Below are 230686 nucleotides of genomic sequence, written 5' to 3'. Positions count from 1 at the left end.
CCACGAAATAAGTTCAAAGCTAAATAATAAAAACACGTTTCTATAGTCAGTATTTTGCTATGCAGGCCACTGTGCAAAACGACTATAAATTATAGCGACTGAGTATTTAGTGATTGGCTTCTGTCTGACTAGCATGAAATGAAGCGCTACATTTGGGTAACAATCATTTTCAGACAATAAGGTTATTTCGCCATGAGCATTTCACTTGCCGAAGAAACGAATAGCATTGCCCCCCGACATGAGACAGGACTGGAAGAACAACTCATCGCTTATCGCCGTGAATTACATCAGCATCCTGAATTATCCAATCAGGAATTTGTGACCACGCAAAAGATTACCCAATGGCTGAATGCTGCCGGGATCCGCATTTTATCGCTCGGGCTGAAAACCGGTGTGGTGGCTGAAATTGGCCCGGAACACGGCCCGGTTGTTGCCCTGCGCGGTGACATCGATGCCCTGCCGATTGAAGAAGCCTCCGGTGTGCCGTTCAGTTCGCAACAACCCGGCGTGATGCACGCCTGCGGCCACGATTTTCATACCTCTGTTATTCTCGGCGCGGCCCATCTGCTTAAAGCAAGGGAAGACCAGCTACCGGGCCGCGTACGGTTGTTTTTCCAGCCTGCTGAAGAACGGTTTGGCGGTGCGTCGCAACTGATTAAAGCCGGTGCACTGGAAAACGTTGATGCGATTTTCGGCCTGCATAATGCGCCAGAACTGCCGGTCGGCACCTTTGAGACAAAAGGCGGCGCATTTTATGCCAATGTGGACCGCTTCCAGATAACCGTGACCGGCAAAGGCGCGCACGCCGCACATCCGGAAGAAGGTACCGACAGCATTGTCACCGCCAGCCACATTGTGACCGCGCTGCAAACGGTAGTCAGCCGCAACGTCAGCGCTCAGGAGGCGGCGGTAGTCAGCGTCACCCGTATTGAAGGCGGCAACACCTGGAACGTATTACCCCAAACCGTGGAACTGGAAGGCACGGTGCGCACCTACAGCAACGGGATCCGCGAGCAAATCCCTCAGCGGATCCGCAAGGTGATTACCGGGGTGGCAGATGCGCTGGGGGCGAAGGCCGAACTGCACTGGTTTGGCGGGCCGCCAGCGGTGGTGAATACACCGCGCTGGGCAGACTTTGCCTTACAGGCCGCTGCGGAATTTGGCTATAACGCGCAAGTGGCGCAGGCACAAATGGGTGGAGAGGATTTTGCATTTTATCTGCATCATGTGCCGGGTGCGTTTGTCAGCATCGGCTCTGCCAGCGATTTCGGCTTGCATCATCCGCAATTTAATCCTGATGAGTCGGCTATTTACCCGGCGGCGAATTATTTCCAGCAACTGGCAGAAAAAGCGCTGAGTGAATTAACCGGAAAATAACCTTTTCATACCTGACTTTATTTCCTCACGCCCGGATATTCCGGGCATTTTTCGTGCAAAATTTTCGGCGCAATGTATTTCCACTTTATCTCTTTGATTATTTAATTTTGTTGTTTTACATCCCTGTAACTCTCGGGAATAGTGAAAGCGTCACCTCACGGTCATCACCACTTAAAATAAGAATGCAGGGTAAAAATAATAATGATGAAACATAGCGTAACCATCACAGCCACCGCCATCGCGGCAATATTAAGTTTTTCATCAGCGGCATACGCCGCGCCAGGTATTGATCTGATTGCCAATGAAACGCCGGTGAATACACCGAAAAGCCCGGAAGCCGTGGCAAAAATCCCGGCCAACTTTAAGTTTGTCGAACCGGGTACGCTGACCGTGGCGCTGGCTGTGCTCGGCAGCGCCCCACCCTTCGGGCTGTACGCCCGTGACAATAAAACCGTGATCGGCAGCGAGGCGGATATCGCCCGTCTGGTCGCCGACGGTTTAGGCCTGAAACTCAAAGTGGTGCCGGCTTCGTGGGAAGACTGGCCGCTGGGCGTGACGTCGGGGAAATACGACGCGGCCATCTACAACATTACCGTCACCAAAGACCGCAAAACTAAATTTGATTTCGCCACCTACCGCGAAGATACCCTCGGTTTCTATGTGAAAAGTGACAGCAAAATCACCTCGATAAAATCCGCACCCGATATCGCCGGTAAACGCATTATTGTCGGCTCCGGCACCAATCAGGAAGCCGTGTTGCTGGCGTGGGACAAAGAGAATCAGGCCAAAGGATTACCGGCGCTGAAACCGCAATATGTCACCGATGACGCTGCCGCGACGCTGGCTATCCAGTCCGGTCGCGCCGATGCCACGTTCGGCCCGAACGTCACCGGCGCGTATAAAGCGTTGCTGACCGGCAAAACCAAACTGGTCGGCACGGTGCCGGGCGGCTGGCCGAAAACCGCCAATATCGCGGTGACGCTGAAAAAAGGGAATGGCCTGGTGGATGCCGTGCAGGCGTCGCTGAACAGCGCCATTGCCAGCGGAGCGTATATCAAAGTGCTGGACCGCTGGGGCGAAAGCGTCGAGAAAATCGATCACTCTGAAATTAACCCGCCGGGGCTGGGCGACTGATCAGGAGCAGAAACGATGAGCGAAGATATTTTCATTCAGACCGTGCCGGAAGACCCGCTGATTGCGCCGGTCATCGAAGGATTATTCGGTGAATACCGCGACCGTTACGGCGATTTCTTCTCGAGCCAGCCGCCGGAAGATGACAGCGTGTTTTCCGCGCCCGATGGCACCTTCATTGTTCTGCTGAGAAACGGCGCGCCCATTGCAATGGGCGCGTACAAACGCTACGACGAGCAGACTGCCGAACTCAAACGCATCTGGACTCACCGCGCGCTGCGCCGTCAGGGACTGGCACAAAAAATCCTGCATGAACTGGAACGTCGCGCAGCCGCGTACGGTTACCGGCGGGTATTTCTCACCACCGGATTCCGCCAGCCCGAAGCGGTCGGATTGTATTTATCCCACGGTTATCAGCCGCAATTCGACACCCGCCTCGATCCGGAGGTCTATTCCCGGCCACCGTATGACGGGCGCCTGCCGTTTACCAAAACGCTGAAGGCGGACGTGCCGGTCACGTCATCTGCAACGTAACAGAAAGAGAAAATGATGAGCGAAAATGCCCCTTCATCTGTGAATCATCCGCCGCTGAAAGTGGTGCCCGCGCGCTATCCGTGGCGTCTTGCCGGTGCGGTTTTTTCGGCGTTTATTCTGCTGGGCATCATCCAGTCGATTGCCACGAATTCCCGCTGGGAATGGGGCGTATTTCGTCAGTGGTTTTTTGATCCGGTGATCCTGTCCGGGCTTGGCAAAACCCTGTTGCTCACGCTGCTGGGCACCCTTTTTGGGGTGATTTTCGGCACGGCACTGGCCCTCGCCCGCCTGTCGAAATCCTATCTACTGAACGCACTGGCCTGGGGGTATATCTGGCTGTTCCGTTCCCTGCCGTTGTTGCTGGTGCTGATCATTCTCTACAACTTTTCCTATCTCTACGACAACCTTTCGCTCGGCATTCCGTTCACCACGATTTCCTTTTTCAGTACCCCGACGGTGGATTTGCTGGATCAGTTTTCCGTTGCCGTGCTCGGTCTGTCGCTGGTGCAGTCGGCCTATACCGCCGAGATCATTCGCGGCGGGATTTTAGGGGTAGAACACGGCCAGCATGAAGCTGCGGCCGCGCTGGGATTACCGGCCTACCGCCGGACCTTCCGCATCATTTTGCCGCAGGCGTTACGTTCAATTCTGCCGACCGGTTTTAACGAAGTGATCAGCCTGGCGAAAGGCACATCGATTGTTTACGTCCTGTCGATGCCGGAACTGTTTTACACCGTGCAGGTGATTTACAACCGCACACAGCAGGTGATCCCGCTGCTGATGGTCGCCACCATCTGGTATCTGCTGATCACCACCGTGCTGTCGGTTTTGCAGTATTACGTCGAACGCTATTTCTCCCGCGGCACCGTGCGTCAGGTCGCGCCGACACCCTTGCAGCGCCTGCGTCAGTGGCGCGTCGCCCGTTCTTAATAAAGGGAAAGCACTATGTCAGAAGCCTTTGATTTATTCGTTAACCGCCCGCAGGAAGCGCCTGTTGAGCAGCTGTTTCCACGCAAACCTCAGGCTGCTACCGTCGGGCGCATCGAAATCAATAATTTGAGCAAATACTACGGCGCGCACAAAGCGCTGGATAACGTGAGTCTGCGCATCGAACCGGGCACCGTGACCGTGATCCTCGGCCCGTCCGGCTCGGGGAAATCGACCCTGCTGCGCACGATTAACCATCTTGAGCGCGTCGACGAAGGTTTTATTCAGATTGACGGCGATTACATCGGCTACCGCCGCAAAGGCGATACGCTGTATGAACTGAAAGAGCGCGCCATCCTCAAACAACGCACACATGTCGGTTACGTTTTTCAGAATTTCAATTTATTCCCGCACATGACGGTGCTGGATAACATCATCGAAGCGCCGGTGGTTCACGGTCTGCTGAGCCGCAAAAACGCCATCGCCCGTGCCTGTGAACTGCTCGACACGGTCGGTCTGCGCGAAAAAGCGCACGCATGGCCACGTCATTTGTCCGGCGGACAGCAGCAGCGCATCGCCATCGCCCGTGCGCTGGCGCTGAATCCTAAAGTCATGCTGTTTGATGAACCGACGTCAGCCCTCGATCCCGAACTGGTTGGCGAAGTGCTGGATGTGATTAAAAAGCTGGCGCAGTCGGGCGTCACGCTGGTGGTCGTCACCCATGAAATCGGCTTCGCGCGCCAGGTAGCGGATCAGGTGGTGTTTATGGTGGATGGTCGCGTGGTTGAAAGCGGCGCTGCCGCACAGGTGCTGGAACGGCCGGTTCATGCCAGAACCCAGGCTTTCCTGGAGAAGGTGCTTTAAGACTGGCAAATTTAGTATTTCTTAAGACCGGGAATATTTCGGTTTCTTACCCGCAGTGCTCATTTGACGCGCTGCGCCGAAACCGCCCGGGAGGGAGAAGTGCTTTCTCCCTCCCGGATCTCCCTTCGCTTTTTCAACCAGCGCTCCGCTCGCTGGCTATGTTTCAGGTATCACCGCGACAGACTGGAACCTCTCATTCAGCAAGCTTTCTGAATCGCCCGCAACCCACAATCCGTATTTTCCCCGTTTACCAAACGCCATTTTGGAATACACTTCATTCCTAAATTTCATACTCCGTTTTGTGGCGCAGATCACATCTTAATTGTATGATGAATACATTATTCAACTGGGTGATACACCATGAGCACCGCAATCTCTCTGGTATTCCAATATGTTCGGGCGTTTATTCTGATTTATCTCTGTTTATTCGCCGGGAATGCGATTTCATCTCTTTTACCGCTCACCATTCCCGGCAGCATCATCGGCATGCTGATCCTGTTTGGTTTGCTTTCAACCCAAATTCTGCCGTTCAAATGGGTCAAACCGGGCTGTAATGTTCTGATTCGCTATATGGCGTTACTGTTCGTCCCTATCGGCGTCGGGGTCATGAATTATTACGAGCAACTGCGCACGCAGTTCGGGCCGCTGGTGGTGTCGTGTCTGGTCAGTACCCTGATTGTATTGCTGGTTGTCGCCTACTGTTCCCACTATATCCATGGCGAACGCGGTGCGGTGACGGATAAAGCGGAGGATAAAAATGATTGATATATTGTGGTCGCTGCCGCTGACGCTGGTGGTGTTTTTCGCCACCCGTAAGCTCGCTATTAAACTCAAAATGCCGCTGCTCAACCCGCTGCTGATGTCGATGGTGGTGATCATTCCGCTGTTGCTGGTCACCCATATCCCTTACGCGCGCTATTTCGCGGGCAGCAAGATCCTCAATGATCTGCTGCAACCCGCCGTCGTGGCGCTGGCGTTTCCCTTGTACGAGCAACTGCATCAGATCCGCGCCCGCTGGAAATCCATCATCAGTATCTGTTTTATCGGCAGCGTGGTGGCGATGGTGAGCGGCACCGCGATTGCATTATGGATGGGAGCAACGCCGCAAATTGCCGCATCGGTATTACCGAAATCCGTCACCACGCCGATTGCCATGGCCACCGCGCAGTCGATCAATGGTATTCCGGCCATCAGCGCCGTGTGCGTGATTTTCGTCGGCATCCTCGGCGCGGTCTTTGGTCATACGATTTTGAATGTTCTGAAGATCACCACCAAAGCCTCACGCGGGCTGGCGATGGGTACCGCATCACACGCACTGGGTACCGCCCGCTGTGCAGAAATGGATTATCAGGAAGGCGCATTCAGTTCACTGGCGCTTGTGATTTGCGGCATCATCACCTCCCTGCTCGCCCCGTTCCTGTTCCCCGTCCTTCTCGCCCTCTTCGGTCATTAACCCATAACGGGCACAGATTCCTCTAACGGGTTCGGATTGTATCAAGGCGGCAACTGAGCGAATCCCCGGGAGCTTACAATAAGTAAGTGACTGGGGTGAACGAAGGCAGCCAACGCAGAGACAATTTGAAGCAGGACGAGGAAAAAGTGTATGTCACTTAAACCTTAGAAAAAGTGACATACAAAGCTGAAAGTACCCGGTTTAAGTACAGTCAGAAAAGAATCTGCCGGTCTGCCGTAAAAGCAGACAGGCAGCGATAACGAAGAGATGGAGCCTGGCGCGTAAACTTACGCGCCGGAGAGTATTACGAATTCATCTGGAACAGTGACATACCCTGCATGGCGCTGTAGGTCTTATAGGATGCCTGAAGCGCAACCTGCTGCAAGGTGTAGGTCGAAATTGCTGAGGTCCATTCGGTATCGACCAGATTACTGAGTTTGGTCGAGTTCGATACATCACGGTTGTCGCCCAGTGTATCGAGATTATCCAGTTCGGACATCTGCGTACCCAACTCTGAACGCACGGAAAGCACGTTGTTGAGTGAGTTACTCAGGCCACGGTTGGCTTTATCGATGGCATCGGTGTATTGCGTATCCGTGGTGTTATCCGCCGATGGCGTTCTCAGCGCAGTCAGCGCACCGTCGATGGTTTTGAATAAATCTGATTCGCTCGGAGAACCGTCCGGTTCGGCTTTCGCATCACCGGTTAAGGCATTAAAAATCTGGTTACCGGTATGGTTGATGGTCATGGTACGACTGGTATCAACCTGCTGAGTAATAGACGTCGTGCCCCCGGAATAGGTTACCGCACCCGTTGTGGCGTCCTGCGTATAAGGCGGAGTATCACTTTTGTAACCGGCGAAGATGAAGCGGCCGTTACCGTCGGTGCTGTTCGCCAGGTTCACCAGTTGCGATTTCAGGCTGTCCAGTTTAGTCGCCAGAGAAGAACGGTCGTCATCGCTTAAAGAACCGTCACCGGCCTGAACGATCAACGTCTGTGCATCCTGAATGGTCGAGGTCACGCTGCTTAAAATCGACTCTTCCTGACTCATACTCTGGTTAGCAAAGGTACGGGCCACGGAAAACTGGCTGTTCTCCGATTGCGCCTGCCGTACCAGCACCGCCTGCGACGCCGCCAGCGGGTCATCCGAAGGCTTGCTCACTTTGCTGCCGGTCGACAACTGTAAACCGGTCGCCTGGAAGCGGTTCTGACCATCCAGTACCGCATTCATGTTTTGGTTGTAAATCATATTGGTACTAAGACGCATGGCATCAGTTCCTTATCAGTTCTGGGATCAGCGAATGTTGATGATCGCGTCGAATATCGTCGAAGCCGTCTGCACGACCTGCGCGTTCGCCAGATAATATTGCTGGTAACGTTGCAGATCGCCGTATTCTTCATCGAGGTTAACCCCGGAGATAGACTGCTGTTGAGCGGTGAGCTGCGTGACGATATTCGCCTGTGAGGTGCTGGTGGTGGTCAGCGTGGAAACCTGGTTACCCACGTTACTTACCATGCTGGCGTATGCGCCCGACAGGGTGGATTTACCTTCCACCAGTTTCGCGGTTTGCAGATTCAGCAGTTTCTGCGCGTTGGTGTTGTCACTCACGCCGCTGTCTGCCGCACCCGCTGCGGCGATCAATGAAGAATCACTGATAGCCAGATTCATGCTGCCCGCAACATTGCTGACCGTTTTGATGGTGATGCTGTCATTGGTATTCGGCGTGCCGGTGACGGAAACCGACAAGCCATCGAAATTCATCGTCGGATCACCGTTGCTGTCGGTGCCCGCCGTCGGGGTGATTTTTGCCCCGTCGGAAACGCGGGTTACATCCCAGCTGGTGCCGTTGTAAGCCATGGTGTAATCGCTGGCTTTCACCGCGGCCGTGTCGGTATATGCCACGCTCAGTTGGGCGCTGCCGGTATTTTTGGTGTTGCTGACCGTGGTCGCGCCGGTGAAGGAGAAGAAGTCCGTCCCCGCGTCACCGTTGAGGTCAAAACCGGCTTTGTTGGTGGTATTGAAGCTGTCAGACAGCGCCAGCGCCAGTTGCCCGAGCTGGTTAATGGCCGGTTCCAGGTTGTCTTTACGGAAAGCCAGCGTGCCGCCGAGCGAACCGGTGGTCAGACGGCTTTCCTGAATTTCAGAAACCGAACCGTCCGGTTGGGTCATGCCGACCGTCAGTTTGGAAGGATCGGCACTGGACGGCATCGCAACCACCGTTTTGGCGTTGCCGCCGCTCACCAGCGGCGTGCCGTTGGCGAATGAAATATTGTAAGTATCGCCGTCCTGCTGGGTCACGACCACACCGGTGACGTTGTTCAGCTGACTGACCAGTTGGTCACGCTGATCGAGCAAGGCGTTAGGTTCCTGTCCGGTGCTGCCACGCGTCGCGGTGATCTGACTGTTCAGTTTGGCAATCTGCGACGCATAGGTGTTGATCTGGTCAACATTCTGCGTGACTTGCTGGTTAACGGCGGTATTCATGTCGTTCAGGTATTTGGCTGAACTGTTGAACTGCGCGGTTAAACCCTGTGCCTCACCCAGCACTGCCTGACGAGCCGCACTGTCGCTGGCATTGCTGGTCAGCGTTTGCAGGCCTTTAAAAAAGGTCGACATGGTGGCATCGATACCTGTGGAACTGTCGCCGAGCAGGTCATCGATAGAGCTGGCCTGATCAAGCTGCGTTGACAGCGCGCTGCCGGTTGCGCTGGCACCCAGAAGCTGCTTCACCACGAAAGAGTTGTACTCACGATTCACACCGGTCACCGTCACACCGTTGCCGATATAACCGGCAGGAGTAGAGATGCCATTACTTTGCGTAATAATGGCGGTCTGGCGGTTATAACCGGCCACACTCACGTTAGCGATGTTGTTCCCGGTGGTACTGAGCGCCGCCTGCGCTGCGTTCAGTCCGCTCATTGCGGTATTAATTAAGCTACTGGACATGAGTGACCTTTTGGCTGCCGGTGACTTTTTACCACCGTGTAATTAAGGAAGCTGAGCCGGGGGTTTCCCCTTTTCCCATTCTGATCGTGTTATCGGCCTGCACCGCTAAAACTTGAGAAAAAAAACGAGGATTTGCGGGTCTAGAAGATATCTTTTAAATCATGGCTATAGGCTTTCACCGCCTGCTCGCCCGCGCCTTTGATTTTCTGGATCACACTCACCAGTTTGTCGGCATAATTCGGGTCGGTCGCGTAACCTGCTCGTTGCAAGGCATGCGCGGCTTGTTCAGGAGTACTGGCCGAGGCAACCTGCGCATAACGCGGGTTGTTGGTGAGCAATTTGATGTAGTCGCTGATGGCTTCCACATAGGAGCCGTACACGCGGAAACTGGCCTGCACTTTTTTCGCCACGCCGCTGGTATATTCCGTGGTGGTGATTTGGGTGGTCGGACCGTCCCAGCTGCTGCCCGCTTTGATACCGAACAGGTTGAAGCTGCGTTTGCCGTCGGCAGTCGGGATCTCGCGCTGCCCCCAGCCAGATTCCAGCGCGGCCTGCGCCATGATCAGCTGATGCGAAATCCCGCTGTCTTTACTGGCGACCTGTGCCGGAATGGTGAGGCTGGAAACGAACTGTCCGCTGTCGGCTGGCAACGGTGCGCCGCCGGTGGTGCGGTCCGGCGCAGTCGGAATGACTTTGCGCAGATACTGTTCCATCGCCTGCAACGGCATGGTTTTCAGCACTTCGCCGTCCAGCGCCATCGGCACCGTTCCCGCCAGTTCTGACGGTTGCTTGCTGCCACCGGTCAGTTGTTCGACCATCATGTCGGCCATGCCCAGCCCTTTGTCGGACATGTCCTGAGCAATTTGCTGATCGTACATCGATGTATAAAGTTTGGTGGATTCGTTATCCAGAATCCCCCCTTGCGGCAGTGCCTGACGCATGCTTTTCAGCATCATCTGCACGAACACCCCTTCAAACTGCTTCGCCACTTCTTTGATGTGCGCCTGAGGATCCTGCGCCACATCCCGCTTCAGTTTGTTAAGGGATTGCGTGTCATACGCCGCCCCTGACATCGACATCAGATCGCTCATCAGATAATTTCCAAATCAGCACGCAGGCATCCGGCTGTTTTCATCGCCTGCAGAATGGACATCAGATCGATAGGCGTCGCGCCTAACGCGTTCAGGGTACGGACAACGTTGTTCAGGCTGGCACTGGAACGCACCTGCTGAATCGACCCGCCGGACTGGCGTACGGAAATATTGGTGTTCGGCGTCACTACCGTCTGACCGCCGCCAAATGGCGTATTCGGCTGGCTGACATCGTTCTGGCGATCGACCACCACAGACAGATTGCCCTGTGCAACCGCACAGTTATCCAGGGTCACATCGCGGTTCATGACCACCGAACCGGTACGGGAGTTGATGATGACTTTCGCATCCATCGGCCCGACGTTCACTTCGATATTTTGGATCTGCGCCAGAATGCGCACCTGAGAGGTGTTGCCACGCGGCACCACCACCTGAATATTGCGGGAATCCAGCGCTGACGCCACCCCCATTCCCTGACGGTTGATGGCGTCACTGACCTGCTGCGCCAGGTTGAAATCTTCGTCGTTAAGTTGCAGGCTGATCACGCCTTCGGTGCCGAACGTACTCGGCAATTCGCGTTCAATGGTTGCCCCGCCGGTAATACGCCCACCTGAAACCTGGTTAACTGTCACGCTGCTGCCACCGGAGGAAGCGCCTGCACCGCCGACCAGCACGTTACCCTGCGCCAGTGCGTAAACCTGATTATCCACCCCTTTCATCGGGGTCATCAGCAAGGTGCCGCCGCGAATACTTTTGGCATTACCCATGGATGAAACCACCACATCGATGGCCTGACCGGCACGCGAAAACGGCGGCATTTTGGCGGTGACCATCACCGCCGCCACGTTTTTCAACTGCATGTTGGTGCCTGCCGGTACCGTGATACCGAGCTGGGACAACATGTTAGTCAGCGTCTGGGTGGTAAAAGGTGTTTGTGTGGTCTGGTCACCGGTACCGTCAAGGCCCACCACCAGCCCGTAGCCGATCAGGGCGTTATCACGCACACCCTGTACCGTCGTCAGATCACGAATACGGTCGGCGGATGCGGGCAGTACCACCAGGGCGGACATCGCCAGACAGAGAATACCGGAAAGGAGTTTTCGCATGATTGCCTCGTTATAACGGCGATAAGTTTAAGAAGAACCGCTGCAACCAGCCCATGTTCTGCGCTTCATTGATGTAGCCATTCCCGACGTACTCGATGCGTGCATCTGCCACCTGCGTGGAGATAACGGCGTTCGAACCGCTGATGGTGCGCGGGTTGACCACACCGGAGAACCGGATAAATTCAGTTCCCTGATTAATTTCGATTTGTTTCTCTCCGACAACTTTCAGGTTGCCGTTTGCCAGCACTTCCCCAACCGTCACGGTCAGGGTGCCGCTGAAGGTGTTATTGGCCGCTGCGCCGCCTTTACCGGCAAAGGTGTTGGCACCGGTCATATCGAGGTCGGCACGGGCATTACCGAACAGACCTTCCAGATAACGTGGCGCTGTCGCTGCGCCAAAGCTGGTCGCGCCGTTGCGGCTGGCGTTCGCTGAGGAGCTTTTGCTTGCACTGACATTTTCCTGCAAGACAATGGTCAGCGTGTCGCCGACATTGCGTGGACGGCGGTCTTCAAACAGAGGCTGATAACCGTAGTTCATCGGCTGAACTGACTGGAAAATCGAACCGTTAGGAACCGGCGGTGCCGCAGGCGCAGGGGTCGCTGTGGTTGCTCCGGGTACCAGCGGGGTATGCGGCATATACGCGCAGCCATTCGCCAGTAACGTGATTAACAGCGGCAGCACCAGCTTGCCTGGTCGGTCTTTAGAAGAAGTCATTACCGACGTGTTTTTTTTGGTCACCACAGTTATCGCCTTTAAAAAATCGACCTGGTAGGGATCTGAACCGGTTCAGGACAGAAGCGTTTCCGCCCCTGCCCTCTTGTTTTCAATCAACCGCCAAACATTACAGCTGGGAAAGTTTCTGTAGCATTTCGTCCGAGGTGGACACGGCTTTACTGTTAATTTCGTAAGCACGCTGGGTCTGGATCATGTTGACCAGTTCTTCCGCCACGTTGACGTTAGAGGTTTCCACATAACCCTGATACAGCAGACCTGCGCCGTTCAGACCCGGAGTGCTTTCGGTTGGTGCGCCGGAGCTTTGGGTTTCCTGGTACAGGTTTTCACCGAGTGATTCCAGGCCGCTGTTGTTGATGAAGGTGCTCAGCGTCAGTTGCCCCACCTGCTGTGCCGCCGTCTGACCTTGCGTGGTCACACTCACGATACCGTCACGCCCGACCGTCATGCTCAGCGCATTCGCCGGAACGGTGATCGCAGGAATAACCTGATAACCACTGGAGGTCACCAGCTGACCGTTCTGATCAACCTGGAAAGACCCGTCACGGGTATAGGCCGTCGTGCCGTCCGGCAACTGAACCTGGAAGAAACCTTCCCCTTTGACGGCAATGTCTTTGCTGTTGCTGGTCTGCGACAGGTTGCCCTGCGAGAACAAACGCTCAGTAGAAACAGGACGCACACCGGTACCAATCTGTAAACCGGATGGCAGGTTGGTTTGCTCAGAAGACTGCGCACCAGGCTGACGGACTGTCTGGTAAAGCAGGTCTTCAAATACCGCACGCTGGCGTTTAAAACCGTTGGTGCTGACGTTCGCCAGGTTGTTGGCGATTACATCCATATTGGTCTGCTGGGCATCCAGACCGGTTTTCGCAATATACAGCGATGGGATCATGTCATTACTCCTCTGCCATCATCAGCTCATTGACAGCAGATTGTTGGCACTCTGTTCATTTTCATCGACGCTGTGGATGACTTTCATCTGCATCTCAAAGCGACGGGCGTTGGCGATCATGTCAACCATGGTTGAAACCGGATCCGCGTTACTGCCCTCAAGCGTTCCGGGCATAACGTGAATAGTCGGGTCAGGCTGTAAAGCCGCACCCCGTGCCTGAACGGTCGCCGGCGTTGGCCGGAACATACCATCATCGCCACGGGTGACTTCATTGTTGGCCGCTTTCACCAGCTTGAGCTTACCGAGCTGGCCCATGGTGTTGGGGTCAGCACCGGCTTCAAGCACGGCAATGGTCCCGTCCGCAGAAACCGTGAGCTGAGAATTCGGCGGAACTTCAATCGGGCCGTTATCCCCCATCACCGGATGACCCTGAACGGTCAGCTGGTTAGTCGGTGACACTTGCATGTCACCGTTACGGGTATAGGCTTCAGAGCCATCAGGCATCTGCACCGCAAGGAAACCGTCCTGCTGTAAAGCCACATCCAGCGGACGGCCGGTGTAGTTCAGCTTGCCCTGCGTCATATCTGCGCCCGGCGTGGATGCCGTGACCAGCGTGCGGGTTTGCAGGCTTTCACCGTCTACCGGCACTGCGCGCATCGCTAAAAGCTGCGAGCGGAAGCCCGGTGTATTGGCGTTAGCCAGGTTACTCGACGTCACCGACTGCTGAACCAGCGTCTGGCTGGCCGCGCCGCCTGCGGTGTAGATAGCGTGATCCATAATGCTGCCCTGTTCTCAGGTGATAAAACGCGTATTAACGCAGGTTAACCAGCGTGTTCAGGATGGAGTCCTGAGTTTTGATGGTCTGCGCATTCGACTGGTAGTTACGCTGAGCAACAATCATGTTGACCAGTTCCGCACTCAGATCGACGTTGGAAGATTCCAGCGCGCCGCTGGTCATTGACGCTAAACCGCCCTGACCCGCGATACCGGTTACAGCCTGGCCGGAAGACGCGGTAGCCGTCCACACGTTGTCGCCTTCAGATTTCAAACCTTCCGGATTAGAGAAGTTACTCAGCACAATCTGGCCCAGTAACTGGGTTTTGTTGTTGGAGTAAGTGCCGGAGATTGTGCCGTCGTCATTGATGGTGTAACCGGTCATCTGACCCGCTGCATAACCATCCTGAGTCTGGGAACCGATGCTGTCGCTGCCGGTGCTCTGCTGGATACTGCCGGTGAAATCCAGGGAAACGGTTTGTGGCGTCACCGTCCCGTTAGTCGCGGTGTTCATTGGCAACGTCAGTGCCAGACCGGCATTGGCGACGCCTGCGGCGTTAGTGGTACTCACCAGCGCACCACTGGTATCAAATTGCATTGCACCAATTTTGCCAGCTGTTGAACCTGTGACGCTGCCGTCTTGCGCGTAAACATCCCAGTTGTTCGCAGAGGTTTTCACGAAGTAGACGTTATTATCGTGAGCATTACCCTGTGAGTCATAGGTGGTGATGCTGTTCACGTAGTTGTAGCTGGTGTCATCGCTGCTGCTGAACGTTTTGGCGGCCGGGATCGCCGTATCCGTTGAGTTCAGGTTGGCCACCATCGTACCCACCGTGGTGGCTTTCGCGCTCATCAGGGTGGTCGGGATGTTCAGGGCAACCGGCTGTGCGCCTGCGGCGATAGTCGGGGGGGTGCCGGTGGCCGGAAAACCGGTGACACTCAGACCCTGCATGTTCACCAGATTACGGTTGGCATCCAGTGAGAACTGACCATTGCGGGAGTAATAAACCGCGCCACTGGTGTCCGTCAGACGGAAGAAACCGTTGCCGCTCAGGGCCACATCCAGACCGCGGGAGGTGTTGGTGGTCGTACCGTCATTGAAGTTCTGAGTGACAGCGGCGACTTTAACGCCCATACCGGTTTGGGAACCGGCAAACATATCGGCAAAAGAGGCGGTGGCTGTTTTAAAACCGACGGTCGCGGAGTTGGCAATGTTGTTACCAATCACATCGAGGTTAGTCGATGCCGCGCTCAGGCCGCTGACTGCTTGGGAAAAGCTCATGTTAGCTCCATTGTACTGTGTGTAGTGTTTTTAGCTCCTGCCCCGGCGAAGGGGAGGGAGCGGTCTGAGTGACTCACTTACAAAATCTGGCGTACAGAATCGACTTTCGCGGTTCCGCGTACGCCCAGATCCAACGCGGTATTCCCGGCTGAATCTGTCGTTACACCATTGACCAGCGCATAGTTCAGCGGTGTTGCCACCATTTGCTGACCATTGTTCAGGGCATTGATGCTAAAGGTGTAGCTGCCATCCGGTGCTTTGGTGCCATCGTCCTGTGTACCGTCCCAGGTATAGCTGTGCACACCGGCAGTCTGGGAGCCCAGCGTGATGGTTTTCACCACTTTACCGGTGGCGTCGCTGACTGTAGCGGTGGTGGTATCGGAGGCCGTTTCCAGTTCAAATCCGAATGGCGTGGTGCTGACAGTGCCGTCAGTGTCGCTGCCGACCAGAATTGCGCTGCCGGACACCATCACGCCGTGACCGATCAATGAACTTGCCTGAACAGATGAACCACTGGTGATTTGTCCGGAAATGCTGCCCAGCGTGGTATTGAGTTTTTCAATCCCGCTGACGGTGCTGATTTGTGCCAGCTGACTGGTCAGCTGACTGTTATCCATCGGATTGGTGGGATCCTGGTTTTTCAGCTGGGCGACCAGCAGCGTCAGGAAACTGCTGGATAAATCATCCGCAGAACTGGTTCCGGTTGTGGACGAACCACCGGAACTGGTGCTGGCGATCGTGGTGTTATCAGTGGTGTCATTTATCGACGTGGTAATTGCCATGATTCGCTCCGCTATTGCCCCAGAGTGAGGGTTTTCATCATCAACGACTTGGTGGTGTTAAGCACTTCGACGTTGGCCTGATAACTGCGGGAAGCAGAGATGGTGTTCACCATTTCGCTGACCACATCTACGTTTGGCATCTGCACATAGCCTTTTGCATCCGCCATCGGATTGCCCGGCTCATACACCATGCGCATGGGTGCCGGGTCATCAACGACCTGCGCCACTTTCACGCCGCCGGTTTCCTGACCCGGTGCTGCATCCACCTGGAAAACCACCTGCTTCGCTTTATACGGCTTACCATCCGGGCCGGTGACGCTGTCGGCGTTGGCCATGTTACTGGCGCTGACGTTCAGGCGCTGAGACTGCGCGGCCAGCGCAGAACCGGCGATATCAAAAATACCAAGCATTGACATGGGCTATTATCCTTGCAGCACCGACATCATCCCTTTGATTTGCCCGCCGAGAACGGTCAAATCGGTCTGATAGCGCACGCTGTTATCCGCAAAATTGGTACGTTCACGGTCCATATCGACCGTGTTGCCATCTGCCGATGGCTGGTCAGGGATCCGGTACATCAGATCCATATCAGCAGGCTGTACGTTGGACGCCGGGATATGGCGGTCAGACGTCAGAGACAAGGAGATGCCGCTGCCGCTCGCACGTCCCTGCTCCATCACCTTCTGCAACTGACTGGCAAAATCGATATCGCGCGCCTGATACCCGGGGGTGTCGGCGTTAGCGATATTGGCTGAAAGAATTTCTTGCCGCTGGGCGCGCAGGTTGAGCGCTTCCTGTTGGAACTGTAGTGCGGCGTTCAATTTGTCGAGCATGCGCCCTCCGCAAAGTGAGATTTTGGAGTCGACAGCATAAATGCGAGTGTCAACTGGCTATCGTCTGAATAAGCATGAAATCGGGCGCTATTTGTCCCTTTAGGAATTGCAAAGTGAGCGTAGACTTGTGGCCAGTAGTAGGTTGGCACAAAGGTAAAACGCGAATGAACATGCTGAAAATATGTCGTACAGGCATTACGCTGGGCTGCATCATGACCGGTGCGACGTCTGGTGCTGTGAGCTATGCGCAGTCTTTGCCAGTGCAAGTCAAAAGCATGCCTGCCTCGTCCAATAGCGATACACTGCTGTCCTCGCAAATTCAGCAGTTCTTCCGCCAGCAATATGCTGAAAGCGGAATGCAGGTGACCGTGGTCGTGAACACCCCGGCGGCGCGTCAGCCCCAATGTTTATCACCACAATTTATGCTTTCACCGAACAGTCGCACCTGGGGCAATGTCTCCGTGGCGGTGAACTGTAACGGCAAGAAAAGTTACGTACAGACCAAAGTGCAGGTCAGCGGAACGTACTGGGTGGCGGCGAAGAACGTGCCAGCGGGCGCTCACCTGACACAGACCGATATGCAACAAAAAACCGGGCGACTGGATCTGCTGCCACCGAAAACCATTCTTGACAGTCAACAGGCGGTGAATGGCATCACGCTGCGAAACATCAGCATCGGCCAGCCGTTAACCTTATCCATGCTGCGCCGTCCGTGGATGGTGCATGCGGGGCAGGAAGTTCAGGTTCAGGCAACAGGCAGTGGGTTTAATGTATCGAGTGCCGGTAAGGCGATGAACAATGCTGCAGCGAATGAATCAGTGCGGATCAGAATGCCGTCAGGTGCAATTGTGAACGGAACAGTAGGCTCAGATGGGTCTGTGACAGTGACGATATAATCCTAAAGTGCAGCCGTTGTTCTGCAAAAAGCTGCAATAAAAGCTAAAGTTATTTCGCCACATGTCGATAACACACGTATCAGAGTCGTCCGCGACGGCATTTTTAAGGGTTTTCATGAGATGTTCAAAACCCTGATCCCCATACTGGAGAAGAAATTTATGGCTATCGATCGTACTCAAGGTGTTTCACCTTTAACCTCGATCCAGCAACGCGAACCGTCTGAAGCTTCAGTACAGAACACGCGTAAAGAAGGCACTGTTTCTGGCACCACCACCAGCGGTACGGCGGTGACCCTGAGTTCAGCACAGGCATCTCTGACTCAGTCAAGTGCGCAGGACATTAACACGGCACGTGTCGAAGAACTGAAACAAGCTATCCGCGACGGTAAACTGACGATGGATACCGGCAAAATCGCTGATGCTTTGTTACAGGACACGCAGGATTATCTCAAAGGTCTTTAAGCTGAAGACCTCAGTGTGAAGACAAAAAGTTGGAAGGTAATAAGGCCCGATGAAGAACTTTATCAAGACCATGACTACCTTGGTTGAAACGTTGCAAGCGCTGGATCAGGTGATTAATCACGAACAAACGATACTGTGCTCTGGCCGCGTAAATGGTGCAGCCTTGCAGCATATAACCGAGCAGAAAAGTTCATTGTTAGCCACGGTAGACTATCTTGATAAACAGCGTCGTCAGCATGACGAACGCCTCAGACAAACCGCACCCTACTCAGATCCACAAGGGCAGAGTCAGCCGGAAATCGCCGCGATGTGGCAAGATATTGTGCAAATGACCGCCAGGCTGAGTCAGATAAATCGTCACAACGGCATGTTACTGGGCAAACAAATCGCCTATAACACCGAGGCGCTGGCGATCCTTAACGCCAGTCAGACGCAGAAATTCTACGGACCGAACGGGCAGGAAACCGTATCGGGGCAAACCGTCAGGAAGATCTCCGTTTAACGCCAGACGAGGGGAACGGTTTCCCCTCCGTATTCGTATTTTCCCCGCGATTCACATCCCGACTTCTGCTGATACCTCTGTCAGATTAGCCAGTCTTCTGATTTATTCCGATTTTTTCCACCCGTCTGATGAGCAGAATGGCTTGCCTGTTGGGCTTTGCCCTGCCCCCGGTTCAGATAAGTTGTCAGCGCGGTTTGCCTGGCTCCTCCCCCTGCGAAGTGGGAGGATGGCCTACACATCATATTGAATATTAACGATATTAATTTTCTATTATGAATTTATATCCTGTTTTTTATCCAGCAAATAAATCTTATACAAACTAATTTCTGTTGTGAAGAAAAGAGCACAAATAGTTCAAGCGTTATTCAAAACTACAATTCACTGGATAAATTTTACTCATTGAATTCATTGAAATTTGACATTATTTCCACATAAAATGCAGGTGTATATTATCGTTTTCTCAACGAAACGGTAATCATTATGCCTCACACGACAAAGCGTCTCTACTTCTATGCTCCCGGTGATCATTTCCATCTTGCCCCTCTTGATATGTACGTAGTCTCAAAGATATCTGTAAGAGAGAATGGCATTCACTGGCTGGAACCGGTTTGGTCAACTGGCCTGACGCCCGATAAAAACGGGCTGCTTTTATTCACTTCAAAACTTGACGCTCTAATATGTGCTTTTGTACTAAACAAAAGCTCTGGTGAATCTTGGAATGTATATTCGTTTAATGATGTCAGCGTTACAGAAATGATGATCGATGTTGCACCAATCACAGCAAAATATCACATCCATATAGCATTCGGTTTCAGTATAGATAATAAAGAATGCCTATTATTTAAAAACGATAATTTGAAAACCCGAAGTTTTATACAGAGTTTTACAATTGAAAAGGAAATGTCTGCATTATCACCCATAACGCTTAAATTTAATAAGTCGTATTTTGATGAAATTAATTTTTATTGGGAGCAATGTTACCAAAACTATTGCGAAAGCATCAAAAAACAGAATTTAATGGATAATTCATTGCTTATGAATATAGCGTTAGAAGCTATAAAGAAAATGAACCTATCAAAAATAGATAAAGTTAATGACTGTGACTGCATATCACATTATTCAATAGACAAACAAAAATGGATAATTTCATTTAACTAGAAGGAAATAAAATGGCTATTGGATATTTTATACGGCTGGGTGATAAAACCTCATGCGGCGGAAAAGTAGTAAGTGCAACAAGTCGTATTATACACCACGGTTTAAATTTAGCTCGACTTGGTGACAAAGTTACATGCGGTAAAAATGAAGGTGTGTTTATCTTATTAGGTGGAATTCATAACTATACAAGCGACGGTCTGCCCTGCATCGGTACGCTTGAGAGTTCTAGTAGTTGCCCTTGTAAGGCGAGATTATTCGCAAGTGAATTTTCATCCAGTTACTATCCTGAAGCGCCGAAAATGGCGTCACAGAAAACCACTGACAATGAACCTGAGCAACACGCACAGGCGGCAAAGAAACAGATGGTTACTGAAACTAAACCAGAATCGGCACCAGCTTCCCCTCTAAAAGAGGATATACCACCACGCGAACCGGTGGATGCTGGATTCTGTATTGTTGATTTACCTGCGAATGTAAAAGATTTTGGTGACTATTTATTTTATAACCCTGTAGCAGGTGCAAGAGAATTATACGATACACTCAACGGCAGCGGACCAATCAAACCCGCTTCTATTCTTTTGTTAGTTGATCCTGAGAAACAAGATGCAAACCAAATCGAAACTTTGAAGAAAGCAAAAGCAAAAGTTGATACAGCATTAAGTGATTTAACTATGGATGAAGCCAGTTTCTTACATAAACACAAAGATACAATAGATACTTTCACCGGTTTTGGAAGTGGTATTACTGGCATGGCATCAGAAGTCGGCGGAAAATATTTTGAAGAAATTGAAAAGGTATTAAAAGAAATACAAGAAACTTACAAGAATGCTTATATTACAAGAGGTGCATTAATTGGTGAGCAATTCTATACCCAAAGGAAGATTTATTTCAAAAAGCTCAATTTGTTGCTTAATAATTTCATGAAATACAAATTGGGTATGAATGAGTATTCTGACATTAGACGGGCATTAGGTCTATCAAGTAGAAGCATAATGCGGCATTGGTCGCAAACTGGCGTAACAGAGATAGAAGGTTATGCAACGTATATTGAAAAATCAGCGAAGCTGATTAAAGCAATGAAAAAATTGGGATATGTTGGTATCACCTTAGATTTTGCAAACACGACTAATACTATTTATGATGCTTGTACAGTTGGTAGAGAGTCAGAGTGTAAGAAAATGACAGTTGTTGAGTACAGTAAATTTGCTGGTTCTCAAACTGGCGGATTATTCGGTGGGATAATAGGTGCTCGATTATCAGGGGCGGCCTGTGTGTGGGGGCTGGGTTTGCTTACAAGTGAAATTGGTGGTGCAGGAGCGTTGTTATGTTCTGCTGTAGCAGTGACAGGAGGGTTAGCCGGGGGAGAGGTTTTAGGATCGGTAGGGCAAGACCTCGGTAGTAGTGCCGGGCAAGCTCTGTATGAGGCATTCTATAGTGAGTGATAAAAACGTCATTGATATGATTACATTCTTACTACTTATATTAGTAATAATATTAGAGTTGGTAGTAACATTTTTCAATGAAAGACGTTATAAAGAACTATGTAATGAATACAAAAAGAAACATAACATCCCCCCCCCCGGAGTTATGTCATTTAAATATTTCAATTTTAATATTGTATATATAAGTGTCCCAGTTGAAAAAATATCCTATGTTTACTTCCCACTTTTTTTAAGGAAAGAAAATCGTCTGATCAAAAAGGATTTTTATTTTTGGCATGATTTTATAAATACAAGTAAGTTTAAATTATGGGGAATGATTGAAGTTTCTTTGATTATAATATCCGCAATTATCTTCATTTTCTTAATTGCTCATTATTATTTTTTTTGATGAAAAAAGATGAAGGTATCTTTAAAGAAAAAGGTGCGGGCTTTAGTGTCTGTGATCGGCATGATTCGGATATCCTTTCGAGTAAGTTGATATCCGGTTTTATATCCGGTTTGATGTGCGCTGTCTAGCAATTGCACGCCAGCGCAAGAAACACTAAATCACTTTAAAAACAATTGGTTATACCGATGATGCAATGGTGTGCAATGGCCTGCAAGTGTGATATTTCCCCCTGCGAGGGGGGAGGTTGGGAGGGGGTTTTAAGGGCTAACACCTGGTCAGTGCAAACTTCAACACTTTGATTTGTATTTAATACCCCAACCCTCCCCTTCGCAGGGGAGGTTGGGAGGGGGTTTTAAGGGCTAACACCTGGTCAGTGCAAACTTCAACATATTGATTTTTATTTAATACCCCACCCCAACCCTCCCCTTCGCAGGGGAGGGAGCCGTTCTCAGTTACAGGTGATCCTGGTGTAGCGACTCGGCCAGATGAGTTCCGGTGATAGCTGAACATCCATACAGATAAAATGGGCAAACATTGAGAATGGGAGACGGCGTCCGGAAGGTTTTCAGGGATTACTAGAGCCGGTGGAGGGCTTACTTATAGTTCACGATCACTTCATTACTGATCACCCGCAGCGGCGTATTCATTGCGCCAGCGCCGGGGACAAAATAAACCAGTCTTAATGGTGAAGTGGCGGACTGGCCGTAAAACGATTTTGTCACCCCGCCTTCGGCGTCCAGATTGATGCAGTGATTCATGGTGTTGCAGAGTCTGACCTGTAAACCGGCGGGTCTTGCGCCGAGCACTTCATATTTCCAGCTTAGGGTTGTGATGGTTGCGGAACCTGAACTGCGCACGGGCGCGGATGCCGGCGGGGCTAACGCGCCCGACGACATCATCACGCCACGGTTTTGCAGCACCACGCCGCGCTGGGTATCGGACCATGTACCGGACGCGGCCAGCGCGGGCAGGCTCAGTGTGGTCAGCAACAACAGTGTGGCGCGGCGCATGTTATTCACCGCCGATGGTGGCGGTCATGCGGATCTGGCGGCTGTCGCTCATTTCCAGATTGGACATCACGACGATATTGGGCAGTGAACGGCGCAGGAAGCGTGACAACAGCGGACGCAGTGCGTGGTTCACCAGCAGAACCGGTGGCGCACTGAGCATATCCTGACGTTGTAATGCCGCCTCGGACTGGGTCAGCAAACGTTCAGCCAGACCCGGTTCCAGACCACCGCCGCTTTGCAGCGCCTGTAACAGCAGACGTTCCAGGGAGGTATCCAGTCCGATAACCTGCACTTCACCGCTGCCCGGGAACCACTGCTGGGTAATCGCCCTGCCGAGCGCAACACGCACCACGGACGTCAGTTCGTTAGGATCCGGCTGGTTCGGGGCATATTCCGCCAGTGTTTCAACAATGGTGCGCATATCGCGGATCGAAACGCGTTCAGATAACAGGTTCTGCAACACTTTGTGCATATTGGTCAGAGAAATGATGCCCGGAATGAAATCTTCCGTCAGCTTCGGCATTTCTTTGGTGACACGTTCCATCAGTTCCTGCGTTTCCTGACGGCCAAACAGCTCTTTGGCGTGCATGCTGATCAGGTGATTCAGATGCGTTGCGACCACGGTACTGGCTTCCACCACGGTATAACCCTGAATTTGCGCCTGCTCACGCATTGCAGGTTCAATCCAGACCGCCGCCAGTCCGAATGCCGGATCAACCGTCGCTTCGCCTGGCAATTCACCAATCGCGCTGCCCGGGTTGATCGCCATCCAGCGGCCCGGATGCGCCGCACCCGTGCCGATTTCCACGCCTTTCATCAGGATACGGTAGCCCGCTGGCGGCAGTTCGAGGTTATCGCGAATATGAATAACCGGCGGCAGATAGCCCATTTCCTGTGCGAATTTTTTACGGATACTGCGGATACGTCCCAGCAGCTCGCCGTTTTGGGCGAAGTCCACCATCGGGATCAGACGGTAGCCCACTTCCATACCCAGCGGGTCTTCAAGCTGAACGTCCTGCCAGCTGGCTTCTACCATTTGTTTACCGTTGTCTGCCACGGCCGGTGCGGCCGCTGCGGTGGCCGGTTTTTTCAGCTCCTGACCGCGAGTCCACCACGCCAGCGCCAGCAGCCCGGCGGTGAACATCAGGAAAACAAAGTTCGGCATGCCCGGCACCATACCGAGTAAACCCAGAACACCGGCACTCAGCATCATGACGCGCGGATTGCGGAACAACTGGGTGACCATCTGCTCGCCGACGTCTTCGTTGGTGCCGACGCGGGTGACGATAACACCGGCTGCAGTAGAGATAACCAGCGCCGGGATCTGCGCAACCAGACCGTCACCGATGGTCAGCAGCGTATAACTTTCAGCCGCATGGCCGAGATCCATACCGTGTTGCAACACACCCACCAGCAGGCCGCCGACGACGTTGATAATCATGATCATCAGACCGGCAACGGCGTCACCCCGCACGAATTTACTTGCACCGTCCATTGAACCGTAGAAGTCCGCTTCCTGCGTCACGTCGCTGCGGCGTTTTTTCGCTTCGTCTTCGCCAATCAGACCGGCGTTCAGATCCGCGTCAATCGCCATCTGTTTGCCGGGCATCCCGTCAAGCACAAAACGCGCGCCCACTTCGGCAATACGCCCGGCACCTTTGGTGATAACCATGAAGTTGATCAGCACCAGGATGATAAACACCACGATACCGATGGCGAAGTTGCCGCCGACCAGGAAGTGACCGAAGGCTTCAATCACCCGCCCCGCGGCCGCGCCGCCGGTATGCCCTTCCAGCAGGATCACACGGGTTGAGGCAACGTTCAGCGACAGACGTAATAAGGTGGAAAACAGCAGAATGGTCGGGAATGCCGCGAAATCCAGCGTGCGCTGGGTAAACATTGCCACCAGCAACACCATGATGGATAACGCAATGTTAAAGGTGAACAGCAGGTCAAGGATGAACGGTGGTAACGGCAACACCATCATCGACAGGATGATCAGGATAAGAATTGGGCCTGCCAGTACCTGCCATTGTCCGGACTTAAAGTTGGCGGGTAAACGCAGTATCGCGGCCAGATTAGCCATGGGTATCACTCTCTCCTGCTGCAAAATCCAGACCTTCAGGGACTGGTAAATGTTGAGGTTTTTTCGGGATCAGCCCGCCTTCGCGCTTCCAGCGTTTCAGCTGATAAACCCAGGCCAGAACTTCAGCCACGGCGGCATACAGCGTCGCCGGAATTTGCTGACCAATGTCACTGTGCCGGTAAAGCGCACGCGCCAGAGGCGGCGCTTCCAGCATCGGAATTTTGTGCTCGACACCGAGTTCCCTGATACGCAGCGCCACGTCTCCCGCGCCTTTCGCCAGTACTTTCGGTGCACTCATTTTGTTTTCACTGTATTGCAGCGCAACGGCGTAGTGCGTCGGGTTGGTCACGATAACGTCCGCTTTGGGCACATCGGCCATCATGCGGCGTCTGGCCATTGCACGTTGCTGCTGGCGGATACGCCCTTTAACGTGCGGGTCACCTTCCTGACTTTTATGTTCGTCGCGGATATCCTGCTTGCTCATGCGCAGCTTTTTCAGGTTGCTCCAGATTTGCCAGAACACGTCGAAACCCACCATCGGCGTTAATCCCAGTACCACCATCAGCCCGCAGAACACCACCATGTTCAGTGCTTCACCCAGCGCCGGAATGGTCGGTTGCGCCATGAGGCGCATCATGTCCGGCCATTTATGCCACAAATACAACCCGGCGACGGTGCCGACCAGCAAGGCTTTCAGAACGGCTTTCAGCAGTTCCGCCAGCACCTGACCGGAAAATAAACGTTTCAAACCGGCAATCGGATCCATACGGCTGAACTTGAACTCAAAGGATTTACCGCTGAACATCAGGCCGCCGAGTAACAGCGGCGCGGCGAGTGCGATCAAAATCAGGCCGCCGATCACCGGCAATAATGCCCAGACTGCGCGGCCCAGCAGCGTCGCCATCTGCTGCAAAACCTGCCGGTCATCGCTGACCATGCCGTGATCAAACTTAAGACCTTGCGAAATCATCACGCCAAGCTGCCGCGCCATAGATTCGCCCGACATCCACAGCAGCGTTAAGCCGCCTCCCAGCATCAGAATTGAGGTCAGTTCGCGCGAGCGCGGTATCTGCCCTTCCTCACGCGCTTTTTCAAGCCGGTGTGCGGTGGGGGCCTCACTTTTTTCGAGATCGCTTTCTTCAGCCACCGGCGGTTCCTGTCAGGGTTTACCCGGCATGTAAAACACGACGGGCACAATTTCATGCAAACTCCCAACGTCACTGGAGTTGTAGCAAGGCAGTAAGCGAGAGGATCCCGATGAGCTGATATGAGTCAGTGATTCGGGTGAACGAACGACGCTACAGATTCAATGACGCAGGGATAGCATGACAAAAGCGGCGAAGTCTTATTGGTGAATTAGAGAGGGAAAATGGCGGCTATTCAGCAGATGAATTTATTTGTAAAAATTTCAGATAAGAAAAACACCCCTCAGTGCGAGACGGAGAGGTGTTTATTGCTGACGTGCTGGCACATCAAAAACCTAATGAATCCAGCAGATCGTCTACCTGTTCTTGTGAGGCCACAACACCGACACCGTTGGAATCGAGTTGCGGGCCGTTCAGCAGGCTGTCATTTTCACGCTTCGCTTTAGCCTGTTGTTCAGGAATATTTTCCATCAGCACCATTAACAGCTGATTTTCGATTTCCTGCACCACGGTCATCATGCGTTTAATGACCTGACCGGTCAGATCCTGGAAGTCCTGTGCCATCATGATTTCCATCAACTGAGCATTGGTAAAACTGGTGTGCTCAGGGATTTCTTTCAGGTAGCTGCGGGTGTCCGTGACCAGCTCGCGGGCATCCGATAATTCAATCGGATTTTCAAACCATTCATCCCAGCGCTTATCAAGTTTCTTCGCGGCAGATTCAAGTTTGTTCTGACGAGGCTGCGCAGCCTCAACACAGTTCAGGGCGCGTTCAGCCGCCTGAGCCGTCATGGTGACAACATAATCAAGACGATCGCGGGCATCCGGAATTGCTTCGGCTGCCTGAGCAATGGCCTGATCCAGACCAAGTTCACGCATGCTGTCACGCAACATACGGGTCAGTTGCCCAATGCGGGCGATAATTTCGCCCGCGGTTGCTGCATCATTTGCAGGCATTGGTATCTCTGCCATATACGGACTCCTACATGCCCAGTTTTTCGAAGATTTTGCCCAGTTTTTCTTCCAGCGTGGCGGCGGTAAAGGGTTTAACCACATAACCACTGGCCCCGGCCTGTGCGGCGGCGACGATGTTTTCTTTCTTCGCTTCTGCGGTTACCATCAGCACCGGCAACTTGCCCAGCGCAGCGTCAGCACGGATGGTTTTCAGCAGATCCAGACCGTCCATGTTGGGCATGTTCCAGTCGGATACCACGAAGTCAAAACCCCCGGCGCGCAGTTTGTTCAGCGCATCAACACCGTCTTCTGCTTCTTCAACGTTGTTGAAGCCCAGCTCTTTCAGCAGGTTGCGCACGATACGACGCATGGTAGAGAAATCGTCTACTACCAGAAATCTCAGATTTGGATCGGCCATGTTTTATCTACTCCTAAGGTTTGCTACCCAGCACAAGGCTGAAAAATTAAATACGTAATGCCTGACCGGCTGATATTTGCGCCAGCATCCGCTGGCTGATTTGGCTGAGATCCACCACTTCGTTTACGCCACCGGTGGCGATAGCCTCACGGGGCATACCGAACACCACACAACTGGCTTCGTTTTGTGCAAGGGTGTAAGCCCCTGCCCGGTGCATCTCAAGCATGCCGGCGGCGCCGTCATTGCCCATTCCCGTCAGGATCACCCCAACGGCATTGCGTCCGGCAAACTGCGCCACCGAACGGAATAAAACGTCGACCGACGGACGATGGCGGTTCACCGCCGGACCGTCGTTCAACTTAACCTGGTAGTTGGCGCCACTGCGCGTGAGTTCCATATGTCTGTCACCCGGTGCGATATACGCATGGCCCGGCAAAACACGCTCTCCGTCTTCCGCTTCTTTCACCGTGATCTGACATAACTTGTTCAGACGGTCGGCGAAAGAACGGGTGAAACCCGGTGGCATATGCTGGGTAATCATCAGCGCCGGACAGGTCGGCGGCAGCGGTTGCAGCACGTGGCGGATAGCCTCTGTGCCGCCCGTTGATGAGCCGATGGCAATCAGTTTTTCACTGCTCAGCAGCGGCGTATGGCTGAGAATACGCGGCTGATCAATGTTGACGCTTTTGTTCAGACGCGCTTTTGAGGCCGTGCGGATTTTATCGGCAATCATCTCGCTGTAGGCCAGCATACCTTCACGGATACCCAGTTGCGGTTTGGTCACAAAGTCAATCGCGCCAAGCTCCAGTGCACGCAGGGTAATTTCCGAGCCTTTGCCGGTCAGTGAGGAGACCATCACCACCGGCATCGGACGCAGACGCATCAGCTTTTCGAGAAAATCCAGGCCGTCCATACGCGGCATTTCAACATCCAGCGTCAGCACGTCCGGGTTAAATTTCTTGATGAGATCACGCGCCACCAGCGGATCGGGGGCGGTCGCGACCATTTCCATATCCGGATGGCTGTTGATGATTTCCGTCATCAGCTGACGCATTAACGCCGAGTCATCGACGCTCAACACTCTGATTTTATTCATTACCTCTCCTTGGCGAGGCCATAGACAGTCTGACCGCGCAAATAAAATTCCCGGCTGATTTGGCTGAAGTTTTCGGAGTGTCCGGCAAACATCAGACCACCCGGTTTAAGTAACGGAACAAATCGGCGTAAAATTTTCTCCTGCGTTTCTTTATCGAAATAAATCATCACATTACGGCAGAAAATTGCATCAAACGGACCGTTCAGCTGCCACTGGTTCGCCAGCAGATTCAGTTGCTGGAAAGCCACCATCTGCGCCAGTTCGGGACGCACACGCACCAGGCCACTGTGCGGGCCTGTGCCTTTGAGGAAAAATTTCTGTAACTGCTGCGGGCTGAGCGTGCGCAGTTCTTCGAGGCGGTAAACCCCGGCGGTGGCTTTCTCAAGCACCTGCGTATCGATATCACTGGCCTGAATGCGGCAGCTTGCCATCCGCGGCCCCAGCGCTTCACTCAGCGTCATGGCGATGGAATAGGGTTCTTCGCCGGTCGACGCCGCCGTGCTCCAGACGCTGTAACTGTTCGGACGCGAACGGGCATGTTCTGCCAGGATCGGGAAGTGATGCGCTTCGCGGAAAAACGCCGTCAGGTTGGTGGTCAGCGCATTAATAAACGCCTGCCATTCCGGACTGTTGCTGTCGTTTTCCAGCAGCGCCATATAACTGGTGAAATCATTAAGCCCGAGTATCCGCAACCGCCGGACCAGGCGGTTGTAGACCATTTCGCGTTTGTGATCCGCCAGCACAATACCCGCGCGCTGATAGATAAGCTCACTTATCCGGCGGAAATGGGTATCGGACAGCGGTAAACGCTGGATCATCTGTGCCATGATCGAAGTGTTATCAGCACTCATTGGCGAGCCTGGTTGATTCATGGTGCAGCTCCATTAGAGGGACAGGTGGTGTAACGGGTACCCAATTCACTCTTCATCTGGTATCAGAATGTTTCCCAGTTATCTGCCGATACCGCGCCTGCGGTTGCCGGAAGTAATGCGGGTTGGGCCACCTGGCGGGATGTCAGGCCCTGAGCCAGTCCGCTGCGGCGTTGACCTGCGCCGTCAGTGGTGGCAAGGCGAAACACCGATACCGCACGGGTCAGATTTTCAGACTCGATTTCCAGCGCATGCGTGGAAGAAGCGGCCTGCTGAACCAGCGTGGCGTTTTGCTGTGTAACCTGATCCATTTGGGTCACGGCAATCGATACCTGTTCGATGCCACGACTTTGTTCGTCAGACGCCGAGGCGATTTCGCCCATGATGTCAGTTACGCGGGTGACAGCACGAACGATGTCATCCATGGTATTTCCGGCGGATTCAACCAGTTGGGAACCCTGACTGACGCGGCTGACAGATTCATCTATCAGTGCTTTGATTTCTTTCGCGGCCTGTGCGCTGCGTTGTGCCAGGGTTCGTACTTCACCGGCCACGACCGCAAATCCACGGCCCTGCTCACCGGCACGTGCCGCTTCAACCGCCGCGTTCAGTGCCAGAATGTTGGTCTGGAACGCAATGCCATCAATGACGCTGGTGATTGCGCTGATTTTCTTCGAGCTGCCTGCAATATCATTCATGGTTTTCACCACGTTGCCGGTCAGTTCACCGCCTTTTTCTGCGGTATTCGACGCATCGCGTGCCAGTTGCGTGGCCTGACGGGCATTCTCGGCATTCTGTTTCACGGTGGCGGTCAGTTGTTCCATGCTCGCTGCGGTTTCTTCCAGCGCCGACGCCTGCTGTTCAGTCCGTGAAGACAGATCAGTGTTGCCCGCCGCGATCCCTTTCAGGCCGGAGAACATGGTGTCAGCGCCGTGACGCACGGTGCGGACGGTGTCTGCCAGCGACGTTTGCATCTGCTGCAGGCTTTCCAGCATGACTTTAATTTCGTAGCGCCCTTCTGCAACGATGGGCGAAGAGATATCACCGGCCCCGATGCGGTCAAAATGTCCGCGCATAATGGTCAGCGGAGTAAACAGAATGCGGCGGGTCACCACCAGCGCCAGTACCGTCAGGGCAATCAGCAGAACAAGGGCGACGGAGGTGTTGATCATGACATTCTGGTAAGACGCTGCGGTTTGCGTTTGCGCTTCCCCGAAGCGGGCACTGACGTAGGCAGTGTAATCACCGACATCTTTCTGGAACTGATCCTGATACTTTTGCGCCGGACCGTTCAGAAAACCGTTCATGTCGCCGCTGGACAGCAGCTCAGTCAGCGTCTGCAACATATCGTGCAGTTGCTGATAACTCGCCTTGTTCACAGCAGTCAGTGCCACCGCTTTTTCTGTTCTGCGGGGCAGAGCCAGAAATGCAGCGTAAGCGTCTTCGGCCTTTTTCAGGCTGGCTTTGGCATCCGACATCAGCTGAGTGATGTTTTCCTGGGGCTGTTTCAGCGCCAGACGCGTTGCCGCGCGGTTAAGGGTATTACGGGTCTGCAACAGATAAGACCAGGACTGGCTGAGCGCATCACGCTGTTCAGCGGTGTTGGATATCTGCTCAAAATTCAATTTATCCGTGTGGGCGGCCTGCAGCGATAACCCGCTGTTAACCAGTTGCATAACAAAGAACACTATCAATAACAAAAACATGCAGGTGGACACACGGATGTGCTTAAACATGGATAACCTCATTAGGTGCCAGCCCAGACCGGCACCTTTATTCTTATACCCTACATACTCGGGACTGCCTTTGCGTTAACGGCAAACCTGACTCTTTCGGGTCGCGATGTTATGTACGTGCTTAGAAGGTTTCCCAGTTTTCGGTTAAATCTGTTCCCTGCGCTCCACCCTTACCGGCTTTAGAACCAGAAAGGTTCGGAGTCAACAGAGACAGCCTCGCCGAAGATGCCGGATTCTGGCGCACGTTGTTATTTGCGGTCTGGCTCAGCGTAAACACGGCCACTGATTGCGTCAGCAGGCTCGCCTGCTCTTCCAGCGCCGCAGAAGCGGACGCGGATTCTTCAACCAGTGAGGCGTTCTGCTGCGTCACCCGATCCATTTCAGTGATGGCTTGTGCGACCTGCTCAATCCCGCGGCTTTGTTCATCCGATGCCGAGGTGATTTCGCCCATAATGTCAGTCACACGCGTAACGGCATTCACCATGTCATGCATGGTTTCACCGGCACTTTCCGCCAGCACTGAACCGGTATTAATGCGGCTGACAGAATCATCAATCAGCCCTTTAATTTCTTTTGCTGCCTGCGCGCTGCGTTGCGCCAGGGTACGGACTTCACCGGCCACGACCGCAAATCCACGGCCCTGCTCACCGGCACGCGCCGCTTCAACGGCGGCGTTCAGCGCCAGAATGTTGGTCTGGAAAGCAATCCCGTCGATCACACCGGTAATGTCGGTGATCTTTTTCGAGCTGCTGGCGATGTCATTCATGGTATCGACCACGTTTGCTACCACTTTCCCGCCCTTCTGTGCGGTTTCGGACGCGCTCAGTGCCAGCTGGCTGGCCTGACGGGCGTTTTCGGCGTTCTGTTTCACGGTCGCGGTCAGCTGTTCCATACTGGCGGCGGTTTCTTCCAGCGCAGACGCCTGCTGTTCAGTACGTGAAGACAAATCACTGTTGCCTGCGGAGATCTCGCTCGCACCGCTGTAAATTGCATCAGCGCCATGACGTACACCGGAGACCGTGCGGATCAGTTCGTCCTGCATGTACTTGAGACTATCGGCAAGCTGGCCGATTTCATTACGGCTTTTCACGACTATTTCGTGCGTCAGATCACCGGTTGCAATTTTACGGATGGTATCGACGATATTTTTCAGCGGATGGATCAGGATGCGTTGCACGCCAGTCCAGGCCAGCAGGATGAAAATCGCCAGCACAATCAACACGGTACCCAGCATCCATATGGCATGCGTGAAGGAATTCTCGCTCACTTTCACCGCCTCGTTATACAGACGGTCGTTCTGATCGATATAGGTGACGAAAGCTTTTTCGAAGTTGTCCTGATACTGCTGAGTCGGTTGTTCGAAGAAGTCATTGATACGCCCCAGACCAATCAGCTCAATCAGTTCCGAAAGCGCGTCATGCAGCACCTGATATTGCTTTTTGGCGTCGGCGGCAAATTGCGGGTTCTGGCTGGCATCAGCGGGGATTTTTTGATAACTGGCAAAGTGCTGATCGGCGATTTGCAGATCTTTGGTGGCGGTATCAATCAGTTCTTTGACCGTTGCGCCGCTGCCCATCTGGTTGGCGTCGAGCATGAAACGGATACCCGCACGGTTCAGGGTGTTGCGGGTTTGCAGCAGATAAATCCAGCTGGCGTTAAATTCTGCCTGTTGTAAACGGATTTGCTGAGACGTGGTGAAATTATCTTTGTCTGTCTTTAACGATTTAAAGAACAGGCCACCGGATACCAACTGTAAAGCACCGAAGACCACCAGTAAGATCACGATGCCCGTGACCACTTTCATACGGTTAAACATGTTGTTCCTTTTCAAATGAGAATTATCTGGAACAGTTATCGGCAGGAAGAACAGGAACTTTATGTGATGGGGGTCAAATTTTTTCGGGGGAAGTGATCAGGCAACGGTGGCGACAAAACTCTTTAAAACTGCGATGCGATGGGCATCCGGATTGACCAGAAGGTCGTGATGAATCATCAGCACCACGCCTTTAAGTAACTCTGTGGTGTTGTCGATCTGGGACAGGGATTTGAGTTTTTCGATATCATTACCGATCTCGCGCCCTTTCAGGGAAAGGCGCTTATTGGCCAGACCGGTCGCCAGTTCGGACGTCAGCAAGGTCACCAGGCGCAGGGCCGCTTCAGGATTTGATGCCAGCTGATGAATATAATATTTGAGCAGTAACGGCACGAAATCAGGGGTTGCCCCCAATTCCGCACTCGCCATGTTCAGCAGATCAATCATGTGCGCAGGCACACGGGTTTCCACGGCTTTGCGTTGTATCTGCAACTGCTTTTTGATGGCAGGCACAGACTGAAAAGGGATCACCGCAACGCTGTCGCAGGTTTTACATACGCCCGCAATGATATTTTTCACCATACCGCTGCCGTCATCAAACGGCACATCGCGCAGCTGATAGCTGACAATGCGAAAAGCCTCACAGACGCCACACATCGCCTTTTTCTCGTCTCCGACTTTATAAATAATCATATTCTTCCTTAATGATGAACGCTGATAAAAACACTGGTGGGCTCTGTAAAATACCACTTGATGTACCAGGGTACTCCGGCACTACTGACGGTGATGATGTGGACATCAATACTGCTGTCAAAATGGTAGGGGCGAACCTGATAATGATCTCCGGATGCCCTGCCGATTAAGGCCGCCACTTCAAAGGGCGAGATGTCACCCGTACTTAACAAATTCTTAAGCTGAATCCCGCGTCTTGCCTCAAATTCAATATTTCCATTCTTCAAACATTCGATCACCTTCCATTTGATCTCTCTGAAACTCATGAGCCCTCAATGTACGCCAGTTGTCGTACTTAATCAAATTATCATTTTGCATCACGACTATTTCCGTGAAGCCCCGTCCCGCAGGGCTATCACGCCATATTCAGTAAAAAGATGCGCAGGGAAAATGATTATTTTTCAGACAAATGGAAGACATTACGCAAAAACGCGCTGCACGATATGCAACGCGGATTTGTAAACTCAGGACGGCTCGCAAGACACCGTTTTACGCCGCCCCCTGCCGTTAAAAAGCAAATAACTGAGAAGTGCCAGTACCCATACGCCTGCCGCGCCATAGAGCAGAATGCCTGCAAAGCCATCAGTCAGTGCCTGCGCAATCTGTCCGCTTTGCAGGGGTTCAATGGCTGAGCCGCCTGCAATACGTTCTGCCAGCGAAGATAATTCCCCTGCTGCGGGCATGACTTTTTTCAGGCTCGCGGCAATTCCCGCCACCAGCAGGTTTCCCATGAGCGCAATGTTGATCGCCAGGGTAATCAGGCGCGCACTGATATCAATCCCCGACGCCATTCCCGCGCGGTTGGCCGCAACAGAGCCGGTTGTGGTGTTGGTGACCGGTGTATTGGTCAGCCCCAGCGCAATGCCTGCCAGCAGCGCACCCGGCAATAGGCTAAGGTGATGAACGACGGCGATTTGCATCAGCATAAAACCTGCGCCTATTGTGAATAATCCCAGCGGGATCAGACGTGACGCGCCAAAACGTGTTGTCAGTTTTTCACCGAGCGGTGGCATCAGCAACGTGGGTAACGTATAAGCCAGCAGTGCCATACCGGTAGCGACACTGCCATAACCCAACCCGCCCTGATAATACACCGGCAGATAAATCATCAGCGGCCAGAAGCTGAAATTCATCCCTACCGACCCCATCAGCGCACCAGAAAATGCCCGGACGCGGAAGACCGAAAAATCAAACATCGGGTGCGGATGGCGTTTTTCAATGCGGATGAACATCACCGCGCTGACGGCGGTAGCCAGCAGAACAGCGCCTGCTGTAACACTGCTCCAGCCCAGAATGCTGCCCTGAGTAATGAGGAACGTCGCGCCCAAGACCGTGACCGAAAGGGTAATCAATCCCCCCAGATCCAGTTTTTTAGCCTGTCCGTCACGGGATTCCACCACGTTTTTCAGCGCCAGAATCAGGGTCAGTACGGCGATAACAACGTGGATCAGAAACACCCATCGCCAGCTCAGCCAGGCGACCAGCGTGCCACCAATGATCGGGCCGAACCCTAACCCGAAACCAAACGTAATCCCCCATGCGGCAAACGCCTGACTGCGCGCTTTCCCTTGCGGAAACTGCGAGGAAAGGATCGCAATCAGGCAGGTCAGCATTGCGCCGCCGCTCAGTCCCTGAAGAAAACGTCCTGCGATAAGCCATTGTGCGCTACCGGCGAGACCGCACATCAGCGAGGTCAGCCCGAACGCTGTAATGCTGATGATAAAAACACGTTTCCGTCCATAGCGGTCTGCCAGCGTACCGGTCGCCATCAGTACCGTGGTGCAGGCGAGCGTGTAAGCGTTCATGATCCACTGAAGCTCGCGGAAACTGGCATGCAGTTCCTGTTCGAGTACCGGTGATAATACGGGGACGCTGGAAATTTCCAGCCCCGACATCAGGGCGGCCAGACAAACCGCCATCAGTGCGAGTGTGTTTTTCATGATTAAATCCTGCGGGGATAAGAGACGCATAGCATGGAAGATTGGCGTCAGAGTAGAAATCTGCCGGTATGCCATGTATCGTCAAGATCGTGCCAACCTGAGGGTTATCCTTTCATGCAAAAAGTTGATCTGCCGCTGATGTCTTCCTCCCGCCATCCCGCTGCGCCCAACCGGCGACTGGTGCTGCTGGCTTATGAATGTCTGTGTACCTTCGAGTTTGGCATCGCCGTCGAAGCCTTTGGCCGTGCCGATGAACTCACGGGCGAACCGCTGTACGAGTTAGCCGTCGCGTCGGTAGAAGAAGGGACTTTCGGCGCGCAAGGTGGCGTGCGGCTGGTGGTGGATGGCGGGCTGGAACTGCTGGAAGACGCCGGTACGATTGTGATCCCCGGCTGGCGAAGCATTCACGAACCGGCGTCTGAGCGGCTGATTGCTGCGCTGCAAAAAGCCCATCACAACGGGACAAGAATTGTGTCGATCTGCGCGGGAAGTTTCGTGTTGGCCGCTGCGGGTTTGCTGGACGGTAAACGCGCGACGGCGCACTGGAACAGCACCGATGTTCTGGCGCAAAAATTCCCTGACGTGCAGGTTGAGCACGGCATGATTTATGTCGATGAAGGCAGCATCATCACCTCTGCCGGTGGTGCGGCGGGCGTCGATTTGTGTCTGCATCTGATCCGCCGCGATTATGGTATCGAAGTCGCTAACCGTACAGCGCGCCGCATGGTGACGCCGCCGCTGCGCGAAGGGAATCAGGCTCAGTTGATCCAGCAACCGGTACCACGGCATCAGACAAAAACGCTGGCGCCCTTGCTCGATGACTTACGCGGCCATCTCAATACACCGCTGGTGATTGATCAGCTCGCCAGACAAGCCGGTATGAGCCGCCGCACCTTCCTGCGCCGCTTCCATGATGCTACCGGCACCACACCGGGAGAATGGATGCTGACCGTGCGGCTGGAAAAAGCCTGCGCCCTGCTGGAAAACGGAACACTGAGTATTGACCGCGTTGCCGAACAGGCCGGTTTCGGATCGCCGGAAACTTTACGTCATCACTTCCGCCAGCGGCTGGGCATGTCGCCGACAATGTGGCGCAAAGGGTTTGTTGAACGGGATTTGGTGGGATGAGTTTTGGGGGGCTGGCGGCAGTGGACTTCCGCCGCCCTGGTGATGCATTTCTAAGCTGCCTGTGCGGCAGTGAACGTGATGCGCAGCCCGACGTATTAATGCGGATCTTTCTAAGCTGCCTGTGCGGCAGTGAACCGGGTTCTCTCCTGCTGTGAAAATCATCTAACTTTCTAAGCTGCCTGTGCGGCAGTGAACTAAAAAGGCGCTGGCGAGTTGTTTGTTCCAGATTTCTAAGCTGCCTGTGCGGCAGTGAACGACAATTGCCGCGCCGCTGGATTTGTTGCTCATTTCTAAGCTGCCTGTGCGGCAGTGAACTGTTGGGTTTTCAGGTTTACGCTTTGAACGGCAAGAGATTATCCCTGTTTTAGCAGAAATACCCTCTTTTTTGTGTGTTCACGTGCACTTATTAAATCAATGAGTTAGGAGCAGTGCAAAAAAGAGGGTCAGTTCAGAGATGCCATTAATACCCTTTCCCGGCCTTCCCCTTCGCCGGGGAACGAGCAAGAAAAAAACTTCTGCCCTTATTTTTAACAGGAAGAATCAGAACGAGGGTTTTATTCGATCGAGACTGGCGTGATCAAAAATCTTGCTGAACGGAGCGGCCTGAAGAGCGGGGGCTTCAGGACCGGGAGAAGGCATCGCGGAGCGACAAGATTTTGCGCCACACGCTAGGGTGACAGAACATGTCCGTCGTGCCTGCGACAGCGCGCAGTGAAAAGAGCGTGGAGTCCAGAGGCCCGCGCGATTGCGGGTCTCTGGGCCAGTGTGGGCGGCGAGCCCACGACCTTGACCTTAAAAACGAAAATCAAATTTTCGTCACACTATCAACGAGTGCCATTTCTTCACTGCTCAGCAGCTTCTCAATATCCACCAGGATCAACATACGGTCACCCAGCGAACCCAACCCCGTCAGATACTCCGTCGACATGGTCACGGCGAATTCCGGTGCCGGGCGGATCTGATCCTGGCTCAGCGACAGCACGTCTGATACGCCGTCAACCACGATCCCGACAACGCGGTTTTCGAAGTTAAGTACAATCACCACCGTGTTTTCGTTGTAAATCACATCTTCCTGAGCGAATTTCACCCTCAGGTCGAGGATCGGCACGATGACGCCGCGCAGGTTGGTGACACCTTTAATAAAGGCCGGGGTGTTAGCAATACGGGTTACCTGATCGTATCCACGGATTTCCTGCACTTTGAGGATATCGATGCCGTATTCTTCATCGCCTAAAGTAAAGATCAGAAATTCCTGACCTACTGTTTCGCCCGCAATTTTCGCCACGGTTGCAAGTCCTGCCATGTTGTTCACCTTTGCTTTTATCTTTAAATCGGCCTGAGTTTTTCACACCCGGCAACCTTGCGGTCACCGGCAGCTTTGCTTGTTATGCGGCGGTGGAGCCTGTTGCTAATTTATCGCGGTTCAGTGACTGCAGTGCAGACACGTCCACGATCAGCGCCACACTGCCGTCGCCCAAAATAGTGGCGGCGGAAATGCCCGGTACTTTGCGATAGTTGCTTTCCAGGTTTTTCACCACAACCTGATGCTGACCAATCAACTGATCAACCAGCAACGCGTAGCGACGCCCTGCACTCTGCAAAATCACCACAATGCCCTGCGTGGCTTCGGTTTTGGCGTCTTCAACATCAAAGACGTTGTACAACTCAACCAGCGGCAGATATTCACCGCGCACCTGCAGAACACGTTCGCCACCGGCCATCGGATGCAAATCCTCTGACAGCGGTTGCAGAGATTCCATCACCGCGTTCAGTGGCAGAATGAAGACTTCTTTACCGACTTTCACTGACATCCCGTCGAGGATCGCCAGCGTCAGTGGCAGCAGGATACGGATGGTGGTGCCTTTGCCCTGCTGGGAATGGATTTCAACGTGCCCACCCATTTCCTGAATGTTTCGTTTCACCACGTCCATGCCGACACCACGGCCTGAAACGTCAGTGACTTTTTCTGCGGTCGAGAAGCCTGCGGCAAAGATCAGCATGCCGACTTCTTCATCGCTCATGTTGTCATGGACGTTCATGCCCTGCGATGCGGCTTTCGCCAGAATACGTTCGCGGTTCAGACCGGCACCATCGTCGATCACTTCGATGCAGATATTGCCACCCTGATGTTCCGCAGAAAGCGTCAGGTTACCGGTGGGTTCTTTACCATTGGCAATACGCACATCCGGCGTTTCCACACCGTGATCCAGACTGTTACGCACCAGGTGCGTTAACGGATCGATGATACGTTCGATCAGGCTCTTATCCAGTTCGGTCGAGCTGCCAAGCAGTGTCAGTTCGATTTGCTTATTCAGTTTGCTGGCCAGATCTCGCACCAGACGCGGGAAGCGGCTGAACACGAATTCCATCGGCATCATACGAATCGACATCACCGATTCCTGCAAATCACGGGCATTACGTTCGAGCTGGCCCATGCTGTTGAGCAGGTCACTGTGGACAACCGGATCCAGCAGATCGGAACGCTGCGCCAGCATGGACTGGGTGATCACCAGTTCGCCCACGAGGTTGATCAACTGGTCAACCTTTTCAACAGCAACACGGATGCTGGTGGATTCAGGGGCTTTAGGTGCACGGGCTTTCGCCGGTTCGCTGTTCGGCACTGCCGTCAGTACCGGAGCCTGACGGGCGACGACCGCCGGTGCTGCGGCCACTTCCGCCACAACAGGCGCGGATGCGGCAACCGCAACGGCCTCAGAAGCAACCGCTGCCGGGGCGTGAGTGAAGCTGATTTGTTCCGGCTCCAGCACAAAACACAGCACGGCAATAATGTCGTCTTCGCTAACCGTGGTGACCAGGGTGGCTTCCACGCTGTCATCAGTCTGAACCGGATCTTTTATCTCGCCGAGATTGCCGAGTTCCTCCAGCATCACCGGAATTTCCTGTGTTTTCAGGCCGGAGAGACGAACGCGCAAATCGCCCTTACCGGCAGCGGGTGCAACCGGCGCTGTCGCGACAGATTGTGCCGCTGTCTGGTCTTCAACCACGTGAAGATCAGGCACAGGTTCACGCGCCTGTTGCGCTTCGAGGGCCAGTTGTCTCAGGGCCGCACAGATATATTCAAAGCTTTCTGCGTCAGGATCCCGGGAAGATTTATAGGCGTCGAGTTGCTCCTGCATAATGTCTTTTGTTTCCAGAAACAGGTTGATGATGTCGGTGCTCAGGCTCATTTCAGCGCGACGAGCACCGTCGAGCAGGTTTTCCAGTAAGTGAGTCGTTTCCTGTAAAACCGTAAATCCAAACGTGGCTGCACCGCCTTTGATTGAGTGCGCTGCGCGGAAAATCGCATTCAGTTGCTCAATGTCAGGCGCCTGCGGATCAAGTAACAACAGATGTTGTTCCATGTCCGCCAGCAACTCGTCTGCTTCATCAAAAAATGTCTGATAAAAATCAGTAATATCCATGCTCACGTGATCACCTCTGCTGTGAATCGCGGCTTGTTAATGTGTCGCAGGTGCCGTGCCCGCCGCGGCAGCCGGAGCTGCCGTCGCAGGTTGAGCGCCTGCCGAGGGTGTCACTGGCGTCTGCGTCTCAATCCCGGGTATTGATGGTGCTTTCTCTGGTGTGGCCGGTGCCGGGTTTGCCTGTGGCGCTAACGCCGGAGCTGCCGGAGCCGAACTCATTTTTGGTGCTAATGCCGGCACTTTTTGTGTGCCTTGTACTTGTCTTTGCAGCTCGCCAGCGTCACTGATCGTGATCGCCTCGCCCTCGCTGTTTTCCCGTTCAATCGCTTCTTCCGCGTGTTTGTTCAGGACCAAAATACTGATACGACGGTTGATGGCGTCACCTGCCGGATGGTTTTTCAGTTGCATGGAAGACCCCATGCCCATCACCCGCAGGACTTTCCCTTCGCTGAGGCCGCCGCTCATCATCTCGCGACGTGAAGCATTCGCGCGCTCAGTCGACAGTTCCCAGTTGCTGTAGCCACGTTCACCTGTGGCATACGGCATGTCATCGGTATGCCCCGCCAGGCTGATCTTGTTTGGAAAACCATCCAGTACCGGGGCAATCGCCCTGAGGATATCGCGCATGTACGGCTCAACAATCGCGCTGCCAAGCTGGAACATCGGGCGGTTTTTGCTATCGATAATCTGAATGCGCAAACCCTGCTCGGTCAGGTTAATCATCAGGTGTGGACGTAAATCTTTCAGCCGCGGATCCGACGCCAGCATGTCTTCCAGTTTTTGCTGCAACCGCTGTAAATCGTCCGACTCACGCTTACTCGCCCCCTGCGACTGCTCCATTTTATGGACTTCCCCGTCCTGTACGGTCGGGTCTTCGCCACCGCCCGGGATCGGGCTGGTAGCATCGCTGCTGCGCGGCCCGCCTGTGATCGCCACCGCAAGGGGGGTACGGAAGTATTCGGCAATTTGCACCAGTTCTTTAGGGCTGGAGATCGAAATCAGCCACATCACCAGAAAGAAAGCCATCATCGCTGTCATAAAGTCAGCGTAAGCAATTTTCCACGAACCGCCGTGATGCCCTCCGCCGTGCTTATTCTTTTTCTTGCGTACAACAACGATTGGATGGCTCTGATGCTTCATACTTTTTCTTCTTCAGTTTGTTTCTGACCCGGCGACTTGACCTGGCGAACGTGTTCCTCCAGTTCAATAAAGGAAGGCCGCTCCGAGGTGTACAACGTTTTACGGCCAAATTCGACGGCAATTTGTGGCGCATAACCGTTAATGCTCGATAGCAAAGTCACCTTGATGCACTGCATCATTTTGGCGTTTTCAGCACTCTTCTGGCGTAACACGCTGGCCAGCGGAGAAACAAAACCGTACGCCAGCAGGATACCGAGGAAGGTCCCGACCATCGCGTGGGCAATCAGCGCCCCGAGTTCTGCGGCAGGTCGGTCAGCAGCGGCCAGGGTATGTACGATCCCCATTACCGCAGCGACGATACCGAATGCCGGGAGTGAGTCACCCACCAGCGCCAGGCTGTTCGCCGGCACTTCACTCTCGTGCTCGTAAGTTTCGATTTCCTCGTCCATCAGCGCTTCAATTTCAAAGGCATTCATGTTGCCGCTGACCATGAGGCGCAGATAGTCAGTCAGATATTCGACTAACTGTTTATCGGCAAGGATGCGCGGATAATTAGCAAAAATGTCGCTTTCGGCCGGATTGTCGATGTCATTTTCCAGCGACAGCATCCCCTGTTGGCGTGATTTGGCTAATACCCGGTAAAGCAGCGCCATCAGATCCATATACAACGCTTTATTGTATTTTGATGCGCGGAACAACTGCGGCAGGGCGCGCATGGTGGATTTGATCGCTTTGCCGTTGTTACCAACGAAGAAGGCACCGATGCCGGCACCGGCAATAATGAGCAATTCTGCGGGTTGGTATAACGCGCCCAGCTCACCGCCGACGAGCATGAAACCGCCGAACACAGAGCCCAACACCACGATGTAACCTATTATCACTAGCACGATGAATCCTTAATTCGATGTGGTTTTAGGGCGAGGTTAAGCGCGCGCCATGTGCCTGACCGATTTGTGCCGTAGAAACGTGCATAAAAAGTGTCAGAGAATGGCTGAGATGTTAGGGGGGAATTGATGAGCGGTGGTAGCCACCGCTCAGAACGAATTACTGCTACCCAACTATCTCAAACTGCGTGCTTGACCTGTTCGTCCAGCTCTTGAGATGTTATATCGGCAACCTGCGGGGAAAGTTTACGTTTTTTTACTGCTCGGGACGGGGGCTGGCAAAGACTGCAAACAAACCCGTGGCGGGGTTGGTGTGCATGGGTAATAAATGAGCCATCACAGCAGTTACACGCTGAAAGCTGCAACATGCCGCTGTCGACAAAACGTACTAACGTCCAGGCACGGGTCAGCGCAAGGATCGGCGCTTCCCCCGGCTGCTCAGGACACTGTTCCAGATATAAACGATAAGCCTTGATCACCGCCTCCACGCCATTACAGTGGCCGCTCTTTAGCAGGAAAGAGTAAGCGTTGTAAAACATGGAGGAATGGATGTTCTGTTCCCAGGTCATGAACCAGTCAGTAGAGAACGGCAACATGCCTTTCGGGGGAGGACTTCCTCGCAACTCTTTGTACAATTTAATCAGTCGGCCACGACTTAATTGCGTTTCGCTTTCCAGCATCTGCAATCTGGCACCCAGCGTAATCAGTTCCATAGCCAGCTGAATGTCCCGTGCTTCCTGAACAATACTTTTTTCTGCTGGCTTGGTTGACGCATCTTTACCAGACATAGCTACGCCCTTTTCTTCATCGCGCCGCTTTCTTTCGCGGCCAGGCCTTTCAGCAGATGGCTGGACAACAAGATACCGGTATGGATTTGTTGTAAGTCATCCACCCGCGATTCCTGGGTCAAGCGTTCAATTGTCTTGCTGTCATCAAAGCGGAACTGACACAAAAGCTGGTTCGTTTCAGCTAACTTCACCATCTGAGGCAGCGTCAGCTGTCTCAGGGTATCTGCCATAACGTCATCGATCCCCAGGCGAAACATCGCTGAGGCCTTTTCGTCGTTAATCAAACGCTGTGCCAACAGTAAATATGACAGGTTGATATCATATATGTGCTTAAGCAATTCGGACATTCTGTTCTACCCCATTACCGATGCCGTTTTTTTAAGACGGCGGATTGATAGACATATTCCATGCAGCAAGAGTTTTACCCGGCGTGACAGGAGTATTTTTTACTATCAAAACAATTGGATCATTGGCTGATTAATAAATCTCACGATGATTATTAGATTTATCCCGCGGTATTTACTTCACCGCCAATACAAAGTTGTTCCTGATGTAAACTAAATTAATTGTGACAATTGCACTGCTAAGTAATCGAAAAACACTTTAGTTTTGGTGTACTGGCAGAGTCCGTTGCTGTGATGGCGCCTCATTCAGTGAAACGCTTTTACATACATTATTAGGAATAATCTTACTACGCTGCAACTCTAACCCCGTTTCCTTTATACATACAATCTTACCGTTGACGAATTTTGAATAAAGTGTGATAGAGATCACACTTTATAACTTTATTTTGCTTCTGAAAGTGCAATTTATCGTAAAAATCTGCGCATTTTTAAGCCAAAAGTAAAAAAGCGTCTAAAAAGCTCTCTTCAGACAGCCTTTTTTAGCCTTTTTTAGATCAATTTGTACAAAGGCCAACCAAAGCCAAATGAACAGCACAGATAATAATTAATAACTTCTCATGCAGCTATTTATGCTGGAAATTTCAAATAGCATGATCATTGTGCTAAATACACCCAACCCAGTCAGCACAAGGGTTTTCGGGGAGTTGTCCTAATGGTTTGTGAGGAAATTAAGCGCGAATTGTTCTTAAACCGTGAGCAGGCACGCGGTTTAAGAAATAAAAAGACAATTATTGTAATAATTTATGACCGGACACGCGGAAACATCCAGCAACAAGGCCGGATTGATAAGAAGAAGTGATGGAATGGCATAGTGGTGCCGAACTTAACCTATCGGCAACTGTTCAGGAAAACTTTAATCATTGTGCTTAAAAAAGTGCTTTATACCGCGCAATAGCAAATTAAAAACGCGCGACTAGGAATTTTATTACCAAACCAGCATCTGTCGCCAGTTTCACCTGCAGATTGGCGATTAAAACGCATTTTTAACTACGCTGTCAGAAGAATATTAGACAACAAGCCTAAAAAATGTACCGCCATTAAACCGGCTAATTAAACGGAAGGATAAAATAGGCGTTGCAGGATAAATGAATAATTTCCTGCACATGAGAAAGGGGTTTTCCGAACGTTAATGCAGCAGACACTTAACAACCTGCCGAAATTTCCGGCAGGTCATAACGTGAAATTATCTACACCGCGTTTGGTGATTAAAAAGGCATGGTTCGCGGATCAGGATGCTGATATTCAAAGCCAAGTTCTTTGCAGATTCGCTCACCATCGACGATTTTGCCCTTCTGTGCTGAAGCTTGTTCAGCAAAAGTCGGCGGCTCCAGCCCCATCTGTCTGGCCAGCGCCGGATAAAACTCCGCTTTAGCAGGATGAGCAGGTGCGCACAGGTTATATGTATGGCCGCCTTTCGGCAGACTGAGTAACAACGCAATCGCGGCAATCACATCATCCTGATGCACCAGGTTGACACCATGCTGACCGCCTTTCACCTGCGTCTTTCCGGCCATAAAACGTCCCGGATGGCGATCGCCGCCGACCAGACCGGCCAGACGCAGTACATCGACAGACGTATTGGGTAAACCATGGAGCCAGTTTTCGAGTTCTTTGAGCACCTTTCCGCTGGTCGTGACCGGTTCAAGCGGCGACCCCTCACGCACCACACCCTCTCCTTCACCGTAAACAGATGTCGAGCTGGTGAAAATAATGCGTTTGACGTTATGCGCCAGTGCGCTGTCGGTTAACAGCTGTACCGCCTGGAAGTACAGTTCGCTGCCTTCCACCGTCCGGCGCGCAGGCAGGGTAATGATCAGCGCATCGACATTCAGCAACTGATCGAGATCTTCCGCCACACATTCCATCTGCGGCGTAAACACCAGCGGGAAACACTCGATCCCCACGGCTCTGGCGGCATCTACCCCATCCGGCGTGGTTTTACTGCCGACCACCTGATAACCTTTTGAAGCCAGCGCCATCGCCAGTGGCATTCCCAGCCAGCCCAGTCCGATAATCGAAACCTTCTTCATACTTCGCTCCGTTGTTTCATTGGCATGTGGCATCACATCACCCACTGCTGATACTGCTTCCTTTATACTAGCAAATGTCACCTTTTCCCGGTTCAGCCTGCGTAAGGTTTTCTCTGCCTCTGTTAACAGATCATTCATTTATTCGATGAAAACCCTGCTGCAGATAAGAAAAACTCATCATCGGAAAAAAAGGTTGCGCTGTTACCGCCCGATAGTTTAGTTTTATTGGCAGCGAATTTGATATGTGTGGCGAATGATTCAAATCTGAATCACGCGGCATATAAATGAACATACTGAGACACTGACATGACAAACGTTCTGATTAACCACCGTCATCACCATCACCCTGACTAGTCTTTCAGGCGATTGGTGCTGGGAGACTGTTTAGATCTTCCAGTGGCGCAGAACGCAGAGATAGCCCCCGGAAGATTTCTTCCGGGGGCTTTTTTTTTGGCCTGACGGATTGAAGTTAACGCCTTTAAACAAACGATTTTTACGATAAATAATTAAGAAACTGAGGTCATCATGCTGGATAAAACACGTTTACGGATAGCAATGCAAAAGTCGGGTCGCCTGAGCGATGAATCACGCGAACTGCTGGCCCGCTGCGGGATCAAAATCAACCTGCAGGAACAGCGTCTGATCGCCTTCGCAGAAAACATGCCGATCGACATTTTGCGCGTGCGTGATGACGATATCCCGGGGCTGGTGATGGACGGTGTGGTGGATCTGGGTATCATCGGTGAAAACGTGCTGGAAGAAGAGTTGCTGAGCCGCCGCGCCCAGGGCGAAGACCCGCGTTATTTCACCCTGCGTCGTCTGGATTTTGGCGGTTGCCGTCTGTCACTGGCGACGCCACTGGACACGGAGTATACCGGTCCGCAAAGCCTGCAAAACGCCCGCATCGCCACCTCGTATCCGCACCTGCTCAAGCAGTATCTCGATAAAAAAGGCGTCGATTTCAAATCCTGCCTGCTGAACGGTTCTGTGGAAGTCGCCCCGCGCGCCGGTTTGTCGGATGCGATTTGTGACCTGGTCTCTACCGGCGCCACGCTCGAAGCCAACGGCCTGCGTGAAGTGGAAGTGATTTATCGCTCCAAAGCCTGTCTTATCCAGCGCGACGGCGAAATGCCACAAGAGAAACAACTGCTGATCGACAAAATGATGACCCGTATTCAGGGCGTTATTCAGGCACGCGAATCCAAGTACATTATGTTGCACGCGCCAAGTGAGCGTCTTGATGAGATCGTTGCCCTGCTGCCGGGCGCTGAGCGTCCGACCATTCTGCCGCTGGCAGGCGATCAGCAACGTGTGGCCATGCACATGGTCAGCAGCGAAACCCTGTTCTGGGAAACGATGGAGAAACTGAAAGCGCTCGGCGCCAGCTCCATTCTGGTTCTGCCAATCGAAAAAATGATGGAGTAAGCCATGAAGCCTGACGCGTTCACTACCCCGATTGACTGGCAGCAATGCGACGAACAACAGCGTCGCGAGCTGCTGACACGCCCGGCAATTTCGGCGTCTGACCGTATTACCGAATCTGTCAGTGAAATCCTGCGCCGCGTGCGCAGTGAAGGTGACAGTGCGCTGCGCGAGTTTTGCGCCCGCTTTGATAAAACTGAAGTCCGGGAATTGCGCGTCACTGCACAGCAAATCGGGGCAGCGGCCGCGCGTTTAGGTGAGGACGTTAAACAGGCGATGGCACATGCCGTGCGCAATATCGATACCTTTCATCAGGCACAAAAACTGGCTGTGGTGGATATCGAAACCCAGCCCGGCGTACGTTGCCAGCAACTGACCCGCCCTATTCAGTCCGTGGGTCTGTATATTCCGGGCGGTTCTGCGCCGCTGGTGTCCACCGTATTAATGTTAGCGACCCCGGCGCGTATTGCCGGATGCCAGAAAGTGGTGCTGTGTTCTCCGCCGCCGATTGCCGATGAAATTCTGTATGCCGCTCAACTGTGTGGCGTGGAAGAGGTGTATCAGCTTGGCGGTGCGCAGGCAATTGCCGCGCTGGCCTTTGGCACCGAAACCGTGCCGCGTGTGGCGAAAATCTTCGGGCCGGGCAATGCCTACGTCACCGAAGCCAAGCGTCAGGTTAGTCAGAGCCTGGACGGCGCGGCAATCGATATGCCAGCCGGGCCTTCAGAAGTGCTGGTGATTGCCGACAGTGGCGCGACACCTGACTTTGTCGCCTCTGATTTGCTTTCTCAGGCAGAACACGGCCCCGATTCTCAGGTGATTTTGCTGACGCCGGATTTGAAAATGGCGCAGGCGGTTGGTGAAGCCGTTGAACGCCAGTTGCAGACATTATCCCGCAGCGAGATTGCCCGTCAGGCACTGGCAAGCAGCCGTCTGATTGTGGCGAAAGACATCGCGCAGTGTATTGAAATCAGCAATGCGTACGGTCCGGAGCACCTGATCCTGCAAACCCGTGAGCCGGAGCAACTGGTCGACAGTATCACCAGCGCCGGTTCAGTATTTCTCGGTGACTGGTCACCGGAATCCGCAGGCGATTACGCTTCCGGCACCAACCACGTCTTGCCGACTTACGGTTACACGGCCACCTGTTCCAGCCTCGGTCTGGCAGATTTTCAGAAACGCATGACCGTTCAGCAGTTAACGCCTGAAGGTTTGCTCGGTCTGGCAAATACCATCGAAACCCTGGCGCAGGCTGAGCAACTGACCGCACACAAAAATGCCGTGACTTTGCGCGTTAACGCTTTAAAGGAGCAACGCTGATGAGCAATGAAAACACCCTCAGCGTTCAGGCGCTGGCACGTAAGAATGTGCAGGAACTGACCCCGTATCAGTCCGCACGTCGTCTCGGCGGCAACGGTGATGTGTGGCTTAACGCTAACGAATACGCCATCGCGCCACAGTTCGAACTGACGCAGCAGACCTTTAACCGTTATCCGGAATGTCAGCCTGCGCTGGTGATCAACCGTTACGCAGCTTATGCGGGTGTTGACCCGGAACAGGTGCTGGTCAGCCGTGGCGCAGACGAAGGCATTGAACTGTTGATCCGCGCATTCTGTGAACCGGGCAAAGACGCTATTCTTTATTGCCCGCCGACTTACGGCATGTACAGCGTCAGCGCCGAGACAATTGGCGTGGAAGGCCGCACCGTGGCCGCAAAAGCCGACTGGTCTTTGGATCTCCCGGCCATTGAAGCCGCGCTGGATGGCGTGAAACTGGTTTATGTGTGCAGCCCGAATAATCCGACCGGCAATATCATCGATCCGCAAGAGATACGTGCTGTGCTGGAAATGACCCGTGGCCGCGCGATTGTCGCAGTCGATGAGGCTTATATCGAATTCTGCCCACAGGCGACAGTGTCGGGTTGGTTGCAGGAATATCCGCACCTGGCGATTTTGCGCACGCTGTCCAAAGCGTTTGCCCTCGCCGGTTTGCGCTGCGGCTTCACGCTCGCCAACAGCGACCTGATTGGTTTATTAATGAAAGTGATCGCGCCTTATCCTTTATCTACGCCTGTAGCCGATATCGCTGCACAGGCGCTGAGCCCGGAAGGGCTGGCGATAATGCGTCAGCGGGTGACTGAAGTGACGGAAAACCGCGCGTGGTTGCGGGAAGAACTGGAAAAATGCGCCTGTGTTGAAGAGGTTTTTGCCAGCGACACTAACTACGTCCTCGTCCGCTTCTACGCTTCAAGTGCCGTCTTTAAAAACCTCTGGGATCAGGGCATTATCCTGCGTGACCAGAACAAGCAACCGGGACTTTCCGGCTGCCTGCGGATCACAATCGGTACCCGGGAAGAACTGCAACGGGTGATCACCGCCCTGCAGCCTTTACCTGGCGCTACCGCATCCACTCTTAATGATAATCAAAATAGCCCCCGCAAGGAGCACATGTGAGCCAGAGTCCGTTATTGCAAAAAACACTGTTCATCGACCGCGACGGTACCCTGATTTCCGAGCCACCTGAAGATTTTCAGGTCGACCGTCTGGACAAACTGGCCCTCGAGCCGGGCGTCATTCCGGCACTCTTAGCGCTGCAAAATGCCGGTTTCAAACTGGTGATGATCACCAATCAGGACGGTCTGGGCACCGCCAGTTTCCCGCAGGAAACCTTCGACCCGCCGCACAACCTGATGATGCAGATCCTGACCTCACAGGGCATCGTTTTCGACGAGGTGCTGATTTGTCCGCACCTGCCAGCCGATCACTGCGATTGCCGTAAACCAAAAACCAAACTGGTGGCGGGTTATCTGGAAAGCGGCGTGCTGGACACGGCAAACAGTTATGTGATTGGCGACCGTGACACTGATATCCAGCTGGCGGCCAATATGGGTATCGCCGGGCTGCGTTATCAGCGAGATACGCTGAACTGGGCGACGATTGCAGAGCAACTGACTCAACGTGACCGCCATGCAAAAGTTAACCGCGTAACGCGGGAAACGGCCATTGATGTGGATGTCTGGCTGGATCGCGAAGGTGAAAGCAAAATCCGTACCGGCGTCGGTTTCTTCGACCATATGCTGGATCAGATCGCTACGCACGGCGGTTTTCGTATGAACATCGAAGTGAAAGGCGATTTGTATATCGACGATCACCATACGGTGGAAGATACCGCACTGGCGCTGGGCGAAGCCCTGAACAAGGCGCTGGGCGATAAACGCGGGATTGGCCGTTTCGGATTCGTACTGCCTATGGATGAATGTCTGGCTCGCTGTGCACTGGATATCTCCGGGCGTCCGCACCTGGAATACAAAGCTGAATTTAACTATCAGCGCGTCGGCGACCTGAGCACGGAAATGGTCGAACACTTCTTCCGTTCACTGTCTTATGCGATGGCCTGTACCCTGCACTTGCGTACTAAAGGCAAGAACGATCACCACCGTGTTGAGAGCCTGTTCAAAGCCTTTGGCCGCACACTGCGCCAGGCAATTCGTGTGGATGGCAACACCCTGCCGAGCTCGAAAGGAGTGCTGTGATGAATGTCGTTATCCTTGATACCGGCTGTGCCAACCTCTCTTCCGTGAAATATGCAGTTCAGCGTCTGGGCTATGAGCCCACGGTGAGCCGTGAACCGGAGATTGTGTTGCAGGCTGACAAATTGTTTTTACCGGGCGTCGGCACGGCGCAGGCGGCGATGGAACAGCTCGAACAGCGTGAGCTTATTGACCTGATCAAAGCCTGCACCCAACCGGTGCTGGGCATTTGTCTGGGTATGCAACTGCTGGCTTCATCGAGCGAAGAAAATGGCGGTATCGATACACTGGGTATTATTGAGACGCCGGTGCAGCGCATGCCAGACCTTGGTTTGCCGCTGCCACATATGGGCTGGAATCAGGTCACCGCCAACGCCGACAGCCATTTATTCCGCGGCATTGATGAAAATGCTTACTTCTATTTCGTCCACGGATTTGCCATGCCGGTATGCGAAAACACGGTCGCTCAGACACTTTACGGCGAGCCCTTCAGCGCCGCCGTACAAAAAGACAACTTCTTCGGCGTGCAGTTTCATCCCGAACGTTCCGGTGCCGCGGGCGCACAGTTGCTGAAAAACTTTCTGGAGATGTAAACAGCATGATTATTCCCGCTTTGGATTTGATCGAAGGCAGCGTGGTGCGTTTGCATCAGGGCGATTACGGTCAGCAACGTGACTACGGCAATGATCCGTTACCGCGTTTGCAGGATTATCAGCAGCAAGGTGCGCAAGTTCTGCACCTTGTCGATTTAACCGGCGCGAAAGATCCGGCTGCACGCCAGATCCCTTTGCTGACGAAATTACTGGCCAGTGTTTCCGTGCCGGTGCAGGTCGGTGGCGGCATCCGTAATGAGCAGGACGTTGAAGCACTGCTTAACGCTGGCGCAACCCGCGTGGTGGTCGGTTCGACTGCAGTGAAAGATCCGGCGACCGTGCAGGGCTGGTTCAGCCGTTTCGGCGCGGATGCGCTGGTGCTGGCACTGGATGTACGCATCGATGCCGAAGGTACCAAAAAGGTGGCCATCAGCGGCTGGCAGGAAAACTCCAATGCCACGCTGGAACAGGTCGTCGAGCAATATCTGCCGTTCGGCCTGAAACATGTGCTGTGCACCGATATTTCCCGTGACGGCACGCTGGCCGGTTCCAACGTCGAACTTTATCGTGAAGTGACAGCGCGTTATCCGCAGGTGGCGTTTCAGGCTTCAGGCGGTATCGGCTCACTGGATGATATCGCTGCATTGCGTGACAGCGGTGTGGAAGGCGTGATTGTCGGGCGCGCATTGCTCGACGGTAAATTTAATGTGACGGAGGCAATTTCATGCTGGCAAAACGGATAATCCCCTGCCTCGACGTTAAAGACGGTCAGGTCGTCAAAGGAATACAGTTCCGCAATCACGAAATCATCGGCGATATCGTACCGCTGGCGCAGCGCTATGCGCAGGAAGGCGCGGACGAACTGGTATTCTACGACATCACCGCCTCAAGCGACGGCCGCGTAGTGGATAAAAGCTGGGTATCGCGCGTGGCTGAAGTTATTGATATCCCTTTCTGCGTGGCGGGTGGCATTAAGAGCCTTGAAGATGCCAGCCAGATTTTGCAGTTTGGTGCAGATAAGATTTCTATTAATTCCCCTGCCCTGGCGGATCCGACACTGATCACCCGCCTTGCCGACAGGTATGGTGTACAGTGTATCGTCGTGGGTATCGATACGTGGCACGATACAGAGACGGGAACTTATCAGGTTCATCAGTTTACCGGTGATGAAGCGCGTACTAAGATCACCACCTGGCAGACTATCGACTGGGTGAAGGAAGTGCAGGAACGCGGCGCAGGTGAAATTGTGCTGAATATGATGAATCAGGACGGCGTGCGTAACGGATATGACCTTGAGCAACTGAAGATGATCCGCGAAGTGTGTCATGTTCCGCTGATCGCTTCGGGCGGCGCGGGGACCATGTCACACTTCCTTGACGCCTTCCGCGAAGCACAGGTCGACGGCGCACTGGCCGCCTCCGTGTTCCACAAACAAATTATTAATATTGGCGAGCTGAAAAGCTACCTGGCCGAAAATGGCGTGGAGATCCGCTTGTGAGTAATCAGGATGTAAAAACCGGTCTGCTGACCGATGAACAGATTAGCCAGCTCGACTGGGAAAAAGTGGATAACCTGATGCCAGCCATCATCCAGCACGCGGTGTCGGGTGAAGTGCTGATGCTCGGATATATGAATCAGGAAGCACTGGGCGTTACGCAGTCTTCCGGCAAGGTAACGTTTTATTCACGCACCAAAGAGCGTCTGTGGACCAAAGGCGAAACGTCAGAAAACTATCTGAACGTCGTCAGCATCACCCCGGATTGCGATAACGACACGCTGCTGGTGTTGGTCAATCCGGTTGGCCCGACCTGCCATAAAGGCAATAACAGCTGCTTCCACCCTGCTGAAACCGACTGGGCGTTTCTGTATCAGCTCGAAGAACTGCTCGCCTCGCGCAAAACCGCCGATCCGGAAAGCTCGTATACCGCCAAACTTTACGCCAGCGGTACCAAACGCATCGCACAAAAAGTCGGTGAAGAAGGCGTTGAAACTGCGCTGGCCGCCACCGTCAACGACCGCTTTGAACTGAAAAACGAAGCCTCAGATCTCATTTATCACCTGCTGGTATTGCTGCAGGATCAGGATCTGAACCTGAGTGCGGTCATTGAGAATCTGCGTCAGCGTCATAAGAAATAACGTCGAAAATTCAAAAGTAAAAGTTCAGACGTAAAAAAGCCGCCTTTGCTGATGCATTGGCGGCTTTTTTTGTCTCGACGTGACAACACCGGCACGCTTAACACGTGCCGGTCAGGCAATTAATCCAACCATTCGGTATGGAATACGCCATCTTTGTCGGTACGTTTGTAAGTATGCGCACCGAAGTAGTCACGCTGTGCCTGGATCAGGTTGGCGGGCAGAACCGCAGAACGGTAGCTGTCGTAGTAGTTGATCGCAGCAGAGAAGGTTGGCGTCGGGATACCGTTCTGAACGGCATAAGACACGACATCACGCAGCGCTTGCTGATATTCATCAGCAATGTTTTTGAAGTACGGAGCCAGCAGCAGGTTAGCGATAGAGGCATTTTCAGCATACGCATCGGTAATTTTCTGCAGGAACTGTGCACGAATAATACAACCCGCACGGAAAATCTTCGCGATTTCACCGTAGTTCAGATCCCAGTTGTTCTCATCTGATGCGGCTTTCAGCTGTGAGAAGCCTTGCGCGTAAGAAACGAGTTTGCCCAGATACAGAGCACGACGCACTTTCTCGATGAACTCCGCTTTGTCGCCAGAGAAAGGTTTCACCGCCGGGCCGGACAGTACTTTAGAAGCCGCAACACGCTGGTCTTTCAGGGAAGACAAGTAACGGGCAAACACAGACTCGGTGATCAGCGTCAGTGGTTCGCCCAGATCCAGTGAGCTCTGGCTGGTCCATTTACCGGTGCCCTTGTTCGCTGCTTCATCCAGGATCACATCGACCAGGTATTTACCTTCTTCGTCTTTCTTAGTGAAGATGTCTTTGGTGATGTCGATCAGGTAGCTGCTCAGCTCGCCTTTGTTCCAGTCAGCAAAGGTGGTCGCCAGCTCTTCGTTGCTCAGGTTCAGGGACTGCTTCAGCAGAGAATACGCTTCTGCGATCAGCTGCATGTCGCCGTATTCGATACCGTTGTGAACCATTTTGACGTAGTGACCGGCACCATCTGCACCGATGTAAGCCACACAAGCGTCGCCATCCTCAGCGCGGGCTGCGATTTTTTCAAGAATAGGTGCTACCAGCGCGTAGGCTTCTTTCTGACCGCCAGGCATGATAGACGGGCCTTTCAGTGCGCCCTCTTCACCGCCGGAAACGCCGGTACCGATGAAGTTGAAACCTTGCTCGGACAGTTCGCGGTTACGGCGAATGGTGTCTTTGTAATAGGTGTTACCGCCATCGATCAGGATGTCGCCTTTATCCAGGTGCGGAGTCAGGGATGCGATGGTTTTATCAGTTGCTTCACCGGCTTTCACCATCAGCAAGATACGACGAGGTTTTTCCAGCGAGTCAACAAACTCTTCGACGGTGTAGTGCGGAACCAGATTTTTACCCGGATTTTCAGCGATGACTTCATCAGTCTTGTCGCCTGAACGGTTAAAAATGGAAACGGAATAACCACGGCTTTCAATGTTAAGCGCGAGGTTACGGCCCATGACCGCCATACCGACAACGCCGATCTGTTGTTTGGACATTAGCAACTCCTGTCTGAAATAGTTGATCGCCCAGTTTTTAGTCTAAACCCCTGTAAACAGTGAGTTTAACTGCACTGAGCCATACAAATGAACACAAGCATTGTACATGAGAATGGCGAAGGGTGAACCTATTGCAGCCATAACAATATTCTGATCGCACATGCCAGCAATCCCCTGCTTCGCCCTTCTCAGAGGCCAGCTTTACTTTACCGGTAACATGTGGGGAATGCAGGTAAAAAAGAGCTAAAGTGACAGCGAAAGTTTTGTTGCCTCTATCAAGCCGCTTAGAGCAGCGTTTCTGTACGATTGGCATATAAAGTTACCTCCTCCAATTGGGGCTGCGACAAGTTAGATTTATCTGAGGGGATAAACCAACATAAGGCATGTATCCTTTAGCCCAACTTTGGGGTTAAAATTACCGGCTAAGGGTAAAGTGTTGTCTATTAAGACCCCCTATAGTAGAAGCATAATGAGGTTTTTATGAGTTATGAGGTAGTTGCCTAATGCAATCTTTCAACGCGTCCCCCCGAGAATTCGTGGCAAGCGCTGTACGCAACCGAGCATTAATTTATAACCTGGTCAAAAGGGAAGTTGTTGGGCGATATAAAGGCTCAATGCTGGGTATACTTTGGTCGTTTTTTAACCCTGTATTTATGCTGGCCGTTTATACCTTCGTTTTTAGTGTCGTATTTAATGCGAGATGGGCAGGTGGTGGTCAGTCAAAAACAGAATTTGCACTTATACTGTTTGCAGGGCTAATAGTTTTCAATTTATTTGCAGACTGTTTCAATCGTGCGCCGGGTCTGGTACTTGCTAATGCTAACTATGTTAAAAAAGTTGTTTTCCCTTTAGAAATCCTTCCTTGGGTGTCGGTCGGTTCAGCACTATTTCATGCAATGATCAGCATCATCGTCTGGGTCATCTTCTACATTTTCGTCGTCGGAGTTCCGCATTTAACTATTCTGTTACTCCCGATAACAATTATTCCATTAGTTCTGCTTTCTGTTGGTGTGAGCTGGGCTCTGGCATCCCTGGGTGTTTATTTACGCGACGTTTCACAACTTGTTGCGGTACTGACGACAGTCCTGATGTTTTTATCGCCAATTTTCTTCCCTATTGAAGCATTGCCGGAACATTATCGTCCTTTATTGAAGATGAATCCGCTGGCACCCGCTATCGCTGAAATGCGCGACGTTCTGTACTTCGGTGGGATCCCAAAGATCAGTTCTTTCTGCATTTATTTTGCAGCTTGTAGCCTGGTAGCCTGGCTCGGTTTTGCATGGTTCCAAAAAACAAGAAAGGGGTTTGCCGATGTCTTGTAATTCCATCGATTCTTCGATAGACGTTAAGGCTGCAGATATTGATGTCCGCACAGAAGAAATTGCTATTAGTGTCGAAGGTCTGGGGAAATGTTATCAAATTTATGAAAAACCCCGGGATCGCCTCCTACAAATATTTTTTCGTGGTCGCAAAAACTTCTTTAGAGAATTTTGGGCATTACGGGATGTTTCCTTTAAAGTACGCAAAGGGGAAACTGTAGGGATTATTGGCCGCAATGGTTCAGGTAAATCCACACTCCTTCAGATGATTTGTGGAACATTAAACCCAACGGTTGGTAATGTCACTGTTCAGGGCAAGGTCGCTGCCCTTTTAGAATTGGGGGCAGGTTTTAACCCCGAATTTACCGGGCGTGACAACGTCTACATGGCGGCCTCGCTCTATGGCTTAAGTCGTGAAGAAGTGACGAAACGATTCCATTTAATTGAAACATTTGCAGATATTGGCGAGCATATCGATCAGCCAGTCAAAAATTATTCAAGCGGAATGTATGTACGACTTGCGTTTGCTGTCATTGCGCATGTGGATGCTGACATCCTGGTTATTGATGAAGCACTTGCCGTTGGTGATGCAGTATTTACGCAAAAATGTATGCGTTTTATTCGTAAATTTAAAGAAACGGGTACACTGATTTTTGTCAGCCACGACATGAACTCGGTACTGAATCTTTGTCAGGATGCCGTATGGCTTCATAAAGGTGATTTAGTAAAAACGGGATCAGCCAAAGAAATCGCAGAAGATTACCTGCAGTACACATTGCAGGAAGTCTACGGTGAGGATGCCAAACTCCAGGCATTAGCGGAATCGACCGGAAATGCCAACCAGGCTCTTGACGAAGCCTTCGAAGCTAATGAGCCAATACTTCTCGATTACGAAAGTAAAATTAAGGTTACGGATAATCTGAGTCAAGCGAATGGCTGGAAAAGTGGTGCCGGAGAGATTACCGCTGTCGAACTGACCACTTATAACAATGAAACGAAAACGGTGTATCAGGGTGGAGAATCAGTCAAGTTGGTGATCAAAGCCAAAGTTGAAACCCATTTTGACCGCCCTATTCTGGGTTTTATTGTCAAAGACAGATTAGGTCAGGATTTATTTGGTGAGAATACTCTCCCTTTCACCAACTTACATCCAAAAGAAATTGAACCTGGGCAGAATATTGAGGGAGAATTTAAATTTAAACTCCCCATGCTGCCTAACGGTCAATATGTCGTCATGGCATCACTTGCTAATGGTGATATTCACGATCATGTTCAGCACCATTTCCTGCATGATGCCCTTATTATAAATGTCTCTTCAAGCAAAGTTCGCTGGGGACTGGTTGGTATTAATTTTTCAAAAGTTGATCTGAGAGCCATAGTATGAAAAAACTTTACGATTTGTACGAAGAAAGCACAGGTAAAATTTCAGATAAATGGAATATTTATTTTGATGCTTACGATAACATCATGGCTCCCTATCGTAATAAAGCAGTCACCATGCTTGAGATTGGTGTTCAGAACGGCGGATCTCTTGAAGCCTGGTCAAACTATTTCCCTCATGCTGAAAAAATTATTGGTTGTGATATCGACGAGTTATGCGGAAATTTAGAATATACCGATCCTCGCATTAGCGTTTTTGTGGGAGACGCCACCTCCGAGAGCACCAGTAAAAAAATTATCAATTTCCAACCTGAACTCGATATTGTTATCGATGATGGCTCGCATACATCACCTGATATTATTCGTGCCTTTTGTAAATATTTCGGCACCATTAGGAATGGCGGTGTGTTTATTGCTGAGGACCTGCATTGTAGTTACTGGGAGAATTACGAAGGGGGTATCTACCATCCCTATTCTTCCATTTCGTTCTTCAAAAGACTTGTCGATATCATCAATCATGAGCACTGGGGAGTTGATAAAGCATCCGGAAGCGTACTTGATGAATTTAAAGAGCACTATCAAGTTGAAATCGATGACGAAATTTTATCAAAAATTCATTCTGTCGAATTTATAAACTCTATCTGCGTCATCCGCAAAAAAGAACATGAACAGAACATTCTGGGTGAGCGATACATTGCCGGGGAGGAAGAGTCCGTTGTTGTGGGTAACAAGAACTACCACAAAACTCTTCTTAACTCCCCCCCTCAGAATGACAATATCTGGTCTACCATGCTGCATTCTCCTGCTGCCCAGTGGCTTGAGATGAACGAAAGCTTAGCCAGTCTGACAACAGAGCATGAGCAGAGCCTGCATGAATTAGAACAGCTCAAAGCAGAGAACAGTAAGGTTCAGGAAAAATGTATGCAAGTCCTGGCTGATAATGTGGATTTGCATCATTTACTCGACAAGGCCAATTCAACGACGAGCCATTTACAAAACCGTGCATCTCAACTCGAAAGCCGAGTCATTGATTTAGAAAAACAAATTAATGAAATCTGGAAATCGAAAAGCTGGAAGATAACCAAGCCTATTCGTTGGTTCTTCATTAGCCTGCGCAGAGCAAAATTACTTTCTCGTCTAATTGGTCCATCTATTAAACGAGGTGGCGGCGTATCCAGCACATTCAGAAAAGCAGTCGGAGTTTATCGCCGAGATGGACTTATGGGGATCCGCAGACGCTTACGCTCAGTTGCGCATCACCTGCCCTCTGAAAACTTTATTCACCCGACTTACCCTATTTTAAAAGAACAGATCACGTTACCCGCCGAAAAGATTTTAGTGCCGCGGGTACTAATCATTGGGGAACTCAGTATTCCTCAATGCAAAAAATATCGTGTACTTCAAAAACAAGAAATGTTCCGCCAAAGAGGATATGAGTGCAATATTCTAGACTGGAATGATATCGCCGGGGCTTTCGAAGCATTACAGCGGCATTCCGTGGTCATTTTCTACCGAGTTCCAGGCTTCGAAAGTGTCATGCATGTGATTGCCGAAGCGAAGAGACTGAACATTAAGACTTACTGGGACGTTGATGACCTAATTTTTGATGAAGAGATACTGAGAAACAGTAAAACGCTTCAGGGCCTTGATCCTACTGTTTTAAAAGATCTCATCAATGGTGCAACACTTTATCGGAGCACTATGTTGGCCTGCGATGGTGGTATCGCCTCGACTCCCGGCCTGGCAAAAGCAATGCAGGAAGCCGGAGTAAAAGATGTTGTAATCATCGAAAATGCGCTTGATCACCAAACTATGGTGACGGCCGATGAGATCAATAATTCAGCAATAAGTTCAACTAAGTCAGATGAATATGTACGTATAGTTTACGGTTCAGGAACTAATACACATAATATTGATTTTGAAGAAGCGGCACCGGCTATTGCAGTAATTTTGGCAAAATATCCTAATGTGAAATTTAGAGTGATCGGTCAACTGGATTTACCCGATTATTTATCAAAACATATCTCACAGGTAGAATTTTTCCCTACCTGTACATATGAAGAGTATTTGGTGCTACTCTCTGAATGCGATATCAGTATTGCACCACTGGAAAATTATATTTTCAACGATTCAAAAAGCAATATCAAATATATTGAAGCCTCATCACTTCATATACCATCAATATGTTCACCGCGCTCTGCATTTACTCAGGCCATCATGCATGAAAAAAATGGTTATCTTTGCAACAGTGAATCTGAATGGATCATGGCATTCAGTTCATTAATTGAAGATAAACAAAAACGTATTGAAATAGGTGAAAGAGCCTATCAAAATGTAATGTCTCACTATTCACCAGTGAGTATTGCACAAGATCAAGTTCAACCTTTTATTGACCATATTTTTAGTGAAAAAAGACGACAAACAATTCTTTCCGTGAACTGTTATTATTCCCCACGTTCATTCGGTGGTGCAACGATAGTTGCTCAGGAAATTAACAAAGAGCTTCGTAATAACGGAACAATTGTACATGTGGTCACTGCATTTTCTGACCGCGACGTAGCATCGTACCAATGTAAGCGCTATGAAACTGATGGAATGAATGCATTTGGCATTGGCATTCCGGATAATTTAAGCTCAAGAGAAAGCTTTGATAACCTAAATATCACGTCGGTATTTGAAGATATTGTAAAGGTCACTAAACCAGATATTGTTCATTTCCATTGTATTCAGGGAATGGGTGTCAGCATGTTAGACATATGTAATCAATTTAATGTTCCATATGTTGTTACCCTTCATGACGCATGGTGGCTCAGCACAAACCAGTTTATGATTGACACAAATGGCGTTTATGTCGGTCAGGCGATGATTGATGCTGAGCGTGAGACTGGAAACATTGCTAATAAGCATTTCAATTTCCTTAGGGATTCGCGGGTAAGAGGAACTCTCAATGCAGCAGCAGCCATATTATCACCAAGCAAATATTTTGCCGATTTCCATATTGCCAATGGCTTTAAAGATGTCATTATTAATAAAAATGGCATCCTGAAGCCTAAAAGCACCAAGCATGTACGCTCAGGTAACACACTAAGATTTGGCTACGTTGGCGGTAATACTGAAGTTAAAGGTTTCCACCTTATCCGCAAGGCATTCACTAAGCTTTCAGATAAAGACATCAGCCTTAGCATTGTCGATAATACAACAAATCTTGGGTATTCCTCTTTCACGGAGTCTGAGCTTGATTTCTTCGACAATACTATTCTTGTTCCTGGATATACTCAGCAAAATATTGACGATTTCTTCTCCAATATTGATGTATTACTTTTCCCTACTCAATGGAAGGAAAGTTTTGGCCTAACGGTTAGAGAAGCGTTAATCCGTAATGTCTGGGTCATCGTCACGGATGCTGGTGGTGTGACTGAAGACATTATTGAGGGGGAAAATGGTTTTATCATACCTCTTCAGGATAAAGGTGAAGCTCTATATGCAGCCATTAATAAAACAGTTGCTATCTATTCAGAGCGCTATGCGCAAGGTGAAGTTGTATTGCCGAGCAATACAATTACTACCTTTGAACAACAAGCAGTCGAATTACAGCATATTTTTGATAAAATATTAAGCACTAAAATTCCTGACTAAGTTTATCTAGCATTTAAAACAGATAAAGCCAACAATTGTTGGCTTTATCATTTGAATAAGTAATACACGTCAATGTCTGCGATTTAAGAAACCATCTTTAATAGCTCGTAAAAAGCTATGTAGGTATTCTCTCTTTTTACTCTTTTGGGTAAGAATCAAAATAACCTGATGTATAAAATTGAAAATAAACTCACGAACGACCATCAGTTTAGGTACATGCTTCATTCGTAACAAAAAGAAAGCATTACGTACACGATAATATCTTCTGAATGGCGAATGTACGGGAATATTGAACATGAAAAATCTAACGATCTTATCGCCAATAGAATGTGTCATACGGGCAGAGGTCCCTACATAAATAGTGTATCCTTGGCTAGTTGCTCTCAAACACCATTCCGTATCGACATAATCAATAAAAAGTGATTCATTCATATAGCCTATCTGACGTATAGCGTCGATAGGTATCATTGACCCTGACGAAATAATCAGTGATGTTGCAAAAGGGGCACTATAATTTTCAGGATTTATTTTTTTACGTAAACCAAACCGATTAATATCAATAACTTTATAGTAAAAACCATGCCTGGAATCCGTAAACACTGGTCCTATAGTCGCTATTTTGGAGTCATATTGTCTGACTCTCAAAAAATCTTGTGTCAGCGCTCGGATGTAATTCTCATCAATTTTACTGTCCTGATCAAAGAATACGATGTACTCAGCGCCCTTTTCTTCTGCCTTTCTGATACCTATATTTTGTGCTGCCGCAATCCCAAGGTTTTTTTCAAGCTCAATAAAGACGCAAATCTCGCGTAAGTTTGCAAATTTTTCACGGCCCAGACTGCCATTATCCACGACGATAGATTCGACACCCTGTCTTTTGAGTGAATCAATGAGATGCATGAGGTCATTAATTATCGGTTGATAAGAGACAATAACGGCAGCCGGTTTTATTTTTTCACACAACATGCATCACTTCCCTATTTCCCAGCAACCAAAACCGTCAGGTATGACGTGACTCATTTCTTTGTACACACCGGGAGCGCGGACAGGCAAGTTTTATTGACTTCTTTTCTTTTCCTGTCAAAAATCCAACCCCATTTATTAAAATAAAGGATCGAAGATTTAATATGACACATTAATAAAGATGTATTTTTGTATGACCCCTTACCAAACTCATGAATGATTTCTTTACCTGAACAATACATTATTTCAGTATGGTCCAGCGCTCGTCGACATAGATCAACATCTTCAAGATACATAAAGTACCTTTCGTCAAAACCTTTGAGCTTTATTAATAAATCAGAAGAAATTAGCATAAAACAACCCGAAACCGAAGGGACAGAAAAGTTCCTGCTAAAATCGGCATCTTGTATTTCATATCGCTGATCCATTTTCTTCGCTAACGACGGCATGAAACGTCTTAAAAAGAGATTCAGCGGAGTCGGCAAGAGTTTACAGCTATATTGCTTGGAGCCATCTGAATAACGGATTGGAGGAGAAACAAATTTGTAGCCATGACAACGGCACTCTTCCAATAAATAAGAAACAACGCCCTCATTAAAATATACGTCGGGATTACAGATTAAAAAGTACTCACACTGAGGTAGAAACTCCGCCATTGCCTGGTTATGCCCGTGGCCAAAGCCACAGTTTTTGTTGGATTTAAGAACTATAATACGCGGATTGTTAAGGGAAAATGCCCAGCCGCAACCACCATTGTCAACTAATACAATCTTGGCTATCTGCGGCTCACGAAGCAGAGAATTGATAGTACGCTCAATCTGGGCATAGGTATGATTGAATAAGACGATCGAGGCAATGACGTCTGATTTCACTAAGTCAGCAACCATGATTTACACTTCCTATCCCCTGATATGTGAGGGGATTTTATATTCAATCAAAAACAGAAATGATTTTTAACACTGATATTTAATTGAGGCAGGCTGAACCAACCTCAATTACCCGTCCGACGTTTATGCACTGACTTCATTCAATATTTTAGGGATAATCGTTTCCAGTTGTTTCTTCCAGTTTCCTGGTGCAATACCTGCAGCATTCAGTTTATTGGTATTCATGACTGAATAACGCGGACGAGCAGCCGGTGTTGGATACTCTTCAGTAGTAATCGAAGATAATGCCGGTATCCGGGGATATGAACCTGAAGCATGCGCAGTGGCGAAGATACTCAGGGCAAACTGATACCAGCTAACGCTTTCATCGCCACTATAGTGATATAAACCCGGCTTGAAATTAGGTATCGACAGTATTTCGATAATAGCCTGAGCCAGATCACCCGCATAAGTTGGACAACCGTACTGATCACCGACAATACTCAAAGCATCGCGTTGAGCGCCGAGGCGAAGCATTGTTTTAACAAAATTATTACCATATTCGCTAAATACCCACGATGTGCGGATCACAATCCCTTTAGGTGATTGTAAAACTTCCAGTTCACCAGCCCGCTTTGTCACCCCATAGACACTTTTAGGGTCACAGTTGTCTGATTCACTGTAGGCAATTTTACTTTCACCATTAAACACGTAATCCGTTGAAACATGGATGAAAGGAATATTGAGCTTACCGGCCTGGCTTGCCAGATTCTTGACAGCCTGACAGTTAATGGCAAAGGCGGCATCGTAATCAGATTCAGCTTTATCTACAGCGGTATAAGCTGCCGCATTAACAATGGCATCAGGCTTGAAACTATCAATAACTTTTTGAACTGCAACAAGGTCGGTAATATCAAGTTGCTTTCTGTCAGTGGCTAATATTTCCAATGATTCGCCAGCGCGATCACTAAAACAGCGCCCCAGTTGCCCCTCTGCTCCCGTCAGCAAGACTCTCATTTGAAAAGCTCTCCGAACGATTTACCTTTACCATCTTTTTCCGAAAGTAATGGGCTTTCAACAGGCCATTTTACCCCGACTTCAGGATCGTTCCAGATCAAACATCCTTCATTGCGAGGATCATAGTAATCAGTGCATTTATACTCAAAATCGGCGAAGTCTGAAATCACCACAAAGCCATGGGCAAGACCGGGTGGTACCCACAGCTGATTCTTATTGTCTTCCGAAAGATATACACCTACCCACTTACCGAAAGTTGCGGACTCTGGACGGATATCAACCACAACATCAAATACTTCACCACGGACAACACGAACCAACTTGCCCTGCGGTTTAGACGTTTGAAAATGTAAGCCACGAAGAACGTTTTTCGATGAACGGGAGTGGTTATCCTGAACAAAATCCAGATCGATTTCTAACATTTCCTTGTAGCGATTTTGCTGAAATGTTTCCAAAAAGAATCCGCGATCATCACCGAAAACTTTAGGTTCTACTAATTTTACGCCAATAACTTCTGTGTCAATAACATTCATTTTTATAGCTCACTCGTTATGCAATTATCCAACGACACGTTACCTTTGCTGTATAAACGGTTGTTGATGCCGTTCTTACAAATTCCATTTATGAAGCATTCAGCCATTCCCATTTTCTAAAAAATCGTACCACAAATGCCTATTGCGGCTCACTCAGAATCTGGCTAAAAGTTCATTTCTCGGCTAACTGTATCTTTACTATACGGTTCGTTGCTTACAAACTCATCCGCAATTTGCAATACACTGACCAGCAGAGCACCGTGACCGATAATGAGACAGCCCCCCCTCTCTGAAACCAAGTTTTTGCTGCAAATTGGACAATTCCTACAAGAACCCTGAGTCACAAGTAATATGATACCTGTCCAGTTCTGGCAGAAGATTTTGTGTGTGTGCCCCCCACAACAGCAGGGTACTTTTCAAACAGACCGTTGATATATTTTAGTTAAATATAGCTTGCAGAAATATTTAGCATGAAAATGCAGGAATCACCTGATTATAGCTGCGCTTACACTAACTCTGCGCTACGCTATGTTCTTATTCGCGACAAAAGCGAAATAGCTGATTTTTTGGGCATGTGAAAAAGCTAACACTTAATAAATGAGTACGTATATATGAAAATTTTGATCACCGGTGGTGCCGGTTTCATCGGTTCAGCAGTTGTTCGTCACATTATTGATAATACAAAGGATAGTGTCCTGGTTGTCGATAGCCTCACATACGCGGGCAATCTTGAGTCACTCCTTCCCGTATCATCTGATCCCCGCTATCAGTTTGCGCAGGCAAATATTTGTGATCGCACAGAACTGGATACTCTTTTTACTGACTTCCAACCGGATGCTGTTATGCATCTTGCTGCTGAAAGCCATGTTGATCGCTCGATTGATGGCCCGGCAGCCTTCATCGAAACCAACATTGTTGGCACTTATGTGCTTCTGGAAGCAGCCCGACATTTTTGGCTTTCTCTGCCTGAAGAGGAAAAATCGGCTTTCCGCTTCCATCATATTTCAACGGATGAGGTGTATGGCGATTTGCACGGCACAACGGATCTTTTCACTGAAACGACGCCGTATGCGCCAAGCAGTCCCTACTCTGCATCTAAGGCCTCCAGCGATCATTTAGTGCGAGCCTGGCAGCGCACTTACGGCTTCCCTACTATTGTGACAAATTGTTCGAATAATTACGGTCCTTATCATTTCCCGGAAAAACTCATTCCACTCATCATTCTTAACGCACTTTCAGGTAAAGCATTACCGGTATACGGTGATGGCGCACAGGTGCGCGACTGGCTGTATGTTGAAGATCATGCCCGTGCACTTTATAAAGTGGTTACCGAGGGTGTCGTAGGCGAAACCTATAACATTGGTGGTCACAATGAGCGCAAAAATATTGACGTCGTTAAAACCATTTGTGAGTTGCTCGATGAACTGATTTCCGCAAAACCAAATGGGATCGCCAAGTTCTCCGAACTGATTACATTTGTGAAAGATCGTCCTGGTCACGATATGCGTTACGCCATTGATGCCAGTAAGATCGAGCAAGAGTTAGGCTGGAAACCACAAGAAACTTTCGAAAGCGGAATTCGTAAAACGGTTGAATGGTATCTGAACAATGAAAATTGGTGGCGCCGGGTTCAGGATGGTTCTTATGCCGGTGAACGTCTTGGCTTGACTAACTAATTTTAAGGAGAAGAATCTAGTGAAAGGTATCGTTTTAGCTGGCGGTTCAGGCACACGCTTGTACCCCCTAACCCGCGGTGTATCGAAACAGCTGTTACCGATTTATGATAAACCGATGATTTATTATCCAATATCTGTGCTTATGCTGGCAGGTATTAATGAAATATTGGTGATTTCTACCCCTGAAGATATGCCATCCTTTCAACGCTTACTGGGTGATGGTTCTCAATTCGGCATTAAACTCGAGTATGCAGTACAGCCATCTCCAGACGGCCTTGCCCAGGCATTCATCATCGGTGAAGAGTTTATAAACGGCGAACGTTGTGCACTTGTTCTTGGCGACAATATCTATTTTGGTCAAAGCTTTGGCAAACAGCTTGAAGCCGTTGCTAAACGAGAAACGGGCGCAACAGTCTTCGGCTATCAGGTTCAAGACCCCGAGCGTTTTGGCGTGGTTGAATTTGATAAGGACTTTAAAGCACTTTCCATTGAGGAAAAACCATTAAAACCAAAATCTCAGTGGGCAGTGACCGGACTCTATTTCTATGACAAAAATATCGTTGAAATGGCTAAACAAGTTAAGCCATCTCATCGTGGTGAGCTTGAGATAACGACATTAAACGAAATGTATCTTGAGAAAGGTCAATTGCAGGTGGAGCTTCTGGGCCGAGGTTTTGCGTGGCTCGATACAGGAACACATGATAGCCTGATTGAGGCTTCACAATTCGTCCACACCATTGAGAAACGACAAGGTTTTAAAGTAGCTTGTCTGGAAGAGATTGCGTTTCGTAAAGGATGGTTGAGCAAAGAGCGTGTTGCTGAACAAGCTGCATTAATGAGCAAAACTGCTTATGGCGCGTATCTGACCCAACTACTTAACGAACATAACTGATTATAAATTCAGGCTGATGGGCTAGTCCGGCCTGAATTATTTTCTAAATATCACTTCAGATAAAAAAAAGCACCGAAAATTCGGTGCTTTTTATTGCTCGAAGTCAATCAATTTTTACTCTTCGGCAAACTCTTTCAACCATGCCTTGAACGCTTCGCCCTGCGTGTTATGGCGAATACCATACTCAACAAACGCCTTCATATAACCGAGCTTATCACCACAGTCATGTGAACGGCCAGTCATGGAGAAGGCTTCAACAGTATGTTTTTTCATCAGCATGGCAATGGCATCAGTCAGCTGAATTTCATTACCTGCACCGTACGGTGTCACTGCCAGCAGTGGCCAGATAGCTTCGGACAGAACATAACGGCCGACAACCGCAAGGTTTGATGGCGCGTCCTTCAGTTCCGGCTTTTCAACGATAGCCGTCATTGGCGCGCTTTCGCCCGGCTCAACTTCTACGCCGTTGCAGTTAACAATACCGTACTTGGAAACGTCTTTCTCCGGCACTTCTTCAACCATGACCTGGCTGTTGCCAGTTTCCTGGAAGCGACGAAGCATGGCAGCAAGGTTATCTTTACGCAGATCGCTGGTGGAATCATCCATCAAAACGTCTGGCAGAATAACCGCGAAAGGAGAATTACCAATCAGAGGTTTTGCACACAGAACCGCATGCCCAAGGCCTTTTGATTGCCCCTGACGTACGTTCATGATGGTCACGCCTTTCGGGCAGATAGACTGCACTTCTTCCAGCAGCTGACGTTTCACACGGGATTCAAGCATACTTTCCAGCTCGAAAGAGGTATCGAAGTGGTTTTCGATCGCGTTTTTCGAAGAGTGTGTGACCAGAATGATTTCTTTGATGCCCGCCGCAGCACATTCATTAACGATGTACTGGATCAAAGGCTTATCGACGATAGGCAGCATTTCTTTTGGAATGGCTTTCGTCGCTGGCAACATACGTGTGCCCAGACCGGCAACAGGGATAACAGCTTTTAACATTGTAAAGGATACTCCTTGAAACCTATGGTGTGTAAATTCAGTCAGTTACCATCCAAACGCGTCAGGGATTTCTCTGAACTGAAATTGTAAAATTGATTTAAATTCCCAATCCGATAGTTCTTCCATGAGTATAGTCTCTGTGATTTGGTTTAGGGAGACCATACTCATGACTTTAGGACTCAAACACGATTATGTTAATTCAGTTACGATACCAGTAAGCCGCACCAAACAGTAAGCTAAAGGCTTATTTTTAGGAATGTTATACCTGTTCGGTGATTTAATAATCGTAACTTGCTGCTTTCCAAATCAGTCCTGACGGCTTTTTATCACATCTCATCCTTCTTCCCCCGGGCCCCCTTGCCAGTTTGCCTAGACCGCTGTTTTAGATTTGAAATTTGGGGCGCTGGCGCCCATTATTCAACGTGCGACAATCGTCGTGTAACCAAAGGTGAAAAACGCAATATGGAATGGATCGCCGATCCCTCGATTTGGGCCGGGCTTGCGACCCTGGTAGTTCTCGAAATTGTCCTGGGGATAGACAATCTCATTTTCATTGCCATCCTGGCGGAAAAACTTCCGCGTCAGCAGCGTGACAAGGCTCGCGTCACCGGGCTTTTACTGGCCCTCGTCATGCGCTTACTTCTGCTGGCCTGCATTTCCTGGCTTTCGACACTGACCCGCCCTCTTATTGCCGTGCTCGGGCATCCGTTCAGCGCGCGCGATATGATTATGCTTGCGGGGGGGATATTCCTGTTGTTCAAGGCGACGATGGAGCTTAATGAACGACTCGAAGGCAAAGATGAAGAACAAAGCCATCAGCAGCGCGGTGCTAAATTCTGGCCGGTCGTTGCTCAGATTGTCGTGCTGGATGCGGTCTTTTCACTCGACTCAGTGATTACCGCGGTCGGGATGGTTGAGCATCTGGCCGTCATGATGGTGGCGGTGTGTATTGCTATCGGCCTGATGCTGTTAGCCAGTAAACCACTGACACGTTTCGTGAATGCGCATCCGACTATCGTCATCTTATGTCTCAGTTTCCTGCTGATGATCGGCTTCAGCCTGGTTGCCGAAGGTTTTGGCTATGTTATCCCGAAAGGGTATTTGTATGCCGCGATCGGTTTCTCCGTGATCATTGAAGGGCTGAATCAGCTGGCACAGTTTAACCGCAAACGCTTTTTATCCTCGCGCCGCTCTCTGCGTGAACGCACTGCAGAAACCGTATTGCGCGTCTTGCGTGGCAAACATGAAGAAGCCGAACTTGATGCTCACTCCTCAAACATGATTGCAGACAGCGCTGACGAAGAAGATGCAATTTTCAACCAGCAGGAGCGTCACATGATTGAACGCGTGCTGGGACTCGGGCAACGCACCGTCAGCAGCGTAATGACCTCCCGCCACGACGTAGACCATCTTGAACTTAATGACCCTGTCGACGTGCTGACGCAGCAAATCGCTGATAACCAACATACCCGTATGCTGGTCACCGAAGACAGCTCCACCGACGAACCGCTTGGCGTTGTGCACGTTGTCGACCTGCTCAAACAACAACTGCTGCAAAATGAACTGGATCTTAAGGCGCTGATCCGCCAGCCTCTGATTTTCCCGGAACAGCTTTCTCTGCTGATGGCCCTTGAACAATTCCGCCAGGCAAAAACGCATTTTGCTTTCGTGGTCGATGAATTTGGTTCTGTCGAAGGGATCGTGACCCTGACGGATGTGATGGAAACCATTGCCGGTAACCTGCCAGAGTCTGACGAAACGCCTGATGCACGGCATGATATCCAGCAGCAGGAGGATGGAAGCTGGATAGCCAACGGCTACATGCCGCTTGACGATCTGGTGATGTATATTTCCCTGCCGGTGGATGAAAAAAGGGAATATCACACGCTGGCCGGTCTGCTGATGGAATATACCCAAAGTATCCCGCAGGTGGGCGCGCAGATACACATTAATGACTATCTGTTTGAGCCTTTAGAAGTCAGCAGTCACCGCATTTTAAAAGTGAAGATCACGCCACCTGATACCGCCTCTGAAGACGATTACGAAGTCTGACTCAATCCTGTAAACAAAACGGGGTGCCTGCGATGGCACCCCGTTTTGTTTATGCTCAGAATTGGCTTAGAAAAGAGATTATTTGTTGAGTAATTTCTCAACATCGCTTTTTTCTTTACTGTCCTTACGCTTGTCGACCCAGTTCTGAAGGGCGCTGCGAGCGCTTTGTTCAAACGTACGCCTCAGTATCTGGTCCACCTGCAGCTGATATCCCATCTGAGCCCAGGGTCCGTAAACCCGCAACGGGATGTCTGTCGTTTTCAGGGTATTGATCAGATTATTGTCACCTTTCCAGCCACCGGTAACGCGGATCAGCAGGTTCATATCCACCTTTTGATTCGACATATCGATTGTTCCGTCACCTTTCGCAGACACCATTGGCGACTGACCTTCAAGATTATTCAGCGTCAGTGTACCTTCGGCCAGATGTCCCTGCGCTTTCAGCGTATCGATCTGGCTATAGTGCTCATACTTTTCAAGCCCCTGAACATTACTGGTATTACGGCTGACCGCCTGCTGAATGAGTTGCTGAATATTAAGGCCATTCAGACGCGCGTTATCCATTGAAAGCTGCCCCTCGCCTTGCCATCGCCGTGCAAAATCAACGGCCGACAACCCTTCTCCGTTAACATTCCCTTGCATAGAGAAGCTCCCGGTAAGGACTTTCGGTAACCCGTAAGCTGTCAGTAAATCACCCAGTTCAATGCTGTCCACATCCGGTGTCAGATGGACCTGAATTTTATTCCCCGTGACATCCAGGGTGCCTGGCAGAGAAAAGCGCCCTGTTCCCAGGTTGCCGCTAAATGCCGGCAAGGAAACCTGGCCCTGATGATTGACCGCATTCAGGGCAAGGTTCTGGATTTTCATACCGCGATAAGTGAGATCAGCAACTTTCAGCGCCAGGGTAGCATTGAAGGTTTGCAAATCATTCAGCCCGTTTGGCTGTTCATCCACATCACGGGCGATAACGGGTGCTGACGTCACAGACTGCGCGGTTTGCGACGATTCTTCCTGCGTATCAGGCTGCCAGCCGGAAAGCGCATCAAGATCAAGCTTATCAGCGGTTAAATTGAGCTGATAATCCGCCAGTTCTCCCAGCTTCGCAGAGGCCGTGCCGGAGATCTGATTATCATTGGCCGACAGCGCCAGCTGGTTCAGCGTCAGCATATTGTTATCACGCTGATAGCTCACCTGCATGGAACCATTCCCCTGAAGGCCTTTCACCGGGATATCGGCACCGTTCAGTTGATAAGTGAACTTGCTGATGCTGGCAGCGACAGCCTGCGGATAGTGCTGCATATCCAGGTCGGCTTTCATGGTGAACGACAGATCGCGCTGGTCGCGGTTTATGCGACTTGAAAGCTGGATACTAGCCTGACGGTTGTCATTCTTTTCCATTTCCAGATTGATATCACGCACGTTGATCTGCTCGTCATCACCGCGCTGCCAGATGAGTAAACTGTCAGCCACGCTGATTTTATCAATATCAAATTTCCAGCCCGCTTCAAGTTCGGATGCGCCGGGCGCAACAGGCGTTGGCGTAGAAGGTGCGACCGGTGCATTGGGCTGATTCTCTTCCGTTTCCGGCGTTAAACGAATGACGGCGTTTTTCAGCAGAACCTGCTTAACCGCGAGCTGATGAGAAATAAGAGGCCAGAGTTTGACATCCAGCCGCATGTTCTCAGCGCTGACAACCGGTGCCTTAGCCCCAGGCGCGGTCAGAGAGGTCTGTCCGGCAATGATGCTGAGCTGCGGCCAGACATGCCAGCGCAGGGAACCGTTGATAGCCAGTTGATAGCCGCTTTTCACCTCGACCCTCTCTACCATGTACTGGCGGAAATCGTTCGGGTTAATCAGGAATACCAGCGAAGTCATACCGGCAATGATAACCACCAGTAAAATCACCAGTGTTGTCAGGAGTCTTCTCATGCCTTCCTCACGTTTTTATCCGGTAAACGGATAAAAAACAGAATCAGTCTTTATCAATACGACTGGCAATAGCGCTTTGCTGGTCGCGGTATTTCGCGTCCTGACGGCTATTGTATGGCCGTGCAGCAGAACCGGATAACGGTTCAAAACTCAGCGCGCCAATCAACATTCCCGGGCGAAGCGCCAGCGGGAGCTTACCTGAATTATAAAACTCGAGAACAATACGCCCCTGCCAGCCCGGATCAATGCGGTGTGCGGTCACGTGCACCATCAGCCCGAGACGCGCCAGTGAAGAGCGTCCGTCCAGCCAGCCCACCAGATCGTCAGGAATGGTGACAGACTCAAAGGTCACCGCCAGTGCCAGTTCGCCCGGATGCAGGAAGAACGCCTCGCCTTCCGGCAACACAATCTCATCACTCATCACTTTATCGAGTGCAGCGCTGACTTCGTCTTTAGGGCCACTCAGATCGATATAACCCGCATTGTGCCCGAGGAAAACGCGAAATCCGTTACCCAGACGCACATCTACCGTTGCACCATTAATCCGTTCGACCGGAGGACGGGGTGAAATACCTAATTTGCCGCTGTCCAGCCAGGCCTCTATATCTCGGTCGCAAAGTCTCATCGTATCTCCGGTATGGTTTTAACGGATTGTTCCGCGATTAATTGAAGAACTGGCTGATTTTAGCCTTGAGGATATCAATCGCAATCCGGTTTTTGCCGCCGCGCGGCACAATGATGTCTGCGTATTGTTTTGAAGGCTCGATAAATTGCAGGAACATTGGACGAACCGTTTTCTGATACTGCGCCATCACAGAATCCATCGAACGACCACGTTCATTGACGTCACGCTTCATACGGCGCATCAGACAGATATCCAGCGGAGTATCGACGAAAATGGAGAAATTCATTTCGTCACGCAAACGTGCATCGGTCAGGAGCAGGATCCCTTCCAGGATAATCACTTTCTTCGGTTTAAGGGTCACCGTCTCAGGCAGACGGGTATGCTCAATGAAACTGTAGCTTGGCAATTCAATCGCCTGACCAGACTTCATTGCCTGTAAATGCTGGAACAGCAAATTGTGGTCCATCGCACTGGGATGGTCGTAGTTGGTTTTGACCCGCTCTTCCATGGTCATGTGACTTTGGTCTTTATAGTAGCAATCTTCCGGGATCACCCCGATATGCTCATCACCGACCTGATCACGAAGTTCACGGTATAACGTACTGGCGATGAGGCTTTTTCCCGAAGCAGATGCGCCAGCGATACCCACGATGACACACTGATGGAATTTGTCAGACATAAAATTAAAGACCTGATTTGGAAGTTGGAAGGCAAGCACAGATATATGCTTTGAACGCGCCAATTATAAGTACAACACACTGCCCGATGCCAGCGTTAAGGCTGTGTAATCGCTGACATCAGGCAATAATTCACAGAGTTGGGGGATTAAACGGCTCTGAAGGCAATTTCTGTCGGGATGGCATCGCCTTTCCAGAACAGTTGTGACGCAATTTTTGCCGCCAGCTCACGGTAAATTGCCGTGAATTCACTTTCAGGATTGGAAACAACTGTTGGCTCACCACGATCTAAATCTTCACGCAACGAAATATGCAGCGGCAATTGCGCCAGTAAATCACAGCGGTATTTCTCAGCCAGACGTTGTGCGCCACCGGTACCGAAAATCGGTTCGTGATGCCCGCAGTTGCTGCACACATGCATACTCATGTTCTCTACAATCCCCAGAACCGGCACATGCACTTTTTCAAACATCACGATGCCTTTCATTGCATCGAGCAGCGCAATATCCTGCGGCGTCGTGACCACTAAGGCGGCGGTAACCGGGATGTTTTGCGACAGCGTCAGCTGAATATCACCCGTACCCGGCGGCAAATCGATGACCAGATAATCCAGATCAGGCCACAGCGTATCCTGAAGCATCTGCATCAGCGCTTTACTGGCCATCGGCCCGCGCCACACCATGGCATTTTCATCCGTCACCAGATAGCCAATCGAGTTGGTCGCCAGGCCGTGTGCCATAATCGGCGACATGTGCACGCCGTCCGGCGAGGTCGGGCGTTCTTCCTCAGTGCCCAGCATATTCGGTACTGACGGGCCGTAAATATCGGCGTCCAGAATACCGACTTTGGCACCTTCTGCTGCCAGCGCCAGCGCCAGGTTCACCGCCGTGGTCGATTTCCCTACCCCGCCTTTACCCGAACTGACCGCCAGAATATTGCGCACACCTTTGATACCCGGCTGATCGTTTGCCCGTTTGATGGTGGCAATATCGTGGCGCAGATTCCACTGAATGGCCGAAGCGCCGGTCACCCGCAACAATTCGCTGCTGGTTTGTTCTTTTAATACATCAAAACCACTGTTCCAGGCGAACGGCAGGGTCAGATCAATATGTAAAACGTCATCCATTAACACGCAGTGATGCAACGCTTTCATCGCGGGCAAATCTTTTTGCAGTGTGGAATGGCGGAAGGTGGCCAGTACGCCGGTCACGAGTGCGCGCAGCCCTGCGGGTGTGGTCTGCTGTGGGGATTGAGATGTCATCCCGGCTCCTTGAAAGGGGGTTATCAGACTATTTATCTATCCATAAGCATAACAGAACACACGTAAGGAGATCCCCCGTTTGTTTACGCGGGGCGGCGCTTTCGGTTAACATCAATGCCCCTGATTTCAACTACAGAAAGCAAGCTCTTACTATGGCTCAAGTCGCGAAAAAAATTTTGGTAACCTGTGCACTTCCGTACGCCAACGGATCCATCCATCTCGGTCACATGCTCGAGCACATCCAGGCTGACGTCTGGGTCCGTTACCAGCGAATGCGCGGCAATGAAGTGCATTTCATCTGTGCGGACGATGCACACGGCACCCCGATCATGCTGAAAGCGCAGCAGCTCGGTATCAGGCCGGAAGAGATGATTGCCGAAATGAGCCAGGAGCATCAGAAAGATTTCGCCGGCTTCGGCATCAGCTACGACAACTATCACTCCACGCACAGCGACGAAAACCGTGAGCTGTCTGCGCTGATTTATGGTCGTCTGAAAGAAAACGGTTTTATCAAAAACCGCACCATTTCGCAGTTGTACGATCCTGAGAAAGGCATGTTCCTGCCAGACCGTTTCGTTAAAGGCACCTGCCCGAAATGTAAATCACCGGATCAGTACGGCGATAACTGTGAAGTGTGTGGCGCAACCTACAGCCCGACGGAACTGATTGACCCGAAATCTGTGGTCTCCGGTGCGACGCCGGTGTTGCGTGATTCCGAGCACTACTTCTTTGACTTACCTGAATTCAGCGCGATGTTGCAGGCGTGGACCCGTTCGGGCGCGTTGCAGGAACAAGTGGCAAACAAAATGCAGGAGTGGTTCGAGCATGGTCTGCAACAGTGGGATATCTCACGCGATGCGCCATACTTCGGCTTTGAAATTCCTGATGCGCCGGGCAAATATTTCTACGTCTGGCTGGATGCGCCAATCGGCTACATGGGTTCATTCAAAAACCTGTGCGACCGCCGCAGTGACCTGAATTTTGACGAGTTCTGGAAAAAAGATTCCACCACCGAGCTGTATCACTTTATTGGTAAAGACATCGTTTATTTCCACAGCCTGTTCTGGCCTGCCATGCTGGAAGGCAGCGGTTTCCGCAAGCCGACCAACCTGTTTGTGCACGGTTATGTCACCGTCAACGGCGCAAAAATGTCCAAGTCTCGTGGCACGTTCATCAAAGCCAGCACTTATCTGAACCATCTGGATGCGGACTGCCTGCGTTATTACTACACCGCGAAACTGTCTTCACGCATCGACGATATCGACCTGAATCTGGAAGATTTCGTGCAGCGCGTTAACGCTGATATCGTGAACAAAGTGGTTAACCTGGCCTCACGTAATGCCGGTTTCATCGCCAAACGTTTTGACGGCAAACTGGCTGACACGCTGGCCGATGAAACGCTGTACAAAACCTTCACCGATGCCGCTGAAAGCATTGCTCAGGCGTATGACAGCCGTGAATCAGGCCGTGCAATCCGCGAAATCATGGCGCTGGCTGACCTGGCAAACCGTTATGTCGATGAACAGGCACCGTGGGTTGTCGCAAAACAGGAAGGCCGTGATGCCGACCTGCAGGCCATCTGCTCAATGGGCATCAACCTGTTCCGCGTACTGATGACCTATCTGAAGCCGGTTCTGCCTTCACTGTCAGAGCGCACAGAAGCCTTCCTGAATACCACACTGGACTGGGACGCGATTGCCCAACCATTGTTGTCGCATCAGGTAAATCCGTTCAAAGCGCTGTTTAACCGTATCGAACTGGATAAAGTCACCGCGATGGTTGATGCCTCGAAAGAAGACATCGCAGCTGCCAAAGTACCGACAACCGGTCCGCTGGCCGATGACCCGATTCAGGAAACCATCACGTTTGATGATTTCGCCAAAGTGGATATGCGTATTGCCCTGATCAAGAGCGCTGATTTCGTGGAAGGTTCAGACAAACTGCTTCGTTTGCAACTGGATCTGGGCGGTGAAACCCGTCAGATTTTCTCCGGTATCCGCTCTGCGTATCCTGATCCGAAAGCACTGGAAGGCCGTCTGACCATCATGGTCGCTAACCTCGCACCGCGTAAAATGCGCTTCGGCATCTCTGAAGGAATGGTGATGGCGGCGGGCCCAGGCGGAAAAGACATCTTCCTGCTCAGCCCGGATTCCGGCGCACAGCCGGGTATGCAGGTTAAATAAAACTCATGACTGCTCCTCCCCCTGCGAAGGGGGAGGTTGGGAGGGGGTTTTACAGACAAAATAAAGAGTTGGAGAAACTTCAGCTTATTTTTTTGACCTTAATACCCCACCCCGGCCCTCCCCTTCGCAGGGGAGGGAGCATAATCACTTCGGCCAGTTCGGCCAAATGGCTTTCGGATACTCTCTGTCGATATCCGATTTCGCCAGCCCGATATCTTTCAATTGATCAGCACTCAGCGAATGCAAAATCTTGCGGCTGACGCGGCGCTCATTCCAGCCATGCACGATAGCAAACAACTGTTTTATCCATCCGCTCTTTTTTTGCGGCATCTGTACTGCCCTATCCGCCCCCAAGATATCAGCACAAGCGCGTGTCTCACATCCGGCAAACTGCCGTTCTTCAATGATATTTTTCATATTCTGCTCCCGTTGACGACCTGACATCAGGATCTTACAAACAGTAAAAACATTACAGATTCAGTTTTTTTATATTTCGACCATACAGATCTGGATCTGATGACAGATTCAGCGTTAGATTGTGTCCATCTGTACTGCTTTCTTTGCGCAGGCGTTGAGGAAAAGATAATGAATCGTTACGAAAATCTGGCAAATGTCTTGAGTGACCGTATTGAGCAGGGGCTGTATCCGGCGGGTATCCGGCTGCCTTCGGTGCGGGTGTTAAGCAGTGAACATGGCGTCAGCGTCAGCACGGTTCAGCAGGCCTACCGCGTGCTGGAAGAAAAACAGCTGGTGGAGGCACGACCAAAATCAGGCTACTTTGTCAAAGATGCACGCTTGCAGGCAGCGCTTCCGGCAGTTTGCCGCCCGACGCAACGTCCGGTGGATATTTCCCAGTGGGATCAGGTACTCGAACTGATTACTTCCCCGCACCGTCCCGGCGTGGTGCAGCTCGGGCGGGGCTCGCCGGATGTTACGGCTGCCACGCTCAGGCCCCTCAGCCGCCTGATGGGGCGCGCCGGCCAGCATCAGAATCTCAACGCGTTTCATTACGACAGCATTTACGGCTCAGAAGAATTACGCGAACAGATCGCCCGTCTGATGATTGACAGCGGCAGCCATATGGATGCCAGCAATATTCTGATCACCACCGGTTGTCATGAAGCGCTGTCTATCGCCATCCGTTCGGTCTGCGAACACGGCGATATCGTGGCGGTGGATTCGCCGAGTTTTCACGGGGCGATGCAAACCCTGAAAGGTTTTGGCATGAAAGCGCTGGAAATCCCGACCGATCCGGTGACCGGGATCAGTCTGGAAGCGCTGGAAATGGCACTGGAACAGTGGCCGGTCAAAGCCATACAACTGACGCCCAACTGCAATAATCCGCTCGGTTACAACATGCCTGATGACCGTAAGAAAAGCCTGCTGCGTCTGGCGCAACGCTACGATATCGCCATTATCGAAGACGATGTTTATGGTGAACTGGCGTATCAGTATCCGCGCCCTGCCACCATTACCTCTTTCGATGAAGATGGCCGCGTATTGCTGTGCAGTTCGTTTTCCAAAACGCTGGCGCCCGGTTTACGCGTCGGCTGGATCGCGCCGGGTCGCTATCACGACCGTGCGCTGCACATGAAATACATCACCACCGGCGCCTCGGCTACGCTGCCACAAATCGCTATCGCGGATTTCATCAAACAGGGGCATTATCTGCAGCACATGCGCCGGATACGTAACCAGTACCAGCGCAATCTGTGCACCATGACTGACTGGGTGATGAAATATTTTCCGTGCGGCTCCCGGGTTAGCCGCCCCCAGGGCGGTTTTTTGCTGTGGATCGAACTTGATGAACGCGTGGATACACAGCGGCTGAACCGGCTGCTCGAAGAGCATTTAGTGCAAATTGCCATCGGTTCGATATTCTCTGCTTCTGGCAAATACCGCAATTGCCTGCGCATCAATTATGCACAGCCCCTGACAGCAAAAACTGAACGCGCCATCCAGCAGGTGGGCCTGACGATTTCTCAGATGCTGGAAAACTGCTAAACGTCCATCCGGAGACACTTTTACCGTGCAGATAGAACCGTTACCGCCACTGAACACGCTGGTGGCTTTTGAATGCGTGGCGCGTTATTGCAGTTTTTCCCGGGCAGCCGACGAGCTGAATCTTACCCAAAGCGCCATCAGCCGCCAGATCATTCAACTGGAGGAAATGCTCGGTTGTAAGCTTTTCCAGCGCGCCCAGCGTAAAACGACCCTGACGCCGCGCGGTGAAACCTATGCGCAACAAGTGCGTAAATTACTGGGTGATATTTCGCAATCCACGGCGGAAGTCATGGGCTGGAACGGTTTGCCGCAGGTCACGCTGGCCTGCACCAGCGCCATGAGCGGCCTGTGGCTTTCGTCGCGTCTTTCCTCGTTGCGCCAGTTGCTGCCCGACCTGCAAATCCGCATGAAGATTTCCGACAGCTTTTCAGATCTCAAGTCATCAGAATTTGATCTGGCTATCTTCTATCTGCGCGAGCCACCGCCCGGTTATCACGTACAGGCGCTGTTTGACGAAGTCTGTTATCCGATGTGCTCGCCGTCATTCCTCAGCCGTATGCCACCTGACGCCAGCGCCGCCGATTTACTTGAACAGACATTGCTTATTCAGGATGACCCGCAACGCGAATGGACCGGCTGGCGCGACTGGTTTGCGTCGCAGGACGTCAGCTTCGTCACGCCGCGCAGAACATGGCGGGCCAACAACTATCCGTTTCTGGTGCAGTCGGCGGTGCTGGGAGATGGGATTTTGCTGGGCTGGGAAGGACTGGTGCAGGATTACATCAATAACGGCCAACTGGTCGCCGCACATCCCGGCAAACTGGCTGCCACCGGAAAATGCTACATGCTGACGCCGCAGGACCGGTTCCTCAAACCTGTGGTGCATAAAGTCATTAACTGGTTAAAACAGCCGTAAAGTGAATGAATTTGCCAGGCCGGATATCCGGTCTGGCAATGAATATTCAGCAGGATTGACGAGATCATGTTCACAGTGATTTATGAAAAATAATAATAATCCGACGTCATAATAAAATATTATGAATTGACATCGGCTGGCGGTATTTTGTTTTTCTCCAGATATCTGCGTTTTCTCGCAGAATTCATACCAATTAATGTGAATAACAGCCAGCATGACTGCGAAATACAGGATGCAAGGTTGAAATCATGACTTAACGAATACAGGCCAAACACGCCGCCGATTATATTAAGATAGGCGTAACTGTTAGCATCAACCGCTAGCCTGCGCATTTGAACCAGCGCATAAGCCAGAAGATAGCAAAACACGCCAATTAAACCGACAACCGTATGCAGTTCCACCGGTCACTTCCCTTTCCAGACGTTGATAGCTGAGAAAAATAAAGCTTTTCAGGGTGTTCTGCCGCGCATTTTTCGCATACCCTCATGATAAATTCTCATGCAAGTTCAACAGGGGGTTTTGATATAAATCATCAAGGCAATCCATTGCGCCAATTTAGAAACACCCGGGGTATTTCGCCTGCACCTATAAAATTCCAGCACGTACTATGGAGATAATTAATGAAAGATAATAATTCCCCTTTGACGAAATTAATGCAGGATGCACAACTTAGCCGTCGCGGCTTTATTACCAGCGTTTCTGCTGTGGGTATTACCAGTGCTATGGGCTTTTCACCATTCTCTGCTTTTGCTGCTGAGCCGAAAAAAGGCGGCATATTAAAACTGGGTATGTCAGGGGGAAATACCAGTGATACGCTGGACCCGACATTATTCAGCGACTGGGTGCCATTAAATCAGGCATATATGCTGATGAACGGCCTGATTGAAATTGATGAAAATAGCAAAGCCACGCCTGAATTGTTCTCCGCCTGGGAAGCCAAACCCGGTGCCACCGAGTGGGTGTTTACCGTTCGTGATGGCGTCACCTTCCATAATGGTAAAAAACTGGATGCAGATGACATTCTTTATTCCATCAACCTGCATCGCGGCGACAAATCCAAAAGCGCCATCAAAACTCAACTGGCCCCGATTACCGGTCTGACCAAACAGGGCGACAACCAGATCCTGATCACGCTTGAAAGTGGCAACGCCGACCTGCCGTATCTGCTGGCGGATTACCATCTGGTGGTGGTACCCAACGGCTTTACCGACTGGTCGCATCCGATCGGTACCGGCGGTTTTATCTTTGATCAGTACGAACCGGGCGTGCGATCGCTGTTCAAGCGCAACCCGAACTACTGGAAGCCGGATCGCGCCTTTGTTGATGCCGTGGAAGTGCTGGTCATCAACGACCCGACCGCCCGCACCAATGCCCTGATTTCCGGCCAGGTTCACGCGATTAACCGTGTCGATTTCAAAACCGTCGATTTCCTTAAACGCAGCCCGGCACTGAACATTGTGCGTTCATCCGGCGGTCAGCATTTCACCTTCCTGATGGATTGCAGCGTCGCACCGTACAACAACAACGATGTGCGCATGGCAATTAAACACGGCATCGACCGTCAGAAAATCCTCGATACCGTGCTGCGCGGCTACGGTTCGCTGGGCAACGACCATCCGATCCCGAAGACAGACCGCTTCTTCAATCACAGCCTGGAACAGCGCGTTTACGATCCGGACAAATCGAAGTTCTACCTGAAAAAAGCCGGTCTGACGGATCTCAACATCGAACTGTCCTCCTCTGACGCCGCTTTTGCCGGTGCGCTCGACGCGGCCGCCCTGTTCCAGGGGCAAGCACAAAAAGGCGGCATTCAGGTCAACATCAAACGCCAGCCCGCCGACAGCTACTGGGACGATGTATGGATGAAAGCCCCGTTCAGCATGGGTTACTGGGGCGGACGTCCGACGGCTGACCAGATGTTCTCCACCGCTTATCAGTCGACTGCCAAATGGAACGACACCCACTGGAAAGATGAGAAGTTTGATGCCCTGCTGTTGCAGGCACGTTCCCTGCTTGATGAAGGCAAACGCGCTGAAATCTATGGTGAACTGCAAAGTATCGTGCGCGACGACGGCGGTGCAATGATCCCGCTGTTTGGCGATTATCTTGATGCAGCCAGCAAAAAAGTCGGCGGTATCAGGCCACATCCGATGTTCAACTTCATGGGTGGTCGTCTGGCCGAGCGCGTCTGGCTGGAGGCATGATGAAAAAACGGATTTTACAGCGGATCCTGTTAGGCATTATCACGCTGTGGCTGGTTTCTGTGCTGATTTTTATCGGCACGGAAATGCTGCCCGGCGACGTCGCGACGGCCATTTTAGGCCAGAGCGCCACGCCTGAAACCGTTGCCGCGTTGCGCCTGCAACTCGGGCTGGATGAACCGTCTGTGCTGCGCTATCTGCACTGGCTGGCGGGTATTATGCACGGCGACTTAGGGCATTCGCTGGCGAACGGTCGCGCCATCAGCGACGAACTGCTGCCACGTCTGGCGAACACGCTGTTCCTCGCCGGATACGCTGCGGTGATCGCTATTCCGCTGGCTGTCGGTTTGGGGATCGCATCAGCCATCTGGCGCGGTTCCGTTTTTGACCGGCTGGCAAATACCCTGACGCTCATCAGCATTTCGGTGCCGGAGTTTTTTGTCGGCTACATTCTGGTGATCGCCTTCGCCATTCGTCTGACCTGGTTCCCGAGTCTGGCAATGGTCGACAGCAGTTCGTCGTTCATCGACCGGCTTTACGTCTGCACCCTGCCGATGCTCACCCTGACGCTGGTGGTGCTGGCACACATGCTGCGCATGACGCGCGCCTCAGTCACTGCGGTGATGGCCAGCCCATATATTGAAAGCGCGGTGCTTAAAGGCATTCCGCGCTGGCGCATCGTGGTCGCGCACGCGCTGCCAAACGCCCTTGCACCGATCATCAACGTGGTGGCATTCAATCTGGCCTATCTGGTGGTCGGTGTGATCCTGGTGGAAGTGGTGTTTGTCTATCCGGGTATCGGGCAATACATGGTGGATGCGGTAACCAAGCGCGACCTGCCGGTGGTTCAGGCCTGTGGCCTGCTGTTTGGCGGCACTTACATTTTCCTCAACACCACCGCCGACTTACTGGCGATCTGGTGCAATCCACGCCTGCGCCATGCGCGCTAAAAGGGGGACACATGAACCGATATTTCATTAACATCCCGCTGTCGGCCTGGATAGGGATTGTGATTATTGCGGTGAACCTGCTGGCAGCTATTTTTGCGCCATGGCTCGCCCCGCACAGCGAAACCGAACAGGTCGGCGACATCTGGCTGCTGCCTTCCGCCGCCACGCCGTTTGGCACTGACAGTCTCGGGCGCGATATGCTTTCCCGCATTCTGTTTGGCGCACGCACCACCATTGCCATCGCGCTGACCATCACTTTCAGTTCTTTTATCATCGGCATTATCACCGGCTTTACGGCGGCAATTTACGGCAAATGGGTGGATGTGGTGCTGTCACGTATCGTCGATACCGTGATGTCGATTCCGGTGCTGATTTTCGCGCTGATCGTATTGTCGGTGATGGGCACGTCCATTCCCGTACTGGTGCTAACCATCGCCCTGCTCGACGCCACCCGCGTGTTCCGTCTGGCACGGCTGGTGGCGCAGGCGATTGTTTGTCAGGAATACGTCGAAGCTGCGCGTCTTCGTGGCGAAGGGTTGCGCTGGGTGCTGTTCAAAGAAATTCTGCCCAACGCCCTGCCGCCGCTGCTGGCTGAGTTTGGCATGCGCTTCTGCTTTACCTTCCTGTTTATTGCGGGCTTAAGTTTCTTAGGTCTGGGCATTCAGCCGCCATATGCCGACTGGGGCAGCATGGTGCGCGACAACGCGCAGGCGATTAACTTTGGTCAGTTCGCGCCGTTGTATCCGGCAGCGGCGATTGCCCTGCTGACGATTGGCGTCAATCTGGTGGTCGACTGGCTGCTGGCGCGGAATAGTCTGCCGCATGGAGATGAAGCATGACACGCACAATTTTAGAAATGCGCGGGCTGCGCATCGAAACCCTCGACGGTTCGCCGCTGGTGCAGGATATTTCCCTGAAACTGGCGGCGGGTGAAGTGCTCGGTCTGATTGGTGAATCCGGGGCGGGGAAATCCACTATTGGTCTGGCAGCGTTAGGCTATGCGCGTCAGGGCTGCCGCATTGCCGGTGGCGAAGTTTTCCTGGATGGCACCGATATCGTTTCTCAGCCTTCCAGCGTAAAGCGCGAATGGCGCGGCAGGCGCGTGGCGTATGTGGCGCAAAGCGCGGCGGCGTCATTTAATCCGGCGCTGACCATCGAAAAACAGGTCTGCGAAGGCCCGATCCGCCACGGTCTGATGAACAAAGAAGAAAGCCGCCAGTGGGCAATTTCACTGTTCCGCTCACTGGATTTGCCGGATCCGGAAAACATCGGCAAACGCTATCCGCATCAGCTTTCCGGCGGCCAGCTTCAGCGCGCAATGGCCGCGATGGCGATGTCCTGTAAACCTGATTTGCTGATCATGGATGAACCGACCACCGCGCTGGACGTCACCACGCAAATTGAAGTGCTGGTGATGCTGCGCAAACTGGTGCGTGAATTCAACACCGCCGCGCTGTATATCACCCACGATCTGGCCGTTGTCGCACAACTTGCCGACCGCATTATGGTGCTGCGCCACGGCAAAGAGGTGGAAACCGGCAGTACGCAAACCATTCTGGAAAACCCGCAGCAGGAATATACGCGGCGTCTGGTGGCAGAGCGTGAACACGCACTAACACCGCTGGCCGATGGTCATGAATCTGCCGGTCAGCCGCTGCTGACCCTGCAAAAACTGAGCACCGGCTACAATGGCAAACGGGTGGTACACGACGTCAGCCTGCAACTGCCGCGTGGCAAAACGCTGGCGATTATCGGCGAATCCGGCAGCGGCAAAAGTACGCTGGCACGGGCGCTGGTCGGATTGCTACCCGACACCGAAGGTACGGTGGATTTCGACGGCATTGCGCTTTCGCATAATTTTCACCAGCGCAATAAAGAAACGCTGCGCCGTATGCAGATGATTTATCAGCTGCCTGACGTGGCGCTGAATCCGCGTCAGACGCTGCTGGATATCATTGGCCGTCCTCTGACCTTCTACTTTGGGATGAACAAAAAACAGGTGCGCGAGCGCGTGGAAGAGTTACTCCGCCTGACTGAACTGCCGCTTAAACTGATCGACCGTCGTCCCGGCGAGCTTTCCGGCGGGCAGAAGCAGCGCGTCTGTATCGCCCGCGCACTGGCCGCACAGCCGGAACTGATTATCTGCGATGAAGCCACGTCGGCGCTCGATCCGCTGGTAGCGGAAGAAGTGTTGAATCTGCTGCGCCGCTTACAGCAACAGCTCGGGCTGTCGTATCTGTTTATCACGCATGATCTGGGCACGGTAAAACGGATTGCCCATCAGGTGGCGGTGATGTATCAGGGGCAGGTGGTCGCCAGCGGCGATACCGACGTGGTCTTCAGCGCGCCAATGCACAGCTACACTGAAAAACTGCTGACCTCCGTACCGGAAATGCGCACCAGCTGGCTGGACGAGGTTCTCGCCCTGCGCGGCACGGCGCTTCCTGCGGCAGCCATTTCTTCGACAGGAGTCTTATGAGCACCAAACGCATCGTGACTGAATTCCCTCACGCCGTCACCGTGACTGAACATCTGTGGATCCCGCTGAGTGACGGCACACGTCTCGCTGCCCGCCTGTGGCTGCCGGATGACGCTGAACACCAGCCGGTTCCGGCCATTCTCGAATACATTCCTTACCGCAAACGCGACGGCACCCGCACCCGCGACGAACCGATGCACGGCTTTTTCGCCGGAAACGGCTACGCAGTCGTACGTGTGGATATGCGCGGCAGCGGCGAATCCGACGGACTGCTGGCGGATGAATATCTGTTGCAGGAACAGGACGATGCGCTGGAAGTCATTGAGTGGATCACCGAACAACGCTGGTGCAGCGGCAACGTCGGCATGATGGGGAAATCCTGGGGCGGCTTTAACAGCCTGCAGGTCGCCGCCCGCCGCCCTGCCGCCCTGAAAGCCATCATCACCGTGTGTTCAACTGACGACCGTTACCGCGACGATATTCACTACAAAGGCGGCTGCCTGCTTAATGACAATCTCTGGTGGGGCGGCATCATGCTGGCGTACCAGAGCCGACCTTCCGACCCCGCACTGGTCGGTGAAAGGTGGTACAAAGACTGGCTGAACCGTCTGGAAAACATGCCATTCTTCCCGGCATTGTGGATGGAACATCCGCTGCGCGACGCATACTGGCAGCATGGTTCGGTGTGCGAAGACTGGTCCGCCATTCAGTGTCCGGTGATGGCCATCGGCGGCTGGGCAGATGCCTACAGCAATGCAGTGTTCCGCCTGATGGACAATCTGAAAGTGCCACGCCGCGCCATTCTCGGTCCGTGGGCGCATATCTATCCGCAGGATGGCACGCCGGAACCGGCGATCGGTTTCTTGCAGGAAGCCGTGCGCTGGTGGGATCACTGGCTGAAAGGCGAAGACAACGGCGCGATGGCAGGCCCGATGATCCAGACCTGGTTGCAGGACAGCCAGCCGCCCTCGGCGATGCGTCCGGTCAGCCGTGGTGAATGGGTGGGATTTGATCGCGGCACCGCCAGCAATATCAATCACATCCCGCGCTGGCTCACGCGAGGCCAGCTCAATACTCAGCCGGACGTTGACGCAGGCGTTATCAATATCTGTTCACCGCAGAATCACGGTCTGATGGCCGGTGAATGGATGGGGGCCGGTGTGCCCGGCGAAATGCCGCCGGATCAGCGTGTCGATGACGGCATGGCAGAAATCTTTGATGGCGAACCGCTGGCCGAGCCGCTGACCATTTTTGGCTTCCCGGAATTTAGCGTCGAACTGAGCAGCGATAAACCGGCTGCGATGTTGTACGTCCGGCTTTCTGACGTTGCACCGGACGGTTCGGTAAACCGTGTCACGCACGGCTGGCTGAATCTGTCGCATCTGCACGGCCATGATCAATCTGTGCCGCTTATCACCGGTCAGAAAGTCAAAGTACCGGTACAACTGGATGGTGTCGCGCACCGCTTTGCCACCGGTCACCGGATGCGACTCTCGCTGGCGACCACCTTCTGGCCGATGATCTGGCCGATGGCGGAGGTCGCCACGTTGACGCTGGATTTGCACAGCGCGCAGCTCAGCCTGCCGGTGTGCGAACAGCCGGTATCCATCGACGGCCCGATTGCTGAGCCACAAAGCGCGCCGCTGACACCGCAAACTGTGCTGTCGCCAGGGCGCGTGGATCGCAACATCACTTACGATTTCCTCACCGATAGCTGGACCAGCGTGACCAACGGCGTGGGTGGCGTTTTCGGTGAAGGCGTTTACCGCTTCGATGATATCGACACGACGGTCGATCACAATCTGCGGCGCGAGCTGACGGTCAGTAACAGTGATCCGTTATCCGCGCGCTATCTGCTGACGCAGACTATGAAGATGGGACGTGAAGGCTGGTGGATGGAAGCAGAAATCACCCTCGAACTACGCAGCGACCTGACGCACTTTATCGTCAGCGGCGATATGGTGGTCAGCCTGAACGGCGAAGAGGAATTCACCAAATACTGGCACGAGAGGATTGCGCGGTAATGTTTTTTTGCTCCCATAAGCCGTGATTTTGCCTTGCTCCTCCCCCTGCGAAGGGGGAGGCCGGGAGGGGGTTTTAAGGGCTGACACCTCGTTTAAGTAAACTTCAACTTATTGATTTAACTTTAATACCCCACCCCACCCCACCCTTCGCAGGGGAGGGAGTCGACCGAATTCTCGATCAAGATTCAGGAATAATCGCCTTTATATCCCGGCTTTCCAGCACCCGCCCGTCCTGCGCATGGATTTCCAGCTTACGCAGCGGCTGGCGATTTTCGATATCTACCAGTTGCGTGCAGGCTTCGCCGGCTTCAAACAGATATTCACTTCCCCACTGCCCCAGCGCAACCAGCACCGGTTGCAGCGCCAGCCCTTTTTCCGTCAGCACGTAATCCTGATACGCCGAACCATCTGCCGCCGGTTCAATCTTCATAATGCCTTCGGCAACCAGCGCTTTCAGGCGGGAACTGAGAATGTTCTTCGCCGCCCCCAGACTGCGCTGAAATTCACTGAATCGTGAGAGGCCGTACATCGCATCGCGGACAATCAGCAACGTCCACCAGTCGCCGATTAAATCCAGCGCACGGCCAGCCGGACAAGGCGTGTTTTCCAGCCGGGTTCGTTTCATGGCACCTCCTGCTTAAAGAATCTGGTTGCATTATAAAACCACCGATGCTAAAAATCATCTGGTTTTATTATTAAACCACCCTATCCAACACCGAGGTTTTATTATGTCAGATACAATTCGCACTCAGTCCGTGGCCTTAATCACCGGCGCATCAAGCGGCATCGGGGCCACTTACGCCGACCGTCTGGCGAAACGCGGTTATGATTTAGTGCTGGTTGCCCGTGATGCAACGCGCCTGAAAACACTGGCTGAACGCCTGCAGGATGAAACCGGCGTAAAAATCACCGTGTTACCCGCTGACTTAACCCGCAGCGAAGATCTGGCACGCGTTGAGGATTTTATCCGTGCAACACCGCAGATTTCCCTGCTGATCAATAACGCCGGGGCTTCGCTGAAAGCCGGTTTTGAAAACAGCGATGCCGACGCCATCGGGAATCTGATCACCCTGAACGTCACCTCGGTGGCGCGTCTTTCACGCGTCGCTTTCGACGGTCTGATCAAGCATAAAGACGGGGCGATTATTAATATCGCGTCCGTGATGGCGCTGACGCCAGAGTTGCAATCTGCGGTGTATTCCGCCACCAAAGCCTTTGTGCTGACTTTCAGCCAGACGCTGCAATTTGAAATGGCCGAGCGCGGTCTGTACGTTCAGGCCGTATTACCTGCCGCAACGCGTACAGAAATCTGGGAACGTTCGGGCAAAAATATCGATGAAGTGCCGGGTGTAATGGAAGTGGGTGAACTGGTGGATGCCGCCTTGCTGGGCTTTGACCGCAAAGAAAAAATCACCATTCCACCATTGCAGGACGAAAAACAGTGGGATGAATTTGATGCCCTGCGCAGTGCAATGGTACCGAACTTCCTGCAGGCTCACGCCGCACCGCGTTACAAGGCCTGACAGTGACACATTGACCAGTAACATAAATTTACTGGTCAATGTTGATTCGCTTTGCAAATATGTTAATTCGATAACTTTGTGAAGTGAATACGATGACTGAATATGTAATTGCTGCACCCGAAGTTCCGTCTCTCGCCGTCGAAGGCCAGAGCGCCCGCTTTCCGTTGCGCCGCGTGTATTGTGTTGGCCGTAACTATTCCGAGCACGCCCGTGAGATGGGTCATGATCCTGACCGCGAACCGCCTTTCTTTTTTGGCAAACCGGCGGATGCCGTGGTTCCCGCCAGCGGCAATGTGCCGTACCCGACGCTGACCGACGATCTGCATTATGAAGTAGAACTGGTCGTTGCGATTGCCAGAGGCGGTAAAGATATTGCCGCTGAAGACGCACTGTCACACGTCTGGGGTTATACCGTGGGCGTAGATTTAACCCGTCGTGATATTCAGGCGCAGGCCAAGAAACTGGGACGTCCGTGGGATTTCGCCAAAGGGTTTGATGATTCCGCACCGGCGAATCCGCTGCAACCCGTGAGTCAGACAGGTCATCCGGCTGCCGGTAAAATCTGGCTTGATGTGAACGGTGAAAAACGTCAGCGCGGTGATTTGAGCGACCAGATCTGGCAGGTAGCGGACGTCATCAGCTATCTCTCTCAGGCGGTTGAACTCAAGCCCGGTGATCTGATCTATACCGGCACGCCAGCAGGTGTGGGTCCGGTAGTGCGCGGTGATGTGATCACCGGCGGCATCGAAGGTCTGAGTGATTTCAGCTTCACTATCGTGTAATGCATGCAGGACGCCTTATTTCAGGCGTCCTTCTCACCAATTTTCCGGGCCATTTCTTCTTCAACCAGCGGAATAAGCTTCTCGAACGCACAGGCACTTGACGGGTCAAACAGCGACAGCGTTTCTATCTGGCTCAGTAAAATCACCTTACGAAACTTCAGCGCGCTCACCGGATCTGACACCGGCGTGATGCCATGTTCCTGATAATAGCGTGCATAATTATGCTCAACGCGCAGCTCCAGTGTGTCTTTATCGCGATAACCGCTGACCATCGGGATCACGACCACATTGTCCGACGAACTTGTTTCACACCTTGCGGTATGCACCATGCCGATATAAACACGCCGCGACTGCAGGGTGATGAATACCATATCGCCCTCTTCCATACACTGATATAACAGCCCTTCCACGCCGTTGGCGCGGGTAAGTTGTTTGTACAACTCTCTGCGTCCGGCAGTATTAAGGCGCAAGCCCGGTGACCAGGTAGTGCGGACCAGACACAGCATCACGGAGACGGCAAGCATAATCACCACCGGTGCCTGAATGCCTAAGAAACTCCAGTTGATGAAATCACGCTGGTAGTGCACATCCTGATGCAAATGCGGCAAGGCGGGCAGCCAGTTGATAACACCGGAAATCCCCCACAGCGCCAGATATAGCAGTGCTATGACCAGTACACCCTGCAGGACAAAAATACAGCCATACAGCGCCACCAGAAAATAGACGTCCCAGCCAAAGGTGCGTTTAAGTTTGAAGCGCGATGAAATGTCGCGGGTGGTATACCAGTAGCCGCAGACCATTAACACCATGAAAACGGCTGTCGCCATTACAGCACGCTCATGCGTTTGACGTGGCGGGCAAAGTCTTGCTGCATCTCCTGATTAGCCGGATTGACTGATGCCGTACCGTTTTCATCAATCAGAATACGCTCGCCCTCTTCCAGAGTATTTTCCATGTCTGCGGCACTGAACAGTCCGAGAAATTTTTCCGGGCTGGAAAATATTTGTAAAACAATCTTCAACATAGGTTTGCCTCTCATCATAAAAGAATAAGCCTAGTCAAAGGAAAGAGACATTGTGGCTGTTTCAGATTTTTTACGGGCAGGAATGAAAAAGGGCCGCCATGACGGCAGCCCTTTGCTGGAATCTGCGAAACGAATTACTTCGCTTCAATACTTTCCTGATGTGCTTCTTCCTGCGCAGCCTGTTCGGCATGCACTTCAGCAGCACGTTTGCGCAGACCTATCCAGCCCAGTACCAGCAGAATGATCAGCACCGGAATGGTCGCCACCGTGTAGGTGCCGTTCGGGTAGTCAAACGCCATCAGGATCAGAACGCCCGCCAGGAAGGCCAGCGTCAGCCACGAGGTCACCGGTGCCCACGGCATTTTGAAGGAAACGTCTTTCGCACGACCTTCTTTGATTGCAGTACGCAGTTTCATCTGACAGACAATGATGAAAGCCCATGAACTGAGGATGCCGAGTGAGGCGACGTTCAGGACAATCTCAAACACCTGCGAAGGCACGTAATAGTTGAGCACTACACCGATCACATAAATGCCGACAGTGACCAGAATACCGGCGTACGGCACCTGCTGCGCACTCATCTTCGACATGAATTTCGGTGCTGAACCGCCCATCGACAGGGAACGCAGAATACGACCGGTGGAATACAAGCCGGAGTTGAGGCTCGACAGCGCTGCAGTCAGAACCACGATATTCATGATGGTACCGATGTAAGGCACGCCCAGCTTGCTGAAGAAGGTGACAAACGGACTTTGGCCCGCCTGATAGGCATTCCACGGCAGCAACAGCACCAGTAACACCACGGAGCCGACGTAGAACAAAGCGATACGCCAGATCACGCTGTTAATGGCTTTCGGCAGCACTTTCTCAGGATCTTTGGTTTCGCCCGCCGCCGTACCGACCAGCTCAATGGCCGCGAACGCAAAGACCACGCCCTGCACCAAAACCAGCGCCGGTAACAGACCGTGCGGGAAAATACCGCCGTTGTCGGTGATCAGATGCAGACCGGTGGTGTTACCGTCCAGTTGTTTGCCGGTGCCGAGGAACACCACGCCAACCACCAGGAAGATAGCAATCGCCGCCACTTTGATCAGCGCAAACCAGAATTCCATCTCAGCGAACCACTTCACGCCGATCATGTTCATGGTTGCCACTATCGCCAGTGCGCCCAACGCAAACATCCATTGCGGAACATCACCGAAGGTTCCCCAGTAGTGCATGTACAGAGCCACTGCGGTGATATCGACAATGCCGGTCATCGCCCAGTTCAGGAAGTACATCCAGCCTGCTACGTAAGACGCTTTTTCACCCAGGAATTCACGGGCATAGGATACGAAGCTGCCACTGGTCGGACGGTGTAAAACCAGTTCGCCCAGTGCACGCAGGATAAAGAATGAGAAAATACCACACACCGCATACACGATAGCCAGCGCCGGACCCGCCATCTGTAAACGCGCACCCGCGCCGAGAAACAGACCGGTACCGATAGAACCACCAATGGCAATCATCTGAACCTGACGGTTGCCCATACTCTTGTGATAACCATGATCGTGAGAGTCCAGCCAGCGCCGTTTAGCCGCGTGCTTCGCCTCTGCCGTTTTTTTATGAGACTTCATTATGAGTTGTTCTCCAAAATAACCTTCACCTGACGCCGGGTGCTGCAAGCAAACGATTGCAAGCCTCGCCGTTTATGGGGTTTACCCACTGTAGTTTTTTTAGCCGGAACTGTTTTGGTGCAATAACGGCGAAGGATGCTACCTGTTCTCACTAACCGTGGCAAAAAAAACCGTCATTAAAAATTGTGAACAGTCATATTTCGCGCAGCAAATTTTGCGCTTGCGTGCGCTCAGGACGATTCTTTCGGCAGACACTCTTTTCTCACCCGTTCGATATTAATGGAGAGATACATAATTTCTTCCGTGGTCAGTTCGCGCTGATATTGCGCGGCCAGATAATCGCCGATTTTTTCCGCGCACAGCCACGCCTGTGGGTAATTTTCTTTTACCGCCACGTGCAGGGTCATGTCATCGTCGGCCACCACCGTGCGGCTGAGCATCCGCTGGGCGAAGAATTTAAGATGGGTGACGAAGCGCTGGTAGCTCAGCGACTCCTCGTCGTATTCAATACGCAGCTGGTATTTCACCAGATTGAGGATTTCCTGCATCACGCGGGTAATCTGCGCCACTTCCGGCATTTCGCCGTTAAGCTGCGCATTGACCAGGTGCAGGGCAATAAAACCGGCTTCATCCACCGGCAATCGCACGCCGAGGCGCGAATCGATGATCTCCAGCGCTTCCAGCCCGAGGGCATATTCTTTCGGATACAGACGGCGGGTTTCCCACAGCAAGGCATTGCTGATCGGCACGCCTTTCTTTTGCCGTTCGATGGCAAAATTGCAGTGATCGGTGAGTGCGATATACAGGTTTTCCTGCAATTTCCCCAGCCGTCCCCGCGCCAGCGAAATAATCTGATCACAGGTGGTCATCACTTCCATCGGAATATGCGACAGCAACTCCGTCAGATGCGCGACCAGTTCGTCATTCTGCAGGGCAAAAATTTTCTCGATTTTGCTTTCATCCAGCTCATCCCCGGCTTTCTTCATAAATGCCAGCCCGCGCCCCATCACCACCTGTTCGCGTTGCTGCCCGCTGACGACAACCACCACATTATTATTGAGTATTTTGGCGATTTTCATTGTAACTCCCTGAAAAGAAAAACCTGATCGTCCGTATGGATGATCAGGTTTTGTCTGCCGCAGTCTTGGGATCTGCCTGATGATTTTACCAGATCCGATCCTCAGTCAGACGTAAATTTTGCCCTCAAAACGTGACGATGGCCTTAAGTCCCTTCAGACCGGATCAGATCAGGATGTTAATGACGCACCGTTTGAATTAATCACTTCCTGATACCAGAAGAAACTTTTCTTACGGCGGCGCTCCAGCGTGCCATTGCCCTGATCGTCGCGGTCTACATAGATATAACCATAACGCTTGGAGAATTCCGCTTTCGAGGCGCTGACCAGATCAATCGGTCCCCAGCTGGTGTAACCCATCACTTCCACGCCGTCTTCAATGGCTTCACGCACCTGAACCAGATGGTCATTGATGTACTGAATACGGTAATCATCATTAATGCTGCCGTCAGCTTCGACTTTATCCCGCGCACCCAAACCGTTTTCCACAATAAATAGCGGTTTCTGATAACGGTCATAAAGCTCATTCATTAAGAAGCGCAACCCTTCCGGGTCAATCTGCCATCCCCATTCGGAACTTTGCAGATGCGGGTTCGGCACCATATTTAATATATTGGCACGCGCTTTAATATTTTGTTCTTCATCCGTGGTGACACAACCGGTCATGTAATAACTGAATGAGATAAAGTCGACGGTTTCTTTCAACGCGGCTTTATCTTCAGAAGTAATATTAATTTCCATGCCGCGGTCTTTAAAGAAACGCGGCATATAAGCCGGATACGCGCCACGCACCTGAACATCGCCGAAGAATAACCAGTCGCGGTTCTGCTGCAAGGTTTCCATCATATCGGCCGGTTTGCAGGTCAGCGGATACAGCATTCCGCCAAGCAGCATATTGCCGATTTTGCCGTCAGGAATGATCTCGTGACAGGCTTTTACCGCTTTGGCACTGGCAACCAGCTGATGGTGAATGGCCTGATAGATATCCTGTTTGCTGCTGTCTTCCGGCAATCCGACGCCGGTAAACGGCGCATGCAGCGACATATTGATTTCGTTAAAGGTCAGCCAGTGTTTGACTTTATCTTTATAACGGGTGAACACCGTGCGGGCGTAATTTTCAAAGAAACCGATGGTATCGCGGCTGCCCCAGCCACCGTGTTTTTTTACGATGCCGTACGGCATTTCGTAATGGGAAAGCGTCACCAGCGGTGTAATACCGTATTTTGCCATCTCATCAAACAGTCGGTCGTAGAATGCCAGCCCCGCTTCGTTCGGCTGCGATTCATCCCCCTGAGGGAAGATACGCGTCCAGGCGATTGAGGTACGCAATACGGTAAAACCCATTTCAGCGAACAATTTCATATCTTGCGGATAACGGTGGTAGAAATCGATGGCGACATCTTTCACGCCGAAATCCCCTTCCGTGCGTTCCTGCACCGGGCCGAAAACACCCTGCGGTTGCAGATCCGATGTGGATAAGCCTTTACCGTCGGTCAGGTAAGCCCCTTCAACCTGATTAGCGGCAACGGCTCCGCCCCATAAAAATCCGTTTGGAAATGGCTTGTTCATATGAACCTCCTGGCTCTGTTCGTTAGCGTAATAAAGTCAGTAAAAGGGTTTGTTCGCTGGCGTCCTGTCCGACACAGGCCGGAATGACGTCGAGATAATCGTCGCTGTTGGTGACCAGCACCGGCGTTGTCAGGTCGTAACCGGCATCAGTGATCCCCTGCACGTCGAATTCCAGCAACAAATCGCCCTGCTTCACCACCGCATCGACGTCAACGTGTGGCGTAAAGAATTTGCCGTCGAGCTTCACCGTATCGATGCCGACGTGGATCAGAATTTCTGCGCCGTCTGCCGATTCAATTCCGATGGCGTGATGGGTTTTGAACAGTGAAACCACCGTGCCGTCTACCGGTGAGACCACCCTTCCGGCGACAGGCACAATGGCCACACCTTTACCCAGCAGGCCGCTGGCGAATGTCGGATCTTTCACTGTATCGAGTGCGATACACGGTCCGCTCATCGGGCTGGCGATCAGCGTTTTGCCGCGCGGCGCCTGTAACGCATCGGCCTGGGCCTTTTCGCTGACTTCCGGCGCGACCGCTTCTTGTTTTACACCGAAGAAATAAGTCGCCAGTGCGGCAAACAACAGCGCAATCAGGGTGCCGGCAATCCCGGCGGTCACTGTTTTATCAAAACCAGTGGGCGGAATAATCTGGGTAAACGTGAAGACACTGGGGAAACCGAAGGAATACGCCGTGGTCTGGAAGTAACCGAGCACCGCAGCGCCGAGCGCACCGCCGACGCAGCCGAAAATAAAAGGACGCCGATGCGGCAGGGTGATGCCATACACCGCCGGTTCCGTGATACCGAAAATCCCGGCGCTGATCGCCGACCCTGACAATGCTCGGGTACGGACATCTTTGGTCCGCAGCATCACACCCGCGACCGCACCAACCTGTCCCATCACCGCAGGCAGTAACAGCGGCAGCATTGTGTCATGGCCGAGCACGCTGAAGTTGTTGATCATCAACGGCACCAGCCCCCAGTGCAGACCGAAGATCACACAGACCTGCCACAGTGCGCCCATAAAGGCACCGGCGACCATCGGGCTGACGTGATAAACAAACTGGTAGCCATGGGCCAGTTGCTGACTGGCCCAGGTCGCGACCGGCCCGATAACCAGGAATGTCAGCGGCACAATCACCATCAGGCAGATCAGCGGTGTGATGAAGTTACGCAGCGCGCCGGGTAAAATTTTCATCGACTGCTTTTCCAGCCAGCTTGATGCCCACGCAGCCAGAATCACCGGAATGACCGAAGAGGTATAATTGATAAAGACCAGCGGGATGCCTAAGAAATGCTCGCTGTGCGCGCCGGACTGCTGCACATCAAATGCGGCGATCATCAGCGGGTGCACCATCGCGCCGCCAATCATCATGGTCACAAACGGATTACCGCCGAATTTTTTACCGGCGGTATAACCGATCACCAGCGGGAAGAAATAAAACATAGCGTCGCTGGCGGCGAACCAGACTTTATAGGTACCGCTTTCCGGCACCATCCAGCCACAGGCCAGCGCCAGCGCCAGAAAACCTTTAAGGATCCCCGATGCCGCCATAATGCCGATAAACGGCGTGAATATGCCGGAGATGACATCTATCGCACGGGCAAACACACTGCCGTTATCACCCCTGTCGTCATCGCTGCCGTCTGAAAGCGCACTGCCTCTCACCAGCGCTTCATAGACGGCACCGACGTGATTGCCAATCACCACCTGAAACTGACCGCCGCTCTCGACCACCATGATCACGCCCGGATTTTCTTTCAGCCCGGCAGCATCGGCTTTGCGGGTATCTTTTAGCTTGAAGCGTAAACGGGTGGCACAATGCACCACACTGTTGACGTTGTCTTTTCCGCCCACTCCGCGGAGAATTTCGTCGGCTAATGTTCTGTATTCCATAGTGTCATCTCATCAGAGTAAGGGCGTCGTGCACGACATTGCCGTTGCGTTGCAAAGGGGCGGCCTGCCCCTGAATTCAGGCCAAAAAAAAACCTAAACGTCCGGTCTCTTCGTCATACACGAAGAAACGAGAAGTTTAGGTTTTGCCTGTCAGACAGTAACAATCCTGCTTTCTGAAACGGATTCTCGGGCGAATCGGAAACAGAAACAAGTCGTAATATTCGCCGGATGATGAAACTGTGATCGGCTTCAGACTTTGTGCAGACTGACGCCCGTCCCTGAGCCTCGGTCTTTTTTGTACTGACTAACGCAGCCCCGCCACCGTAAATCCGCCATCGACCAGCAGATTCTGACCGGTCACAAATCGCGCTTCATCACTGCACAACCACGCCACAACATCCGCGACATCTGCCGGTTCGCCCACGCGCCCTGCGGGTGTCAGGCGTACAAAAGGGATCAGCGTTTCTTCATTTGCGCCCATCCGCCGCGCCATCGGGGTATCGATAATGCCGGGATTAACGTTATTGATGCGGATATTCTGCGCACCGGTTTCCAGCGCTATAGCGCGGATCATCGCGTCAAGCCCGCCTTTGCTGGCGGAATACGCAGCAGAGCCAATACTGGCTCCGTGCGCCAGCCAGGAAGAGGTATTCACAATCGCACCGCCACGCCCTGCGGCGGTCATGGCTTCCAGCTGATATTTCACTGACAGCCAGACGCCTTTCAGATTGGTGGCAATCACCCGGTCAAATTCCGCTTCTGTCATGTCACTGACTGGCGCAAAACCTTCCACACCCGCATTATTAAACGCGGCGTCCAGTCGCCCGTAATGCGCCAGCGTCGCGGCAATAAGATGCCGGACCTGTGCGCTGTCTGACACATCGGTCGGCACCGCCAGGGCATCACCGCCCCGTTCACGGATCATCATCACCGTTTCCTGGAGCGCCGTTTCCCGTCTTCCTGCCACCACGACTTTCGCACCATCGCGTGAAAACGCCAGTGCGGCTGCCCGCCCGATGCCTGAGCCACCGCCCGTGACCAGCGCAACCCGCCCCTGTAACCGTAATGTTTGCGACATATTTTTCTCCGTTGATGAATTTTCCAAACCGAGGCCTGACTATAAGCGCATTGATTATTGTGAATAAGCCATGTTATATCGCATGCTTTACTGGCTTTTATTCATCAATAGGAAACTGATGCGCACCCACGAATTCGGAGAACTGAGAGCATTTGTCGCCGTAGCGGAAGAGAAGAGTTTCCGCAAAGCCGCGGCGCGGCTAAATTTAACCGCTTCAACGCTGAGCCATTCCTTACGTTCGCTGGAAGAGCGTCTGGGCGTCAGATTGCTGAACCGCACAACGCGGCAGGTATCGCCCACCGAAGCGGGTTACGCATTGCTGGCGGAAGTGGTGCCGGCATTATCAGTCATCTCTGATGCGATGGAGAAAGTGAACGCTTTACGGGGGATACCCAAAGGCACGGTGCGTATTAATACGCCACGCATCGCTGCTGACATGGTTTTCCTGCCGCAGTTGCCCAAATTTTGTCAGGCGTTCCCGGATATCACCCTGGAACTTGCCACCAATGACGGTTTCGTGGACATCATCAGTGAGGGGTTTGATGCAGGCGTACGCATCAGGGGCGATGTTCAGCAGGACATGAGTGCGGTACGCCTGACCGCCGATTTTCACTCTGCGGTGTACGGTTCGCCGGATTATTTCGCCCGCTGCCCGCAACCACAAACGCCTGCCGATTTGAAAAACCATGCCTGCATTGGGCGTCGGGAAATTGCCAGCGGTTCGCTGTACCGCTGGGAGTTCGAAAAAAATGGGCGACAGATTACCGTGCCCGTCAGCGGGCCGCTGGTGGTCGACAGCGTCAGCATGATGACCCGCATTGCGCTCGATGGAATCGGGCTGGTGTACAGCGCGCAGAGTGCTGAACATGATGCGCTGGTGGCGGAAGGTAAGCTGATCCGGGTGCTTGAAGACTGGTCGGTCACCTTTCCCGGATTCTTTCTCTATTACCCCGGCCACCGCCAGTTGCCCGCCGCATTAAAAGCGGTGACTGGTTATTTCCGCTGGCGGGAAGAGTTATAAACCCCCTTTCACCGGAGATGGCATCCCGCTCAACGCGGGCCTTTGCCAGTCCGGATCCCCGCGCCGATGAAGCAAACACCACCGTCAGTTTGATCCCGTTCACAAATAAAAAACAAAATCAAAAAACGTAAATTGCATATTCATTTCCTCAATTGTTTACCTGAGTTCTATTCACAATACTTTTGGCACCATTTTACTTCCCAGGCTGTTTATCTTTTTTTCCGTTAAAGACATGAATTATTTTCCGTCGGTTATCTCTCCTTACAGAAAGCAGGTAACAAATAATGGTGATCACTCCGGTTCTTTCAGTAAAAGATAAGATTGGCTACGGACTCGGCGATATGGCCAGTGCGCTGGTCTGGCAAACTGCGACTTTATTTCTCGCTTATTTCTACACAGATGTTTTTGGTTTACCCGCCGCGATCATGGGCACACTATTTTTAGTGGTACGCGCCGTGGATGCCTGCGTAGATCCCTGCATCGGTGCGCTGGTTGATCGCACCACAACACGCTATGGAAAATTCCGTCCGTGGCTGCTGTGGTTTGCAATACCGTTTGGGGTCTGTTGCCTGATCACATTTTATGTACCAGACATATCACCGACCGGTAAAATTATTTATGCAGCAGTCACTTATACATTACTCAGCCTGGTGTATTCCGCCATCAATGTGCCGTATTGTGCCATGCCGGGGGCGTTAACACTCGACCCGCGCGAACGCCATTCGCTGCAGTCGTGGCGCTTCGGACTGTCATTTGTCGGGGGGCTGGTGGTAACAGTGATCGCCCTGCCGCTGGTGGCAAAACTCGGCGCAGGTAACCCGCAGAAAGGCTATTTCTATGCCATGAGCCTGATGGGATTACTCGGTATCGTATTATTTTTCTGTTGTTTCGCACTGACGCGTGAGCGTTATCAACCGCGCAATGACACCTCCGGTTCAATGCTGAGCGACCTGAAATTACTGTGGAATAACTCACAATGGCGCATTGTTTTTATTTTTAATATCTTACTATTATGTGCCGTCGTTATCCGTGGTTCCGCCACCATGTATTATGTGAAATATGTGCTAGGCCGCCCGGATCTGATTTTTAATTTTATTGTTTTTGGCATGATCGCCTCGTTATTTGGCGCACTATTGTCTGAGAAAATACTGGGTAAATTCGACCGGATTAAATCCTATCAATGGACAATTCTGACTTTTGTGGTGTGTAATGCAGCGATTTTCTTTATTCCCTCCCCTTCCGTCAGTCTTATTTTCGCCCTCAATCTTGTGTTCAGTTTTATCCAAAACCTGACCACGCCGCTGCAATGGACGATGTTCTCCGACGTTGTGGATCACGAAGAATCCCGCACCGGCCGCCGGCTTGACGGGCTGGTATTCTCCACTGCGCTGTTTGCCATCAAATTCGGGCTGGCACTGGGCGGTGCCATCGTCGGCTGGGTGCTTGGTATGGTCGGTTACCTGCCGAACGGCGCCACGCAAAGTGCTTCGGTGATGCTGACCATCAATTCACTGTTCACACTGGTGCCCTGTGCGTTATTCCTGCTGATGGCCGCGCTGCTTTTTACCTACAAACTCAACAGCCGCACCATGCAAACTATCGCCTTATCCCTCGCAACGCGACGTTCTTTCGGGGGCGACGATGACCCCGTGCTCAGCGGTTCACGCCCTTTGATTAATCAAGGAGATGTAAGATGACTTATCTTTATCAGGATGCTTCACAGCCCGTTGCCCGCCGCGTCGCCGATCTTCTGGCACGCATGACGCCGGAGGAAAAATTCGCGCAGATGCATGCGTTCTGGCTGATCCTCGACAGCAACGGCAATCACAAAGAACGTACCGATCTGAGCGATGATTTTTCCGGTCACAAACAGAGTCAGGCGCTGGAACAGCAACTGGCACTTGGCGCCGGGCAAATCACCCGTCCGCTCGGCACGCACGTGGTCAGCCCGGCAGAAGGCGTACAGGCGCTGAACCGGCTGCAAAAAACGCTGGTAGAAGACACCCGGCTGGGTATTCCGGCGATGTTCCACGAAGAATGTCTGGTCGGCTTATTGTGCAAAGACGCCACACTGTTTCCCTCGTCCCTGAGCTACGCCTCAACGTGGGATCCGCAACTGATGGAGCAAATTGCAGGTGCTATCCGTCAGGAAGCACAAAGCGTTGGTTGTCATCAGGGGCTGGCACCGGTTCTGGATGTGTCGCGCGATGTGCGCTGGGGACGTACCGAGGAAACCTTTGGTGAAGACCCGTATCTGGTCGGCGTGATGGCGACCGCTTACGTGCGCGGATTACAGGGCGAAGCGCGGGACCTGCTGGCCACGCTGAAACATTATGTCGGGCACTCTTTCAGCGAAGGGGCGCGCAACCATGCGCCGGTTCATCTTGGTTTTCGCGAGCTGAATGACACTTTCCTGCTGCCGTTTGAGATGGCGGTGAAGCTGGCGAATGCCGGTTCTGTGATGCCGGCATATCACGACATTGATGGTCAGCCTTGCCACAGCGATCACTTCCTGCTGACCGAAATCTTGCGTGAACAATGGGGGTTCGACGGTCTGATTGTTGCCGATTACGGTGGTGTCAGCCTGCTGCATCAGCATCACGGTGTCAGCCATGACGATGCCGAATCCGCCGCGCTGTCGTTCAATGCGGGTCTGGATATTGAATTACCGAAAGGTGACTGCGCACAACATCTGGCGGATGCCGTTTCGCGTGGCCTGATTGATATGGCGAAAATTGACGAAATTGTCGCACGCGTGCTGACTGAAAAATTTCGCCTTGGCCTGTTTGAACAGCCTTACGCCATTGAGCCTGAGCCGCAGCTTCAGCAACCTGCCACGCGGGAACTGGCCTGGAAAGCCGCGGTCCGCTCAATCACTCTGCTGGAAAATAATGGCATCCTGCCGCTGAAACCCACATCCGGCCAAAAAATCGCGGTGATCGGCCCGACGGCAGATGATCCGCTGGCGTTGCTCAGCGGTTACAGTTTCCCGGTGCATCTGATCATCAGCGAAATGCAGGCGCAGACAGAACAGATCATTACGCCATTACAGGCATTACGCGAGGCCTATGGTGAGCAAAATATCCGTTATACCAAAGGTTGCCATATTCTCGAAAAACGTACGGCAGGTGCGCCGGTCTTCCCCGGCGATGCCGCAACACCCATGCAAAGCTCGCCGGTATCACGAAGTACCGCGCTGATCCCGCAGGCCGTAAAACTGGCGCAGGAAAGTGACGTCGCACTGGTGTTTGTCGGCGATCTGGCCGGTTTATTCCAGAGCGGTACTGTCGGCGAAGGCTCTGATACAGACAGCCTGCAACTGCCGGGCGTTCAGCAGCAGTTGCTGGAAGCCGTGATCGCAACCGGCAAACCGACCATTGTGATAATGACCGGCGGTCGTCCGTATTCCCTTGGCGGGCTGGAAGAAAAAGTCGCCGGATACCTGATGGCATTTGCCCCCGGACAGGAAGGGGGACGCGCCATCAGCGACATTATCAGTGGCAAACAGGCTCCGTCCGGGCGGCTGGTGGTTTCCGTACCGAAAAGCGCCGGTGCGATGCCGTATTACTACAATCACAAACTGAAAAGTGGCGGCACGCCGATCGCCTTCCACTTTGGCGCAAAATACCCGTTTGGCTTCGGGCTGAGCGGCACCACGTTCCGCTATCACGACCTGCAACTCAATCAGCAACCGGTCGCCATCGAAAATGGCGATATTGCAGTACAAATCAAAGTCACCAATACCGGAAATCAGGCGGGCAGCGAGGTGGTGCAGGTTTATCTGCGTGACTGTGTGGCATCACTGGTACGCCCGATGCAGGAACTCAAAGCCTTTGAACGCGTTGAACTGGATGCCGGACAAACTGCGACGCTCAGTTTCAGCATTCCGACCGATATGCTGAATTTCACCAGTCACGCCGGTAAGCGCATCGTCGAACCGGGTTCTGTTGAAGTTCAGGTGGGCTCTTCAAGCGCCGATATTCATGCAACAGGAAAGGTGATTCTGGCGGGTGAAGTACGCGAGTTGCCACGTAACTGGCGGATGGTCAGCCGCTGTGAAGTCAGTCGTTAATACCTGATGAGGGAAAGCAAAACGGACGCTCAGGGCGTCCGTTTTTTTATGCTCAGGAGATCTGTTACTCAGATTCTCTGGCAATACCGAAATGCTTATACGCATGATTGGTCGCCATACGCCCGCGCGGTGTGCGCTGAATAAACCCCTGCTGGATCAGGAAGGGTTCGATGACGTCTTCAATCGTCTCGCGCTCTTCGCCAATCGCCGCGGCTAAGTTATCCAGCCCGACCGGCCCGCCGCTGAACTTATCGATAATGGCCAGCAACAGTTTGCGGTCCATGTAATCGAAACCTTCGGCATCAACATCCAGCATATCCAGCGCGCCGTTAGCCACATCACCATTAATGGTACCGTCGCCTTTCACTTCCGCGAAGTCACGCACACGGCGTAATAAGCGGTTAGCGATACGCGGCGTTCCGCGTGAACGGCGGGCTATCTGATGCGCGCCCTCTTCCGACAACTCCAGCCCGAGGCAGGAGGCGCTACGCCCGACGATGTGCTGCAAATCAGCCACCTGATAGAACTCCAGACGCTGTACGATACCGAAACGGTCACGTAACGGTGACGTCAGGGAACCGGCGCGGGTCGTCGCACCAATCAGGGTAAACGGCGGTAAATCGAGTTTGATGGAGCGTGCCGCAGGACCTTCACCAATCATGATATCCAGCTGATAGTCTTCCATCGCCGGATAGAGAATTTCTTCGACGACCGGTGAGAGACGGTGGATTTCATCAATAAAAAGCACATCATGCGGCTCGAGGTTGGTCAGCATCGCGGCCAGATCACCGGCTTTTTCCAGCACCGGCCCCGACGTGGTACGTAAATTCACGCCCATCTCGTTCGCCACGATGTTGGCCAGCGTGGTTTTACCCAGTCCCGGCGGTCCGAAAATCAACAGGTGATCGAGCGCATCTTTGCGTTGCTTAGCCGCCTGAATAAAGATTTCCATTTGCGAACGCACATGCGGCTGTCCAACGTATTCGCTGAGCAACTTCGGGCGGATCGCACGGTCAATGACCTCTTCTTCACTGAAAACTTCGGAAGAAATCAGGCGGTCAGCTTCAATCATCGTTTACCTCACAGCGCTGCGCGCAGCGCTTCTCTAATCAACGTTTCAGATTCTGCGCCCGATTTGGCCACCTTGCTGATCATGCGGCTGGCTTCCGGTGGTTTATATCCGAGGGATATCAGGGCTGCAACGGCTTCGCCTTCGGCGTCAGATTCTTTAGCTTTCGACGCCGATGCAGGTAGCGTGATATCAGTATGATTGTTAAATAGATCACCGTTTAATCCTTTAAACCGGTCTTTCATTTCGACGACCAGGCGTTCTGCGGTTTTCTTACCGACGCCAGGTAACTTAATTAATGCGGTGATTTCTTCCTTTTCTACCGCACTGACAAACTGCTGCGCCGACATGCCTGACAGAATCGCCAGCGCCAGCTTCGGCCCAACGCCGTTGACTTTAATCAGCTCGCGGAACAGCGCGCGCTCTTGTTTATCGTTAAATCCGTAGAGCAACTGGGCATCTTCACGGACGATAAATTGCGTGAAGATGATAGCTTCCTGACCCAGTTCCGGCAATTCATAAAAACAGGTCATCGGCATATGCACTTCATAGCCCACGCCGTTGGTTTCAAGCAGCACCAAAGGGGGCTGTTTTTCCAGAATAATGCCTCGTAGTCTGCCTATCACGTTCATTTTCCTTATCAGGTCAAAAGCAGCGATGTTTATATCATAAAAAAGGCTGGATGGATATCCAGCCTAATGGACTTGCGGCGTCTATCGCATCCGTCCGCGCGCCATCTGTAATTTGTCACTGCTGAGCCGGATAGCATTCTGACTCATATGACAATGCGTTATGGCAATTGCCAGCGCATCGGCGGCATCGGCCTGCGGGTTAGCCGGTAATTTCAGGATTGACCGCACCATATGCTGAACCTGCGCTTTTTCTGCCGCACCGGTACCGACGACGGTCTGTTTGACCTGCCTCGCCGCATACTCAAACACCGGCAGATCCTGATTGACAGCAGCGACAATTGCCGCACCGCGTGCCTGCCCGAGCTTTAACGCGGAGTCGGCGTTCTTCGCCATAAACACGGATTCGATGGCAAAAAAATCAGGCTGAAATTGCGTAATGATTTCCGACACACCGGCGTAAATCAGTTTCAGACGTCCCGGCATATCGTCCACCACGGTGCGGATACAGCCGCTGCCGAGATAGCTGAGCTGACGCCCTGTCTGGCGGATAATGCCATAGCCGGTAATACGCGAACCGGGGTCGATCCCCAGAATAATAGCCATAGCCAGTCAACGCCTTGTGTTGTCGTTTTTTTGGAAAGTTGGGGAGAGTATAAACTGCTGAGGGACAACAGGATAGCCAGCCGGTGGTAGCCACCGGCGGCACTGAGATTACAGGGTTTCTGCGATCTCGTCGGAGATTTCACCGTTGTGGTAAACCTCCTGCACATCGTCACAATCTTCCAGCATGTCGATCAGGCGCAACAGTTTAGGTGCAGTTTCTGCATCCATGTCGGCTTTGGTCGATGGGATCATCGTGACTTCAGCGGAATCAGCTTTGTAACCGGCGGCTTCCAGCGCGTCTTTCACTTCGCCCAGATTTTCCCAGGCAGTGAACACATCGATAGCGCCATCATCGTAAGAAATGATGTCTTCAGCACCCGCTTCAAGCGCGGCTTCCATCAGCACGTCTTCATCCAGACCAGGAGCGAAAGTGATCACGCCTTTTTTGGAGAACAGATAAGCCACGGAACCGTCAGTACCCAAATTGCCACCGGTTTTGGTGAAGGCATGACGCACTTCTGCCACGGTACGGTTGCGGTTATCACTCAGACATTCAACCATGATGGCTGAACCGCCAGGACCGTAACCTTCATAAATGATGGTTTCCATGTTGGTGTCTTCGTCACCGCCCACGCCACGTGCGATAGCCCGGTTGAGGGTATCGCGGGTCATGTTGTTGGACAGCGCTTTATCGATAGCCGCACGCAGACGTGGGTTTGAACCCGCATCGCCACCACCCAGACGCGCAGCGGTAACCAGCTCACGAATGATTTTGGTAAAAATTTTGCCGCGTTTAGAATCTTGCGCCGCTTTGCGGTGCTTGGTATTGGCCCACTTACTGTGACCTGCCATAAATATCTCCAAAAAGTCTAAAGTCTTAACAGACCGAATAGTTTACAAATTCTTCAATCGCCTGCTGGTTGCTCGGGGAGACTGTCAGCGCTGCCGCTGCCAGTTTATCGAGCCACCGGTACGCATGATGTTCGGTGAGAACCACATCACGCTCGTCGGGTAACGCCAGACAGAACCAATGTTCTTTATTGCGGGTCACACCGGGAGCATAGCGATGGCGCAAATGCGCAAATATTTCAAAGTCCTCGCAGCGATGGCAGTCCTGCAGAGTCAGGTTTTCACCTGCAATGTCGATACCGACCTCTTCCATGACTTCACGCTGCGTGGTTTGATTTGGGGATTCCCCGTCTTCCAGACTGCCGGTCACCGACTGCCAGAAATTCGGGTCATCCTTTCGTTGAAGCATCAGCACCCTGCCGGTGTTTCTGGCGTAGATGACGCACAGTATCGACTCAGGACGCTTATAGCTCATTAGTTATTCTCTGTATTTGTGTCTGGTGTCACTTCTTTTTTCGCCACAACCGCAATGCCCAGTTCCAGCAGCGACGCAGGGTTGGCAAAACTTGGCGCTTCGGTCATCAGACACGCCGCAGCGGTAGTTTTCGGGAAGGCGATCACGTCACGGATGTTATCCGTGCCGGTCAGCAACATCACCAGACGATCGAGACCAAATGCCAGACCGGCGTGCGGAGGCGTACCGTATTTCAGGGCGTCGAGCAGGAAGCCGAATTTCTCGCGCTGTTCGTGCTCGTTAATACCCAGAATGCTGAACACGGTCTGCTGCATTTCGCTGCGGTGAATACGCACAGAACCGCCGCCCACTTCGTAGCCGTTGATCACCATGTCGTAGGCGTTAGCGATAGCGGAAACCGGGTTCGCTGCCAGTTCTTCTGCGCTCATGTCTTTTGGTGCAGTGAACGGGTGGTGCATAGCGCTCAGGCCGCCTTCGTCAGTGTCTTCAAACATCGGGAAGTCGATCACCCACAGCGGAGCCCACATGTCTTCTTTAGTGATTTTCAGGTCACGGCCGACTTTAAGGCGCAGTGCGCCAATCGCGTCAGTCACAATCTTCGCGCTGGCTGCGCCGAAGAAGATCATGTCGCCATCCTGTGCACCAGTGCGTGCGATCAGGGCAGCCAGCAGTTCTTCATTCAGGAATTTAGCCACCGGGCTCTGGATACCTTCCAGGCCTTTCGCCACTTCATTCACTTTGATATAAGCCAGGCCTTTCGCACCGTAGATTTCGATGAATTTGGCGTATTCGTCAATTTGTTTACGGCTCAGGGAGGCACCGCCCGGAACGCGCAATGCAGCCACGCGGCCTTTCGGATCGTTGGCCGGATCAGCAAACACTTTGAACTCGATGTTTTTCATCAGGTCCGCAACATCCATCATTTCCATCGGGTTGCGCAGGTCCGGTTTATCAGAACCGTAGCGACGCATGGCCTCTGCGAAGGTCATGATCGGGAAGTCGCCCAGATCCACGCCTTTCACTTCCTGCCACAGTTCACGGGCCAGTTTCTCCATCACTTCGCGCACTTGTTCGGCGCTCATGAAAGAGGTTTCCACATCGATCTGGGTGAATTCAGGCTGACGGTCAGCACGTAAATCTTCGTCACGGAAGCATTTTACGATCTGATAATAACGATCAAAACCAGACATCATCAGCAGTTGTTTGAACAGCTGAGGAGACTGCGGCAAGGCGTAGAACTTACCTTTGTGCACACGGCTTGGCACCAGATAGTCACGCGCGCCTTCCGGTGTAGCTTTGGTCAGCATCGGAGTTTCGATGTCGAGGAAGTCATGGCTGTCCATGAAACGGCGTACGAAGCTGGTGATTTTTGCACGCGCTTTCAGGCGGTTAGCCATTTCAGGGCGACGCAAATCCAGATAGCGGTATTTTAGACGCGCTTCTTCAGTGTTGACGTGGTTGGAGTCCAGCGGCAGCGATTCTGAACGGTTGATAATGTTCAGATTACTGGCGAACACTTCCACTTCACCGGTCGCCATGTCTTTATTGAACTGGCTTTCCGGACGTGCACGCACGGTGCCGGTTAACTGGATGCAGAACTCGTTACGCAGTTCAGACGCCAGCTTGTAGGCTTCTGCCTGATCGGGGTCGAAGAAAACCTGAACGATGCCTTCGCGGTCACGCATATCGATGAAAATCAAACCACCCAAATCGCGGCGACGGTTAACCCAGCCACACAATGTTACTTCCTGGCCCACATTGGACGCATTCAGTTTTCCACAATATACAGTACGCATAACGGTATCCTTTTGATCCCACTACCCGGCCTCATGGCTCACAGGCACAGAAACGGTTATTGACTCTGGTCGCCCGCCGCAAAACTCAGCAGCGCACGGAATGGGTTTTATTCAGGTCGAAAAAAGGCGGCTATTATAAAGGAATTTCCGGCGAAGGATAAGTGCGAACACGTCAACGCTGGCGCGGAAATTCACTCGTGTTGCTGGCTACACATAATTTAACAAAATTATATCTTTTTGCTCCCCGCGCTAGCATAGACTCACGCAATCCCCTTTGTACACGCACTAAATGATTCCTTTCTCTCATTACCCATTTTGAAAACCGGGAGCTAAACATGAAACTTGATCCAAAAAACACCGCGCTGGTACTGATTGACTTACAGAAAGGAATTTTACCGTTCGCAGGCGGCCCGCACACCGCACAGCAGGTGCTGGATAATGCCACTGAACTGGCAACCCGTTTCCGTAAACTGGGTGCGCCGGTCGTCATGGTGCGCGTGGGCTGGTCTGACTCTTTTGACGAAGCGCTGAAACAACCGGTTGATGTCCCTGCGGCTGCGCCGGAAGGCGGTTTACCGGCAAGCTGGTGGGAATTCCCGGAACAACTGGGCGTAACCGACAGCGATCTGCTGGTGATCAAACGTCAGTGGGGCGCGTTTTACGGCACCGATCTGGATTTACAACTGCGTCGCCGCGGCATTAAAAGCATCGTGCTTGCCGGTATTTCCACCAACATCGGCGTGGAATCTACGGCCCGTAATGCCTGGGAACATGGCTATGAACTGGTGATCGCAGAAGATGCGTGCAGCGCACACAACAATGACCATCATCAGTCCAGCATGCAGTTTATTTTCCCGCGTATCAGCCGTGTCCGTTCCACTGCCGAAGTGCTTGCCGCGTTGCCAGAGTAACGTTACCCTGATTTTCATGCCTGAACGCCGCCCGCTGAGGCGGCGTTTTATTTGGGATTTGGCCCGGAAAAGGGAGCATCGATATGTATATTGGTTTACCGCAATGGCATCACAGCGCCTGGGCAAAGATGGGTTTACGTGATCTGGCGGATTACGCGCGGTACTTCAATTGTGTCGAAGGCAACACGACTTTTTACGCCCTGCCCAAACAGGATGTGGTGATGCGCTGGCGCGACATGACGCCGGAGACCTTTCGTTTTTGTTTCAAATTTCCTTCCATCATCAGCCATAAAGCCGCACTGGCGAATTGTCAGGAAGACGTCGATATGTTTTACCGCACACTCGAACCGCTCGGTGAACGCATCGGCCAGCTCTGGCTGCAACTTCCTGCCGCATTTGCGCCCGTACATCTTGATCGCCTGTGGCAATTTCTTGATGCCCTGCCCGCCGGTTTCGATTACGGCGTTGAAGTGCGCCATGCGGATTTCTTCAATAAAGGTGAGGAAGAACGGGCGCTGAATCAGGGATTACATCTGCGCGGCATTAATCGTGCGATCCTTGACAGTCGCCCGGTTCACAGCTCAACCTCCACCACCGAAGCGGTGCTCGAAGCCAAACGCAAAAAACCGATACTGCCGCTGCACGCGCTGGCGACATCCTCCCGCCCGATTGTCCGCTTTATCGGCGGCGACAGTCTTGAGGCAAACCGTCCACTTTTCGGCCAGTGGATTGCAAAACTCAACGACTGGCAATCACAGGGATTGTCACCGTATCTGTTTATTCATACGCCCGATTGTTCCGACGCGCCCCAGCAGGCACGCTACCTGTGGCAGGATCTGCGTCAGCACATTCCTTCGGTCCAGCCCGCGCCGGACTGGCCGGAGCAGGATGCGTTGTTCTAAGAATATTCAGGTTTTTCTGACGACAGTTTTATGCCTTCCCGTTATCATGGCTACGCAGCGGAAAATCAGTGCTGTTCCGCCGGGATACAGGGAATAACCAAGGAAGTCATCATGATTAGCGCGTTATATGTCGTGCTTGCCGCCATACTTTTGATCAAACTCTCTTTCGATGTTGTCCGTCTGCGGATGCAATACCGTATCGCCACCGGCGACGGCGGATCCTACGAATTACAAACCGCCATACGTGTACACGGCAACGCTGTAGAATATCTGCCGATTGGCTGTTTATTATTGTTGTATATGGAAATGAACGGCGCGGCGATATGGACTGTACACGCCTGCGGCCTGTTACTGATCCTCGGCCGGTTATTCCATTATTACGGGCTGAAAAACCGCGAATTTGCCTGGCGCCGTAATGGCATGGCTGCCACCTATATTTCTCTGGTGCTGATGGTGGTGATCAATATTATCTATCTGCCGTGGTCGCAATTCCTCAACTTTGACTGAGCACGGAACATTTGCCAGACAGATTTGATGCCCTTTTGAAACAACTCCCAGGCGCGCAGGTATCTGCCTGCGCCAGTATCTGCTAAAATCTGCCCTCAACTTTTTACCCACATTCTTTTTGGCCTGACTCACCGCTATGGCAAACCACGATACGCTGTTTTCTGCACCTATAGATAAGCTTGGCGACTGGACGTTCGATGAACGCGTCGCGGAAGTTTTCCCTGACATGATCCAACGCTCTGTTCCGGGCTATTCCAACATTATTTCGATGATTGGCATGCTCGCCGAGCGCTTCGTTCAGCCCGACTCCAATGTCTATGATCTGGGCTGTTCGCTGGGTGCTGCCACGCTGTCGATGCGTCGTAACATTAAGGTGCCGGGTTGCGAAATTATTGCTGTCGATAACTCTCCCGCCATGGTGGAACGCTGCCGTCGTCACATTGATGCTTTCCGTGCGGATACACCGGTCAGCGTGATCGAATCCGATATTCTCGATATCGAGCTGAAAAATGCCTCGATGGTAGTGCTCAACTTTACCCTGCAATTCCTCGAACCGGCTGACCGCCAGCGTTTGCTGAATCAGGTGTATCAGGGCATGCGTCCGGGCGCGGCGCTGGTGCTGTCAGAAAAATTCAGCTTCGAAGACAAAGACGTCGGCGAACTGTTGTTCAATATGCATCACGACTTCAAACGTGCGAACGGCTACAGCGAGCTGGAAATCAGCCAGAAACGCAGCATGCTCGAAAACGTTATGCTGACCGATTCCGTCGAAACGCATAAAGCCCGCCTGCATCAGGCCGGTTTCCAGCACACGGAAGTCTGGTTCCAGTGTTTTAACTTCGGCTCACTGATTGCGCTGAAAGCCGGAGAAGCACAATGATTGATTTCGGTGATTTTTATCGCGTTATCGCCAAAGGGCCGTTAAGTCCGTGGCTCAATACTTTGCCTTCGCAACTGACCGCGTGGCAGAAAGAATCTCTGCACGGCAAATTCAAACTGTGGTTTAACTCGGTGGATCGTTTGCCGCTGTTGCAGCCGGAACGTCTGGATTTGTTGCACAGCGTCAGCGCCAATATGGAAGTCCCTTTGCCTGCCGGTCAGCGCGAAGGGATTGAAAACCTGCTGCGTAATATGATGCCATGGCGCAAAGGACCATTCTCGCTGTACGACGTTGAAATCAATACTGAATGGCGCTCTGACTGGAAATGGGATCGCGTTTTGCCGCACATTTCTTCCCTTGCTGGCCGCACGATTTTAGATGTCGGCTGCGGCAGCGGTTATCACATGTGGCGCATGATTGGTGCAGGCGCACATCTGGCGGTGGGTATCGATCCGATGCAGTTGTTCCTGTGTCAGTTCGAGGCCGTGCGTAAATTACTGGGGGGCGATCAGCGCGCACATTTGCTGCCGCTGGGCATCGAACAATTACCCGAGCTGAACGCTTTCGACACCGTTTTTTCCATGGGCGTGCTGTATCACCGCCGTTCGCCATTAGATCATCTTCTGCAACTGAAAAATCAGCTGGTCAGCGAAGGGGAACTGGTGCTCGAAACGTTGGTTGTCGAAGGTAACAGCGAGCAGGTCCTGGTGCCGGGTGACCGTTACGCGCAGATGGGGAATATTTATTTCATCCCTTCTGCTGAAGCCCTGAAAAACTGGCTGATCAAATGCGGCTTTGTGGATGTGCGTATTGCGGATGTCAGCGTCACAACACTTGAAGAACAGCGCCGTACCGACTGGATGACCAGCGAATCACTGGCTGAATTCCTCGACCCGAATGATCCGACCAAAACTATCGAAGGTTATCCGGCTCCTCGCCGCGCCTTGCTCATCGCCCGCAAACCATAACGACCTTCCTCCTCCGCCAGACATCTTCCTGTCTGGCGGAAGTCATTGCTCACACTTTATCCTCACTTTCAGTCACGTCACTCTGTACATCACGCTGTAAAAAGGTCTAACCTTTCAGAAGGCTATCGGTTTGTTATGACGGAGATCGTCGTTCGCATTACGGGAGGAAGTATGAAGTTCCCTAAAGGCAGCATCGTTAAACACAGATCTGGCGATATCAAAGGTACCGTGATGAATACTTTTGAATCAGAGCACGACATCGTGTCGTATTACGTTTCCTGGGAAGATGGCAGCAGCAGTCTGCACAAGGAAAACGAATTGCACTGGGCAAATATTGACGTCGCTATCAGAATAAAAAATTTTTACGAGAAGTAATTGTTTCCGCATCAGCCACAGCCCTTTGTAAAGCTCCACGTTTTGACGCTATATCATTGGATTGATTCATAGCATTTCGTGTATAAATTCGGCCAACCAATTTATCCGTACGCAAGTATTTCGTGGAGAAATTAATGCGCAGAAGAATTCGATTCCTCATGGATCGGGCTGTTATTGTTCTAGGCCTTTTCGTGATGTGCCTGGTGGTGAAAGCAGGAATGTTCGGTGTGGCGCTGCTGACCTGGGGCTGAGGTGTTGCCCGTCATAAAAAGCGCCGCCCGGGGCGCTTTTTCAGGCCAAGAAAACCGGATTAATGGTCATCTTTAAATTTTGGTTCGGGTAATACCGCTGGCGTTGAATCCTGATATTGCAGCCAGTTGCTCCAGATATCTTTAACACGCAACTCGATGAGTTCCATTTTCCGCGACAGCGACATCACGCCTCTGATCGTCCCGCCCTGATAGTCGGTGTACGTCGCAAAAGTGGCTTTCTCTTCAAACGCATCCCACGCCTGAGTTTCCTCATCAAACGCTTTCAGCACAGCTGCTGCGTCAGGATCCGGGTTCGGACCTGTAGCCGTTTGCTCAATACGTTTTCTGGCCGCCACAAGGTACGTCTGTTTCACCCAATTCAGCTTGTCGATTTTTTCCGCATAACAATCGTTCATATCCAGCGTCGTTTGCTGAGGGTTGCCTGCACAGTCAATGGCAAATGTCTCAGCACCATTATCCAGAACACTGCTGGGTTGTTTATCAGCGGCAAATAATGAGTGCGTAAATCCCAACAGCGCGAGAGTAATCACTAACTTTTTCATGTCCCTGTCCGGCGGTAACAATTTGATGAGCAGACAGATTATCCGAATCAATTACGCAACGACAGCAGAATCAGGAGCACAAAAAAAGCCCCGCCAACATGACGGGGCCTGGTACTTGCGCAGGGCGACGCAATAAGGGTCGTATGACCCGGTTAAATCTTTGAGTTATTACGCCGTGCGGGATATTTCATCGTCAAACTGCAATGTGCTTTTCATTGCAGCAACAATATCGCCATCCACGCAATAACGACTGAATTCATCAAAGTCAGTATCAGAACTCATAGTGACACCGGCTTTCCGGTAGCGCATGGCGGATTTCACCTGACGCCCTGCTGAACTGTGTAACTCCGTCAGCCCGATATCCACAAACTTCTGCAAATTCGTCAGACGCACACCCGCGCCAGCCATAATAATTGGACCACGCGTCAGCTGATTGAGTTCCCGAAGCATCGGTAAACCGACTTCAGCATTTTGTTGTTGCCCGGAGGTCAGAATGCGCGCCACCCCTAACTGAGTCAACTGCTCCAGTGCAATCTTCGGGTTAAGGCACATGTCGAATGCGCGATGGAATGTTACGGCCATATCGCCGCACAGCGCCATCACCTCCCACATTCTCGCCATATCAATATGCCCTTCCGCATCCAGCATGCCGACCACCAGACCCGGATAGCCGAGATCGCGAATACAAGCGATGTCGCTTTTCAACACCTCAAATTCACTCTGGCTGTAGCAAAAGTCCCCCCCCCTTGGACGGACAATCGGATGTACAGGGATGGTCACTTTTTCCCTTGCCAGTTTGAGGGTACCGTAACTCGGCGTAATGCCCCCGTCAGCCTGACTGGCGCACAATTCAACACGATCTGCCCCGGCTTGTTCTGCTGTCAATGCACAGTCCACGCTGTAACAACACACTTCTAATTTAGTCATGTGATCTCTCCTGATTACGGCATTATGCTACAACACTTGTCTGCAGCCGGCCATGTCGCGTAGGCTTTGAGATGAGCATCCCCACCCAATCTGTTTGCTTAGGAAAGCTAACTATGACACTCAATTTTGATTTATGGGTAGACCGCAGTCACAGTGATAGCGTTAAGTGGAATAAATACAATAATCAGGATGTGATACCGCTTTGGGTTGCCGATACCGACTTCACTTCTCCGCCTCAGGTTATCAAAGAGTTGCAGCAACGGGTCGCAGAAGGCGTATTTGGGTATGGTTTCACACCGCCGGAACTCATTGATTTAGTGGTAAAACGTCTGGCGGATCGTTACGAATGGGCTATTAAGCCCGAATGGATCGTCTGGTTACCGGGCCTGGTGTGCGGATTAAACGTCGCCGTTCGCGCCACTGTTGCACCACAAAACTCCAGTCTGATGCCCATGCCCATTTATCCGCCGTTTATGCAGGCGGCTCAGGCTGAAGGGCGTCAGTTTAAATCCATTAATGTAACTGAGCAGCAACAGCGCTGGGTGGCCGATTTTTCCACGGCCGACAATCTACTGGATGGCAGCGAAAAGCTGCTGATGCTCTGCAACCCGTATAACCCCGGTGGCACGGTGTATCGTCGCGAGGAATTACTCGAACAGCAGGCCTTCGCGCAACGTCACGATCTTGTGGTGTGTTCGGATGAAATCCACTGTGACCTGATCCTCGAACCGGGCCTGAAACACATCCCGTTCGCCTCACTCAATGCCGATGCCGAACAGCGTTCGATCACGCTGATGTCGCCGTCCAAAACCTTCAACCTTGCCGGTCTGGGCGCGTCGATGGCGATTATTCCTGACCCGGAACTACGCCGGAAATTCCTTGAGGCCAGTCACGGCATTGTGCCGCACGTCAATATTTTGGCGTATGTCGCCGCGACCGCCGCTTACCGCGATGGCGAGGAATGGCTTAACGCACAGCTCGAATACCTGCGAGGTAACCGCGAACGGGTGACAGCCAGAATCAACGCTATGCCAGGATTGCGCATGCTGGCGCCGGAAGGCACATACCTTGGCTGGATTGATGCCAGCGCACTGCCGGTGCAGGACCCTTACCATTTCTTCGTGGACGCCGGGGTCGGTTTCTCAGGTGGCGCTGATTTTGGCGCACCGGCTTATGTGCGTATCAATCTGGGTTGCCAGCGCGCGTTACTGGAAAAAGCGCTGGATCGCATGGAAGCGGCGTTACTGACGCTGCAACGTTAACCGTCTTCCCTTTCGCTGGCGACAATCGCCCGCAGGCTGTGCGGGTGAAATTTGATGGTCACAGAGCCGTCAGTGATCGCCAGCGTCGGGTTAGGCAAACGCTCGTTCTCCCCTTTCGGCGCACTTTGTTTCAGCTTAATACCGGGCGTCATTAGCGCTTCATCAGCAATCAGCGCCAGCGCCCGTGTATATAATTCGTCTTCAGCACCGGGCAGGACAATCTCAATATGTTCCCAGCCTTCGTGCGGGTAACGTTTATCGCCGGGATATGGTAACTCGACCAGATCAATACTCAGCGGCCCGACCTGCAAAGGTTTGTTGAGCGAAAACAGACAAATTGGTCGGCCGTTAATCAGGGTCTCATTCAACAGGCTGCCGCACTTTTCCAGGCCGGTTTTCCAGCGATCCGCCGTCGTGTTCTGATGACAACGCACTGAAATATGATCTGCGTGAAACCCACCCAGATTAATGTGCAATTTTGCAGCGAACGCCGTCAGTACGTCGACAAAGCGCGGTAAATCATCAGCTAAATCCTGTAACTCCGGCACGTGATTCATGGCGGTCATCCTATCTTGTTTTCGTTTGCAGATCTTCAGGGTCGGGTAATTTACACAGCCTTTCATCCGGTTGCCAGAGACATGCCGCACAATCGCGTTTTCCTTACCCCGGACGTGCGGTGATACTGACGCCGCAAGGCTAATATGATATAAACACGCATCATTTTAGGTTCGTCCACCATGGGATGAACAGCAAACAACCACATTCCTAAATAAAGGTACTTCGGTGAATATTCAGTCACTTCTTTCAGATAAAGTCAGCCAGGCGCTGATCGCTGCAGGCGCTTCAGCCGACAGCGAAGCGCAAGTCCGTCAGTCCGCTAAAGCTCAGTTTGGCGACTATCAGGCTAATGGTGTTATGTCCGTGGCAAAAAAACTCGGTATGCCACCGCGACAACTGGCAGAGAAAGTCGTTGAGCTGTTAGACCTGAGCGGCATCGCGAATAAAGTCGAAATCGCCGGGCCGGGTTTCATCAATATCTTCCTGGATCCTGCTTTTGTTGCTGCGCATGTAGACAGCGCTCTGAACGATGAAAAACTGGGCATCACACCGGTTGAACCCCAAACTATCGTCATCGACTATTCCGCGCCAAACGTGGCGAAAGAAATGCACGTTGGCCATATCCGCTCCACCATTATCGGCGACGCGGCTGTGCGCACCAATGAATTCCTCGGCCATAAAGTGATCCGCGCTAACCACGTTGGCGACTGGGGTACACAGTTCGGCATGCTGATTGCCTATCTGGAAAAAGTACAGAACGAAAACGCCGGTGACATGAATCTGGCTGATCTGGAAGAATTCTACCGCGCGGCGAAGAAAAACTACGACGAAGACGAAGCCTTCGCCGAGCGGGCGCGTGGCTACGTGGTGAAACTGCAAGGCGGCGATGAATACTGCCTGCAGATGTGGCGCAAGCTGGTTGACGTGACCATGAAGCAAAACCAGCTAACCTACAATCGTCTGAACGTCACCCTGACCGAAGACGATGTGATGGGTGAAAGCCTGTACAACAGCATGCTGCCGGGCATCGTTTCCGACCTGCAGGCCAAAGGTCTGGCCGTCGACAGCGAAGGCGCGGTTGTTGTCTATCTTGATGAATACAAAAATAAAGAAGGCGATCCGATGGGCGTCATCATCCGTAAAAAAGATGGCGGCTACCTGTACACCACCACCGATATCGCCTGCGCGAAATACCGCTACGAAACACTCGGGGCCGACCGCGTGCTGTATTATATCGACTCCCGTCAGCACCAGCACCTGATGCAGGCATGGACCATAGCGCGTAAAGCCGGTTACGTGCCGGATTCTGTGGCGCTGGAACACCATATGTTCGGCATGATGCTGGGCAAAGACGGTAAGCCGTTCAAAACCCGCTCAGGTGGCACGGTGAAACTGTCTGATCTGCTGGATGAAGCGATTGATCGCGCACGTAAGCTGATCACCGAAAAGAATCCGGAAATGAAAGACGCCGGGGAGCTGGAAAAACTGGTTAACGCGGTGGGTATCGGCGCAATCAAGTACGCTGATCTGTCAAAAAGCCGTACTACCGATTACATCTTCGACTGGGACAACATGCTGGCGTTCGAAGGTAACACCGCGCCGTATATGCAATATGCCTATACCCGCGTAGCCTCTATCTTTAAACGTGCAGACATCGACGTGAACAGTCTGACTCAACCGGTTGTACTGAGCGAGGAACGTGAAGCTGCGCTGGCGACCCGTCTGTTGCAGTTCGAAGAAGTACTGACCGTTGTCGCCCGCGAAGGCACGCCACACACCATGTGTGCGTATCTGTACGACGTGGCTGGCCTGTTCTCCAGCTTCTACGAGCATTGCCCGATCCTTAATGCAGAAGATGAAACCAGCCGTAACAGCCGTCTGAAACTGGCACTGCTGACACAACGCACGCTGAAAACCGGTCTGGATACGCTGGGTATCGAAACCGTAGAACGCATGTAACGCACGGTTGTGGATATTAAAAAAGGGCGCTCATGCGCCCTTTTGTGTTTCTGTAATCTGCGTCAGTCCAGCTTACGGGCAAATTCTTTCACCCTGAAGCCCAGCAGGCCAAGCACGGCAAAGTAAGCGACTACGCCGACAGCAACCACTGCCGCCAGACGCGCCAGACGATACGCCATTCCCCCCACATCCCATGCAGGCATCAGCCACATCATGCCGAGCAATGCTGCTGACATGGCAACCACCGCGACAATCAGCTTAATCAGGAACACTCTCCAGCCCGGCAAAGGCTGGAAGATATCCTGCTTACGCAGTTGCCAGTAAAGCAGCGAAGCATTCAGACAGGCGGCCAGACCAATCGACAGGGAAAGCCCCGCGTGTTTGAGTGGGCCGATAAAGGCCAGGTTCATCACCTGCGTCATCAGCAAGGTAATGATGGCGATTTTCACCGGCGTTTTGATGTTCTGACGTGAATAAAAGCCCGGAGCCAGCACTTTCACCACGATCAGCCCCATCAGCCCGACGGAATAGGCCACCAGTGCACGTTGCGTCATCGAAGCATCAAACGCGCTGAACTTGCCGTACTGGAATAATGCCACCGTAAGCGGTTTGGCCAGAATCCCCAGGGCGACGGAACTTGGCAACGCCAGCAGGAAACACAGACGCAAGCCCCAGTCCATCAGGCGATTGTATTCACCGTGATTTCCGCTGGAAAAGCTTCGCGCCAGCGAAGGCAGCAAAATCGTGCCCAGCGCCACGCCCAGCACACCGGAAGGAAACTCCATCAGGCGGTCAGCGTAATACATCCATGACACGGAGCCGGAGACCAGAAACGAGGCAAAAATCGTGTTGATGATCAGTGAAATCTGGCTGACGGAAACACCCAAAATCGCCGGTCCCATCTGGCGCATTACGCGCCATACACCGGCATCTTTCAGGTTCAGGCGCGGCAGCACCAGCATGCCGATTTTCTTCAGGTGTGGCAGCTGATAACCGAGTTGCAGCAAGCCACCGGCCACCACGGCCCAGGCCAGCGCCAGCACCGGCGGGTGAAAATACGGCGCGGCAAATAACGCAAAACCGATCATGCTGACGTTCAGGAAGGTCGGCGCAAACGCCGGTATTGAGAAGCGGTTCCAGGTGTTGAGTATCGCTCCGACCAGCGAGGCCAGAGAAATAAGCAGGATATACGGGAAGGTGATCCGCAGCAGAGAACTGGTGAGCGCAAATTTGTCCGGTGAATCCACAAAACCCGGCGCAGTGATATAAATCACCCACGGCGCCGCGAGCATGCCCAGCACGGTGACAATCGCCAGAACCAGCGTCAGCAACCCGGAGACATACGCAATAAAGGTGCGCGTAGCTTCTTCGCCCTGCTGAGTTTTGTACTCGGCAAGAATTGGCACGAACGCCTGTGAAAATGCACCTTCGGCAAAAATACGTCGCAACAAATTGGGCAATTTGAACGCCACAAAAAAGGCGTCGGTGACCATTCCGGCGCCAAATACACGTGCCACAATGGCATCGCGGGCAAAACCTAATACACGTGAAAACATCGTCATGGAACTGACGGCTGCCAGAGATTTAAGTAGATTCATGTCACTTTTCTTGTTTACCGGTTTACATGTATATCAAATAGTTAAACCATCACGCCTGCATCAGCAGGCGTGAGAGATGAAGCCGCATGGCTCAAAGATGCGCTTAGTCTACGCATCCGCAATACAATAGCCACCGGCAGTTGTTTTATGTTGTTATAGAGTGTTAACCACGCCATCCCGCGCGGCTTTTTTGTTAAGAATTCAGAATCTTCTCGATCATTGCCTGCGCATAAATCGCCTGCTCGCCGCTGGTTTCCGGCGCCGTCTGATTACTCACGCAGGTCACAAAGTGTTCAATCGCACCGACAAATCCGCGCTGTGTCAGGGTACTTTGCCAGCCCGGTACCGGCAGTTGTGTGAGAATATCCTGCTGTTCCTCGCGCCAGATTTGCATATTGTCCAGCTGATACACCGCGCCTTCAGTCACCGCCTGCACGCTCTCGCGGAAAGTCCCTGCCCGGCGATGCATCGATGTCGTCACCAGCGTTTCGCCACAGAGGAAATGATGTTCGCCGTACAACATCTGATTCGCTTCGTTAATCTGAATCAGACCGCTTTCCAGACTGGCATTACCGCCTGCCAGCCACAGCGCGGTATCGACCACGTGCAGATAATCGTCCAGCAAGGTGAATCGCAGATCGTTTGGCCCCACGCTATCCGTCCGGTGTTTGTCCATGCGCAAAGATGCAGCGCTCTGCATGTTATCTTTGAGCTGACGATACAACGGTGCAAAGCGACGGTTGAAGCCGACCATCAGCGTTTTGCCTGTCTTGCGCGCCTGTTCAACCAACTGCTCAGCCTGCTCAAGCTCAGCAGCCAGCGGTTTATCGACATACACATGCACGCCCTGCGCCAGCAATTGCCCGACCACTTCAAAATGGCTGGCGGTGCTGCTGTGCACAAAAACCGCGTCACACTGGCCCGCCAGTTCATCCATGCGGGAAAAACACGCCATACGATAACTGTCGCAAATGGTCTGCGCCTTTTGCTGATTCGGGGAAAACCCGCCGACCAGCGTCCAGTTTTCAGCGTGACTCAGCACCGGCAGATAGGCTTTTTGCGCAATCCCACCCAGCCCGATAACACCAATACGTAATTTACTCACAACCCGCTCCTGTTAATCAGCCAGATGTTGCAACAAATTTTCCAGACGCTGTTTCAGCTCCGCCACTTCAGCTTCCAGTGTTTCCACGCGCGCGATCAGAGTCAGATCAGCGCTTTGTGCCTCGGCGCTGAACAGCGGTTCTTCATGGGTACTGGCCACATTACTGACTTCGCCGCTGAAAAGATGCATATAGCGGCTTTCACGTTTCCCGGGTTCTCGGGCCAGACGCACGCAGAACGGGCCGTCTTCGCGGTTTGTCAGTTCAGTCAGCGTTTGTTCAACTTCGGCAACGTCCGAGAAATCATGCAGACGGTTAGTGCGGGTACGCAACTCGCCCGGCGTTTGTGCGCCGCGCAACAACAGCGTGGTCACCACCGCCACTTCCTGCGGGGAAAATTTGAGATTGCCGAATTCAGAATTACAGAAACGGTGCTCATACTTCATGGTACGTGAGCCGCTCAGGGTGCGGATAATGTGTTTACGCAGCAGCAAATCCAGCGTTTGCTGAACGTCACTTTCGCTCAGTTCCATCACCGGCTCGCGGTTCGTCTTCTGATTGCAGGCCGTGGTCAGGCCGTTAAGGGTCATCGGATACTGTTCTGGCGTGGTGAGTTGTTTTTCCAGTAAACAGCCCACAACACGGGCCTCCCGGGCGCTGAGTTCGTGTTTCATGTTGCTCTCCTTATCGGGACGGGGGTGTCCATTCTTGCCAGGTTAATGCCGTCAGCACGTGGTCCTGCCATTTGCCGTCAATCAGCAGGTAATCTTTGGCGTAACCTTCGCGTTCAAAGCCGAGACGTTCGAGAAGCTGGCCGCTGCGTTTATTGTGCGGCATGTAATTGGCCATGATGCGGTGCATTTTTTGCTGGCGTTGCATATAGCGGATAAGCGTCTGCAACGCTTCCTGCATCAGACCTTTACCCTGCCATTCCTGGCCGAGCGAATACCCGAGGAAACAGGCATGGAAAGAACCGCGCAGCACATTGCTGAAATTCGCCACGCCCATCACGCGATTTTCATCGGGGTCGAGCAGGATGAAGTAATACGCACTGCCTTGTTTTTGCATCTCGGTAATCAGCCCCAGACGCGCCTGCCATCCTGAGGGATAACAATGGCTTTCATCCCTGACCGGTTCCCACGGTTTCAGAAACGCGCGGTTCTCAGCGTAGTATTCAGCCAGCCGGTGCGCATCACGGTCATGAACCAGGCGCAGGACCATCCGATCAGTGGTAAGCCGCACCTTTGGCACGGCAGATTTGTAGCCAAACATCCCTTCCCTCCACATCCCGCATGGGTCGATAAATAGAATTTATAGGAAACGACAGATCACCGCTAATTCTGCCAGTCAGAGCGCGGCTTGACGATAAAAAAATATTATCAATAGCGCCCTATCTAAATGCCTGTTTCCGGTTCAGACTGGAACGGTCTTTTCTCCTTTCTGTATCTGCCGGACAGGATACATATAATCGCTCATGGTGAAGCATGTCTCTGGTATCACAAGCTCGGAGCTTGGGTAAGTATTTTCTGTTATTAGACAACGCGCTGGTTATTTTAGGCTTTTTCGTGGTTTTTCCGTTGATCTCGATCCGATTTGTCGATCAGCTTGGCTGGGCGGCAATGGCCGTCGGCCTGGCACTCGGCGTTCGTCAGCTTACGCAACAGGGACTGGGCATTTTTGGCGGGGCGATTGCTGACCGGTTTGGGGCGAAACCCATGATTATCACCGGCATGTTATTGCGCGCGGCGGGCTTTGCCACGATGGCGATGGCCGATCAACCGTGGATTCTGGTCTGTTCGTGTATTCTCTCCGGTCTTGGCGGCACGTTGTTTGATCCGCCGCGTACCGCGCTGGTCATAAAACTGACCCGTCCGCACGAGCGCAGCCGCTTCTTCTCCCTGATGATGATGCAGGACAGCGCGGGTGCCGTCATTGGCGCACTGATCGGTAGCTGGCTGCTGCAATATGATTTCCATTACGTCTGCTGGACCGGAGCCGCAATCTTTTGTCTGGCCGCGGCCTGCAACGCCTGGCTGTTACCGGCTTACCGCATTTCCACCCTGCGCACCCCTATGCGCGAAGGCATGATGCGCGTGCTGCGCGACCGTCGTTTTCTGGCCTACGTGCTGACGCTGACTGGCTATTACATGCTGACCGTGCAGGTGATGCTGATGTTGCCGATTGCGGTCAATGATGTCGCGGGCAGCCCGTCGGCGGTGAAATGGATGTACGCCATTGAAGCCGTACTGTCGCTGACGCTGTTGTATCCGATTGCCCGCTGGAGCGAAAAACGTTTCCGTCTTGAACAGCGCCTGATGTTCGGTCTGCTGATCATGACATTGAGCCTGCTGCCGGTCGGGCTGGTTACCTCAATCAATCCGTTATTATTGCTGATTGGCTTTTTCTACATTGGTTCGATCATCGCCGAACCGGCGCGTGAAACCCTGGGTGCATCTCTGGCCGACGCCCGCGCACGCGGCAGCTACATGGGCTTCAGCCGTCTGGGACTGGCTCTGGGCGGCGTCATCGGTTATACCGGTGGCGGCTGGATGTACGACACCGGCCGTGCGCTCGAACTGCCTGAATTGCCGTGGTTATTACTCGGCGTCGTTGGCTTCATCACCCTCACCGGTTTGTACTGGCAGTTCAACCTGCGCCGCATCGAACCGGCCATGCTCAGCGGCGGTTGATCTTCCGTAATTTCTTATGCAGTACCCTGATGGAAACCGCGTTCCAGAGAATGCGGTTTGATCTCACATCCATCTATACCCATACTGAATCATAGCGTTAGACAAAATCCGAACCTACATCCGGCAGTTTTCATGCACCCTACAGGTCACCGCCGGCGATAACAGGAGCTACGTACTATGAGACTTTACGTTTACGAACATTGCCCTTTCTGCGTGAAAGCCCGCATGATTTTCGGTTTGAAGAACATCCCGGTTGAGATCAAGGTGCTGCTCAACGACGATGAAAAAACACCCATTTCAATGGTGGGTAAAAAGATGGTGCCTGTCCTGCAAAAAGAGGATGGCGGCTTCATGCCGGAAAGTATGGATATCGTGCATTACATCGACAAAAGTGACGGTAAACCGCTGCTGACCGGCCCGCTGAACGCATCTGTTGCCGCGTGGTTGCGTCAGGTTTCTGAATATACCGGACGTCTGTTGTTGCCGCGTTTTGCCACCGCACCACTGGAAGAATTCTCCACGCCGGAAGCCCGTAAATACTTCGCCGATAAAAAGCAGGCTGCCAGCGGCAGTTTTCAGGAGCATCTGCAACATTCCGAAGGTCTGGTGAAGAAAATCAGTCAGGATTTGCGCGCACTCGACAAACTGATCGTCGAGCCGAATGCGGTGAACGGCGAGCTTTCCGAAGATGACATTAATCTCTGGCCGTTGCTGCGTTCGCTGTCGATTGTGCAAGGCATCGACTGGCCTTCACGGGTTCAGGCCTACCGCGATAATATGGCGAAACAGACTCAGGTAAATCTTCTCTCCCGTCTCGCAAGCTAAGCCCGTTATACTTTTTGCCGGAAGTCCGCTTCCGGCAATTTTCCCTTTTATTCCCTCCCTTCAGCACTTAGGCTAATCAGCGTTGTCTGATTGGAGCCATGATGCTTTACGGTCATGCTGACGAAATAGTTTTTACGTAATGAGGGAAGAATGACAAAGCGATTTCTGGGTGCCGCAGTACTGATGTGTGCCAGCTTACTGGCAGGCTGTAATCAACTGACGCAGTACACCATCAGTGAGCAGCAGGTGAATGATTACCTGCAAAAGAACAACAACTTTGAAAAACAGTTGGGCGTTCCGGGACTGGTGGATGCCAAACTGGTGCTGACCAATCTCAGCAGCCAGATTGGCCGGGCTGAACCCGGTATCGTGACGCTGACCGGCGACGCCCATGTCGATGTATCCTCACTGTTCGGCCCGCAGAAAGCCGATATGCGCCTGACCCTGAAAGCGCATCCAACTTATGATCGCGAGAAAGGCGCCATTTTCCTGCGGGATATGCAGGTGGTGGATTACACCATCAAGCCTGAGAAAATGGACAACGTGATGAAAGGCCTGATGCCTTATCTGAACAATTCGCTGAACACCTATTTCAACCAGCGTCCGGCTTATGTGCTCAATGGCGATCACAGCAAAGGTGAAGCGATGGCGAAGAAACTGGCGAAAGGAATTGAAGTGAAACCGGGTCAGTTGGTGATACCTTTTACTGATTAGTCTGAGTAAACCGATAATAAGAAAGCCCGGCGTGATGACTCACCGCCGGGCTTTTTACATGCTGTGTTCAGGATTACTGGTCGTCTTCTTCCGCGTCATCCAGATCCGGCGGCAGTTGCTCTTCGAGTTCGTCGCGCATCGCCTGCAAGGCTTCGCGGCTGATTTCAGACAGCGTGCGGTAGAAACCGCTGGTGGCATGGGCTTCCACTTTACCGAGGAATTTACCGCACCACGGGAACAGGTAGTCATCAAACAGCGTAATTTGCGCGCTGACTTCATCTTCCTGCGACTGATCTTCCAGCCAGGAGGCGGCCAGTAACATGGCACCGAAATGATCAGCAGGCGTTTCGCCCAGCGGCATACCGCGCTGTTGCAGGAATGTGCGCACATCCATTTCATTTGCGCCGTCAACATAATCACTGCGGAACGGCGATACCGCACATTCTGAACCGACAAACAGACGGTTAAATTCAGCGGCCAGCGCTTGCGGATTGGCACTTTCCTGCAAGCGGATCAGCAACGCATCTTGCTCCAGCGGCCAGTGCTCACGCAGCTTTCCGTCCTGAATCAGGCCAAACAACGGAACCAGCAACGGATCCTGCGGCTGACGGTAAAACAACGTGCCCAGCACGCGGCAGACAATCGAAAATTCATTCATAACAGTAACCTGATCAGATAATGAAAAGGGTTAATCCCCCGCAATTTGGTCGCGACAATGTCACAGTTCGCTTAATTCAGCAATGGGCGCGCGACCCCGGGCCTCGAGAAAATCGAGGAAACGACGCGGGCTGACATTAAGAATACGGTCTTGCGGAAAATCAATTTCACGCAGGATACGTTCGCAATGTTCAAAGCCCCCGAGTGAATAAGCGATGTGCGAATCTGACCCCAGCGCCAGCCAGCCACCGGCTTCTTTTACTGCCAGCGCAATCGCACGGCAATTTGGCTCGCTGCCCGCACGTGAATGAATAAACGATGAGTTATTCAGCTCCAGCGCGACGTTATATTTCGCGGCAGCCGCCGCCACAGCAGGAATATCAATCGGGTATTTCGGGTTGCCCGGGTGCGAAATAATATGCACTTCACCCCCCGCCATCGCTGCAATCATCGCAGCGGTATGGGTTTCTTTATCGACGGGCTGCATCACCGGCTCATGGAAACCGGCAATAATCACGTCGATTTCTTTGAGCATCGGGCCGGTACAGTCGATATCACCATGAATGTTTTTAATATTCGACTCGATGCCACGCAGGATACCGATGCCATTCACCAGACGCGGCCAGACCCGCATATTCATAAAATGCCAGTAGTGCGGCGCATCAGCCATATCAGGACCATGATCAGTGATGGCAAACAGCTTAATGCCCTTTTCGGCGGCTTCATCAATGTAATCATGTAACGTGCTGTAGGCGTGGGTGCTGGCAACGGTATGCATATGTAAATCAACCGGGTAAGGCATGTACTCTCCTTGAAAGTATTCCGCTGCGGCAACATAACCGCAGCATTTATAATGTTAGCAGATGAATATCAGTAACCCCGGCCGGGATCGACACGTCCCGTCGGCTCGCGCCCTGCCTCTATCGCCAGAATGTTACTCACGATGCTGTCCATCGCCTGCTCCGGCAACGTATCCGCACCGACGTGTGGCGTGATGCTGACCCGCGGATGCGACCAGAACGGGTGCATGCCCGGCAACGGTTCTTCAACGAAAACGTCGAGCGTGGCAGCGGCAATCTGCCCGCTGTCGAGCGCACGCAGCAAATCGCCTTCCACCAGATGTCCGCCACGACCAAGGTTAATCAGGTACGCATTATGCGAAAGATTTGTGAACAGTTTATGATTGAGAACACCGGCGGTGTGCGGCGTGTTGGGTAACAGATTGATCAGCACTTTGCAGCCGCTGGCAAAAGTCGCCAGTTGATCGTCACCATAGAAACTCTCTACGCCTTCCTGCGACTTGGCGCTGCGGCTCCAGCTACGCACGGTGAATTGCATATCCACCAGTGCTTTCGCCACGCTGCTGCCGAGCACACCGGCACCAAGAATACCGATAATGAATTCACTGCGTGAATGCGGAACAAGCGGGCGCCATTGTTTTTGTTGCTGGAAGAGCTGATATTCATCCATCCGGCGGAAATAACGTAATACCGTCGCCAGCGCATATTCCTGCATCTGCAACGCCATGCCGGTATCTTCCAGGCGCAGCAACGGTACGCCGGCGGGCAATGTGCCCGGCTGACGCTGTTCCTGTGTCAGGATGGCATCCACTCCCGCCCCCAGCGCGAAAATACCTTTCAGCATCGTGCGCGGCGCGAGCATGGCATGCGGTGGCCGCCAGACCAGCGCGTAATCCGCCGGGTCCTGATCATTCGCCTTCCACGCACGCACGTTGGCCTGCGGTAATCTTTTTGTTATTCCGTCAATCCAGGGTTTTGCATCAGATGTAGGGTGGTAAAAAATAATGTTCATCGGGGAAGCCTCCTGTGAACAGATAGATTTCCCTGAATATCATCGGGATGCAACCCTGTGGCGTAAAAAAGAACAAGCCCCGGAATTCGGGGCTTGTGAAGTGAGTGACGGAGACTGCGAATAAATCAGGCGGCAACCGGCTCACGGTGGATCATCCGGCGCAGCAGCGGGATAAGCACCAGCAGCACCACACCCGTGATAACGGAACCCCAGCCCAGCGCATTAAACACCTGACTGTAGCCCGGATTGGTCAGCGCTGGCGTACTGCCCGCGTTCTGCGGCATCAGCCCGGAAATGTAACTGGCCAGCACCGACGCCACGCCAGTGACCATCATCCAGCAGCCCATCATCACACCCTGATAACGCGGCGGTGCCAGCTTGCCGATCATCGCGTAACCGATCGGTGAAATCAGCAGTTCGCCGATGCTTTGCAGCAGATAGCTGAGGGCAATCCATTTAAACGCCACCAGGCCGTCGCCGCCCGCCAGATGAATACCCAACGGCAGCACCAGCATGCCCAGCCCCATACAGAACAGGGATGCGGAGAACTGCGCCGGAATATCGATGTTCCAGCCGCGCTGACGCAGGCGGTTGAACCACAGTGCCATCAGCGGCCCACCGATCACGATAACCACGGTATTAATGTTCTGGATCCACTGCGGTGCCACGCGGATACCATATACATTCAGGTTGATGTTGTTTTCAGAGAACAGCATCAGCCCCATGGGTGCCAGCTGATACAGTGTCCAGAAAACTAACGAACCCAGCGCCAGCAGCAGATACGCCTTCATGCGGCGGCGTTCATCCGCATCGCGATGGCGAAAAGTGACCAGCGCCATTAATGCGAAAATCACAATGCCCAGCGCGACCACAAAATAACTGCTGAATTCTGCGTGGGTCAGCAACATGCGGATAACCGGCACCAGTACAATCAGGATGGCAATACCGACCGCCATCCGGCGCAGTAACTGGCTGCGGCTGGCCTCTTTCAGCGGCGTGCTGATATCGGCCAGAATCGACCAGCGGGAAAGTGTCACCACAATCGCCGCGACATTCCCTAACGTGGCGAACAGGAACAGCGCGCGGTAGTTTTCACTGAGCTGGAAATAACCGGCGACCGCAAAGCCTATAAAGAAGCCCAGATTCATCCCGGCATAATTCCACAGGAAGGCCGATTCACGGCGGTCATCGTCCGGTGCAAAACGCTGGGTCAGCATCATATTCAGACAGGTCACATTCAGTCCGCTGCCGGTCAGGAACATGGCTAATCCCCAGTACAACCCGGTCACACCTTCCAGCGCAATCAGCGCACAGCCAAAGACCTGCAACACCATGCCGAGCACGAACAGATTACGGTTGCTGAGATAACGCCCGCCAAGGTAGCCGCCGAACATATGCAGCCCGTAGTTGAATGCGCCGAACACGCCCATGATGGCGTTGGCGTTATCTTCACTGAAACCGAGTTTTTTGGTGGCGTACAGGACCAGCGTGGAATACAGCACCGCAAAGCCGAGCGTTGCGAATGTCTGAACGAAGAATAATGTGCCCGCTCCGGCAGGAATTGCCGTCCGGTGTTGCGACGCGGTCGCGTTATTTGACTGACTCAAGAATAACCCCTGCCCTTATGTGATAAATAACCCTGCTTCAAAGGATGACTTGTACAGTTCTTATGCGAAGCATTTTTTCAGAGTGCATTGTTATACCGCTACCATGAATGATTACCACAACATATCTTGCTATTTAGCCGTAACAAAAAGTGTTTGCGGGATAATTGTGCTTTCATGCAAAAATTCTACTTATTTATGCATTCTGATAAGCAATTTTAATCACGCCATGCAACCAGATACCGGCTGTTCATCCTTAACGCATTTTTTGCTCTTTAAATCATCAGATTGCTCTAAGTTTGTCTAAACGGCATGGAACCTGCAAAAGAGTGTTGACGGTGAGGCGACTTTTCCCTACATTAGCGCCGGTCAGCAGCACTGCGGTGCAGCCGACGACTGGAGAGGTGTCTGAGTGGCTGAAGGAGCACGCCTGGAAAGTGTGTATATGAGCAATCGTATCGAGGGTTCGAACCCCTCTCTCTCCACCACATTAAACAAAAAAGGTTCTGATGAAAATCAGAGCCTTTTTTGTTTTTGGGCGCTTTCAAAATCCGCCAGCCACGGCATTCTCCCGGCGAACAGACTCTGAGCGCCTGACACAAAACGCTGAAAATTTTCTTGACCCTTCGCGGCGGTCTCCCTATAGTAGCGCCCCGTTGCAACGCTCGCGCTGTAACGAACACGGTGAGGTGTCTGAGTGGCTGAAGGAGCACGCCTGGAAAGTGTGTATACGAGAAATCGTATCGAGGGTTCGAACCCCTCTCTCACCGCCAAATTAAAGAAAAAGGGTCCTGATGAAAATCAGGACCCTTTTTCTTTTGGTGCAACGCATCCCGATAAAGGGAATGAGTTGCGGCTGAGATGCCATTAATACCCCACCCCGACCCTCCCCTTCGCAGGGGAGGGAGCTGATCGCGTTCTACTCTGCGCGCACCGTAAGCGGGTTTTTGCCCTGCTCCTCCCCCTGCGAAGGGGGAGGTTGGGAGGGGGTTTTGCAGCTACTGCGGTGCTTTTACTCATCAGATTTTCATCAGCATCAGCCCTGCCCTTAACCCCAGCGCCACATTCGGATTCGGGAATAACACGACTTCTTCCTCTGCTTCAACCTTGTAGGTTTTACCGCTTTCTTTAGCAATGACAAACCCCTGCCTGAACGCTGTAAAATTCAGGGCATCTGCCGGGACAAATAACTCGAAATCTTCCTGTGACCGGATCACATCCTGCACCACACGGTAATGCACCAGCGGCGCGGCGGCGTCACGGGCAGGCATCGGTTCGCCACTCACCAGCGTTTGCAGCGCGCGGCGGATACCGGTGAACTGCGCGTGATCGTTACTGCCGAACGGCAGCGCTTTGCCCAGTTCCAGCGTGCAACTGTCGGCCTGAAAAACATCGCTGCTGAAATGCGTAAAAGTACCGCCCGGCGAACGGTGATGCACCAGCGCATCCAGCCCGGCGGCGTCGAGCCAGGCGAGCATCGCTTCGCTTTTCGGACGACTTTGTAAAGGCAGCAGCCCGAAGCGCACGTGTTTTGATCCGCGGATCGCCGTGTGCAAATCATAGTGGAATCGCTGCGTGGTTCCCGCCGCCGTGGCACTGCGGTAAAACAACGCCATCACCTGTTCGAGTTCCTGCGCCCGGCGGGTTTCATCATTCGGTGTATAACGCGCATGACGCCCGCCGAACATGCGGTTCATGTCAGCCTCCACAAACCGCTTATTGACACGCATTGACGGCGGATTGCCCAGTAACACCAGCAGCCGGACCCGCAACAGCCTTTCGCCTGACAGCAACTCGCTGACCAGTTGATTGAGCAGTTCAACCGGCGCAGTTTCATTACCGTGAATACCGGCGGAAATCACCACCGCCGCCTCGCAGGGCTGCCGCGGTGAAAGCTCGAGAATGCCTTCACCACGCCATTGCCAGTCCAGCGTTTCGGTTTGTCCGGCAGGTTCTTTCACCGCATCACCGGCAAGCGTCGTCGCCAGTAAATCAAACATACATTCACTCCTGTGATGGCTCAGCGCTGGAACGGATAAATCGCACCCAGCCCGAGAATATTGGTCAGTTCGTCGAGCGCAGTACGCACTTCGGTCAGAAGCTGTGGATCGGCCAGATCTTTGGCCTGCATCCGGTCACGATAATGCGTGTCCACCCAGGTATTGAGCCGCGTGAACTGACTGTCACTCATCAGCGAAGCCACATTGATTGCATTAAGTTCGTTGCGGTTGAGCGCGACACGCAGGCGCAAACACGCCGGGCCACCGCCGTTGCGCATGCTTTCACGCAGATCAAACACTTCAATCTGATCAACCGGGCCACCGCTGTCTTTCAGTGCTGAAAGATACGTCCAGACGCCGGTGTGCTGGCGGGACTCTTCCGGCACCACCAGCATCATTTTGCCGTCGGATTTGGTCAGGAGCTGGCTGTTAAACAGATACGTCGCGACCGCATCGTCGAGAGACACTTTTGACTGCGGCACTTCAATCGGGTGGAAATCCAGCTCAAGCGCCGCCATTTTGCGACGAATTTCCTCCAGCGCTTTGCCTGAATTCACAAACGCCTGCTCGTGATGGAAAAGCACGTTGCCGTTGCTGACAGAAATGACGTCGTTATGAAAAACGCCGCTGTCGATGGCTTGCGGATTTTGCTGAATAAACACCGTGCGCTTTTCATCAAGCTGATGCAAACGCGCTACGGCATCACTGGCTAAACGGGTCTGACGTGCCGGATAACGCACCGGTTCGTTGTCGCCGGTCGCCAGCCCGTCGCGTCCGTAAACAAACACCTGTACGCCGGGTTTATCGTACTCACCGCATAACCGGTTATGATTCGCCGCGCCCTCATCCCCCAGCGCCGCCACCTGCGGCAGCGCATCGTGATGGGCAAAATATTTATCGGCATGGAAGGTCGCGCGTAAAATGGCAGACGTGGTTTCTGCCTCAATGGCCCGGTGAAACTTATTATTCAGGTTGGCAACCGTGAAATGCACACGCCCGTCTGCACTGTCTGCCGAAGGCGACACCGTGGCCGCATTCGCCACCCACATGGAAGACGCCGAACTCAGTGACGACAGCAAACGCGGCGAATAAGCCTGCGCCTTAGTCAGCACTTCGCGATCGCTGCCACCAAAACCCATTTTGCGCAATGTGCTCAGATGCGGACGTTCATGCGGCGGCAAAATCCCCTGTGCAAAACCGAGATCGGCCAGCGATTTCATTTTCAGCAAGCCCTGTTTTGCCGCCAGACGCGGGTTCGCCACCGCATTCTGGTTTTTAGTCGAGGCTTCATTGCCAAACGACAGCCCCGCGTAATGGTGCGTCGGCCCGACTAAGCCGTCAAAATTTGCTTCACATCCAGACATTGCTGTCTCCTCAGGTTGTACGGAAATCAATACCAGGCGACAGCGTCGCAGGGAGTTCCAGCTTGTCTGTTTCCAGCGAGGCCATCGGCCAGGCACAATAATCCGCCGCATAATAAGCACTTGGGCGGTGATTGCCTGAAGCACCGATGCCACCAAAAGGCGCGTTGCTCGATGCGCCGGTCAGCGGTTTGTTCCAGTTCACAATGCCCGCCCTTGCTTCCAATAATAGCTGCTCAAACTGAGAGCGCTCAGCAGAGATAAGTCCGGTGGCCAGCCCGAAACGGGTCTGATTGGCGAGGGCGACGGCATTATCGAAATCGCTGTAACGGTAAATGCTCAGCAACGGGCCGAAGTATTCTTCATCGGGAATGCCCGCCACACCGGTCAGATCGATAATCCCCGGTGTCAGCAGGGTATTGAGCGGATCCGGGCGCGTCAGCAACAGCAGAGGTTTACCGCCCAGCGCCAGCAGTTCGTCCTGTGCTTTGAGCATATTGCGTGCCGCCACGTCAGAAATCACACCGCCCATAAACGGCTGCGGATCATCGTTCCAGCCGCCCACGCGCAGTTGCATGGTGACATCGAGCAAACGCGCGATAAATGCATCACCTGCCGCGCCCTCTTTCACCAGCAGACGGCGTGCACAGGTACAACGCTGTCCGGCAGAAATAAACGCCGACTGAATAGTCAGATTAACCGCTGCATCAATATCTTCTACCGGCTCGACAATCAGCGCGTTGTTGCCGCCCATTTCCAGCGCCAGAATTTTTTCAGGCTGACCGGCGAGCTGGCGGTGCAACTGATAGCCGGTGCCCGCGCTGCCGGTAAACAGCAGACCGTCGATATTGTGGCACACTGCCAGCGCCTCACCGGTCGAACGACCGCCTTGTACCAGATTCAGCACACCTTCCGGCAGTCCCGCCTGTTGCCACAACTTCACCGTTTCTTCGGCAGTTTTGGGCGTCAGTTCGCTCGGTTTGAAGACCAGCGTGTTGCCCGCCAGCAAGGCCGGAACGATATGGCCGTTCGGCAGATGTCCGGGGAAATTATACGGACCAAAAACCGCCAGCACGCCATGCGGCCGGTGGCGCAGCACGGCTTCACCGTCGGGCATGGCGGTGTGTTTCTCGCCAGTGCGTTGCTGGTTGGCTTCCAGTGAAATCGACACCTTGCCGATCATCGCCTGAATCTCGGTCAGCGTCTCCCAGCGTGGTTTGCTGGTTTCCAGACTGATAATTTCCGCCAGCCGTGCTTTATGTTCCGTCAGTAAATCCGCAAAACGTTGAATCACTTCGGCGCGTTCGGCCACGGTTTTACGTGCCCAGGCGGGAAATGCCGTGCGGGCGGCTGTACAGGCAGCATCGACATCTTCCGCATTGGCGCTCAGTGCCGACCACAACAACGTATTATCTGCCGGATTGGTTTTGTTCAGTTGCGCGCCTTGTCCGCTGCGCCACTGGCCCTGAATAAAAAGTGCAGGTTGCATCATGCGAGACTTTCCTTTTTGAGAATAGGGGTTGCAGGAGCCGGTTTATCGCCGGGGAAAAGCGCCACGGCGCGCAGGGTATCGCCCTCGCGCAGGCCAAGCATGTCAGCCTCGCGGGAATTAAGCGTCAGCGAATCTGCTGAATCTCCGCCCGGCACCAGCAGGGCGCGGAAATGCTGATATTGCTCGTTGGCCACCAGGTACAGCGGCTCATCACGACCGCTGCGGTGTTCCGCCAGCCGCACCGGCAACAGACGGCTTTCTTTGACGGCGCGTAACTGATCGATTTCACCTTCGAGCGTCGGACCGGCATCGAAGATATCCACATAACCTTCGTAACGCAGCCCTTCACCTTCAAGTACGGCACGCGCCGGGGCGGTTTGCGGATGTACTTCGCCGATCACTTCACGGGCCTCATGGCTGAGCAATTCGGTATATAAAGGATGCTTTGGCATCAGTTCGGCAATAAAGGATTTCTGTCCCATGCCGGTCAGACGGTCAGCTTCGGCGAATTCCATACCAAAAAAATGACGCCCGACACTGTCCCAGAACGGGGAATGGCCGCTGTCGTCAGACATGCCGCGCATCTCCGCAATTACCTTGCGGGAGAAATACTCACGAAATGCCGCCAGAAACAGGAAACGGACCTTCGACAACAGTTGCCCGTTTTTGCCGTGACGGCAGTCCGGATCGAGGAACAGCGTGCAAAGTTCGGTATAACCGGTGTGATCGTTACTCAGAAACAGCGTCGGCACCGGCTTATAAATATTCAGGCTTTTGGAGGCGTGCACCAGCGTGCCGAGGCGGAAGTTGTACCACGGCTCACTCAGCCCGACCGCCACTTCAATAGCGCTGACGCCGACAACTTTTTGCTGTTCGGTGTCTTCGAGCACGAACAGATAGCCCTGTTCGCCTTTTTCCAGGCGACCTTCCCAGGTCGCCACTGAGCGCTCAATGCGCCCGCGTAAATGCGCTTCATCCTTGGGCAAAGACGTTAAACCGATGCCGGTTTTGCCTGACAACTGCAGGATATCGGCGAGATCGCCGGGCCGCACAGGTCGAATCAACATCATGATGCGCTACCTCATTTAACCCAAAGAATCACACGCACAGGCGCGCGACAGCCCGCTCAAGGCGGTTCAGCCCTTCTTCAATATCCGCGCCCGGAATAATCAGTGATGGCGCAAAGCGCAGTACATTTGGCCCGGCAATCAGGGCGATCAGTCCTTCTTCTGCCGCCAGCGTGTTCAGCTGTTTGGCCTGATCTTTATACCGTTCACTCATCACAGCGCCGATCAGCAGCCCCTGCCCGCGCACTTCGCTGAACACCTTATAACGGTCATTGATGCGTTTCAGACCATCGGCAAACCACTGATGACGCTTTTGCACACCGGACAACACCTCCGGCGTGTTAATCAGCTCAAAGACTTTGCCCGCCACCGCCGTCGCCAGCGGGTTACCGCCGTAAGTGGTGCCGTGCGTGCCCGGCTGGAATAACGCAGCATAGCGGTCAGTGGTCAGCATCGCGCCAATCGGGAAACCGCCACCCAGCGCTTTGGCGCTGGTCAGAATGTCCGGCACCACGCCGTAATGCTGATACGCATACAGCTCGCCGGTACGCCCGACGCCGGTCTGTACTTCATCGAAAATCAGCACAGACTGATGTTTGTCACACAGCTCACGCAGACCTTGCAGGAAACCGGCCTCTGCCGGTACCACACCGCCTTCGCCCTGGATCGGTTCGACAATCACGGCACAGGTGCGGGAAGAAATCTGGCTGGCAACGGCGGCCAGATCGTTAAACGGCAGATGGGTAATCGCCTGCGGTAAAGGCGCAAAATCTTCTGAATATTTCGGCTGACCGCCGGTCGTCACCGTAAACAGCGTGCGGCCATGAAACGCGTTTTTGAAGGCGATGATTTCATTCTTTTCGCCGCCGGATTTATTACCGTACAGCCTGGCCAGTTTCAGCGCCGCTTCGTTGGCTTCCGCGCCGGAGTTACAGAAAAACACTTTGTCCGCAAAGGTGGCGTCGATCAGTTGCTTCGCCAGACGCAGCACCGGTTCGTTGGTGTAACCGTTGCCCAGATGCCAGACTTTATCCGCCTGTTCATGCAAGGTTTTACGAATTTCCGGATGCGCATGTCCCAGCGCATTCACGGCAATCCCGCCTGCGAAATCGACATAATCTTTACCCGTCTGATCCCACAGCCAGGATCCTTCGCCACGCACAGGAATAAACGCCGCCGGGGCATAAACCGGCACCATCCAGTCATCAAAGTTCTGGCGGCTGACGTTTTGTGGTTGCTGTTGGTGTTCCATATAAACCTCTTTTTCGCTGATTTCAGGGTGCACACCCCCGTCCCCCATACAGACAGGAAGTGCACCGGGTTCCGATGTTTTTGCACATTTAGCGGGCAATCGCGCTGGCGAGAAATGGCAGTTACTAATTTGTTATTTAAAAGTTAACAAATAATTTCACTCAGTCTCATCATAGATTGCAGTCTTCATGCCAGCAAAGGAAAAAAGTGAATAAAAAAAATGACATCGAGAAAAAACAACCACTTAATATCGCCTGTTATTCACTTTAATTGCATAAAAAATGAATAAAAGAAAAAATCCCCTTTTGCAGCAACGAGGGCACAAGAATGAGTATGCAGGGAAATATTTTGATTTCGGGTGGAATGTTTTATGCAGGATTGTGATCCGGCGCGGATCACCCGCGCTTCAATGCAGAGCAATGCCAGATAAAGGTGCAACAGCGCACGATTTTGGCGCACCCGCGTCCCGTGACGCTGCTCACAGTCTGTGCAAATAAAAAAAACCACGCGGTCTTTCTTTCAGAAAAAAGACCGTTATTACTTTCTCATGTTTCTTATTTGTTAAATATTAGGTATTTTTTTGTTTAATTGTTATCGGTAACATTTATCAAATCCCAAGCTATGATGGTTTTTATATTTTTAATTAACTTAATTTTTACATATAAAACCACTTAATTTAACATTTTAGGGCTTTGATCACATTCCGTTCACGACCACGCGAAAACAGCTTTCCCCTTAAGTTAATCTCTGAATGTGGAATAAATAACCACCATCCGTTCCCTACACCAAAACAGAACCTCATAAGAAAGGTACAGACATGAAATTTAACCTCGCATTAGTCAGTGCATGTGTGGTTTCAGCATGCATGTTATTCACAACACCGTCGTTCGCCGCCAAACCCTATGACATTGCCGTCGTCGCTAAAGTCACCGGTATTCCCTGGTTCACCCGCATGGAAGTCGGCGTAAAAGAAGCCGCGCAGAAGCTGGATGTCAACGCCTATCAGGTAGGCGCATCCACGCCGGATCCGGCACAGCAGGTCAAAGTGATTGAAGATTTGATCGCCAAAAAAGTCGACGCCATTATCGTGGTACCGAACGACGCCAAAGTGCTGGAGCCGGTGCTGAAAAAAGCCCGTGATCAGGGCATCGTGGTGTTAACACATGAATCTCCCGATCAGCAGATTGGTCAGTGGGATATCGAAACCATCGACAGCCAGAAATATGCCGAAGCCAATATGGACGAGCTGGCGAAAGATATGGGCGGCAAAGGCGGTTATGCGATTTATGTCGGTTCCCTGACCGTGCCATTGCATAACGCATGGGCTGATGCCGCCATTAAATATCAGAAAGAAAAATACCCGGACATGCATGAAGTCACTTCACGCCTGCCGGTCGCAGAAAACATCGATAAGTCTTACTCCACGACGCTCGATTTAATGAAAACCTACCCTGACCTGAAAGGGATTATCGGTTTCGGTTCGCTCGGCCCGATCGGTGCCGGTCAGGCCGTTCAGCAGAAACGTGCGAAAAATAAAATTGCCGTTGTCGGTATCGCTATGCCAGCTCAGGCCGCGCCCTATCTGATGCGTGGCGATATTAAGAAAGTGCTGTTGTGGGATCCGAAAGATGCCGGTTACGCCTTAGTCACCGTTGCTGACCAGATGTTGCAGGGTAAAGAAGTGACTAAAGATCTGAGCATTGACGGGCTGGGCAAAGCTGATGTGGATATGGATAAGCATGTGATCCGCTTTAATAAAATTCTGGAAGTCACACCAGAGAATGCGAAATCACTTGGCTTCTGATTTAACTTTTTAATGCTTTTATTTACCGGATATTTACCGGAGATAAATTTATCTCCAGCGCCACACCAGGCAAATAGAAACAGATACGGCGATGTTTGCTGTGCCGTATCTGAATTTCTAATCAGACATTGAAAACTTATACCCTAAATAATTCGAGTTGTGGGAAGGTGGCAAATGAGTGAATCCCGATGAGCTTACATAAGTAAGTGATTCGGGTGAGCGAGTGCAGCCAACGCATCCACAGCGCGAAGTATGAAGGGTATGTTGTAAGGATAATGTGATGAATACTCTCACTCCGTCGTCCAGTTCGCGCACGTCCCCTGCCCCTGCTGAGGCCTTTATCAGCCTCGAAAAAATCAGTAAAAAATTCCCCGGCGTATTAGCGCTGGATAATGTCAGCCTGACGCTGAATAAAGGCGAAGTGCATTGCCTCGCGGGTCAGAATGGCTGCGGCAAGAGCACCATTATTAAAGTCATTTCCGGGGTCTATCAGCCGGAAAAAGGGGCGGCGATTACCCTCGACGGGAAATTATTTCATACCCTGACGCCACAACTTTCTTCTTATTACGGCATTCAGGTTATTTATCAGGATTTATCTTTATTCCCGAATTTATCGGTGGCTGAAAATATCGCTATTCACCGTTATTTACCGGGCGGCGATTTCTGGGTACATCGCGAGGCAATGCGCAAAAAAGCGGTCGCGGCGATGCAACGCGTCGGCGTCTCTCTGGACCCGGATCGTAAAGTCGAAAAGCTGTCGATCGCCGACCGTCAGTTAGTGGCAATATGCCGCGCAATCGCCGCTGACGCCAGTCTGGTTATCATGGATGAACCAACCGCCTCACTGACCCGCACCGAAGTAAACGGTCTGCTGCGGGTGGTGAATGAGCTGAAAGCCGCCGGTATTTGCGTGGTGTTTGTCAGCCACCGTCTTGATGAAGTGATGGAAGTCGCTGACCGTATCAGCGTGATGCGTGACGGCAAACTGGTCGGCACCTATCCGGCCAGCGAACTCGACAGCAATGAGCTGGCCTTCCTGATGACCGGACAGCGTTTTACCTACAGTCATCTGCCGCACCGTGCGCCCGCAGACGTGACGCCGCTGCTGGAAGTCCGCCGCCTGAGCCGCAAAGGTCAGTATCAGGATATTTCGCTGTCGCTGCGTCAGGGCGAGATCACCTCGATTATCGGTCTGCTCGGTTCAGGGCGAACCGAGCTGTGTCTGAGCCTGTTTGGCATGAGCCAGCCGGACAGCGGGGAAATCCGCGTTAACGGCAATGCGGTGAAATTCCACAGCAACCGCGATGCTATCCGCCACGGTATTGCTTATGTGTCGGAAGACCGTCTGACACAAGGGTTGATCATGGAGCAATCCATTTACGACAACACGCTGGTGTCGATTTTCGACAAGTTGCACACCCGCGCAGGGCTGATGGATCACCGCAAAGCAGCGTCAGTGGTGAAAGACCTGATCCGTGATCTGAACATTAAAGTGTCGGACAGCGGCCTGCCAGTGAAAACCCTGTCCGGCGGCAATGCGCAGCGTATCGCTATCGCCAAATGGGTGGCGACGCAACCGCATATCCTGATCCTCGACTCCCCCACGGTGGGTGTCGATATCGCCAACAAAGAAGGGATTTATCGCATCGCACGTGATCTGGCGGAGTCCGGCATGGCGGTGCTGATGATTTGCGATGAAATCCCGGAAGCTTATTACAACAGTCACCGCGTGCTGGTGATGCGCAAAGGCGAACTGGTGGCGGAATTCGCCCCACACCAGAGCAGCGAAGCGCAAATTGCGGAGGCGATCAATGGATAATAAATCTCTCTCGAAACTGTTTTCTCAGCACGAATTCTGGCTGGGATTACTGGTTCTGCTGCTGGTGATTGGCCTGAGTGTCAGCACCAGTGAATTTATGACGCTTGGCAACCTGACCGATGTCGCCACCAGTTACGCCATTCTCGGTATTCTGGCCTGTGGCCTGTTTGTGGTGCTGATCGCCGGTGGCATCGACATCTCCTTCCCGGCCGTCACCTCCATCGGTCAGTACGTGATGGCGAGTTACATCATTCATCATGGCGGCAGCTTTCCGCTGGCGTTTGCCATGTCGATGGGTACCGGTTTGTTACTCGGGCTGGTGAACGGTTTTCTGGTTTACTGGCTGCGCGTTCCGGCCATTATTATCACCATTGCCACGCTGAACCTGTTCTACGGTTTGCTGGTGTATCTGACCAACGGCACCTGGCTGTACGGTTTCCCTGACTGGTTTATGAACGGCATTAACTGGTTCTCCTTTACCGCTGCCGATGGCTATGACTATGGCCTGACGCTGCCGCTGCTCAGCCTGCTGGGCGTGATTATCGCCACCGGCGTGCTGATGAACCGCACCCGCGTGGGACGTCAGATTTACGCGATGGGCAGCAACCGTGACGCCGCGTCGCGTCTCGGTCTGAACATCCTGCGGCTACATTTTTACGTCTACGGTTTTATGGGATTGCTGGCGGGTATCGCTGCCGTGGTGCAGGCACAAATTACGCAGTCGGTGGCACCTAACTCACTGCTCGGTTATGAGCTGACGGTACTGGCGGCGGTGGTCTTAGGCGGCACCAGCATGACCGGCGGACGCGGCTCGCTCACCGGCACCATTCTCGGTGTGATGCTGCTGGCCTTCCTGCAAAACGGCCTGACCTTGCTGAGCATTTCGTCTTACTGGCATCAGGTTTTCAGCGGCGTGATCATTCTGGTCAGCATCAGCAGCACCGCGTGGAATGAAAAACGCAAACTGGCAAAGGGGATGTGACATGACAACCTTAAACCGATTCTTCCCCGGCGACCGCATCATCCGTTTGCAGTTGCTGATCATCGTCGCCGTTGCCGTGTTGTTCTCATTCACGCTGGGCGGCAGTTTCTACAGCGTCGGTAATTTCCAGTCGATCTCTTCGCAGTTGCCGATTCTGGGCATGCTGGCGCTGGGGATGGGCATCACCATGCTCACCGGCGGTATCAACCTTTCGGTCATTGCCGGTGCCAATGCCTGTTCGCTGGTCATGGCGGCCATTCTGGTGGCACATCCGGATCAGCCGCAATATTTCGTGCTGGCGATGCTCGCCGGTCTGGCTGTTGCGGTTGTCATTGGCGTACTTAACGGCGCGCTGATTGCGTATATCGGTGTCTCACCGATTCTGGCAACGCTCGGCACCATGACACTTATCGCCGGGCTGAATATTCTGCTGACCAACGGCGCGGTGATTTCCGGCTTCCCGGCGGCGATACAGTATCTGAGCAATGGCAGTCTGCTGGGCATTCCCGTCGCCCTGCTGCTTTTCCTGCTGGTGGCGCTGTTGTTGTGGGTTTTACTCGAACACACCACGCTTGGCCGCAGTTTGTATCTGATGGGTTCCAACGAACAGGCCACGCGCTTCAGTGGCGTCAATACGCACAAAGTGACCATCGCGGTGTATGTGCTTTCCGCCCTGCTCGGCTGGGGCGCGGCACTGCTGATGATGTCCAAATTTAACTCGGCAAAAGCAGGCTACGGTGACTCGTATTTGCTGGTAACCATTCTGGCCTCCGTGCTCGGCGGAATTAACCCCGACGGCGGCTTCGGGCGGGTCATCGGACTGGTACTGGCGCTGATCGTCCTGCAAATGCTGGAAAGCGGCCTGAACCTGATGGGCGTCAGCAGTTACCTGACAATGGCTCTGTGGGGCGGCGTCCTGATCCTGTTTATCGCTCTGCAAAACAGAAAATCTTAAGCGAAAGCTTTTTACCGAAGGGAAAGAACATGGCGAGTTATTTTATTGGAGTAGACGTAGGAACCGGCAGCGCCCGCGCGGGCGTCTTCGACATGACCGGCCGCATGGTCGGCCAGGCCAGCCGTGAGATTACGTTGTACCGCCCGAAAGCCGATTTCGTTGAGCAATCTTCTGATGAGATCTGGCAGTCCGTTTGCAATGCCGTGAAAGACGCGGTCAATCAGGCGGACATCAACCCGATTCAGGTGAAAGGTATCGGTTTCGACGCCACCTGTTCGCTGGTAGTGCTGGATAAAGAAGGCAAGCCGCTGACCGTCAGCCCGTCCGGGCGCAGCGAGCAAAACATTATTGTCTGGATGGATCACCGCGCCATTACTCAGGCCGAGCGCATCAACGCCACAGGTCACCGCGTGCTGGAATTCGTCGGCGGGATTATTTCGCCGGAAATGCAGACGCCAAAATTGCTGTGGCTGAAACAGCATATGCCCACCACCTGGAACAACGTCGGCCACCTGTTCGACCTGCCGGATTTTCTGACCTGGCGCGCCACGCAGGACACCACCCGTTCGCTGTGTTCTACCGTCTGTAAATGGACGTATATCGGCCATGAAGACCGCTGGGATCCCAGCTATTTCCGTCAGATCGGACTGGAAGATTTACTGGAAAACAACGCGGCGAAAATCGGCAGCGAAGTGAAAACCATGGGTGAACCGCTCGGACACGGTCTGACCCAGCGTGCCGCTGCAGAAATGGGGCTGATGGCCGGTACCGCCGTCAGCGTTTCCATTATCGATGCCCACGCAGGCAGCCTCGGTATTCTCGGTGCCAGCGGCGCCTCCGGTGAATCGGCCGATTTCGACAACCGCATTGCGCTGATTGGTGGCACGTCCACGGCACATATGGCGATGTCCCGCAGCGCACGCTATATCGGCGGTATCTGGGGGCCATACTATTCGGCCATTCTGCCTGATTACTGGCTGAACGAAGGTGGACAATCCACTACCGGGGCGCTGATTGACCATGTGATTCAGTCGCATCCGTGTTATCAGGATTTACTGAAACAGGGCAAAGACAGCGGCAAAACCATCTATGAAGTGCTCAACGGCATTTTGCGAAAAATGGCCGGTGAACCGGAGAATATTGCCTTCCTGACCAAAGACATTCATATGCTGCCCTATTTCCACGGCAACCGTTCACCGCGCGCTAACCCGACGCTGACCGGTACGCTGACCGGCCTGAAACTCTCGCGTACGCCGGAAGACATGGCGCTGCATTATCTGGCCACCATTCAGGCGCTGGCGCTGGGCACCCGCCACATTATCGAGACCATGAATCAGAGCGGATATCGCATTGATACCATGATGGCAAGCGGCGGCGGCACCAAAAATCCGGTGTTTGTTCAGGAGCATTCCAACGCCACAGGCTGCGCGATGTTATTGCCGGAAGAAAGCGAAGCGATGCTGCTCGGCAGTGCCATGATGGGCACCGTCGCGGCGGGCGCCTACGACTCTTTGCCAGAAGCGATGGCCGCCATGAGCCGCATCGGCAAAACCGTGACACCGCAAACCAACAAAATTAAAGAGTATTACGACCGTAAATACCGCGTATTTCATGAGATGTACCACGACAGCATGAAATACCGCCGCCTGATGCAGGGGGAAACCCAATGAATGCGGATGAAGAATTTACCCTGGCGTGTCAGGGCTGGCAGACCTACAGTCAGGAATTACTGGCGTTACAGCATCATCTCGATGCTGATATATGGCAGCAGTTACTGACGCTGGTCACCGGCTGCACGGGCAAAATTGCCGTCACCGGCGTCGGCACGTCGGGCATTGCCGCGCGGAAAATAGCCCACATGCTGGCGTGCGTCGAGCAACCGGCGGTGTATCTGAGCGCCACCGATGCCGCCCACGGTGACCTGGGATTTATGCGCAGCAACGACCTGATGATCCTGATTTCCCGTGGCGGCAATTCTGAAGAGCTGACGCGCCTGTTACCGACGCTGAAAGCCAAAGGTGTGGCAATCATCAGTGTGACGGAGAATCTGGATTCGGCGATTGCCCGCGCCGCTACGCTAGTGGTGAAAACGCATATCCGGCGGGAAATCGACCCGCTCAATATGCTGGCCACCACGTCTGTCGTGCTGGTGCTGGCAGTGTTCGATGCATTGTGCGGCAATATCATGCTGCGCAACGGCTTCGATCAGCAAAGCCTGCTGAAAGTGCATCCGGGCGGAAATGTGGGTAAGACGCTGCGTGAGCAGGATCTGTGAACAACATTCTCAACCTTTAATCTCTTCCGCCACCAGCGCCGCCAGAATGGAGATGGCGCGCGCGGTGTGCGGCCCCCATTCGAAAGAGGTATTGATACGGATGCAATGGCTGAAACGCTCGTCGGCAGAGAACATGGTGCCGGGCGCGACGCTGACGCCTTTTGTCAGCGCGCGCTGATAGACCCGCGCCGCATCCACATTGTCACCCAGATCCAGCCACAGAAAATAGCCGCCTGCAGGTTGCGTCACCGACACCTGCGCCGGAAACTCCGCCAGAATCGCATGACGCATCGCCATCTGCCGTTGTTCGAGTACGCGCCGTAAGCGTCGCAGATGGGTATCGTAACCTCCCTGCTGCGCCCCCTTTTGCAGATAATCGGCTAACGCCAGTTGAACCGGCACGCTGGCCGATAACGTGCTCATCAGTTGCAGGCGCTGAATACGTTCAGCATAAGCCCCCGCCGCCACCCAGCCCACGCGAAAGCCCGGTGCGAGGGATTTCGAAAACGATGAGCAATGCAGAATGTCGCTGCGATAATCTGACGCCTTCAGCGGCACCGTTCGTTCGCTGCCAAAATACAGTTCGCTGTATACGTCGTCCTCGATCAGAGCCACTTTATGTCCCTGCAAAATACTCACCAGCCGTGCTTTTTTCTCCGGCGGCAAACTGCATCCGAGCGGGTTCTGAAAACTCGACATCAGCCAGCAGGCTTTGATCGGATAAAGTTTCAGCGCCTGTTCCAGCGCATCGGGATCCATGCCGTAACGCACGTCAGTCGGAATGGCGATGGCTTTTAATTTGCGCCGTTCAATCGCCTGCAATACGCCGTAAAAAGCTGGCGATTCGATAGCAACCCAGTCACCTGGCTCTGTCACCACCTGCAAACTTAACCCGAGCGACTCCATCGCACCCGACGTAATGACGATTTCATCGGGCGCGACTTCAATACCATTTTGTGCATAGCGCTGTGCAATGCTGCGGCGCAGTTCTTCATTACCCGGTGGCAGATTCGCAATGGCGCTGTGCGGGGACATCCGGCGCACCGCGCTGGCCAGGGAACGCGCCAGACGTGGCTGCGGAAAAAGTGTCGGATCAGGAAACGCGGAACCGAGTGGCACCACGGCGGGATCTTGCCCGGCTTTGAGAATGTCGAAAATGGCGTCATTGACGTCCACCTGCTCTGCAGCATGCAAATACCCGTCGGGTGATGGGCGCACCGGCCGCTGTATACCCGCTGCCACGTAATAACCGGACTGCGGACGCGCGACAATCACCCCCTGACTTTCCAGCAACTGATAGGCCTGCAAAACCGTCATCAGACTCAGGCCAGACTGTTTGCAGGTATCACGTAAGGAAGGCAGCCGGTCGCCCGGCAACCAGACCTGCGTATCAATTTGTCTGCGCAACGTACGCGCCAGCGTTTCATAACGGGATTGAGTCATAATTCATCAGCACTGTTATAGGAAGTGTTAATCAAATGATAACTATTATGCCTGATTTTGCGCTTTTCCCCGGAGTAAACTGCTCATCAACAGCAATCAATGTTTACCCGGGAGGTATGGCGGCGAAACATTCGCCATGGTAATGTGTTAATTCATCGCATTACTCAGATTTATCTGAGCTTCCCTTCACACCTGTTCGCGCAACCTTACGCTTTCTAAACACTTTCTCCACGATCGCTGGAAAAGTAACACCACGCCTTTCACTCTTTTACATCCACACCGCATTACTATTCATTGGATTGCGTAGACTTGTTTTCGTCGAAACAAAACGGGCGAATTGCCTGAATCTCCAATGAGGAATTTAATTATGCGTAAACTTACCGCAATGATTGTGGCTTCAACTCTGGCTTTGAGCTCTGCTTCTTTCGCATTTGCTGCTGAAACCGCAGCCACGCCGGCCACTGACGCCGCGACCGCGACGCACGGCAAAATGCTGCATCATAAAGGACCGCAACATATGAACCCGTTTGCGGCGCTGAACCTGACTGAGCAGCAGAAAACGCAGATGAAAGAAATCATGAAAGACAGCGGCGCGCGCCCTGACCGCGCAGCGATGAAAGCCCAGATGGATCAGATGCACAACCTGGTGGCTTCCGACAGCTTCGATGAAGCCAAGGTGAAATCGCAGATTGATACCATTACCAAAGCACAGTCTGATCGTATGCTCGACCGTGCCCGCGCAGAGAACAAAATGTATAACCTGCTGACACCAGAGCAGAAAAAACAGTTCAATGAGAACTACCAGAACCGCGCGGCCAAAATGGAACAGATGCGTGACCACAAACCGGGTCAGGAAAAACCAGTAACCGCTGAATAATTGACTGACCAGACAGGAAAACCGGCCCCGTGGCCGGTTTTTTTGCTTTTTTACTTACCCGCCACAACTTTATTGTCATCCGACCAGTCTTCTCTGCGCAAAGCGTCAGCCCCATCACAAATTCATCTTTAACTTCATACTTTTCTGTATAAACACATTATTTTTAAACAGTAATTCAACAAAGTCGCAACCGCATTCGGCCATGCGACCCTTACCTCTCCACATCACACTCTCGACATAAAAAGTGGCTGGCTATCACCGGACCACTCATAAGGAGTTGTACATCATGAAAAGCGTCAAGTCCGGGATAACCTGGCTGGTGGTGGCGTTAATCGGGGCTTTTGCCTTTGGAATGCTGGCCCTGAGCCGGGGCGAACATGTTAACGCCCTGTGGCTGGTGGTCGCTGCCGTTGCCTGTTACAGCATTGCCTACCGTTTCTACAGCCTGTTTATCGCCGAAAAAGTCTTCGAACTCGATGACAAACGCATGACACCTGCCGAGCGTCGTAACGACGGGCTGGATTATGTGCCGACCAATAAATGGGTTTTGTTCGGCCACCACTTTGCCGCCATCGCAGGCGCGGGTCCGCTGGTCGGCCCGATACTGGCTGCGCAAATGGGTTTCCTGCCGGGCACGATCTGGATCCTGGTCGGCGTGATGCTCGCCGGTGCGGTGCAAGACTTCCTGATCCTGTTCATCTCCACCCGTCGTGACGGCCGTTCACTGGGCGAAATGGCAAAGCAGGAACTGGGCAGTTTCGCGGGCGTGATCACCATGCTCGGCGCGCTGGGCGTGATGATTATCATTCTTTCCGCGCTGGCGTTAGTGGTCGTCAAAGCGCTGGCCGATAGCCCGTGGGGTCTGTTCACCATTGCCGCGACCATTCCCATTGCCCTGTTTATGGGCATCTATATGCGTTTTCTGCGTCCGGGGAAAATTGCAGAAGTGTCGGTGATTGGCTTCGTGCTGATGATGCTCGCCATCGTTTACGGCGGCAACGTCGCGGCGGATCCTTACTGGGGACCGTTCTTTACCCTGCACGGCACCACGCTGACCTGGGTGCTGGTGATCTATGGGTTTATTGCCTCGGTATTGCCGGTCTGGCTGCTGCTGGCACCGCGCGATTATCTCTCAACGTTCCTGAAAATAGGCGTCATTGTCGGGCTGGCGGTCGGTATCGTCTTTGCTATGCCAGAGATGAAAATGCCAGCGGTTTCGCGCTTTATTGACGGCAGCGGCCCGGTATTCTCCGGCAGCCTGTTCCCGTTCCTGTTTATCACTATCGCCTGCGGGTCGATTTCCGGTTTCCATGCGCTGGTCTCGAGCGGCACAACGCCGAAGCTGATTGAGCGCGAAAGCCATATCCGCTTTATCGGCTACGGCGCGATGCTGATGGAGTCGTTCGTGGCAATCATGGCGCTGATTTGTGCGTCGGTTATCGACCCGGGGGTGTATTTTGCGATGAACTCTCCGGCGGCGCTGATCGGCACCACGGCAGAGAGCGCTTCACAGGTGATTAACGGCTGGGGCTTTGTCATCACGCCAGACATTCTTACGCAAATAGCCAAAGATGTCGGCGAGCAGTCAATCCTTTCCCGCGCCGGTGGCGCACCAACCTTCGCTGTCGGGATGGCACACATCATCACCGATGTGTTTAACAGCCGCGCGATGATGGCCTTCTGGTATCACTTCGCTATCCTGTTCGAAGCCTTATTTATTCTGACCGCAGTGGATGCCGGTACCCGCGCCTGCCGCTTTATGGTGCAGGATCTGGTGGGGGTCGCCGTCCCTTCGCTGGCAAATAACCGTTCGTGGATCGGCACTTTCGCCGGTACCACCGTCGCGGTTGCGGGCTGGGGCTTCTTCGTTTATCAGGGTGTCGTCGATCCGCTGGGCGGCATTAATACTCTGTGGCCACTGTTTGGTATTGGTAATCAGATGCTGGCCTCGATGGCGTTGATTCTGGGCACCGTGGTGCTGTTCAAAATGAAGAAACAGCGCTACGCATGGGTCACGATTTTGCCGACTATCTGGCTGTTTATCACCTCGATGACTGCGGGCTGGCAGAAGATTTTCCACGAAAAACCGTCGATTGGATTCCTGGCGCAGGCGAAGAAATTCTCTGCCGGGATCGACAGCGGCGAAATCATTAAACCGGCCAAAACGCTGGCGGACATGCAAACCATCGTGCTGAACAATCAGATCAACGCCATCCTGTGTGGATTCTTTATGCTGGTGGCGGTCACCATGCTGATTTCAGCGTTCTTCGTTATCCGTCGCGCGCTGCAATCGAGCACACCGACAGTGCATGAAACGGCTGTTGTACAACGTCGCGAGGCCCGCCATGTCTGATTCAAGAGCATTATTTAAAACCGCGCGCCCTGCGGCGTTACACGTCATCCGCTGTCAGCCGTTGTTCACCGTGCAGCCCAAACCACACAATGTGACCGGCTGGCTGAAACTGGCGATAAAACGCACTGCTCAGAGTTTTCGCCTGATGGTCGGCGTGCAGGATTATCAGAATTATGTCCGGCACATGAAGGTCAGACACCCGGAAATGACGCCGATGACCGAACGCGAATTCCACCGGCGATGCCTTGAAGCCCGGTTCCCGAGCGAAGGCGGGAAAATGGGGAAGTGTCCGTGCTGACATCAGAGTGACCCCTCCGGCTCAGTCACGATGTCGTGTTTTACACCTTCCTCTTCACACAGGGGAAGGTGTCGTCACACCACCTGAAATGCAAAGCCTTTTATATTTTTTAATTGCCCGGTGATGTCAGCCTGAAAACCTCACAGTGAAATGTGTTGTCTTGTGATTTTAGCCCCCTCGTATCTGGTGATAATTTAGCCGCATTAGTTTTATTGAGAATTCATTTTTACTTCTGAGGGCATCACTATGATCGAGGCAACACATATCCGGGACATCCTCCTGATGGATCACCGTATTGTACTTTGCGTCATTGGAATGGCGGCGTGGGGCGGGATTGTTCGCTATATCATGCTCAGGCAGCGGAAACCCATCCTGGATGAAATCAGGGCATGCCTGTTGCAGATTGTTGTTTCCTGCTTCAGCGGAATGCTGTTGAGTATTTTCGTTCTGTCACGCAACGCCAACGATGACCGGTTACTGGTCATTGCCGGTTTGGGCGGGGTATTTGCCGGGCCACTTCTCACCCTTATCGGTAAGAGAATCGCTGGCTTTGTTGACAACTACAGTCCGGCGTCTAAATAAGCGCATTCACCTCTTCCCCGGCAAAATCTATGCGCCGGGGATTTTTTTGCCTTGCTCTGGTTAGCTGAATGTTAACGCCCCGCTTAACTCGCCACTAACATCGGCTCTGCCACCGGAGCCGTCTGTTCGAAAACCAGAGACAGCAGGATCTTCTTCACCGCCATGGCTTCCTGCGATAACGCCAGCGTTTCACAAACACACAGCGAAAGCGGAACCTGAATCGCCGGACTGCTGATGCATGACATCCAGGCTTTAGCCGGACCCGTCATGGTGCGGGCAGCGGATTCAGGCAAAATAGTCGCCCCCAGACCGCTGGCAACGGCGGCAGTCAGCGTGGCGGAAGATTCAATTTCACCAATGATATTGGCACTTAAACGGCGCAACGCCATCGCATCATCCACCAGACGGCGGGTGACATTGTGGGAACGCGGCATGAACAGGTTTAGTTTTGCCACCTCAGCCAGTTCGACATATTTACCCGGATTCGGCACAGAATGCGCGCCGACCAGATACAAATCTTCTTTCATCAGCGGCTGACTGCTCAACCCTGAGGCCACGCTGGTGCCATAAAAGACCGCCATATCCATGCGCCCGTTGAGCACTAAATCGCCCAGCGCAGTGCCGAAATTCTCGTTGAGATACAGCAGAATGCCCGGGTGCTGCTTGCGGACAGCCTGTAGCAACGGCAACGCCAGCCCGGAGGCGGCAGTGCCCGGCGCAAGGCCGACAGAAACCTGTCCGCTAAGCGATTGTCCGGCGTTATTCACGGCACTGTGGATTTGGTCGCACTGGCGCAAAATGGCCTGGGCGTGGGAATAAAGAATATTACCTGCTTCGGTAGGAGTGACGCCGCGCTTGGTGCGAATCAGCAATTGTTGCTGCAATTCCCCTTCCAGTGTCGCCAGTTGCTGGCTTAATGCCGGTTGGGCGATATGCAGAACATCAGCGGCCTGTGTCAGACTGCCAATATCGACGATTTTCACAAAGTATTTCAGACGTCTGAGATTCATCTCTGTCTCCATTTTGCGCGAAAAGGGATAACCCTGGACTGTTGTTATGAAGGTAAGTTATCTACGCAAACGATTAGCGTGACTGATAAAAGCAAGATTTACGCCAATCTCCGGCACGCAGATTAAAAACGCCTGCTTCAGAGGCTAATACCGCAAAATATAAGAGAAAACTATTACGCGTGACGTGTGGGAAACGGAGGGCGCGGGGAATCTCAGAGGGAATTCACTGCGCTGATAAAGAAGGATGCACCAATATCATGCATTCTTATAGGTCACCCTTATAAATTAGCAGGGTTAATAACAGCGATGCCACGAAACAGATTCGCAGCATCACGTCCTGACGTCGCGTTTATATTGACGGGATCATGCCGCCATCGACGCGGATCACCGAACCGGTTACATATGACGCCTGCTGGCTGGCAAGAAACGCCGCCACAGCGCCATACTCTTCCGGTTTACCGTAGCGTTTTGCCGGAATGCTGGCGGCACTTTTTGCCGCGACCTCTTCGACCGATGTCCCTTCCCGCCCGGCGCGTGCGGCATCAAGCTGACCCAGACGCTGCGTGGAAATACGCCCCGGCACCATCACGTTAACCGTGATGCCGTCACCCGCCACTTCGGAGGCCAGCGTTTTCGACCAGCCGACCAGCGCCATGCGTAAAGTATTCGACATGCCGAGGTTGGCAATTGGCGCGATCACGCCCGACGACGTGCTGGTAATAATCCGCCCCCAGCCCGCATTGTGCATATCCGGCAGCACTTTATCGGTCAGTTGAATAAGCGAACTCACCATCGTGGAGAACTGAGATTGCCACGCATCCGGCGCGACGCCAGCCGCCTTCGTCGGCGGTGGCCCGCCTGAGTTGTTTATCAGAATACCCACCGGTCCGAATGTGCGGCGGATTTGCATCAGCACATCATCAAAGCTTTCCGGTGCTGTCAGATCCAGCACCCACGCCTGCGCGGTACCGCCCTGTTTTTCAATCATGCTGACAGTTTCCTGCAACGCACTCAGCGTTCGCCCGCAAACCGCCACCTGAACGCCTTCGCCTGCCAGGGCAATGGCCATCGCACGGCCTAAACCGCCGCCTGCGCCACTGACCAGCGCCACGCGGCCCTGAATACCAAAATCCATCACTTTTTCCTCTGGTTTATGTAAGACAAAAACAGCGGATCACCCCACTTTGCTGACTTTGTTAAGCACCATCTGATAAGCCGATTGCAGGTGGCTGCGCATCATGTCCGCCGCCGCTTCCATCCGCCCTTCCAGCACGGCGTCGATGATGGCGACATGTTCCTCGCACCATTCGCGCACACGCTGTTTATTGGTGTAACTGCCGAACTCCAGCAGGCGGCGCAGCCGGTTTTGCTGCTGAATTGCCTGTAAAACAAAAATATTGCCGCTGAACTCCGCCAGCATTTCATGAAAGGTGGCGTCCGTTTCGAAAATCTGACGGCCATCAACGGCCAGAATATCCGGATGCGTAATCAGATAAATATGCTGCATCCGCAGGCGGCGCAGCGCGCTTTTATCGGCGTGAAAACCTGCCGCCATGAGCGCACCCGGCTCAATCATCAGACGGAATCCGTAGCCGTTACTCAGCGCTACATCGGTATTCAGGGTCGGTAAGAATGACCAGCCATGCCCCTTGTTGCGGGCGATCAACCCGTCTTCCGCCAGACGCAGCAACGTGCGCGCCAGCACACCACGATCGACGTCATAGCGCTGGGCGATTTCCGTCTGCGTCAGGGAATCCGGCAACTTTCCGGCGATACGGTCTTTCACCAGTTGCTCGTATAAATCCTGATCATTACTGGCGGGGATATCAATGCTGATGCGCTGAAGTTCATCGAAGGCTTTCAGCAGGAAAAAACCCTGATTGCGCCGCGCTTCGATAATGCCTAATTCACACAGTAATTTCAGGGCAGTACGCACCGGCGTACGCGACACACCGAGCATATCAGCCAGTTGTTGCTCCCTGAGATGATGACCTGGCTCAAATTTTGCTTCACGTATCAGGTCAAGGATTTGGTTTGCCAGACGCCTTCCGCTGGCTGTCGTAGTTTGGGTCATGGAATAGCAGCACCTGAAAGTATTTGTTGTTTAGGTTTGTACAATATCACAAGCCTTGAGGATGGTGAAGTCTGGTTACAAAGCCCCCAAATCGTGCAATTAATGCACCAAAAAAGAGCCTTGACTCACAAATTTAATTGTATTTAATGAGACACAAAGAGCAATCCTGCTCATGGGAAACTGGAGTCTGTCATGTCAAAAAAAGCTTTTTTGCGTCGATATGCCGCCGTCTCTCTGGCCGCTATTTGCCTGAGTGCCCCGTTGTTCAGCCAGGCTGCTGCGCCAGTTCTGGTCAGTAAAGGTCATCTGACGTATGGCACCGCCGCCACGTTCATGCCGTTTGAATTTACTAAAGATGGCAAGCTGACCGGTTTCGATATCGATCTCATCACCGCCCTGTCGAAAAAACTGGCGCTGACACCGGAACCGATGTCGATGGAGTTCAAAGGACTGATCCCCGCGTTGCAGGGCAAACGTCTCGATATCATCAACTCAGCGATGTACATCAACCCGACCCGTTCTGAGCAGGTGGATTTTGTGCCGTACCTGAAAATCGGCAGCCGCGTCATTGTGGCGAAAGGCAATCCGGAAAAAATCACCGGTCGTGATTTGTCCCTGTGCGGCAAAAACATCGCCGTGACGCTGGGCGGCATTGAAGAAAGTCAGGCGCGTGCAGACAACCAAAAATGTCTGGATGCGAAAAAACCGGCGCTGACCGTGCTGACCTTCCCGGCTGCCACGGATTCCGCCGTCGCAGTGGCACAAAAACGTGCTGATGCAGAATTCCTGTCAACGCCGGGTGCTGTGGCGCTGCTGAGTGAAAAAGGCGATACCTTCGAAGCCGTCGGCGCTGAGTTTGAAGCAGACACGCACATCGGTTTTGCCGTGCGTAAAGGCGATACCGAAATGAAATCGCTGCTGGAAAAAGGCCTTCAGGACGTGGTGAAAGACGGAACTTATCAAAAAATCATCAGCAAATGGCAGTTCCCGGCTTCGGTGTCCATTTTCTGAAACCGTGATGTTAAGTAAAGCGTTGCCCTGACGTTGAGGAAAGTTCATGTCACTTGATCTTGTTTGGCAATACCTGTTCTCACCGGCGTTCTTTCAGGGCGCATTAATGACCTTGTTGTTAACGGTGTGCTCGTTGTTCTTTGGCATTATTGCGGGGCTGGTGCTGGCCCTGCTGCAGGAATCCCGCTTCCGGGCGGGATCCGTTCTGGCCTTCTTCTATCTCTGGTTATTTCGCGGCACACCGGTGCTGTTCCAGATTATTTTCGTTTACAACGTCCTGCCAACCTTCGGCCTGCGCTTCTCCGCTTTCACCTGTGCGGTGATGGCGCTGTCCTTAAATGAAGGGGCGTATATGGCGGAGATTTTACGCTCCGGCTTACAGGCCGTACGCAGCGGGCAGCGAACGGCGGGGATGGCGCTCGGCATGACTCAGAGCCAGATCATGCGCAAGATTGTGTTGCCACAGGCCGCGCGCATCGTGTTGCCGCCGATGGGCAATCAGATGATCAGCATGCTGAAGTCGAGCGCACTGGTGTCGGTGATTGCCGTGCAGGAACTGCTGCTTATCGCCAATCAGACCGCCAGCGCCAGCTTCCGATATTTCGAAGCACTGTGCGCCGCAGGTATTTACTACCTGGTGCTGACTTCCGTATTCATGGTCGGACAGGCCTGGCTGGAACGTTCGCTTGATCCGAAAAAGCGCAAGAAACCCGCGCTGTCACTGACTGAACGCCTGCTGCGCAGCAGCACGCCAAACTGAGGAGAAGTCCGTGAGTCAATCCAAACCGGTTCTGGAAATCATCGGCGTCGATAAACATTTTGGCGCACAACACGTGCTTAAAAACTGTTCCCTGAATGTGGTTCAGGGCGAAACCGTGGTGCTGATTGGTCCGTCAGGCTCAGGCAAATCTACCCTGCTGCGCTGCATCAATTTGCTGGAGCCGATCCAGGGGGGGTCGATCTTCTTTCGCAATCAGGACATCACCCACGCCAGTATCGAGCCGCATAAATTACGCCGTGACATCGGCATGGTGTTCCAGAACTACGAACTGTTTTCCCATCTGACGGCGGCCGAAAACATCATGCTCGCGCCGATGACCGTGCTGGGCGTCAGCCGCAGTGAAGCCGAGGCGCAGGCACTGGAACTGCTCGGCAAAGTACGAATTCCTGATAAAGCCGATTCGTTCCCGGATGAACTTTCCGGCGGCCAGCAGCAACGTGTCGCCATTGCCCGTGCACTGGCGATGAAACCCAAACTGATGCTGTTTGACGAGCCGACTTCGGCGCTCGACCCGGAAATGATCCGCGAAGTGCTCGACGTGATGGCCGATCTCAGCGCCGAAGGCATGACCAGCATTGTGGTCACGCATGAAATGGGCTTCGCGAAACGTGCAGCCAATCACATCGTCTTTATGGAAAACGGCGAAATCATCGAAAACGCGACCGGCGAAAAATTCTTCGGCGGCGATGTCAGCCTGCGGGCACAACGTTTCTTAGATCAAATCTTACATTGATCCTTTTCAGCACTCTCAAAACACCTATTGCGCCCTCACCAGGGGCCTGACTTTTGCCACAAAACTGTTTTTCAGGAGACACCGATGAGTCTTTCATCGCCCGATATCAGCAGAATGAAACGCGATCTTGCCGCACTGGTGGCGATCAATACCGAAAACCCGCCGGGACGTGAACGCGAGGCCGCAGAGCTTATCAGCGCCATGCTCAGCGACATCGGCTTCGACATGACGCTCAGCGAGTACGCACCGGGACGCACCAACGTGATTGGCAGGCTGGAAAACGGCAGCGGCCCGTGCTTTGCCTTTAATACCCACATCGACGTCGTACCGGCCGGTGAAGGCTGGCAGCAGGATCCGTTCACCCTCACCGAACGCGACGGGCGGTTGTATGGCCGCGGAGCCTGCGACGCTAAAGGCCCGCTGATCGCCATGATCGAAGCCATGCGCTGGCTCGCGGCCAACCGCAATGACTGGCGCGGCACGCTGATGGCGATTTTTGTCGCCGACGAAGAAGTCGCCAGCGAAGGCGCGAAGTTTTATGTGCGCGAAGCCCCGGTGCATATCGATTACGTGGTGATCGGCGAACCGACGTCCAACACCACATACTCGGCGCACAAAGGCAGTTTACGCCCGCTGGTTCGCGTTCATGGCGTCACCGCGCATTCCGGCACACCGGAGCTGGGCGAGAACGCTATTTTCCGTGCCGCGCAACTGCTCGGTCTGGTGGAAGAAACGCATGAACATACCGTGCGTTGTCGCTGCCATCCGCTGGTCGGTAACGCCAGCCTGACGGTCACGCGCATTAGCGGCGGGCATGCCGATAACGTGCTGCCGGGCGCCTGCGAATTATTGCTCGACCGGCGTATGGTGCCGGGCGAAGACGAAAACGCCGTGAAACAGGAAATTCAGGATTTACTGCAACTGGCGCAGGAAAAATTCGGTGTGCGCAGCGAAATCATCACCTACAAACCCACCACCGGCGGTGCGACCGAAACCGATTCTGACGATCCGATTGTGCGGGCGGGCGTTGAAGCCTGCGCCGCCCAGGGCAATCCAGAACCCGGCCCGTTCGGTTTTCAGGGGGGATGCGATCTGGTGCATTTTCGCAGTCTGGGCACTAAAGGCATCATCATCGGCCCCGGTTCGCTGGCCGTCGCGCATAAACCTGATGAATTTATCCCCATCGATGAATTCGTGGCAGGCAGCAAAATTTACTGCGATGTTGCCTTAAAAATGCTCAAACGCTGAGGGGAAAACGGTGAAAGCGACATTATATCGCGCCGACCTGCGGTATCCGCATCTGCAACTTTATACCGCCTCGTCGGGCAGTGTGCCGGGGCTGGACACCTTGTATCTGCTGCTTGAAGACAAAAACTTCAACGGGCTGGGCGAAGTGCGCATCAACATGGCGTATCTCAATGGTTACAGCGCCGAACGGGTGTTGAGTGATGTGATCCGTGCGTTGCAGCAACTGGATCTCAGTCAGCCTGCCAGCACAATTTTGCTCAATCTGCCGCAACGGCTGGCGGATTTTCTGGCACCGACACGCATGCTGCTGGATATCGCGCTGCATGATCTGATCGCGCGTCAGGAAGGCATCAGCGTGGCGCAACTGGCGGGCGCAGATAATAGCGAAACGGTGAGTTATCACACCAACCAGACGCTGTTCTGGACGCCGATGGCGCAGATGCTGCAACAGGCGACGGCGTATGTGGATCGCGGTTTTACACAGCTTAAACTGCGCGTCGGCGTGGCTTCGTTCGAAGAAGATGAAGCACGGCTCAGTGCGCTGCGCCGACGTTTCGGGCACGAAATCAGTTTGTCCGCAGATGCCAACGGCCAATGGCAGCCGGAAGCCGCGCGCAGCCATTTAATCTCGCTGGCGAAGTTTGACATGAGTTATCTCGAACAGCCGGTTTCTGACGCTAATGCGCACTATTATCCGACGCTGGCCGAAGCCAGTCCGGTGCCGCTGATGCTCGATGAAAGCATGAGCAGCGAGGCGGATTTAGAACGCATTTTGGCGCTGAACGGCAAGATTATGGCGCATCTCAAACTGGTCAAAATGGGCGGCATTGCGCCGACAATGGCTGCCGCACGACGTCTTACGGCAGCGGGCGTGCCCTTCATGATTGGTCAGATGAACGAAGGCGGTGCCGCTACCGCCGCCGCCCTGCACGTCGCCCGCGCCTGCCAGCCCGCTTACGCCGAACTTTACGGTGCCGACGGGCTGGGTAACGACCCGGTTCACGGCCTTTCCTATCATCAGGGGTTACTCAGCAGCCCGCCGGGCGCGGGGCTGGGTATCCGCTTCACCCCTTCCCAGGCAGAATTTATTCAGGAGTTTGAACAATGACAGCAACATCATTACCCGATACGGGCCGCGTCGTGCCAGGCGCAGAATCTGCATTTCACGAAGAAGAATATCGGCAGCGCATGGCGAAGGCGCGTCAGTTACTGGTGAAAGCCGGTCTGGACGTGATGGTGATCACCGGGCCGGAAAACATCTTTTACCTGACAGGTCAGCAAACACCGGGCTATTACACTTTCCAGACGCTGGTACTGCCGGTGGAAGGCGATCCGGTGTTTGTTATCCGCCAGCTTGAGTATTTCAACTTCATCTCCAACACCTTTATCCGCGACGCGGCGATTTATACCGATGGCGATAATCCGGTGAATTTCCTGCTCGATGTGCTGAAAACGCGTGGCTGGATGAAGAGCCGGATCGGGATCGATAAACGCGGCTGGTTTCTGCCGATCGCAATATACGAAGCCTTACAGGCTGAAATCGGCACGATCCACGATGCGGCTGGTGTTATCGAGCAACTGCGCGCCGTGAAATCAGCCGCAGAACTGGAAAAAATGGCGCACGCCGCCCGTTACGTTGACGCTGGCATGCTGGCAGGCCGCGCGGCGATTGCCGCAGGTGCGACAGAAAACGACCTGGTTTCCGCCATGATGGGGGCAGCGATTGCCGCCGGTTCCGAATATATGGGCATGGAACCGCTGGTCTCCAGCGGCCCGCGCACCGGTGTGCCGCACGGTACATGGCGACGCCGTAAAATTCTCGGGGGCGACCCGATTTTCCTTGAAATGGCCGCCACTCACGACCGTTATCACGCGGCCCTGATGCGCTCCGCCTGGCTCGGCAAACCGCCAGCCGTGGCGCTGGAAATGGAAAAAGTCTGTCAGGAAGCGTTGCAGGCTGCACTCGATGCCATCCGTCCGGGCGCGACATGCGAAGCGCCGCATCTGGCCTGTCAGGCCGTTATCGACCGCGCTGGCTATACCGATAACTTCAAAAAACGCACCGGTTATTCGATTGGTATTTCGTTCGCACCGGACTGGGGCGAAGGCGCGATCCTCAGCCTTTACAGCGGCATCACCACCGAATTACAGCCGGGAATGACCTTCCACATTCCGCCTGCATTGCGCATTTACGGCGAATTCACCGTCGGTGTCAGTGAAACCATTGTGGTGACCGAAACCGGCTATCGCGCCCTCGGCACAGTGGATCGTCCGCTGACCTTACTTTGATTTTGCTTTTAACCAGATGATGGGAATTGAATAAATGAAAGACATCAGTGAAAGTCAGGCGCGCCTGAAAGGTATTTTTAATATTACCGTGACGCCTTTTACGGCGGGCGGCGAGTTTGATTTTGCCGGGTTATCCCGCAACATTGAGCGGGTCATCGGCCTCGGTTATGACGGCATTTTGATTGGCGGCACGTACGGTGAATTCCCGGCGATGACCGCCGACGAACGCGCCACGCTGTTCCGCCATGTGATGGAAGTGGTGGGTGACCGCGTGCCGGTGATGTTGTGCAGCGCAGGTTCAGATGTCCGTGTCGTGCGTGATTTAACGCAACTGGCGGGCGATCTGGGTGGCCTGCCGATGGTCACGCCGCCGTTTGTTTCTGAAGTGACCGACGCGCAAATTATCAGCTTCTTCAAACAGATGGCACCGTTATCACGCACCGGTATTTTGGTGTATAACGCACCGGGTATCGGCATTACGTTGCCGCCGGTAGTGCTGGAGCAACTGGCCGACATCGACGGCGTGGTGGGTATCAAACAAGGTGACCTGAACCCGACCGCCATCGATCAGATTGCCAACCGTCTTGGCGGGCGTCTGCGTCTGTTCTGCGCCTCCGATCTGGCATTTTTAGGGCCGATGATGTGTGGTTTTGACGGCATCAGCACCACCAACAGCGGCGCTCTGCCGGAAATTATTCTGGCAACCTATCGTGCGCTGGAAAGCGGCGATGCCAGCACAGCCCGCGAACTGCACCGTCTGTGGTATCCGTACCGGGCGCTGGCCCGCCGTTTCGGTCAGCCGCAACTGGTAAAAGCGGCCATGAACCTGCGCGGTTTTGACGGCCACCATGTCCGCGCCCCGCTGATTGATCTGCAAGCTGATGTGATCGGGCTGGTGGAGCAGGAACTGCGCCGTCTGGCCGCCGATCCGCGTTCCGGCGTCACCCTGAAGTAACCCGCTTTAAGCAAAAAATCCCCGTCTTTGCAGGCGGGGATTTTTCATGGTGCCGTCAATTTATCCGTGCTGAGCTGACGCCGCTTTCAGAAAAGCTATCAGCAACGGGTGAGGTTTCACCGACAGTGATGACAACTCCGGGTGGCCCTGCACGCCGAGATAAAACGGATGGCGTGTGAATTCGATTCCGTCAGCAATCTTGCCGGTGGCATCGGTCCCGCTGATCAGCAATCCGTGATTTTCCAGATCCGGTTTCAGTTCAGGTGCAAGGTGAAAACGGTGGTTGTAGCGCACGATAAATTCATCGCCAAGAATCTCATGCAACCGGCTGCCGGGGCGGGAATGCATCCGATGATCCCCGAGGCGGTGAACCGGCAATGTTGGCGTATTCGTCAGCGGCACAAAAGTTTTAATATCAGCATCAGGATCCGCTTCCGCCAGATTGGCTTTCGCAGAACCCATCATGTTCTGCACGATGGCCGTAGTCATGGTTTGCATGCCCAGGCACAAGCCGAGAATGGGAATATGGCGATTCAGGGCGTAATGTGCGGCACAAATCTGTCCGGTAACATTACACATCGCGGATCCGCCCGGCAGTAAAATGCCATCGACGTTTTCCATCACCTCATGCAGATGATCTTCCAGCACCTGGGGCGCGGCATACACCATATCAAGCGACACTGATAAAGCATCCGCGGCATCACCCAACGCAGCGAGCGTGGCCGGATAGGTCGTGCACTGCTCGGACTGCGCACCGACCAGCGCGATACGCAGCGAAGTGGTGGTTTGTGGCGGCGTATCGTGATTTATCCAGCGCCCATAACGATCACGCCACCAGCATCCGGCGGCTTCATCCGTCAGTCCGTGCCGCCTGAACATATACCCCTGATTTTCGCGCTCAACCGTAATCAATTCATAGTCAAACGCGTTTTCGCGAACCTGCCGTGCAATTTGAGTGAACTGAATGATCTGTATTGGCCCGAGGGGGATCACCACATCCCCGATGCCATACGTCTTCAGCAATTCTTCCAGCTTCATCACTTTACCGGCACTTTGCAAAATCAGCCGTTCTGCCCAAAGCAACCCGCTGGTTACCCGTTGCCCTTCACCAACGACGTGCTGGCAGGCATCAGGGTAGCGTGCGGTATCCCAGCTCACCGGCAGATGCGCCAGCGGTAAATCCTTTTGTGCCGCCAGTATTGCCGCCATCGCACCGTACAGCGACGGCTCAGGTGTGTCATGTGCAACAAAAATAAAAGCCATAAGACAACCTTGAAATATAAATGAAAAGTTCAGACAGCCCGCAGGCTCACCGCCAGCCATACCCGCTGCCCTGCCGTTTCCGTCAGGAAAATACCGCTCAGCACGAAGAAATTATGAGCAAAGCAAAAAGAAGAATGGTAAGTTTAAATTGGTTTTAATGATTCACATAATACAATTTTGTTATTGTTCATACAGGGGAAACAATGTCTGCTGAATTTCTTGCACCTCGTTTGCGTCGCGTGCGCCCTTCGCCGACAGCGGCGATCTCCGACCAGGTTCGTGCGCTCAGCGCGGCAGGTACTGATGTCATCAACCTGGGCGAAGGTGAGCTGGATTTCGATACTCCCGCACATATTAAGCAGGCCGGCATCGACGCGATTGTACAAGGTGACACAAAATACACTGCCGTTGCCGGTACCGCCGCGCTTAAACACGCCATCATGACTAAGTTTAATCGTGAAAATAGGATCAGCTACCGCCCGGATGAAGTCATCGCGGGCAGTGGCGCCAAGCAACTCATTTTCAACGCACTTTTGGCCACCGTTTCGTCTGGCGATCAGGTGATTATCCCGGCCCCTTACTGGGTGTCTTATCCGGATATGGTGGCACTGGCGGAAGGTGAACCGCGGATTGTTCATTGTCTGGAAAGTGATGGCTGGAAATTGCAGCCGGAAGTTTTAGCCGCCGCAATCACCCCGAAAACACGTTGGGTCATCCTCAACTCCCCGAACAATCCGACCGGGGCAGTCTATTCAGCTGACGAACTCCACGCACTGGCCGCCGTTCTGCTGGAGCATCCGCAGGTGCTGGTGATGGCAGACGACATCTACGAACAAATTTGTTTTGTGCCCGGTATTTTCGCCACACTCGCCGAAGTCGAACCTCGTCTGAAAGAGCGTATCCTGACCGTAAACGGTGTTTCTAAAGGCTATTCAATGACCGGCTGGCGTTTGGGTTATGCGGGCGGCCCCGCGTGGCTGATTTCTGCCATGCAAATTTTGCAGTCGCAAAGCACTTCCAACCCCAGCTCCATTTCTCAGGCCGCGACTGTTGCCGCTCTGGAACAGGGCAATGCATTCATCGCGGACTGGATCGACATCCTGACGCACCGTCGCACCCTGATCATGAACTGCGTGAATGCCATTGACGGCCTGAGTGCCGAAACGCCGCCGGGCGCATTTTACGTTTTCGCTAATTGTCAGGGGATGTCAGGTAAAACGACACCTTCAGGCGATATTCTCAGAACAGATGAAGATTTTGCAGCTTATCTGCTGAAATCAGGCCATGTCGCCACGCTTCAGGGTTCTGCTTTTGGTGCGCCGGGTTATTTGCGTATTGCTTATGCCATCGATGACAACCGGTTGCAGGAAGCCTGCGAGCGGATCACCCGCGCTTGTCGTGAATTGCGTTAAGACCGAAAAAGGCCTGCTTCAATATGAAAACGGGCCTTTTTGACTCTATTCTCAACAACTTGGCTAAAGTATCAGCAAACGCACGCATTTATTCAGTTTCCCCTTTGACATGCCACGGGGCAGTCGCTATTATTCGCCCCGTTCCAACGATTCCTCTGTAGTTCAGTCGGTAGAACGGCGGACTGTTAATCCGTATGTCACTGGTTCGAGTCCAGTCAGAGGAGCCAAATTAGAAAATCCCGCTTAAGGAAACTTAAGCGGGATTTTTGCTTTTTATGCCCGGAGCCCGGGCCTGTATGGCGTTGATGCAATCAGCGAGTGTGAAAATAGTCCTGATGCATTTTCAGTTTTCCCTCCGCGCCGGGAAAATTTGGTGGTCAGATTTGGGGTCAGGTGAGTTCGATGACACAGTGACCCCCAAATATCTCTTAACGACTCAAAAATCCGCAAATTAAAATCACCCGCAAAACCCTTTAATGTTTCTGATTCTCATGGCCTGTACCTTTATGCAATCTTATGACTGATTAACGCAGCTGGCCTTTCGGTAAGGCGGAAAAAAAATCGGCATGAGAAGGAGAGCGCGTCTGTTGCAGAATCTCCGCTAACGCCTCCAACGGCGCATCGGACCAGTCAGCGCGCAGATCAACGCTGGCATACTGGCGGTCGCACCAGATTTTCAGCGCCGCAGATTTAAGCCCGCGCCGGTCGCCGCCGGCCTGCGCACCGGCGTTCATGGCTCCCAGAAGGCGGTCGGCCAGCGGCAGGTCAGTTTGCAGGTGATAATTTTCCAGCATCGCAAACAGCGTTCGTTCCCCAGTCAGTAAATTCCCACCGACGACACATTGATGCCCCGCGATGCTTCCGGCCCAGACTCCGCAATCTGCCCCGCTCCACTGCGCCGTATTGCCCTGATTATCGACTATCAGTAGCTGCCTTCGGGCAGCGTCCGCATCCTGCGCCAGCAGGTTTTTCAATGTATATGCCGCATCGGCCCCCTGGTGTAACAACGTCAGACCCCGCTCCCCGTAAAGTGGATTGGTCATTGCCTGGGTGGCAATCGCGCCGGTCTGCGCACGTCCGTGTACCACCAATGCACCCACGGCAGGGCCAGCGGTAGCGGTGGCGACACCCACCGCACCTGAGTGTGGGTCCCGCGCCACGATTGAAAAAGTCATAAGTACTCCGCGACAGTCTGGTTAAATTTATACGTATAAATTATTGCAATTCAGTTAATTTATACGCATAAATAATAAACAGGACAACGCCTGATTTTTTTCTGAGGTTTCCACATAGCGTTTTATTAAGCGACGAGGTCGATATGCTGCCAGCTTTGCAAAAGTCATTTATGCCAATCTGTTTTTGTCTCTTTGCGCTGTCGTGGCAGGCTCAGGTGCAGGCCAGAACCCCTGCGGATGCGCTGTTGATTGGTCAGGTGGCTGAGCCACAATCGCTGGATCCACAGGTTGCTACCGCAGCCAACGACTCGCGCATTCTGGTGAACGTTTACGACGGACTGGTGCGTAACGGTGAGGGGAAACTGGATATCGAACCGGCGCTGGCCACTCGTTGGACAATCAGTCCCGACGGCCTTACTTACCGCTTTTATCTGCGCGAAGGGGTGAAATTTCAGGACGGAACACCGTTTAATGCCGATGCGGTGAAATTTACCTTTGACCGTATGCTGGATGATAAAAACCCGTGGCATGACACCGGGCCTTTCCCGTTGTCATTTTTCTTCTCTTCGATAAAAAACATCGAAACACCGGACCAAAATACGCTGGTCTTTACGCTGAAAGAGCCGTTCTCACCGTTTCTCTCCAACCTCGCCACGCCAACCGGCCTTATCGTGTCACCAGCGGCAGTGAAAAAATACGGCAAAGAGTTTGGCCGTCACCCGGTCGGCACTGGCGCATTCCGCTTTGCAGAATGGAAAGCCAATCAGCGCGTGGTGGTGACGGCCAATAGTGATTACTGGGACGGTAAACCTGCGGTACAAAACGTGGTGTTCCGCCCCATCACCGATGGTAATACGCGGGTCGCCGAGATGCTTTCCGGCGGCATTGATGCAATGGTAGAAGTGCCTCCTGACACGGTGAAACTGTTCAAGGAGAAAAGTGACCGCTTCCGCCTGTACCAGACTACCGGCCCACACGTCTGGTACGTGATGCTCAATACACAAGTGCCCCCCTTTAACGACGTGCGGGTGAGGCAGGCGGTGAATTACGCCATCAATAAACAGTCGCTGACAGATAAAATTTTGCAGGGTTCGGCCGACGTAGCCGAGGGCCCGATCCCCCGCGCCTTTAACTGGGCGGCCAATAAAGAGGTGACGCCCTATCCTTATGATCCGACTAAAGCCCGCGCACTGCTGAAAGCCGCCGGAGCAGAAGGGACAACGCTGACCTTCTACGTCGCCGAGGGGGGATCAGGCATGCTGGATCCCATCCCGATGGCCACCGCCATTCAGGCTGACCTGAAAGCAGTAGGTCTGAATGTTTCGCTCCAGACCTATGAGTGGAATACCTATCTATCGAAGGTTAATGCCGGTCTGGACAATCACACCCATATGGCGGAAATGGCCTGGATGACCAACGACCCTGACACCCTACCTTTCCTGACGCTACGCACCGACGCCTGGCCGAAAAAAGGCGGTTTTAACTCCGGTTATTACAGCAATCCGCAGGTGGACAATCTGTTGCAACAAGCGCGCATGACCACAGACACCGCAACGCGCGCCGCGCTTTACAGGCAGGTGCAGCAGCTCGTACATGACGATGCACCGTGGATTTTCGTCGCCAACTGGAAACAGAACGCCGTAACCTCCACACGAATTCAGCACTTCGCACTGCAACCGAATTTCAATCTGTTGCTCAACCGGGTAACCAAACAGTAATCGGAGAGAAACTTATGGGGAGTTACGTGCTTAAAAGGCTGCTCTCGACCATTCCGGTGTTTATCGGGTTGTCGCTGATTGTTTTTTTGATTATGGCAATGATCCCGGGGGATCCGGCTCAGGCGTTGCTCGGTGCCTGGGCCACGCCGGAAAACGTCGCACGGATCAATCAGGAACTCGGGCTGAATAAACCGCTCTATCAACAATATCTGATCTGGGCGGGCAATATTTTGCACGGCGATTTTGGCCGTTCTTACGTGCTTAATCGCCCGGTCATTGATGAAGTGATGGAGCGTTTTGGCGCCACGCTGTTGCTCGGAGGCTGCGCACTGCTGTTAAGCACCGTGCTGGGGCTGCTGGCCGGAATACTCTCCGCCGTCCGCCAGTTTGGCCTGGGCGACCACATCATTACGTTGCTGGTGCTGCTGGGAATTTCCATGCCTTCGTTTTGGATTGGTCTGCTGCTGATAATGCTGTTCGCCGTAGAGCTACAATGGTTCCCTGCTTCTGGTATGTATGCCATTTGGGCCGGTGGCGGCTGGCTCGACTTGCTGCATCATCTGACCTTACCCGCTATTACGCTGGCGATTGTTGCCACCGGCGTTATCGCTCGCCTGACCCGCACCGCGATGCTCGAAGTGTTGCGTCAGGACTTCATTCGTACCGCCCGCGCCAAAGGCCTGTCCGAGCGCAAAGTGATCTATAAGCACGCCTTTCGTATGGCGCTGGTGTCAGTCATTCCGGTGATCGGTATTCAGGCCGGTTTTGTGCTCGGCGGCGCGGTCTATATAGAGACGGTATTTCAGTGGCCGGGGCTTGGCGCAATGATGGTGAAAGCCGTCGCCACCCGCGACTTGCTTCTGGTACAGGGTGGCGTGCTGGTTGCCGCTGCGGCCTATGTACTGATCAACCTGTGTGCTGACATTTTACAGGCGCTTCTCGACCCGAGGTTAAAATCATGAGCCAGAACATCACCACTGTCACGCCTCGTCATCGCCAGCCGTTGTGGGCGCTGCTGTTGGCCAACCGGCTGGCCACGCTCGGCCTGATCATGCTGGTGCTGGTGGCAGGTGCCGCCCTCGCCGCGCCGTTGCTGCCGTTACCAGACCCTGACGCCACCGATCTGCTCAACCGTCTGCTGCGACCGTTTTCGCCCGGCCACTGGCTCGGCACAGACCCGCTGGGCCGGGACATGCTCTCCCGCCTGCTGTGGGGAACCCGCGTGTCACTGGCAATGGGAGTTTGCGCCACGCTGCTGGCCGCACTGTTCGGTACACTGATTGGTCTGGTCGCCGGGTATGCCGGAGGTAAAACCGACAGCCTGTTGATGCGCCTGATCGATATGCTGATGGCCTTCCCTTATATACTGTTGGCGCTGGTGATCGTCACGGTGCTGGGTCCCGGACTGCTCAATGCGCTTTACGCCATCTCGGTGGTGAATATTCCTTTCTTCGCCCGTAATATTCGCGGTCTGACCGTTGGCCTGCGTCAGCGCGATTTTATTCAGGCGGCGCGGCTGTCGGGCAAAAATCATTTGCAAATTTTGCTGACCGAAGTGCTACCCAACATGATGCCGGTTGTGGTGGTCACCATGTCAACCACCGTCGGCTGGATGATTTTAGAGACCGCCGGGTTGTCGTTCCTCGGACTGGGAACCCAGCCACCCAACGCTGATTTAGGCTCGATGCTGGGTCAGGGACGCGCACAGATGTTCAGCGCACCGCACGTTTCCATCGTACCTGGATTGACGATTTTCATTCTTGTCATGAGTTTTAATCTGCTGGGTGACGGCGTCCGCGACCTGCTCGATCCACGCCTGAAGTCCGGCATTCTATTGCGCGGGAAAGCCGTCACTACGGTCAATCGTGCCAGCGTTCCCTCTGCCATACAGGGCAAGAATGCGCTGCTGGAAGTGGTGGATTTACAAGTGAATTTCCGCTCGGGAAAACAATCCGTCGCAGCGGTCAAAGGCGTAAGTTTTTACGTTGCCAAAGGAGAATGTCTGGGGCTGATTGGGGAGAGCGGATCTGGGAAAAGCGTCACTGCGCTGTCCGTGATGGGACTGGTATCTTCCCCACCGGGAGAAATCACCGCTGGCGCGATTTACGTCGGCGGCGAAGAGATGCTGTCGCGAACGCAAAGCGAGCTGCAACAGTGCCGCGGCGCGCGGGTGGCCTATATTTTCCAGGACCCGCTGACCACCCTGCACCCTCAGTTCAGCATTGGCGCACAAATCATTGAAGCCATTCAGGCCCATCAGCCGCTGTCAAACCGGCTGGCTAAAGAGAAAGCACTGACGCTGCTCCACAGCGTAGGAATTGATGAGGCTGCGGCGCGCTTCGACGCCTTTCCCCATCAGCTTTCTGGCGGGCAGCGTCAGCGTGTCGGCATCGCAGTGGCACTGGCCAATGACCCGGAAATCATCATCGCCGATGAACCCACTACCGCGCTGGATGTCACGGTACAGGCACGTATTCTCGAGCTGCTGCAACAGCTGCGTCGTGAACGTGGCCTGACGCTGCTATTCATCACTCATGATTTTAGCGTGATCGCCCAGATTTGCGACCGGGTGGCAGTGATGCGTAACGGCGAAATTGTTGAAAGCGGTGAAACCCGGTCAGTGCTGCGGGACCCGCAGCATGATTACACCCGCAGGCTGATTGCCAGCGTGCCGAAACTCGGCCAGGGACGCGATTTCCTCAAACAGGTCGGCGAACTGTATGCCAACTCAAAACCACAGCCGGGGGCAATATGAGCAACGTGATTGAAGTCAACGGGCTGGTGAAAACCTTCGGCAGTACCTCCGGCTGGTTCTCCGGCCGCAAACTGCAGGTTGAAGCGGTAAAAGGGATATCTCTGCATCTGGCTGAAGGCGAAACGCTGGCGGTAGTGGGTGAAAGTGGTTCAGGTAAAAGTACGCTGGCGCGAATGCTGGTCGGTCTGGAACGTCCGACGTCCGGCACCATTAAACTGATGGGCGAAGCGATGTCGACACATGCTAAACGCAGCGACAAAGCCTTCGGCCAGATGATTCAGTATGTTTTTCAGGATCCTGTGGCCTCGCTCAACCCCCGAAAAACCATCGCTGATACGCTGGATGTGCCGCTGCGTTATTTATGCGCCTACCCCACCATGCGACGTAAAGCGCGAATGCTGGAATTGATGGAGGCAGTGCAGATGCCTGCCGATGCGCTCAGTGGTTATCCGCATGAGTTTTCTGGCGGTCAGGCTCAGCGGTTAGCGATTGCCCGCGCACTGGCGGCCGAGGCCCGTATTCTGGTGCTTGACGAGCCGGTCAGTGCTTTAGATGTGTCGGTACAGGCACAGGTTTTGTTATTACTCGATCGCCTGAAACGTGAGTTCGGCCTGTCGTATCTGTTTATCAGCCATGATTTAGCGGTGGTGGAGTCCATTGCCGATCGCGTGGCGGTGATGTATCACGGTGATTTAGTAGAATGCGCGGATAACGATCGGTTGTTCAACGCACCGCAGCACGCCTACACGCAACGTCTTCTGGCCAGTGCGCCAAGGGTTTAAATCAATGAAGGGATTTATGAGTATTGAAATGACACACCAACCGGAACCGGTACGCCGCAAGCGCACTGATGAAATTGTCGATGCCATCAAAGAGAGCATCATCAGCGAGAATCTGCTGCCCGGCGACCGTCTGCCGCAGGAGAAAGATCTGATAACGCGTTATGCCGCAGGGAAAGGCACAGTGCGTGAAGCGCTGAAATCTTTAGAGGTTCAGGGGCTGATCCGCACCAAAACCGGCCCCGGTGGCGGTGCGTTTATTGATTCAATGACCGAATCTCGCGCCATGAGTTTGCTGTCCAATTATCTGTTTACCCGTCAGCTTTCCATCAGCAATATCTACGCCTTGCGCAAAGCGCTGGAGCCTCTGGTGGCGGTCAGCGCCATCGGCAATATCGACGCCAAAGGCTTCGTGAAACTGCATCAGCTGATTGCCGTCTACGATCATGAACCCGCTGACGAAGCTGAACGCTGGGAACAGCGCATGGCCGAACTGGATTTTCACGGCGTGGTGGCCAGTTATTCTGACAACGTTCTGCTGGCGTTTATCTGCCATTTCCTGCAACGTCTGCTCAAAGATTTGGCCGTCTGCAAAGATATTTACCAGCGCCCCGAGCCGGTGGCGCGCAGCGTCGGCATTGATTATCAATATCGCCTGATCGACGCGATGCGCCGTCAGGATGCCGCCACCGTTCAGCAGATCATGACCGAACACATGCAGCATGCCGAAGACGCCATGCTTGGGCTGGAAGCCACGCTTGAGGAGCGTTTTTTGAGCGACCGGGCGGAGTGACGCGTCTTCTGAAACCTGTTTCAGCGTGTAAGTATCCCGCTTAAGCGGAAGTTAGATCAGAACAGAGGTATGGCTGTCGCTTGTGTTGTGAGCAGCCAGATATTCATCTATTTTTATTATGCTGATGAAAATAAGAGAAAATGTCATGCGCCTGTACATGCTTTACCTGGGGACTATGCAGCCGGGTGATATACCTGTACCGGGATATTTGATTCAGACAGACGAAGGAATAAATATCCTTGTCGACAGTGGCTGGCCGCGCCAGGAGAGCAAAAGTTATTCCGCGTCAGACAATACGTTGCTGATAAGAACGGTCTGACAGCGCACCCCGGGCATCATTTTTTCCAGGCCGTCTGTCAGCATTCTGCCAGCCGCATGCAGCGCATCCACAGGCATTTCAGGCAGGCTCTCAAGGATGAACCACATGCTGCTGTCTGCCACGCTCAGCCGCGTCCGGACGCCTTGTCGCCAGTTCCACCGGCGGCAGGTCACACCGGTGTCATCGCGCCAGACAACTTCTCCCGCCTCCGGTGACTCGCTTCCCGGCTGACCGTCTTTCATAGTGTCAAAAATTTCGGTTCCGTCAGCAACAACCAGCTGCGGCATCCCGACGTAAGCCGCAAGGTTTTCACCACCTACCGGAATGGCATACCGGATGCTGACCGCGTTATACAGATCAACCACCGGATCGAGAGCGGCCATCGTGCCATCCTTTATGACGCGCTTTCTCAGGGCTTCTGCCGAACAGGGCGTACGCTTAGGTTTTGCACCGAAGGCGCGGAATACCTCCGCCCATGCGCTGAGGTGGGCCTCAGCCCAGGCTGGCTGCCCGGCCTGAGCGGCCTCGCAGGCTTCCCGCAGCGCGACTTCCCCCACCCGCTCATCGGCCACGGGGGCCGCTTTCACGCAGATGCTGAGCGCACGAAAACCCGGTGCGATGCGGTAAATTTCAGGGCTGATTGACGGTGACACGGCTGGCATAGGATAATCCTGTAATGACTGATTTATTACATGATAATGACCGATGACCAGTAAAGTCAATATAACGACCGACGCCGATGCAGCCAGAATAAACGAGGCCGTTTCCGCGCGCACAAAGCTTTACCGCAGCCAGAAAAAAATGTCGCTCGATGAGCTTTCCCGCCGTGCGGGCGTCAGTAAGGGAATGCTGGTTGAGATAGAAGGATGCCGGGCCAACCCCAGCATTGCCCTGCTCTGCCGCCTTGCGTCTGCGATGAACGTCTCCGTGGCCGATTTTGTCAACGTAGCTGGCAAGCCCGCAGTTCATCTCATCAATGCCGGTGACATTCCCGTACTCTGGAAAGGAGAAAAAGGTGGCAGCGCGCGCCTGCTTGCGGGCACGAGCGGGCCGGACATGGTCGAGCTGTGGGAGTGGGTGCTTTACCCCGGGGAAACCTTTGAGTCTCCCGGCCATCCGGAAGGCACCAGTGAACTGCTTCATGTGTCCGGCGGGACCCTGACGCTCGTCGTCAGCGACACCACTTACGTGATAAGCCCCGGGGGTGCAGCGGTTGCAAGAACAGACGCGCCGCATGCCTATATGAACAGTGGCACGGAGGTGACCGTGTTTACCATGACGGTAAATGAGAAAGGCCGCTGAAAACAGTGGCTGCTGTTTCCCCGGGTGTGATTCTGAGTAGTTCGGCTACCGGTCAGCCCGGTGAGGAAAGTTCGAGGTGCGCTAAATAACCTTGTAAAAACAGCGTGCGAGAGTGAGCAGTCTCGGGCAGGGTCAGCCTGCTCACGCCCCGATGTCACGCCTAAACTGTCATCTTGACAGTTTGCTGGCTCATCTGATAAAGAAGAAGTCCCGATTGATCCCCCATCATCACTCAGCCTGTTTTGTGCGTGTTGCGGCGCTTTCTCAGACAATAAGAAGGTCAGAGTCTGACACTCCCGAAATCTGATTTTAGTATCTACCTGTATCAGGGACTAACTATGCCATTTTTGAAGTATGAAAGCGGACTTTTTACTAAAAACAAATCACGTAAAATTCTGTATATGCCAATGGCATTATCGGTGATGCTGTGTATTTTTGTTATGGTGTTTAATCTTGTCGCATTTTCTACAAAACAGAACGAGGGTTCCTGGATACAAAATTCTGGCTGGATATTTGATGGCATCCAATTGCTGATACTTAACTTTATCTTGTGGAACTTTAATCGATTATTATTGAAAACCAGTCTTCGCCGATGGATAAACGCGGGGCTGATGATATGGATTGTGTCTGCAGCATTTGATCTGATGGATGAAATTATTCGCCAGCCGATGTGGGTCGGGTATTATCTTGAGGATCTCAGTAAGCTGGCAGGTATGGTCTGCGTCTCGGCAGGCATCTATTTCATCGTACGTTATGTGAATAATAAATATTCGGATATGAGTATTAATTCATTCCGTGATGAGCTTACACGTTTGCCAAATCGTCGTTATTTTAAAAACGCCCTTATGGACTTAGATAATGTCAGTGTTTACGTCTTTTTAATCGATATTGACTTCTTCAAAAATATAAATGACAAATACGGCCACTACATTGGCGATGATGTCCTGAGAGCCTTTAGCCTGATGCTCAGTGAACTCTTTAAAAATAACGTCATCGCCGCCCGCGTCGGCGGAGAAGAATTTGCCGTCATCGTGCAAACGTCAGTATTTGAAGAAGCACGATTAATGGCCGAAAAAATATTAGTTCATGTCAGAGAATTAGTGATTAATGATGAAATTCGCTTCACCGTCAGCATCGGTGCCGGGATAAAAAAAGAAAATGAAAGCCAGGAAAGCTTGTTCCGACGTATAGATATCGCGTTGTACCAGGCGAAGCACTCTGGAAGAAATCGTGTCGAATGGGTGGAGGAGTAAGAGATACAACGATCGGGTATCAATCCCCCTGCATAAGCCCTCCCGATTCCGTGTCCGGCCATATCATCGCGTTGATTAAAGTTGTGTAAATGTGAATCATTTACACTTTGCAATGATTGTAACTGTGAGTGATTATCATTTATTGTGCGCATGCCGCAGGGATCTTGTCCTGCCCGGGTCACAATTAGTTTCAATTACTCTGGGATATCAACGATGAATGCTTTGCCTCGCACCGGACTGCGCCGTATCACGCTTGCATCGGCTCTGGTTTTCTCCGTCAGCCTTCCGGCTTTCGCCCAAGATACTTTGACGCTTTATACCACTCGCGAACCCGGTCTGATCCAGCCATTGCTGGATAGCTGGACACAATCGAGCGGCATAAAAGTCAATACGGTTTACATCAAGGATGGCATGCTCGAACGTGTTAAAGCGGAAGGCCAGAACTCCCCTGCCGACCTGCTAATGACGGTAGATGCAGGAAATCTCATTGATTTAGTGGAAGCAGGTGTGACACAGCCTGTGGAGTCACAAACGCTTAAGACGGCTATTCCGGCAAACTTGCGAGGAGCAGATAATCAGTGGTTTGCGCTTTCTATGCGCGCTCGCGTGCTTTACGCCGAGAAATCGCTGGCGATGGATAACTGGCATTACGAACAGCTTTCCAGCCCGGAATACAAAGGCAAAGTGTGTATTCGCTCCGGCCAGCATCCTTACAATACCGGACTGATTGCCGCCATGATTGCCCACCACGGTGAAGCGAAAACCGAAGAGTGGCTGCGTGGTGTGAAGGCTAATCTGGCACGTAAAGCGACTGGCGGCGATCGTGACGTTGCTCGCGATATCCTCGGCGGTATTTGCGATATTGGCCTCGCAAACTCTTACTATATCGGCCATATGAAAAACGCCAAAGAAGGCACCGATGCGCGTAAGTGGGGCGATGCCATTAAAGTGGTGAAACCTACCTTTGAACAAGGCGGCACGCACGTGAATATCAGTGGTGCTGCAGTGGCTCGTTATGCGCCGAACAAAGCTGATGCCGTAAAACTGATGGAATATCTGGTTTCCGCACCCGCCCAGCAACAATACGCCAAAGCGAACTTTGAATACCCGGTGCTGAAAGGTGTGGCGCTTGATCCGGTGATCACCGCCACCATCGGTGAAATCGATGTCGATAAAATCCCGTTAACCGAGATGGTGAAATACCGTAAACAAGCGAGCCTGCTGGTAGATAAAGTTGGATTCGATCAATAAATCACTTCGTCTTCCGACGTTACGCGGCCTGGTTTCCGGGCCGCAGTCATTATTAACGCCGCTGCATCTTGCCGCGCTAGGTATTGCGCTTGGCGTACTCACACCTATCGTTGCGCTAATCTGGCAGGCGACACAGGCTGATTTCTCGCACTGGGATAATCTCATTACTTTTGTGCTGCCTTCGGTGTTGAAAAATACCGGGCTTTTGCTGGCAGGTGTCGCCGTGATCGTGGGGGTGACTGGCGTCGGCAGCGCGTGGGCGGTCACAGCATGGGATTTCCCCGGACGCAAAATACTTAGCTGGGCGTTACTGCTGCCGCTAGCCATGCCGACTTATATTGTGGCCTTTGCCTGGCTTGACCTGCTGCATCCCCTTGGCCCGCTACAAACATTCATTCGTTTTTTGCTGGGCTTCGACAGTCCGCGGCAGTTCCGTTTACCGGATTTACGCTCCCTGCCCGGCGCCATTATTCTGCTCGGCTTAGTGCTGTATCCTTACGTTTATCTGACGACCCGTGCGATGTTCATCAGCCAACCTGCACATTTGCTGGAAGCCGCTCGTACCCTGGGTTGCAGCGCTGCCGGTGTTTTCTTTCGTGTTGCCCTGCCGATGGCTCGCCCGGCGCTGGCTGTCGGTATCAGCCTGGCGCTACTGGAAACGCTCAATGATATCGGCGCATCTGAATTTCTTGGCGTACAAACGTTAACCGTCACCGTCTACACCACCTGGATTTCGCGTTCCGATCTTGCCGGTGCCGCGCAAATCGCCTGCATGATGCTGATGTTTATTTTCTGCATTCTGACGCTGGAATTTTATGGTCGCAGAAAACAAGGCCTTAGCAGCCGCAGCTTGCGAGAGATTCAACCTACCAGAGTACGCGGCTGGCGTGGATGGCTGCTCAGCTCGGTTATTGCGTTACCGGTTATTCTGGGGTTCCTCGCACCGGTTGTATTTTTAGCCTGGGAAAGCGCAAAGCGTTTAGGTGAAGAAAATCCCCTCTCCCCTTCGTTGCTTTCAGCCTTACAAAATACGCTGTCGCTGGCGGCAGGCACCACTCTGGTGGTGGTTTGCGTCAGTTTACTGGTGGCCTGGAGCGCGAGGCACAGTGCCGCAGATAACACGATGTCGGGCTTTCGTCGCGGCGTAATGCGCCTTGCGTCCTTAGGCTATGCGGTGCCTGGCACCATTCTGGCGATTGGTTTTCTCACTCCGGCAATGGCAGCAGACAAATGGTTGGCAGATTTAATGGATATTCGCGGCTTACCGCTGATGTCAGCCGGTATCTTGCTGGTTATCTGCTGCGCGATGCGCTTCCAGGCCATTGCCATCGGCGCACTGGATTCCGGGCTTGGCCGTATCCCTCTTTCGCTGGAACAAGCATCGCGTTTGTTGGGGGAAAATGGTGCGGGGACTTTCGTGCGGGTTCACTTCCCGTTGCTGCGCCCCGCGCTGGTTAGCAGCGCATTATTAGTCTTTGCCGACGCGATGAAAGAACTGCCGACAACCTTGCTTTTACGCCCGGTAAACTTCGAGACGCTGGCAACGTTACTCTATGCAGAAGCAGCTCGTGGAACCTATGAAGAAGGGGCCATTGCCGCCTTAATGATTGTTCTCGCAGGCACGCTGCCGGTTATATTGCTGGTGCGTCATCAGATGACTCGCCACGGCTAAAGGAACCACCATGTCAGAAATTGCGTTACGCCTTCAGGATGTGCATGTGGCTTATGACAACGGCCAGCAACCGGTATTGAAAGGATTTTCAATGTCAGTACGTGAGGGGGAGCTTGCTTGCTTATTGGGAGCCTCGGGTTGCGGGAAAACCACGGTGCTGCGTGCCGTTGCCGGGTTTGAACGGCTGCAAAGCGGTGAGATCTATGTTTCACAGCATCGCGTTGCCGGGCCAGGTCTTCATCTGCCGCCAGAAAAACGTCATGTCGGCATGGTCTTTCAGGAATATGCGTTATTCCCACACCTGACAGCTCAACAGAATGTCGCGTTTGGCCTGCGCAGGATACCGCGTGAGGAGCAACAAGCCAGAGTGACGGCGCTGTTAAGACTGGTGGAATTGCATAGCCATGCCAGCCGCTATCCCCACGAACTCTCCGGCGGGCAACAACAGCGCATTGCGTTGGCTCGCGCGCTGGCACCGAATCCAGAGATCCTATTGCTGGATGAGCCCTTTTCCAGTCTGGATAAAAAAACGCGCGAGCGACTCGGCGGCGAGGTGCGCGATATTCTGCGTGAAGCCGGGCAAACGGCACTTCTGGTGACGCACAGTGAGCAAGAAGCGCAATTGATGGCAGATCATATTGGTTATGTGCAACAGGGTGAATATCACAAAATAAAGGTGGACGATTCGAACTACGCGAACATTTAGATTTCAAGTGCAGCAAGTATTACGGTTTCCATTTTCTCCGGGGTGGTGAACGGTGCAAAACGCTTGAGCGGTTTGCCGTCGCGTCCGATCAGGAACTTAGTGAAGTTCCACTTGATCCGCCCACCGAGTACACCGGGCAATTCGTTTTTCAGATACCTAAACACCGGGTGCGTAGCAGCGCCGTTGACCTCCACTTTTTCGAATATCGGGAAGCTCACACCATAGTTGATGTGACAGGTCTGCGCGATTTCGTCGGCGCCGCCGGGTTCCTGCTTACCGAACTGGTTGCAGGGAAAACCAAGCACCACCAGACCCTGTGCAGCGTACTTCTTGTAGAGCGCTTCAAGGCCTGCGTATTGTGGCGTGAAGCCACAATGGCTGGCGGTATTCACCACCAGAACCAGCTTACCCGCATAGTCGGCCATAGAGATGAGCTGGCCATCCAGACTGGTGGCGGTGAGTTGATGAAAGGTGATCATGTCGGGCTCCTCAGAGGGAATTGGCAAAGTCGAACGAAAAGAAAAACAAACCGACGTGCTAAAGGCCTCGCGTCGCGTGAGTAAGATAGAGTCAGTCGCAGCGCCGGTTCAATGAGTCTGCCCGCAAAACCGATGACTATGGGCATCCGGGCACTCTGTAGATCTCAGAAATAACCTGCATCGTTGCGTCTTCGATCATTCCTTCATTACGGCATAAAACCCAGCCGTGATCTGCAACTTCCCGCTCGAACGCCTGGGTACAGGCGACATGATCTTCCAGCTTATGAATCACCGTACTACTTAGCCCACGCGGTCGGGCTGCGGCCCTCGCCCATGAAATATCAGGCGCGGTAACCACCCCGACATGCAGGTCTGGCATTCTCACATTTCGTTCAATGTTAAGCTGTAAAATCTCTGCAAATGGAACCATCCGGCGAAACGCGGCTTCCGACGGGTACCAACGATCCATCAAGATAATGCTGTCCGGTGGCTGTTTAGTCAGCACATGCCGGGAAATCCATGCACGGCTATCAGCAAAGCGCTCACAAACCTCCAGCTCCAAATCCCGGGAGGGATTTCTGGCGAGCCTGTTCACGAGGGCCATTGTTTCCCTCCTGTAAGGATCGCTTTTTTTCTCGCAAAGCCGGACCACCTTCTTGTTGTCAGCCCTGAGTACTTTCGTCATGGCCTCCAACAGTGTGGTTTTGCCGACCCCCTTGGGCCCATCCAGAGAAATAAACAACGGACGACTCATTCCTGAAATGACGATTGATACAGGGTTTTTGTAAAGCTCAAATCTGGCAAAAGCATCTTATTTCCTTCAGATGAACAGACACTGATGAACATTCCGGCAAGGGTTCTGACTCACGGGTTGTGACCTGCACGGTGTAGTTTAAGGGATCCGCTTAGCAAACGGAAAACATCCCACGTTAAGCCTCACAAATTCATCACCATGCCAATAGCAGCGAGCTTCTGGATAAGTTTTACTTTATATATCGTCCTCTCAGCCAGAACCTTTCAGGTTCAAAACTGTATTTAATCGAAATTTTATGTAAGCTGACACACTCATGTACTAGTCAAGTGGATTGAAGATGAATTTTTTGTCAATTGAAGATGTTAGAAATCGAATCGATCAGATTGATCGCGAACTGGTTAAGATGATCGCGCAACGCAGCGAATGTGTTAAAGCTGCAGCAGCTTTCAAAATTGACCACTCAGCCGTTCGCGCGCCTGACCGCGTCCAACAGGTCATCGACAAGGTATGTCAACAGGCCACTGAAGCAGGACTTCCCGAAGTGATTATCGAAAAGGTCTACCGGACAATGATCGGTGCGTTTATCGATTATGAACTCGAGCAACACGACCAGCTCCGACAGGAAAAACGCTGACATCATGCGCCAACATACCATTCAACTTCTCCCCCTTACTGTAGCGGGTATCGAGGCGGTAAACGCCAACAGCGATATCTCTTTTGGGCGGCATACTCACGACCAGTTCGGCATTGGTTTGATGGACAGCGGCGGGCAAAAATCCCTGTATACCGGTGTGGCTTACCTGCTGTTTATGGCGTGGCAAACGCTACGGGATAAGACACTTTTATCCGCTGGCTGCCCCGGGTTAGCGTTATCTCATCGCGCCTTGATACAGCAGGCTGTGGTTGCCAATCTTCTTAATCCCAAGCTTTCGCTATTTTTCCTGGCATTTCTTCCGCAGTTTATCGCCACCAGGGATGTACACCCCACACAGAGCATGTTGATTCTTTCTGCAATTTTTGCGGCCATGACTTTTGCTGTGTTTTCTCTGTATGGCATTTTTGCTTCGGCTGTTAGTCATAGTGTATTAGGAAATCACAGGGTGATGACCGGCATTCGTTGGGGTGTAGCGCTGGCCTTTACTGCAGTTGGGATTCGACTGGCGATGGCCGTGCAATAATAAATATTCGTATTAGATAGCACTGGAAAAAAGTGTGCTTATAAAAGCTATTGGATGTCCGAATTTGGCACTAACCGGCCCGCTACGTTGGAAACGTCGGCTCTGAGCGAAGAGCTGACGCTACTCCTGGAAATAAATACTTATTAGCCATAAACATGAACAAATAAAAAAGCATCTGCTATAAATATCAGCATGCATTGTGTTTTGAAATCAATGAAGGTGAATGAGATGGCTGATGAAAACATGCTCATTACTGATAGTAATGAGCTTGAGCAACTTTACGGTGCGGTAGCAAAGCCTTCTTTAACAAAGGTGACAGACCATATTCATCCTGCCTACCGCCCCTTTATTGAAGCATCAACATTCGTGGCGCTTGCAACATCGGGACCTGATGGTCTGGATGTATCGCCAAGAGGTGATCCTGCAGGCTTCATTTACATCGAGGATGCTAAAACTTTATTTTTGCCTGACCGCCGGGGTAATAACCGCATTGATAGTCTACGCAATATATTAAATGACAATCGGGTTGCGCTTCTCTTTTTAATTCCCGGCATTGGCGAAACTTTGCGTATAAGTGGCACAGCTGAAATACGTAAAGACCCGGCTTTGCTGGATAAATTCGCAATCAATAATCAATCCCCTAAAACGGTATTGCGCATTTCAGTGGAAAGCGTTTTTTTCCAGTGTAGCAGAGCGATCATTCGCTCAAAACTCTGGGATCCTGCCGCACAAATTGACAGGCAGGCTCTGCCCAGCACAGGAAGTATCCTGAGTATGATCTCACAGTCAGAAATTGATGGTTTGGCTTACGACGAGGCCTTGCCGGAGCGATTGAAAAACACACTTTACTGATTGTAATGTTGGGCGACTAAATAACATCAGCATCGATATGCCGAAGTAGCCAACAATCCCCTGATACCCCGGAGAAACGCAGGGAATGCGAACCTGGATTGACAATCCTTAACCCTCAGGCAATCTTTCATCTGATAGATGAACCCTGTGAACTTCAGAATTGAATTAATTTTTTCAGCCCTGCTTGCCGGGCAGAGCAGTGACTTTTTGCCCCTGCGCAACAGCAGAACAGCTCAGAGCCAACAAAAGTGATAAAGAAATCCCGGCTTTCATCAATGACCCTCTCTTTTCGGCTGCATTAAATTTTGCGCCACTATTGCTGATAAGGCGCGTTAACCGCGCCACCCTCACAATCCATTTTCATCGCACTCAGCTCCCTGGTTGATTCGCAAGGGTGAGAGTCGTGGCGCTTGTTCAGGCAGTGGCGGTACGATGCCATCAACAACATGAGGAACATACGGTGCTTCCAGCGCTGCAATTTCTTCTGGCGATAATGTCAGCTTAAGTGCTTCCACGGCGGTGGACAGGTGCTCCGCTTTAGTGGCACCGATTATAGGTGCGGTAATCACTGATTTTGACAGCAACCATGCAAGTGCAACATGTGCACGAGGAACACCCCGCCCGGCGGCCACCTGCGCCACAACCTCAACCACTTTCTGGTCCTGCTGCGCGGCATTTTCATACATTTTCAGCGCAAAGACGTCGTTCTGCGTTCGGGTGGTGGTTTCACTCCAGTCGCGGGTCAACCTGCCGCGCGCCATCGGGCTCCAGGGAATAACACCCACGCCCTGATCCTCACAAAGCGGCAGCATTTCCCGCTCTTCTTCCCGGTACAGTAAATTGTATTGCGGTTGCATAGAGACAAAGCGCGTCCAGCCGTTACGCTCAGCAACATGCTGCATCTTTGCAAAACGCCAGGCTTCCATTGAGGATGCACCGATATAGCGAACTTTCCCGGCTTTCACCAAATCGTGAAGTGCTTCCATGGTTTCTTCAACAGGTGTGCCGTGATCAAAACGGTGAATCTGATACAGATCCACATAATCCATACCCAACCGGGTCAGGCTGTCATCGATAGACTGAAACAGCGATTTTCGCGAGAGAAAACCGGTATTGGGTGAGTTACGCCATGGGAAAAATGCCTTAGTAGCGACGACAATTTCATCCCGGTACGCCATATCGCGTAGCGCCCGACCGACAATTTCTTCTGAGCTTCCACCTGAATAAATATTAGCCGTATCAAAAAAATTAATTCCCGCCTCAAGTGCCTGGCGAATCAACGGTCGCGAAGCACTTTCATCAAGCGACCACGGCTGAGGAAGGCGTTCCGGTTCGCCGTAACTCATGCATCCCAGACACAGTCGTGAGACTTTCAGGCCACTTCGCCCCAGGTTTACATACTGCATAATCATCTCCCTGCCACGTTATTTAATGAAAATTGCGACGTCTGTTATTGCCAGTTGCCCACCATTTTCGGGATGAATTCACGAATCTCATATTCAGCGAGATTGGGGTGATAGGCGTCTTCGCTCAGAATAGCGTCCAGCTCTTCCCGGCTTTCAGTCTGAGCAATAATCACCCCTGCTCTTTCGCGATCGGAATAGGGGCCGATGAGAACAAACTTGCCTGCATTGAAATACTGCTGAAACCAACTGACATGGCGTGTGAAAAGCGCCTCATGCTGAACAGCCGTGATATCGCCATTCACCGTAATATTGATGAGATACATTTTCCCTCTTCTCCTTTACACAGCCATTTTTAAAGCAGGGGCAGTTTCTTTAATCGCGGTAATCAGACGCGCGGCATGAACTTTTGCCAGTGCTTTCTGTTCGAGGACTTTAGCTTCATCACGCCCTGCATAGCTCATCCCAAAGGTGTAAACCGGCTCCTGCAGATCCAGATTGCACAGCAGTGCTGTGGTTTCAAACGGTGTGATGTATTGCTGAATGTCGTGACCGAACAAACCTTCAGGGGAATACAGGCCCTCTGGTGCTCCGGCGGTAAAGGAAATGATCAGCTTTTTGCCACCCAGTTTTGCGGTTGAGCCATGGGCAAAGCCGTGAACTAATACCTGGTCAATCCACAACTTCATTAACCCCGGCACTGAATACCATGAAAAAGGAAACTGCCAGACAATCACATCAGCTTCGAGTAAGGCTTGCTGCTCCCGTGCCACGTCGATCCGGTAGTCAGGATACAGAGCATCAAGACAGCGAATTTCAGCTTCGGGCAACGCTTTTGCGACTTCATCCAGGATAGTGGCGTTACCAATGGATTCACTAAGATTCGGATGACCTGAAATAATCAGTACATTTTGCATTTTTGGCTTCTTTAACAGGGGTTTGTTTTACTGTAAGTGAGTATAACCAACCCTGATTCTGTTTTTTAGAGCAGCAATAGCTCATACACTCTTAGCCAATAGCTAATAATCTAACTTTGTTTCCTCTGCTGGGGGTCGCCATGAACAATGTCATTTACAACCAAATCCGTATTTTCCAGAGCATCGCCCGTGAAGGCAGCATCACTGCTGCGGCCAGGAAGCTTGAGATAACGCCACCTTCGGTCAGCAAAGCGCTAAAACTGCTTGAGCAGCATATTGGTCACCCGCTTTTTGTGCGCACCACCCGGCGCATTGAGCTGACGGATGCCGGGGAACAATTGTTGCAACAGACATCGCGGGCTGTGGCGTCACTGGAAAGTGCGGTGGAAAGCATCAAAGACCTGAATCAGGAACCCTCCGGGCTGGTCAGAATTACGCTGTCACGCTTTGCCTACCTGCTTATCCTGAAGCCCTTTATGGCAGAGTTTTGCCAGAGCTACCCGGGAATACAGCTTGAGATATCCGTTTATGACGGAACCGTGAACATGGTTGATGAACGTTTTGATTTGGGCATTCGTTTTGGCGATATCCTTGAAGAGAGTGTTGTGGCCCGCCCGTTGATGAAACCGTTTCGTGAAGGTTTGTATGCTTCTGCGGCCTATCTCGCGGAACACGGTACGCCCAAACTGCCAGCGGACTTGCATCAGCATCAACTCATCGGCTACCGCTTTATTACCAATAACCGCCTCCTCCCTCTGATGCTGGAAGATAAAGGTCAGCAATTAACCGTTGAGATGCCAGGGCAGCTCATCAGCAATGATATTGATGTCATGGCAGATGGCATACGCAGCGGTCTTGGAATTGGCAGATTGTTTGAGCCGGTGTATGAATTGCAGCCCGATAAAGAGCAGTTTATCCCGGTGATGATGCCTTACTGGAAGACCTATCCACCGGTTTATCTCTACTACTTAAAAAACACCGGCAAGGCAAAACGAGTCAAAGCGCTGATTGATTTTTTAATGATGAAAACCAAAAAATAGCTGACGACATAACCTGTTAAAGGTCCACATCCGTTTGAAGCGCTAAACAGCGCTACAGGTATATCGCTGCGTGCGCCGTAGCCGTTAAGGTCAGGAGCAATAACTGGCCGACCACCCGGAGGTCTGTGAAATTTCGGATCCCTCAAAGTACCGGTTAAGCCGTTGATAAATATGACAGGTGCGATGTTACCTCAGTCTTTTGGTGGTTTTGACAGGATAAGAATTCAAATTTAGTTTATTTATTAGCCAGCTCATGGCAAAAGTGATCCAGTCAAAGGAGCCAAATTTAAGAAGCCCGCTTAGGAAACTCAGCGGGCTTCTTGCTTTTCATGCTCCGGTACTATGCCTTTATGGCTTTGATGCAATCAGTGAGTGTGAAATTTCCGAAGACAGCCACAGATTCCATGCATTAGCATTTAGGTAACTTTATGATTTTTCCATACCATTTCTGAGAAACCCGCTAAGGACCAGACTGCATTTGTTTAACATCAGATATTGAAAACAGTACGGCAACGGCTGTCATCTTCATTCCAGGCATCATTCACTTCGCTTAATGGCCGAATACGAAATGGGACTGAGAAATCACTCAAAGCAGCAGCTTGTAATAGTTCACCAACCGAAGCGACCAGTTCAGCATCAGATACGCTGCCAAGTCCGCTCCCCATCAGGGTCAGTCCTGATGAACGTAGTAATTTGCTATGTAATGATATTTCTTGTCCACTTAATGAGCCGATCTGCACAAAACGCACCAGTCTGGCACCTCCGGCAGCGGCAGACTTCATAATATCAAGCGCACTCTCCCCCCAGAGATAATCCAAAACGACATCAACACCCTGTTCCATGAGTGCCGGGAGTTCATGCGATAATTCATCCAGCGTAAGCGTGATATCAGCCCCCTGAGTACGGAGTTTCGCCAGGACTTCAGTATTACGCCCAGTCGCGATGATTTTCCCCGCGCCCAGGTGACGAGCGATACGCACCGCCAGACCGCCGGAGGTGCCTGTCGCGCCATTGATGAGAACAGTTTCCCCTTTTCGCAGCTGCGCCCTGCGCGTTAATGCTGTCCAGGATGACATTCCGGGATTACCAATGGCGGCTGCCATTGAGAGATCAAGTGTTGCCGGGAGCGGCACAATACTTTTAGGCGTAACCAGGGTCATCTCAGCCATACTGCCAAAAGGGGAGCTCAATGCGAAAAAAAAGACCGGGTCTCCGTTAGTCAGATAACCTGCGCCATCAATTCCGGGTATAAACGGATATTCCATTGCTGAACTGTAGTGTGTTCCCGCGGCCCGCGACTTGGCCAGTTGACTGATTGCAGCGGCTTTAACGTTGACCACTATATGCTGCTCATCTCCCTGAGGGTCCATGAAATCACCGTAAATCGGCGTTTCGCCTTTGCCATTAACAAGTGCTGCTTTCATTAAGTTCACCTTTAGCTCAAGAAATATATGTGTACAATGCACACATTATTCCCACTCCCGGATGCCGTCAATGAAAAGAGTGCAAAATACACATAAACCCGATTATTTTGATGATTTACATGATACGTTGCTGGCTATCGTCGGTGCTTTCAATCGGCCGCAACGTGATGAAATAATGATAAAAAACTCCGGTATTAATATTGACCGTGCATTATTTCCACTGCTGGTCCTGATAGGCCGCTTTGGCCCTATAGGTGTAGGAGAACTCGCTGATCGGGTGGGGCGGGATTATACGACGGTAAGCCGTCAGGTAACTAAACTCGGGCAAATGGGCCTAACCCATCGACAGAGAAATGTTAAAGATAAGCGAATTAACGAAGCGGTCGTTACGCCTGAAGGAAAAATGATGACCGATAAAATCGATCACACGCGAGCACTCATTTATAACGACATCTTCAATAGCTGGCCGGACAATGACCGCGTCGAATTCGAAAGATTATTGAAAAACTTCGTTCATGATTTTAATGCATTGGAACCCATTAAGTCCGTTTGATCCGGACTTATGAATATGCAGGCGAAGTGCGCAATAAACTTAGCCTGCACGTAAACAGCCGTACATGGCAGGGTCCGCTAGTCTACAGCTCCACGCTCCTACCCTCCTCCCAAGGCCTTGTAAAGGGTAATAAGACTGTTTTGCTGCGAAAGTCTGCTCTGAATCAGAGACTGTTGCGCAGAGAATAATGTCCGCTGCGCATCCAGCACATTCAGGTAGTCCGTCGCACCGTTAGCATAGCGATGGCTCATCACCATTCCCAACCCTACCGTGATGTGTTGAGCATGTCTGACTCATTCAAAGGCACTTGCGCTGAACGCCTGCGTCAGCGGCTTCTCTTTGCCTTTGAGAAAATATCAAAGGACAAAAAAATCCAGCAAATGCTGCGCTTGTCTTTGACTGAGGGTGTACGTCTTCCGGAAATTGTTGATCGTCATTATGACGAATTCGTAGAGCCTCTGGCAGGAGCAATAGGCAGCTTAATCTGAAATATGCTGCCCGGTGCTTTGTCAGGGGATAATGCGTGCCGCTCTCAGTTGCGTGAACAGGCTGAAAAACATTTCGTGGGTGGCCTGCATACGGGTAAAGCCTGCCCGGCGCAGCTTGCTGCCATCACCAAACATGTCGTAATCCCAACCAAACACAAAATCTGCAAAACTCCCGTCGTTCAGCTGTAAAATGTCAGTTTCCATCAACCGCTGCCCGGCAAGTTCACACCATGTCGTGCGGTAGTCCTTAAACAACTGATGAAATGACAGCCGGACCGGCGGTGCGTATTCCAGCTCAAACCAGCGCGCGATATGCGGCCAGAGCTCGCTCCAGCGCCAGATGTCACCGTTATTCACGTTGAAAGCCTGGTTCTCTGCCGCAGGCGAGGTTGCAGCCCACAATGTCGCCTCTGCCAGCAACCCGGCGTCAGTATGATCAACGATGCTATGCCAGGTTTGTTCTGAACCGGGAAAGCGGAGAGGTAAATCCTGAGCCTTACACAGCGACGCATACAGTGCGATGCTCATTGCAAGATTCATGGCATTGCCGGGCACCGCGCTGCCAACCACACCCGGCCTGATTGCATTCCAGTGCCACGTTTTCCCACGCTGAAAATGGCTGAGCCATGTGAGCTGAGCCGCGTTAAATTCTGCGCCGGGTATGGCGGGATCGCTTTCACGCGCCGGGGTTTTGAACGGTCCAAGATGTGCGCCATAAACTTTGTATCCTTGCATCAGGCTTACAATCTGGAGGGGTGCCGTTTTCTCAATGTTACTGACCAGATTGCGCAACATGGTGACGTTCGGTTCAACCATTTCTGTCCAGTTCGCGGCGTTCACCCAGGCGCTGTAAAAAATATGGGTGATGCGGCTGAGTGGTTGCAGTGCCTGCGCGCTGTTTTGCGCATCCAGTAAATCGACGTTTACAACCTGAATATTATCAGGGTGAGATAATGCATTGCGGCTCAGCCCGATAACCTCCCACTCATTTTGCAGAAGTGTTTTGACAAGCTGGCTGCCGACAATACCGCTGGCGCCGGCGACCAGCGCGACCTTTTGTTGCTGCGTCTTATTCATGGTGTTTCTCCAGAGAAGGTGACAGATACAGTGTGATATATTATTTTTTTCACACATATCCCATGAAACTGATGGCACTTATAAGCAGAATCATTAAATGAATAATAAGCTCAATGCCATTGCCACCTTTCTGCGCGTAGCACAAGCAGGCTCTTTTTCTGCAGCCGCCCGCCAGAGCGGTATGAAGCAATCTGCGGTCAGTCAGCAGATTGCCGCACTTGAGGAGGAGCTCGGTGTGGTATTGCTGCATCGTACAACGCGTGTGATGGCGCTTACTGAGCAGGGAGAAAGTTACCGGCGTGATATGCAGCTTTTGCTGGAGGCCATGCGGGAAGCAGAAAGGCGTCTGAACCCTGCCGATCACCACTGGCATGGCAGGGTTCATGTGCAATTGCCGAGCGGGCTGGGCCAGCTCTTTTTACCCCATCTGCTGACGCTTCAGAAAATGAACTCAGGATTGCACCTTACGCTTTCACTTGATGACCGCATCGCCGATCTTGTCACTGAAGGGGTGGATGTCGCGCTGCGCTTGACCCATGAGCCTCCGCAAACGCATGCGGCGCGCGTGCTGGCACGTATTGAAACGGCGCTTTTTGCCGCCCCCGGTTTTAAACCGGTTCATTCTGTGAGTGAGCTGGCGGCACATCCACATGTGCGATTCAGCGGCATCGCGCCGGAGGCACCACTACGGTTAGTTTCTGATAGTGAAACTATCGACATCAAAGTTAATACCGTGTTCCGGGCTAATACCAGTGAAGCGCTGTTACAGGCGATAGAGTCAGGCATGGGTATCGGTGGCATGCAGCTACCGCTCGCGGCCAGGGCTTTGCAAGCCGGTACGCTGGTTCCGGTCTTACCCGCCTACCGGTTACCTGATCGCTTCCTCTATGCGGTCTACCCGGACGCCCGCTTTATCCCGCAGAGGGTCAGAAGCATTATCACTGTAATCGAACAATTACTGCCTGAGATGACGGAGCCTTTACGCATTCTATAATGCTTTTTTCATAAAAATACGGCTCGTGCCTTCCGGTTGACAGTCAATACGCCCAACCCCTTCCCTCCCATCAACATGAACTCCCCCCACAAACGCCGGCTTCAATTCAGAGAGTGGAAGACCCTCACTGTGGGTAACGCGCTGATTGACGCATTTATTGACCGGGGCTTATGCGATCTGGCAAAGGAATTTGCGTTCCCTTTAACCTGGCTCATAGACATGGTGATGGCGGGACTGCGCGCGGGGGCACCGCTACGCTCTGTTTCTCAATAGACGACGGCAAAGCGTGCATGCAGAAACTTCCTGCGATATCAATATCGTTGTATTACTGTCTGCTGAACTCTACCTCTATTTTATCTGTATCCCCCATCGCGGGGAGTGTCCCGGGATTTACAACGTTCCCGATGGGGGTGTAGCGATATGAAGAGTCAAATGAGGCATAGAATAAAACCAATGTTTGCGTTCCGTACAACATGAGATCACCGGCATGAAGGGTCCCCGGCCGCACCGGGCTGGAAGGCAAGCGATGGGGCAGTTCGGCAAATTTCTCGTTACCATTTAACTCAGTCATTTCGAGTTGCAGAGGTAACATATTAACAAAGGATTTAGCCGCCGGATTGTCATGAATTCTGACTTCAAATGGTTGGCCATTAATGATCATTCTCGCCTTCATGACGTTATCCTTACGCAGTGTGGTGTCGGCATGGCTTGCAAAAGCGCACACCCAAAGCAGGCTCGTGAGTAAATATTTCACATGACCTCCGGAAGAGCAGCCACACCCGGCAGGATGTGGCTTTGGCGTTTAACTGAGGTGAGTTTTAAAGAATGACGCCAGCTTGGCGAAAGGGATCAAATCGGTACGGTCATACAAATCGACATGGCCAGCACCCGGGACGATATACAACTCTTTCGGCTGTCCGGCACGTTTGTAAGCATCTTCGCTGAATTCCTTCGAATGCGCCTGGTCGCCGGTGATGAAAAGCATCGGGCGCGGAGAAATCGTTTCGATATCATTGAACGGATAGAAGTTCATAAACTTCCCTATGCTGCTCAGCATCGGTTTTGTTGTCAGCTCTTCTTTCTCGCCCTGTGGCGTATAACCCCCCCGTGATGTGCGATAGAAATCGAAGAATTCCCGCTGAACCGCAGAGGTTGAATCATCGAGCTTGTTCACGGTTCCGGGAATATAGGCAATATCGCCGCCTTTAAACTCGACCAGCCGTTGTTCTGTAGCCGACTTAATAAACGCTTTGCGCTGTTCAGGCGTCACGGAATGATTAAGACCATTACGGAACACAGACCCCATGTCATACATGCTGACGGTGGCAATGGCCTTCATTCTCGGGTCAATTTTGGCTGCACTGATAACGAAGCTGCCGCTACCACAGATACCCAGTGCACCAATTCTCTGCGGATCAACATAAGGCTGAGTGCTGAGATAATCGACTGCAGCACTAAAGTCATCCGCATAGATTTCAGGGGAAATCAGATGACCGGGTTTGCCGTCACTCTCCCCCCAGAAGGAAAGATCAATCGCCAGCGTCACGAACCCTTGTTCCGCCAGTTTCTGGGCATACAAATTTGAGCTTTGTTCTTTCACCGCCCCCATCGGATGACCAATGACAATAGCGGGATGCTGCACGTCTTGCTTCATCCCTTTCGGTATAAACAAATTACCGACGACTTTCATTTGATACTGGTTTTTAAAGGTCACTTTTTGCCGGGTGACCTTATCGCTTTGGTAAAAGTTATCTGCTCCGTTAGACATATCGGCTCCTGTCGCAGCAAACGAGCTGATTAACAGCCCTAACAGCAGGGTAAATACTTTCATTGATGAATCCTCAGTGGGTTGGATGGATATCTTTACGTGACGTTAATAAAGCCAGGGCAGCCGCGATGACGAGTAAAATGACACTGATGAGAAAAGTGCTTTGATAACCACTATGGTCAAAGGCAAAACCCCCGAGAGTGGAGCCCATAGCGATTGACAGTTGCACGATGGCGACCATAAGACCTCCGCCCGCCTCCGCATCTTCCGGCAGGGTTCTGGCAATCCATGTCCACCATCCGGTGGGGGCCGCCGTGGCGATTAATCCCCACAACCCCAGCAACGGCGCAACGACCCATACACTGTTTCCAAAAGCAATCAGCGCCCCGGCGATTGCAGCCATCAGCAAGGGAATGGTGATAAGTGTGGGATAAAAGGCGGTCTTCAAAAACGTGCCAATCACCAGGGTGCCGATAAAGCCCGCCATACCGATGGTCAGCAAAATGAGCGACAGCGTGGTGATATTTACCTGCGTGACTGTCTCGAGGAACGGGCGCAAATAGGTGAATAAGGAAAACTGCCCCATAAAGAACAATCCGCAGGCGGTAAGGCCAGCGGCCACAAGCGGGTTAGCAAAAAGACGAAAAACATTGGCAGTCCCCTTATCGGCTTTCTCCGTGGTCATTGCAGGCAGGCTGAACCACTGCCATATAAAGGCAATGACCGCCACCGGAACGATACAAAAGAACGCCCCGCGCCAGCCGATGACAGACCCGAGATAACTCCCCAGCGGAGCGGCTATAACGGTTGCCAGCGCGTTACCGCCGTTAAAAATAGCCAGTGCACGGGGAACCCGATGCGCCGGAACCAGGCGAATAGCCGTAGCGGCAGAAAGTGACCAGAATCCTCCGATCGCGATACCAATTAATGCGCGGCCCACCATGTAAATCAGATAACCAGGTGCCAGCGCGATAATTGCACCGGAAACGGCCATCAGCAACGTCATGCTCAGCAGCAATACCTTGCGGTTGAGTGTTCCGGCCAGCGCAGAAATGGAGAGACTGGTCAGTACCGCAAACAGACCGGAAATCGCGATCCCCTGCCCCACGCGTCCCTCACTGACACCTAAATCGGCTGATATCGGCGTCAGCAAGCTCACAGGCATAAATTCCGAAGCGATGAGTGCAAAGACGCATAACGTCATCGCGAAAACCCCGCTCCAGTAAGCGTGCTCTTTTTGACGTTTTGTATGACTCGGCAATGCGGACATAAATAGTAATTCCCAATAATCCAGGGTTATTTGCACACCCGCTGAACGCTATTCGCAGAAATAACGTAAAAAATAAAACGTGAAATAAAGATGAAAAAATAAGAGCGTTAATCTTCCCTCGCGGAATAAGCTCTTGTTGAAAATTTTACACGCGGTGTGCATCATTACTAGCTAATGGATACTGAATGGGCTTATAAGCATTACTTATTAATAAGGCGGGAAGGACTTTATGAAACGCAACCTGAACGATCTTCTTTATTTTATTACGGTTGCCCGTGAAAGCAGCTTCACCCGCGCCGCTGCAAAGCTGGGCGTCACCCAATCCGCACTGAGCCAGGCGATTTCGGCACTTGAAGAGGATATGCAAATTCGCCTGCTGACGCGTACAACCCGTAGCGTATCGCCGACCTCTGCCGGAGAACGGTTGCTACTGACCATAGGCGATCATGTTGATGGCATACTCGCCGAGTTAGACATGCTGACTGAGATGCGTGATAAACCCGCAGGAACTGTTCGCATCACCTGCGGCCCCCATGTTCTGAAAACCATACTGTTGCCCAAATTATCGCCTCTGCTGAAACACTATCCGGATATCAGACTGGAGTTTGATGCTAACCACGGTTTTCGCAATATCGTCGCCGACAGGTTTGACGCGGGTGTCCGTCTGGGTGACACCATTGATAAGGATATGATAGCGATACCGATTAGCCCGAAGTTGCAAATGGCTGCGGTTGCATCGCCTGAGTATTTTGCTACCCATGCGATGCCGCAGACGCCACACGACCTTCTCCAGCACAACTGCATTAATATGCGGCAAGCGACGTCAGGGGGACTTTACGTCTGGGAGTTCGACAATGAAGAAGGCCCGGTAAATGTCCGGGTTACCGGGCAACTGACGTTTAATACGTCAGCACACATGGTGGACGCGGCATTAGCCGGGCTTGGCATTGCTTTTCTGCCGGAAGAAGAGTTTGAATCACATATTGAGGAGGGGCGCCTGATACGCGTACTTGAACCGTGGTGCCAGCCATTTCCCGGCTATTACCTGTATTATCCCAGCCGTAAGCAACCCTCACCCGCATTTTCACTGGTCGCTGATGCCTTACGCCACAAGGCATAGAAAAGCCCGCGGGCCTTCAGGCAACGATGAGCGAAGAGATGACCAGGTCTTGTTATGTTAGCCAGTGGCAGGCCGACATATGGCGTCTAAATTTCCATGCCCATGATGTGCAACTTACTTATCTGTGATTCCGTTCTGAAGTCAGTATCAGTTATGTGTCGCATGCCTGAAGCTTCATAGAATTTACGAGCGCGATCGTTTTTCTCTCTCACCGAAAGCCACAAAAATTTCTTATCTTGCTTTTGCGCAGCTGTAACGATTTCTTTAAATATTTCTTTTCCAAAGTGTTTACCCGTCGCTTCCGGTGCAAGATAAAGCCGGTCAAGCGATACCCCAGAAATAGCCGTTCCCGGAATCGTATTGATCCACGTGAGTTTGGCAAATCCAACCGGTTTATCGTTTTGCGCCAGAAACCAGCAAACTTTTGGATCCCTTAGTCCGTCATTGAGTGCGGACAAAGAGAATTCACTTTCCAGATACGTATTCATTTCGCGCTCAGACAACCACATATGTCTGAAGTGCGCCGGATATATATTGAAAGCCAGGCTGCGCAACAGGCTGGCATCTACCGGGTGGGCGATTCGTGTATTTATATTCATGCAGAAACCTTAAACCAGCAATAAATTGGAATGACTTAACATATCAAACTTACTTTAATAACGGTCGAACTCTTCAGCAAGGGTATTCATCACTGCCCTGACTCTTGCAGTGTGCGACAGATCCTGATGCATAACCAGCCAGACCTCATAAGGGCTTTTACGCGTTCTTTCTGGCCACAGGCGGATAAGTTCCGGGTACATTTTCGCAAGATAATCTGGCAGCTCACCCAGGGCCAGCCCTGCGCGAATAAACGTTGCTAACATCATGCTGGAGTCCAGCTCTGCCACTACGCGCCCTTTATGTCTCGGTTCTCCTGCCAGCAGTCCATCCTGAGAGCGCGTAATGCCTGACTGGTAAAGCGCGATACGGTGCCCGTCAAAGCCTTTGCCGGGTTCTGGTATGCCAAACCTGTCGATATACTTATGCGTCGCAAAAAGTCCCACCTCCCTGGAGGCCAGTTTACGGGTAATCAAATCCGGCTGTTCTGGCCGAATGGTGCGTACCGCTATATCCGCTTCGCGTCGGCCGATATCCAGCAGGCGTGTGGTGGTGGTCAGATTTACCCGAATATTGGGAAAGTTATGCTGTACGCGCTCGATTGCCGGTAAAACAAAATCAATGGCCAGCGAGTCAGTGGCAGTCACATGCACTTCTCCTTCAAGCCGGTCATCATCCCCGGAGCCGCGACGTTCAAAGCTGACCGTCAGGCGCTCAATCTCTTCTGCAAGCGAGAGTATTTTTCGCCCGCCAGCGGTCAGAACCCAGCCCTGACGGCTTTTTAAAAATAGTTTACTCCCCAATAATTTTTCAAGCGTATTGAGTCTGCGGCCTACGGTAGTCTGATCAACTGAAAGCTGCTCAGCCGCGCTGCGTAAAGTACCTGCGCGGTATACCGCCAGGAAAATCCGGACATCATCCCAGTTCATCGTTCCTCATGCTGCATTTTTGCAGGTATTGCCTGCATGATAATGCATTTAAGCAGGATGAAACAGACGTTAAGCTACGCACTTCTTCTGCTGATAACCCTTTTCAACACCGGAAATTTTATGCCTCGACTCTCTTTTATTATTACCGTTGCTATGCTGAGCGCGTTCGGTCTCATCGCGTCCGATATTTATCTTCCGGCGATGCCAGATATGGCACGCGAATTTGCAGTGGATCCATCGCAGATATCTCAGACCATTTCAGCCTATTTACTGGCACTGGCCATATGCCAGCTTTTTTACGGTCCGCTTGCAGATCGCTTTGGACGAAAACCCGTACTGCTCGCTGGCATTGCGATTTACATTGGCGGATCGCTGGGATGTGCAATTGCTGAGAGCTATTCTTCTTTTCTGCTCTTTCGCCTGCTGCAAGGGGCAGGTGCAGCGGCTGGCCTCGTCATTGGTCGCACGCTGATCGCGGATACCTGTAATAAAGCCATTTCTGCCAGGGTCTACTCGGTCATCTATCCACTGGTCTCATTGTCACCTGCAATAGCACCGATGATCGGTGGACATCTCGCCGCCACATTTGGGTGGCATACGGATTTCATTTTCGTCGCCATTTTCGGCATGGCTACCATGCTGATGATCATTTTCATGCGCGAGACGCGACCTGAAAATATCTCTGCTACGGCCTCGCCGTTTTCAGGATTTAGCGTTATTTGCGGCGATACGGGGTTCTGGCGTTATACGCTTATCGTCTGTTGCATCTACAGTGCATGGTTTATTTATCTGACTCAGTCTCCTTTTTTATTTGCGCAGCTCGGGATGAGTGAGGAGGCGCGAGGATGGCTCTATATTCCCTTAACGGCAGGTATTATCAGTGCCAATGTGTTAACGAAACGGCTTTTAAACTTCTGGCAATATGATCGCATTGTTACTGCCGGCATCATGTGTTTTGTGCTGGGTGGTCTGGCTTATGCCACAGTAATGTTTACGGCAGAAAAAGGGATTTTATCTATTTTGCTTCCTATGTGCCTGGTCAGTCTGGCAAACGGTTCCAGCCTTTCACTGGCAATATCCGGGGCAATCAGCAGCGGGCATGGTCATGCCGCCACGGCCTCCGGAATGATTGGTTTTATGCAGATAGGCAGCGCGGCTGTTTTTGCCAACTTCATAAGTGCAGAGTTTGGTTTCAGCCAGCCAGTACTGGGCTCTTCAGTTTTATTGCTGGCTCTCACCGCACTTGTGGCCTGCCGTAAACAGCGTATCCGGCGCCATCATATTCAATCCTCCCGTTGAGCCTCTGACCGGCTGTGAAGGTTGTAATGTTTATTTCTGGCTCGAAATAAGAGTAATTAATCAAAGTTCAAAATAGCGCATTATTTCCACTATTAACGAATTTTTTCAGGATTAACAAATAACAGGTCATCAACGATGCAATTTTCTTCCCGCAAATACATATCCCGGAGTTTTATATAAATAATGTATAAATAATGGCACAACACTCATTGAGTGCATGCTTTTTTTGATCATGCCAATATTCTCACGACTTCAAACGTCAAACAGTATTAACATCTATTTAATTAAAGGATATTTGCATGACAAATTTAAATTATAAACCGACAATCTGGACACGTGCTGATGCTCTGAAGGTCAACGAAAATGACCCGACCACCACACAGCCTATTGTTAGCGCCGATTTTCCGGTTATGAGTGATGAAGTATTCATTTGGGATACGATGCCGCTTCGGTCATTAGACGGCACGGTGGTTTCTGTCGACGGATGGTCCGTTATTTTCACGCTGACAGCGCAGCGTAATAACAATAATTCAGAATATCTCGATGCAGACGGAAATTATGATATTACCAGTGACTGGAATAATCGCCACGGGCGCGCCAAAATTTGTTACTGGTATTCCCGTACGGGTAAGGATTGGATTTTTGGTGGCCGCGTGATGGCAGAAGGTGTTTCCCCTACGACCCGCGAATGGGCAGGGACGCCAATTTTGCTCAATGAAGACGGCGACATTGATCTTTATTATACCTGTGTCACGCCAGGTGCGACCATTGCAAAAGTGAGAGGCAAAGTGCTGACCTCAGAAGAAGGCGTAACACTGGCCGGTTTCAACGAGGTTAAATCATTATTTTCAGCCGACGGCGTGTATTACCAGACTGAAAGCCAGAATCCATACTGGAACTTCAGGGATCCAAGCCCGTTTATCGATCCTCATGACGGTAAACTCTACATGGTGTTTGAAGGTAACGTGGCGGGTGAGCGGGGTTCTCACGTCATTGGCAAACAGGAAATGGGTACCCTTCCGCCGGACCATCGTGATGTGGGCAATGCAAGATACCAGGCGGGCTGTATTGGTATGGCCGTCGCCAAAGATCTTTCAGGAGATGAATGGGAAATTCTCCCTCCTCTGGTCACCGCTGTCGGCGTCAATGATCAAACCGAACGCCCTCATTTTGTCTTCCAGGATGGAAAATATTACCTGTTCACGATCAGTCATAAGTTTACCTATGCGGAGGGTCTGACGGGGCCTGATGGTGTTTACGGTTTCCTGAGTGATCGCCTTACCGGCCCTTATTTTCCGATGAACGGCTCCGGTTTGGTGTTAGGTAATCCTCCTTCTCAGCCCTTCCAGACTTACTCGCACTGCGTAATGCCCAATGGCCTGGTGACATCTTTTATTGATAACGTTCCGACCACCGACGGTAATTATCGTATTGGCGGGACAGAGGCTCCTACCGTAAAAATTGTCCTGACCGGAAACCGTTCATTTGTAGAACGCGTGTTTGATTATGGGTATATCCCGCCGATGAAGAATATTATTTTAAATTAATGAGGTGATCTGCCTTTCCGCATACGCTTTGCGGAAAGGCAGTGCAACTGGATTAAAACGGCACAGGCCCCCCGCTGGCTGAACGATTAAAGATTTATATTGATTCCAAAATCCCTGCCAATACATCTCCCGGCCTTTCAAGCACGGCCAGGTGAGTTCTGGCATTCTCCAAACGTTTCACCTCAAAAAAATCATGCGCCATAGCGAAACGCTGTTGTAAAGCAAGGTATTCGTCGTTTCTGTCGAGGGAATAGATATGGGTAGCCTTCGGTGGATTTTTGAGTTTTTCAAGGCGCTGGAGTGGCGAACCGTATGTCTGATAGGCATCGGCGATCACCTGCCCTGCAAGTCGCCACAACGGGTAGCTGGATTCAGACATTTCGGTTTTGAAATGATGGATCATGGTGGGTGACTCGCTTCCTGCCAGCCAAAATTCGTACAGCTGGTTCCGTGCAGACTGCCAGCGATCTTCATGCTGCATCTCGTTGATTGAAGTGAAAAACGCCGTTGCAGGCTGATTCATGATCCAGTCAAGGAATATCACCGCAGGCACACGTTCTTTCAAACTTTCGGCCAAATCAACCGCTATCCAGCTGGCATGTGCAACGGAAACCGGTACTACGCGGGTCAGACCGAGATGGTCAATGAGTGTCAAAGCGTCTGTTAATAACGCCGCACCGTCAAAATCCTTGCCATCGGTCGATGATTTTCCATGACCACGCCAGTCAATAATGACAACACGGAAAAAAGCAGCGGCCAGTTCAGAGAAGTCATTGAAGACAGTTTTTGGCTGGCACCAGCCTGGCATAAGGAACAGCGTTGTGTCACCCGTACCGATATCCTGATAATCGATATCGCCATGCTCTGTATGCAAAATAGGCATGTTTTCGCCCCGTAGTGAAGTGAGTGGATAACTAACCTATCCGATCCCTCACCAATTAAACAAGCATTTGCTTGTTTAAATAGCACTAATGTCTTATCTCACGAGAGATCGCTAACTGACCTTTTGATTAACGCGATTATTTTCGAACTGCATAATAAGACTCAGCGCAGCAGGCAAAACAGTCAGCGTGACGAAAGTGGCAACGATCAGCCCGCCGATAATCGCATAGGCCATCGGCCCCCAGAAAACCTGCTCAGCAATCGGGATCATTCCCAGTATGGCAGCGCACGCCGTGAGCAATATGGGCCGGGAACGGTGTTGTGCCGCCGCTTTGATGGCTTCATCGCGGTCAAGCCCCTCCCTGACGTTATTGTCCACTTCACTGATGAGGATCACCGCATTGCGGATAATCATGCCTGCTAATGCGATGATGCCGAGCAACGCAACAAATCCCATCGGCGTACCCGTCGGCAACATCGCCAGCACAACGCCAATCAGTCCGAATGGCGCCATGAACAACGCGAGAAGCATGCGGGAGAAGCGCTGCAACTGGACCATCAGCAGGATCAGCATAACAAACAGTGTGACCGGCAACACCGCGAACACCGAGCTGTTGCCTTTGTCCGACTCGTCCACCACACCGCCCTCCTCTATCGTATATTCCGGCGGTAAGCTTGCCCTGATACGTGAGACCAGAGGAGAGAGTTGTTGAGAAACAGCCTCTGCCCGCAGACCTGCAGCTAAATCCGTCTGTACCGTGATAAACGGCAGGCGCTGCCGACGCCAGATAACCGGGTCATCAACTCCCCAGACCGGCGTCGCCACCTGACTCAGGGGGATTTTCTGCCCGCTTGCCGTGGTGATCATCAGCCCGGACAGCGTGGTCAAATCCTGACGTTCGCGCTTATTCCCGCGCAGAACAACGTCAATCAGCCGGTTTTTATCCCTGACGGTGGTGACAACGCTGCCAGACCAGACAGTGTTGAGCAACGTGGCGAGACTTTCGGAAGAAACACCCGCCGCCCGTGCTGCGGTCTGATTCACCTGTAACGTGATGACCCGCTCAGGTTCACCGGCGGTCAGATTAACTTCGCGGGTCCGGGGACTGTTTCCGAGAACGCTGGCGAGGTGCTGCGCAATCTGCCTGACCTTCGCATAATCCGGTCCGCTGACGCGATATTTTACCGGCCAGCCGACCGGCGGCCCCAGTTCCAGCGGCGAAACGCGCGTCGTGATATCACTGAAATCCCGGGCCAAAATAGTGTCCAGTTGCGCACGTAACTTATCCCTGTCCTCCAGACTTTTGGCGACAACAACCAGTTGTGCCGTGTTCTCATCATCCAGTAACACGTCCATGGGCAGGTAAAACCGCACCGCGCCTGACCCCACGTAGGTAGAAAAATGATCTACGTTCGGATTGTCTTTCAGGGCGTGCTCCAGCCTCTCCGCCCGGCGTGCCGTGTCGCTTTGCGAAGCGTTACCGGGAAGCGTAAGGCTGACCAGCAGTTCCGGGCGATCGGACGCCGGGAAAAATTCGCCCTGCATAAACGTGGTCGCATAAGCGGCAAGCCCTAACAAAAGGCAGGCGAAACTGAGAGTCGCCACGCGTCTTTGCAAAACCTGATTCAGCAGACGCTGATAGAAACGCATCAGTCTGCCCTGTTTTTCAGCGTGTGATGCCAGTTTCTCAGGTAACAGCCAGGTTCCGATCAGCGGTGAAAACAGAATGGCCACTACCCAGGAACATAAAAGCGCAATCAGCACCACGGCGAAGAGAGAATAGCAATACTCTCCCGCACTTGAGGCAGCAAAGCCTACCGGAATAAAGCCCGCTATCATCACCAGTGTGCCGGTCAGCATCGGGAAAGCAGTCGTTTCAAATGCGTAAGTTGCCGCCCGCCATTTAGAATCACCGGCCTCAATACGGGAGACCATCGCCTCGACGGTTATCATGGCATCATCCACCAGCAGCCCCAGGGCGATGATTAACGCCCCCAGCGAAATACGTTGTAACCCGATGCCGGCAAGCATCATGCCAATAAACGTCATCGCCAGCACGATGGGGATCGCCGCAGCCACCACCAGCCCGGCACGGGTGCCTAATGAGACGAAGGACACCGCCAGCACAATAACCACAGCCTCAATCAATACACGGATAAAGCCGCTTACCGCCTGCGATACTACGGCCGACTGATCCGCGACTTTAACCATTTCAATGCCGTGCGGGAGCTGTGCGCTAATCATAGCCATCCGGTCACTCAGCGCCTTGCCAAAAGAAAGCATGTTTCCTGTAGAAGCCATGGAAATGGCGAGACCGATAGCGGGCTGACCGTTGACCCGGAATGCCGGTGACGGGGGCTCGGCATCCTGGCGGCTAATGGTCGCGATATCCGTCAGCGGAATGTAGCGCCCGGCAATATGCAGCGTCACAGCGCGCAAGCTTTGCTCCGACGTCAGTGCGCCGCTCACACGCAAGGCAATGTTTTCACGATCGCTTCGCAAGACCCCCGAAGGTTCTACCGCATTTTGAGCCTTCAGTGCATCGGTGATTTGCCGGAGATCCAGCCCCATTCCCGCCAGTTGTGCCGGTGAAAATGCGAGAACAATATTCTCCTCCTGCACGCCCAGCAGGCTGGCTTTTCCCATATCCGGCAGCGACATCAGACTGCGGCTGATATCATCGACCTTGTCACGAAGCTCACGCGGCGTGAAACCTTCCGCAGTAAAGCCATAAATGGTGCCAAAGGTGTCATCAAATTCGTCATCCACCGAGGGACCCTGCACACCTGCTGGCAGTGACGGCGCGATATCCTGCATCTTTTTGCGCACCTGATACCAGATACCCGCAACCTCTGCAGGTGGCGTGTTATCGCGAAGATTCACAAAAATAACCGATTGCCCGGCACGCGTTTCACTTTGCACAAAATCAAGATAAGGCGTTTCCTGCAGTTTTTTCTCCAGCGTATCGGTGACCAGATTAACCGTATCCTCCACGCTTGCCCCCGGCCAGCTCGCAGACACCACGGCAGTTTTAATGGTAAACGCCGGATCTTCATTACGGGGGAGTTGCTCATAGCTGATGACACCCGCCGCCATTAACAGCAGCATAAAAAAGGCAATCAGTGACTGATGATTCAGCGCCCAGGCTGAAAGGTTGAAGGCCCCGACCGGGGAAGACGGTTTCATTCGCTGTCCTCCCCTGGCATGACTTTTTCACCTTCACGAAGTTTACTCACACCGGCAATGACCACCCTTTCGCCAGGGTGTACACCGGCAGACAGGAATATTTCAGAGGTACTGTAACGCCCGATAACCACGGGCCGTAAATGCAGCGTCAGCGTTTTCTCATCAACAACAAAAACCGCCGGTTTATCACCGGATCGGGTCAGCGCAGAAGCAGGCAGTGCTGTCAGACGCGGACCTGACGCGTTAAGTGTCAGTTGAACACTGGCACCGAGTGCCATGGCCGGTGGCGGGTTATCGAGGGTGATGCGGAGGCGCCAGGTGCGGGTTTGCGGGTCGGCCTGCGGGCTGACGTCGCGGAAATGCCCCTGCGCAACCACGGAAGGGGCCGAAAGTAACGATATAGTAAACAGGCTGTCAGCTTGCTGAGGAACAGACTGGGGATCGGCCACATCAAATACGGCATCACGCAGGCTGCCACTGGCCAGGGTGATCACAGACTGTCCGGCACTGACCACTTGTCCTGCCGACGCGCTGACCTGGGTAATCACGCCGTCAGCCGGAGCCGTGAGTTTTGTCCAGGACACGTTTTCCTGCGCATTTTTGAGCGCATCTTCACTGCTCTGACGCTTCGCGCGGGCAGCCTGCCAGTCAGCTTGCGCACTATCAAGCTGCGAGCGTGCGATAGCCCCGGAAGGCATCAGTAACTGCATACGCCTGAGACTGAGCGCCGCAACCTGCTCTGCCGCGCGGGCACTGTTCAGATCGGCCTGCGCACTGCTGAACTGGTTGCGGCTGGTCTCGCTTTCTTGGGTGGCGAGAACCTGACTGGCGATCACACGATCCCCCACCTCAGCCTGCCGCGTCAGAATGCGCCCGTCCAGCCGGAACCCGAGCGTCACCTCTTCATGGGCGCGTATTTCACCCGTTTGAATCAGGGAACTCAAAGCAACAGGAGGCGGTGCGGAAATGGTGCGCACCGGCCTGACAGAGGGCGCTTGTTTATGGGCTTTGTCACCACAACCTGTCAGCACAATAGCAACGATGATCAGACAGGCGGCGGGAATGAAGGGAAGCATCCGACCGGTGGCGGATAAATGGCGAACGGCGTGACGCGCATAATCGGTGAAGGTAACAGCCATGACAGTCTTCCTGAATTGAGATGTCGCTATTCAATCCAATCACTGTCCAGATTCCCGTAATATTTCATCAAGAAACCGTCAAGATGCGCACTTTTTTGCAAGATGGCTGACCGGCGCAGTGACAGCGGACGTGCAGCATGTAAATCAACATCGGCAACGTCCACCGCATCGTCGTCTTCAATAATCAGCATCTGCCTGGTCTCCATACAGGTCATCTTGACGGTTTCTTCATAATTCCCCGACAGTTTATTGACACTGCCTCTTCATACTTCGGGTTTCAGACGCGGCTGCAATCCGCTACGAACCAACGTTTAGGTGATGAGGAATCACAATGACATCCAGAAAACTAATGCTGCAGATGACCTGTTTCAGCCTGTCCGCCACAGTGCTGCAGGCAATGGCCGACAACACGCCGTCTGCGCCGACGTTTACCGTCGGCATGGGCGCACAAAGCGCGCCGCGCTACAGCGGTTCCGATCAGCGCCACTGGCTGGTCGGGCCAGTCATTCAGGCGCGCGATGGCGCCTTTTTCTTCGATTCGCTCAAAGGCGTGGGTTATGACCTGCAGGCGGATAACGGCCTGTATCTGGAACATACGCTGGGATACAGCCTCGGGCGGACAGACAAAAATTCCACCTGGCGGGATGGCTCGAATAAGCTCAAAGGCATGGGGAATATCGATGCGACCATGAATACCGCGCTCGCGGTGGGCTGGTCTGCAACGCCGTGGCTGTCTTTTGAAGGCAAAGCCACCCTGCCACTGACGGACGGGCAAGGTGTGCATTATCAGACTTCCGTCACGGTACTGCCGCTGCAAAACGACACTGACACTGTTGCACTTCAGTCGGCAGCGCTCTTTGGCGACCGGCGCTATATGAATACCTTTTATGGTGTGAGCCGCGAACAAAGCGACCGCACTGACTTCGCGCCTTATCAGTCGGCCGGGGGTTTCTATGGCGTGGACAGCAGCCTGACCTGGAGCCATCAGTTCACGTCCCACTGGGGCGGCGTTATCAGTGCCGATTACACCTGGCTGGACGACAAAGCCGGTAACAGCCCGATTGTCGTTAAGCGCGGCGGCACGACTTACAATTTGGGTGTGCTTTATACCTTCTGATGCAATGAACATGAACCTATGAAAAGTCGTCCCGAACGGCGACTTTTTCATAGGCCCAAAAACACAAAGTCACAACCTTTCTGATAATAAAGGCAGAACACATGAAAGGAGATATCGCAACGCTGGTTTCAATTATTTTGTTTTATATTTTCTCATACTATTGCGTCTTTTTGACGTTATCCCCTCCGCAATTCGGCGGTCATTTCCGGCATATTCTGGATGTCCTCTTAAACTGAAAAAATATATGTGTGATCACAGAAAAATAAGCGCACATTCCCGGGCTGGTGCTGTTTAGAAAAGATATTTAAAACGCACACGGGCACCATAACGGTCATCCGTATTACCGGTTTTTACCGACGGCGATTCCAGCCAGGAGGCATAAGCCCCAAGATAAATATTGAAGTCAGGCATATCCATGATATCAGGCAGGTGCCATGAGGAATGGATGGTGTGAATGTCATATTTTCCCGGCGCCAGAATCGCGCAGTCGCTGTCACAGTCACTGGCTACCCCGGCCATATTGAACTTGTCGATATTGTTGTGCGCATAGATGTAACCCAGTTCCACGCGGTGCCATAAGGCATTTATGCCTGCGCTGAAATCTTTTTCGTCAGCGGCGTCGAGATAAGCCGTACTCAGGTTAACAACCGCACCGTTTTCTGCATCGGTTTTAAGCGTGTTCCAGCTCATCGTCATGCCGTAACCGGTCCGGCCCGACTGGTCTACCCAAACACCCTGAGTATCCTGATATCCATAGGCATTGTTCACCAGGTTGCTTTCGACAGCGGCGGCAACCGACCACGCGCCGGATTGCCAGGCCACGACCGGGCGGGCATAAACCACATTTTTACGGTTATCTAACGCATTGCCGTGATAGTTATTGTCGACAAATAGCGAACTGCCATCCTCTATAAGCGTGTTGAATTCGAAATACCAGTTATCGAGTGTCTTACTGAGCAGGAAATTGCCGCCGCTGCTGCTGCGCCCGCGCCCCTCTTTCATCATGTAGATATAACCGTAACCGTCACTGTAGAGATCGTTGGCGGTATTACCGGAATACTCAATGAACGTATCCTGATTCAGCGGGAACATATCCCAGGCCTCGAAGCGACCTATTTTAATTTTCCAGTCATCCTGCTGACCAAAGAAAAATGCCGCATCGTCGAGATTCATTTTTCCGTTTATATCAGCCAGTGGCTGAACAGTGAATCCGGCATATTTTCCATTAACCCCGTTTCGCAGACCATCAAACCCCAGAAGAATACGACCATTCATATCCCAGCGTTCTTTATCTCCGGGCGCCCAGTTTTTATTTGTACTGGTTTTTACCGACGTCAGGCTACCCGTGCGGCTGGCACCGTCCATATTAAATTCAACGTCCCCGTAAAATTTAATATTACTATTCCCGCTGAGCTGAATAGCGGGAGTCGCGGGAACTGCGGGTGTATTGTTTACCACGGAGGATAATTGCTTCTCCTGCCTGAGTGCGCGAATTTCTGCCTCCGCACCCGCAGCGCGTTGCTCGGTGACTTTCAGCCGCTGCTCCATTTGTTCCAGCCGTTGTTCGAGGGAAAGCGTATCCTGTGCATTGGCTACTGAGGTACATACAGACGTCAACATACATCCGACCCAGATTTTATTCATCGGAAAAGACCTTCTTATTATTGATATTAGTGTGTCATTTTTTGTATAAATACAGCCCGAAGATAAACGCAGTAATAACCCGCCCATCATCAAAGACGGGTTATTCGCGACGCTGAACAGAATTTATTCCAGCTGCCAGGCTCCGGCATCGGATAATGTTGCCGTTCCATGCCAGGCAAATAAATTTAATTCTCGGTGACCGGCATCAGGATATATCCGGCTACTGAGGCAGGCCTGGCCGTCATTAACAAATACCTCGACGGATGAGCTGTCGATAAACACACGTAAAGCCAGAGGAGCGCCGGGCACTAACGGTACGCTACGCGTGCCACATAATCCGTACTGCGGATAGCGGCGTTCCAGCACCAGACGCTGCATCTGGGTATCAACATAGACACGTAAACCGTCCCCCAGGCTAAGTCCATACTGCTCCGCATCACTGCGTGCGCCATCCCAGTGAAGCGCAACTTCCATCGACTCCCCTTTTTCCGCCATCAGGATCTGCTGATTTTTCAAGGTACTGACAGGCCACGGGAACCAGGCCTGACGCAGGGCTTCCACCTCTTTCGCGGGACGCATCTGCAGACGATTGTTCTCATCAAGACTCAGCTCACGCGGCAGAGACAGCATCCCGGCCCAGCCGTCCTGTTGCTCCGGCATCGGCGACTCCCACATAGCCAGCCAGCCAATCACGATGCGGCGGCCATCCGGCGTCAGGAAACTCTGCGGGGCATAGAAGTCGTGCCCGTGATCCATTTCAATAAATTCTCCTGTACGAACAAACGGCTCGCCGGGCTGCCAGTCCCCCACCAGATAACCGCTCTGGAACAGATTACGGTTCTCAAAACCCTGCGCGGCTATCCCCTGCGGAGAAAACATCAGGACGCGTTTACCATTAAGGGTAAAGAAATCAGGGCACTCCCACATAAAGCCCATACCGGCTTCTGCCTCATCCAGGATCCCTTCATCCTGCCACTGACGCAGGTCGGCTGAACGATACAACCGTATTTGCCCGGTATCGCCAACGCGCGCACCGACGACCATGTACCAGCTATCCCCTTCGCGCCAGACCTTAGGGTCGCGGAAATGATGCAAGTCCGCCGGGGTATCGATAATGATCCCCTCACGTTTAAAGTGAATACCATCGCCACTGGTTGCCAGGCACTGCACCTGATAAAGGTTTTCGTCATTACCGGCGTCGCCGTGAAATTTATGCCCGGTGTAAATCAGCGCCAGGGTATCGCCATCCACCACCGCCGAACCCGAAAAACAGCCGTCTTTGTCTTCCGGTCCTTCCGGGGCCAGTGCAACGGGCAAGTGCTCCCAGTGAAGCAAATCTTTGCTCCGCGCATGTCCCCAGTGCATCGGTCCCCACTGGGTGGAATACGGATGATGCTGATAAAAAGCGTGATACCAACCCTCAAACCAGATCAGGCCATTAGGATCGTTAATCCAGCCAGCCCTCGCGGCCAGGTGATAGCGCGGGTACCAGCGCAGATTTACCCTCCCGTGCTTAGCCTGAAGTTCCTGTTCAGCATGAGCAATTGTATACGTCATCGTTTTCTCTCTTTTCAATCAGATAGTAGAAAGTTGCGGTATCTGTGGATCCCTAGAAGGCTTACCTGAGCGCAACAAGAAAATAGAAATAAAGGTGATACAGAACACCATCAGCCCCATAACCAGGTAGGACTGGGCAAATCCATATTTTTCGTAGCTGTAGCCGGCGAGGGGGGACAACACGGTGGCTATCACTGAGCTCGTACAGGCAAAGCCCACCAGATAGAGCGTGGATGAGAGTCGTTTATCGAAGTTAAGACTGTTGTATTTGAAGATAGCGATTAACAGTACCGGGAGTTCGACGGCATGCAGCAGCTTAGTAATGGAGATAAGCAGCGGGCCTTCCACTAAACCGGAAGCGACCATGCGCATCGCCATCACCATTCCGGCGAAAATCAGACCATTTTTGGCACCGATACGATTGACCAGCCACGGCGCACAGAACATGCCTGCGGCCTCCAGGAACACCTGAAACGAATTAAGATAACCGTACATGGCATTCCCTTCATGTTGCGTCGGGAACTGTGAGGAAAAATAGACCGGGAACTGCTGATCGTAGACGCCGTAAATACAGGTGCCGACCACAAAGAATACCAGAGCCCAGAAGCGCGGCAGGGTCAGCAGGCGTAATGCGTCCTCAAGGGTGACTTTGCCGCCTGACACGGCTTCCTGCATCGCGTGCGGTGCCGAGGAGACGCGTAACCGCATCAAAAGCATAAAGAAGATCAGACCAGAACAACTGGCGACCGCGAAGTTCAGTTTCGGGTTGATATTAAACAGTAACCCGGCGAAAAACGTGGCGACAGCCCAACCCAGCGATCCCCACATTCTTGCTTTTCCGAATTCAAACTGGCTCTGGCGGGCAACACGCTCGGTGTAGGATTCAAGTACACCAATACCGCCATTGAAGGTCAGGCCGATATAGATCCCGCCAAAAAAACTGCCCAGAAAGACATTAATTTTCAGAAGATGTCCAAACAGCAGATAGGCCGGACCGGAAAAGATCAACAATGCCGTGATAAACCAGAGCAGGTTCTTACGCAGACCGAGTTTATCCTGAATAAAACCATAACAAATTTGCACAAACAGCGTGGAAAGCGACATCACGGAAAAAATGATCCCGGTGTCCCCTGCTTTCAGACCCACTTCCTGATGTAGCCAGATCGAGAGCAACGACCCTGTAGAGGACCAGGTCACAAAGAAAAAGAACAATAAAGCGCTGAGTATCAGATAACTGTGAGAATGACGGGTTTTCATCATGGCAATCTCATGCTGAGGTGGAGCGCAAATGATAACGTTAACATAAAATAAAACGCATGCCGTTTTACGGCGATTCTAGATGTTAATCACAAAAGTTAACGTTAACATTATCAGTGTGAGATCATGATCAACTTTTCGGGTTTACAGCAAACGACACACGCAGTCCAAAATCACGTATGATCCTTTTACATCAGCAAGTTAGTTTTATAGCCTGTCGCGTAGTGACAAGTTTGGAGCGAGAAGAATGGCATCCCTGAAAGATGTGGCAAAACTGGCAAACGTGTCGCTGATGACGGTTTCCAGGGCATTAAACTCCCCGGAACGCCTGAAGCCGGAGACCCTGGCTCGCGTACAGTCCGCTATCGACGCCACTAATTACGTGCCCGATTTATCGGCAAAAAAAATACGTGGCGCTCACGCGATTGCAAAAACCATCGGTGTGCTGGCACTTGATACTGTGACCACCCCCTTTTCAGTGGAAATCACACTCTCCATCGAAGAAACCGCACGTGCGCATGGCTGGAACAGCTTTGTGGTTAACATGTTTTCCGATGACAGCCCGGAAAAAATCGTTGATCTGCTTCTCTCACATCGCCCGGATGGCATTATCTATACCACCATGGGATTGCGGCAGGTACCGCTGCCCGGAAAGTTGTTAAACCTCCCCTGTGTGCTGGCCAACTGTGAAAGCCTGCATCAGCAGGTAGCGAGTTATATTCCCGATGATGAACATGGACAGTATGTTGCGGTGCGGGCACTTTTATCTGCAGGCTATCGTCGCCCGCTCTGCTTACATTTGCCTGCCAACCATCTTGCGACTGTCAGACGCCGCAAAGGGCTGGAGCAGGCATGCACGCAAGCCGGTATAGCTCCTGATACGCTCGACCACCATTACATGGAATATGGCGATGAGCATTATCACGATATTCCCGACATGCTTTTGGCCCATATTAACCAGGGCAAACCTCAATTCGATTCAGTGGTGTGTGGAAACGATCGTATTGCATTTATGGTCTATCAGACGCTGCTGTCACAGGGCTTAAGGATCCCTGATGATGTTGCGGTGCTTGGCTACGATAATATGGTGGGTATTGGCGATCTATTCTTACCCCCCCTCTCGACCGTGCAATTACCCCATTACGAGATAGGACGCCTTAGTGCGCTTCATATTATTAACGGTGAGTGTCATAAGAATACTGTGGCAGTTGAAAGTCCGTTACTCCTTCGTGAATCAGTAAAAAACCACAGTAAAAGCAGATGAATATGATCAGCCGCTTTTAAAAGAATGGAAAATATAACGGGCCTGAGAATTGTCCGCAGAAAGCGTTCAGGAACCTTATCGGGTAGTGAATTAGACTGATTTTCTGGATTGTCTATTCAGCGTTGGAGTGCTTATTTTCACGGGATTAATGTCTAGACTCAACTTTCTGACAAATACCTAAGGAGCACACCATGGCAGACCATTCTGTTAAAGGCAAAGTTGTGATCATCGCAGGCGGTGCTAAAAATCTCGGCGGTTTGATCGCCCGCGATTTAGCCGCTCAGGGGGCGAAAGCCATCGCCATTCATTACAACAGCGCCTCCTCAAAAGCAGATGCTGATGAAACGCTGGCCGCCATCGAAGCCGCCGGAGCCAGGGCGGTGGCATTGCAGGCAGATTTGACGACCGCTGCAGCCGTCGAAAAACTCTTTGCTGACACCATCGCCGCCGTTGGCAAGCCGGATATCGCTATCAACACCGTGGGCAAAGTCCTCAAAAAACCCATGGCGGAAATAAGCGAAACTGAATACGACGAGATGACATCCGTTAACTCGAAAACGGCTTTCTTTTTCCTCAAAGAAGCCGGTAAAAATCTCAACGACAACGGTAAAATCTGCACGGTAGTCACCTCACTTCTGGGTGCCTTTACCCCGTTTTACGCCGCGTATGCAGGCACGAAAGCCCCGGTGGAGCATTACACACGGGCAGCGTCCAAAGAGTTTGGCGCGCGCGGTATTTCGGTCACGGCGGTAGGACCAGGTCCGATGGATACCCCTTTCTTTTATCCTGCTGAAGGCGCTGACGCGGTGGCATATCATAAAACTGCAGCAGCACTCTCTCCTTTCAGCAAAACAGGCCTGACCGATATTGAAGACGTGGTGCCTTTCATTCGCCATCTGGTGAGCGATGGCTGGTGGATCACCGGCCAGACTATTCTGATCAACGGCGGCTATACCACCAAATAACCGATGACATCTGAATATCGGACTGTAAAAAGGATGGGTGATATGCTGAAGGCCCTGGAATATCCCCGTCCCTGCCGCAGACAAAGAGCAATAGCGAATTTCCTTTGTCAGGTATAACAACGAGATATTAAAGATGGACAGGTTCAACCAATATCGCGTATTCACGCAGGTCGCAGAAATGGGAAGCTTTGTTCGGGCCGCCAGCGCACTCTCTGTGCCGCGAGCCTCCGTTTCTGCCGCCATCCAGCAATTAGAATCGCAACTGGGCGTGAGGCTGTTGCACCGCACCACCCGCACAGTGCGGCTGACTACCGACGGCGAGCAATTGCTCGAACGGGTGCGCCCTTTACTGGCAGAAGTAGAGGATATCGACCAGTCATTTCAGCTCAGCCAGCGCCAGGCCTCAGGGAAGCTGACCATCGATGTCCCCAGCCGCATTGCCCGTCGCCTGATTGCCCCGGCCCTGCCAGAGTTATTGCGGTGCCACCCCCATTTACAGCTGGTTCTGGGGTCATCGGACAGGGCTATCGATTTGGTACAGGACGGCGTGGATTGCGCTATCCGTGTGGGCGTATTGCATGACAGCAGTTTAGTCGTACGCTCCCTGGGTCACATAACCCTGATCAACTGCGCCAGCCCTGCATATCTGAGCGAACATGGCCTGCCCTCCCAGCCGGACGATCTCGTCGGGGAGCATCTGGCCATCGGTTATATTTCATCAAGAACGGGTAAAGAGTTACCCTGGCAGTATCAGTCAAAGGACGGACATATACACAGTGTCAGCGTCCCCCACCAGGTTGGGGTTAACAATGCAGAAAGTTATATCGCCTGCTGCCTTGCAGGCCTTGGGCTGATCCAAATCCCCCGCTTCGATGTTCAGCATCTTCTGGATTCAGGGGAACTGACTGAGGTCCTGCCAGATTACCGGGCAGCGTCTATGCCGGTATCACTGATCTATCCGCATCGCCGCCAGCGATCCCGGAGACTGGCTGTTTTTCATGCATGGTTTGAGAAACTGATGCAACCCCATCTGGATACTTGAATTATCTCGTTTATTGACCAGAGAATTGCAGACTAAAATTAGCCACACAGACAACATCAGCAACCTGTCTCACCCAGGCGAACCTTACCGATTCGCCAGCCGGTTTAAAATTCGTTATCATCCGCTCCCACTCTTCATCCGGGTATCCTGATGTCTGCGATTATCGATACTTTTATTGCCCCGCCGTGCCATGGCCAGATCGAGACGCTGTATCAGGACGAGCATCTGGTGCTTATCAATAAACCCACCGGACTGCTCAGCCTCTCGGGGAAAAATCCGCAAAATCTGGATTCCGTACATCACCGGCTGGTAAAGATATTTCCCGGCTGTACGCTGGTTCACCGTCTGGATTTCGGCACGTCCGGGCTGATGGTGATTGCGCGTAATAAGGCTATCAATGCCGCCCTCTGCCATCAATTCAGCCAGCGCACGGTGACCAAAGTGTACAGCGCATTGCTTTGCGGGCATCTGCAACATAACGAGGGAGTGACAGACGCGCCGATCGCCAAAGACCCTGCACTGTTTCCCCTGATGTCAATTTGCGCCGTCCACGGCAAGCCCGCCCGCTCCGGCTATCAGGTGGTTGAGCGCTTTTATCGTGAGCAGGAAAACGGCGAATTACTGCCACTGACGCGGGTACTGCTGACTCCGCAAACCGGGCGCACTCATCAGCTTCGCATTCACTGTCAGTATCTGGGCCACCCGATTTTGGGCTGTGATTTGTATGGCGGACGCCTGCTGCCGGGCACGGAACAGACTCCGCGACTGATGCTGCACGCCAGTGAACTGCATTTTTTTCATCCCGTCAGCGGAGAACGGATCGAAGCCCGCCATGCCAGCCCGTTCTGAAAGCGAAATCCTTTTTAACACCCCGCCCGGCACATTCCCTGCATTAAATTGCCCTCCCGCTTTGCAAAAGCGTTTTTAACCTGACGTTTGACGCTGTAGTCTCAGTAGCGGTTTTTATTTTGCTGCGTTCCAGCCAGGTAAACGGCCTTTAACCGATTTTAATAACGAAAAATTTTAGAAATCTGACGAACAGACAGGACAATTATGGACTCCATGCTCACCGCCCCCCACCCCGATGAGGAGATACCTTCATATCACCGTGCCCGCCGGGCTGCCTGGGGCAGCTTCGTCGGCGCAGTCGTAGACTGGTTTGATTTTTTGCTCTACGGCATCACCGCAGCATTAGTGTTTAACAGCGAATTTTTTCCGCAAATCGACCCGGCAATGGGCACACTCGCCGCATTTGCTACTTTCGGCGTCGGCTTTCTCTTCCGCCCGCTCGGCGGCATTGTCTTCGGACATTTCGGCGATCGCCTGGGTCGTAAGCGGATGCTGATGATGACCGTCTGGATCATGGGCATTGCCACCGCGTGCATCGGTATTCTTCCCTCTTTCGCGACGATTGGCTGGTGGGCTCCGGCGCTGCTGGTCACCTTGCGCGCCATTCAGGGATTTGCCGTGGGCGGCGAATGGGGTGGCGCGGCACTGCTGGCGGTGGAAAGTGCACCTTCCGGTAAAAAGGCGTTCTACAGCAGCGGGATACAGATGGGATACGGCGTCGGCCTGTTGCTGGCGACCGGACTGGTGTCACTGATCAGCAGCCTGACCACTGATGCGCAGTTCCTCAGCTGGGGCTGGCGTTTGCCATTTTTGTTCAGTGTGGTGCTGGTGCTGGGCGCGCTATGGGTGCGCAATGGCATGGAAGAGTCGGTCGAGTTCGAACGTGCTCAGGAAAAGCTCCCCAAAGCAGCAAAAAAGCGGCTACCGGTATTTGAAGCGCTGTTGCGCCATCCCGGCGCATTTTTGAAAATCATCCTCCTGCGCCTGTGCGAACTGCTGACGATGTACATTGTCACGGCGTTCGCCCTTAACTACTCGACGCATAATCTGGGGATGTCGCGTGAGCTGTTTCTGAATATCGGGCTGCTGGTCGGCGGTATCAGTTGCCTGACGATCCCGTTATTCGCCTGGCTGGCAGACCGTTTCGGCCGTCGCCGCATTTACATTACCGGCGCACTCGTCGGCGCGATGAGCGCCTTCCCGTTCTTTATGGCGCTGGAAGCCCGCTCCATTGCCGGGGTGGTGATCTTCTCGCTGCTGCTGGCAAATATCGCTCACGATATGGTGGTCTGCGTCCAGCAACCGATGTTCACGGAAATGTTTGGTGCAGGTTACCGCTACAGCGGTGCGGGTGTCGGTTATCAGGTCGCCAGCGTCGTGGGCGGCGGATTTACACCGTTTATTGCCGCCGCATTGCTGAATTTCTCCGGCGGTGAATGGCATTCCGTCGCCATTTATCTGATGGCTGGCTGTTTGCTTTCTGCCCTGACGGCGATGTTTATGAAGACACCTGCACCGCGCTGAACCGCAGGCCATGTAGAAAAGCCCGCTTAAAAATATTAAGCGGGCTTTTTTGCACCTGAAACAGATTTATACCACCCGCAGTTCCTCGTAAGAGATCATCACATGTTCCGCAAATGCCGGACGCTGTGTGAGTTTTTCATAATATTGTTCAATAGCCGGGAAGGACGGCCGTTCAATGGCAATATCGAAATAGCGATACAAACTGTGTCCAAACTGAATATCGGCCAGTGTGAATGCGCTTCCGGCAAGGTAGCCATGCCGGGCAATCTGCGCTTCGGCAATCGCCAGCTTCTTGTTCAGATTCTGCAATGATTTTTCTAATGCCTGATGATCCTGATCTTTAGCCGCCGTTCTCACCACCATCCAGAACACCGGCGCAGTGAAATTCATCGCTACGCTGATTTTTGCCCATTCCGTCCATTTATCGGTTTCGGCTCGCCGTTCAGGATCCTGCGGCCAGAATTCATCAGCACCGTATTTTCCTGCCAGATAACGCAGGATGGCGCCGGTTTCCCACAGCGGCTGGCCTTCACCATCGCGGATCACAGGAACCGTGCCATTGGGGTTCATCGCCAGAAATTCCGGGGTGTCATTCCCCCCGTATTTATGGCCGATGTCAAACCGCTCATACTCCAGCCCTAATTCCCCGATACACCACATCAGCGCCTGCACATTTGACGACGTTTTTCTGCCCCATACCCGAATCATTCACTTCCCCCTGTTCGTTCATAAAAGCACCATCCGGCTCTTGTACCCTAATAAAACATTGGCGACACCGTGCAGACAAGCCATATTTAGAATGAATGACGATAAACGAAGCCCAAAGGAAAAGCGTATGGATAACAAGTCCCTCACCCCCTCACAGGCGATTGAGAAGCTCGAAAAGATGTACAACGACTCTGTGGCCGCCCTGCGGGATGCGATTAAAGATTTCATCGTTCAGGGTACGTTGCCTGATATCACAGCGCGTGCTGCCGGGCTGTTTGTTTATCCGGAACTGCGGGTCAGCTGGGATGGCGTGACGCCAGCCAAAAACCCGACCCGCGCTTATGGCCGTTTTTCGCATCCGGGCCGTTATGCCAACACCATCACGCATCCTGAGCTGTTCCGTGATTATCTGCTGGAACAGCTTTCCCTGCTGGAAGAGGAATATGATGCGGTGATTGAAGTGGTGCCGTCACAGCAGGAGATCCCTTATTCGTATGTGATTGACGGCTCGGATCTGACGCTTGACCGGTCGATGAGCGCCGGGCTGGCGAAGCATTTCCCGACCACAGAACTGTCGCAGATAGGCGATGAAACCGCAGACGGCCTGCATTATCCCGGTGACACTTTCCCGCTGTCGCATTTCAATGCGCTGCGCGCTGATTTCTCGCTGGCACGCCTGCGCCATTACACCGGCACGCTCACCGAACATTTTCAGCCATATGTGCTATTCACCAACTACACCCGATACGTCGATGAGTTTGTCAGCTGGGCGTGTGCGCAAATTGCCGATCCGGAAAGCCCGTATGAAGCACTGGCCTGCGCGGGCAGTGTATTTATCACGGCAGAAACGCAAAACCCTGAGCAGGCAGTGTCTGATCTGGCCTGGAAAAAACACCAGATGCCCGCCTATCATCTGATTGCCCGCGACGGTGCGGGGATTACACTGGTGAACATCGGCGTCGGCCCTGCCAACGCCAAAACCATTTGTGACCATCTGGCGGTGCTGCGTCCCCATGTCTGGCTGATGATTGGTCACTGCGGCGGATTACGTGAAACACAGTCGATCGGTGATTACGTTCTGGCGCACGCTTATTTACGTGACGACCATGTACTGGATGCCGTACTGCCGCCGGATATCCCGATCCCAAGCATTGCTGAAGTGCAACGTGCCTTGTATGACGCGACCAAAATGATGAGCGGCATGCCGGGTGAGCTGGTCAAGCAACGCCTGCGTACCGGCACGGTGGTGACTACCGATGACCGTAACTGGGAATTGCGTTATTCCGCCTCGGCATTGCGTTTTAATCTCAGCCGCGCCGTCGCCGTCGATATGGAAAGTGCAACCATCGCCGCGCAGGGATACCGCTTCCGGGTGCCTTACGGCACGCTGCTGTGCGTATCGGATAAGCCGTTGCACGGTGAAATCAAACTGCCGGGTCAGGCAAACAAATTCTACGAAGGCGCCATCTCAGAACATCTGCAAATTGGTATCTGTGCCATCGACCTGTTGCGCGCTGAGGGCGATCATCTGCATTCACGCAAATTGCGTACCTTTAACGAACCCCCTTTCCGCTGATAACCACTCTGATTCCCCTAAAAGAGTTCGTGTTGCAGGCAGGCGGCAAGTTTGATAATCCCGGTGAGCTGACATTAAGTCAGTGATTCGGGTTATTAACCGCAGCCCCCCCATCTGCGGCACGAAATATGGCGGGGAATTAAGGATTTCCTAAAAAAGACTTTGCATAATGCAGAGTCTTTTACCATCATAAATTAAAACGCTGTTCTACTTTCTTCCACACTGGAATTCTCTTGCAAAACGTCATCGTCTCTTTGCGCAAAGCCATCGAGCGCACGCCCTGGTATCCGAAACGGCGTTCTTACCGTACGTTGTTCTGGCGCGAAATAACGCCCCTCGCTGTCCCTATTTTCTTCGAAAATGCCTGCGTACTGCTGATGGGCGTACTGAGTACTTTTCTGGTCAGCTGGCTGGGCAAGGAAGCAATGGCAGGCGTGGGTCTGGCCGACAGTTTCAATATGGTGGTGATTTCATTCTTCGCCGCTGTCGATCTTGGTACCACCGTCGTCGTGGCGTTCAGCCTCGGTAAACTCGACCACGAGCGCGCCCGTGCGGCAGCACGTCAGTCACTAGCGATCATGACCGTTTTTGCCGTACTGCTGGCGATACTTCTGCAATTTTCCGGACATGTAATTGTCGACATGATCGCCGGCAATGCCGAGCCGGAGGTAAAAGAACTGGCGCTGTCTTACCTGCAAATGAGCAGCTGGAGCTATCCGGCGGCAGCCATTGCCCTGATCGGTTCCGGTGCTTTGCGTGGTGCGGGTAACACCAAAATACCGATGTTACTTAACGGCGGGATGAACATCCTCAATCTGGTGATCAGCAGTGTGCTGATCTATGGTTGTTTCGGCTGGCACGGTCTGGGCTTTATCGGTGCCGGACTGGGGCTGACCATTTCACGTTATATCGGCGCGGTGGCCGTCATTTTCGTGCTGATGATTGGTTTCAATCCGTCCCTGAAAATCTCGCTGAAAAGCTATTTTCTGCCGCTCAATACCAACATTCTGCGCGAAGTCTTAGGCATTGGTATTCCGGCCAGTATCGAATCGGTATTGTTTAACGGCGGTAAATTACTGACGCAGGTTTTTGTCGCAGGCATGGGCACCAATGTGATTGCCGGTAACTTTATCGCCTTCTCGATTGCGGCGCTGATCAACCTGCCGGGCAACGCGCTGGGTTCTGCCTCGACCATTATCGTGGGAACACGTCTGGGCAAAGGGCAAATTGCCCAATCTGAGCGCCAGTTGCGCCATATTTTCTGGCTTTCCACCTTCGGACTGTGTGTTCTGGCCTTCCTTTCAATGCCATTTGCCGGTTTGCTGGCACGGTTTTACACCAACGAACAGGATGTTATCGACGTCGTCAAAATCCTTATCTGGCTGAACGCCGCCTTTATGCCTTTCTGGGCTGCCTCGTGGGTATTGCCTGCGGGCCTGAAAGGAGCGCGTGATGCCCGCTTTACCATGTACGTTTCTATGCTCGGGATGTGGGGCTGCCGTATTGTGGTGGGCTATTTCCTCGGGATCGTCCTGGGTTTCGGCGTAGTCGGCATCTGGCTGGGAATGTTCCTCGACTGGATCGTGCGCGGCCTGTTTTTCTACTGGCGTATGGCCAGCGGCCGCTGGTTGTGGAAATACCCGAAGGCCAAAAGGACAGCATGACTTACTGCGGTTATGCCCGCCGGTACATCCGGCGGGGATGGCCGATTTTCCCGTAGAGCATGTCGACTTTCAAATCGCCTTTCTGCACACAGTGTTCGAGATAGCGGCGGGCAGTGGTTTTACTCAACCCCGTTTCGCTGACGACTTCATCCACTGAATAGCAGCGTCCGGCATCCTGCATAAAGATGCCTTCCACCAGATTCAGCGTGTTTTCCTCGATGCCTTTATTACCCGCTTTCGGCGTGAAATCCTTCGCCTGGAGCTGATAAAGGCTGTCTACGTTTTGCTGATCCACCACTTTCCAGGTCCGCTGTGTCTGGCTGAACTGGATAAAGCGATCCAGCGATTGTTGCAGCCTGTTCCACGACACCGGTTTGAGGATGTAATCAAAAGCACCACAGCGGATCGCCTGACTGCAGGTATTCATGTCGCTGGCGGCGGTGATAAAAATCACCGAACAGGGTGTTCTCTTCAGCAGGTCATCCTCAATCAGTGAAATCCCCTGACCGTCAGGCAAATAGTTATCCAGCAACAGCAGTTGCGGCCGCTTTTCTTCGATAAGCACTTTCGCTTCATGCAGCGTGGATGCGACACCCACCAGTCGCAACCAGCGGTGATTATCAATCAGTTCGGCATACAGTTGTGCCAGCTGGTTTTCATCTTCAACAATCATTACGTCAATCATTTCAGCTTGCATCATTTGCTCTCTTCCAGTTCTTCTGGTCGGGGATTACCGGCATAAAGCCACCTTTTTCTTCAGGGCAGCACACCGGAATAAAGACCGAGAAAACAGCGCCGCTCGGCGGATTATCGGACACTTCAATGGTTCCGCCCGCATGGCTGACATAGCTGGCAACCAGATGCAGTCCCAGCCCGTGATCGCCTTGCGTTTTGGATGTCACCCCCAGCGCAAAAATCTGTTCGCGCCGCTCCTGCGCAATCCCGATGCCGTGGTCAGCGACTTCAATCACCAGCTCATCCGTGCCGGAAACGACATACACTTCAACCGGCCCGGCATCACTGCCGCGCAGTAACGTGGCTTCGATGGCGTTATCCAGCAGGTTGCCGATGATCGACATCAGTTCAGTTTCACTGAGCGCAGCAGGCAGATACGTTAATTCACAGGCAGGATCGAATGTGAGCTCAACACCTTTTTCCCGGGCACGGGCATATTTTCCGAGTAATAAACCGCACAACCTTGGCGAGCAGAACCGCTCTGAAACGAAATCCAGCAATTCCTGCGCACTTTCAGACTGGGCCTCGATATAACGAATCGCCTCGTCGTAGCGTCCCATATGCAGCAGGCCAGCGAGCGTTGCCGTCCAGTTGAGCTGTTCATGCCGCATCACCCGCAGGTTATCGGCATAGCGCTGCACCTGACTTAGCTGGATGCTGAGCCGGTCGATATCGCTGCAATCCCGAAAAGTGATCACCCAGCCCTGAAGCTGGTCTTCCAGCATGATCCGCACCCGACTGGCAATCACGGTCAGGTTATTGAACAGGCAGATTTCGTCGTGAATGTCTTTTTCCAGCATGACCTGCGGGTCAAAGAAACTGACCGGCGCAATCACCTGCCTGAGCGGCTGACCACGCAGTTCACGGGACGGCACGTCAAGGTTGAGCAGCTTTTTGGCCGCCTGGTTGATGACCGCCACGCGGGAGTGCGCATCAATGGCGATCACCCCTTCGTAAATCGACTCCATCAGCGCCTTTTGCTGACGCACCAGCAGGCCGATTTCCCGGGGCTCCAGCGCAAACATCTGTCGTTTAATCGAACGTGAAAAAAACCATGAAAAGGTAAACAACGCCAGCAGCAAGGTGGCGGCCGCCAGTAAAATGCGGATGGCTTTTTCAACGGTCAGACTGTTGATGTGGCTGGTGAGATAGCCGACAGAAACGATACCCATCACCTTGCCTTGCGCGTTCACGATCGGTGCTTTACTGCGCAGCGACAGCCCGATCCCGCCCAGCCGGATGGTGGTGGTGCTTTTACCCGCCAGCACTTCTTCGTTGTCCCCTCCGACCAGCGTTTTTCCGACGCGGTCAGCATAAATCGAATGAAACAGATGTATCGCTTTACCATCGCCGATCACCATATAACTGGCATCGCTGTGAGCAGAAATATTCCTCATTAAACTGTTAATTGCTGAAATGTCCTTATTTTCAACTGCGGTAATTAATGAGGGAATAAGTGCAATTTCCTCTGCCTGAACTTTTGCACGAATACCCATATCTTCATATAACTGACGTTCTATATCGTGATAGTAATAAACACCTGTCAGCGAAAAAAGCGCCATAAATAACAGAACAAGATAAACAAAAAGCTTTATCTGAAAAGAAGGACGGAACCGCATCGGAGAACCTATCGCCAGACCGTGATATTAACAAACAGTACGTGAAGATTATCATTCTCCGGTATTTCCGTCAGAATGAAGGATCAAAGTTGCGAGGCATGCCGCAGAACACCTTCAGGCACTGCAAGCCTCTGACGGCACAACACATAATTCACAACAGCTATTTCACGATAAATTAACAGTAATATTATAATTACAAATAACACCATAAAAACCACGAGAAAATAAACGCATCACGCGTTTTTAAATTAATTAAAACCATAAAAACCTTTCGCTCCTTTAAAACACCCTGTCTAATTTGCGGCACTTCACATATTACCGGTTATTATTTCTCTTACACTCCCTGCACAAATTGACACAGGGGATTCATCATGAGTACAACCGACGACACTTATTCTGTTCCCGCGGGAGTTTCTTCCGCAAAACAGCTCTCATTAAAAGAAAAATGGTGGCACATTCTCGACACCTGGAAAATCGGCATTATTCCGTTGCCGCTGTTTGCCATGGCGGGGTTGCTTATCGCAATAGATTGTCTCGACGGCAAACTGCCGAGCGACATCGTGGTCATGGTCGCCACGCTGGCGTTCTTTGGATTCGCCTGCGGCGAATTCGGCAAACGTCTTCCTTTCATCGGCAAGATGGGCGCGGCAGCGATTTGCGCCACGTTCATTCCTTCCGCGCTGGTCTATTACGGCCTGCTGCCGGATGTCGTGGTGGAATCCACCACCAAGTTCTATAAAAGCACCAACATTCTGTATCTCTACATTTGTTGCATCATCGTGGGCAGCATCATGAGCATGGATCGCAAAGTGCTGATCCAGGGTTTCATGCGTATTTTCTTCCCGATGCTGTGTGGCGAAGTGGTCGGCATGCTGGTCGGGATGGGCGTGGGTCTGTCGCTGGGCATGGAACCTTTCCAGATTTTCTTCTTCCTGATCCTGCCGATTATGGCCGGTGGCGTCGGTGAAGGAGCGATTCCACTTTCCATCGGTTATGCAGCCATCCTGCATATGGATCAGGGCGTAGCGCTGGGTCGCATTCTGCCTATCGTGATGCTGGGGGGTCTGACCGCTATCGTCATTTCCGGCTCGCTCAACCAGTTGGGTAAACGCTATCCGCATCTGACCGGCGAAGGCCAGCTGATGCCGTCCTCCAAAAATGCCACCGCTGACAGCAGCAAGCTGAGCGGCACCGGTGGTAAAACGGATGTCACCACCATCGCGGCAGGCGCCCTGCTGGCCGTTCTGCTGTATATGGTGGGCATGCTGTTACACAAACTGATTGGTCTTCCTGCACCGGTCGGCATGCTGTTTGCGGCCGTTGGCCTGAAACTGGCGCACGGCGTTTCACCCCGCCTGCTGGAAGGCTCTCAGGTGGTGTACAAATTCTTCCAGACTTCCGTCACCTACCCGATTTTGTTCGCCGTCGGCGTGGCCATCACACCGTGGAATGAACTGGTCGCCGCATTCACCATTTCTAATCTCCTGGTCATTGTCAGCACCGTTGCGGCGCTGGTCGCCACCGGCTTCTTCGTCGGCAAGAAAATTGGCATGCACCCGATTGATGTGGCCATTGTTTCGTGCTGCCAGAGCGGTCAGGGCGGTACCGGTGACGTCGCCATTCTGACAGCGGGTAACCGCATGCAACTGATGCCGTTTGCCCAAATTGCCACGCGCATTGGCGGCGCCATCAATGTTTCAGTCTCCCTGCTGGTGCTTGGCAACTTCCTTGTCTGACGCCGGGCTAACCCTTTTTTAATTCAGGACATTTTTATGAAACTGGCAAGTTATCTCTATCAGGGACGCAAGTCCTACGGCATCGCGACAGAGCGCGGCATGATCGACCTCGGCCGTCATCTCGGGCAACGTTATCCCGACCTCAAAGCCCTGCTGGCAGGCAATGCACTGGCACAGGCCCAGGCGCTGGCTGCCCTGCCCGCTGATGTGGATTTCGACGACCTGACTTTTCTGCCGGTGATCCAGAATCCGGAAAAAATTCTCTGTGTCGGCATGAATTACGCCGAAAAGCGTAAAGAGTTTGATCAGCATAATCCGGCCCCGACGCTGTTCGTCCGCTTCGCCGATTCCCAAACCGGCCATGCCTCTCCCGTTATCAAACCGAGCCTTTCTGTCGAGTTCGATTACGAAGGTGAACTGGCGGTGATTATCGGTTCTGCGGGGGAAAATATCTCCCGCGAAGATGCACTTACTCATGTCGCAGGATATAGCTGTTATATGGACGGCTCCGCCCGTGACTGGCAGCACACCTGGTTTACCGCCGGTAAAAACTGGCCGCAAACCGGTGCGTTCGGACCGTGGATGACCACCGCCGATGAAATCCCCGACCCGCACACCCTGGCGATCCGCACCTGGCTGAACGGCCACATGGTGCAGGACGACAACACCCGCAGCATGATCCACAAAGTCGCCGAACTGATTGAGTACATCAGCACCTTTACCTCGCTGAGTGCCGGTGACGTGATCATTACCGGCTCACCGGGCGGCGTGGGTAAAAAGCGCGTACCGCCGCTGTTTATGAAACCCGGCGACCGTATCGAAGTAGAAATCGAAAAGATTGGTCATCTCAGCAATATGATTGTCGCAGCAGACACGAAGGTTGCCGCCAGCCGTCAGGTGAGTCATGCCCAGGCAGCCCACTAACCGGTTAACACTGACCGAACTGGCCGGGCATTCAGCCCGGCGTTTTAAACATCGCTTTGACTTACAGCCGACATCAGGAACGCATTATGTTCAGCCGTGACCAACCGGACTTTCATGTCATCAGTGTCAGCCAGCCGCCGGAAGGCATGCTGGAGGATATCCGCACCCTGTTGCAGCAAAGCCAGTTAGGCATGGATGACGACATTGAGCAGTTCGTGGTGGCCTGCTCCGGCCGCCGGCTGGTCGGCTGTGCCGGTCTGGTCAGCAACACTATCAAATGCGTCGCCGTGGCCGCCGACTGGCGCGGGGAAAATCTCAGCGCCAGATTGCTGGGTGAAGTGGAAAATCTGGCGGTGTCCGGCGGCAAATTCCATTTATTTCTCTATACGCGGCCATCGAATCTGCAGCGCTTTCGCGGCTGCGGATTTTACCCGCTGGTGCAATGGGATGACGTTGCCGTGCTGATGGAAAACACGCCGGTGGGCATCAGCCATTATTGCCGCGGGTTGCAACGCCATCATCACAGCGGCCAGCGCATCGGTGCCGTGGTAATGAATGCCAACCCGTTCACCCTCGGGCATCGCTTTCTGGCAGAACAGGCAGCGGCAACCTGCGACTGGTTGCATGTGTTTGTGGTGAGCGAAGATGTGTCGTATTTCCCGTTTAAAGAACGTCTTGAAATGGTCCGTCTGGGTGTCGCGGACCTGCCCAACGTGACGGTGCATGCCGGTTCTGAATACCTGATCTCCCGCGCAACTTTTCCCGGCTATTTTCTCAAGGACGCCGGGCTGGTGAATCAGGCGTGGAGCGTGATGGATTTGCTGATTTTTCGTCAGTACATCGCACCGGCGTTAGGCATTACCCACCGTTTTGTCGGCAGTGAGCCTTTCTGTCCGGTGACCCATCAGTACAACTGCGACATGCATGACTGGCTGGAAGCGCCCGCACGCCTGACGTCGCCACCGCTGAAGGTGATTGAGTTGCCGCGCAAACGTCACGCCAGCGGCCGGGCCATTTCGGCCTCAGAAGTGCGTGCGCTGCTCCGGGCGCATCAGTTACCGCGCATCCGGGACATTGTTCCGCTCAGCACTTATGTACACCTTGAACAACACTATTCCGCCACTGCGCCCGCAGAACCGGCGCATGACGATGTTCTTATTATTTCACCCTCACTTTGTTAACAGCAGGAAATATTGATGAAAATTGTGAAGGAGGCGCTGGCAGGCACGGTTGAATCCAGCGATTTACTGGTAAAAATCGCCCCGGCCAGTGAGCTGAATGTGGTGATCAGCAGCGAGGTCGCCAAACAATTTGGCGACCAGATCCGCAGTGTAGTGAATGACACGCTGAGTGCACTCGGCGTCATCGCGGGTTTGGTGATTATCGAAGACAAAGGTGCGCTGGATTGTGTGATCCGCGCCCGGGTACAAAGTGCAGTACTGCGTGCGGCACAGGCTGAAGAGATTAACTGGGAGACATTACGATGAAAAAACTCCGCCGCAGTATGCTGTTCCTGCCGGGGTCCAGCGCCGCCATGTTATCCACGGCATTTATCTATCGCCCTGACTCCATCATGTTTGATCTGGAAGATGCCGTTTCGCTGCGCGAAAAAGATACCGCGCGCATTCTGGTATTTCATGCCCTGCAACACCCGATGTATCGCGATATTGAAACCGTGGTGCGCATCAATCAGCTCAGCACCCCCTTTGGCCTTAAAGATCTCGAGGCCGTGGTGCGGGCGGGCGTGGATGTGGTGCGCTTACCCAAAACCGATACGCCGGAAGATATTTTTGAGCTGGAAGCGCATATCGAACGCATCGAGAAAGACTGCGGTCGCGAAGTTGGCTCCACCAAAATTATGGCGGCCATCGAATCGGCCATTGGTGTGATTAACGCCGTGGCGATCGCCCGCTGCTCGCCGCGTCTTATCGGCATCGCGCTGGCGGCTTTCGATTATGTGATGGACATGCAAACCGAGCGCGGCGACGGTACCGAACTGTTTTATGCCCGTTGCGCCGTGCTGCACGCGGCACGCGCCGCCGGAATTGACGCCTTCGATGTGGTGTATTCCGACATCAACGATGAGGCCGGTTTCCTGCGTGAAGTGGAACTGATCCGCAAGATGGGCTTTAACGGCAAATCCCTGATCAACCCGCGACAGATTGAGCTGCTGCATAACGCTTACGCACCGACGCAGGAAGATGTCGACTATGCGCACCGCGTGATTGCCGCCGCAGAGGAAGGCGAGCGCAAGGGTCTGGGCGTAATTTCGCTCAACGGCAAGATGATCGATGGCCCGATCATTAACCATGCGCAGGTGGTACTGGAACGCGCCAGTGCATCCGGCATCCGTCGCTAGCCCTCAATTTTGCACAGGAATATCAAGATAATGAGTCATTTAACTGAAACTTTGCACAGTCTTTATCCGCAGCTCAGGCATCTGACTGCCTTTGACGGCGCGCACCGCAATACGCCGTATCTTTCCGATCCCGATGCCCGCCTGCACCGTAAACTTTGCGATTCACTGGAACAGGCGATCGCCCGCAGCGGCCTGAAAGACGGCATGACCATTTCCTTCCACCATGCTTTCCGTGAAGGTGATCAGGTCATTAATAACGTCGTCGCCACACTGGCGAAGCTCGGTTTTAAAAACCTCACGCTGGCGTCCAGTTCGCTGATGACCTGCAACGATGCGCTGATCGAACCTATCCGCAACGGCGTCATCACCCGTATTTATACCTCCGGGATGCGTGGCAAACTGGCCGATGCCATTTCTCACGGGCTGATGGAAGAACCGGTACAAATCCACTCACACGGCGGTCGGGTTAAATTATTGCAGGACGGCGAGCTGAAGATTGATGTCGCGTTTCTCGGCGTGCCATGCAGCGATGAATTCGGCAATGCCAACGGCACGCACGGTAAATCCTGCTGCGGTTCGCTGGGCTACGCGATGGTGGATGCACAGTTCGCCAGAACCGTGGTGCTGCTGACCGAAGAACTGGTGCCCTTCCCTAATATGCCCGCCAGCCTGGTGCAGGATCAGGTGGATTACATCGTTAAAGTCGATCAGGTCGGCGATCCGGCAAAAATCAGCGTCGGCGCAGCGCGGGTGACCAGTAATCCGCGCGAACTGATGATCGCCCGCACGGCGGCTGAAGTCATCGAATACTCCGGCTATTTCAAGCCGGGCTTTTCAATGCAAACCGGTTCCGGCGCAGCGGCTACGGCCTGCACCCGTTTCATGGAAGAGAAAATGGAACGCAACCAGATCACCGCCCGTTTTGCCCTCGGGGGCATCACCGGCAGTCTGGTGGATTTACATGAAAAAGGCCTGATTGAAACGTTGCTGGATACGCAATGTTTCGACGGTCAGGCTGCGGCGTCACTTAGCCGTAACCCGCAGCATATCGAGATTTCTACCAACGTTTATGCCAATCCGGGAGCCAAAGCCGCGAGCTGCGATCAACTGGATATTGTCATTCTGAGTGCGCTGGAAATTGACACCGGCTTTAACGTTAACGTGATCACGGGTTCCGACGGCGTTATGCGTGGCGCGTCCGGCGGTCATTGCGATGTCGCCAGTGCGGCCAATCTGACCATTGTCGTCGCGCCTTTACTGCGCAGCCGAATTCCGACAGTCGTACGTCGCGTCACCACCCGCGTCACACCGGGGGAAAGCATCGATGTGCTGGTGACTGACCACGGCATCGCCGTCAATCCGGCACGTCCTGAAATCCGTCAGCGGCTGGAAGAGGCTGGCATGAAAATCATGGATATCGAAGCGTTGTATCAGCGGGCGATTTCCCTGACCGGCGAGCCGAAACCGATTGAATTCACTGACCGTGTGGTGGGCGTTATCCGCTATCGCGACGGCAGCGTGATCGACGTGGTTCATCAGGTAAAAGAGGACGCATAATGACCATCATGACGCCTGCGGATGCAGGCGTCAGCCTGGAGGATTTGCTGGCAGCAAAGGAACTGCGTGCCAAACGGCAAACCGACTGGCTGACTCAATTCTCACAACCGCTGATTTCACTCACGCTGGTGACGCCGGGGCCGGTGAAAGACTCCGTGGCCTGGCGTCAGGTGATGCGCGAGGCGTTGCAACGTGCCGAAGTTATGCTGCTGCAACACGGCTGGCCGGTGCTGAAACATCAGGTTTTCTGGCTGCCGACCGGCGCCGAAGCATTCTGGTGCGTGGCACATCCTGCGCCGGAAGTGAAAGCGGCCACGGTTGAACTGGAACAATCGCATGCCCTCGGGCGTTTATGGGATTTCGATGTGATCTGCCCGCAGGCGGGTGTTGTTGGCCGCCGTTCGCTGGACAATGCCAGCCGCCGCTGCCTGATTTGCGACGGTCCTGCGCATGCCTGCGCCCGTTCACGTCAGCACCCGCTCGTGGACGTTATCGCTAAAGTGGAGGCACTGATTGATGGCTGGCACCGCACGCGCTGAACACCCCGCCTGCACGGACATCGCTACGCTGGCGGCAGAGGCGTTGCGCCGTGAAGTGTGGCTGACGCCCAAACCGGGACTGGTCGACAGCGCCAATAACGGCTCGCACCGCGACATGGATTTACCTCTGTTTCTGCGCAGCATTGACGCCATCACGCCCTGGCTGCATCAGTTTTTCGCCCTTGGTCAGCAGGATTTCCTGCAACCGGCGCAGGCGATGCTGACGCGCATCCGCCCGACCGGAATAGCCTGCGAACAGGCGATGTTCGGTGCCACACAAGGCGTTAATACGCATAAAGGCGGCATCTTTTCACTGGGATTATTGTGCACCGCCGCAGGCAGGCTGACCGGCCAAAGCCAGCCACTGACCCGCCACCGCTTATGCGCTGAAGTGGCCGCCATGACGCAAGGGCTGGTTGAACGTGAATTGCAAAGCTGCCGCCAGCCGGTGACTGCCGGTGAACGGCTGTTTATGGCGCACGGCATGACCGGTGCCCGTGGCGAAGTGCAGAGCGGGTTCCTCACTTTACGCCGTCACGTTTTTCCGTACTGGTATCAGGAAAGCCATTCCGGGCGCCGCAGTCTTAATGCTTTGCTGCGCCTGATGGCCTATAACCCCGATACCAATCTGGTAGCACGCGGCGGGCTGGACGGATTACATTTCGTGCAGGACTACGCCCGCCGGTTGCTGATAACGGGCTGGAAGACAGAGGATTTGCAGCAGATGGACCGCGCCCTGATCGCCCGCAATCTCAGCCCCGGCGGCAGTGCTGATTTGCTGGCGATTGCCACCGTGCTGATGGCTTTCCCGCAATGAATTCGTCCCCTGAATTCACCCGCATGCTGGTGCCCGGATTACGTGACAGCGAGGCCGGACACTGGCAAAGCCGCTGGCATGAGCAGCATCCGCACTGGCTGCGTATAAAACAGCGCAACTGGGCGCAGGTTGATCTCGAGGGCTGGATCACCGCCATCGATCGCGAGCAAAAACAGGCGACATCCCCGCTGCTGCTGATCGGCCACAGTTTTGGCGCGCTTGCCAGTCTGGTGTGGGCGAACCGTCATCCGCAACGCGTGGCGGGTGTCATGCTGGTCGCCCCCGCCGAGCCTGTGCGGTTCGGACTGGGTGATGACATTCTCCCTGCACCGCTGGCCGTGCCGGGGCTGCTGGTCGCCAGCCATACCGATCCGCTGCTGACCTTTACCCGCGCGGAATTTTGGGCACAGGCGTGGCGCTGCGAGCTGGCAGATATCGGCGAAGCCGGACATATCAATGTGGAATCAGGATTCGGCGACTGGTCGTGGGGGCTGGCAAAACTGGAGGTGTTTGCCGCGCAACTGGCGGCAAACTTGTCGGATTAAATGCGCAATAATGCTTTCAGCGTGACGTTACTCAACAATGCGGGTTTGTGTGGTCGGCGCAGGCTGTGATTTCTGGCAGCACAGGAAAACCATCACCAGCAGCGGGATCCAGCCCAGCACGATGCCCAGCGTGATTTTCATCCAGACATAGGTTTCCGGTGAAGCGTATTGCATCAGGATCGTATTCAGCAGGCGCGAGACAATACCAGCCAGATAAACGCCACCAAACCACCAGCCGGAACGGTTGATGTCGTGCATACGCCGGACACCGACCGCCAGCAACGGTAATGCCGTCGCCAGCGCAAACAGGGTGTAAGCGACACCCGCGTAGAAAATGCTGTAAGGATTACCCGCCAGCGCGAACAGGAATGACACGCCCATCGTCAGCAAAATAATAATCAGCAAATTACCCAGCGCAAAGGTCCAGAACGCCTTGCGGCTCGCCCGACCACGGAAATCCACATACTTTTTCCAGCCCTGCACATAACACTGCCATAGCGTCATTTCATCACGTCCTTTTGCCTGTTCATCTGATGTTTCAATGGAAATTTCATTCTGCTTTTCAATAAGCCGGGAATTAAAGCGTTTTCTTACTGGCCCCGCAACTGCCGCGCCAGAAGATCGAGCTGATCGGCTATCTGATTGAGATCTTTATCCTGCTGCCCGGGCGCACGGGTCGAATTACGCACCACCAGTTTCGCAGGCAGAATTTTGGATGACATCACCTCCGCACTTTCGGCCAGTAAATGTTCAACCGCCTCTTTGCTCTGCAAATCGAGATCCAGTGACACGGTGGTCAGTGACGGATGGAAGAATGCGCTGTCGTACGTGTCATCGTAGCCAATGATCGACGCCTGCTGCGGAATGGCCACATTGTGCTGATGCAACGCACTGATGACGCCCAGCGCCATCTGGTCATTGCCCACCAGCATGGCGGTGAATTGCGGAGTTTCACGCAAAATCTGCAACGCGCAGTAATAACCGCTTTTCGCACTCCAGTCACCGTGGATGACGGTCACCGGCTGAATGCCCTTCTCTGCCAGCGTTTCCTGCCAGCTTTTCAGACGCAAACGGGAAGACACAGAATCTTCCGGCCCCGCCAGCAAGGCAAATTCCCGATGCCCTAAATCATGCAGATATTCCACGCTGGCACGCGACCCGTCAGCCGGATTAAAGCAGACGTTAAACACCGGACTGGTCGGGTCGACATCGAGAAACAGACACAGAATGTCGCGGTTGTTTTCATAAATCCGCTCAGCCTCGGCACTTTCCAGCGGGATGTTAATGATCATGCGGTCAACGCGTTGTGATTTCAGCTCGTTAATGGAGTCCTGAATGCTCTGATTGACGTCCTCATCAATCATTGAAATCAACACCTGATACCCGGCCTGATGGGCATATTTTTTCACTGACGCCGCAATTTGCGACGGCGCGTGTAAGGCCAGTGATGTGGTGACCAGTCCGATGGTAAAACTCTGCTTTCCAACCAGTTGCTGCGCCAGCCGGTTCGGCACATAGCGCAGAACTTCAATGGCCTGTTCGACCTTCAGACGCGTGGCATCTGAAACATTGGCCGATTTGTTTAACACCCGCGAAACCGTCTGGTACGAAACACCGGCATAGCGGGCAACATCTTCTAATGTCGAACTTTTTGATTTCATTCTTTCCCCACACAGCAGCCCGTGATTTTGCTCAATCTTATGATAATCGAGCCAACGTACGGGATCTCATTTAAAAGTTCAATCCGGGCGTTCGTTGCTGCATAAGTTATACGTTAACATTGCATATAATCGTGATTTACATCACTCCTGATTTATCATTAATTCATAAGTTGTAGACATATCTCACATTTCACAATATGTAAAATTGATCATTATTGTTTCTGGGTATCTTATAGATTTCGTAAATGTGAACGTCATACAATCATAAGGAAAAAAAATGAAACACAACTTACGCACTCTGGCTGTGGCGGTTTCCCTCGCCATCACAGCGGGCCCTGCTGTGGCAAATGATATTGATTTCCATGGATATCTGCGTTCGGGGCTGGGGGTTTCTGGCGGTGGCGGTCTGGAACAGTTCCAGAAAAACAAAGTCGGGCGTCTGGGTAACGAAGATGACACCTACGGCGAAGTCGAACTGGGCAGCGAAGTTTACAAGAAAGACGACGTGAGTTTTTACGTCGACTCGATGGTCAGTATGGTGTCTGACGGCTCCAATGATGATGAAAACACCCTGAATGATGATGCACAGTTCGGCCTGCGTCAGCTGAATCTGCAAATCAAAGGACTGGTGCCGTGGGATAAAGATGCAGTGATCTGGGGCGGTAAACGTTATTACCAGCGCCACGACTTACACATCATCGATACCAAATACTGGAACATTTCCGGTGCCGGTGCCGGTATTGAGAACCTGAAAATGGGTGAAGGTGCGCTTTCTCTGGCGTGGATCCGTGGCGATGCCAATGATGTGGATTACCGCGTGGATGGCAATAACGATGTGAACATTAACTACATCGACGTGCGTTATGCCGGGATCAAACCGTGGAGCGGTGCCTGGATGGAAATCGGTGCCGACTACGCCATGCCAAACCTGTCGCATGACCAGAAAGAGTACGGCGGCCTGTACGATGCGGATAACGGCGTGATGCTGACCGGTGAAATCAGTCAGGATATGTGGGGCGGCTATAACAAACTGGTGTTGCAGTACGCGGATAAGGGCCTGGCGCAGAACATGATTTCGCAGGGCGGTGGCTGGTACGATATGTGGAACTACACCAATGACGCCACCGGCTATCGTGGCATCATCACCGGTCTGATTCCGATCACCAGTAAGTTCAGCCTCAACCATGTGCTGACCTACGGCCATGCAGAAAACATTACGGATTACACCGACACGACTGAGCTGGTTTCTCTGGTAGGCCGCGCGCAATACCAGTGGACAGAATACGTGCGTACCATCGGTGAAGTCGGTACCTTCTATCAGAAAGATGATTACAAGAACGGCTCGAACTACAAGCAAGGCGGTCAGAAATATACGCTGGCGATGGGTCTGGCAGCCGGTCCGGAGTTTATGTCACGCCCTGAATTGCGTGTGTTCGCGTCTTATCTGAATGATTCTGAGCATGGCGATACGTTTGACGACCATACCAAAGCGGATACGTGGAACTTTGGGGTTCAGGTGGAAGCCTGGTGGTAAATTTCCTTCATTCTTGAAGCTGTTGCTGCGTTGGCTACGTTTACTCACCCGAATCACTGACTTCAGTCAGCTCATCGGGATTCGTTCACTTGCCGCCTGGCTACAACTCCAATAATTTTGGAAATGTGAAGTCATATTGTACAAAAAGAAATATCCTCATTGTTATACAGCGACAGATAAAAACTTAATTTCTCTTGTAGGGGATCGTTACGTTTTTTCTCCGCACAGCAGCATCATTATTATTTATAAAAAGCAGAAACAATAAAGGCAGCCTTGTGTCGGGCTGCCTTTATTTTTGGGATTATTTCAGCAACAGCGTTTAATTACTTTTCAGTCCAAACTTCTCAGTCATTAGTTTCTTCAGGCTGTCGGATTGCTTACCGAATATCGCATGTACTTCCTGACCGATGATCACCACGCCAATCGC

The 230686-nt window shown here is 52.7% G+C and carries 214 protein-coding genes, 3 tRNA genes, 1 pseudogene, 1 CRISPR repeat array and 1 other annotated feature (1 of these 220 cut by a window edge); of the genes and pseudogenes, 112 read left to right on the top strand and 106 right to left on the bottom strand.

Features of this window, described 5'->3' with window-relative positions:
* Window positions 1-192 precede the first annotated feature (192 nt).
* The 7 genes from GW591_RS04425 (at window position 193) to GW591_RS04400 (ending at window position 6286) form a co-directional block, all read left to right on the top strand.
* Window positions 193-1377 carry an amidohydrolase gene (locus GW591_RS04425; RefSeq protein ID WP_013575180.1) on the top strand — a complete coding sequence of 395 codons (1185 nt, stop codon included), beginning with the start codon at window positions 193-195 and terminating at the stop codon, window positions 1375-1377.
* Between the two features lie 201 nt (window positions 1378-1578).
* Window positions 1579-2511 (top strand): ABC transporter substrate-binding protein, encoded by a 933-nt coding sequence (locus GW591_RS04420; protein WP_037034824.1) that lies wholly within the window; start codon window positions 1579-1581, stop codon window positions 2509-2511.
* Window positions 2512-2526: 15 nt separating this feature from the next.
* Window positions 2527-3042: a GNAT family N-acetyltransferase gene (locus GW591_RS04415; protein WP_013575178.1), complete on the top strand. Its 516-nt coding sequence runs from the start codon at window positions 2527-2529 to the stop codon at window positions 3040-3042.
* A 15-nt stretch (window positions 3043-3057) separates the two neighbouring features.
* Window positions 3058-3972 carry an amino acid ABC transporter permease gene (locus tag GW591_RS24005; protein WP_013575177.1) on the top strand — a complete coding sequence of 305 codons (915 nt, stop codon included), beginning with the start codon at window positions 3058-3060 and terminating at the stop codon, window positions 3970-3972.
* Between the two features lie 15 nt (window positions 3973-3987).
* The gene (locus GW591_RS24000) at window positions 3988-4833 is read left to right on the top strand and encodes an amino acid ABC transporter ATP-binding protein (RefSeq protein WP_037034826.1); all 846 of its coding nucleotides are present in this window, start codon (window positions 3988-3990) and stop codon (window positions 4831-4833) included.
* A gap of 360 nt (window positions 4834-5193) precedes the next feature.
* On the top strand, window positions 5194-5598 hold the full coding sequence (locus GW591_RS04405) for a CidA/LrgA family protein (protein ID WP_013575175.1): 405 nt from the start codon (window positions 5194-5196) through the stop codon (window positions 5596-5598).
* Window positions 5591-6286, top strand: a complete 696-nt coding sequence (locus tag GW591_RS04400) for a CidB/LrgB family autolysis modulator (protein ID WP_013575174.1) — start codon at window positions 5591-5593, stop codon at window positions 6284-6286. Before GW591_RS04405 ends, GW591_RS04400 begins: the two co-directional genes overlap by 8 nt.
* A 304-nt stretch (window positions 6287-6590) precedes the next feature.
* Here GW591_RS04400 and flgL read toward each other — a convergent pair whose 3' ends face one another.
* The 11 genes from flgL to flgB form a co-directional block, all read right to left on the bottom strand.
* The gene (gene flgL, locus GW591_RS04395; protein ID WP_013575173.1) at window positions 6591-7553 is read right to left on the bottom strand and encodes a flagellar hook-associated protein FlgL; all 963 of its coding nucleotides are present in this window, start codon (window positions 7551-7553) and stop codon (window positions 6591-6593) included.
* A gap of 27 nt (window positions 7554-7580) precedes the next feature.
* Entirely contained in the window at window positions 7581-9233 is a 1653-nt protein-coding gene (flgK, locus tag GW591_RS04390) for a flagellar hook-associated protein FlgK (RefSeq protein WP_013575172.1), read from the bottom strand.
* Window positions 9234-9373: 140 nt separating this feature from the next.
* Complete coding sequence (flgJ, locus tag GW591_RS04385; RefSeq protein ID WP_013575171.1) at window positions 9374-10324, bottom strand: flagellar assembly peptidoglycan hydrolase FlgJ; 951 nt, start codon at window positions 10322-10324, stop codon at window positions 9374-9376.
* The gene (locus GW591_RS04380; RefSeq protein WP_013575170.1) at window positions 10324-11430 is read right to left on the bottom strand and encodes a flagellar basal body P-ring protein FlgI; all 1107 of its coding nucleotides are present in this window, start codon (window positions 11428-11430) and stop codon (window positions 10324-10326) included. Before GW591_RS04380 ends, flgJ begins: the two co-directional genes overlap by 1 nt.
* A gap of 10 nt (window positions 11431-11440) precedes the next feature.
* Entirely contained in the window at window positions 11441-12145 is a 705-nt protein-coding gene (locus tag GW591_RS04375) for a flagellar basal body L-ring protein FlgH (RefSeq protein ID WP_071823641.1), read from the bottom strand.
* 127 nt (window positions 12146-12272) lie between these two features.
* The gene (flgG, locus tag GW591_RS04370; RefSeq protein ID WP_013575168.1) at window positions 12273-13055 is read right to left on the bottom strand and encodes a flagellar basal-body rod protein FlgG; all 783 of its coding nucleotides are present in this window, start codon (window positions 13053-13055) and stop codon (window positions 12273-12275) included.
* A 21-nt stretch (window positions 13056-13076) separates the two neighbouring features.
* Complete coding sequence (locus tag GW591_RS04365; protein ID WP_013575167.1) at window positions 13077-13832, bottom strand: flagellar basal body rod protein FlgF; 756 nt, start codon at window positions 13830-13832, stop codon at window positions 13077-13079.
* 34 nt (window positions 13833-13866) lie between these two features.
* A complete protein-coding gene (gene flgE / locus GW591_RS04360) occupies window positions 13867-15111 on the bottom strand; it encodes a flagellar hook protein FlgE (RefSeq protein WP_013575166.1) in 1245 nt (414 codons plus the stop codon).
* Window positions 15112-15188: 77 nt separating this feature from the next.
* Window positions 15189-15893 carry a flagellar hook assembly protein FlgD gene (flgD, locus tag GW591_RS04355; RefSeq protein WP_013575165.1) on the bottom strand — a complete coding sequence of 235 codons (705 nt, stop codon included), beginning with the start codon at window positions 15891-15893 and terminating at the stop codon, window positions 15189-15191.
* An 11-nt stretch (window positions 15894-15904) separates the two neighbouring features.
* Window positions 15905-16309, bottom strand: coding sequence for a flagellar basal body rod protein FlgC (gene flgC / locus GW591_RS04350; RefSeq protein ID WP_013575164.1), 405 nt, complete (start codon window positions 16307-16309; stop codon window positions 15905-15907).
* A 6-nt stretch (window positions 16310-16315) separates the two neighbouring features.
* On the bottom strand, window positions 16316-16726 hold the full coding sequence (flgB, locus tag GW591_RS04345) for a flagellar basal body rod protein FlgB (protein ID WP_013575163.1): 411 nt from the start codon (window positions 16724-16726) through the stop codon (window positions 16316-16318).
* 164 nt (window positions 16727-16890) lie between these two features.
* Here flgB and flgA point away from each other — a divergent pair, with 164 nt between their 5' ends.
* The 6 genes from flgA to GW591_RS04315 all read left to right on the top strand — a co-directional run bounded on the left by flgA (window position 16891) and on the right by GW591_RS04315 (window position 21574).
* A complete protein-coding gene (flgA, locus tag GW591_RS04340) occupies window positions 16891-17622 on the top strand; it encodes a flagellar basal body P-ring formation chaperone FlgA (protein ID WP_166860166.1) in 732 nt (243 codons plus the stop codon).
* Between the two features lie 159 nt (window positions 17623-17781).
* Window positions 17782-18084: a flagellar biosynthesis anti-sigma factor FlgM gene (flgM, locus tag GW591_RS04335; protein WP_013575161.1), complete on the top strand. Its 303-nt coding sequence runs from the start codon at window positions 17782-17784 to the stop codon at window positions 18082-18084.
* A 49-nt stretch (window positions 18085-18133) separates the two neighbouring features.
* Complete coding sequence (locus GW591_RS04330) at window positions 18134-18586, top strand: flagella synthesis protein FlgN (protein WP_013575160.1); 453 nt, start codon at window positions 18134-18136, stop codon at window positions 18584-18586.
* A gap of 480 nt (window positions 18587-19066) precedes the next feature.
* A complete protein-coding gene (locus GW591_RS04325; RefSeq protein ID WP_121019422.1) occupies window positions 19067-19744 on the top strand; it encodes a hypothetical protein in 678 nt (225 codons plus the stop codon).
* 11 nt (window positions 19745-19755) lie between these two features.
* Window positions 19756-21186 carry a PAAR domain-containing protein gene (locus GW591_RS04320; protein ID WP_166860164.1) on the top strand — a complete coding sequence of 477 codons (1431 nt, stop codon included), beginning with the start codon at window positions 19756-19758 and terminating at the stop codon, window positions 21184-21186.
* Entirely contained in the window at window positions 21179-21574 is a 396-nt protein-coding gene (locus tag GW591_RS04315; RefSeq protein WP_126124770.1) for a hypothetical protein, read from the top strand. Before GW591_RS04320 ends, GW591_RS04315 begins: the two co-directional genes overlap by 8 nt.
* 593 nt (window positions 21575-22167) lie before the next feature.
* Here the strand turns inward: GW591_RS04315 and GW591_RS04310 are convergent.
* From GW591_RS04310 to GW591_RS04255, 12 genes are all read right to left on the bottom strand, one after another.
* Window positions 22168-22584, bottom strand: a complete 417-nt coding sequence (locus tag GW591_RS04310; protein WP_166860162.1) for a flagellar protein FlhE — start codon at window positions 22582-22584, stop codon at window positions 22168-22170.
* Between the two features lies 1 nt (window position 22585).
* The gene (gene flhA / locus GW591_RS04305) at window positions 22586-24670 is read right to left on the bottom strand and encodes a flagellar biosynthesis protein FlhA (RefSeq protein WP_015689760.1); all 2085 of its coding nucleotides are present in this window, start codon (window positions 24668-24670) and stop codon (window positions 22586-22588) included.
* Window positions 24663-25817: a flagellar biosynthesis protein FlhB gene (flhB, locus tag GW591_RS04300; protein WP_013575156.1), complete on the bottom strand. Its 1155-nt coding sequence runs from the start codon at window positions 25815-25817 to the stop codon at window positions 24663-24665. Before flhB ends, flhA begins: the two co-directional genes overlap by 8 nt.
* A 325-nt stretch (window positions 25818-26142) precedes the next feature.
* Window positions 26143-26787: a protein phosphatase CheZ gene (gene cheZ / locus GW591_RS04295; RefSeq protein WP_013575155.1), complete on the bottom strand. Its 645-nt coding sequence runs from the start codon at window positions 26785-26787 to the stop codon at window positions 26143-26145.
* 10 nt (window positions 26788-26797) lie between these two features.
* Window positions 26798-27187 carry a chemotaxis response regulator CheY gene (gene cheY / locus GW591_RS04290; protein WP_013575154.1) on the bottom strand — a complete coding sequence of 130 codons (390 nt, stop codon included), beginning with the start codon at window positions 27185-27187 and terminating at the stop codon, window positions 26798-26800.
* A gap of 46 nt (window positions 27188-27233) precedes the next feature.
* A complete protein-coding gene (locus tag GW591_RS04285; protein ID WP_013575153.1) occupies window positions 27234-28283 on the bottom strand; it encodes a protein-glutamate methylesterase/protein-glutamine glutaminase in 1050 nt (349 codons plus the stop codon).
* Window positions 28283-29155, bottom strand: a complete 873-nt coding sequence (gene cheR / locus GW591_RS04280; protein WP_013575152.1) for a protein-glutamate O-methyltransferase CheR — start codon at window positions 29153-29155, stop codon at window positions 28283-28285. Before cheR ends, GW591_RS04285 begins: the two co-directional genes overlap by 1 nt.
* 62 nt (window positions 29156-29217) lie before the next feature.
* Complete coding sequence (locus tag GW591_RS04275; RefSeq protein ID WP_112151837.1) at window positions 29218-30888, bottom strand: methyl-accepting chemotaxis protein; 1671 nt, start codon at window positions 30886-30888, stop codon at window positions 29218-29220.
* A 121-nt stretch (window positions 30889-31009) separates the two neighbouring features.
* Window positions 31010-32704 carry a methyl-accepting chemotaxis protein gene (locus tag GW591_RS04270; RefSeq protein ID WP_013575150.1) on the bottom strand — a complete coding sequence of 565 codons (1695 nt, stop codon included), beginning with the start codon at window positions 32702-32704 and terminating at the stop codon, window positions 31010-31012.
* Between the two features lie 96 nt (window positions 32705-32800).
* On the bottom strand, window positions 32801-33394 hold the full coding sequence (locus GW591_RS04265) for a hypothetical protein (RefSeq protein ID WP_037034841.1): 594 nt from the start codon (window positions 33392-33394) through the stop codon (window positions 32801-32803).
* Window positions 33395-33402: 8 nt separating this feature from the next.
* Window positions 33403-33699, bottom strand: a complete 297-nt coding sequence (locus GW591_RS04260; RefSeq protein ID WP_013575148.1) for a hypothetical protein — start codon at window positions 33697-33699, stop codon at window positions 33403-33405.
* Window positions 33700-33897: 198 nt separating this feature from the next.
* A complete protein-coding gene (locus GW591_RS04255; protein ID WP_166860160.1) occupies window positions 33898-35373 on the bottom strand; it encodes an MFS transporter in 1476 nt (491 codons plus the stop codon).
* A 114-nt stretch (window positions 35374-35487) separates the two neighbouring features.
* On the opposite strand from GW591_RS04255, the gene ftrA reads away from it, so the two are divergent.
* Window positions 35488-36501, top strand: a complete 1014-nt coding sequence (gene ftrA / locus GW591_RS04250) for a transcriptional regulator FtrA (RefSeq protein WP_166860158.1) — start codon at window positions 35488-35490, stop codon at window positions 36499-36501.
* Window positions 36502-36548: 47 nt separating this feature from the next.
* A CRISPR array of direct repeats spans window positions 36549-36816; the repeat unit is 28 nt; unit sequence TTTCTAAGCTGCCTGTGCGGCAGTGAAC.
* A gap of 490 nt (window positions 36817-37306) precedes the next feature.
* Here the strand turns inward: ftrA and cheW are convergent.
* From cheW to GW591_RS04215, 7 genes are all read right to left on the bottom strand, one after another.
* A complete protein-coding gene (gene cheW / locus GW591_RS04245) occupies window positions 37307-37804 on the bottom strand; it encodes a chemotaxis protein CheW (RefSeq protein WP_013575095.1) in 498 nt (165 codons plus the stop codon).
* An 82-nt stretch (window positions 37805-37886) separates the two neighbouring features.
* On the bottom strand, window positions 37887-39923 hold the full coding sequence (gene cheA / locus GW591_RS04240; RefSeq protein ID WP_153375938.1) for a chemotaxis protein CheA: 2037 nt from the start codon (window positions 39921-39923) through the stop codon (window positions 37887-37889).
* A 36-nt stretch (window positions 39924-39959) separates the two neighbouring features.
* Window positions 39960-41063, bottom strand: coding sequence for a flagellar motor protein MotB (gene motB, locus GW591_RS04235; RefSeq protein ID WP_013575093.1), 1104 nt, complete (start codon window positions 41061-41063; stop codon window positions 39960-39962).
* A complete protein-coding gene (gene motA / locus GW591_RS04230; protein WP_112151826.1) occupies window positions 41060-41950 on the bottom strand; it encodes a flagellar motor stator protein MotA in 891 nt (296 codons plus the stop codon). Before motA ends, motB begins: the two co-directional genes overlap by 4 nt.
* 176 nt (window positions 41951-42126) lie before the next feature.
* Window positions 42127-42735 (bottom strand): flagellar transcriptional regulator FlhC, encoded by a 609-nt coding sequence (gene flhC, locus GW591_RS04225; RefSeq protein WP_013575091.1) that lies wholly within the window; start codon window positions 42733-42735, stop codon window positions 42127-42129.
* A 2-nt stretch (window positions 42736-42737) separates the two neighbouring features.
* Entirely contained in the window at window positions 42738-43082 is a 345-nt protein-coding gene (gene flhD, locus GW591_RS04220) for a flagellar transcriptional regulator FlhD (RefSeq protein ID WP_013575090.1), read from the bottom strand.
* Window positions 43083-44344: 1262 nt separating this feature from the next.
* A complete protein-coding gene (locus GW591_RS04215) occupies window positions 44345-45169 on the bottom strand; it encodes an SDR family oxidoreductase (protein WP_013575088.1) in 825 nt (274 codons plus the stop codon).
* Window positions 45170-45498: 329 nt separating this feature from the next.
* Window positions 45499-45620, top strand: a sequence feature (His leader region).
* 74 nt (window positions 45621-45694) lie between these two features.
* On the opposite strand from GW591_RS04215, the gene hisG reads away from it, so the two are divergent.
* The 8 genes from hisG to hisIE are packed head-to-tail and all read left to right on the top strand — an operon-like array spanning window position 45695 to window position 52849.
* On the top strand, window positions 45695-46594 hold the full coding sequence (hisG, locus tag GW591_RS04210) for an ATP phosphoribosyltransferase (RefSeq protein WP_013575087.1): 900 nt from the start codon (window positions 45695-45697) through the stop codon (window positions 46592-46594).
* A gap of 3 nt (window positions 46595-46597) precedes the next feature.
* Window positions 46598-47911: a histidinol dehydrogenase gene (gene hisD / locus GW591_RS04205; RefSeq protein WP_013575086.1), complete on the top strand. Its 1314-nt coding sequence runs from the start codon at window positions 46598-46600 to the stop codon at window positions 47909-47911.
* Window positions 47911-49044: a histidinol-phosphate transaminase gene (gene hisC, locus GW591_RS04200; RefSeq protein ID WP_121019428.1), complete on the top strand. Its 1134-nt coding sequence runs from the start codon at window positions 47911-47913 to the stop codon at window positions 49042-49044. Before hisD ends, hisC begins: the two co-directional genes overlap by 1 nt.
* Before the next feature lie 14 nt (window positions 49045-49058).
* Window positions 49059-50123, top strand: coding sequence for a bifunctional histidinol-phosphatase/imidazoleglycerol-phosphate dehydratase HisB (hisB, locus tag GW591_RS04195; protein ID WP_015689709.1), 1065 nt, complete (start codon window positions 49059-49061; stop codon window positions 50121-50123).
* Window positions 50123-50713, top strand: coding sequence for an imidazole glycerol phosphate synthase subunit HisH (gene hisH, locus GW591_RS04190; RefSeq protein ID WP_013575083.1), 591 nt, complete (start codon window positions 50123-50125; stop codon window positions 50711-50713). The genes hisB and hisH overlap by 1 nt, the downstream gene beginning before the upstream one ends.
* 5 nt (window positions 50714-50718) lie before the next feature.
* Window positions 50719-51456 (top strand): 1-(5-phosphoribosyl)-5-[(5-phosphoribosylamino)methylideneamino]imidazole-4-carboxamide isomerase, encoded by a 738-nt coding sequence (gene hisA / locus GW591_RS04185; protein WP_166860156.1) that lies wholly within the window; start codon window positions 50719-50721, stop codon window positions 51454-51456.
* Entirely contained in the window at window positions 51438-52211 is a 774-nt protein-coding gene (hisF, locus tag GW591_RS04180) for an imidazole glycerol phosphate synthase subunit HisF (protein ID WP_015689708.1), read from the top strand. Before hisA ends, hisF begins: the two co-directional genes overlap by 19 nt.
* 23 nt (window positions 52212-52234) lie before the next feature.
* The gene (gene hisIE, locus GW591_RS04175; protein ID WP_037034927.1) at window positions 52235-52849 is read left to right on the top strand and encodes a bifunctional phosphoribosyl-AMP cyclohydrolase/phosphoribosyl-ATP diphosphatase HisIE; all 615 of its coding nucleotides are present in this window, start codon (window positions 52235-52237) and stop codon (window positions 52847-52849) included.
* Window positions 52850-52968: 119 nt separating this feature from the next.
* On the opposite strand, the gene gndA is transcribed toward hisIE, so the two are convergent.
* Window positions 52969-54378: an NADP-dependent phosphogluconate dehydrogenase gene (gndA, locus tag GW591_RS04170; protein ID WP_013575079.1), complete on the bottom strand. Its 1410-nt coding sequence runs from the start codon at window positions 54376-54378 to the stop codon at window positions 52969-52971.
* Window positions 54379-54881: 503 nt separating this feature from the next.
* On the opposite strand from gndA, the gene GW591_RS04165 reads away from it, so the two are divergent.
* From GW591_RS04165 to GW591_RS04155, 3 genes are read left to right on the top strand one after another with little or no spacing between them, the layout of a single operon-like run.
* Complete coding sequence (locus GW591_RS04165; RefSeq protein ID WP_037034861.1) at window positions 54882-55700, top strand: ABC transporter permease; 819 nt, start codon at window positions 54882-54884, stop codon at window positions 55698-55700.
* Entirely contained in the window at window positions 55690-57081 is a 1392-nt protein-coding gene (locus GW591_RS04160; RefSeq protein WP_119261475.1) for an ABC transporter ATP-binding protein, read from the top strand. The genes GW591_RS04165 and GW591_RS04160 overlap by 11 nt, the downstream gene beginning before the upstream one ends.
* Window positions 57078-60713 carry a glycosyltransferase gene (locus GW591_RS04155; RefSeq protein ID WP_037034863.1) on the top strand — a complete coding sequence of 1212 codons (3636 nt, stop codon included), beginning with the start codon at window positions 57078-57080 and terminating at the stop codon, window positions 60711-60713. The genes GW591_RS04160 and GW591_RS04155 overlap by 4 nt, the downstream gene beginning before the upstream one ends.
* 69 nt (window positions 60714-60782) lie before the next feature.
* Here GW591_RS04155 and GW591_RS04150 read toward each other — a convergent pair whose 3' ends face one another.
* The 4 genes from GW591_RS04150 to rfbC form a co-directional block, all read right to left on the bottom strand.
* Entirely contained in the window at window positions 60783-61679 is an 897-nt protein-coding gene (locus GW591_RS04150; protein WP_037034865.1) for a glycosyltransferase family 2 protein, read from the bottom strand.
* Window positions 61680-61729: 50 nt separating this feature from the next.
* Window positions 61730-62563 (bottom strand): glycosyltransferase, encoded by an 834-nt coding sequence (locus GW591_RS04145; RefSeq protein WP_037034867.1) that lies wholly within the window; start codon window positions 62561-62563, stop codon window positions 61730-61732.
* 123 nt (window positions 62564-62686) lie between these two features.
* Window positions 62687-63559, bottom strand: a complete 873-nt coding sequence (rfbD, locus tag GW591_RS04140; RefSeq protein WP_119261474.1) for a dTDP-4-dehydrorhamnose reductase — start codon at window positions 63557-63559, stop codon at window positions 62687-62689.
* A complete protein-coding gene (gene rfbC, locus GW591_RS04135) occupies window positions 63556-64092 on the bottom strand; it encodes a dTDP-4-dehydrorhamnose 3,5-epimerase (protein ID WP_037034871.1) in 537 nt (178 codons plus the stop codon). The genes rfbD and rfbC overlap by 4 nt, the downstream gene beginning before the upstream one ends.
* Window positions 64093-64703: 611 nt before the next feature.
* On the opposite strand from rfbC, the gene rfbB reads away from it, so the two are divergent.
* A complete protein-coding gene (gene rfbB, locus GW591_RS04130) occupies window positions 64704-65768 on the top strand; it encodes a dTDP-glucose 4,6-dehydratase (protein WP_119261473.1) in 1065 nt (354 codons plus the stop codon).
* Window positions 65769-65787: 19 nt separating this feature from the next.
* Window positions 65788-66660, top strand: a complete 873-nt coding sequence (gene rfbA, locus GW591_RS04125) for a glucose-1-phosphate thymidylyltransferase RfbA (RefSeq protein WP_037034876.1) — start codon at window positions 65788-65790, stop codon at window positions 66658-66660.
* Window positions 66661-66774: 114 nt separating this feature from the next.
* On the opposite strand, the gene galU is transcribed toward rfbA, so the two are convergent.
* The gene (gene galU, locus GW591_RS04120) at window positions 66775-67662 is read right to left on the bottom strand and encodes a UTP--glucose-1-phosphate uridylyltransferase GalU (protein WP_013575068.1); all 888 of its coding nucleotides are present in this window, start codon (window positions 67660-67662) and stop codon (window positions 66775-66777) included.
* A gap of 462 nt (window positions 67663-68124) precedes the next feature.
* Between galU and GW591_RS04115 the strand changes: the two genes are divergently transcribed.
* Window positions 68125-69714: a TerC family protein gene (locus tag GW591_RS04115; protein WP_013575067.1), complete on the top strand. Its 1590-nt coding sequence runs from the start codon at window positions 68125-68127 to the stop codon at window positions 69712-69714.
* A 78-nt stretch (window positions 69715-69792) separates the two neighbouring features.
* Here the strand turns inward: GW591_RS04115 and asmA are convergent, their stop codons facing one another.
* The 4 genes from asmA to apbC form a co-directional block, all read right to left on the bottom strand.
* The gene (gene asmA / locus GW591_RS04110; RefSeq protein WP_119261472.1) at window positions 69793-71643 is read right to left on the bottom strand and encodes an outer membrane assembly protein AsmA; all 1851 of its coding nucleotides are present in this window, start codon (window positions 71641-71643) and stop codon (window positions 69793-69795) included.
* Between the two features lie 43 nt (window positions 71644-71686).
* Window positions 71687-72268: a dCTP deaminase gene (dcd, locus tag GW591_RS04105; protein ID WP_013575065.1), complete on the bottom strand. Its 582-nt coding sequence runs from the start codon at window positions 72266-72268 to the stop codon at window positions 71687-71689.
* Window positions 72269-72305: 37 nt separating this feature from the next.
* Window positions 72306-72947, bottom strand: coding sequence for a uridine kinase (udk, locus tag GW591_RS04100; RefSeq protein WP_013575064.1), 642 nt, complete (start codon window positions 72945-72947; stop codon window positions 72306-72308).
* A 146-nt stretch (window positions 72948-73093) separates the two neighbouring features.
* Complete coding sequence (gene apbC, locus GW591_RS04095; protein ID WP_013575063.1) at window positions 73094-74206, bottom strand: iron-sulfur cluster carrier protein ApbC; 1113 nt, start codon at window positions 74204-74206, stop codon at window positions 73094-73096.
* Between apbC and metG the strand changes: the two genes are divergently transcribed.
* A complete protein-coding gene (gene metG, locus GW591_RS04090) occupies window positions 74200-76389 on the top strand; it encodes a methionine--tRNA ligase (RefSeq protein ID WP_259463057.1) in 2190 nt (729 codons plus the stop codon). The two genes, apbC and metG, sit on opposite strands and share 7 nt — an antisense overlap.
* 144 nt (window positions 76390-76533) lie before the next feature.
* Here the strand turns inward: metG and GW591_RS04085 are convergent, their stop codons facing one another.
* The gene (locus GW591_RS04085; protein ID WP_013575061.1) at window positions 76534-76806 is read right to left on the bottom strand and encodes a DUF1127 domain-containing protein; all 273 of its coding nucleotides are present in this window, start codon (window positions 76804-76806) and stop codon (window positions 76534-76536) included.
* 168 nt (window positions 76807-76974) lie between these two features.
* Here GW591_RS04085 and GW591_RS04080 point away from each other — a divergent pair, with 168 nt between their 5' ends.
* The gene (locus GW591_RS04080) at window positions 76975-78393 is read left to right on the top strand and encodes an aminotransferase-like domain-containing protein (RefSeq protein WP_013575060.1); all 1419 of its coding nucleotides are present in this window, start codon (window positions 76975-76977) and stop codon (window positions 78391-78393) included.
* A gap of 25 nt (window positions 78394-78418) precedes the next feature.
* Window positions 78419-79309, top strand: coding sequence for a LysR substrate-binding domain-containing protein (locus GW591_RS04075; RefSeq protein ID WP_166860153.1), 891 nt, complete (start codon window positions 78419-78421; stop codon window positions 79307-79309).
* Between the two features lie 119 nt (window positions 79310-79428).
* On the opposite strand, the gene GW591_RS04070 is transcribed toward GW591_RS04075, so the two are convergent.
* Window positions 79429-79710, bottom strand: coding sequence for a CBU_0592 family membrane protein (locus tag GW591_RS04070; RefSeq protein ID WP_013575058.1), 282 nt, complete (start codon window positions 79708-79710; stop codon window positions 79429-79431).
* A gap of 219 nt (window positions 79711-79929) precedes the next feature.
* Here GW591_RS04070 and GW591_RS04065 point away from each other — a divergent pair, with 219 nt between their 5' ends.
* From GW591_RS04065 to GW591_RS04045, 5 genes are read left to right on the top strand one after another with little or no spacing between them, the layout of a single operon-like run.
* Window positions 79930-81513: an ABC transporter substrate-binding protein gene (locus GW591_RS04065; RefSeq protein WP_166860151.1), complete on the top strand. Its 1584-nt coding sequence runs from the start codon at window positions 79930-79932 to the stop codon at window positions 81511-81513.
* Window positions 81513-82460 carry an ABC transporter permease gene (locus tag GW591_RS04060; RefSeq protein WP_013575056.1) on the top strand — a complete coding sequence of 316 codons (948 nt, stop codon included), beginning with the start codon at window positions 81513-81515 and terminating at the stop codon, window positions 82458-82460. The genes GW591_RS04065 and GW591_RS04060 overlap by 1 nt, the downstream gene beginning before the upstream one ends.
* An 11-nt stretch (window positions 82461-82471) precedes the next feature.
* Complete coding sequence (locus tag GW591_RS04055) at window positions 82472-83299, top strand: ABC transporter permease (RefSeq protein WP_013575055.1); 828 nt, start codon at window positions 82472-82474, stop codon at window positions 83297-83299.
* A complete protein-coding gene (locus GW591_RS04050) occupies window positions 83296-84939 on the top strand; it encodes an ABC transporter ATP-binding protein (protein ID WP_015689688.1) in 1644 nt (547 codons plus the stop codon). Before GW591_RS04055 ends, GW591_RS04050 begins: the two co-directional genes overlap by 4 nt.
* Window positions 84936-86963: a CocE/NonD family hydrolase gene (locus tag GW591_RS04045; RefSeq protein ID WP_166860149.1), complete on the top strand. Its 2028-nt coding sequence runs from the start codon at window positions 84936-84938 to the stop codon at window positions 86961-86963. Before GW591_RS04050 ends, GW591_RS04045 begins: the two co-directional genes overlap by 4 nt.
* Before the next feature lie 178 nt (window positions 86964-87141).
* On the opposite strand, the gene GW591_RS04040 is transcribed toward GW591_RS04045, so the two are convergent.
* Window positions 87142-87588, bottom strand: a complete 447-nt coding sequence (locus tag GW591_RS04040) for a winged helix-turn-helix transcriptional regulator (protein ID WP_013575052.1) — start codon at window positions 87586-87588, stop codon at window positions 87142-87144.
* 103 nt (window positions 87589-87691) lie between these two features.
* On the opposite strand from GW591_RS04040, the gene GW591_RS04035 reads away from it, so the two are divergent.
* Together GW591_RS04035 and GW591_RS04030 are read left to right on the top strand one after the other, a co-directional pair.
* Window positions 87692-88486 carry an SDR family NAD(P)-dependent oxidoreductase gene (locus GW591_RS04035; protein ID WP_037034883.1) on the top strand — a complete coding sequence of 265 codons (795 nt, stop codon included), beginning with the start codon at window positions 87692-87694 and terminating at the stop codon, window positions 88484-88486.
* Between the two features lie 92 nt (window positions 88487-88578).
* Window positions 88579-89268 (top strand): fumarylacetoacetate hydrolase family protein, encoded by a 690-nt coding sequence (locus tag GW591_RS04030; RefSeq protein WP_013575050.1) that lies wholly within the window; start codon window positions 88579-88581, stop codon window positions 89266-89268.
* A gap of 20 nt (window positions 89269-89288) precedes the next feature.
* Here the strand turns inward: GW591_RS04030 and GW591_RS04025 are convergent, their stop codons facing one another.
* From GW591_RS04025 to GW591_RS03995, 7 genes are all read right to left on the bottom strand, one after another.
* Window positions 89289-90095: a hypothetical protein gene (locus tag GW591_RS04025; RefSeq protein ID WP_015689685.1), complete on the bottom strand. Its 807-nt coding sequence runs from the start codon at window positions 90093-90095 to the stop codon at window positions 89289-89291.
* Window positions 90095-90292 carry a hypothetical protein gene (locus GW591_RS04020; RefSeq protein ID WP_013575048.1) on the bottom strand — a complete coding sequence of 66 codons (198 nt, stop codon included), beginning with the start codon at window positions 90290-90292 and terminating at the stop codon, window positions 90095-90097. Before GW591_RS04020 ends, GW591_RS04025 begins: the two co-directional genes overlap by 1 nt.
* Before the next feature lie 134 nt (window positions 90293-90426).
* Window positions 90427-91908 carry an L-asparagine permease gene (ansP, locus tag GW591_RS04015; protein WP_013575047.1) on the bottom strand — a complete coding sequence of 494 codons (1482 nt, stop codon included), beginning with the start codon at window positions 91906-91908 and terminating at the stop codon, window positions 90427-90429.
* Between the two features lie 230 nt (window positions 91909-92138).
* A complete protein-coding gene (gene bglG, locus GW591_RS04010) occupies window positions 92139-92987 on the bottom strand; it encodes a transcriptional antiterminator BglG (protein WP_121019434.1) in 849 nt (282 codons plus the stop codon).
* Between the two features lie 168 nt (window positions 92988-93155).
* Window positions 93156-94553: a glycoside hydrolase family 1 protein gene (locus tag GW591_RS04005; protein WP_015689682.1), complete on the bottom strand. Its 1398-nt coding sequence runs from the start codon at window positions 94551-94553 to the stop codon at window positions 93156-93158.
* 22 nt (window positions 94554-94575) lie between these two features.
* Entirely contained in the window at window positions 94576-96450 is a 1875-nt protein-coding gene (gene bglF / locus GW591_RS04000; RefSeq protein WP_166860147.1) for a PTS beta-glucoside transporter subunit IIABC, read from the bottom strand.
* 304 nt (window positions 96451-96754) lie between these two features.
* Window positions 96755-97528, bottom strand: coding sequence for an SDR family NAD(P)-dependent oxidoreductase (locus GW591_RS03995; protein ID WP_013575043.1), 774 nt, complete (start codon window positions 97526-97528; stop codon window positions 96755-96757).
* Between the two features lie 118 nt (window positions 97529-97646).
* Between GW591_RS03995 and GW591_RS03990 the strand changes: the two genes are divergently transcribed.
* The 3 genes from GW591_RS03990 (at window position 97647) to GW591_RS03980 (ending at window position 102621) form a co-directional block, all read left to right on the top strand.
* Entirely contained in the window at window positions 97647-98549 is a 903-nt protein-coding gene (locus tag GW591_RS03990) for a LysR family transcriptional regulator (protein ID WP_112198651.1), read from the top strand.
* Window positions 98550-98833: 284 nt separating this feature from the next.
* A complete protein-coding gene (locus GW591_RS03985) occupies window positions 98834-100246 on the top strand; it encodes an MFS transporter (RefSeq protein ID WP_015689678.1) in 1413 nt (470 codons plus the stop codon).
* Window positions 100243-102621, top strand: coding sequence for a glycoside hydrolase family 3 N-terminal domain-containing protein (locus GW591_RS03980; protein WP_166860145.1), 2379 nt, complete (start codon window positions 100243-100245; stop codon window positions 102619-102621). The genes GW591_RS03985 and GW591_RS03980 overlap by 4 nt, the downstream gene beginning before the upstream one ends.
* Window positions 102622-102685: 64 nt before the next feature.
* On the opposite strand, the gene ruvB is transcribed toward GW591_RS03980, so the two are convergent.
* From ruvB to aspS, 6 genes are all read right to left on the bottom strand, one after another.
* Window positions 102686-103693, bottom strand: a complete 1008-nt coding sequence (gene ruvB, locus GW591_RS03975) for a Holliday junction branch migration DNA helicase RuvB (protein WP_037034899.1) — start codon at window positions 103691-103693, stop codon at window positions 102686-102688.
* Window positions 103694-103701: 8 nt separating this feature from the next.
* Window positions 103702-104316: a Holliday junction branch migration protein RuvA gene (gene ruvA, locus GW591_RS03970; RefSeq protein WP_112198656.1), complete on the bottom strand. Its 615-nt coding sequence runs from the start codon at window positions 104314-104316 to the stop codon at window positions 103702-103704.
* Window positions 104317-104403: 87 nt separating this feature from the next.
* Window positions 104404-104925 carry a crossover junction endodeoxyribonuclease RuvC gene (gene ruvC / locus GW591_RS03965; protein ID WP_013575036.1) on the bottom strand — a complete coding sequence of 174 codons (522 nt, stop codon included), beginning with the start codon at window positions 104923-104925 and terminating at the stop codon, window positions 104404-104406.
* A gap of 108 nt (window positions 104926-105033) precedes the next feature.
* A complete protein-coding gene (locus GW591_RS03960; protein ID WP_013575035.1) occupies window positions 105034-105777 on the bottom strand; it encodes a YebC/PmpR family DNA-binding transcriptional regulator in 744 nt (247 codons plus the stop codon).
* 25 nt (window positions 105778-105802) lie between these two features.
* Window positions 105803-106249 carry a dihydroneopterin triphosphate diphosphatase gene (gene nudB / locus GW591_RS03955; RefSeq protein WP_013575034.1) on the bottom strand — a complete coding sequence of 149 codons (447 nt, stop codon included), beginning with the start codon at window positions 106247-106249 and terminating at the stop codon, window positions 105803-105805.
* On the bottom strand, window positions 106249-108045 hold the full coding sequence (gene aspS, locus GW591_RS03950; protein ID WP_166860143.1) for an aspartate--tRNA ligase: 1797 nt from the start codon (window positions 108043-108045) through the stop codon (window positions 106249-106251). The genes nudB and aspS overlap by 1 nt, the downstream gene beginning before the upstream one ends.
* 335 nt (window positions 108046-108380) lie before the next feature.
* Between aspS and GW591_RS03945 the strand changes: the two genes are divergently transcribed.
* From GW591_RS03945 to GW591_RS03920, 6 genes are all read left to right on the top strand, one after another.
* A complete protein-coding gene (locus GW591_RS03945; protein WP_112198650.1) occupies window positions 108381-108956 on the top strand; it encodes a hydrolase in 576 nt (191 codons plus the stop codon).
* Window positions 108957-109039: 83 nt separating this feature from the next.
* A complete protein-coding gene (locus tag GW591_RS03940) occupies window positions 109040-109858 on the top strand; it encodes a DUF72 domain-containing protein (protein WP_166860141.1) in 819 nt (272 codons plus the stop codon).
* A gap of 111 nt (window positions 109859-109969) precedes the next feature.
* Window positions 109970-110365 carry an MAPEG family protein gene (locus tag GW591_RS03935; protein ID WP_013575030.1) on the top strand — a complete coding sequence of 132 codons (396 nt, stop codon included), beginning with the start codon at window positions 109970-109972 and terminating at the stop codon, window positions 110363-110365.
* Between the two features lie 136 nt (window positions 110366-110501).
* Window positions 110502-111245: a carboxy-S-adenosyl-L-methionine synthase CmoA gene (cmoA, locus tag GW591_RS03930; RefSeq protein ID WP_013575029.1), complete on the top strand. Its 744-nt coding sequence runs from the start codon at window positions 110502-110504 to the stop codon at window positions 111243-111245.
* Window positions 111242-112213 (top strand): tRNA 5-methoxyuridine(34)/uridine 5-oxyacetic acid(34) synthase CmoB, encoded by a 972-nt coding sequence (gene cmoB, locus GW591_RS03925; protein ID WP_013575028.1) that lies wholly within the window; start codon window positions 111242-111244, stop codon window positions 112211-112213. The genes cmoA and cmoB overlap by 4 nt, the downstream gene beginning before the upstream one ends.
* Window positions 112214-112384: 171 nt before the next feature.
* Entirely contained in the window at window positions 112385-112588 is a 204-nt protein-coding gene (locus GW591_RS03920; protein WP_013575027.1) for a hypothetical protein, read from the top strand.
* A 310-nt stretch (window positions 112589-112898) separates the two neighbouring features.
* On the opposite strand, the gene GW591_RS03915 is transcribed toward GW591_RS03920, so the two are convergent.
* Together GW591_RS03915 and cutC are read right to left on the bottom strand one after the other, a co-directional pair.
* Window positions 112899-113402, bottom strand: coding sequence for a lysozyme inhibitor LprI family protein (locus tag GW591_RS03915; RefSeq protein WP_013575025.1), 504 nt, complete (start codon window positions 113400-113402; stop codon window positions 112899-112901).
* A gap of 168 nt (window positions 113403-113570) precedes the next feature.
* Window positions 113571-114329 (bottom strand): copper homeostasis protein CutC, encoded by a 759-nt coding sequence (cutC, locus tag GW591_RS03910; protein WP_013575024.1) that lies wholly within the window; start codon window positions 114327-114329, stop codon window positions 113571-113573.
* Between the two features lie 113 nt (window positions 114330-114442).
* Between cutC and GW591_RS03905 the strand changes: the two genes are divergently transcribed.
* Complete coding sequence (locus GW591_RS03905; RefSeq protein ID WP_013575023.1) at window positions 114443-115591, top strand: MalY/PatB family protein; 1149 nt, start codon at window positions 114443-114445, stop codon at window positions 115589-115591.
* Here the strand turns inward: GW591_RS03905 and GW591_RS03900 are convergent.
* Window positions 115588-116157, bottom strand: a complete 570-nt coding sequence (locus tag GW591_RS03900; protein WP_015689674.1) for a VOC family protein — start codon at window positions 116155-116157, stop codon at window positions 115588-115590. The two genes, GW591_RS03905 and GW591_RS03900, sit on opposite strands and share 4 nt — an antisense overlap.
* A 217-nt stretch (window positions 116158-116374) precedes the next feature.
* Between GW591_RS03900 and argS the strand changes: the two genes are divergently transcribed.
* Window positions 116375-118108: an arginine--tRNA ligase gene (argS, locus tag GW591_RS03895; RefSeq protein ID WP_119261469.1), complete on the top strand. Its 1734-nt coding sequence runs from the start codon at window positions 116375-116377 to the stop codon at window positions 118106-118108.
* A gap of 62 nt (window positions 118109-118170) precedes the next feature.
* Here the strand turns inward: argS and murJ are convergent, their stop codons facing one another.
* From murJ to rimJ, 4 genes are all read right to left on the bottom strand, one after another.
* Entirely contained in the window at window positions 118171-119706 is a 1536-nt protein-coding gene (gene murJ, locus GW591_RS03890) for a murein biosynthesis integral membrane protein MurJ (RefSeq protein ID WP_013575020.1), read from the bottom strand.
* 193 nt (window positions 119707-119899) lie between these two features.
* Complete coding sequence (locus tag GW591_RS03885) at window positions 119900-120811, bottom strand: Gfo/Idh/MocA family protein (protein ID WP_166860139.1); 912 nt, start codon at window positions 120809-120811, stop codon at window positions 119900-119902.
* 12 nt (window positions 120812-120823) lie between these two features.
* Window positions 120824-121483, bottom strand: coding sequence for a DUF480 domain-containing protein (locus GW591_RS03880; RefSeq protein WP_013575018.1), 660 nt, complete (start codon window positions 121481-121483; stop codon window positions 120824-120826).
* Between the two features lie 10 nt (window positions 121484-121493).
* Entirely contained in the window at window positions 121494-122081 is a 588-nt protein-coding gene (gene rimJ, locus GW591_RS03875) for a ribosomal protein S5-alanine N-acetyltransferase (RefSeq protein WP_013575017.1), read from the bottom strand.
* Window positions 122082-122293: 212 nt separating this feature from the next.
* Between rimJ and mdtH the strand changes: the two genes are divergently transcribed.
* From mdtH to GW591_RS03860, 3 genes are all read left to right on the top strand, one after another.
* A complete protein-coding gene (mdtH, locus tag GW591_RS03870; protein WP_037035854.1) occupies window positions 122294-123499 on the top strand; it encodes a multidrug efflux MFS transporter MdtH in 1206 nt (401 codons plus the stop codon).
* Window positions 123500-123676: 177 nt separating this feature from the next.
* The gene (gene grxB / locus GW591_RS03865; protein WP_013575015.1) at window positions 123677-124324 is read left to right on the top strand and encodes a glutaredoxin 2; all 648 of its coding nucleotides are present in this window, start codon (window positions 123677-123679) and stop codon (window positions 124322-124324) included.
* Between the two features lie 150 nt (window positions 124325-124474).
* The gene (locus tag GW591_RS03860) at window positions 124475-125038 is read left to right on the top strand and encodes a lipoprotein (RefSeq protein WP_013575014.1); all 564 of its coding nucleotides are present in this window, start codon (window positions 124475-124477) and stop codon (window positions 125036-125038) included.
* Window positions 125039-125111: 73 nt separating this feature from the next.
* On the opposite strand, the gene GW591_RS03855 is transcribed toward GW591_RS03860, so the two are convergent.
* The 4 genes from GW591_RS03855 to GW591_RS03840 form a co-directional block, all read right to left on the bottom strand.
* Complete coding sequence (locus GW591_RS03855) at window positions 125112-125696, bottom strand: TorD/DmsD family molecular chaperone (protein WP_013575013.1); 585 nt, start codon at window positions 125694-125696, stop codon at window positions 125112-125114.
* A gap of 60 nt (window positions 125697-125756) precedes the next feature.
* A complete protein-coding gene (locus GW591_RS03850) occupies window positions 125757-126497 on the bottom strand; it encodes a phosphatase (RefSeq protein ID WP_013575012.1) in 741 nt (246 codons plus the stop codon).
* Window positions 126498-126565: 68 nt separating this feature from the next.
* Window positions 126566-127507: a glyoxylate/hydroxypyruvate reductase GhrA gene (ghrA, locus tag GW591_RS03845; RefSeq protein ID WP_166860137.1), complete on the bottom strand. Its 942-nt coding sequence runs from the start codon at window positions 127505-127507 to the stop codon at window positions 126566-126568.
* 125 nt (window positions 127508-127632) lie between these two features.
* The gene (locus GW591_RS03840; RefSeq protein WP_013575010.1) at window positions 127633-129114 is read right to left on the bottom strand and encodes a peptide MFS transporter; all 1482 of its coding nucleotides are present in this window, start codon (window positions 129112-129114) and stop codon (window positions 127633-127635) included.
* 395 nt (window positions 129115-129509) lie between these two features.
* Here GW591_RS03840 and GW591_RS03835 point away from each other — a divergent pair.
* From GW591_RS03835 to GW591_RS03825, 3 genes are all read left to right on the top strand, one after another.
* Window positions 129510-129599: transfer RNA gene (locus GW591_RS03835), tRNA-Ser, on the top strand.
* Window positions 129557-129700, top strand: a complete 144-nt coding sequence (locus tag GW591_RS03830; RefSeq protein WP_153375011.1) for a hypothetical protein — start codon at window positions 129557-129559, stop codon at window positions 129698-129700. Before GW591_RS03835 ends, GW591_RS03830 begins: the two co-directional genes overlap by 43 nt.
* Before the next feature lie 94 nt (window positions 129701-129794).
* Window positions 129795-129884, top strand: a tRNA-Ser gene (locus GW591_RS03825).
* A gap of 246 nt (window positions 129885-130130) precedes the next feature.
* Here GW591_RS03825 and astE read toward each other — a convergent pair.
* From astE to GW591_RS03795, 6 genes are all read right to left on the bottom strand, one after another.
* Window positions 130131-131111: a succinylglutamate desuccinylase gene (gene astE / locus GW591_RS03820; protein WP_112197720.1), complete on the bottom strand. Its 981-nt coding sequence runs from the start codon at window positions 131109-131111 to the stop codon at window positions 130131-130133.
* A 20-nt stretch (window positions 131112-131131) separates the two neighbouring features.
* Complete coding sequence (gene astB, locus GW591_RS03815; RefSeq protein ID WP_013575008.1) at window positions 131132-132475, bottom strand: N-succinylarginine dihydrolase; 1344 nt, start codon at window positions 132473-132475, stop codon at window positions 131132-131134.
* 10 nt (window positions 132476-132485) lie between these two features.
* Window positions 132486-133964 (bottom strand): succinylglutamate-semialdehyde dehydrogenase, encoded by a 1479-nt coding sequence (astD, locus tag GW591_RS03810; RefSeq protein WP_166860135.1) that lies wholly within the window; start codon window positions 133962-133964, stop codon window positions 132486-132488.
* Window positions 133961-135034: an arginine N-succinyltransferase gene (gene astA, locus GW591_RS03805; RefSeq protein WP_013575006.1), complete on the bottom strand. Its 1074-nt coding sequence runs from the start codon at window positions 135032-135034 to the stop codon at window positions 133961-133963. The genes astD and astA overlap by 4 nt, the downstream gene beginning before the upstream one ends.
* A 28-nt stretch (window positions 135035-135062) precedes the next feature.
* On the bottom strand, window positions 135063-136283 hold the full coding sequence (locus tag GW591_RS03800; RefSeq protein WP_166860134.1) for an aspartate aminotransferase family protein: 1221 nt from the start codon (window positions 136281-136283) through the stop codon (window positions 135063-135065).
* A gap of 260 nt (window positions 136284-136543) precedes the next feature.
* Window positions 136544-136741, bottom strand: a complete 198-nt coding sequence (locus tag GW591_RS03795) for a hypothetical protein (protein WP_126124174.1) — start codon at window positions 136739-136741, stop codon at window positions 136544-136546.
* Between the two features lie 358 nt (window positions 136742-137099).
* Between GW591_RS03795 and GW591_RS03790 the strand changes: the two genes are divergently transcribed.
* The 6 genes from GW591_RS03790 to GW591_RS03765 all read left to right on the top strand — a co-directional run bounded on the left by GW591_RS03790 (window position 137100) and on the right by GW591_RS03765 (window position 144117).
* Complete coding sequence (locus GW591_RS03790; protein ID WP_013575004.1) at window positions 137100-138086, top strand: autoinducer 2 ABC transporter substrate-binding protein; 987 nt, start codon at window positions 137100-137102, stop codon at window positions 138084-138086.
* A 280-nt stretch (window positions 138087-138366) separates the two neighbouring features.
* Complete coding sequence (locus GW591_RS03785; RefSeq protein ID WP_051931094.1) at window positions 138367-139905, top strand: sugar ABC transporter ATP-binding protein; 1539 nt, start codon at window positions 138367-138369, stop codon at window positions 139903-139905.
* Window positions 139898-140887 carry an ABC transporter permease gene (locus GW591_RS03780; RefSeq protein WP_013575002.1) on the top strand — a complete coding sequence of 330 codons (990 nt, stop codon included), beginning with the start codon at window positions 139898-139900 and terminating at the stop codon, window positions 140885-140887. The genes GW591_RS03785 and GW591_RS03780 overlap by 8 nt, the downstream gene beginning before the upstream one ends.
* 1 nt (window position 140888) lies before the next feature.
* Complete coding sequence (locus tag GW591_RS03775; RefSeq protein ID WP_013575001.1) at window positions 140889-141842, top strand: ABC transporter permease; 954 nt, start codon at window positions 140889-140891, stop codon at window positions 141840-141842.
* Window positions 141843-141871: 29 nt separating this feature from the next.
* Entirely contained in the window at window positions 141872-143512 is a 1641-nt protein-coding gene (locus GW591_RS03770) for an FGGY-family carbohydrate kinase (protein ID WP_013575000.1), read from the top strand.
* A complete protein-coding gene (locus GW591_RS03765) occupies window positions 143509-144117 on the top strand; it encodes a KpsF/GutQ family sugar-phosphate isomerase (protein ID WP_013574999.1) in 609 nt (202 codons plus the stop codon). The genes GW591_RS03770 and GW591_RS03765 overlap by 4 nt, the downstream gene beginning before the upstream one ends.
* A 9-nt stretch (window positions 144118-144126) precedes the next feature.
* Here GW591_RS03765 and GW591_RS03760 read toward each other — a convergent pair whose 3' ends face one another.
* A complete protein-coding gene (locus GW591_RS03760) occupies window positions 144127-145560 on the bottom strand; it encodes an aminotransferase-like domain-containing protein (RefSeq protein ID WP_166860132.1) in 1434 nt (477 codons plus the stop codon).
* Window positions 145561-145927: 367 nt separating this feature from the next.
* On the opposite strand from GW591_RS03760, the gene spy reads away from it, so the two are divergent.
* The 4 genes from spy to GW591_RS03740 all read left to right on the top strand — a co-directional run bounded on the left by spy (window position 145928) and on the right by GW591_RS03740 (window position 149670).
* Window positions 145928-146437 (top strand): ATP-independent periplasmic protein-refolding chaperone Spy, encoded by a 510-nt coding sequence (spy, locus tag GW591_RS03755; protein WP_013574997.1) that lies wholly within the window; start codon window positions 145928-145930, stop codon window positions 146435-146437.
* A gap of 286 nt (window positions 146438-146723) precedes the next feature.
* On the top strand, window positions 146724-148790 hold the full coding sequence (locus GW591_RS03750; protein ID WP_013574996.1) for a carbon starvation CstA family protein: 2067 nt from the start codon (window positions 146724-146726) through the stop codon (window positions 148788-148790).
* On the top strand, window positions 148783-149088 hold the full coding sequence (locus GW591_RS03745) for a YbdD/YjiX family protein (RefSeq protein WP_013574995.1): 306 nt from the start codon (window positions 148783-148785) through the stop codon (window positions 149086-149088). Before GW591_RS03750 ends, GW591_RS03745 begins: the two co-directional genes overlap by 8 nt.
* A 246-nt stretch (window positions 149089-149334) precedes the next feature.
* On the top strand, window positions 149335-149670 hold the full coding sequence (locus GW591_RS03740; RefSeq protein ID WP_013574994.1) for a phage holin family protein: 336 nt from the start codon (window positions 149335-149337) through the stop codon (window positions 149668-149670).
* Window positions 149671-149753: 83 nt separating this feature from the next.
* Here the strand turns inward: GW591_RS03740 and nac are convergent, their stop codons facing one another.
* The 3 genes from nac to GW591_RS03725 all read right to left on the bottom strand — a co-directional run bounded on the left by nac (window position 149754) and on the right by GW591_RS03725 (window position 152754).
* Window positions 149754-150680: a nitrogen assimilation transcriptional regulator NAC gene (nac, locus tag GW591_RS03735; RefSeq protein WP_013574993.1), complete on the bottom strand. Its 927-nt coding sequence runs from the start codon at window positions 150678-150680 to the stop codon at window positions 149754-149756.
* Between the two features lie 349 nt (window positions 150681-151029).
* The gene (locus GW591_RS03730; RefSeq protein ID WP_166860130.1) at window positions 151030-151815 is read right to left on the bottom strand and encodes an SDR family oxidoreductase; all 786 of its coding nucleotides are present in this window, start codon (window positions 151813-151815) and stop codon (window positions 151030-151032) included.
* Window positions 151816-151854: 39 nt separating this feature from the next.
* Window positions 151855-152754 (bottom strand): GntR family transcriptional regulator, encoded by a 900-nt coding sequence (locus tag GW591_RS03725; protein WP_013574991.1) that lies wholly within the window; start codon window positions 152752-152754, stop codon window positions 151855-151857.
* A 192-nt stretch (window positions 152755-152946) separates the two neighbouring features.
* On the opposite strand from GW591_RS03725, the gene GW591_RS03720 reads away from it, so the two are divergent.
* From GW591_RS03720 to GW591_RS03690, 7 genes are all read left to right on the top strand, one after another.
* Window positions 152947-153765: an ABC transporter substrate-binding protein gene (locus GW591_RS03720; RefSeq protein ID WP_013574990.1), complete on the top strand. Its 819-nt coding sequence runs from the start codon at window positions 152947-152949 to the stop codon at window positions 153763-153765.
* Between the two features lie 46 nt (window positions 153766-153811).
* Entirely contained in the window at window positions 153812-154525 is a 714-nt protein-coding gene (locus GW591_RS03715) for an amino acid ABC transporter permease (RefSeq protein WP_013574989.1), read from the top strand.
* A gap of 10 nt (window positions 154526-154535) precedes the next feature.
* Entirely contained in the window at window positions 154536-155279 is a 744-nt protein-coding gene (locus GW591_RS03710; RefSeq protein WP_013574988.1) for an amino acid ABC transporter ATP-binding protein, read from the top strand.
* Window positions 155280-155363: 84 nt separating this feature from the next.
* Window positions 155364-156527 carry a M20 family metallopeptidase gene (locus GW591_RS03705; RefSeq protein WP_191996167.1) on the top strand — a complete coding sequence of 388 codons (1164 nt, stop codon included), beginning with the start codon at window positions 155364-155366 and terminating at the stop codon, window positions 156525-156527.
* A 10-nt stretch (window positions 156528-156537) separates the two neighbouring features.
* The gene (locus GW591_RS03700) at window positions 156538-157635 is read left to right on the top strand and encodes a mandelate racemase/muconate lactonizing enzyme family protein (RefSeq protein ID WP_013574986.1); all 1098 of its coding nucleotides are present in this window, start codon (window positions 156538-156540) and stop codon (window positions 157633-157635) included.
* Complete coding sequence (locus GW591_RS03695) at window positions 157632-158816, top strand: M24 family metallopeptidase (protein WP_013574985.1); 1185 nt, start codon at window positions 157632-157634, stop codon at window positions 158814-158816. The genes GW591_RS03700 and GW591_RS03695 overlap by 4 nt, the downstream gene beginning before the upstream one ends.
* Window positions 158817-158850: 34 nt before the next feature.
* Entirely contained in the window at window positions 158851-159771 is a 921-nt protein-coding gene (locus GW591_RS03690; protein ID WP_013574984.1) for a dihydrodipicolinate synthase family protein, read from the top strand.
* 60 nt (window positions 159772-159831) lie between these two features.
* On the opposite strand, the gene GW591_RS03685 is transcribed toward GW591_RS03690, so the two are convergent.
* Entirely contained in the window at window positions 159832-161034 is a 1203-nt protein-coding gene (locus GW591_RS03685) for a glutamine amidotransferase-related protein (protein WP_166860128.1), read from the bottom strand.
* A 203-nt stretch (window positions 161035-161237) separates the two neighbouring features.
* Here GW591_RS03685 and GW591_RS03680 point away from each other — a divergent pair, with 203 nt between their 5' ends.
* Both GW591_RS03680 and GW591_RS03675 read left to right on the top strand, forming a co-directional pair.
* A complete protein-coding gene (locus GW591_RS03680; RefSeq protein ID WP_013574982.1) occupies window positions 161238-162446 on the top strand; it encodes a pyridoxal phosphate-dependent aminotransferase in 1209 nt (402 codons plus the stop codon).
* Window positions 162447-162597: 151 nt separating this feature from the next.
* Window positions 162598-162673: transfer RNA gene (locus GW591_RS03675), tRNA-Asn, on the top strand.
* A 297-nt stretch (window positions 162674-162970) separates the two neighbouring features.
* On the opposite strand, the gene GW591_RS03665 is transcribed toward GW591_RS03675, so the two are convergent.
* Entirely contained in the window at window positions 162971-163621 is a 651-nt protein-coding gene (locus GW591_RS03665) for a DUF1028 domain-containing protein (protein ID WP_013574980.1), read from the bottom strand.
* A 143-nt stretch (window positions 163622-163764) separates the two neighbouring features.
* Between GW591_RS03665 and GW591_RS03660 the strand changes: the two genes are divergently transcribed.
* From GW591_RS03660 to GW591_RS03640, 5 genes are read left to right on the top strand one after another with little or no spacing between them, the layout of a single operon-like run.
* Complete coding sequence (locus tag GW591_RS03660; RefSeq protein WP_112151785.1) at window positions 163765-165339, top strand: ABC transporter substrate-binding protein; 1575 nt, start codon at window positions 163765-163767, stop codon at window positions 165337-165339.
* 14 nt (window positions 165340-165353) lie between these two features.
* A complete protein-coding gene (locus GW591_RS03655) occupies window positions 165354-166301 on the top strand; it encodes an ABC transporter permease (protein WP_013574978.1) in 948 nt (315 codons plus the stop codon).
* Complete coding sequence (locus GW591_RS03650) at window positions 166298-168094, top strand: dipeptide/oligopeptide/nickel ABC transporter permease/ATP-binding protein (protein WP_013574977.1); 1797 nt, start codon at window positions 166298-166300, stop codon at window positions 168092-168094. Before GW591_RS03655 ends, GW591_RS03650 begins: the two co-directional genes overlap by 4 nt.
* On the top strand, window positions 168091-168876 hold the full coding sequence (locus GW591_RS03645) for an ATP-binding cassette domain-containing protein (RefSeq protein WP_013574976.1): 786 nt from the start codon (window positions 168091-168093) through the stop codon (window positions 168874-168876). Before GW591_RS03650 ends, GW591_RS03645 begins: the two co-directional genes overlap by 4 nt.
* Before the next feature lie 16 nt (window positions 168877-168892).
* Complete coding sequence (locus GW591_RS03640; RefSeq protein ID WP_166860125.1) at window positions 168893-169666, top strand: FadR/GntR family transcriptional regulator; 774 nt, start codon at window positions 168893-168895, stop codon at window positions 169664-169666.
* A 276-nt stretch (window positions 169667-169942) separates the two neighbouring features.
* On the opposite strand, the gene GW591_RS03635 is transcribed toward GW591_RS03640, so the two are convergent.
* Complete coding sequence (locus GW591_RS03635) at window positions 169943-170647, bottom strand: B3/B4 domain-containing protein (RefSeq protein WP_166860123.1); 705 nt, start codon at window positions 170645-170647, stop codon at window positions 169943-169945.
* Window positions 170648-170690: 43 nt separating this feature from the next.
* Between GW591_RS03635 and GW591_RS03630 the strand changes: the two genes are divergently transcribed.
* The 5 genes from GW591_RS03630 (at window position 170691) to GW591_RS03610 (ending at window position 176169) form a co-directional block, all read left to right on the top strand.
* On the top strand, window positions 170691-171287 hold the full coding sequence (locus tag GW591_RS03630) for a helix-turn-helix domain-containing protein (RefSeq protein WP_112197731.1): 597 nt from the start codon (window positions 170691-170693) through the stop codon (window positions 171285-171287).
* A 338-nt stretch (window positions 171288-171625) separates the two neighbouring features.
* A complete protein-coding gene (locus tag GW591_RS03625; RefSeq protein ID WP_013574972.1) occupies window positions 171626-172540 on the top strand; it encodes a GGDEF domain-containing protein in 915 nt (304 codons plus the stop codon).
* A 213-nt stretch (window positions 172541-172753) separates the two neighbouring features.
* Window positions 172754-173791 (top strand): extracellular solute-binding protein, encoded by a 1038-nt coding sequence (locus GW591_RS03620; RefSeq protein ID WP_013574971.1) that lies wholly within the window; start codon window positions 172754-172756, stop codon window positions 173789-173791.
* Window positions 173775-175463, top strand: a complete 1689-nt coding sequence (locus tag GW591_RS03615; RefSeq protein WP_013574970.1) for an ABC transporter permease — start codon at window positions 173775-173777, stop codon at window positions 175461-175463. Before GW591_RS03620 ends, GW591_RS03615 begins: the two co-directional genes overlap by 17 nt.
* A 10-nt stretch (window positions 175464-175473) precedes the next feature.
* Entirely contained in the window at window positions 175474-176169 is a 696-nt protein-coding gene (locus GW591_RS03610; RefSeq protein WP_015689650.1) for an ABC transporter ATP-binding protein, read from the top strand.
* Here GW591_RS03610 and GW591_RS03605 read toward each other — a convergent pair.
* A complete protein-coding gene (locus tag GW591_RS03605) occupies window positions 176166-176648 on the bottom strand; it encodes a glutathione peroxidase (RefSeq protein ID WP_013574968.1) in 483 nt (160 codons plus the stop codon). The two genes, GW591_RS03610 and GW591_RS03605, sit on opposite strands and share 4 nt — an antisense overlap.
* 136 nt (window positions 176649-176784) lie before the next feature.
* A complete protein-coding gene (locus GW591_RS03600) occupies window positions 176785-177402 on the bottom strand; it encodes a dTMP kinase (protein ID WP_112151781.1) in 618 nt (205 codons plus the stop codon).
* Between the two features lie 337 nt (window positions 177403-177739).
* Between GW591_RS03600 and GW591_RS03595 the strand changes: the two genes are divergently transcribed.
* From GW591_RS03595 to GW591_RS03585, 3 genes are all read left to right on the top strand, one after another.
* Window positions 177740-178036 carry a chorismate mutase gene (locus tag GW591_RS03595; protein ID WP_013574966.1) on the top strand — a complete coding sequence of 99 codons (297 nt, stop codon included), beginning with the start codon at window positions 177740-177742 and terminating at the stop codon, window positions 178034-178036.
* Between the two features lie 4 nt (window positions 178037-178040).
* Window positions 178041-178580, top strand: a complete 540-nt coding sequence (locus tag GW591_RS03590) for a LysE family translocator (RefSeq protein ID WP_166860121.1) — start codon at window positions 178041-178043, stop codon at window positions 178578-178580.
* A gap of 228 nt (window positions 178581-178808) precedes the next feature.
* Entirely contained in the window at window positions 178809-179432 is a 624-nt protein-coding gene (locus tag GW591_RS03585; RefSeq protein ID WP_015689647.1) for a pyridoxamine 5'-phosphate oxidase family protein, read from the top strand.
* Window positions 179433-179779: 347 nt separating this feature from the next.
* Here GW591_RS03585 and GW591_RS03580 read toward each other — a convergent pair whose 3' ends face one another.
* Genes GW591_RS03580 through GW591_RS03570 form a run of 3 tightly spaced genes read right to left on the bottom strand, consistent with a single transcriptional unit; the run spans window position 179780 to window position 181752 of the window.
* A complete protein-coding gene (locus tag GW591_RS03580; RefSeq protein ID WP_166860118.1) occupies window positions 179780-180838 on the bottom strand; it encodes an aldo/keto reductase in 1059 nt (352 codons plus the stop codon).
* Window positions 180839-180882: 44 nt separating this feature from the next.
* Window positions 180883-181161 (bottom strand): YciI family protein, encoded by a 279-nt coding sequence (locus tag GW591_RS03575; protein ID WP_013574961.1) that lies wholly within the window; start codon window positions 181159-181161, stop codon window positions 180883-180885.
* A 15-nt stretch (window positions 181162-181176) separates the two neighbouring features.
* Window positions 181177-181752, bottom strand: a complete 576-nt coding sequence (locus tag GW591_RS03570; RefSeq protein ID WP_126124750.1) for an NAD(P)H-dependent oxidoreductase — start codon at window positions 181750-181752, stop codon at window positions 181177-181179.
* Window positions 181753-181892: 140 nt separating this feature from the next.
* On the opposite strand from GW591_RS03570, the gene GW591_RS03565 reads away from it, so the two are divergent.
* Window positions 181893-182792, top strand: a complete 900-nt coding sequence (locus tag GW591_RS03565) for a LysR family transcriptional regulator (RefSeq protein WP_013574959.1) — start codon at window positions 181893-181895, stop codon at window positions 182790-182792.
* 488 nt (window positions 182793-183280) lie between these two features.
* Here the strand turns inward: GW591_RS03565 and GW591_RS03555 are convergent, their stop codons facing one another.
* Entirely contained in the window at window positions 183281-184216 is a 936-nt protein-coding gene (locus tag GW591_RS03555; RefSeq protein ID WP_013574958.1) for a quinone oxidoreductase family protein, read from the bottom strand.
* 70 nt (window positions 184217-184286) lie between these two features.
* Here GW591_RS03555 and GW591_RS03550 point away from each other — a divergent pair, with 70 nt between their 5' ends.
* Entirely contained in the window at window positions 184287-184769 is a 483-nt protein-coding gene (locus GW591_RS03550) for a MarR family winged helix-turn-helix transcriptional regulator (protein WP_013574957.1), read from the top strand.
* 98 nt (window positions 184770-184867) lie between these two features.
* On the opposite strand, the pseudogene GW591_RS03545 reads toward GW591_RS03550, so the two are convergent.
* A pseudogene (locus GW591_RS03545) lies at window positions 184868-185011 on the bottom strand (TolC family protein); the annotation flags it as partial.
* A gap of 42 nt (window positions 185012-185053) precedes the next feature.
* On the opposite strand from GW591_RS03545, the gene GW591_RS03540 reads away from it, so the two are divergent.
* The gene (locus tag GW591_RS03540; RefSeq protein ID WP_015689645.1) at window positions 185054-185257 is read left to right on the top strand and encodes a hypothetical protein; all 204 of its coding nucleotides are present in this window, start codon (window positions 185054-185056) and stop codon (window positions 185255-185257) included.
* A 21-nt stretch (window positions 185258-185278) separates the two neighbouring features.
* Here the strand turns inward: GW591_RS03540 and GW591_RS03535 are convergent, their stop codons facing one another.
* Window positions 185279-186334, bottom strand: coding sequence for an SDR family oxidoreductase (locus tag GW591_RS03535; RefSeq protein ID WP_166860116.1), 1056 nt, complete (start codon window positions 186332-186334; stop codon window positions 185279-185281).
* Between the two features lie 97 nt (window positions 186335-186431).
* On the opposite strand from GW591_RS03535, the gene GW591_RS03530 reads away from it, so the two are divergent.
* Window positions 186432-187328 (top strand): LysR family transcriptional regulator, encoded by an 897-nt coding sequence (locus GW591_RS03530; RefSeq protein WP_119261457.1) that lies wholly within the window; start codon window positions 186432-186434, stop codon window positions 187326-187328.
* A gap of 325 nt (window positions 187329-187653) precedes the next feature.
* On the opposite strand, the gene GW591_RS03525 is transcribed toward GW591_RS03530, so the two are convergent.
* Genes GW591_RS03525 through GW591_RS03515 form a run of 3 tightly spaced genes read right to left on the bottom strand, consistent with a single transcriptional unit; the run spans window position 187654 to window position 190366 of the window.
* Window positions 187654-188082 (bottom strand): cyclophilin-like fold protein, encoded by a 429-nt coding sequence (locus tag GW591_RS03525; protein ID WP_013574954.1) that lies wholly within the window; start codon window positions 188080-188082, stop codon window positions 187654-187656.
* Window positions 188083-188130: 48 nt separating this feature from the next.
* A complete protein-coding gene (locus GW591_RS03520) occupies window positions 188131-189159 on the bottom strand; it encodes an alpha/beta hydrolase (protein ID WP_013574953.1) in 1029 nt (342 codons plus the stop codon).
* Window positions 189160-189169: 10 nt separating this feature from the next.
* Entirely contained in the window at window positions 189170-190366 is a 1197-nt protein-coding gene (locus tag GW591_RS03515; protein ID WP_013574952.1) for an MFS transporter, read from the bottom strand.
* 229 nt (window positions 190367-190595) lie between these two features.
* Between GW591_RS03515 and GW591_RS03510 the strand changes: the two genes are divergently transcribed.
* Entirely contained in the window at window positions 190596-191486 is an 891-nt protein-coding gene (locus GW591_RS03510) for a LysR family transcriptional regulator (RefSeq protein ID WP_112197735.1), read from the top strand.
* Between the two features lie 86 nt (window positions 191487-191572).
* Here GW591_RS03510 and GW591_RS03505 read toward each other — a convergent pair whose 3' ends face one another.
* Together GW591_RS03505 and GW591_RS03500 are read right to left on the bottom strand one after the other, a co-directional pair.
* On the bottom strand, window positions 191573-192085 hold the full coding sequence (locus GW591_RS03505) for a GNAT family N-acetyltransferase (RefSeq protein ID WP_112151772.1): 513 nt from the start codon (window positions 192083-192085) through the stop codon (window positions 191573-191575).
* A gap of 54 nt (window positions 192086-192139) precedes the next feature.
* Window positions 192140-193012: a LysR family transcriptional regulator gene (locus tag GW591_RS03500; RefSeq protein WP_037035909.1), complete on the bottom strand. Its 873-nt coding sequence runs from the start codon at window positions 193010-193012 to the stop codon at window positions 192140-192142.
* A 36-nt stretch (window positions 193013-193048) separates the two neighbouring features.
* Between GW591_RS03500 and GW591_RS03495 the strand changes: the two genes are divergently transcribed.
* Window positions 193049-194311, top strand: a complete 1263-nt coding sequence (locus tag GW591_RS03495) for a multidrug effflux MFS transporter (RefSeq protein ID WP_166860114.1) — start codon at window positions 193049-193051, stop codon at window positions 194309-194311.
* Window positions 194312-194610: 299 nt separating this feature from the next.
* Window positions 194611-195858 carry a levansucrase gene (gene sacB / locus GW591_RS03490; protein ID WP_166860112.1) on the top strand — a complete coding sequence of 416 codons (1248 nt, stop codon included), beginning with the start codon at window positions 194611-194613 and terminating at the stop codon, window positions 195856-195858.
* Between the two features lie 94 nt (window positions 195859-195952).
* On the opposite strand, the gene GW591_RS03485 is transcribed toward sacB, so the two are convergent.
* The 4 genes from GW591_RS03485 to GW591_RS03470 all read right to left on the bottom strand — a co-directional run bounded on the left by GW591_RS03485 (window position 195953) and on the right by GW591_RS03470 (window position 201257).
* Window positions 195953-196741, bottom strand: coding sequence for an alpha/beta fold hydrolase (locus tag GW591_RS03485; RefSeq protein WP_166860110.1), 789 nt, complete (start codon window positions 196739-196741; stop codon window positions 195953-195955).
* A 111-nt stretch (window positions 196742-196852) separates the two neighbouring features.
* Window positions 196853-199927 (bottom strand): efflux RND transporter permease subunit, encoded by a 3075-nt coding sequence (locus GW591_RS03480; protein ID WP_166860108.1) that lies wholly within the window; start codon window positions 199925-199927, stop codon window positions 196853-196855.
* Window positions 199924-201066, bottom strand: a complete 1143-nt coding sequence (locus GW591_RS03475) for an efflux RND transporter periplasmic adaptor subunit (RefSeq protein WP_166860106.1) — start codon at window positions 201064-201066, stop codon at window positions 199924-199926. The genes GW591_RS03480 and GW591_RS03475 overlap by 4 nt, the downstream gene beginning before the upstream one ends.
* A gap of 26 nt (window positions 201067-201092) precedes the next feature.
* Window positions 201093-201257, bottom strand: a complete 165-nt coding sequence (locus tag GW591_RS03470) for a hypothetical protein (RefSeq protein ID WP_013574943.1) — start codon at window positions 201255-201257, stop codon at window positions 201093-201095.
* A gap of 140 nt (window positions 201258-201397) precedes the next feature.
* Between GW591_RS03470 and GW591_RS03465 the strand changes: the two genes are divergently transcribed.
* Window positions 201398-202183: a MipA/OmpV family protein gene (locus GW591_RS03465; protein ID WP_112151765.1), complete on the top strand. Its 786-nt coding sequence runs from the start codon at window positions 201398-201400 to the stop codon at window positions 202181-202183.
* Between the two features lie 291 nt (window positions 202184-202474).
* Here GW591_RS03465 and GW591_RS03460 read toward each other — a convergent pair whose 3' ends face one another.
* The 3 genes from GW591_RS03460 to GW591_RS03450 all read right to left on the bottom strand — a co-directional run bounded on the left by GW591_RS03460 (window position 202475) and on the right by GW591_RS03450 (window position 206644).
* A complete protein-coding gene (locus GW591_RS03460; RefSeq protein WP_112197739.1) occupies window positions 202475-203827 on the bottom strand; it encodes a carbohydrate porin in 1353 nt (450 codons plus the stop codon).
* A 123-nt stretch (window positions 203828-203950) separates the two neighbouring features.
* Window positions 203951-205384, bottom strand: a complete 1434-nt coding sequence (locus GW591_RS03455) for a glycoside hydrolase family 32 protein (protein ID WP_112197740.1) — start codon at window positions 205382-205384, stop codon at window positions 203951-203953.
* Between the two features lie 18 nt (window positions 205385-205402).
* Window positions 205403-206644, bottom strand: a complete 1242-nt coding sequence (locus GW591_RS03450) for an MFS transporter (protein ID WP_015689639.1) — start codon at window positions 206642-206644, stop codon at window positions 205403-205405.
* 244 nt (window positions 206645-206888) lie between these two features.
* Between GW591_RS03450 and GW591_RS03445 the strand changes: the two genes are divergently transcribed.
* From GW591_RS03445 to shiA, 5 genes are all read left to right on the top strand, one after another.
* Window positions 206889-207905: a LacI family DNA-binding transcriptional regulator gene (locus GW591_RS03445; protein ID WP_013574937.1), complete on the top strand. Its 1017-nt coding sequence runs from the start codon at window positions 206889-206891 to the stop codon at window positions 207903-207905.
* 191 nt (window positions 207906-208096) lie between these two features.
* On the top strand, window positions 208097-208870 hold the full coding sequence (locus GW591_RS03440) for an SDR family oxidoreductase (RefSeq protein ID WP_013574936.1): 774 nt from the start codon (window positions 208097-208099) through the stop codon (window positions 208868-208870).
* Between the two features lie 133 nt (window positions 208871-209003).
* The gene (locus tag GW591_RS03435) at window positions 209004-209912 is read left to right on the top strand and encodes a LysR family transcriptional regulator (protein WP_166860104.1); all 909 of its coding nucleotides are present in this window, start codon (window positions 209004-209006) and stop codon (window positions 209910-209912) included.
* Window positions 209913-210062: 150 nt separating this feature from the next.
* Window positions 210063-210761, top strand: coding sequence for an RluA family pseudouridine synthase (locus GW591_RS03430; RefSeq protein WP_166860102.1), 699 nt, complete (start codon window positions 210063-210065; stop codon window positions 210759-210761).
* Window positions 210762-210965: 204 nt separating this feature from the next.
* Window positions 210966-212285 (top strand): shikimate transporter, encoded by a 1320-nt coding sequence (shiA, locus tag GW591_RS03425; protein ID WP_013574933.1) that lies wholly within the window; start codon window positions 210966-210968, stop codon window positions 212283-212285.
* A gap of 66 nt (window positions 212286-212351) precedes the next feature.
* Here shiA and GW591_RS03420 read toward each other — a convergent pair whose 3' ends face one another.
* Entirely contained in the window at window positions 212352-212993 is a 642-nt protein-coding gene (locus GW591_RS03420) for a glutathione S-transferase family protein (RefSeq protein ID WP_166860099.1), read from the bottom strand.
* A 127-nt stretch (window positions 212994-213120) separates the two neighbouring features.
* On the opposite strand from GW591_RS03420, the gene GW591_RS03415 reads away from it, so the two are divergent.
* Window positions 213121-214569, top strand: coding sequence for an AMP nucleosidase (locus tag GW591_RS03415; RefSeq protein ID WP_037035937.1), 1449 nt, complete (start codon window positions 213121-213123; stop codon window positions 214567-214569).
* Window positions 214570-214802: 233 nt separating this feature from the next.
* Window positions 214803-216233 (top strand): EmmdR/YeeO family multidrug/toxin efflux MATE transporter, encoded by a 1431-nt coding sequence (locus GW591_RS03410; RefSeq protein ID WP_013574930.1) that lies wholly within the window; start codon window positions 214803-214805, stop codon window positions 216231-216233.
* Between the two features lie 10 nt (window positions 216234-216243).
* Here GW591_RS03410 and GW591_RS03405 read toward each other — a convergent pair whose 3' ends face one another.
* Together GW591_RS03405 and GW591_RS03400 are read right to left on the bottom strand one after the other, a co-directional pair.
* On the bottom strand, window positions 216244-216930 hold the full coding sequence (locus GW591_RS03405; protein ID WP_015689638.1) for a response regulator: 687 nt from the start codon (window positions 216928-216930) through the stop codon (window positions 216244-216246).
* A complete protein-coding gene (locus tag GW591_RS03400) occupies window positions 216920-218587 on the bottom strand; it encodes an ATP-binding protein (RefSeq protein WP_166860095.1) in 1668 nt (555 codons plus the stop codon). The genes GW591_RS03405 and GW591_RS03400 overlap by 11 nt, the downstream gene beginning before the upstream one ends.
* 371 nt (window positions 218588-218958) lie before the next feature.
* Between GW591_RS03400 and GW591_RS03395 the strand changes: the two genes are divergently transcribed.
* The 9 genes from GW591_RS03395 (at window position 218959) to GW591_RS03355 (ending at window position 227064) form a co-directional block, all read left to right on the top strand.
* Window positions 218959-220323, top strand: coding sequence for a 2-hydroxycarboxylate transporter family protein (locus GW591_RS03395; protein ID WP_037035946.1), 1365 nt, complete (start codon window positions 218959-218961; stop codon window positions 220321-220323).
* A gap of 36 nt (window positions 220324-220359) precedes the next feature.
* Window positions 220360-221247, top strand: a complete 888-nt coding sequence (locus GW591_RS03390) for a fumarylacetoacetate hydrolase family protein (protein ID WP_013574926.1) — start codon at window positions 220360-220362, stop codon at window positions 221245-221247.
* Between the two features lie 86 nt (window positions 221248-221333).
* On the top strand, window positions 221334-222428 hold the full coding sequence (gene citC, locus GW591_RS03385) for a [citrate (pro-3S)-lyase] ligase (protein ID WP_037035949.1): 1095 nt from the start codon (window positions 221334-221336) through the stop codon (window positions 222426-222428).
* A 15-nt stretch (window positions 222429-222443) separates the two neighbouring features.
* Entirely contained in the window at window positions 222444-222734 is a 291-nt protein-coding gene (citD, locus tag GW591_RS03380; protein WP_013574924.1) for a citrate lyase acyl carrier protein, read from the top strand.
* A complete protein-coding gene (citE, locus tag GW591_RS03375; protein WP_037035952.1) occupies window positions 222731-223606 on the top strand; it encodes a citrate (pro-3S)-lyase subunit beta in 876 nt (291 codons plus the stop codon). Before citD ends, citE begins: the two co-directional genes overlap by 4 nt.
* Before the next feature lie 30 nt (window positions 223607-223636).
* The gene (gene citF, locus GW591_RS03370) at window positions 223637-225163 is read left to right on the top strand and encodes a citrate lyase subunit alpha (RefSeq protein ID WP_013574922.1); all 1527 of its coding nucleotides are present in this window, start codon (window positions 223637-223639) and stop codon (window positions 225161-225163) included.
* Entirely contained in the window at window positions 225163-225702 is a 540-nt protein-coding gene (gene citX, locus GW591_RS03365) for a citrate lyase holo-[acyl-carrier protein] synthase (RefSeq protein WP_013574921.1), read from the top strand. The genes citF and citX overlap by 1 nt, the downstream gene beginning before the upstream one ends.
* A complete protein-coding gene (citG, locus tag GW591_RS03360; protein ID WP_013574920.1) occupies window positions 225680-226519 on the top strand; it encodes a triphosphoribosyl-dephospho-CoA synthase CitG in 840 nt (279 codons plus the stop codon). The genes citX and citG overlap by 23 nt, the downstream gene beginning before the upstream one ends.
* A complete protein-coding gene (locus GW591_RS03355) occupies window positions 226516-227064 on the top strand; it encodes an RBBP9/YdeN family alpha/beta hydrolase (protein WP_013574919.1) in 549 nt (182 codons plus the stop codon). The genes citG and GW591_RS03355 overlap by 4 nt, the downstream gene beginning before the upstream one ends.
* A 27-nt stretch (window positions 227065-227091) precedes the next feature.
* Here GW591_RS03355 and GW591_RS03350 read toward each other — a convergent pair whose 3' ends face one another.
* Together GW591_RS03350 and GW591_RS03345 are read right to left on the bottom strand one after the other, a co-directional pair.
* A complete protein-coding gene (locus GW591_RS03350; protein WP_013574918.1) occupies window positions 227092-227568 on the bottom strand; it encodes a DUF805 domain-containing protein in 477 nt (158 codons plus the stop codon).
* Window positions 227569-227654: 86 nt separating this feature from the next.
* Window positions 227655-228725: a LacI family DNA-binding transcriptional regulator gene (locus GW591_RS03345; RefSeq protein WP_013574917.1), complete on the bottom strand. Its 1071-nt coding sequence runs from the start codon at window positions 228723-228725 to the stop codon at window positions 227655-227657.
* Window positions 228726-229002: 277 nt separating this feature from the next.
* Here GW591_RS03345 and GW591_RS03340 point away from each other — a divergent pair, with 277 nt between their 5' ends.
* Complete coding sequence (locus tag GW591_RS03340; protein ID WP_013574916.1) at window positions 229003-230259, top strand: maltoporin; 1257 nt, start codon at window positions 229003-229005, stop codon at window positions 230257-230259.
* A 319-nt stretch (window positions 230260-230578) separates the two neighbouring features.
* On the opposite strand, the gene GW591_RS03335 is transcribed toward GW591_RS03340, so the two are convergent.
* On the bottom strand, window positions 230579-230686 hold the end of the coding sequence (locus GW591_RS03335) for a glucose PTS transporter subunit EIIB (RefSeq protein WP_013574915.1). It continues 210 nt past the right edge of the window; the window shows 108 of its 318 coding nt (coding positions 211-318); the start codon falls outside the window, past its right edge; the stop codon is at window positions 230579-230581.

Source organism: Rahnella aceris (assembly GCF_011684115.1).
In the GTDB taxonomy this organism is placed as follows: domain Bacteria; phylum Pseudomonadota; class Gammaproteobacteria; order Enterobacterales; family Enterobacteriaceae; genus Rahnella; species Rahnella aceris.
The sequence above is the reverse complement of the archived record's forward strand: the minus strand, read 5'-3'. Positions and strand labels throughout refer to the sequence as shown.

Excerpts from the sequence above, each read along its gene's own strand:
- cheZ (WP_013575155.1), bottom strand. The coding sequence starts at position 26,787 with ATGGCAGAGATACCAATGCCTGCAAATGATGCAGCAACCGCGGGCGAA.
- hisG (WP_013575087.1), top strand. The coding sequence starts at position 45,695 with ATGCTGGATAAAACACGTTTACGGATAGCAATGCAAAAGTCGGGTCGC.
- GW591_RS03800 (WP_166860134.1), bottom strand. The coding sequence starts at position 136,283 with ATGGAACACCAACAGCAACCACAAAACGTCAGCCGCCAGAACTTTGAT.
- ansP (WP_013575047.1), bottom strand. The coding sequence starts at position 91,908 with ATGAAGTCTCATAAAAAAACGGCAGAGGCGAAGCACGCGGCTAAACGG.
- GW591_RS04045 (WP_166860149.1), top strand. The coding sequence starts at position 84,936 with ATGAGCACCAAACGCATCGTGACTGAATTCCCTCACGCCGTCACCGTG.
- hisC (WP_121019428.1), top strand. The coding sequence starts at position 47,911 with ATGAGCAATGAAAACACCCTCAGCGTTCAGGCGCTGGCACGTAAGAAT.
- astD (WP_166860135.1), bottom strand. The coding sequence starts at position 133,964 with ATGATGCAACCTGCACTTTTTATTCAGGGCCAGTGGCGCAGCGGACAA.
- GW591_RS03780 (WP_013575002.1), top strand. The coding sequence starts at position 139,898 with ATGGATAATAAATCTCTCTCGAAACTGTTTTCTCAGCACGAATTCTGG.
- GW591_RS04420 (WP_037034824.1), top strand. The coding sequence starts at position 1,579 with ATGATGAAACATAGCGTAACCATCACAGCCACCGCCATCGCGGCAATA.
- GW591_RS03650 (WP_013574977.1), top strand. The coding sequence starts at position 166,298 with ATGAGCCAGAACATCACCACTGTCACGCCTCGTCATCGCCAGCCGTTG.
- GW591_RS03340 (WP_013574916.1), top strand. The coding sequence starts at position 229,003 with ATGAAACACAACTTACGCACTCTGGCTGTGGCGGTTTCCCTCGCCATC.
- GW591_RS03725 (WP_013574991.1), bottom strand. The coding sequence starts at position 152,754 with ATGACCCAAACTACGACAGCCAGCGGAAGGCGTCTGGCAAACCAAATC.
- GW591_RS03465 (WP_112151765.1), top strand. The coding sequence starts at position 201,398 with ATGACATCCAGAAAACTAATGCTGCAGATGACCTGTTTCAGCCTGTCC.
- GW591_RS04005 (WP_015689682.1), bottom strand. The coding sequence starts at position 94,553 with ATGAACAAGCCATTTCCAAACGGATTTTTATGGGGCGGAGCCGTTGCC.
- citC (WP_037035949.1), top strand. The coding sequence starts at position 221,334 with ATGTTCAGCCGTGACCAACCGGACTTTCATGTCATCAGTGTCAGCCAG.
- GW591_RS04025 (WP_015689685.1), bottom strand. The coding sequence starts at position 90,095 with ATGGCGACAGCCGTTTTCATGGTGTTAATGGTCTGCGGCTACTGGTAT.
- GW591_RS03715 (WP_013574989.1), top strand. The coding sequence starts at position 153,812 with ATGTCACTTGATCTTGTTTGGCAATACCTGTTCTCACCGGCGTTCTTT.
- GW591_RS03695 (WP_013574985.1), top strand. The coding sequence starts at position 157,632 with ATGACAGCAACATCATTACCCGATACGGGCCGCGTCGTGCCAGGCGCA.
- flgA (WP_166860166.1), top strand. The coding sequence starts at position 16,891 with ATGAACATGCTGAAAATATGTCGTACAGGCATTACGCTGGGCTGCATC.
- GW591_RS03935 (WP_013575030.1), top strand. The coding sequence starts at position 109,970 with ATGATTAGCGCGTTATATGTCGTGCTTGCCGCCATACTTTTGATCAAA.
- astE (WP_112197720.1), bottom strand. The coding sequence starts at position 131,111 with ATGTTTGATTTACTGGCGACGACGCTTGCCGGTGATGCGGTGAAAGAA.
- GW591_RS04035 (WP_037034883.1), top strand. The coding sequence starts at position 87,692 with ATGTCAGATACAATTCGCACTCAGTCCGTGGCCTTAATCACCGGCGCA.
- citF (WP_013574922.1), top strand. The coding sequence starts at position 223,637 with ATGAGTCATTTAACTGAAACTTTGCACAGTCTTTATCCGCAGCTCAGG.
- GW591_RS03645 (WP_013574976.1), top strand. The coding sequence starts at position 168,091 with ATGAGCAACGTGATTGAAGTCAACGGGCTGGTGAAAACCTTCGGCAGT.
- rfbB (WP_119261473.1), top strand. The coding sequence starts at position 64,704 with ATGAAAATTTTGATCACCGGTGGTGCCGGTTTCATCGGTTCAGCAGTT.
- grxB (WP_013575015.1), top strand. The coding sequence starts at position 123,677 with ATGAGACTTTACGTTTACGAACATTGCCCTTTCTGCGTGAAAGCCCGC.
- udk (WP_013575064.1), bottom strand. The coding sequence starts at position 72,947 with ATGTCTGACAAATTCCATCAGTGTGTCATCGTGGGTATCGCTGGCGCA.
- GW591_RS03745 (WP_013574995.1), top strand. The coding sequence starts at position 148,783 with ATGTCTGATTCAAGAGCATTATTTAAAACCGCGCGCCCTGCGGCGTTA.
- GW591_RS03445 (WP_013574937.1), top strand. The coding sequence starts at position 206,889 with ATGGCATCCCTGAAAGATGTGGCAAAACTGGCAAACGTGTCGCTGATG.
- GW591_RS03415 (WP_037035937.1), top strand. The coding sequence starts at position 213,121 with ATGGATAACAAGTCCCTCACCCCCTCACAGGCGATTGAGAAGCTCGAA.
- GW591_RS03570 (WP_126124750.1), bottom strand. The coding sequence starts at position 181,752 with ATGCAAAATGTACTGATTATTTCAGGTCATCCGAATCTTAGTGAATCC.
- flgK (WP_013575172.1), bottom strand. The coding sequence starts at position 9,233 with ATGTCCAGTAGCTTAATTAATACCGCAATGAGCGGACTGAACGCAGCG.
- GW591_RS03760 (WP_166860132.1), bottom strand. The coding sequence starts at position 145,560 with ATGACTCAATCCCGTTATGAAACGCTGGCGCGTACGTTGCGCAGACAA.
- GW591_RS03960 (WP_013575035.1), bottom strand. The coding sequence starts at position 105,777 with ATGGCAGGTCACAGTAAGTGGGCCAATACCAAGCACCGCAAAGCGGCG.
- citG (WP_013574920.1), top strand. The coding sequence starts at position 225,680 with ATGGCTGGCACCGCACGCGCTGAACACCCCGCCTGCACGGACATCGCT.
- GW591_RS24005 (WP_013575177.1), top strand. The coding sequence starts at position 3,058 with ATGAGCGAAAATGCCCCTTCATCTGTGAATCATCCGCCGCTGAAAGTG.
- GW591_RS03510 (WP_112197735.1), top strand. The coding sequence starts at position 190,596 with ATGAAACGCAACCTGAACGATCTTCTTTATTTTATTACGGTTGCCCGT.
- astA (WP_013575006.1), bottom strand. The coding sequence starts at position 135,034 with ATGATGTTGATTCGACCTGTGCGGCCCGGCGATCTCGCCGATATCCTG.
- flhA (WP_015689760.1), bottom strand. The coding sequence starts at position 24,670 with ATGGCTAATCTGGCCGCGATACTGCGTTTACCCGCCAACTTTAAGTCC.
- GW591_RS04260 (WP_013575148.1), bottom strand. The coding sequence starts at position 33,699 with ATGAGTTTCAGAGAGATCAAATGGAAGGTGATCGAATGTTTGAAGAAT.
- GW591_RS03995 (WP_013575043.1), bottom strand. The coding sequence starts at position 97,528 with ATGTCGCAAACATTACGGTTACAGGGGCGGGTTGCGCTGGTCACGGGC.
- GW591_RS03350 (WP_013574918.1), bottom strand. The coding sequence starts at position 227,568 with ATGACGCTATGGCAGTGTTATGTGCAGGGCTGGAAAAAGTATGTGGAT.
- hisH (WP_013575083.1), top strand. The coding sequence starts at position 50,123 with ATGAATGTCGTTATCCTTGATACCGGCTGTGCCAACCTCTCTTCCGTG.
- GW591_RS03705 (WP_191996167.1), top strand. The coding sequence starts at position 155,364 with ATGAGTCTTTCATCGCCCGATATCAGCAGAATGAAACGCGATCTTGCC.
- GW591_RS03635 (WP_166860123.1), bottom strand. The coding sequence starts at position 170,647 with ATGCCAGCCGTGTCACCGTCAATCAGCCCTGAAATTTACCGCATCGCA.
- GW591_RS04425 (WP_013575180.1), top strand. The coding sequence starts at position 193 with ATGAGCATTTCACTTGCCGAAGAAACGAATAGCATTGCCCCCCGACAT.
- gndA (WP_013575079.1), bottom strand. The coding sequence starts at position 54,378 with ATGTCCAAACAACAGATCGGCGTTGTCGGTATGGCGGTCATGGGCCGT.
- GW591_RS03720 (WP_013574990.1), top strand. The coding sequence starts at position 152,947 with ATGTCAAAAAAAGCTTTTTTGCGTCGATATGCCGCCGTCTCTCTGGCC.
- GW591_RS03355 (WP_013574919.1), top strand. The coding sequence starts at position 226,516 with ATGAATTCGTCCCCTGAATTCACCCGCATGCTGGTGCCCGGATTACGT.
- cutC (WP_013575024.1), bottom strand. The coding sequence starts at position 114,329 with ATGACTAAATTAGAAGTGTGTTGTTACAGCGTGGACTGTGCATTGACA.
- GW591_RS03990 (WP_112198651.1), top strand. The coding sequence starts at position 97,647 with ATGCGCACCCACGAATTCGGAGAACTGAGAGCATTTGTCGCCGTAGCG.
- shiA (WP_013574933.1), top strand. The coding sequence starts at position 210,966 with ATGGACTCCATGCTCACCGCCCCCCACCCCGATGAGGAGATACCTTCA.
- GW591_RS24000 (WP_037034826.1), top strand. The coding sequence starts at position 3,988 with ATGTCAGAAGCCTTTGATTTATTCGTTAACCGCCCGCAGGAAGCGCCT.
- GW591_RS04255 (WP_166860160.1), bottom strand. The coding sequence starts at position 35,373 with ATGAAAAACACACTCGCACTGATGGCGGTTTGTCTGGCCGCCCTGATG.
- GW591_RS04415 (WP_013575178.1), top strand. The coding sequence starts at position 2,527 with ATGAGCGAAGATATTTTCATTCAGACCGTGCCGGAAGACCCGCTGATT.
- motB (WP_013575093.1), bottom strand. The coding sequence starts at position 41,063 with ATGAAGCATCAGAGCCATCCAATCGTTGTTGTACGCAAGAAAAAGAAT.
- GW591_RS03565 (WP_013574959.1), top strand. The coding sequence starts at position 181,893 with ATGAACAATGTCATTTACAACCAAATCCGTATTTTCCAGAGCATCGCC.
- GW591_RS03655 (WP_013574978.1), top strand. The coding sequence starts at position 165,354 with ATGGGGAGTTACGTGCTTAAAAGGCTGCTCTCGACCATTCCGGTGTTT.
- GW591_RS04330 (WP_013575160.1), top strand. The coding sequence starts at position 18,134 with ATGAAGAACTTTATCAAGACCATGACTACCTTGGTTGAAACGTTGCAA.
- GW591_RS03595 (WP_013574966.1), top strand. The coding sequence starts at position 177,740 with ATGAATTTTTTGTCAATTGAAGATGTTAGAAATCGAATCGATCAGATT.
- GW591_RS03855 (WP_013575013.1), bottom strand. The coding sequence starts at position 125,696 with ATGAATGAATTTTCGATTGTCTGCCGCGTGCTGGGCACGTTGTTTTAC.
- flhD (WP_013575090.1), bottom strand. The coding sequence starts at position 43,082 with ATGTCCGAATTGCTTAAGCACATATATGATATCAACCTGTCATATTTA.
- GW591_RS03685 (WP_166860128.1), bottom strand. The coding sequence starts at position 161,034 with ATGGCTTTTATTTTTGTTGCACATGACACACCTGAGCCGTCGCTGTAC.
- GW591_RS03905 (WP_013575023.1), top strand. The coding sequence starts at position 114,443 with ATGACACTCAATTTTGATTTATGGGTAGACCGCAGTCACAGTGATAGC.
- cheR (WP_013575152.1), bottom strand. The coding sequence starts at position 29,155 with ATGAATCAACCAGGCTCGCCAATGAGTGCTGATAACACTTCGATCATG.
- hisF (WP_015689708.1), top strand. The coding sequence starts at position 51,438 with ATGCTGGCAAAACGGATAATCCCCTGCCTCGACGTTAAAGACGGTCAG.
- GW591_RS03850 (WP_013575012.1), bottom strand. The coding sequence starts at position 126,497 with ATGCCTTACCCGGTTGATTTACATATGCATACCGTTGCCAGCACCCAC.
- GW591_RS03470 (WP_013574943.1), bottom strand. The coding sequence starts at position 201,257 with ATGCTGATTATTGAAGACGACGATGCGGTGGACGTTGCCGATGTTGAT.
- citE (WP_037035952.1), top strand. The coding sequence starts at position 222,731 with ATGAAAAAACTCCGCCGCAGTATGCTGTTCCTGCCGGGGTCCAGCGCC.
- GW591_RS04275 (WP_112151837.1), bottom strand. The coding sequence starts at position 30,888 with ATGTTTAAGCACATCCGTGTGTCCACCTGCATGTTTTTGTTATTGATA.
- GW591_RS04020 (WP_013575048.1), bottom strand. The coding sequence starts at position 90,292 with ATGTTGAAGATTGTTTTACAAATATTTTCCAGCCCGGAAAAATTTCTC.
- flgM (WP_013575161.1), top strand. The coding sequence starts at position 17,782 with ATGGCTATCGATCGTACTCAAGGTGTTTCACCTTTAACCTCGATCCAG.
- GW591_RS03430 (WP_166860102.1), top strand. The coding sequence starts at position 210,063 with ATGTCTGCGATTATCGATACTTTTATTGCCCCGCCGTGCCATGGCCAG.
- GW591_RS03550 (WP_013574957.1), top strand. The coding sequence starts at position 184,287 with ATGAAAAGAGTGCAAAATACACATAAACCCGATTATTTTGATGATTTA.
- GW591_RS03920 (WP_013575027.1), top strand. The coding sequence starts at position 112,385 with ATGAAGTTCCCTAAAGGCAGCATCGTTAAACACAGATCTGGCGATATC.
- GW591_RS04150 (WP_037034865.1), bottom strand. The coding sequence starts at position 61,679 with ATGTTGTGTGAAAAAATAAAACCGGCTGCCGTTATTGTCTCTTATCAA.
- GW591_RS03880 (WP_013575018.1), bottom strand. The coding sequence starts at position 121,483 with ATGAAACACGAACTCAGCGCCCGGGAGGCCCGTGTTGTGGGCTGTTTA.
- GW591_RS03765 (WP_013574999.1), top strand. The coding sequence starts at position 143,509 with ATGAATGCGGATGAAGAATTTACCCTGGCGTGTCAGGGCTGGCAGACC.
- GW591_RS03475 (WP_166860106.1), bottom strand. The coding sequence starts at position 201,066 with ATGGCTGTTACCTTCACCGATTATGCGCGTCACGCCGTTCGCCATTTA.
- rimJ (WP_013575017.1), bottom strand. The coding sequence starts at position 122,081 with ATGTTTGGCTACAAATCTGCCGTGCCAAAGGTGCGGCTTACCACTGAT.
- GW591_RS03980 (WP_166860145.1), top strand. The coding sequence starts at position 100,243 with ATGACTTATCTTTATCAGGATGCTTCACAGCCCGTTGCCCGCCGCGTC.
- GW591_RS03515 (WP_013574952.1), bottom strand. The coding sequence starts at position 190,366 with ATGTCCGCATTGCCGAGTCATACAAAACGTCAAAAAGAGCACGCTTAC.
- GW591_RS03555 (WP_013574958.1), bottom strand. The coding sequence starts at position 184,216 with ATGAAAGCAGCACTTGTTAATGGCAAAGGCGAAACGCCGATTTACGGT.
- GW591_RS04155 (WP_037034863.1), top strand. The coding sequence starts at position 57,078 with ATGAAAAAACTTTACGATTTGTACGAAGAAAGCACAGGTAAAATTTCA.
- GW591_RS04040 (WP_013575052.1), bottom strand. The coding sequence starts at position 87,588 with ATGAAACGAACCCGGCTGGAAAACACGCCTTGTCCGGCTGGCCGTGCG.
- GW591_RS04065 (WP_166860151.1), top strand. The coding sequence starts at position 79,930 with ATGAAAGATAATAATTCCCCTTTGACGAAATTAATGCAGGATGCACAA.
- flgE (WP_013575166.1), bottom strand. The coding sequence starts at position 15,111 with ATGAGCTTTTCCCAAGCAGTCAGCGGCCTGAGCGCGGCATCGACTAAC.
- GW591_RS03390 (WP_013574926.1), top strand. The coding sequence starts at position 220,360 with ATGAAACTGGCAAGTTATCTCTATCAGGGACGCAAGTCCTACGGCATC.
- GW591_RS03630 (WP_112197731.1), top strand. The coding sequence starts at position 170,691 with ATGACCAGTAAAGTCAATATAACGACCGACGCCGATGCAGCCAGAATA.
- sacB (WP_166860112.1), top strand. The coding sequence starts at position 194,611 with ATGACAAATTTAAATTATAAACCGACAATCTGGACACGTGCTGATGCT.
- spy (WP_013574997.1), top strand. The coding sequence starts at position 145,928 with ATGCGTAAACTTACCGCAATGATTGTGGCTTCAACTCTGGCTTTGAGC.
- GW591_RS03585 (WP_015689647.1), top strand. The coding sequence starts at position 178,809 with ATGGCTGATGAAAACATGCTCATTACTGATAGTAATGAGCTTGAGCAA.
- GW591_RS04080 (WP_013575060.1), top strand. The coding sequence starts at position 76,975 with ATGAATCGTTACGAAAATCTGGCAAATGTCTTGAGTGACCGTATTGAG.
- GW591_RS04380 (WP_013575170.1), bottom strand. The coding sequence starts at position 11,430 with ATGCGAAAACTCCTTTCCGGTATTCTCTGTCTGGCGATGTCCGCCCTG.
- GW591_RS03830 (WP_153375011.1), top strand. The coding sequence starts at position 129,557 with ATGAGCAATCGTATCGAGGGTTCGAACCCCTCTCTCTCCACCACATTA.
- GW591_RS04285 (WP_013575153.1), bottom strand. The coding sequence starts at position 28,283 with ATGAATAAAATCAGAGTGTTGAGCGTCGATGACTCGGCGTTAATGCGT.
- GW591_RS03440 (WP_013574936.1), top strand. The coding sequence starts at position 208,097 with ATGGCAGACCATTCTGTTAAAGGCAAAGTTGTGATCATCGCAGGCGGT.
- GW591_RS03405 (WP_015689638.1), bottom strand. The coding sequence starts at position 216,930 with ATGCAAGCTGAAATGATTGACGTAATGATTGTTGAAGATGAAAACCAG.
- GW591_RS03790 (WP_013575004.1), top strand. The coding sequence starts at position 137,100 with ATGAAATTTAACCTCGCATTAGTCAGTGCATGTGTGGTTTCAGCATGC.
- GW591_RS03505 (WP_112151772.1), bottom strand. The coding sequence starts at position 192,085 with ATGAATATAAATACACGAATCGCCCACCCGGTAGATGCCAGCCTGTTG.
- GW591_RS03500 (WP_037035909.1), bottom strand. The coding sequence starts at position 193,012 with ATGAACTGGGATGATGTCCGGATTTTCCTGGCGGTATACCGCGCAGGT.
- GW591_RS03435 (WP_166860104.1), top strand. The coding sequence starts at position 209,004 with ATGGACAGGTTCAACCAATATCGCGTATTCACGCAGGTCGCAGAAATG.
- GW591_RS04375 (WP_071823641.1), bottom strand. The coding sequence starts at position 12,145 with ATGACTTCTTCTAAAGACCGACCAGGCAAGCTGGTGCTGCCGCTGTTA.
- GW591_RS03540 (WP_015689645.1), top strand. The coding sequence starts at position 185,054 with ATGTCTGACTCATTCAAAGGCACTTGCGCTGAACGCCTGCGTCAGCGG.
- GW591_RS03660 (WP_112151785.1), top strand. The coding sequence starts at position 163,765 with ATGCTGCCAGCTTTGCAAAAGTCATTTATGCCAATCTGTTTTTGTCTC.
- GW591_RS03450 (WP_015689639.1), bottom strand. The coding sequence starts at position 206,644 with ATGATGAAAACCCGTCATTCTCACAGTTATCTGATACTCAGCGCTTTA.
- GW591_RS03945 (WP_112198650.1), top strand. The coding sequence starts at position 108,381 with ATGAAACTTGATCCAAAAAACACCGCGCTGGTACTGATTGACTTACAG.
- murJ (WP_013575020.1), bottom strand. The coding sequence starts at position 119,706 with ATGAATCTACTTAAATCTCTGGCAGCCGTCAGTTCCATGACGATGTTT.
- GW591_RS04325 (WP_121019422.1), top strand. The coding sequence starts at position 19,067 with ATGCCTCACACGACAAAGCGTCTCTACTTCTATGCTCCCGGTGATCAT.
- rfbD (WP_119261474.1), bottom strand. The coding sequence starts at position 63,559 with ATGAGAGTCTTGCTGACGGGAGCAGAGGGGCAACTGGGGCGCTGTTTT.
- GW591_RS03420 (WP_166860099.1), bottom strand. The coding sequence starts at position 212,993 with ATGATTCGGGTATGGGGCAGAAAAACGTCGTCAAATGTGCAGGCGCTG.
- GW591_RS03625 (WP_013574972.1), top strand. The coding sequence starts at position 171,626 with ATGCCATTTTTGAAGTATGAAAGCGGACTTTTTACTAAAAACAAATCA.
- cheA (WP_153375938.1), bottom strand. The coding sequence starts at position 39,923 with ATGGATATTACTGATTTTTATCAGACATTTTTTGATGAAGCAGACGAG.
- GW591_RS03915 (WP_013575025.1), bottom strand. The coding sequence starts at position 113,402 with ATGAAAAAGTTAGTGATTACTCTCGCGCTGTTGGGATTTACGCACTCA.
- bglG (WP_121019434.1), bottom strand. The coding sequence starts at position 92,987 with ATGAAAATCGCCAAAATACTCAATAATAATGTGGTGGTTGTCGTCAGC.
- hisA (WP_166860156.1), top strand. The coding sequence starts at position 50,719 with ATGATTATTCCCGCTTTGGATTTGATCGAAGGCAGCGTGGTGCGTTTG.
- mdtH (WP_037035854.1), top strand. The coding sequence starts at position 122,294 with ATGTCTCTGGTATCACAAGCTCGGAGCTTGGGTAAGTATTTTCTGTTA.
- flgD (WP_013575165.1), bottom strand. The coding sequence starts at position 15,893 with ATGGCAATTACCACGTCGATAAATGACACCACTGATAACACCACGATC.
- citX (WP_013574921.1), top strand. The coding sequence starts at position 225,163 with ATGACCATCATGACGCCTGCGGATGCAGGCGTCAGCCTGGAGGATTTG.
- astB (WP_013575008.1), bottom strand. The coding sequence starts at position 132,475 with ATGTCTGGATGTGAAGCAAATTTTGACGGCTTAGTCGGGCCGACGCAC.
- aspS (WP_166860143.1), bottom strand. The coding sequence starts at position 108,045 with ATGCGTACTGTATATTGTGGAAAACTGAATGCGTCCAATGTGGGCCAG.
- GW591_RS03775 (WP_013575001.1), top strand. The coding sequence starts at position 140,889 with ATGACAACCTTAAACCGATTCTTCCCCGGCGACCGCATCATCCGTTTG.
- cheY (WP_013575154.1), bottom strand. The coding sequence starts at position 27,187 with ATGGCCGATCCAAATCTGAGATTTCTGGTAGTAGACGATTTCTCTACC.
- GW591_RS03740 (WP_013574994.1), top strand. The coding sequence starts at position 149,335 with ATGATCGAGGCAACACATATCCGGGACATCCTCCTGATGGATCACCGT.
- GW591_RS04270 (WP_013575150.1), bottom strand. The coding sequence starts at position 32,704 with ATGTTTAACCGTATGAAAGTGGTCACGGGCATCGTGATCTTACTGGTG.
- GW591_RS03590 (WP_166860121.1), top strand. The coding sequence starts at position 178,041 with ATGCGCCAACATACCATTCAACTTCTCCCCCTTACTGTAGCGGGTATC.
- GW591_RS03460 (WP_112197739.1), bottom strand. The coding sequence starts at position 203,827 with ATGAATAAAATCTGGGTCGGATGTATGTTGACGTCTGTATGTACCTCA.
- GW591_RS03730 (WP_166860130.1), bottom strand. The coding sequence starts at position 151,815 with ATGGATTTTGGTATTCAGGGCCGCGTGGCGCTGGTCAGTGGCGCAGGC.
- GW591_RS04365 (WP_013575167.1), bottom strand. The coding sequence starts at position 13,832 with ATGGATCACGCTATCTACACCGCAGGCGGCGCGGCCAGCCAGACGCTG.
- nac (WP_013574993.1), bottom strand. The coding sequence starts at position 150,680 with ATGAATCTCAGACGTCTGAAATACTTTGTGAAAATCGTCGATATTGGC.
- GW591_RS03395 (WP_037035946.1), top strand. The coding sequence starts at position 218,959 with ATGAGTACAACCGACGACACTTATTCTGTTCCCGCGGGAGTTTCTTCC.
- GW591_RS04085 (WP_013575061.1), bottom strand. The coding sequence starts at position 76,806 with ATGAAAAATATCATTGAAGAACGGCAGTTTGCCGGATGTGAGACACGC.
- dcd (WP_013575065.1), bottom strand. The coding sequence starts at position 72,268 with ATGAGACTTTGCGACCGAGATATAGAGGCCTGGCTGGACAGCGGCAAA.
- metG (WP_259463057.1), top strand. The coding sequence starts at position 74,200 with ATGTCATCCCGGCTCCTTGAAAGGGGGTTATCAGACTATTTATCTATC.
- flgB (WP_013575163.1), bottom strand. The coding sequence starts at position 16,726 with ATGCTCGACAAATTGAACGCCGCACTACAGTTCCAACAGGAAGCGCTC.
- flgL (WP_013575173.1), bottom strand. The coding sequence starts at position 7,553 with ATGCGTCTTAGTACCAATATGATTTACAACCAAAACATGAATGCGGTA.
- GW591_RS04145 (WP_037034867.1), bottom strand. The coding sequence starts at position 62,563 with ATGGTTGCTGACTTAGTGAAATCAGACGTCATTGCCTCGATCGTCTTA.
- rfbC (WP_037034871.1), bottom strand. The coding sequence starts at position 64,092 with ATGAATGTTATTGACACAGAAGTTATTGGCGTAAAATTAGTAGAACCT.
- GW591_RS03665 (WP_013574980.1), bottom strand. The coding sequence starts at position 163,621 with ATGACTTTTTCAATCGTGGCGCGGGACCCACACTCAGGTGCGGTGGGT.
- GW591_RS03690 (WP_013574984.1), top strand. The coding sequence starts at position 158,851 with ATGAAAGACATCAGTGAAAGTCAGGCGCGCCTGAAAGGTATTTTTAAT.
- galU (WP_013575068.1), bottom strand. The coding sequence starts at position 67,662 with ATGTTAAAAGCTGTTATCCCTGTTGCCGGTCTGGGCACACGTATGTTG.
- GW591_RS04030 (WP_013575050.1), top strand. The coding sequence starts at position 88,579 with ATGACTGAATATGTAATTGCTGCACCCGAAGTTCCGTCTCTCGCCGTC.
- GW591_RS03530 (WP_119261457.1), top strand. The coding sequence starts at position 186,432 with ATGAATAATAAGCTCAATGCCATTGCCACCTTTCTGCGCGTAGCACAA.
- GW591_RS03455 (WP_112197740.1), bottom strand. The coding sequence starts at position 205,384 with ATGACGTATACAATTGCTCATGCTGAACAGGAACTTCAGGCTAAGCAC.
- GW591_RS04115 (WP_013575067.1), top strand. The coding sequence starts at position 68,125 with ATGGAATGGATCGCCGATCCCTCGATTTGGGCCGGGCTTGCGACCCTG.
- ghrA (WP_166860137.1), bottom strand. The coding sequence starts at position 127,507 with ATGAACATTATTTTTTACCACCCTACATCTGATGCAAAACCCTGGATT.
- GW591_RS03520 (WP_013574953.1), bottom strand. The coding sequence starts at position 189,159 with ATGAAAGTATTTACCCTGCTGTTAGGGCTGTTAATCAGCTCGTTTGCT.
- apbC (WP_013575063.1), bottom strand. The coding sequence starts at position 74,206 with ATGACATCTCAATCCCCACAGCAGACCACACCCGCAGGGCTGCGCGCA.
- GW591_RS04160 (WP_119261475.1), top strand. The coding sequence starts at position 55,690 with ATGTCTTGTAATTCCATCGATTCTTCGATAGACGTTAAGGCTGCAGAT.
- GW591_RS03480 (WP_166860108.1), bottom strand. The coding sequence starts at position 199,927 with ATGAAACCGTCTTCCCCGGTCGGGGCCTTCAACCTTTCAGCCTGGGCG.
- GW591_RS04050 (WP_015689688.1), top strand. The coding sequence starts at position 83,296 with ATGACACGCACAATTTTAGAAATGCGCGGGCTGCGCATCGAAACCCTC.
- hisD (WP_013575086.1), top strand. The coding sequence starts at position 46,598 with ATGAAGCCTGACGCGTTCACTACCCCGATTGACTGGCAGCAATGCGAC.
- GW591_RS03785 (WP_051931094.1), top strand. The coding sequence starts at position 138,367 with ATGAATACTCTCACTCCGTCGTCCAGTTCGCGCACGTCCCCTGCCCCT.
- GW591_RS03620 (WP_013574971.1), top strand. The coding sequence starts at position 172,754 with ATGAATGCTTTGCCTCGCACCGGACTGCGCCGTATCACGCTTGCATCG.
- GW591_RS03860 (WP_013575014.1), top strand. The coding sequence starts at position 124,475 with ATGACAAAGCGATTTCTGGGTGCCGCAGTACTGATGTGTGCCAGCTTA.
- GW591_RS03535 (WP_166860116.1), bottom strand. The coding sequence starts at position 186,334 with ATGAATAAGACGCAGCAACAAAAGGTCGCGCTGGTCGCCGGCGCCAGC.
- GW591_RS03575 (WP_013574961.1), bottom strand. The coding sequence starts at position 181,161 with ATGTATCTCATCAATATTACGGTGAATGGCGATATCACGGCTGTTCAG.
- GW591_RS04055 (WP_013575055.1), top strand. The coding sequence starts at position 82,472 with ATGAACCGATATTTCATTAACATCCCGCTGTCGGCCTGGATAGGGATT.
- GW591_RS04165 (WP_037034861.1), top strand. The coding sequence starts at position 54,882 with ATGCAATCTTTCAACGCGTCCCCCCGAGAATTCGTGGCAAGCGCTGTA.
- citD (WP_013574924.1), top strand. The coding sequence starts at position 222,444 with ATGAAAATTGTGAAGGAGGCGCTGGCAGGCACGGTTGAATCCAGCGAT.
- flgJ (WP_013575171.1), bottom strand. The coding sequence starts at position 10,324 with ATGAGCGATCTGATGTCGATGTCAGGGGCGGCGTATGACACGCAATCC.
- GW591_RS03640 (WP_166860125.1), top strand. The coding sequence starts at position 168,893 with ATGAGTATTGAAATGACACACCAACCGGAACCGGTACGCCGCAAGCGC.
- GW591_RS04405 (WP_013575175.1), top strand. The coding sequence starts at position 5,194 with ATGAGCACCGCAATCTCTCTGGTATTCCAATATGTTCGGGCGTTTATT.
- ruvC (WP_013575036.1), bottom strand. The coding sequence starts at position 104,925 with ATGGCTATTATTCTGGGGATCGACCCCGGTTCGCGTATTACCGGCTAT.
- flgG (WP_013575168.1), bottom strand. The coding sequence starts at position 13,055 with ATGATCCCATCGCTGTATATTGCGAAAACCGGTCTGGATGCCCAGCAG.
- bglF (WP_166860147.1), bottom strand. The coding sequence starts at position 96,450 with ATGGAATACAGAACATTAGCCGACGAAATTCTCCGCGGAGTGGGCGGA.
- GW591_RS03680 (WP_013574982.1), top strand. The coding sequence starts at position 161,238 with ATGTCTGCTGAATTTCTTGCACCTCGTTTGCGTCGCGTGCGCCCTTCG.
- cheW (WP_013575095.1), bottom strand. The coding sequence starts at position 37,804 with ATGGCAGGACTTGCAACCGTGGCGAAAATTGCGGGCGAAACAGTAGGT.
- GW591_RS03495 (WP_166860114.1), top strand. The coding sequence starts at position 193,049 with ATGATAATGCATTTAAGCAGGATGAAACAGACGTTAAGCTACGCACTT.
- GW591_RS03345 (WP_013574917.1), bottom strand. The coding sequence starts at position 228,725 with ATGAAATCAAAAAGTTCGACATTAGAAGATGTTGCCCGCTATGCCGGT.
- GW591_RS04060 (WP_013575056.1), top strand. The coding sequence starts at position 81,513 with ATGAAAAAACGGATTTTACAGCGGATCCTGTTAGGCATTATCACGCTG.
- GW591_RS04320 (WP_166860164.1), top strand. The coding sequence starts at position 19,756 with ATGGCTATTGGATATTTTATACGGCTGGGTGATAAAACCTCATGCGGC.
- GW591_RS04310 (WP_166860162.1), bottom strand. The coding sequence starts at position 22,584 with ATGCGCCGCGCCACACTGTTGTTGCTGACCACACTGAGCCTGCCCGCG.
- cmoA (WP_013575029.1), top strand. The coding sequence starts at position 110,502 with ATGGCAAACCACGATACGCTGTTTTCTGCACCTATAGATAAGCTTGGC.
- GW591_RS03985 (WP_015689678.1), top strand. The coding sequence starts at position 98,834 with ATGGTGATCACTCCGGTTCTTTCAGTAAAAGATAAGATTGGCTACGGA.
- GW591_RS04265 (WP_037034841.1), bottom strand. The coding sequence starts at position 33,394 with ATGATTATTTATAAAGTCGGAGACGAGAAAAAGGCGATGTGTGGCGTC.
- GW591_RS03900 (WP_015689674.1), bottom strand. The coding sequence starts at position 116,157 with ATGACCGCCATGAATCACGTGCCGGAGTTACAGGATTTAGCTGATGAT.
- ruvB (WP_037034899.1), bottom strand. The coding sequence starts at position 103,693 with ATGATTGAAGCTGACCGCCTGATTTCTTCCGAAGTTTTCAGTGAAGAA.
- GW591_RS03485 (WP_166860110.1), bottom strand. The coding sequence starts at position 196,741 with ATGCCTATTTTGCATACAGAGCATGGCGATATCGATTATCAGGATATC.
- GW591_RS04215 (WP_013575088.1), bottom strand. The coding sequence starts at position 45,169 with ATGAAGAAGGTTTCGATTATCGGACTGGGCTGGCTGGGAATGCCACTG.
- GW591_RS03600 (WP_112151781.1), bottom strand. The coding sequence starts at position 177,402 with ATGAGTCGTCCGTTGTTTATTTCTCTGGATGGGCCCAAGGGGGTCGGC.
- GW591_RS03750 (WP_013574996.1), top strand. The coding sequence starts at position 146,724 with ATGAAAAGCGTCAAGTCCGGGATAACCTGGCTGGTGGTGGCGTTAATC.
- GW591_RS03605 (WP_013574968.1), bottom strand. The coding sequence starts at position 176,648 with ATGATCACCTTTCATCAACTCACCGCCACCAGTCTGGATGGCCAGCTC.
- GW591_RS03400 (WP_166860095.1), bottom strand. The coding sequence starts at position 218,587 with ATGCGGTTCCGTCCTTCTTTTCAGATAAAGCTTTTTGTTTATCTTGTT.
- GW591_RS04400 (WP_013575174.1), top strand. The coding sequence starts at position 5,591 with ATGATTGATATATTGTGGTCGCTGCCGCTGACGCTGGTGGTGTTTTTC.
- ftrA (WP_166860158.1), top strand. The coding sequence starts at position 35,488 with ATGCAAAAAGTTGATCTGCCGCTGATGTCTTCCTCCCGCCATCCCGCT.
- cmoB (WP_013575028.1), top strand. The coding sequence starts at position 111,242 with ATGATTGATTTCGGTGATTTTTATCGCGTTATCGCCAAAGGGCCGTTA.
- flhC (WP_013575091.1), bottom strand. The coding sequence starts at position 42,735 with ATGTCTGGTAAAGATGCGTCAACCAAGCCAGCAGAAAAAAGTATTGTT.
- GW591_RS03610 (WP_015689650.1), top strand. The coding sequence starts at position 175,474 with ATGTCAGAAATTGCGTTACGCCTTCAGGATGTGCATGTGGCTTATGAC.
- GW591_RS03580 (WP_166860118.1), bottom strand. The coding sequence starts at position 180,838 with ATGCAGTATGTAAACCTGGGGCGAAGTGGCCTGAAAGTCTCACGACTG.
- asmA (WP_119261472.1), bottom strand. The coding sequence starts at position 71,643 with ATGAGAAGACTCCTGACAACACTGGTGATTTTACTGGTGGTTATCATT.
- GW591_RS03770 (WP_013575000.1), top strand. The coding sequence starts at position 141,872 with ATGGCGAGTTATTTTATTGGAGTAGACGTAGGAACCGGCAGCGCCCGC.
- nudB (WP_013575034.1), bottom strand. The coding sequence starts at position 106,249 with ATGAGCTATAAGCGTCCTGAGTCGATACTGTGCGTCATCTACGCCAGA.
- GW591_RS03940 (WP_166860141.1), top strand. The coding sequence starts at position 109,040 with ATGTATATTGGTTTACCGCAATGGCATCACAGCGCCTGGGCAAAGATG.
- flgC (WP_013575164.1), bottom strand. The coding sequence starts at position 16,309 with ATGTCAATGCTTGGTATTTTTGATATCGCCGGTTCTGCGCTGGCCGCG.